The 225,904-nt window shown below is 53.2% G+C and carries 235 protein-coding genes, 1 tRNA gene and 4 pseudogenes (2 of these 240 cut by a window edge); 156 read left to right on the top strand and 84 right to left on the bottom strand.

Features of this window, described 5'->3' with window-relative positions; translation table 11 throughout:
- From H616_RS14720 to H616_RS15250, 17 genes are all read right to left on the bottom strand, one after another.
- A protein-coding gene (locus tag H616_RS14720; RefSeq protein ID WP_035572994.1) for a hypothetical protein crosses the window boundary here: on the bottom strand, positions 1-188 show its 5' portion. Its footprint begins 58 nt before the window's first position; only the first 188 of its 246 coding nucleotides appear in the window; it begins with the start codon at positions 186-188; the stop codon falls past the left edge of the window.
- Position 189: 1 nt separating this feature from the next.
- Positions 190-702, bottom strand: a complete 513-nt coding sequence (locus H616_RS0110250; protein WP_027967287.1) for a hypothetical protein — start codon at positions 700-702, stop codon at positions 190-192.
- Complete coding sequence (locus tag H616_RS0110255) at positions 699-1,166, bottom strand: hypothetical protein (RefSeq protein WP_027967288.1); 468 nt, start codon at positions 1,164-1,166, stop codon at positions 699-701. The genes H616_RS0110250 and H616_RS0110255 overlap by 4 nt, the downstream gene beginning before the upstream one ends.
- A gap of 10 nt (positions 1,167-1,176) precedes the next feature.
- Complete coding sequence (locus tag H616_RS15595) at positions 1,177-1,314, bottom strand: hypothetical protein (RefSeq protein ID WP_156906448.1); 138 nt, start codon at positions 1,312-1,314, stop codon at positions 1,177-1,179.
- A 40-nt stretch (positions 1,315-1,354) separates the two neighbouring features.
- Positions 1,355-1,618, bottom strand: a complete 264-nt coding sequence (locus tag H616_RS15240; RefSeq protein WP_051234207.1) for a hypothetical protein — start codon at positions 1,616-1,618, stop codon at positions 1,355-1,357.
- A complete protein-coding gene (locus H616_RS0110270; RefSeq protein ID WP_027967289.1) occupies positions 1,608-2,234 on the bottom strand; it encodes an HNH endonuclease signature motif containing protein in 627 nt (208 codons plus the stop codon). The genes H616_RS15240 and H616_RS0110270 overlap by 11 nt, the downstream gene beginning before the upstream one ends.
- A gap of 187 nt (positions 2,235-2,421) precedes the next feature.
- Positions 2,422-3,339, bottom strand: coding sequence for a recombination-associated protein RdgC (locus H616_RS0110280; RefSeq protein WP_027967290.1), 918 nt, complete (start codon positions 3,337-3,339; stop codon positions 2,422-2,424).
- A gap of 204 nt (positions 3,340-3,543) precedes the next feature.
- Positions 3,544-3,873, bottom strand: coding sequence for a hypothetical protein (locus H616_RS0110285; RefSeq protein ID WP_027967291.1), 330 nt, complete (start codon positions 3,871-3,873; stop codon positions 3,544-3,546).
- Between the two features lie 124 nt (positions 3,874-3,997).
- Positions 3,998-4,177, bottom strand: a complete 180-nt coding sequence (locus H616_RS0110290; protein ID WP_027967292.1) for a hypothetical protein — start codon at positions 4,175-4,177, stop codon at positions 3,998-4,000.
- A complete protein-coding gene (locus tag H616_RS15245; protein WP_051234209.1) occupies positions 4,174-4,551 on the bottom strand; it encodes a helix-turn-helix domain-containing protein in 378 nt (125 codons plus the stop codon). Before H616_RS15245 ends, H616_RS0110290 begins: the two co-directional genes overlap by 4 nt.
- A gap of 159 nt (positions 4,552-4,710) precedes the next feature.
- Entirely contained in the window at positions 4,711-6,255 is a 1,545-nt protein-coding gene (locus H616_RS0110300) for an SNIPE associated domain-containing protein (protein ID WP_027967293.1), read from the bottom strand.
- A gap of 189 nt (positions 6,256-6,444) precedes the next feature.
- Positions 6,445-6,861 (bottom strand): DUF6941 family protein, encoded by a 417-nt coding sequence (locus H616_RS0110305; RefSeq protein WP_027967294.1) that lies wholly within the window; start codon positions 6,859-6,861, stop codon positions 6,445-6,447.
- Entirely contained in the window at positions 6,858-7,310 is a 453-nt protein-coding gene (locus H616_RS0110310) for a helix-turn-helix domain-containing protein (RefSeq protein WP_051234211.1), read from the bottom strand. The genes H616_RS0110305 and H616_RS0110310 overlap by 4 nt, the downstream gene beginning before the upstream one ends.
- Complete coding sequence (locus H616_RS0110315) at positions 7,294-7,695, bottom strand: hypothetical protein (RefSeq protein WP_027967296.1); 402 nt, start codon at positions 7,693-7,695, stop codon at positions 7,294-7,296. The genes H616_RS0110310 and H616_RS0110315 overlap by 17 nt, the downstream gene beginning before the upstream one ends.
- A 97-nt stretch (positions 7,696-7,792) precedes the next feature.
- Entirely contained in the window at positions 7,793-8,674 is an 882-nt protein-coding gene (locus H616_RS0110320) for a hypothetical protein (protein WP_027967297.1), read from the bottom strand.
- Complete coding sequence (locus tag H616_RS14740) at positions 8,671-9,546, bottom strand: protein kinase family protein (protein ID WP_051234212.1); 876 nt, start codon at positions 9,544-9,546, stop codon at positions 8,671-8,673. The genes H616_RS0110320 and H616_RS14740 overlap by 4 nt, the downstream gene beginning before the upstream one ends.
- Positions 9,524-10,018, bottom strand: a complete 495-nt coding sequence (locus tag H616_RS15250; RefSeq protein WP_169516162.1) for a hypothetical protein — start codon at positions 10,016-10,018, stop codon at positions 9,524-9,526. Before H616_RS15250 ends, H616_RS14740 begins: the two co-directional genes overlap by 23 nt.
- Before the next feature lie 105 nt (positions 10,019-10,123).
- Here H616_RS15250 and H616_RS0110335 point away from each other — a divergent pair, with 105 nt between their 5' ends.
- Positions 10,124-10,351, top strand: coding sequence for a helix-turn-helix domain-containing protein (locus H616_RS0110335; RefSeq protein WP_027967299.1), 228 nt, complete (start codon positions 10,124-10,126; stop codon positions 10,349-10,351).
- A gap of 83 nt (positions 10,352-10,434) precedes the next feature.
- Here H616_RS0110335 and H616_RS0110340 read toward each other — a convergent pair whose 3' ends face one another.
- A complete protein-coding gene (locus H616_RS0110340) occupies positions 10,435-10,932 on the bottom strand; it encodes a hypothetical protein (RefSeq protein ID WP_027967300.1) in 498 nt (165 codons plus the stop codon).
- A gap of 227 nt (positions 10,933-11,159) precedes the next feature.
- On the opposite strand from H616_RS0110340, the gene H616_RS15255 reads away from it, so the two are divergent.
- The 28 genes from H616_RS15255 to H616_RS0110480 all read left to right on the top strand — a co-directional run bounded on the left by H616_RS15255 (position 11,160) and on the right by H616_RS0110480 (position 27,471).
- Positions 11,160-12,167 (top strand): helix-turn-helix domain-containing protein, encoded by a 1,008-nt coding sequence (locus H616_RS15255; protein ID WP_051234214.1) that lies wholly within the window; start codon positions 11,160-11,162, stop codon positions 12,165-12,167.
- Complete coding sequence (locus tag H616_RS14755) at positions 12,158-12,889, top strand: hypothetical protein (RefSeq protein WP_051234216.1); 732 nt, start codon at positions 12,158-12,160, stop codon at positions 12,887-12,889. Before H616_RS15255 ends, H616_RS14755 begins: the two co-directional genes overlap by 10 nt.
- Positions 12,890-12,891: 2 nt before the next feature.
- Positions 12,892-13,194: a hypothetical protein gene (locus H616_RS0110355; RefSeq protein ID WP_027967301.1), complete on the top strand. Its 303-nt coding sequence runs from the start codon at positions 12,892-12,894 to the stop codon at positions 13,192-13,194.
- Positions 13,194-13,757 (top strand): hypothetical protein, encoded by a 564-nt coding sequence (locus H616_RS0110360; RefSeq protein ID WP_027967302.1) that lies wholly within the window; start codon positions 13,194-13,196, stop codon positions 13,755-13,757. The genes H616_RS0110355 and H616_RS0110360 overlap by 1 nt, the downstream gene beginning before the upstream one ends.
- Entirely contained in the window at positions 13,754-13,876 is a 123-nt protein-coding gene (locus H616_RS15760; protein ID WP_276195420.1) for a hypothetical protein, read from the top strand. The genes H616_RS0110360 and H616_RS15760 overlap by 4 nt, the downstream gene beginning before the upstream one ends.
- The gene (locus H616_RS0110370) at positions 13,873-14,157 is read left to right on the top strand and encodes a hypothetical protein (RefSeq protein WP_027967303.1); all 285 of its coding nucleotides are present in this window, start codon (positions 13,873-13,875) and stop codon (positions 14,155-14,157) included. Before H616_RS15760 ends, H616_RS0110370 begins: the two co-directional genes overlap by 4 nt.
- Positions 14,154-14,678 carry a VRR-NUC domain-containing protein gene (locus H616_RS0110375; protein WP_240470577.1) on the top strand — a complete coding sequence of 175 codons (525 nt, stop codon included), beginning with the start codon at positions 14,154-14,156 and terminating at the stop codon, positions 14,676-14,678. The genes H616_RS0110370 and H616_RS0110375 overlap by 4 nt, the downstream gene beginning before the upstream one ends.
- 5 nt (positions 14,679-14,683) lie before the next feature.
- Entirely contained in the window at positions 14,684-15,322 is a 639-nt protein-coding gene (locus H616_RS0110380) for a hypothetical protein (RefSeq protein ID WP_156906450.1), read from the top strand.
- 226 nt (positions 15,323-15,548) lie between these two features.
- The gene (locus tag H616_RS14760) at positions 15,549-16,169 is read left to right on the top strand and encodes a hypothetical protein (protein ID WP_205619081.1); all 621 of its coding nucleotides are present in this window, start codon (positions 15,549-15,551) and stop codon (positions 16,167-16,169) included.
- Positions 16,169-16,486, top strand: a complete 318-nt coding sequence (locus tag H616_RS0110390) for a hypothetical protein (RefSeq protein WP_027967306.1) — start codon at positions 16,169-16,171, stop codon at positions 16,484-16,486. Before H616_RS14760 ends, H616_RS0110390 begins: the two co-directional genes overlap by 1 nt.
- Positions 16,487-16,488: 2 nt before the next feature.
- Complete coding sequence (locus tag H616_RS15600) at positions 16,489-16,692, top strand: DUF7940 domain-containing protein (protein WP_027967307.1); 204 nt, start codon at positions 16,489-16,491, stop codon at positions 16,690-16,692.
- Entirely contained in the window at positions 16,692-17,108 is a 417-nt protein-coding gene (locus H616_RS0110400; RefSeq protein WP_027967308.1) for a hypothetical protein, read from the top strand. Before H616_RS15600 ends, H616_RS0110400 begins: the two co-directional genes overlap by 1 nt.
- Before the next feature lie 144 nt (positions 17,109-17,252).
- Positions 17,253-17,615, top strand: a complete 363-nt coding sequence (locus H616_RS0110405; RefSeq protein ID WP_027967309.1) for an HNH endonuclease — start codon at positions 17,253-17,255, stop codon at positions 17,613-17,615.
- Between the two features lie 107 nt (positions 17,616-17,722).
- Positions 17,723-18,181 (top strand): P27 family phage terminase small subunit, encoded by a 459-nt coding sequence (locus H616_RS0110410; protein ID WP_027967310.1) that lies wholly within the window; start codon positions 17,723-17,725, stop codon positions 18,179-18,181.
- Positions 18,182-18,184: 3 nt separating this feature from the next.
- The gene (locus tag H616_RS0110415) at positions 18,185-19,897 is read left to right on the top strand and encodes a terminase large subunit (protein WP_027967311.1); all 1,713 of its coding nucleotides are present in this window, start codon (positions 18,185-18,187) and stop codon (positions 19,895-19,897) included.
- Positions 19,894-21,111: a phage portal protein gene (locus H616_RS0110420; RefSeq protein ID WP_027967312.1), complete on the top strand. Its 1,218-nt coding sequence runs from the start codon at positions 19,894-19,896 to the stop codon at positions 21,109-21,111. Before H616_RS0110415 ends, H616_RS0110420 begins: the two co-directional genes overlap by 4 nt.
- Positions 21,089-21,226, top strand: a complete 138-nt coding sequence (locus H616_RS15605; protein ID WP_156906451.1) for a hypothetical protein — start codon at positions 21,089-21,091, stop codon at positions 21,224-21,226. The genes H616_RS0110420 and H616_RS15605 overlap by 23 nt, the downstream gene beginning before the upstream one ends.
- Positions 21,223-21,876, top strand: a complete 654-nt coding sequence (locus H616_RS0110425) for an HK97 family phage prohead protease (protein ID WP_027967313.1) — start codon at positions 21,223-21,225, stop codon at positions 21,874-21,876. The genes H616_RS15605 and H616_RS0110425 overlap by 4 nt, the downstream gene beginning before the upstream one ends.
- 10 nt (positions 21,877-21,886) lie before the next feature.
- Entirely contained in the window at positions 21,887-23,089 is a 1,203-nt protein-coding gene (locus tag H616_RS0110430) for a phage major capsid protein (protein WP_027967314.1), read from the top strand.
- An 82-nt stretch (positions 23,090-23,171) separates the two neighbouring features.
- Entirely contained in the window at positions 23,172-23,417 is a 246-nt protein-coding gene (locus H616_RS0110435) for a hypothetical protein (protein ID WP_027967315.1), read from the top strand.
- Between the two features lie 20 nt (positions 23,418-23,437).
- On the top strand, positions 23,438-23,764 hold the full coding sequence (locus tag H616_RS0110440) for a head-tail connector protein (RefSeq protein WP_027967316.1): 327 nt from the start codon (positions 23,438-23,440) through the stop codon (positions 23,762-23,764).
- Positions 23,765-23,773: 9 nt separating this feature from the next.
- Positions 23,774-24,109: a phage head closure protein gene (locus H616_RS15260; protein WP_051234218.1), complete on the top strand. Its 336-nt coding sequence runs from the start codon at positions 23,774-23,776 to the stop codon at positions 24,107-24,109.
- A complete protein-coding gene (locus tag H616_RS0110450; RefSeq protein ID WP_027967317.1) occupies positions 24,096-24,545 on the top strand; it encodes an HK97-gp10 family putative phage morphogenesis protein in 450 nt (149 codons plus the stop codon). Before H616_RS15260 ends, H616_RS0110450 begins: the two co-directional genes overlap by 14 nt.
- Positions 24,545-25,270, top strand: a complete 726-nt coding sequence (locus H616_RS0110455) for a hypothetical protein (protein WP_027967318.1) — start codon at positions 24,545-24,547, stop codon at positions 25,268-25,270. The genes H616_RS0110450 and H616_RS0110455 overlap by 1 nt, the downstream gene beginning before the upstream one ends.
- Before the next feature lie 15 nt (positions 25,271-25,285).
- The gene (locus H616_RS0110460; protein ID WP_027967319.1) at positions 25,286-25,549 is read left to right on the top strand and encodes a hypothetical protein; all 264 of its coding nucleotides are present in this window, start codon (positions 25,286-25,288) and stop codon (positions 25,547-25,549) included.
- 245 nt (positions 25,550-25,794) lie between these two features.
- Positions 25,795-26,736 carry a phage tail tube protein gene (locus H616_RS0110470; RefSeq protein ID WP_027967321.1) on the top strand — a complete coding sequence of 314 codons (942 nt, stop codon included), beginning with the start codon at positions 25,795-25,797 and terminating at the stop codon, positions 26,734-26,736.
- Positions 26,737-26,794: 58 nt separating this feature from the next.
- The gene (locus tag H616_RS0110475; RefSeq protein ID WP_027967322.1) at positions 26,795-27,139 is read left to right on the top strand and encodes a hypothetical protein; all 345 of its coding nucleotides are present in this window, start codon (positions 26,795-26,797) and stop codon (positions 27,137-27,139) included.
- Positions 27,140-27,174: 35 nt separating this feature from the next.
- Positions 27,175-27,471, top strand: a complete 297-nt coding sequence (locus tag H616_RS0110480) for a DUF1799 domain-containing protein (RefSeq protein WP_035573005.1) — start codon at positions 27,175-27,177, stop codon at positions 27,469-27,471.
- A 187-nt stretch (positions 27,472-27,658) separates the two neighbouring features.
- Here the strand turns inward: H616_RS0110480 and H616_RS0110485 are convergent, their stop codons facing one another.
- Positions 27,659-27,958 (bottom strand): hypothetical protein, encoded by a 300-nt coding sequence (locus tag H616_RS0110485; protein ID WP_027967324.1) that lies wholly within the window; start codon positions 27,956-27,958, stop codon positions 27,659-27,661.
- 135 nt (positions 27,959-28,093) lie between these two features.
- Between H616_RS0110485 and H616_RS14770 the strand changes: the two genes are divergently transcribed.
- From H616_RS14770 to H616_RS15270, 7 genes are all read left to right on the top strand, one after another.
- Positions 28,094-34,339 (top strand): EF-hand domain-containing protein, encoded by a 6,246-nt coding sequence (locus H616_RS14770; protein ID WP_035573007.1) that lies wholly within the window; start codon positions 28,094-28,096, stop codon positions 34,337-34,339.
- Positions 34,336-35,811 carry a hypothetical protein gene (locus H616_RS0110500; RefSeq protein WP_027967325.1) on the top strand — a complete coding sequence of 492 codons (1,476 nt, stop codon included), beginning with the start codon at positions 34,336-34,338 and terminating at the stop codon, positions 35,809-35,811. Before H616_RS14770 ends, H616_RS0110500 begins: the two co-directional genes overlap by 4 nt.
- A gap of 2 nt (positions 35,812-35,813) precedes the next feature.
- Entirely contained in the window at positions 35,814-36,686 is an 873-nt protein-coding gene (locus H616_RS0110505; RefSeq protein ID WP_035573009.1) for a hypothetical protein, read from the top strand.
- Positions 36,686-37,291, top strand: coding sequence for a hypothetical protein (locus H616_RS0110510; RefSeq protein ID WP_027967327.1), 606 nt, complete (start codon positions 36,686-36,688; stop codon positions 37,289-37,291). The genes H616_RS0110505 and H616_RS0110510 overlap by 1 nt, the downstream gene beginning before the upstream one ends.
- Positions 37,292-37,311: 20 nt before the next feature.
- A complete protein-coding gene (locus H616_RS0110515) occupies positions 37,312-37,812 on the top strand; it encodes a hypothetical protein (RefSeq protein ID WP_027967328.1) in 501 nt (166 codons plus the stop codon).
- Positions 37,813-37,822: 10 nt separating this feature from the next.
- A complete protein-coding gene (locus H616_RS15265; protein ID WP_027967329.1) occupies positions 37,823-38,866 on the top strand; it encodes a hypothetical protein in 1,044 nt (347 codons plus the stop codon).
- Positions 38,867-38,927: 61 nt separating this feature from the next.
- A complete protein-coding gene (locus tag H616_RS15270) occupies positions 38,928-39,650 on the top strand; it encodes a DUF4376 domain-containing protein (protein ID WP_051234220.1) in 723 nt (240 codons plus the stop codon).
- A 155-nt stretch (positions 39,651-39,805) separates the two neighbouring features.
- On the opposite strand, the gene H616_RS0110530 is transcribed toward H616_RS15270, so the two are convergent.
- Both H616_RS0110530 and H616_RS0110535 read right to left on the bottom strand, forming a co-directional pair.
- The gene (locus H616_RS0110530) at positions 39,806-41,038 is read right to left on the bottom strand and encodes a tyrosine-type recombinase/integrase (protein WP_027967330.1); all 1,233 of its coding nucleotides are present in this window, start codon (positions 41,036-41,038) and stop codon (positions 39,806-39,808) included.
- 162 nt (positions 41,039-41,200) lie between these two features.
- Positions 41,201-41,284 (bottom strand) — tRNA-Leu (locus tag H616_RS0110535).
- Between the two features lie 470 nt (positions 41,285-41,754).
- On the opposite strand from H616_RS0110535, the gene H616_RS15715 reads away from it, so the two are divergent.
- Positions 41,755-42,264: a ComF family protein gene (locus H616_RS15715; RefSeq protein ID WP_240470578.1), complete on the top strand. Its 510-nt coding sequence runs from the start codon at positions 41,755-41,757 to the stop codon at positions 42,262-42,264.
- 93 nt (positions 42,265-42,357) lie between these two features.
- Positions 42,358-43,344, top strand: coding sequence for a serine/threonine protein kinase (locus tag H616_RS0110545; RefSeq protein ID WP_027967331.1), 987 nt, complete (start codon positions 42,358-42,360; stop codon positions 43,342-43,344).
- A gap of 52 nt (positions 43,345-43,396) precedes the next feature.
- Here H616_RS0110545 and H616_RS14790 read toward each other — a convergent pair whose 3' ends face one another.
- Entirely contained in the window at positions 43,397-43,933 is a 537-nt protein-coding gene (locus tag H616_RS14790; protein WP_051234221.1) for a hypothetical protein, read from the bottom strand.
- A gap of 191 nt (positions 43,934-44,124) precedes the next feature.
- Here H616_RS14790 and folE point away from each other — a divergent pair, with 191 nt between their 5' ends.
- On the top strand, positions 44,125-44,676 hold the full coding sequence (gene folE / locus H616_RS0110555) for a GTP cyclohydrolase I FolE (RefSeq protein WP_027967332.1): 552 nt from the start codon (positions 44,125-44,127) through the stop codon (positions 44,674-44,676).
- Between the two features lie 90 nt (positions 44,677-44,766).
- A complete protein-coding gene (locus tag H616_RS0110560; protein WP_027967333.1) occupies positions 44,767-46,224 on the top strand; it encodes an NAD-dependent succinate-semialdehyde dehydrogenase in 1,458 nt (485 codons plus the stop codon).
- A gap of 124 nt (positions 46,225-46,348) precedes the next feature.
- On the opposite strand, the gene purH is transcribed toward H616_RS0110560, so the two are convergent.
- From purH to accB, 6 genes are all read right to left on the bottom strand, one after another.
- Complete coding sequence (gene purH / locus H616_RS0110565; protein ID WP_027967334.1) at positions 46,349-47,917, bottom strand: bifunctional phosphoribosylaminoimidazolecarboxamide formyltransferase/IMP cyclohydrolase; 1,569 nt, start codon at positions 47,915-47,917, stop codon at positions 46,349-46,351.
- 133 nt (positions 47,918-48,050) lie between these two features.
- Complete coding sequence (gene fis, locus H616_RS0110575) at positions 48,051-48,293, bottom strand: DNA-binding transcriptional regulator Fis (RefSeq protein ID WP_084155876.1); 243 nt, start codon at positions 48,291-48,293, stop codon at positions 48,051-48,053.
- Positions 48,294-48,388: 95 nt separating this feature from the next.
- Positions 48,389-49,447 (bottom strand): tRNA dihydrouridine synthase DusB, encoded by a 1,059-nt coding sequence (dusB, locus tag H616_RS14795; RefSeq protein ID WP_084155846.1) that lies wholly within the window; start codon positions 49,445-49,447, stop codon positions 48,389-48,391.
- An 80-nt stretch (positions 49,448-49,527) separates the two neighbouring features.
- Positions 49,528-50,442, bottom strand: coding sequence for a 50S ribosomal protein L11 methyltransferase (gene prmA / locus H616_RS0110585; RefSeq protein ID WP_027967336.1), 915 nt, complete (start codon positions 50,440-50,442; stop codon positions 49,528-49,530).
- 90 nt (positions 50,443-50,532) lie between these two features.
- Positions 50,533-51,873, bottom strand: coding sequence for an acetyl-CoA carboxylase biotin carboxylase subunit (accC, locus tag H616_RS0110590; protein WP_027967337.1), 1,341 nt, complete (start codon positions 51,871-51,873; stop codon positions 50,533-50,535).
- A 28-nt stretch (positions 51,874-51,901) separates the two neighbouring features.
- Positions 51,902-52,372: an acetyl-CoA carboxylase biotin carboxyl carrier protein gene (accB, locus tag H616_RS0110595; protein WP_027967338.1), complete on the bottom strand. Its 471-nt coding sequence runs from the start codon at positions 52,370-52,372 to the stop codon at positions 51,902-51,904.
- A gap of 370 nt (positions 52,373-52,742) precedes the next feature.
- On the opposite strand from accB, the gene H616_RS0110600 reads away from it, so the two are divergent.
- Positions 52,743-53,936 (top strand): DUF2333 family protein, encoded by a 1,194-nt coding sequence (locus tag H616_RS0110600; protein ID WP_027967339.1) that lies wholly within the window; start codon positions 52,743-52,745, stop codon positions 53,934-53,936.
- Between the two features lie 109 nt (positions 53,937-54,045).
- Here the strand turns inward: H616_RS0110600 and ppa are convergent, their stop codons facing one another.
- The gene (gene ppa / locus H616_RS0110605; RefSeq protein WP_027967340.1) at positions 54,046-54,576 is read right to left on the bottom strand and encodes an inorganic diphosphatase; all 531 of its coding nucleotides are present in this window, start codon (positions 54,574-54,576) and stop codon (positions 54,046-54,048) included.
- A gap of 264 nt (positions 54,577-54,840) precedes the next feature.
- On the opposite strand from ppa, the gene H616_RS0110610 reads away from it, so the two are divergent.
- The gene (locus tag H616_RS0110610; RefSeq protein WP_035573012.1) at positions 54,841-56,541 is read left to right on the top strand and encodes a bifunctional protein-serine/threonine kinase/phosphatase; all 1,701 of its coding nucleotides are present in this window, start codon (positions 54,841-54,843) and stop codon (positions 56,539-56,541) included.
- 72 nt (positions 56,542-56,613) lie between these two features.
- Here the strand turns inward: H616_RS0110610 and H616_RS0110615 are convergent, their stop codons facing one another.
- Positions 56,614-57,873, bottom strand: coding sequence for a 6-phosphofructokinase (locus H616_RS0110615; protein ID WP_027967342.1), 1,260 nt, complete (start codon positions 57,871-57,873; stop codon positions 56,614-56,616).
- A gap of 315 nt (positions 57,874-58,188) precedes the next feature.
- On the opposite strand from H616_RS0110615, the gene mpl reads away from it, so the two are divergent.
- The 4 genes from mpl to H616_RS0110635 all read left to right on the top strand — a co-directional run bounded on the left by mpl (position 58,189) and on the right by H616_RS0110635 (position 62,842).
- Entirely contained in the window at positions 58,189-59,586 is a 1,398-nt protein-coding gene (mpl, locus tag H616_RS0110620) for a UDP-N-acetylmuramate:L-alanyl-gamma-D-glutamyl-meso-diaminopimelate ligase (RefSeq protein ID WP_027967343.1), read from the top strand.
- Entirely contained in the window at positions 59,579-60,235 is a 657-nt protein-coding gene (locus H616_RS0110625; RefSeq protein ID WP_051234224.1) for a flavin prenyltransferase UbiX, read from the top strand. Before mpl ends, H616_RS0110625 begins: the two co-directional genes overlap by 8 nt.
- A gap of 52 nt (positions 60,236-60,287) precedes the next feature.
- Positions 60,288-60,920 carry a LysE family translocator gene (locus H616_RS0110630; protein ID WP_027967345.1) on the top strand — a complete coding sequence of 211 codons (633 nt, stop codon included), beginning with the start codon at positions 60,288-60,290 and terminating at the stop codon, positions 60,918-60,920.
- A gap of 65 nt (positions 60,921-60,985) precedes the next feature.
- Entirely contained in the window at positions 60,986-62,842 is a 1,857-nt protein-coding gene (locus H616_RS0110635) for a tetratricopeptide repeat protein (protein ID WP_027967346.1), read from the top strand.
- Positions 62,843-62,881: 39 nt separating this feature from the next.
- Here the strand turns inward: H616_RS0110635 and H616_RS0110640 are convergent, their stop codons facing one another.
- Positions 62,882-64,333, bottom strand: a complete 1,452-nt coding sequence (locus H616_RS0110640) for an AmpG family muropeptide MFS transporter (protein WP_027967347.1) — start codon at positions 64,331-64,333, stop codon at positions 62,882-62,884.
- 185 nt (positions 64,334-64,518) lie between these two features.
- Here H616_RS0110640 and rfaH point away from each other — a divergent pair, with 185 nt between their 5' ends.
- From rfaH to H616_RS14800, 8 genes are all read left to right on the top strand, one after another.
- Positions 64,519-65,067 (top strand): transcription/translation regulatory transformer protein RfaH, encoded by a 549-nt coding sequence (gene rfaH, locus H616_RS0110645; RefSeq protein WP_027967348.1) that lies wholly within the window; start codon positions 64,519-64,521, stop codon positions 65,065-65,067.
- 30 nt (positions 65,068-65,097) lie between these two features.
- Entirely contained in the window at positions 65,098-65,604 is a 507-nt protein-coding gene (locus tag H616_RS0110650; RefSeq protein WP_027967349.1) for an FKBP-type peptidyl-prolyl cis-trans isomerase, read from the top strand.
- A 205-nt stretch (positions 65,605-65,809) separates the two neighbouring features.
- On the top strand, positions 65,810-65,923 hold the full coding sequence (gene ccoM, locus H616_RS15765; protein WP_276195492.1) for a cytochrome c oxidase subunit CcoM: 114 nt from the start codon (positions 65,810-65,812) through the stop codon (positions 65,921-65,923).
- Positions 65,924-66,164: 241 nt separating this feature from the next.
- Positions 66,165-66,995, top strand: coding sequence for a putative RNA methyltransferase (locus H616_RS0110660; protein WP_035573119.1), 831 nt, complete (start codon positions 66,165-66,167; stop codon positions 66,993-66,995).
- A 148-nt stretch (positions 66,996-67,143) separates the two neighbouring features.
- A complete protein-coding gene (gene yghU / locus H616_RS0110665) occupies positions 67,144-68,010 on the top strand; it encodes a glutathione-dependent disulfide-bond oxidoreductase (RefSeq protein ID WP_027967351.1) in 867 nt (288 codons plus the stop codon).
- 372 nt (positions 68,011-68,382) lie between these two features.
- Positions 68,383-69,876, top strand: coding sequence for a helicase HerA-like domain-containing protein (locus H616_RS0110670; RefSeq protein ID WP_027967352.1), 1,494 nt, complete (start codon positions 68,383-68,385; stop codon positions 69,874-69,876).
- 52 nt (positions 69,877-69,928) lie between these two features.
- Positions 69,929-70,342, top strand: coding sequence for a GFA family protein (locus tag H616_RS0110675; RefSeq protein ID WP_027967353.1), 414 nt, complete (start codon positions 69,929-69,931; stop codon positions 70,340-70,342).
- A gap of 69 nt (positions 70,343-70,411) precedes the next feature.
- On the top strand, positions 70,412-71,032 hold the full coding sequence (locus H616_RS14800; RefSeq protein WP_051234226.1) for a DUF1294 domain-containing protein: 621 nt from the start codon (positions 70,412-70,414) through the stop codon (positions 71,030-71,032).
- Positions 71,033-71,071: 39 nt separating this feature from the next.
- On the opposite strand, the gene H616_RS0110685 is transcribed toward H616_RS14800, so the two are convergent.
- On the bottom strand, positions 71,072-71,998 hold the full coding sequence (locus H616_RS0110685) for an LD-carboxypeptidase (protein ID WP_035573015.1): 927 nt from the start codon (positions 71,996-71,998) through the stop codon (positions 71,072-71,074).
- 122 nt (positions 71,999-72,120) lie between these two features.
- On the opposite strand from H616_RS0110685, the gene H616_RS0110690 reads away from it, so the two are divergent.
- Positions 72,121-72,471 carry a thioredoxin family protein gene (locus H616_RS0110690; protein WP_027967355.1) on the top strand — a complete coding sequence of 117 codons (351 nt, stop codon included), beginning with the start codon at positions 72,121-72,123 and terminating at the stop codon, positions 72,469-72,471.
- A gap of 35 nt (positions 72,472-72,506) precedes the next feature.
- Here H616_RS0110690 and H616_RS0110695 read toward each other — a convergent pair whose 3' ends face one another.
- Positions 72,507-74,735, bottom strand: coding sequence for a heavy metal translocating P-type ATPase (locus tag H616_RS0110695; protein ID WP_084155848.1), 2,229 nt, complete (start codon positions 74,733-74,735; stop codon positions 72,507-72,509).
- Positions 74,736-74,822: 87 nt separating this feature from the next.
- On the opposite strand from H616_RS0110695, the gene cadR reads away from it, so the two are divergent.
- Entirely contained in the window at positions 74,823-75,281 is a 459-nt protein-coding gene (gene cadR, locus H616_RS0110700; protein WP_027967357.1) for a Cd(II)/Pb(II)-responsive transcriptional regulator, read from the top strand.
- Positions 75,282-75,385: 104 nt separating this feature from the next.
- Here the strand turns inward: cadR and H616_RS0110705 are convergent, their stop codons facing one another.
- The 5 genes from H616_RS0110705 to H616_RS0110725 all read right to left on the bottom strand — a co-directional run bounded on the left by H616_RS0110705 (position 75,386) and on the right by H616_RS0110725 (position 79,841).
- The gene (locus tag H616_RS0110705) at positions 75,386-76,153 is read right to left on the bottom strand and encodes a transporter substrate-binding domain-containing protein (protein ID WP_027967358.1); all 768 of its coding nucleotides are present in this window, start codon (positions 76,151-76,153) and stop codon (positions 75,386-75,388) included.
- Positions 76,154-76,297: 144 nt separating this feature from the next.
- Entirely contained in the window at positions 76,298-77,029 is a 732-nt protein-coding gene (locus tag H616_RS0110710) for an ABC transporter permease (protein ID WP_027967359.1), read from the bottom strand.
- Positions 77,029-77,733, bottom strand: a complete 705-nt coding sequence (locus H616_RS0110715) for an ABC transporter permease (protein WP_027967360.1) — start codon at positions 77,731-77,733, stop codon at positions 77,029-77,031. The genes H616_RS0110710 and H616_RS0110715 overlap by 1 nt, the downstream gene beginning before the upstream one ends.
- Positions 77,734-77,755: 22 nt before the next feature.
- Complete coding sequence (locus H616_RS0110720) at positions 77,756-78,526, bottom strand: ABC transporter ATP-binding protein (protein WP_027967361.1); 771 nt, start codon at positions 78,524-78,526, stop codon at positions 77,756-77,758.
- A 274-nt stretch (positions 78,527-78,800) separates the two neighbouring features.
- On the bottom strand, positions 78,801-79,841 hold the full coding sequence (locus H616_RS0110725) for a succinylglutamate desuccinylase (RefSeq protein ID WP_027967362.1): 1,041 nt from the start codon (positions 79,839-79,841) through the stop codon (positions 78,801-78,803).
- A 248-nt stretch (positions 79,842-80,089) separates the two neighbouring features.
- Between H616_RS0110725 and H616_RS0110730 the strand changes: the two genes are divergently transcribed.
- Both H616_RS0110730 and H616_RS14805 read left to right on the top strand, forming a co-directional pair.
- Entirely contained in the window at positions 80,090-80,977 is an 888-nt protein-coding gene (locus H616_RS0110730) for a class I SAM-dependent methyltransferase (protein ID WP_027967363.1), read from the top strand.
- 113 nt (positions 80,978-81,090) lie between these two features.
- Positions 81,091-82,407, top strand: a complete 1,317-nt coding sequence (locus H616_RS14805) for a glycosyltransferase (RefSeq protein WP_240470590.1) — start codon at positions 81,091-81,093, stop codon at positions 82,405-82,407.
- A 32-nt stretch (positions 82,408-82,439) separates the two neighbouring features.
- Here the strand turns inward: H616_RS14805 and H616_RS0110740 are convergent, their stop codons facing one another.
- The 4 genes from H616_RS0110740 to H616_RS0110755 form a co-directional block, all read right to left on the bottom strand.
- Positions 82,440-83,093, bottom strand: coding sequence for a TVP38/TMEM64 family protein (locus H616_RS0110740; RefSeq protein ID WP_027967364.1), 654 nt, complete (start codon positions 83,091-83,093; stop codon positions 82,440-82,442).
- A gap of 23 nt (positions 83,094-83,116) precedes the next feature.
- The gene (locus H616_RS0110745) at positions 83,117-83,950 is read right to left on the bottom strand and encodes a M90 family metallopeptidase (RefSeq protein ID WP_027967365.1); all 834 of its coding nucleotides are present in this window, start codon (positions 83,948-83,950) and stop codon (positions 83,117-83,119) included.
- Between the two features lie 3 nt (positions 83,951-83,953).
- Positions 83,954-85,528: a bifunctional GNAT family N-acetyltransferase/carbon-nitrogen hydrolase family protein gene (locus H616_RS0110750; protein ID WP_027967366.1), complete on the bottom strand. Its 1,575-nt coding sequence runs from the start codon at positions 85,526-85,528 to the stop codon at positions 83,954-83,956.
- A gap of 84 nt (positions 85,529-85,612) precedes the next feature.
- Entirely contained in the window at positions 85,613-86,017 is a 405-nt protein-coding gene (locus H616_RS0110755) for a heme-binding protein (protein WP_027967367.1), read from the bottom strand.
- A gap of 421 nt (positions 86,018-86,438) precedes the next feature.
- Between H616_RS0110755 and H616_RS0110760 the strand changes: the two genes are divergently transcribed.
- From H616_RS0110760 to H616_RS0110775, 3 genes are all read left to right on the top strand, one after another.
- A complete protein-coding gene (locus H616_RS0110760; protein WP_027967368.1) occupies positions 86,439-86,822 on the top strand; it encodes a phasin family protein in 384 nt (127 codons plus the stop codon).
- A gap of 378 nt (positions 86,823-87,200) precedes the next feature.
- Complete coding sequence (locus H616_RS0110770) at positions 87,201-88,076, top strand: hypothetical protein (protein WP_035573021.1); 876 nt, start codon at positions 87,201-87,203, stop codon at positions 88,074-88,076.
- Between the two features lie 126 nt (positions 88,077-88,202).
- The gene (locus tag H616_RS0110775) at positions 88,203-89,606 is read left to right on the top strand and encodes a uracil-xanthine permease family protein (protein ID WP_035573023.1); all 1,404 of its coding nucleotides are present in this window, start codon (positions 88,203-88,205) and stop codon (positions 89,604-89,606) included.
- A 116-nt stretch (positions 89,607-89,722) separates the two neighbouring features.
- On the opposite strand, the gene uraD is transcribed toward H616_RS0110775, so the two are convergent.
- Complete coding sequence (uraD, locus tag H616_RS0110780; RefSeq protein ID WP_027967372.1) at positions 89,723-90,256, bottom strand: 2-oxo-4-hydroxy-4-carboxy-5-ureidoimidazoline decarboxylase; 534 nt, start codon at positions 90,254-90,256, stop codon at positions 89,723-89,725.
- 191 nt (positions 90,257-90,447) lie between these two features.
- Between uraD and uraH the strand changes: the two genes are divergently transcribed.
- The 3 genes from uraH (at position 90,448) to H616_RS0110795 (ending at position 92,961) form a co-directional block, all read left to right on the top strand.
- A complete protein-coding gene (uraH, locus tag H616_RS0110785; protein WP_027967373.1) occupies positions 90,448-90,801 on the top strand; it encodes a hydroxyisourate hydrolase in 354 nt (117 codons plus the stop codon).
- An 86-nt stretch (positions 90,802-90,887) separates the two neighbouring features.
- Positions 90,888-92,123: a urate hydroxylase PuuD gene (locus tag H616_RS0110790; protein WP_027967374.1), complete on the top strand. Its 1,236-nt coding sequence runs from the start codon at positions 90,888-90,890 to the stop codon at positions 92,121-92,123.
- Positions 92,124-92,241: 118 nt separating this feature from the next.
- On the top strand, positions 92,242-92,961 hold the full coding sequence (locus H616_RS0110795; protein ID WP_027967375.1) for a GntR family transcriptional regulator: 720 nt from the start codon (positions 92,242-92,244) through the stop codon (positions 92,959-92,961).
- 52 nt (positions 92,962-93,013) lie between these two features.
- Here H616_RS0110795 and H616_RS0110800 read toward each other — a convergent pair whose 3' ends face one another.
- The 3 genes from H616_RS0110800 to H616_RS0110810 form a co-directional block, all read right to left on the bottom strand.
- On the bottom strand, positions 93,014-93,817 hold the full coding sequence (locus H616_RS0110800) for an aspartate/glutamate racemase family protein (RefSeq protein ID WP_205619082.1): 804 nt from the start codon (positions 93,815-93,817) through the stop codon (positions 93,014-93,016).
- A gap of 130 nt (positions 93,818-93,947) precedes the next feature.
- Positions 93,948-95,321, bottom strand: a complete 1,374-nt coding sequence (locus tag H616_RS0110805; protein WP_027967377.1) for an NCS1 family transporter — start codon at positions 95,319-95,321, stop codon at positions 93,948-93,950.
- Positions 95,322-95,380: 59 nt separating this feature from the next.
- Positions 95,381-96,133 carry an aspartate/glutamate racemase family protein gene (locus tag H616_RS0110810; RefSeq protein WP_027967378.1) on the bottom strand — a complete coding sequence of 251 codons (753 nt, stop codon included), beginning with the start codon at positions 96,131-96,133 and terminating at the stop codon, positions 95,381-95,383.
- A 677-nt stretch (positions 96,134-96,810) separates the two neighbouring features.
- Here H616_RS0110810 and puuE point away from each other — a divergent pair.
- The 3 genes from puuE (at position 96,811) to H616_RS0110825 (ending at position 99,209) form a co-directional block, all read left to right on the top strand.
- A complete protein-coding gene (gene puuE, locus H616_RS0110815) occupies positions 96,811-97,743 on the top strand; it encodes an allantoinase PuuE (protein WP_027967379.1) in 933 nt (310 codons plus the stop codon).
- A gap of 71 nt (positions 97,744-97,814) precedes the next feature.
- On the top strand, positions 97,815-98,303 hold the full coding sequence (locus H616_RS0110820) for an ureidoglycolate lyase (RefSeq protein ID WP_027967380.1): 489 nt from the start codon (positions 97,815-97,817) through the stop codon (positions 98,301-98,303).
- A gap of 69 nt (positions 98,304-98,372) precedes the next feature.
- On the top strand, positions 98,373-99,209 hold the full coding sequence (locus H616_RS0110825) for a bifunctional allantoicase/(S)-ureidoglycine aminohydrolase (protein ID WP_027967381.1): 837 nt from the start codon (positions 98,373-98,375) through the stop codon (positions 99,207-99,209).
- Positions 99,210-99,346: 137 nt separating this feature from the next.
- On the opposite strand, the gene H616_RS14810 is transcribed toward H616_RS0110825, so the two are convergent.
- Positions 99,347-100,042, bottom strand: coding sequence for a GntR family transcriptional regulator (locus tag H616_RS14810; protein WP_051234228.1), 696 nt, complete (start codon positions 100,040-100,042; stop codon positions 99,347-99,349).
- A 151-nt stretch (positions 100,043-100,193) separates the two neighbouring features.
- On the opposite strand from H616_RS14810, the gene H616_RS0110835 reads away from it, so the two are divergent.
- The 12 genes from H616_RS0110835 (at position 100,194) to H616_RS0110890 (ending at position 113,832) form a co-directional block, all read left to right on the top strand.
- A complete protein-coding gene (locus H616_RS0110835) occupies positions 100,194-100,931 on the top strand; it encodes a maleate cis-trans isomerase family protein (protein ID WP_027967382.1) in 738 nt (245 codons plus the stop codon).
- 47 nt (positions 100,932-100,978) lie between these two features.
- Positions 100,979-102,037, top strand: coding sequence for a TRAP transporter substrate-binding protein (locus tag H616_RS0110840; RefSeq protein WP_205619083.1), 1,059 nt, complete (start codon positions 100,979-100,981; stop codon positions 102,035-102,037).
- Between the two features lie 57 nt (positions 102,038-102,094).
- Positions 102,095-102,709, top strand: coding sequence for a TRAP transporter small permease subunit (locus H616_RS0110845; RefSeq protein ID WP_027967384.1), 615 nt, complete (start codon positions 102,095-102,097; stop codon positions 102,707-102,709).
- Positions 102,706-104,007 carry a TRAP transporter large permease gene (locus H616_RS0110850; RefSeq protein WP_027967385.1) on the top strand — a complete coding sequence of 434 codons (1,302 nt, stop codon included), beginning with the start codon at positions 102,706-102,708 and terminating at the stop codon, positions 104,005-104,007. The genes H616_RS0110845 and H616_RS0110850 overlap by 4 nt, the downstream gene beginning before the upstream one ends.
- A 184-nt stretch (positions 104,008-104,191) precedes the next feature.
- On the top strand, positions 104,192-105,622 hold the full coding sequence (gene hydA, locus H616_RS0110855) for a dihydropyrimidinase (RefSeq protein WP_027967386.1): 1,431 nt from the start codon (positions 104,192-104,194) through the stop codon (positions 105,620-105,622).
- Between the two features lie 212 nt (positions 105,623-105,834).
- Entirely contained in the window at positions 105,835-107,619 is a 1,785-nt protein-coding gene (gene gcl, locus H616_RS0110860) for a glyoxylate carboligase (protein WP_027967387.1), read from the top strand.
- Between the two features lie 92 nt (positions 107,620-107,711).
- Positions 107,712-108,479: a hydroxypyruvate isomerase gene (gene hyi / locus H616_RS0110865; RefSeq protein WP_027967388.1), complete on the top strand. Its 768-nt coding sequence runs from the start codon at positions 107,712-107,714 to the stop codon at positions 108,477-108,479.
- 58 nt (positions 108,480-108,537) lie between these two features.
- Entirely contained in the window at positions 108,538-109,425 is an 888-nt protein-coding gene (locus tag H616_RS0110870) for a 2-hydroxy-3-oxopropionate reductase (RefSeq protein ID WP_027967389.1), read from the top strand.
- A gap of 137 nt (positions 109,426-109,562) precedes the next feature.
- Complete coding sequence (locus H616_RS0110875) at positions 109,563-110,909, top strand: glycerate kinase type-2 family protein (RefSeq protein ID WP_240470579.1); 1,347 nt, start codon at positions 109,563-109,565, stop codon at positions 110,907-110,909.
- Positions 110,906-112,387, top strand: coding sequence for a pyruvate kinase (pyk, locus tag H616_RS0110880; RefSeq protein ID WP_027967391.1), 1,482 nt, complete (start codon positions 110,906-110,908; stop codon positions 112,385-112,387). Before H616_RS0110875 ends, pyk begins: the two co-directional genes overlap by 4 nt.
- 127 nt (positions 112,388-112,514) lie before the next feature.
- Positions 112,515-113,231, top strand: a complete 717-nt coding sequence (locus tag H616_RS0110885; RefSeq protein WP_027967392.1) for a GntR family transcriptional regulator — start codon at positions 112,515-112,517, stop codon at positions 113,229-113,231.
- Positions 113,232-113,292: 61 nt separating this feature from the next.
- Entirely contained in the window at positions 113,293-113,832 is a 540-nt protein-coding gene (locus H616_RS0110890; protein ID WP_027967393.1) for a DUF192 domain-containing protein, read from the top strand.
- A 27-nt stretch (positions 113,833-113,859) separates the two neighbouring features.
- Here H616_RS0110890 and H616_RS0110895 read toward each other — a convergent pair whose 3' ends face one another.
- Positions 113,860-114,738 carry a DMT family transporter gene (locus H616_RS0110895; protein ID WP_027967394.1) on the bottom strand — a complete coding sequence of 293 codons (879 nt, stop codon included), beginning with the start codon at positions 114,736-114,738 and terminating at the stop codon, positions 113,860-113,862.
- Positions 114,739-114,950: 212 nt separating this feature from the next.
- Between H616_RS0110895 and H616_RS0110900 the strand changes: the two genes are divergently transcribed.
- From H616_RS0110900 to H616_RS0110910, 3 genes are all read left to right on the top strand, one after another.
- The gene (locus H616_RS0110900) at positions 114,951-115,958 is read left to right on the top strand and encodes a DctP family TRAP transporter solute-binding subunit (protein ID WP_027967395.1); all 1,008 of its coding nucleotides are present in this window, start codon (positions 114,951-114,953) and stop codon (positions 115,956-115,958) included.
- A gap of 115 nt (positions 115,959-116,073) precedes the next feature.
- The gene (locus tag H616_RS0110905; protein WP_027967396.1) at positions 116,074-116,550 is read left to right on the top strand and encodes a TRAP transporter small permease; all 477 of its coding nucleotides are present in this window, start codon (positions 116,074-116,076) and stop codon (positions 116,548-116,550) included.
- Positions 116,540-117,832, top strand: coding sequence for a TRAP transporter large permease (locus H616_RS0110910; protein WP_027967397.1), 1,293 nt, complete (start codon positions 116,540-116,542; stop codon positions 117,830-117,832). Before H616_RS0110905 ends, H616_RS0110910 begins: the two co-directional genes overlap by 11 nt.
- Positions 117,833-117,931: 99 nt before the next feature.
- Here H616_RS0110910 and bla read toward each other — a convergent pair whose 3' ends face one another.
- On the bottom strand, positions 117,932-118,840 hold the full coding sequence (gene bla / locus H616_RS0110915) for a class A beta-lactamase (protein ID WP_035573028.1): 909 nt from the start codon (positions 118,838-118,840) through the stop codon (positions 117,932-117,934).
- Positions 118,841-119,040: 200 nt separating this feature from the next.
- Between bla and guaB the strand changes: the two genes are divergently transcribed.
- From guaB to H616_RS0110935, 4 genes are all read left to right on the top strand, one after another.
- Positions 119,041-120,510 (top strand): IMP dehydrogenase, encoded by a 1,470-nt coding sequence (guaB, locus tag H616_RS0110920; RefSeq protein ID WP_027967399.1) that lies wholly within the window; start codon positions 119,041-119,043, stop codon positions 120,508-120,510.
- A 9-nt stretch (positions 120,511-120,519) separates the two neighbouring features.
- Complete coding sequence (gene guaA, locus H616_RS0110925) at positions 120,520-122,097, top strand: glutamine-hydrolyzing GMP synthase (RefSeq protein ID WP_027967400.1); 1,578 nt, start codon at positions 120,520-120,522, stop codon at positions 122,095-122,097.
- A gap of 82 nt (positions 122,098-122,179) precedes the next feature.
- Positions 122,180-123,124 (top strand): restriction endonuclease, encoded by a 945-nt coding sequence (locus H616_RS0110930; RefSeq protein WP_027967401.1) that lies wholly within the window; start codon positions 122,180-122,182, stop codon positions 123,122-123,124.
- 66 nt (positions 123,125-123,190) lie between these two features.
- Positions 123,191-123,439 (top strand): MurR/RpiR family transcriptional regulator, encoded by a 249-nt coding sequence (locus H616_RS0110935; protein ID WP_027967402.1) that lies wholly within the window; start codon positions 123,191-123,193, stop codon positions 123,437-123,439.
- A 156-nt stretch (positions 123,440-123,595) separates the two neighbouring features.
- On the opposite strand, the gene H616_RS14815 is transcribed toward H616_RS0110935, so the two are convergent.
- From H616_RS14815 to H616_RS0110960, 5 genes are all read right to left on the bottom strand, one after another.
- Entirely contained in the window at positions 123,596-124,489 is an 894-nt protein-coding gene (locus H616_RS14815; RefSeq protein ID WP_035573030.1) for a carbon-nitrogen hydrolase family protein, read from the bottom strand.
- Entirely contained in the window at positions 124,486-125,976 is a 1,491-nt protein-coding gene (locus H616_RS0110945; RefSeq protein WP_027967403.1) for a M81 family metallopeptidase, read from the bottom strand. The genes H616_RS14815 and H616_RS0110945 overlap by 4 nt, the downstream gene beginning before the upstream one ends.
- A 34-nt stretch (positions 125,977-126,010) precedes the next feature.
- Complete coding sequence (locus tag H616_RS0110950; RefSeq protein WP_027967404.1) at positions 126,011-127,309, bottom strand: TRAP transporter large permease; 1,299 nt, start codon at positions 127,307-127,309, stop codon at positions 126,011-126,013.
- 1 nt (position 127,310) lies between these two features.
- The gene (locus H616_RS0110955; RefSeq protein WP_027967405.1) at positions 127,311-127,817 is read right to left on the bottom strand and encodes a TRAP transporter small permease subunit; all 507 of its coding nucleotides are present in this window, start codon (positions 127,815-127,817) and stop codon (positions 127,311-127,313) included.
- A gap of 69 nt (positions 127,818-127,886) precedes the next feature.
- Entirely contained in the window at positions 127,887-128,903 is a 1,017-nt protein-coding gene (locus tag H616_RS0110960; protein ID WP_027967406.1) for a TRAP transporter substrate-binding protein, read from the bottom strand.
- A 144-nt stretch (positions 128,904-129,047) separates the two neighbouring features.
- On the opposite strand from H616_RS0110960, the gene H616_RS0110965 reads away from it, so the two are divergent.
- From H616_RS0110965 to H616_RS0110995, 6 genes and pseudogenes are all read left to right on the top strand, one after another.
- Entirely contained in the window at positions 129,048-129,947 is a 900-nt protein-coding gene (locus H616_RS0110965) for a LysR family transcriptional regulator (RefSeq protein ID WP_027967407.1), read from the top strand.
- Between the two features lie 49 nt (positions 129,948-129,996).
- Positions 129,997-130,378: pseudogene (locus H616_RS14820) on the top strand (transposase); the annotation flags it as partial.
- Positions 130,379-130,438: 60 nt separating this feature from the next.
- Positions 130,439-131,415, top strand: a pseudogene (locus H616_RS15610) (IS3 family transposase); the annotation flags it as partial.
- A 238-nt stretch (positions 131,416-131,653) separates the two neighbouring features.
- Complete coding sequence (locus tag H616_RS14830) at positions 131,654-132,727, top strand: IS110 family RNA-guided transposase (RefSeq protein WP_051234230.1); 1,074 nt, start codon at positions 131,654-131,656, stop codon at positions 132,725-132,727.
- Between the two features lie 16 nt (positions 132,728-132,743).
- A pseudogene (locus H616_RS15445) lies at positions 132,744-132,932 on the top strand (IS3 family transposase); the annotation flags it as partial.
- A 37-nt stretch (positions 132,933-132,969) separates the two neighbouring features.
- Positions 132,970-133,506, top strand: coding sequence for a hypothetical protein (locus H616_RS0110995; protein ID WP_027967409.1), 537 nt, complete (start codon positions 132,970-132,972; stop codon positions 133,504-133,506).
- Positions 133,507-133,562: 56 nt separating this feature from the next.
- Here H616_RS0110995 and H616_RS0111000 read toward each other — a convergent pair whose 3' ends face one another.
- Positions 133,563-134,462: a LysR family transcriptional regulator gene (locus tag H616_RS0111000; RefSeq protein WP_027967410.1), complete on the bottom strand. Its 900-nt coding sequence runs from the start codon at positions 134,460-134,462 to the stop codon at positions 133,563-133,565.
- Between the two features lie 304 nt (positions 134,463-134,766).
- Between H616_RS0111000 and H616_RS0111005 the strand changes: the two genes are divergently transcribed.
- The 13 genes from H616_RS0111005 (at position 134,767) to lpxL (ending at position 146,840) form a co-directional block, all read left to right on the top strand.
- Positions 134,767-135,858, top strand: coding sequence for an alkene reductase (locus tag H616_RS0111005; RefSeq protein ID WP_051234232.1), 1,092 nt, complete (start codon positions 134,767-134,769; stop codon positions 135,856-135,858).
- A 39-nt stretch (positions 135,859-135,897) separates the two neighbouring features.
- Positions 135,898-136,914, top strand: coding sequence for a zinc-binding alcohol dehydrogenase family protein (locus H616_RS0111010; protein ID WP_027967412.1), 1,017 nt, complete (start codon positions 135,898-135,900; stop codon positions 136,912-136,914).
- 250 nt (positions 136,915-137,164) lie between these two features.
- Entirely contained in the window at positions 137,165-137,470 is a 306-nt protein-coding gene (gene ftsB / locus H616_RS14835) for a cell division protein FtsB (RefSeq protein ID WP_035573034.1), read from the top strand.
- Positions 137,467-138,177 (top strand): 2-C-methyl-D-erythritol 4-phosphate cytidylyltransferase, encoded by a 711-nt coding sequence (gene ispD / locus H616_RS0111020; protein WP_027967413.1) that lies wholly within the window; start codon positions 137,467-137,469, stop codon positions 138,175-138,177. The genes ftsB and ispD overlap by 4 nt, the downstream gene beginning before the upstream one ends.
- 16 nt (positions 138,178-138,193) lie before the next feature.
- Positions 138,194-138,685, top strand: coding sequence for a 2-C-methyl-D-erythritol 2,4-cyclodiphosphate synthase (ispF, locus tag H616_RS0111025; RefSeq protein WP_205619084.1), 492 nt, complete (start codon positions 138,194-138,196; stop codon positions 138,683-138,685).
- Complete coding sequence (gene truD, locus H616_RS14840) at positions 138,678-139,814, top strand: tRNA pseudouridine(13) synthase TruD (RefSeq protein ID WP_084155856.1); 1,137 nt, start codon at positions 138,678-138,680, stop codon at positions 139,812-139,814. The genes ispF and truD overlap by 8 nt, the downstream gene beginning before the upstream one ends.
- Positions 139,815-139,821: 7 nt before the next feature.
- The gene (gene surE, locus H616_RS0111035; protein WP_027967415.1) at positions 139,822-140,568 is read left to right on the top strand and encodes a 5'/3'-nucleotidase SurE; all 747 of its coding nucleotides are present in this window, start codon (positions 139,822-139,824) and stop codon (positions 140,566-140,568) included.
- The gene (locus H616_RS0111040) at positions 140,555-141,235 is read left to right on the top strand and encodes a protein-L-isoaspartate(D-aspartate) O-methyltransferase (protein WP_027967416.1); all 681 of its coding nucleotides are present in this window, start codon (positions 140,555-140,557) and stop codon (positions 141,233-141,235) included. Before surE ends, H616_RS0111040 begins: the two co-directional genes overlap by 14 nt.
- A 35-nt stretch (positions 141,236-141,270) precedes the next feature.
- Entirely contained in the window at positions 141,271-142,194 is a 924-nt protein-coding gene (locus H616_RS14845; RefSeq protein ID WP_205619096.1) for a DUF368 domain-containing protein, read from the top strand.
- Complete coding sequence (locus tag H616_RS0111050; protein ID WP_027967417.1) at positions 142,187-143,383, top strand: peptidoglycan DD-metalloendopeptidase family protein; 1,197 nt, start codon at positions 142,187-142,189, stop codon at positions 143,381-143,383. Before H616_RS14845 ends, H616_RS0111050 begins: the two co-directional genes overlap by 8 nt.
- 133 nt (positions 143,384-143,516) lie before the next feature.
- On the top strand, positions 143,517-144,536 hold the full coding sequence (gene rpoS / locus H616_RS0111055) for an RNA polymerase sigma factor RpoS (protein WP_027967418.1): 1,020 nt from the start codon (positions 143,517-143,519) through the stop codon (positions 144,534-144,536).
- 236 nt (positions 144,537-144,772) lie between these two features.
- Positions 144,773-145,873, top strand: coding sequence for an alanine racemase (alr, locus tag H616_RS0111060; RefSeq protein ID WP_027967419.1), 1,101 nt, complete (start codon positions 144,773-144,775; stop codon positions 145,871-145,873).
- A gap of 28 nt (positions 145,874-145,901) precedes the next feature.
- Positions 145,902-146,840: an LpxL/LpxP family Kdo(2)-lipid IV(A) lauroyl/palmitoleoyl acyltransferase gene (lpxL, locus tag H616_RS0111065; RefSeq protein WP_027967420.1), complete on the top strand. Its 939-nt coding sequence runs from the start codon at positions 145,902-145,904 to the stop codon at positions 146,838-146,840.
- 15 nt (positions 146,841-146,855) lie between these two features.
- On the opposite strand, the gene H616_RS0111070 is transcribed toward lpxL, so the two are convergent.
- Positions 146,856-148,205 (bottom strand): DUF2254 domain-containing protein, encoded by a 1,350-nt coding sequence (locus H616_RS0111070; RefSeq protein WP_027967421.1) that lies wholly within the window; start codon positions 148,203-148,205, stop codon positions 146,856-146,858.
- 153 nt (positions 148,206-148,358) lie between these two features.
- Positions 148,359-150,020 carry an energy-dependent translational throttle protein EttA gene (gene ettA, locus H616_RS0111075; protein WP_027967422.1) on the bottom strand — a complete coding sequence of 554 codons (1,662 nt, stop codon included), beginning with the start codon at positions 150,018-150,020 and terminating at the stop codon, positions 148,359-148,361.
- Positions 150,021-150,310: 290 nt separating this feature from the next.
- Here ettA and H616_RS0111085 point away from each other — a divergent pair, with 290 nt between their 5' ends.
- Complete coding sequence (locus H616_RS0111085) at positions 150,311-151,207, top strand: DMT family transporter (RefSeq protein ID WP_027967423.1); 897 nt, start codon at positions 150,311-150,313, stop codon at positions 151,205-151,207.
- 106 nt (positions 151,208-151,313) lie between these two features.
- Here the strand turns inward: H616_RS0111085 and H616_RS14850 are convergent, their stop codons facing one another.
- Positions 151,314-151,964, bottom strand: coding sequence for an arylesterase (locus H616_RS14850; RefSeq protein WP_240470580.1), 651 nt, complete (start codon positions 151,962-151,964; stop codon positions 151,314-151,316).
- Positions 151,965-152,004: 40 nt separating this feature from the next.
- Here H616_RS14850 and H616_RS14855 point away from each other — a divergent pair, with 40 nt between their 5' ends.
- The 5 genes from H616_RS14855 (at position 152,005) to trxC (ending at position 158,993) form a co-directional block, all read left to right on the top strand.
- Entirely contained in the window at positions 152,005-152,781 is a 777-nt protein-coding gene (locus H616_RS14855; RefSeq protein WP_051234236.1) for an ABC transporter ATP-binding protein, read from the top strand.
- Entirely contained in the window at positions 152,778-155,402 is a 2,625-nt protein-coding gene (locus tag H616_RS0111100; protein ID WP_240470581.1) for an ABC transporter permease, read from the top strand. The genes H616_RS14855 and H616_RS0111100 overlap by 4 nt, the downstream gene beginning before the upstream one ends.
- A 111-nt stretch (positions 155,403-155,513) precedes the next feature.
- On the top strand, positions 155,514-156,962 hold the full coding sequence (locus H616_RS0111105) for a hypothetical protein (protein WP_027967425.1): 1,449 nt from the start codon (positions 155,514-155,516) through the stop codon (positions 156,960-156,962).
- A 218-nt stretch (positions 156,963-157,180) separates the two neighbouring features.
- On the top strand, positions 157,181-158,446 hold the full coding sequence (glyA, locus tag H616_RS0111110; protein WP_027967426.1) for a serine hydroxymethyltransferase: 1,266 nt from the start codon (positions 157,181-157,183) through the stop codon (positions 158,444-158,446).
- Between the two features lie 109 nt (positions 158,447-158,555).
- Positions 158,556-158,993 carry a thioredoxin TrxC gene (trxC, locus tag H616_RS0111115; RefSeq protein ID WP_027967427.1) on the top strand — a complete coding sequence of 146 codons (438 nt, stop codon included), beginning with the start codon at positions 158,556-158,558 and terminating at the stop codon, positions 158,991-158,993.
- Between the two features lie 13 nt (positions 158,994-159,006).
- On the opposite strand, the gene H616_RS0111120 is transcribed toward trxC, so the two are convergent.
- The 5 genes from H616_RS0111120 to H616_RS0111140 form a co-directional block, all read right to left on the bottom strand.
- A complete protein-coding gene (locus H616_RS0111120; RefSeq protein ID WP_027967428.1) occupies positions 159,007-160,002 on the bottom strand; it encodes a nucleoid-associated protein in 996 nt (331 codons plus the stop codon).
- Positions 160,003-160,045: 43 nt separating this feature from the next.
- Entirely contained in the window at positions 160,046-160,807 is a 762-nt protein-coding gene (locus H616_RS0111125; RefSeq protein WP_027967429.1) for an ABC transporter permease, read from the bottom strand.
- Positions 160,804-161,754, bottom strand: coding sequence for an ABC transporter ATP-binding protein (locus H616_RS0111130; RefSeq protein ID WP_027967430.1), 951 nt, complete (start codon positions 161,752-161,754; stop codon positions 160,804-160,806). Before H616_RS0111130 ends, H616_RS0111125 begins: the two co-directional genes overlap by 4 nt.
- 278 nt (positions 161,755-162,032) lie before the next feature.
- Positions 162,033-163,517, bottom strand: a complete 1,485-nt coding sequence (nhaD, locus tag H616_RS0111135) for a sodium:proton antiporter NhaD (protein WP_027967431.1) — start codon at positions 163,515-163,517, stop codon at positions 162,033-162,035.
- Positions 163,518-163,632: 115 nt separating this feature from the next.
- Positions 163,633-165,027, bottom strand: a complete 1,395-nt coding sequence (locus H616_RS0111140; RefSeq protein ID WP_027967432.1) for an FAD-binding oxidoreductase — start codon at positions 165,025-165,027, stop codon at positions 163,633-163,635.
- Between the two features lie 84 nt (positions 165,028-165,111).
- On the opposite strand from H616_RS0111140, the gene H616_RS0111145 reads away from it, so the two are divergent.
- The gene (locus H616_RS0111145; protein ID WP_027967433.1) at positions 165,112-166,320 is read left to right on the top strand and encodes a methyltransferase; all 1,209 of its coding nucleotides are present in this window, start codon (positions 165,112-165,114) and stop codon (positions 166,318-166,320) included.
- On the opposite strand, the gene H616_RS0111150 is transcribed toward H616_RS0111145, so the two are convergent.
- The 3 genes from H616_RS0111150 to H616_RS0111160 form a co-directional block, all read right to left on the bottom strand.
- Positions 166,317-166,751 carry a DUF411 domain-containing protein gene (locus tag H616_RS0111150; RefSeq protein WP_027967434.1) on the bottom strand — a complete coding sequence of 145 codons (435 nt, stop codon included), beginning with the start codon at positions 166,749-166,751 and terminating at the stop codon, positions 166,317-166,319. The genes H616_RS0111145 and H616_RS0111150 overlap by 4 nt on opposite strands.
- A gap of 120 nt (positions 166,752-166,871) precedes the next feature.
- Positions 166,872-168,785: a cation:proton antiporter gene (locus H616_RS14860; RefSeq protein WP_084155860.1), complete on the bottom strand. Its 1,914-nt coding sequence runs from the start codon at positions 168,783-168,785 to the stop codon at positions 166,872-166,874.
- 108 nt (positions 168,786-168,893) lie between these two features.
- Positions 168,894-169,799, bottom strand: a complete 906-nt coding sequence (locus H616_RS0111160) for a cation diffusion facilitator family transporter (RefSeq protein ID WP_027967435.1) — start codon at positions 169,797-169,799, stop codon at positions 168,894-168,896.
- Positions 169,800-170,010: 211 nt separating this feature from the next.
- On the opposite strand from H616_RS0111160, the gene H616_RS14865 reads away from it, so the two are divergent.
- Entirely contained in the window at positions 170,011-170,583 is a 573-nt protein-coding gene (locus H616_RS14865) for an undecaprenyl-diphosphatase (protein ID WP_051234238.1), read from the top strand.
- 92 nt (positions 170,584-170,675) lie between these two features.
- Positions 170,676-171,146 carry a DUF2127 domain-containing protein gene (locus H616_RS0111170; protein ID WP_027967436.1) on the top strand — a complete coding sequence of 157 codons (471 nt, stop codon included), beginning with the start codon at positions 170,676-170,678 and terminating at the stop codon, positions 171,144-171,146.
- Between the two features lie 96 nt (positions 171,147-171,242).
- On the opposite strand, the gene gadC is transcribed toward H616_RS0111170, so the two are convergent.
- The 3 genes from gadC to H616_RS0111185 form a co-directional block, all read right to left on the bottom strand.
- Positions 171,243-172,793 carry a glutamate/gamma-aminobutyrate antiporter gene (gadC, locus tag H616_RS0111175; protein WP_027967437.1) on the bottom strand — a complete coding sequence of 517 codons (1,551 nt, stop codon included), beginning with the start codon at positions 172,791-172,793 and terminating at the stop codon, positions 171,243-171,245.
- Positions 172,794-172,896: 103 nt separating this feature from the next.
- Positions 172,897-174,297 carry a glutamate decarboxylase gene (gad, locus tag H616_RS0111180; RefSeq protein ID WP_027967438.1) on the bottom strand — a complete coding sequence of 467 codons (1,401 nt, stop codon included), beginning with the start codon at positions 174,295-174,297 and terminating at the stop codon, positions 172,897-172,899.
- Between the two features lie 241 nt (positions 174,298-174,538).
- Positions 174,539-175,546, bottom strand: a complete 1,008-nt coding sequence (locus H616_RS0111185; protein ID WP_027967439.1) for a lipoate--protein ligase — start codon at positions 175,544-175,546, stop codon at positions 174,539-174,541.
- A 234-nt stretch (positions 175,547-175,780) separates the two neighbouring features.
- Here H616_RS0111185 and H616_RS0111190 point away from each other — a divergent pair, with 234 nt between their 5' ends.
- Together H616_RS0111190 and H616_RS0111195 are read left to right on the top strand one after the other, a co-directional pair.
- Positions 175,781-177,988, top strand: a complete 2,208-nt coding sequence (locus H616_RS0111190) for an OsmC domain/YcaO domain-containing protein (protein ID WP_027967440.1) — start codon at positions 175,781-175,783, stop codon at positions 177,986-177,988.
- A gap of 112 nt (positions 177,989-178,100) precedes the next feature.
- Entirely contained in the window at positions 178,101-178,784 is a 684-nt protein-coding gene (locus tag H616_RS0111195; RefSeq protein ID WP_084155862.1) for a DNA-3-methyladenine glycosylase I, read from the top strand.
- A 193-nt stretch (positions 178,785-178,977) separates the two neighbouring features.
- Here the strand turns inward: H616_RS0111195 and H616_RS0111200 are convergent, their stop codons facing one another.
- Positions 178,978-179,943, bottom strand: a complete 966-nt coding sequence (locus H616_RS0111200; protein ID WP_027967442.1) for an integron integrase — start codon at positions 179,941-179,943, stop codon at positions 178,978-178,980.
- A 230-nt stretch (positions 179,944-180,173) separates the two neighbouring features.
- On the opposite strand from H616_RS0111200, the gene H616_RS0111205 reads away from it, so the two are divergent.
- The 37 genes and pseudogenes from H616_RS0111205 (at position 180,174) to H616_RS0111400 (ending at position 206,951) form a co-directional block, all read left to right on the top strand.
- A complete protein-coding gene (locus tag H616_RS0111205) occupies positions 180,174-180,497 on the top strand; it encodes a hypothetical protein (RefSeq protein ID WP_027967443.1) in 324 nt (107 codons plus the stop codon).
- Between the two features lie 146 nt (positions 180,498-180,643).
- Entirely contained in the window at positions 180,644-181,042 is a 399-nt protein-coding gene (locus tag H616_RS0111210; protein WP_027967444.1) for a hypothetical protein, read from the top strand.
- 162 nt (positions 181,043-181,204) lie between these two features.
- Positions 181,205-181,936, top strand: coding sequence for a DUF4145 domain-containing protein (locus H616_RS0111215; protein ID WP_027967445.1), 732 nt, complete (start codon positions 181,205-181,207; stop codon positions 181,934-181,936).
- A 9-nt stretch (positions 181,937-181,945) separates the two neighbouring features.
- Positions 181,946-182,470, top strand: a complete 525-nt coding sequence (locus tag H616_RS0111220) for a hypothetical protein (RefSeq protein WP_027967446.1) — start codon at positions 181,946-181,948, stop codon at positions 182,468-182,470.
- 81 nt (positions 182,471-182,551) lie between these two features.
- Positions 182,552-183,253 carry a hypothetical protein gene (locus tag H616_RS0111225; RefSeq protein ID WP_156906453.1) on the top strand — a complete coding sequence of 234 codons (702 nt, stop codon included), beginning with the start codon at positions 182,552-182,554 and terminating at the stop codon, positions 183,251-183,253.
- A gap of 82 nt (positions 183,254-183,335) precedes the next feature.
- Complete coding sequence (locus H616_RS0111230; protein WP_027967448.1) at positions 183,336-183,602, top strand: hypothetical protein; 267 nt, start codon at positions 183,336-183,338, stop codon at positions 183,600-183,602.
- A gap of 158 nt (positions 183,603-183,760) precedes the next feature.
- A complete protein-coding gene (locus tag H616_RS0111235; protein ID WP_084155864.1) occupies positions 183,761-184,381 on the top strand; it encodes a DUF1989 domain-containing protein in 621 nt (206 codons plus the stop codon).
- A 143-nt stretch (positions 184,382-184,524) separates the two neighbouring features.
- Entirely contained in the window at positions 184,525-184,941 is a 417-nt protein-coding gene (locus H616_RS0111240) for a GNAT family N-acetyltransferase (protein WP_027967450.1), read from the top strand.
- A 99-nt stretch (positions 184,942-185,040) separates the two neighbouring features.
- The gene (locus H616_RS0111245; RefSeq protein ID WP_027967451.1) at positions 185,041-185,577 is read left to right on the top strand and encodes a GNAT family N-acetyltransferase; all 537 of its coding nucleotides are present in this window, start codon (positions 185,041-185,043) and stop codon (positions 185,575-185,577) included.
- Positions 185,578-185,734: 157 nt separating this feature from the next.
- Positions 185,735-186,280 (top strand): hypothetical protein, encoded by a 546-nt coding sequence (locus H616_RS0111250; RefSeq protein WP_027967452.1) that lies wholly within the window; start codon positions 185,735-185,737, stop codon positions 186,278-186,280.
- 190 nt (positions 186,281-186,470) lie between these two features.
- Positions 186,471-187,034: a dihydrofolate reductase family protein gene (locus H616_RS0111255; protein ID WP_027967453.1), complete on the top strand. Its 564-nt coding sequence runs from the start codon at positions 186,471-186,473 to the stop codon at positions 187,032-187,034.
- 201 nt (positions 187,035-187,235) lie between these two features.
- Positions 187,236-187,580: an ArsR/SmtB family transcription factor gene (locus H616_RS0111260; protein ID WP_027967454.1), complete on the top strand. Its 345-nt coding sequence runs from the start codon at positions 187,236-187,238 to the stop codon at positions 187,578-187,580.
- Positions 187,577-188,059, top strand: coding sequence for an SRPBCC family protein (locus H616_RS0111265; protein ID WP_027967455.1), 483 nt, complete (start codon positions 187,577-187,579; stop codon positions 188,057-188,059). Before H616_RS0111260 ends, H616_RS0111265 begins: the two co-directional genes overlap by 4 nt.
- Positions 188,060-188,250: 191 nt before the next feature.
- A pseudogene (locus tag H616_RS14870) lies at positions 188,251-189,825 on the top strand (transposase).
- A gap of 200 nt (positions 189,826-190,025) precedes the next feature.
- The gene (locus H616_RS0111275; RefSeq protein WP_027967456.1) at positions 190,026-190,484 is read left to right on the top strand and encodes a hypothetical protein; all 459 of its coding nucleotides are present in this window, start codon (positions 190,026-190,028) and stop codon (positions 190,482-190,484) included.
- A gap of 121 nt (positions 190,485-190,605) precedes the next feature.
- Positions 190,606-191,262: a hypothetical protein gene (locus tag H616_RS0111280; RefSeq protein WP_205619085.1), complete on the top strand. Its 657-nt coding sequence runs from the start codon at positions 190,606-190,608 to the stop codon at positions 191,260-191,262.
- A gap of 133 nt (positions 191,263-191,395) precedes the next feature.
- The gene (locus tag H616_RS0111285; RefSeq protein WP_027967458.1) at positions 191,396-191,854 is read left to right on the top strand and encodes a hypothetical protein; all 459 of its coding nucleotides are present in this window, start codon (positions 191,396-191,398) and stop codon (positions 191,852-191,854) included.
- A gap of 113 nt (positions 191,855-191,967) precedes the next feature.
- Positions 191,968-192,222 carry a hypothetical protein gene (locus H616_RS0111290; protein WP_027967459.1) on the top strand — a complete coding sequence of 85 codons (255 nt, stop codon included), beginning with the start codon at positions 191,968-191,970 and terminating at the stop codon, positions 192,220-192,222.
- A gap of 100 nt (positions 192,223-192,322) precedes the next feature.
- Positions 192,323-192,919, top strand: coding sequence for a glutathione S-transferase family protein (locus H616_RS0111295; RefSeq protein WP_027967460.1), 597 nt, complete (start codon positions 192,323-192,325; stop codon positions 192,917-192,919).
- A gap of 492 nt (positions 192,920-193,411) precedes the next feature.
- Entirely contained in the window at positions 193,412-194,038 is a 627-nt protein-coding gene (locus tag H616_RS0111300; RefSeq protein WP_027967461.1) for an FMN-binding negative transcriptional regulator, read from the top strand.
- Between the two features lie 87 nt (positions 194,039-194,125).
- On the top strand, positions 194,126-194,485 hold the full coding sequence (locus H616_RS0111305; RefSeq protein ID WP_027967462.1) for a VOC family protein: 360 nt from the start codon (positions 194,126-194,128) through the stop codon (positions 194,483-194,485).
- A gap of 435 nt (positions 194,486-194,920) precedes the next feature.
- Positions 194,921-195,541, top strand: coding sequence for a cytochrome c oxidase assembly factor Coa1 family protein (locus tag H616_RS0111315; protein WP_205619086.1), 621 nt, complete (start codon positions 194,921-194,923; stop codon positions 195,539-195,541).
- Positions 195,542-195,646: 105 nt separating this feature from the next.
- Positions 195,647-196,078 (top strand): acetyltransferase, encoded by a 432-nt coding sequence (locus tag H616_RS0111320; RefSeq protein ID WP_027967465.1) that lies wholly within the window; start codon positions 195,647-195,649, stop codon positions 196,076-196,078.
- A 133-nt stretch (positions 196,079-196,211) separates the two neighbouring features.
- A complete protein-coding gene (locus H616_RS0111325; protein WP_027967466.1) occupies positions 196,212-196,883 on the top strand; it encodes a hypothetical protein in 672 nt (223 codons plus the stop codon).
- Positions 196,884-197,534: 651 nt separating this feature from the next.
- The gene (locus tag H616_RS0111335; RefSeq protein WP_240470583.1) at positions 197,535-198,026 is read left to right on the top strand and encodes a GNAT family N-acetyltransferase; all 492 of its coding nucleotides are present in this window, start codon (positions 197,535-197,537) and stop codon (positions 198,024-198,026) included.
- A 100-nt stretch (positions 198,027-198,126) separates the two neighbouring features.
- Positions 198,127-198,444, top strand: a complete 318-nt coding sequence (locus H616_RS0111340) for an antibiotic biosynthesis monooxygenase family protein (RefSeq protein ID WP_027967469.1) — start codon at positions 198,127-198,129, stop codon at positions 198,442-198,444.
- Between the two features lie 105 nt (positions 198,445-198,549).
- Entirely contained in the window at positions 198,550-199,107 is a 558-nt protein-coding gene (locus H616_RS0111345; protein ID WP_027967470.1) for a GNAT family N-acetyltransferase, read from the top strand.
- A gap of 119 nt (positions 199,108-199,226) precedes the next feature.
- Complete coding sequence (locus H616_RS0111350) at positions 199,227-199,622, top strand: hypothetical protein (protein ID WP_027967471.1); 396 nt, start codon at positions 199,227-199,229, stop codon at positions 199,620-199,622.
- A gap of 144 nt (positions 199,623-199,766) precedes the next feature.
- Complete coding sequence (locus tag H616_RS0111355) at positions 199,767-200,402, top strand: LysE family translocator (protein WP_027967472.1); 636 nt, start codon at positions 199,767-199,769, stop codon at positions 200,400-200,402.
- A 200-nt stretch (positions 200,403-200,602) separates the two neighbouring features.
- A complete protein-coding gene (locus H616_RS0111360) occupies positions 200,603-201,253 on the top strand; it encodes a LysE family translocator (RefSeq protein WP_027967473.1) in 651 nt (216 codons plus the stop codon).
- 340 nt (positions 201,254-201,593) lie between these two features.
- Positions 201,594-202,028: an N-acetyltransferase gene (locus H616_RS0111365; protein WP_027967474.1), complete on the top strand. Its 435-nt coding sequence runs from the start codon at positions 201,594-201,596 to the stop codon at positions 202,026-202,028.
- Positions 202,025-202,558, top strand: coding sequence for an AAA family ATPase (locus H616_RS0111370; protein WP_027967475.1), 534 nt, complete (start codon positions 202,025-202,027; stop codon positions 202,556-202,558). The genes H616_RS0111365 and H616_RS0111370 overlap by 4 nt, the downstream gene beginning before the upstream one ends.
- A gap of 310 nt (positions 202,559-202,868) precedes the next feature.
- Positions 202,869-203,591: a DUF4336 domain-containing protein gene (locus H616_RS0111375; RefSeq protein ID WP_027967476.1), complete on the top strand. Its 723-nt coding sequence runs from the start codon at positions 202,869-202,871 to the stop codon at positions 203,589-203,591.
- A 78-nt stretch (positions 203,592-203,669) separates the two neighbouring features.
- A complete protein-coding gene (locus H616_RS0111380) occupies positions 203,670-204,287 on the top strand; it encodes a LysE family translocator (RefSeq protein ID WP_027967477.1) in 618 nt (205 codons plus the stop codon).
- A gap of 350 nt (positions 204,288-204,637) precedes the next feature.
- The gene (locus H616_RS14875) at positions 204,638-206,035 is read left to right on the top strand and encodes an MATE family efflux transporter (RefSeq protein WP_035573043.1); all 1,398 of its coding nucleotides are present in this window, start codon (positions 204,638-204,640) and stop codon (positions 206,033-206,035) included.
- Positions 206,032-206,466: a glyoxalase superfamily protein gene (locus H616_RS0111395; RefSeq protein WP_027967479.1), complete on the top strand. Its 435-nt coding sequence runs from the start codon at positions 206,032-206,034 to the stop codon at positions 206,464-206,466. The genes H616_RS14875 and H616_RS0111395 overlap by 4 nt, the downstream gene beginning before the upstream one ends.
- Before the next feature lie 119 nt (positions 206,467-206,585).
- Positions 206,586-206,951, top strand: a complete 366-nt coding sequence (locus H616_RS0111400; RefSeq protein ID WP_027967480.1) for an SH3 domain-containing protein — start codon at positions 206,586-206,588, stop codon at positions 206,949-206,951.
- A 168-nt stretch (positions 206,952-207,119) separates the two neighbouring features.
- Here the strand turns inward: H616_RS0111400 and H616_RS0111405 are convergent, their stop codons facing one another.
- Positions 207,120-208,028, bottom strand: a complete 909-nt coding sequence (locus H616_RS0111405) for a LysR family transcriptional regulator (protein ID WP_027967481.1) — start codon at positions 208,026-208,028, stop codon at positions 207,120-207,122.
- Positions 208,029-208,132: 104 nt separating this feature from the next.
- Between H616_RS0111405 and H616_RS0111410 the strand changes: the two genes are divergently transcribed.
- Together H616_RS0111410 and H616_RS0111415 are read left to right on the top strand one after the other, a co-directional pair.
- The gene (locus tag H616_RS0111410) at positions 208,133-209,251 is read left to right on the top strand and encodes an FAD-dependent monooxygenase (RefSeq protein WP_027967482.1); all 1,119 of its coding nucleotides are present in this window, start codon (positions 208,133-208,135) and stop codon (positions 209,249-209,251) included.
- Between the two features lie 21 nt (positions 209,252-209,272).
- The gene (locus H616_RS0111415) at positions 209,273-209,761 is read left to right on the top strand and encodes a P-loop nucleotide/nucleoside kinase family protein (RefSeq protein WP_027967483.1); all 489 of its coding nucleotides are present in this window, start codon (positions 209,273-209,275) and stop codon (positions 209,759-209,761) included.
- Between the two features lie 206 nt (positions 209,762-209,967).
- On the opposite strand, the gene H616_RS0111420 is transcribed toward H616_RS0111415, so the two are convergent.
- Positions 209,968-211,383: an aminotransferase-like domain-containing protein gene (locus H616_RS0111420; RefSeq protein ID WP_027967484.1), complete on the bottom strand. Its 1,416-nt coding sequence runs from the start codon at positions 211,381-211,383 to the stop codon at positions 209,968-209,970.
- Positions 211,384-211,619: 236 nt separating this feature from the next.
- Between H616_RS0111420 and H616_RS0111425 the strand changes: the two genes are divergently transcribed.
- Positions 211,620-213,035, top strand: a complete 1,416-nt coding sequence (locus H616_RS0111425; protein WP_027967485.1) for an APC family permease — start codon at positions 211,620-211,622, stop codon at positions 213,033-213,035.
- Between the two features lie 90 nt (positions 213,036-213,125).
- On the opposite strand, the gene H616_RS0111430 is transcribed toward H616_RS0111425, so the two are convergent.
- The 12 genes from H616_RS0111430 to kynU all read right to left on the bottom strand — a co-directional run.
- A complete protein-coding gene (locus tag H616_RS0111430) occupies positions 213,126-213,647 on the bottom strand; it encodes a pyridoxamine 5'-phosphate oxidase family protein (protein WP_027967486.1) in 522 nt (173 codons plus the stop codon).
- Between the two features lie 2 nt (positions 213,648-213,649).
- Complete coding sequence (locus H616_RS0111435; RefSeq protein ID WP_027967487.1) at positions 213,650-213,982, bottom strand: hypothetical protein; 333 nt, start codon at positions 213,980-213,982, stop codon at positions 213,650-213,652.
- A gap of 15 nt (positions 213,983-213,997) precedes the next feature.
- The gene (locus H616_RS0111440; protein WP_027967488.1) at positions 213,998-215,152 is read right to left on the bottom strand and encodes a peptidogalycan biosysnthesis protein; all 1,155 of its coding nucleotides are present in this window, start codon (positions 215,150-215,152) and stop codon (positions 213,998-214,000) included.
- A 3-nt stretch (positions 215,153-215,155) separates the two neighbouring features.
- Complete coding sequence (locus H616_RS14880) at positions 215,156-215,896, bottom strand: class I SAM-dependent methyltransferase (RefSeq protein ID WP_051234240.1); 741 nt, start codon at positions 215,894-215,896, stop codon at positions 215,156-215,158.
- A 541-nt stretch (positions 215,897-216,437) separates the two neighbouring features.
- Positions 216,438-217,337: a hydroxymethylglutaryl-CoA lyase gene (locus H616_RS0111450; RefSeq protein WP_027967489.1), complete on the bottom strand. Its 900-nt coding sequence runs from the start codon at positions 217,335-217,337 to the stop codon at positions 216,438-216,440.
- Between the two features lie 15 nt (positions 217,338-217,352).
- On the bottom strand, positions 217,353-219,422 hold the full coding sequence (locus H616_RS0111455; RefSeq protein WP_027967490.1) for an acetyl/propionyl/methylcrotonyl-CoA carboxylase subunit alpha: 2,070 nt from the start codon (positions 219,420-219,422) through the stop codon (positions 217,353-217,355).
- On the bottom strand, positions 219,419-220,255 hold the full coding sequence (locus H616_RS0111460) for an enoyl-CoA hydratase-related protein (protein WP_027967491.1): 837 nt from the start codon (positions 220,253-220,255) through the stop codon (positions 219,419-219,421). Before H616_RS0111460 ends, H616_RS0111455 begins: the two co-directional genes overlap by 4 nt.
- A gap of 10 nt (positions 220,256-220,265) precedes the next feature.
- Positions 220,266-221,873, bottom strand: coding sequence for a carboxyl transferase domain-containing protein (locus H616_RS0111465; RefSeq protein WP_027967492.1), 1,608 nt, complete (start codon positions 221,871-221,873; stop codon positions 220,266-220,268).
- A 28-nt stretch (positions 221,874-221,901) separates the two neighbouring features.
- The gene (locus H616_RS0111470; protein WP_027967493.1) at positions 221,902-223,071 is read right to left on the bottom strand and encodes an isovaleryl-CoA dehydrogenase; all 1,170 of its coding nucleotides are present in this window, start codon (positions 223,069-223,071) and stop codon (positions 221,902-221,904) included.
- Positions 223,072-223,400: 329 nt separating this feature from the next.
- Positions 223,401-224,750 carry a sodium-dependent transporter gene (locus H616_RS0111475; protein ID WP_027967494.1) on the bottom strand — a complete coding sequence of 450 codons (1,350 nt, stop codon included), beginning with the start codon at positions 224,748-224,750 and terminating at the stop codon, positions 223,401-223,403.
- A 30-nt stretch (positions 224,751-224,780) separates the two neighbouring features.
- A complete protein-coding gene (locus tag H616_RS0111480) occupies positions 224,781-225,587 on the bottom strand; it encodes an alpha/beta hydrolase (RefSeq protein WP_027967495.1) in 807 nt (268 codons plus the stop codon).
- An 18-nt stretch (positions 225,588-225,605) separates the two neighbouring features.
- On the bottom strand, positions 225,606-225,904 hold the 3' portion of the coding sequence (gene kynU / locus H616_RS0111485) for a kynureninase (RefSeq protein ID WP_027967496.1). Its footprint extends 931 nt past the window's final position; the window shows 299 of its 1,230 coding nt (coding positions 932-1,230); its start codon lies off the right edge, out of view; its stop codon occupies positions 225,606-225,608.

Raw genomic sequence — 225,904 nt, forward strand, 5'->3', positions numbered from 1 at the left:
TCTGCAAGCCGAAACAACACCCGTGCACTACGTTCAGCACCTTGCTTGAAGCCCTTAGGACATTCAGGGTCTTCTTTGCGCATCCTGTCGAAGTCTTTAGGGCTGCGTCCGAGGATGCGCGCCGCTTCCTGTCGTGTTATCTGGATGTACTCAGGATCCAACCAATCATCAAGCTGTGCGTTTCCCATTTCAATCTCCTGTATATCGTTTTCCGCCTGGGCCGTGACCGCTTCCACCAGCCCACTCCTGGTATTGCTTGCCCATTGAGTCAGTGATTGTTTGCTGGCGCTGCTGCTCGATGAGCGCTTGCACAGCGGGGTTATTGGCAAACTGGCGCAACTCATCAAGTTCTTTCTTCTGTCGCTGGATAATGCCGGTGGCCACCGCTGCCAGTTCCCAGCAGTCGGCGGGTGTTTCGCCGTCGTCACGCACTTTCCCGAGGCCATAACAGCCGCCACAGGGCTGGCGCTTGTCGCCCTTGATCTGGTCGTGGCCGGTGCCGAGACAAACGGAGCAGTCGTTCGGCGCAATGGGGCGCCAGCTGCTATTCCAGTCATCTACGGTGGTGGCGCTTTGTACGTCTTTGTCTAGGTCGTGATAGATCACCAGCGTTTGTCCGTCTAACGGTCCAGTTCCAGCATGGCTGGCCACTTGAGCAAAGCGCCCGCCATGGGCTCGGTGGGTGTGGGTTGGTTGTGTCATGCATCCCCCGGAGCAGGCAGTAGCGGCGGCATGGTTCCGGTGTCATAGGATTTTTGGACTTGCGGCAGCATCCAGCGCCCGACAGTCCCACCGTTGGGCAGTACGATGTGGGCCAAGAACTCCTCTTCAAACTCAGCAATGCCTGACTCGACCGCCTCAAGCTTGGCCTTAATGACCAGGGCGAGGGCTCGCCAACGCTGGCGACAGGCTTGCTCCCATGCTTTAGCGGCTTGTGCTGGCGCTCGCTCGCGGCCTGTATCGGTAGTGGTGAAGTCGTCGCTATTGCGGTCGGGCATCTTCAGATCAAAACGGATCCGGCGCCCGCTCATCTGGAACGCCATCACAGCCGTACCGCCATCCCAGCCATACATGAAACCGCTGGCGCCGTAGCGGGAAACGGTTTGCTCAATCTCGGCACGGCTGCGCTCACTGGGAACGCTGGTTTTTTCTGCGTAGCGGCTCACGCGACCTCGCTTAGCGGCATAAACCGCTGCTCGTGGGTGAAGTTTGCTTCAAGCTGCCGACATTCTGATAGCGGCCCTTGGTCATGCCCGCGTTGTCCTGGTATTCGCCGGTCTTGACGACGATATCCATGATTTTCTGTGCTGCCACGATGCTGTCCTTCTGAGTGATGTTTGATTGCTGGCGCTGGTTATTGGTCGGGGCCTTTACCTGAATTGGACGGCAAGGCAGGGGAGCGAGGTGCGGGCATAAACTGGCTGCTCGATATCTGCCCCGTCAGACCCATGTGCTTGATTTCTGCCTGAGCGCTGCCGAGGATCGACGCCGACAGCTGGTTGATTGACTTGCTGCGCTCAATCTCTTGCTTGAGCTCGTCGCCGTCCAGGTCTTCGTTCCCCAGCTTTTCCAGTTGGGCGAACAGGTGGTTTCTGAGGCCTTCCAAATCACGATTCATTCTGTTTGATCCTGTTTTTGATCTTTCGGTTAAGTGTGCCGCGCAGCTGAATGATCTGGCTAATCTCTGGCGGGTAGTTGGTATGGTGGCTGTTGCGCCGCATGTTCTCTGAGCGGGTGATCAGCTCCAGGTTATTGATGGCAAAGTGGCGATTGTTGCCATCCTTGAAGGCCACGATGCGGCCATCTGGCACAGGTCCGTAACGTTCTTCCCACACAATGTGCTGCACTGGTCGGTAGTTCTCGTGCTGTGTCCCGCCTTCGGCAATTTTGCGGTAGAGATAGCCGCTGATCTCCATCTCGTGGCCAATCGGCTTCCAGTTGTGGCTGATGTGACCTGGCTTGAAGCGCGTGCCCTTGCCGCCGATATCCAGGCCTTTCATGCCCTTGTTCCAAGCTGTGTCGCCCTGGCGGAACCGTCCGGGATGGGTAGCTATATATTCGGGCGACTTGAGTAGCTGCCGCTTCGCCGCGGTGCTCTTGATGCTGTGATAGCTGCGCCCGAAGATCCGCGCCAGCGTGGCGTTGCTGGCGTGCGGGTACATATCGTGCAGCAGCTCCAGGTCGCTATCGCTCCACGGCTTGCTGTTGTTTCTGAGCGGGTCGATCGTTGTCATGCCGAAGCCCTGGTCCAATAAAGCGTAATATCGCGCGCGGTAGAAACACCGCATCCGTATTTAGCAGCCAGCTGCAGGTAACTCATGCTGTGGCGCTCCCGGTCGTGCCGCATCTGCCTGACCTGATCGTCAGACAGTCGGGCCTTCTGGTGATACTGACCAACGCGATGGCCGGTATGGTTTCTTGCTATGTGCATTGTTCCGCCTCGCCGTCGAGCCACTCGATCAGCTGCTCGATGCTGGCGCGGAGTGCCTGCGCCATCAGAAAGAAGTCTGTTTCAATGCGCGCCACCTGATCGTCGCCGTCGTCGGCATCGTTCGCCTTATCGATCACGGCGTCATCGAAGCGCAGCGACTTGAGTGCTAGATCATCGTGAAGCACAAATGAAATCTGGCCCTCGATACTCAATGCCAGCTGCGACGCTTGCCGCCCAACCTCTAAGTGCTGATGCATCTCGTCGCTATCGAGGTCGAGCTGACGACCTCGCAACACGCCGTCATCGCCTTTATCTTTCAGCACAACGCTGTCACCTATTTGCATGTCAGCGGGGCGTGATGCTGGGTCGATAAGCCACGTCGTCATGGCCCGCATCGGCAATGTCTGGCTGCTGAGCGGCGTCACTTTCAAGCTGCCCAGCGTTTCCCGTAGCAGGTCGAGCACTTCCTCGGCGCGCGTGCGGCTGCCGGTGTTGATGGCTATCAGCTGGCGCTCGGTGTCCCACCAAACATCTGACGATTGTCGCCGCACGAACGCGCGGGGTAGCAGCTCTTCGTAAACCTGCTCTTTTATGGCCGCCTTCTCGCGGCGCATCAGCTTCCGGTTTTCCGATGCCTCGATGGCACCTGAGCGGTCAGCCAGCTCTTCATTGACGACCGATGAGGGCAAAATCCTCTCCTTCCGCACGGCGGTCATCAATCGGTGGCCTTGAAGCTCATGAAGCACCTGTGACGAGCATCTGCCAGCTGGCGGAACCCAGCCCATACGGCGCGACTCGTTGCCGTGAAGCGGCCGCATCGCCTGGCTTTCCAGTGCTTTAGACAGCTCGCCGGCGTCAATTTGTGCGGCACCGTGTAGGCGGTAAATGAACAGGTTTTTGAACCACATGGTTTTCTCCTTTCTGCGCAGAGGATGGCTACTGCGATTATTGTTCAGCGCCGCGTTACGTGCGGCTGCCGGTGCGCGCTCAACCCTGCCGCGTGAAGCGGTGACCGCGCCCCGTCATGCAACGGGGTGGCGGGGGGATATACGGGCTGCCGCGCACTGAGCCTGTTATATGCGCCACCTGCCCCTGGGCTATTCAGCACCTGCCTAATTTTTACTATCGCTAATTAGACAAGGGGGTGGGTGGTACTCGACCTCTGGCGCCCGTTCGCTCAGCCAGCGCGCTAGGCTGTCTAGTTGCCACAAGGCGTCCAGCCCTGTGAAACAGCACTCTGGCCCTGTTTGGGTCGTTCGCCACACCTCGGGGCGCAGCTTCACGACCAGTGTTCCGGCCTTGGCGTCTATGGTTAACGACGCCTCCTTGTCAGCGCTGGGGCTTAGCTCTAGCACCATGTTGGTAATGGTGTGGATTCTGTTTCTCACTAGATCGTCGTGGAGCTTTCTCTCTAGGGCAGATAACGGTGAGGAAATTGTCATCGTGGAAATCTCATGATTTGTATGCAGAAGCTCTGCTCTTCAGGAATCCTGGCCTTTTGTCGGCTCTGGCCGGCGCTCTGGCCCTGTGATTATCTTGACGCTGGTGCGTTGTTGAGCGCGCCCCTCAATGGCTTGTACGTTCATGCCGCTTCTCCATGAGGTTTGTTACTACGATGCCGGCCAGCACGATCACCGTCATGCCGATAAAGGTGCCGATGGTTCCTGCAATCGGCGCCAGCACGGGGCCTATGTGGTCTGTTGCTGCCTGGGCGATAGCCAGGACGGGGTTGCTCCAGTTACTCATAACATCACCTCGCGGCGTGCGGTGCGGGCGCTGGCGCCTGCGGTGGGGCGGGTGCGCATGGGTTGGCGTACTCGTGCGGCGGTGGTGTTGCCCAGGTCGGTGACCAGCAGCGCCAGCAGCAGCGGGGCGATCCAGCCACGGCGCAGGGCTTCGGCTACGGCACCAGCGGCGCGGTAGACGCGAAGCTTGTGCTTTGCGCGCCCCAGGCTGTCTTTGACGGTTTCGGGTGAGCGCTGAGTGGCGCGGCCAATCTCCTTGAAGGTGTTTCCTTCGGCCAGCAGCATCATGTCGTTGGCTTCGTTGAAGGTGAAGCCCGGCCCGCCGCGTTCGGCATTGACCTTGGCCTGCCACCTCCCTTGGGTGATTGTGTGCATGTCGGCATCCCTTGGGTTCGATGTTGTGCCCTTATTAAAGTACCTAAATGGTACATAGTCAATAGTAGTTTGACCTTTTTGGTACATGCGTGAAGGCAAGGGAATTCCGGAACAAAAAACCCGCCTCGATGGGCGGGTGGTGGGGAAGGGGCTGGCGGGTTAGGAAACCGATTCCAGCTGGCGCTCGGCAATTGCTTTGGACTCACGATACTCCCAAGCTTCGGCGGCCATGGTCCAGTGCACTTCGAGCTGATCTTCCTCAATTGCCTCGCGGACCTCTGTCAGCGGCACTCTGAAGAACTCCTTTCGGGGATTGATGCGGTTAACCTGGTGCTCAGCGAACTGGCGATGCAGCTCGCGCTCCAGGGTGGGGGCATCTTCGGAGTAGATCATCGCGTGTACGTCGAACGCGAAAGGCACGCTGGCATCGCCCAGCTCCCGCACGCGATCTTGTGGCTCAAGCCGGCGAGTCATGCCAATCTTGAATACGCCCTCACCGAATGAGCCGATGTTGGAAATGATATACACATGCCCGCGCTTAGTTTGCTGGGCCATGGATAGCGCACGCTGACCACGCGCACTGGATTCTTCGAGCTGTTGCTCCAGTTCTGCCAAACGGGCCTGGTATTCAGCGCGCTCTTCCTCGTTAGCGCTTTCGAACTGCTTGCGGGCTTCTGCCATAGCTTTGGCCAGAATGCGCTCTTCCTTTTCGGACTGTTTGATGGCTTTCTCCATCTCACGCCGGGCTCGCTCTTCTTCGCGCATTTGCTCGCGTATTTCGCGCTGTTCTTCCTGCTCTATGCGGCGCAGCTCCATGGTGGCAGTCGCCCACTTCAGCTCTTCCAGCCGCGCCTGCAGGTAGAGGTCGGTGATGCGGGCATCCTTGAAGGCCTTGCCGTTGTGGTTCACCACGGCGAAGGCATCGAGGATCGCCTGGTGTAGCTTGCCGTAGTTGTCGTGCTTGACCTTGGAGAGGATGGAGTCGACCTTGCCATTGAAGGCATCGACGGCGAACTGAATGGCATGCTGGCGCCGTACACGCTCAACGTAATCGCAGTCACCGGCTCGGTTGTTCTTGGCCATGTCACGGCTGTGCTTTCTCGCTTGCTTGAGCTTTTCGCCGGCGTCCTTATGGGAGAAATCTTCGGCCAAATCATCGAGTAGGCTGATATTGGGTACGATGTAGTCGTCACGGTAGCCTTCGATAATGTTGCGCATAGCCTTGGCGGTCTGTTCGTAGTGCTTAGCATCTTCTACGGCTTTAAGTGCGTTACCGGCGGTTTCTTCTGCCTGTCGGCGGGCATCGTCAATGATTTTGCGAGCCTGCTCATCAGCCAGCGCGACCACTGCCTCGGCTTTCTCTCGGGCATTTTTCCCTTGGGCGCGGCCTTCGCTAATGATACGCCGTTTCTCGTGCTCAGCCTCGGAGCGCACATCATCTGCTGCCAGTTTTGCCTTGGCCAATAATTTCTTGGCATATTGTTCGGCATGCTGCTTTATTTCCTCAGCGCGCTGCTTGAGCTCCTTAGCATATTCATCGGCGTCATGAACTTTTTCATATTGCCAAAGGTGCTCTGTAGATGCTTGTAGTTGGTCAAGATCCTTGTCTTTTTGCTTAGCTTTGCGCCAATAGACTAGAGTCATTATCCAGCCGGAAAAAGCCAAGATAGCTATGATCAGTAGGACAATAGTGCCCTCAGGCATGGCGCTCCCCTTATGTGAACTTGTGTTGTTGAAAGAACTATTGTGCCATAGAGGGGCATGACTTTATGTAAGACGTTGGCGATGGAGTGCGCGACCCGGTGGGTGGGGTGAAGCGGGGAGAAGGGTTGTATCGAACAAGCACAAAACCCCGCCCCCGAGGGCGGGGGAAGAGATAATAGCTAGGGTGGCTTATTCAGTTGGTGCGGGCGCTTGAGTGATATCCAAAGGGATCGACTGCAGGGGCTCTCCGTCGGCTGTTACGACAAGCGATATAACGCAAGGCTCAGTAATATTCAGTGGTGAGAAAATGAGGTTGCCTTGAATAACGCCTGGAGACTCTTCCAGCCAGCTGTCACTTTCACCGAAGCGGTCCGGCTCAATCTCTGTTTGAGCGATTGTGGTTTCGCCCAACAAAACATCTATCGACATGTGCTTAATTGGTCGGGCTCGATCAAACGTACAGAAAACAGACAAGCACAGCTTTGGAAGGGTGGCTGGAAGTTGCTCTACCTGTAGGTTGTTCGAATAGACACCCACAAATGTCAGCTTATCCCCGACTTCTTGGCGAATATCGTCACAAAAAATATTGAATAGGCTGCGGGTCATTTCTGTGAGCTCTCAAATGCGCTGCGCTGGCGCTGCAGCATGGTATCTATGGTGTTCATGTCCACATCTAGTGTATCGCAGAGCTTACGCATTGTTTCCCAGGTCACATTCTCAGAGCCTCGTTCAATTCTGGCAACGTGAGACTGACTGGTGCCGAGAAGGGTGCTTAGCGTGGTCTGCGACCAGCCTTTTCTAAGCCGCAATGATTTGACGGTATCGCCATCACCCCGCGACACCTGGTCAGCAATTCTTGCGCGCGCTCTTTCAAGGGCGGCTTTTTTTCTGGGGTTTTTCTCAGAATTAGCCACAACATCTTGAATGGAGGTGGCGCACCCAGGTGCCTGCGCGCGCTTGCTGTCTAGATGATACTCAAAGTCATACACCTTCTTCGCGAGGCGGCTAGATGGTGATTTGTGGCCACCCAGGCCGGCGCTAGTATATGTCGTCATAGGCGGCCAGGATCCGCTGCGATATTGGGTGGTCTGTGTCATAGTTGAACTCCCTTGGAGCTATTGCTAGCACGTAATGTGCAGCTTGGCTTGGAATATAGGCATATACTACGCGCCATTTTTTACCTGAGTCTTCAAGCTCCCATGCCTTCAGGCGCCATAGATCCTTGCCTCTATTCCATAATCTCAACCATTTGCTAACGCTGTATTGCTGGCCTGGTAGCTTATATTTTCCTAAATCATGAATCAGCAGGTCATCTAAAAGACGCTGGTCACCCTTTATCTCCTCCAGCATAGCCTCGATGTAGGCTGCGGCATCTTCGTCATGCTCCCATAAATCTTCCAAATCCTGCTGTGCATCTATATGGATGAAAAGCTGCAGCATTATATCTACCTAGGTATATGTGGTCAATTTAGCTCAAGGCTAGCCAAACTGGCAAGCATCACTTCGGATAACCCGCCCACTACAGCGTCGCCGGGGGTCATGCCGCCCCGTGCTGCTGCCACCATTCGATAGTTTGCTCAGCCAGGCCTGCGGTGGTGTCGTCACGCAGCACAGAAACGCCGGCATGCTGCAGGCGCTGCAGTTTCTCGCTGGCAGCCTCGTTGATACGGGCGTGTTCTTTGGCACTGAGGCCGCAGTCCTTGCCGGGTAGCAAGACAGAAAGCGAGGCGCGTCGCTTGGTTTGGCTGGTTATTAGGCTGAGGTCGGAGTGCGCTTGCAGAATGTTGTTCTCAACCACGATCGGGCTCTTGTACCAGGCGGAGGCGATCGAGCCCACGGCCTCTGAAGAGAGCAGCGGCACGTCAATATCAACAGTGTGACTGGTGGGCATTGTCAGCCGGTAGGGGCGCTCCTGGATGATGTGGCTGGCGCGCAGCCCCATGCGTTCGGTCATCAGCTGTAGCAGGGTATACCGAAGCTTGTGAGTAGAGCGGTACTTGAAGCGTGCGGGCTCGCGCTCTGTCCCAGGGCGCGCCAGCGTCACCACATCGGCGAAGAATTCATCAACAAGCGATTCGGCGCTCTCGCCGGCGGCATGTAGCGGTTGCCCGAGGCGAATGGTGTCACTGAGCTGACTACCAACCTCTCCGTGTGTGTCGACTAGGGTGGCCTCGATGTCCAGCAGGAGGTGCTCAACCATGCGCTGGTCTACGCGCTGGTCGTAAAGGCACTGTAGGCGGTCGAAGGTGTCCAGCATGCGGATCTCGACCTGCCCGGCATGGCTGAACATCACCCCAACGTTAAGGAACTCGCAGGCGGTGTCGTCCAGGCACAGGCTGATAGTGCGCCAGTGTCCGGACACTGCCGGCGTTTCCTGGGGGGCAGAAAGTGCCTGTCTGAGCTTGCGGGCCACGTTCATAGCAAGGTGCCTATTGCTGTGCGGTAGTGTTCCGGTTGAAGCCGGCTGGACAGGAAGCTTACCACGCGCCCAATGTCGTCTTCTTCCATCATCAGGCGGGCAAGCGTTTCGCGGGCTGCTTTTTCTCCACTATCTTGAAAGTAGACGTTAAACCCATTATAGGCGACATGGCGCTGGCTTTGCGTCGGTAGCCGTCTACTCCAGGAGGGGTCGTTTTTTTCTATGAAGCCGATTAGCCGGTTGGTGCAAGTGGGCGGGGAGTTCGCGAGCTGGCTGGGCTTCCAGCTGGGGCCAATGAATAAGCGGCCATGATCAATCAGCATGAGCTGGCCATCGCGGCTTTGCAGCAGGTTGCCGGGGTGGCGATCGGAGTTGAGTGTCCATTCGTCGAACGAGGCGATGGCTGGCGCTTGGTCGTGCTTCGCTAGGTAGCGAGAGATTCGCTGAACAAGGCGGCTCTGAAGTTCCTCACTTGCCCCGTTCATATGATGCTGTATGAGATTGGGGGTGCGCATGTCTTCACTGAACCAGGCAATGAATACTTCCTGGCGTTTGCCTTGGGGCGTCACGCTGTCGGCGTGCTGCAGCACGTCTGCTGGAATGTAATCGCGCGGCAGCACGATAATCCCCGCGGTATGTGGCACTGGCAGGCCGCAGTATTTAGCCAGTATATAGCCTAGCGCCTCACTGACGACCTCCTGGTTATCGAGCACTTCTGTTCCGCACTCGATCATGTCAGGCAGCGGTTTGACGTAGCAGCGTCGTGATTCGCCTTCTATTTTCAAGCGGGCTTTGAAGATGGGGCTAATGCCGGTGTGCTCTGGTGCGGGAAGCTGACCCACCCAGTGCTCATGTGTCAGTAGGTGAATCATCGTTTTCCAACTTTTTCTTGAGCCGTTCGTGCCTCTTGTTCTGTGGGGAAGGCTTGTTGGTGGGTGGTGTGGCGGCAATGCGTTTTGCTATGCGTTCCAGTAGTAGCAGGTCATCTTCGGTCAGGCGGCCTTCACGGGCTGCCTCGGCAATATGCTGCAGCGCCTTCTCAGAGCGCGGCGAGGCCAGTAGCGCCAGATCCTGGGCCCATTGTTCGGCTTGATGGTTGCTGCTGTGAGCGTTTGTATCAATGCGCGTGTCGTGATCGTAGTCCATCCAGCCGCTGGGCTTGTTAAAGCACGACTCAATGTGGCGAGCCATTCGGCTGCCGATGTTCTTGGTCGGGTTCGCACCCATGATGCGACTCATTTGTGTGGGCTCGCGATCCACTCGGGCTGCAAATTGAGTGGTTCCGCCAGCCTGTTCAGCAAGCGTTCGCGCGTTCTCCAAGCGAATTTGTGCAATTTCTTTCATAAGCATATTTGACGTCAACTGTACTGCAAAGGTACAGAACCTTTACGGTACATGTCTCCTCGATATAATATGTATCTAAATGGTACTTTTGAGGGCGCAGAGAAGATGAGCACACCCCATCGCGACTACTGGAAATCGCTATCTGACAGCGACCGGGAGCGCATCGCTAAGCATGCCGGGACCACGCCGGAATATCTCCGACAGGTGCTGGTGTATGAGCGCCAGCCAAGCGCATCGATGGCTAAGCGTCTGGAGCGAGCTTCTGGTGGGGCTCTGACGCGCCGATCCCTTCGCCCTGACCTCTTCGCAGACATGCAGGTGGTGCAGCCATGAATTCAGTCTATAAGCGGCCCGCTCGTTTCGCATCGGCCACGGCGGGCGTGTGTGGATGTACAGGTGGGAATATGTACAGCTATTCAGGCAATGCTTTTCATAAACCTCTCTCGCCAAGTCAGGGGCTGGATGTAGTCCGTCCTTCCGCGCTCCTTTACCGAGTCGTTGTAGGCCGGCACTCGAAGGCTCTCAATGTTCGGCGCTTCCCGCATGGCGATCTGAAGGGCGCGGCTATCGAAGCTGGTGAGATCAAGGCTCTCGGCTTCGTTCAAAAGCGCCTGATACTCCCGCCTGGCGTCGATGCACTGTCGAGCTTTTCGTTCAGGGTAGATGACGAAGTCGAGCACTGTGCTCGCCGTGATCAACAGGCCACTGATGCCAGTAATCAGCGGCGTGGATGCGATAAAACCCGCGAATGCGGCACTGCCTGCGAACAGGCTGGTGAACTTGAAAAGCCCGGCCAGCCGTTTGTAGAAGCGCTCCTGCAGGATCATGTAGCGAACCGAGTACTTGGCGTCTCCTTGGGCTTCGTAAAGGGTGCGCTCGTCCGTTCTGGCGGCTGGGGTGTGCTGCTTTGTCATTGTGCTGCCTCGCTACTGATTAGGCCTTTCTGGCGGCGGTGGAGGCGGTGTTCTCAGTGGCGGTGTGTAAGTCCGCCGATCTCCGTCGCCGCCATTCAGGCTGTGTTTTCTCGAATTCGTGTTTTTCATGGGCGTTCTCCGTTGCGCTGTGTGGGCCTTTGGTTCGCACCCTATAGCTTACGCTGCGCGGCGTATGAACGCCCACCCTTTGCTAATGGAGGTGCAGCATGAGCGAAGAACGTGCCTTCCGCGGCGTGTGGATCCCCGCCGAGATATGGCTGAATCGTGATCTATCACTGCAAGAGAAAGTGATGCTGATCGAGATTGACAGTCTGCAACACCCGCAAAAGGGATGTTTCAAGTCCAACAAGAAGCTGGCCGAGTTCTTTGGCCTATCGCCTAACCGTGTTTCCGAGGTGATCAGCTCCCTAAAGAAAAAGGGTTGGGTGACGGTTAAGCAGGTACGTGAAGGCAAGCAGATTGTCGAGCGTCGGATTTTTATGAATCGCCCGCTTGAGACGGCTGGCGCGGGTATTCGGAAAACCGAAGAGGGGTGTTCGGAAAATCGTGAGAACCCTATTCGAGAAACCGAAGAGGGGTATTCGGAAAAAGCGGCGAACCCTATTCGAAATGTCGAAGAGGGGTATTCGGAAAACCGTGAAGAGAGGGGTTCAGGTTTAGGGGTTCAGTTAGAGGGGTCCAGTAAGAGTTCTTTCGCACCGGGGGCAAGCCCCGATGCAGCAGAGGGGGATTACCTGGGCGCTGACGAACCTCAACCGTCACCCGCTGGCGCTCACGAATCGGGGGCTGATCTGCTGGCGCGTATCCCTGCCGACATGCCTGGAACCCGTGACCCGAAAGCCAAGACGTTCAAACCGTGGGCCAACTACGCCTGTGCTTACCGCAAGCGTTACGGCACCTGGCCGGTGTGGAACCAGAAAACCGCCGGTCAGGTGAGCCAATTGGTCGACCGCGTGGGGGTTGAGCTGGCGCCCAAAGTGGCGGCGTTCTACCTGCAGATGAACAACCAGTTTTATCTCGCCAAGGTGCATGCCGTGTCGCTGCTGCTGGCTGACTGCGAAGCCATTGCCACGCAGTGCACCACGGGGCGTCAGGTGACGCAGGCGCAAGCCCGTCAAGCCGACAGCACTCAATCCAATCTCAGCAACCTGGAGCAGGCCAAGGCGCTGATGCGCCAGCGCCGTGCCCAGCAGGAGGGATCACCATGCCACTGACCAATGAGCAACATGAGCAAGTCCTGGAACTGGTGTACGCCACTGCCGAGGTGCTTGGCCAGGAAATGCGCCCATCCGCTGGGATGCTGATTGCTGAAGATCTGAGCGCTTACCCGTTTGATGAGATTCGCCGCGCCTTGGCCCGCTGCCGTGCTGAGCTATACGGCAAGCTGACCTTGGCGGCGATCATTGAACGCTTACCAAGTGCTAACGCTCATTTGAGCGGTAACGAAGCATGGGCGCTGGCGCTGCACAGCACTGACGAACAGGAAACCGTGGTGTGGACGCCAGAGATTGCCCGGGCGTTTTCAGCGGCCAAGCCGGTTCTGGATGGTCGCGACAAGGTGGGAGCTCGCATGGCGTTTTTGGCGGCTTATGAACGTGAGCTTGCCAGCGCTAAAGCCGAAGCGCGTCAGCCTGAATGGCAGGTTTCGCTGGGGCATGACCCGCAGCGCCGCGAGATCGTGATGAATGATGCCATCAATGCCGGAAAACTGCCTGCGCCAAAAGTGGCGAATCTACTGCCACCGCCAGATAAGCCGATCACTGAGCAAGGTAAGCGCCAGCGTAAGGCGGTGGTTAGCCAGCTGAGTGACTTGATCAATCAGCCGGTTGGTCAGAAAGCCGAAGCCCGACGCGAAGCGCGTGAGCAGGAAGAAGCCCGCCGTCGTGAACTGTTGGAACAAGCTGGCGCGCCGCTGGCTGCAATGGGGAGTCGTTAATCATGAATACTGCATTTCAACCCAGCGGCAATGAAGTCAAGCACGCCGCGTTTAAGGAGCACCGCCGTAGCGGGCGGTTATGCGCCAGCCGTCAGTGCGTGCTGGATGCCTTTTCCGCTGGCCCGATGGCACGTAATGAAGTTGCCGATGCAGCAGGCGTTCCGCTTTCGAGTGCGTGTGGCCGTTGTCGTGAGCTGCTCGATGCGGACCTGGTTCAGGTAACAGGTACTACTCAGGATAAACCGGCCCGCCAGCGGCTGGCACTGACGGATAAGGGGTGGAAAGCCATCGGGGAGTGCATCTAATGACGCTGAGTAACGTCGAACACCAGGTGTTGGCGCTGATCTGTGATGAGCACCGCCAGACCCACCGTGGCGCCAAGATCCCCATCATCTATGCGGGCATGGGTGCGACAACGTACCAGCAGAAGGCGCGCATCGTTGATGTGCTGCATTCCCTGAAAAACCGTGGGCGTCTTGCCCTGGGGGTCGGGCCTGATGTTTGGGTACCGGTCAATGACGCGCGGTTATCGCTGCACAATCAGAGCATCGAGCCAAAGCCAACATGTTTTAAGTGCACCATTGAGCTCTGCGAATTTGATGCAAAGCAATATGGACATATCTGCAACGACTGCTTTAAGCAGCTAACGGCTGATAGTGAGGCAGAGGCTCAGGAGTACAGCTCCACGGTGGAGCGCATTGGCGCACCACTGCCTGATGAGCTGCTTAACCGTTGCGCTGCTATGAATGCGGTGCTTCTGGCGCAGGCTGAGAAAGCCCACTCAGCAGGCGATCCCGAAGCGTGGCGGGATCTGGCCTGGCTGATCGAGACGGGTAAGCAGTTGGTAGCTGCTGGGGGTGAGTCATGAGCTGGCTCGAATTCTTGGCCGCGATAGGCGCTGGCGCTGTGCTCACACTGGTAGTTGAAGTGGCGTTTTTCTTTTGGGCAACGGGCGGTATGGACGAAAACGGGGAGGGTGGCCAATGAAAGGCGGACTGCAAGCGCGCCGTGCGGGGATGCTGTGCCAGAACCCACGCTTTGCGCTCTATCTCGACCATCGTCGTCGTCGCTTCCATCAGATGGCTTATGGCTTGATGCCTGATGGCACCCATACCAAGGAAGATTGCGAGGATTGGTTACGTGCCGCGTGTGGAGTGAAAAGCCGTGCTGAGCTGGATCATGACGACACAGCACGCGCAATGCTCGACAAAATTATTTCCGATTATAGCAATTGGGAGCGCCAGCAGCGGTCAGGGGGTGCAGCTTGACGTTAAATATCCAGAAACCCAGGCGCCCACGTGCGCTGACCAAAAGCGGCGCGCCACGCAAGCGCCCAGTAGATTGGGAGGGCAAAGAACAAGCTTTATTAATCCGCTGGCTACTGGGCGAACGCCAGCGCGGCACGATGGTGGGGCGGCTCTACGATTTGACGTATCACGTGCCGAACGGTGGGCAGCGCAACAAGAAAACCGCCAGCGACCTAAAGCGCCAGGGTGTAAAGGCGGGTGTTAGCGACTTGGTGGTGATGGATGCGCGTGGCGGTTGGTTTGGGCTGTATATGGAATTTAAAGCCTCGCCACCGCATACCGCCGCCCTTGCTGAGAGTCAGCATGATTGGCTGGCGTTGGCAGAAAGTCGCGGGTATTGCGCTGTGTTGGCGGTGGGGCTAGAAGAGGCTAAGCGTGTGCTAAGTGAGTATGCGAGCTGGACGGATACCGGTAATTGGAATGGTCCTGGTCGTGAGCCAGTTGTGCCTATGAAAAGCTGTACCGAATGGAGGAAGGGTTGATGGGTATGGCACTGCGACAGGAGACGAGCATGGGGCAGGATTATCAGAAGATGCCGATCAAGGATCTGAAAGCGCTGGCGCGCCAGTGTCATGAAAACCACGATCCTGAAGCCGCCCGCGTGTTTGTTGATCGTGTGTTGGATATGGAGGTGGAGCGCCGCACTTGGTACGCACACGAGAACCCAGGCTTCCAGCCGTTCAGTTCGACCGCTAAGCTGGGAGAGCATCCAGGTGGCGGCACCGCCGCTGCCGATCCGCTAGTGTTGGCTTACGATAGGGGTATACGCGTCCATGCTGCCCACGAAGAAGCACGCCAGTTCCTTGAATATGCACGCCTCAAGCCCCGTAACCTGCTGGCGGCACTTATTCAGTCAGCAAAAACAGACCGGCGTGTCACCGGCCCTTGGGGTAAGAGTTACGACCAGATAGCTGCTGATACAGGCCTGTATGCACAGCGACTGGGGTTCTCTCCCGGCGTCATGCACGGCAATACGCTGATGTGCTACGACACCATCAAGCATGATTCAGGCTGGCGCGAGCAAGTAGAGACAAAGCACGTTGTTCCGCTGTTTAGAAACGGCCAGGCCGTGAAGGATGCCGCAAAGCAGGCGAGGGTAGAGCTGTTGCTTTTGGCCAAGATATAAATCAGCACCTATATGTTGTATTAGCTCCACGGTTGTCCTACTATGCTTTTAGGCTGGCGCTAAATGTCGCTAGCCGCCACACACCATAAAGCCCTGCCGGGTTATCTCGGCGGGGCTTTTGCGTTTCTAGCGGGTGGGACAAACGGTTAACCAGTTGTTTCGATCGCCGCCACCTGGCGTTTTATGCCCGTCTCCTTGCGGGCTTTTTTATTCCCGAGGTTTCGCCATGACTTTTCTATTCATGCACGAAGTGCCGCAGAAGGGAGAAGTCACCTACACCCCGCAGCCCTTTCTGCTGCCTTGGGGTGCCAAGGTAAGCGATCCCTTCGTTACCAAGCTGCTCGATATTTGCAACCGCATGGGCTGGGGCCCTGATCTGGCTGACGAGCTAATGGGCTGCATGGCCTTTGAGTCCGCTCGCACGTTCTCTCCTTCCGTACGCAATGCGGCAGGCAGCGGAGCCACTGGTTTGATCCAGTTTATGCCCGCAACCGCTCGCGACCTTGGCACGACTACAGGCGCTCTCGCTCGCATGAGCGACGTTGACCAGCTTGAGTACGTTTACCGCTACTTCACAAAGTACCGATGGCATGAGCGCGTGAAGCAGCTTGAAGACATGTACATGGCGATTCTTATGCCCAAGTACATCAGCTACCCGCTAGGCGCCGTGCTGTTTAATGATGGCACGCGAGCGTATACGCAGAATCGCGGATTAGACGCAGATCAAGATGGGCGTATCACCAAGGCGGAAGCGGCTGCAAAAGTCCGTGCTGTTTACACGGAGGGCTTCGCCAGCGGCAATGCCAGGGAAGTCTTTTACAATGAAATTGATGCTGAGGTCGTCTAATGCCATGGCGCAATTCTGGATTGTTGCAAGAGATGCTGCTGGCGTTCACGTTAGCGGGAGCGGTGATTATGGGCTTTATCGCTAAAATCGCAGCTGAAATCAAAAGCGGAGAGCGCGAAAAGTTTTTTACCAGGCGCCTTCTGCTGGACGTGCCTGCAATGGCTGTCATGTTTGCCATTGCCGCCGGGGTCAGTGAGCGATACGGATTAGTGGGCTGGCAGTCTACCGGCGTTGGCATGATCGCTGGCTATGTGGGCCCTCGTGGCATCGACATCATTCTAATGGCGGTCGCTGATCGCGTGCGAGGCGGCAAGTGAAGTTGACCGACGACTCAAAGCATTGGAGTAAGTTTTGGAGTGTGCGGCTCTCCATGCTGGCAGCGGTGCTCGCAGCCCTTGAGGCCAGCCTGCCGCTCTGGCAAGACGTTGTGCCTGCCGGTGCGTTTGCTGCTGCATCTACCAGCGTGGCGATGCTTGCCGCTGGGGCGCGTGTCGTAAAGCAGTCCATCAAGGGGCGTGACTGATGATTGCTTCATTGAAGGCAAAAGCGATAACCGGCGGCGTGACTGCCTTGCTCCTGGTCTCAGCTTACGGTTACTGGCAGTACATCACCGGTGAGCGTGACGCCTATCAGGCTGAGGCTCAGCGCCAGCAGGCAAGGGCAGACGTACTGCAAGAGCACCAACAGTGGCAGCGTCAGCAGATTCAGGTGCTCAACGATGCGCTAGCAGAGCGCGACCAGGCGTTGGCTGTCATCGCTGACGATATAAGCGCCAGCAAAGCGGCGCTCCAACAGTTGGGAGAGACCGATGGTGAAGCGCGTGACTGGCTTGATCGTGATGTGCCTACTGGTATTGATGACTGGTTGCGCCAGCTCCAGCAGCCCAGCCCCGGTGATGGTGTGCGACTGCCCGACGATACCGGCACACCTGACGGCTAAGCTACCCACGCCTGAGCGCATACTGCAAAGCCAACGCGGTTTGCTTTTATGGCTCGCTGAGTATGAGGCATTGAGACGCCGCGCTAACGCTGACCGCGCGGCGGTGGTGGAGATCATGCGCGTGGGCGAAGAGGATGACGATTAATGCCAGCACGCACACCAACACCTTGCCGCGACAAGCTTTGCCGCAACACTACCCGCCACGCCCATGGCTACTGTGATGATCATGCTGACAAGGCTAAAGCGTGGAGCCGTGGCCGTGGTGGTCGTGGGCGTGGTGGTCGAGCGTGGCGTCGTTTGCGTGATTCAGTAGCTGAGCGTGATCGCTATCTGTGCCAGGAGTGCAAACGGCAAGGCAGAGTGACGCCATTTCAGTCAGTGGATCACATCGTCCCAGAAGCCGAGGGCGGCCGATCAGTGCCGTCTAACCTTGAGGCCCTGTGCGGGCCTTGCCACAAAGTGAAGACGCAAGCTGAGTCACTGCGCGCCCGTCAGCGCGGCGGCTGACACCCCCAGGGGGGTGGTCAAATCTCTACAGGTCTGGCGCGCGGACACCGCACCCCCAGTCATTTTTTTATGCGTGAGAAATAACGAAACTTTTTTCGGAGGTCTGGATGGGTAATGAAGCGGCCGTCCGGGCATCGGGTGGTGGTCGAAAACGCAAAACCTCCGTCCAACATAAAAGCTCAATTTCTCGTATTGCACCGCCGCCAGAACTGATTGATGAAACCGCTGTTCGGATCTGGAAAACCCAAAGCAAGATCCTGATCGAGCGAGGGACGTTTGAACCTGAAGATGCTCCCTTGCTGCTGGCCTACTGTAATAGCTTCGCTTACATGATTCGCGCCGACCTTCAAATAACCGACTGGGCAAACCCGCACGGTGGCATGGTGGTTGAAACAGCAGACGGCAGCATTAAGAAGTCACCTTACGTCGCTGCCCGTAATGATTACATCGCGCAATTATCGCGCCTCGGCTCATTGCTCGGACTGGACCCACTGACCCGCCTGCGCATGCTGGGCGGGGGTGGCGAAGGTGGCGGCGAAGAGGGTAACGAATTCGACGAGTTCTAATCTATGGCCGCATATCCTAACGTCAACGCGGCGCAGAAGTACGCGCGCGACGTGGTGGGCGGCCGGATCCCAGCCTGCCAATACGTTCAGCAGGCCTGCGCTAGACACCTCAACGATTCAAAGGCCAGCAAGGCAAAGAGCTATCCATTCCGATTTGATCGGGACAAAGCCGAACGGGTATGCCGGTTCATCCAGTTGATGCCACACACCAAAGGCAAGTGGGCGCGCGGCAAGCAACGTATCACGTTGGAACCCTGGCAGCTGTTCATGTTCTCGATGCTGTATGGCTGGGTACGCAAAGCGGATAAAACACGCCGCTACCGTGAAGCCTACATCGAGGTGCCCCGCAAGAATGGCAAGTCGATCATCGCCGCTGGCGCTGGCATCTATGCATTCTGCGCTGACAACGAATACGGCGCTGAGGTTTATTGCGGCGCCACCAGCGAGAAGCAGGCCTGGGAGGTTTTCAAGCCTGCGCTGGAGATGGCAAAGAAACTGCCCACCCTGCGCAAGCGTTTTGGCATTGTGCCCTGGGCAAAGAAGCTGGAACGCACCGACGGCAGTAAGTTCGAGCCGGTGATCGGTGACCCGGGCGATGGTTCAAGCCCCAGTATGGCGATCATCGACGAGTACCACGAGCACCCAGATTCGCGTTTGTACGACACGATGATTACCGGCCAGGGCGCGCGGGATCAGCCTTTGGTGCTGGTGATTACAACGGCAGGTTTTGATATAGCCGGACCCTGCTACGGCATGCGTGAACGCAGTATTGAAATGCTCGAAGGTGTGCAGACCGATGACGAGCTGTTTGCCATCATCTATACAATCGACAAAGACGACGACTGGACCACCAAAGACGCCCTTATTAAAGCCAACCCCAACGCGGGTGTATCCGTTGGGCTGGACTACCTGGTTGCCCGCCAGCAAGCCGCGATTAAACGCGCGCGCATTGCCAACAGCTTTAAAACCAAGCACCTCAACCTGTGGGTATCCTCGAAAGAGGGCTTCTTCAACATGCAGAGTTGGGAAGCGTGTGAAGACCGCACGCTGACCGTTGAGCAATTCCAGGGTGTTGACTGCTATTACGGCTTTGACCTGGCGCGGAAGCTCGATTTGACCGGCATGGTTCGCGTGTTTGTTCAGCAGATCGACGGACGAACCCATTACTACTGCATCGGCCCTACGTTCTGGGTGCCCGAGGATACGGTATTCAACGACGAAGACCGCCGCACAGCAGAGCGCTATCAGGCCTGGGTAGAAGCCAAACAGCTGGAAAGCACCGACGGCGCTGAGATTGATTATCGGGAAGTGCTGGCACAAGCGAAAGAAGCGCATCTTCAGGCTCCTGCCATTCAGTCAGGCATTGACCCTCACGGCGCTGCGAATTTATCGCACCAGTTGGATGATGCAGGACTTAACCCCGTCACCATTCAGCAGGGTTACAAGAATTTGTCTGACCCCATGAAAGAATTAGAGGCCGCTATTCTGACCGGACGCTTCCACCATGATGGCCACCCCATCATGACCTGGTGTATGGGCAATGTCGTTGCCAAATACTTGCCCGGCAATGATGACGTAATGAGGCCAATCAAGCAGGGGAATCAGAATAAGATCGATGGAGCGGTTGCTCTGATCATTGCCATCGGGCGAGCAATGGTACCTCAAGAAGACGACCTTTCAGACCACCTTGAAGAACATGGCATCCGCACCCTATGAAATTTCTATCCAAGCTTTTCAGCCGCAAGAGCACGGCCATTGATACGCCCCAGGCGCTCGCTGAAGAGCTGGGTGTTACCTACGACTCAATCAGCGGTCGTCGCGTATCGGGTGGCCAGGCCATGCGGCTATCAACCGTATTCGGTTGCATCCGCGTTCTATCAGAATCAGTAGGCATGCTGCCGTGTCGGCTAATGGAGCAAAACGGCCGGACGCGCACACCAGCCCAAGATCATCCGCTTTACCGGTTACTGAACGTAGCGCCCAACGATTACATGACAGCCCAAGAGTTTTGGGAGCTTTTGATTACCTGCTTGTGCCTACGAGGCAATTTTTACGCCTACAAAGTGCATGGGCTGGGTGATCGAGTAGCAGAGATACTACCGCTTGACCCTGGATCAGTAGAGCCAAAGTTAGACAGCAGCTGGAACCCTGTTTACCGCGTCACGTTTAAAGACGGCACCACGGATGTGCTAGGGCAAGACAAGATCTGGCATGTTCGTCTGATGACGCTTGACGGGTTAATAGGCCTGAACCCAGTGGCGTATGCCCGTGAAGCCATCGCACTGGGGCTGGATACGGAAGAGCATGGCGCCCGTCTATTCAAGAATGGCGCCGTGACAACAGGGGTTCTGCAAACAGAACAGACGCTGAGCGATAACGCCTATAACCGCCTGAAGAAAGATTTTGAAGAACGTCATGGTGGGCTAGCCAATAACCACAAGCCGATGATTCTGGAAGGCGGCTTACAGTGGAAGCCTATATCGCTAAACGCAGAAGACAGCCAGTTCCTTGAAACACGTAAATTCCAGCGTGATGAGATCTGCGCCATCTTTCGTGTGCCGCCGCACCTAGTGGCCAATATGGAACGGGCAACGTTTTCCAATATCGAGCACCAGGGGCTGAACTTTGTTAACTACTCGCTGGTGCCGTACCTGACCCGTATTGAAAAGCGTGTGCTGGTCGGTTTGATGGAACGACAAGATCAAAGTCGTTACTACGCCAAATTTAATACTGGCGCGCTCCTGCGTGGTGACCTTAAAGCCCGCTATGAAAGCTACGGCAAGGGCATTCAGTGGGGAATATTGAGCCCGAACGATTGCCGTGAACTTGAAGATCTGAATGACCGTGAAGGCGGGGATGTTTATCTCACCCCCACCAACATGACCACCAACCCCGAAGGCGCAAACAGTGAAGGAACATCAAATACCTGAACGCCCCAAGGGCGAGCAACCGAAGGCTCGGCGTGAAACGCTACGCCGCCAAGCCATCCAGAGCGGGCTGAGCCAACCTAGTCGCGTTCACGATCTTGAGGACAAGCAGAAATGACCACCAAGCAACGCTTCGACGCGCCGTTAACCATCAAGGCCGTCAATGATGCCGGCGAGTTCGAGGGGTATGGCTCGGTATTTGGCAATCAAGACAGCTATGACGATGTGGTAATGCCCGGCGCCTTCCAGGCTAGCCTCAAACGCTGGCAAGAAAAGGGCCGAATGCCCGCCCTGTTGTGGCAACACAACATGCAAGAGCCTATCGGCGTCTATACCGAGATGAAGGAAGACGACCAGGGCCTGTATGTTAAAGGCCGCCTACTGGTTGATGATGACCCGCTGGCGCGTCGTGCCCATGGCCACATGAAGGCAGGCAGCCTAAGCGGCTTATCTATTGGCTTCATGCTGAAAGAGTGGGAATACGACCGTGATAAGGAAGTGTTCCTGCTTAAAGAGATCGATCTTTGGGAAGTCTCGCTGGTGACGTTCCCCGCCAACGACGAAGCCCGGATCTCAAACGTTAAGAATCAGCTGGCGCGGGGCGAAATGCCCAGGCCCAGCGAGCTCGAAAAAGCCCTGCGAGAAGTAGGGCTTTCTCGTTCTCAGGCCAAGGGCTTTATGTCCTCTGGTTACAGCGCCATCCAGCCGCGTGATGCGGAGGCGGAAAACGCGCTTTCCTCCCTCAAATCCCTACTTGATAAACTGTAAGGAGCCTCCCATGGCTGTTGATGTTAAAGACGTTTCCCAGGTCGCTGAAGAGCTGGGCAAACGGTTCGATGAATTTAAATCCAGCAACGATAAGCGCATTGACGCTATCGAGCAGGAAAAAACAGCGCTATCTGAAAAAACCGAAGCGCTGAACCTCAAACTGACAGAACTGGACCAACTGAAAGCGGATCTTGAAAAATCCCTAAAATCCGCCAACCGCCCTGGTCGTACGGGTGGTGAAGAAGCCAGCGAGCACAAGGCCGCCTTTGAATCCTTTGTGCGCAAGGGGCGTGAAGAAGGCCTGCGCGAACTGGAGCAAAAGGCGCTGCAGACCGGTACGGATGACGATGGCGGTTACGCGGTACCGGAAGAGCTCGACCGAAGCATCCTGGAGCTATTGCGCGATGAATCGCCCATGCGCCAAGTATGTAACACTATTACCGTCAGCACCCCTGACTTCAAGAAGCTGGTCAACTTGGGCGGTGCGGGATCTGGCTGGGTAGGTGAAACAGCGGCGCGTCCTGAAACCAACACTCCTACGCTTGCACAGATCGCCGCGCACATGGGGGAAATCTACGCCAACCCTCAGGCAACGCAAACCAGCTTGGATGATGTCTTCTTCAATGCTGAAGCCTGGCTTCAGTCTGAAGTAGCTGTCGAGTTTGCAGAGCGGGAAGGGGCTGCGTTTTTGCTTGGAGATGGCACCAACAAGCCGAAGGGTGTCTTGAGCTACACCATGGCGGAAACGCCAGACGCCACCCGCGCCTTCGGTACCCTGCAGAACATCCTGTCAGGTACCGCAGGCGACTTTACCGGTGACGATCTGCTGAGGCTGATCTACAGCACCAAGCGTGGCTACCGTGCTGGCGCTACCTTCATGCTCAACATGATGACGCTGTTCAAAGTGCGCACCATGAAAGACAGCGAAGGCAACTATCTGTGGCGTCCGGGCTTGCAAGAAGGCCAGCCTTCAAGCTTGCTTGGTTACGGTGTAACCGAGAATGAAGATATGCCCACGGCCGCTGCTGATGCCCATGCGGTATCCTTCGGCAACTTCCAGCGCGGCTACACCATTGTTGATCGCATCGGTACCCGTGTTCTTCGCGACCCCTACACCAACAAGCCGTATGTCGGCTTCTACACCACCAAGCGCGTGGGCGGCATGCTTACCGATTCACAAGCTATCAAGGTGCTAACGCTCAGCGCAGCATAAGAACAGCGCTGAATAGCACAAGGTGAAGTAGCCAGCAGGCGCTCGCCATTGAGCGCCTGTTTTGTTTAGCCAGGAGAAAGACATGCCTACGATCAACGTCACAAAGCCGTTTCAGTGGTCGCCAGATGGTAAGGAAGTGAAGAGTTACGACGAAGGGCCGCATGACGTGCCCGAACGCTGTGCTGTCGTTGCCGTCGAGCAGCTCAAAGTGGCCAAGCCGTTGAGCGATGCTGAAAAGAAAAAGCTGGATGCAGAGGCAAAAGCCGAGGCAGGCAGCACTGAAGAGCAGCCGCCAAGCCAGGCAGCTAAAACCACCACCAAGAAGTAAGCAGCTAAGCGGTGCCGACAATGCTAGATCTCGAAGTCGTTAAGCAGTGGTGTCGTATTGAGATCGATGAAAGTGATGATGACTCTACGTTAGAGATGCTCTCTAACGCTGCTCAGCGAATCTTTGAGCATGAAACAGGACGCAATCTTTACGCAGCGAATGAAGCCATCCCAAAAGACCCCGTAACAGGAGCGCCGCTTGATGATCGGGCACTAGTACTAGACGACGATATTGCACTGGCCTTGAGTCTGCTGATTAGCGCTTATTACGACAATAGGGATGGCAGCTTCCAGATCCATCCGGCAATTAAGATGGCGATGAAGCCTTACCAGTTCTACAACGTGTGAGGGAATGCGATGCAAGCAGGCAAACTACGCCACCGCGTCACCCTCGAATGGTGGGAAAAAGGCCAACGGACTGCTTCCGGCGCCACACCAGAAGGCTGGCAGCCCGGGAGAAAGCTATGGGCAGAGGTTGAGCAGCTACGCGGGCGAACCCTGTTCGCAGCACAGGAAGCCAACGCCGAAACCACCGCGCGCATCCGCATGCGTTATCAGCCGGATGTTGCCGACGCCACTGGCAAAACCCTACGCCTTCGCCACGGCGCTACCGTCTACCGCCTGGAAGGTCGGCCCATTGATCTGGGGGGCAAGCGCGCCGAGCTGGAGTTGATGTGTCATGAGTGGGTTTGATGTCCAGTTACAGGGTGAAGACCTTCGCCGAGTGAAAGCCCAGCTCTCGGCGCTGGAAGACAACATCAAGGAGCGCGCCATTCGTTCCGGCCTGGTCGCAGTGGCCTCCCCGATTAAGCGCACCGCCAAAAGCCTGGCACCAAAAGAAAGCGGTGACATGGCCAAGGCCGTTGGCCATCTCAATATCAACAAGCGGCAGCGCAGCCGGTTAGGTTTTAAGGCGGGCGAGGTCGGCATTCTGATCGGCACCAACCGCAAGATTCGTGGCCGCTGGCAGGGAAAGAAGGGCATGTGGCATGAATACGGTACGGAACACATGGACGCCAATCCGTTCCTTGAGCCCGCCATGTCTCAAAACCAGGGCGGCACCCAGAAGCGTTTTTATGACGGCCTCTCCAAATACCTCGACCGGCAACGCAAGAAGGGCGCCATCTAATGATCGATAAGATTCTGACAGCACTGAACGCCTCGGGCATTACTGCCGTGCTTAGTAGCGATGCCGACCCCAGCCGTAGTGACACGGTACCGGAGCTGGTCAACCTGGTTGACCCGGTTGTCTCCGGCAGCCTCTGGCCGCTCAATCTGCCGTCTGACGCCCCCAACACCAACGGCGTTTATTCGCTGGCCGGGCTGGCGCATATCGACGTAGACGGCTACCGCATGGGGCGCGTTGACACCTACGTACTGAGTTTACGCAGCCCAACGTTTGACCCGCTGCGCACCATGACAGACACCCTGATTGAGCGCGTATCAGATCATACCGGCATCAATAGCTGGGACATCACCGACGCGGCCACCGATTACGAATACGACCAGCGCCAATACCGCGCCCACTTCGAAGTGCAGGCCACCAGCTTATCGATGGCAGCACCGCAGCTACCCGCTGCATTCGTGCACCCCGCCCAGGCAATGGCCGAACCCAACGCCTTGAGCACCTTTGATGTACGCCAGACGGTGATTGAGCAGGTCGCCGTGGTGCTTGTGGACGAACAGCCCGGCATCGAAATCCAGCGCCGCGCTATTCAGGCGGCGTTGCTGGGCCTGGAAACCGAAGACGCCGTTGCGCCACTGGAATACGGCGGCGGCCAACGCGTGGCGGTATCAGGCCGCCACGTCTACTGGCGAGAGGTATACACCTACCAGCGCTTGATCCGCAGCTAACCAAAAGGCATCGCCATGAAATTCACGCTTAAAGTAACGCGCAGTCGGTATCACTCAGAGAGAGATGCTGAAAAGCTCAAGAAGCTCACAGACGCTGGATTTGCTGTAAAGCCGGTGGCTAGGACGCTAGGCATGGATCGAGAAATCACATCCCGCGGCATAGAGATAGAGGTAAACACGCTAGATGATTTGATCAATCTGAATAAGCACTGGGGGTGCGAGTTGATATTTGATGCCGATGAGAAAGAAATCACCCTGTATGACGACTACCTCGAATAGCTAACCACCCCAAACCCACAACACCCGCCTTGAGCGGGTTTTTTTATGCCTGGAGGAAACCCCCATGGCCCGACAAGGCGGCAGTTACACCAAGCGTAACGGCAAAACAGAGCTCGTCCACCGGACGAAACCCGGCGCCGCAGCGCCCGCCGCAAAACCAGCGGCAGTACCGGCACCCCAGCCAACCCAAGCCCCGGCCACGCCGGAGAAACCCCAGAAAACCGGCAAAGTAACGGAGGCCGACAATGGCTAAGAAATGGCGTAAGCGCTATGTAGTCGCGCAGATTGAAGACGTGTATGGCGAAGCGCCGGCGGATATGTCCGCTGCCACCATTCTCGAAGTGGTGATGCTCGATGGCGGCAACCCTTACGCGGGCAACACCGTTGACCGTGAACGTATGCGCGATGGTCTCGGCTCGTTCGAACAGGTCAACACTGGCCCTTATGTCGAACGCCAGATCCGCGTACCGCTAGCAGGGCAGGGCACGGCAGGCACGGCACCGGCCTACGGCATGTTGCTGCGGGCGTGCGGGCTTTCTGAAACCACAGACCCTACTTCGGTGACCTATCAGCCCGCCTCTGATGGTCATGAGTCGGTAACGCTGTGGTGGGTGGAAGACGGCCAGACCCAGCTTATTAAGGGCGCACGCGGCACGCTGACCATCTCCCAGGATTCCGGCGCACTGCCGTACATCGAGTGCAATTTCACCGGGCTGTATGAAAAAACCGCCAATGGTGCCGATGCCTCGCTGGCAACGCAGGCGGTACAAGCCAAGGAGTTACCGATCAACAAGCAGAACACCGTGGCCACCATTGACGGCCATTCTGCCTGCATGTCGTCTCTCTCCATGGATCTGGGTAACCAGGTGGAGCACCGCAACCTGATCAACTGCGAATCGGTACACATCACTGATCGCGCTGTGACCGGCTCCACCAACATCGAAGCGCCGGACATCGCCACCGAGGACTACTTCGCCAAGGTCGAAAGCCATAACGGCGTCACGCTATTGCCGATTAGTCTGACCCACGGCGCCACGCCGGGCAACATCGTCAAAATCGATTCCCAGCGGGTGCAGCTCGCCAGCATTTCGCCAACGGACAATCAGGGCATCATGCATTACGACCTGAGCCTGCGCTTCGTGCCCACCGATGGACAGGACGACGATTTCACCCTGACGTTCAAGTAATTCGCCACCCCAGCCCGCCTAGCGCGGGCTTTTTTGTGCCCAAAAACAGGAAGCACCCATGAGCTTTGTACTCAAGACCATTCCCGACATCGTTGTGCCCGTTACCGTCCAAGTGCCCGGCGAAGACGAACCGTCCACCATCTATGCCAAGTGGCGGCTGCATCCCGTCAGCAAGACACAGGAAATGATGGACAAGCAGCGCGCTGGCGAGCTGACCGACGACGCATTGGTAGACCAAGACCTGCTCGATATCACCGGCATCAGTGACGAGAAAGGCAACGACGTTAAATTTTCGAAAGACCTCGTGGCGCAGCTACTGGATACCGCGTACGTGCGCAAAAGCCTCATCCTCAGCTGGTTTGCCGCACAGCAGGGCCGTAGTGAGGCCGCCGCAAAAAACTAAGCGACGCGGGCCGGTGGTGGGCGGGCGCTGGCCGCGTGGAAGATGCCCGCGAAAGCGACGCTAAGGCGCTGGGCATCGTGCATCAGCAGCCCGCCACGCCAGACGTGTGCGAAGTGTGGCAAGAGCACACCGAAGCATTAGACGTGTTTCTCGCCTGCCGCACGCAGTGGCGCATTATCGCCGGCATGAGTGGTGCGCATCACCAAGGGCTCGACTACACCGCGCTAGAAAGCGTGATGCGCATGAAGCGCGTGGAAGACCCCGACGAAACACTAGCCCAGATCCAGCACATCGAAGCTGGCGCGCTGGAAGCGCTAAATAATATCAATTAATACAGCCCTGCCAACCAGTAGGGCTTTTTGTGTGCGCCTCGCACGGGCGCAATAACCCGAGAGCCTTTCAGAAAGAGCCCAGGTGAAGCGCCGGTAAAAAGCTGGCGAGCTTCTCTTGGGGCTGGCGTTTCTGTGCGACTGGGCTCTTTACTAAAAGGAAAACTGATATCAGTTGAAGTCCGAGCGATTATCGTTTGTATGTCTTTTTGCAGGCGTACTCCATGACGAACACCACTTGGGAAACGCTGCCGGGACGCTGATGAAATGTATAAGCGTCGATAGCCTTGTAGGCCGCAGATTGCATGCCCGGTCCCTCAACGCTTGCCGCCCACGCCAGTAGCGAGTCCTCTGATTCGCCTCCGCTCAGCGAGTCTCTAACCTGCATTGCCATTTCTGTTAGCGCCTGTCTGTCGCGACATTCGTCAATCGAATGTCCATAAGAGACTGCCGGCAGCAATAGCAGCGTAGCGAGGATGGTTTTTTTCATCGTGTCGCACTCGTGATCTGTGATGTATCTGTGATCTTACATGATTCGAGAAAACGACTCCCGCCATGACGTGGGATTGTTTCTTTCACCCTCGCTAAACGCGGGGCTTTTTTATGCCTGAAATTCGAGGTGGCCATGGCCAAGCAATACAAAACAGGGCTGATTATTACCGGCGATGCCTCTGGTGGCATTCGCGCGGTTAAGGCCACCGAGGCTGAGCTGGCCAAGCTGAATAAGGGTTTTGATAGCGGCAACAAAAAAGCACGCGGTTTTGCCGATGGCTCGAAAAGCGCATCAAGCGAAGTGGCGGCGCTGAGCAAGTCGGCTAAAGCGGCGGCGGCTGGCGTAGCGGCGGTTTCTGCCTCTATTGCGGCGGCGGGCGGGGCGGTTTTTGCGTTCACCAAAAACGCGGCGGATAACACCCGCAGTTTGGTAAACCAAGCGCAGGTAGCAAACACCAGTGTCGCGGAATTTCAGCGCTACGCTTACGCCAGCAAATCGGTACGCATTGAGCAAGAGAAGCTCGGCGGCATTCTGCAAGACGTTAACGATCGCGTTGGCGAATTTATGGCGACGGGCGGCGGCCCGATGGCCGATTTCTTTGAGAATATCGCGCCGGAAGTTCGCGTCACTGCCGAGCAATTCCGCAACTTATCCGGCCCGCAGGCGCTCCAGCTCTATTACGATTCGCTAGAAAAAGCGAACTTGTCGCAAGCCGATATGACGTTCTATCTGGAGACAATGGCGAGCGATACCACGGCGCTGATTCCGTTGCTGCGCAACGGTGGCCAAGGTTTTGCAGAAATGGCAAGCGAAGCCGACAGCCTCGGCATTGTGCTTAGTGAAATGGATGTCGCTAACCTGGCTGAGTTCGTCGCGCAAGTTGACCGCGTGAGCGCCACATTCAGTGGTCTGAGCGCTGTCGCCGCCGCTCAATTAGCGCCTACGCTATCAGATGTCGCTGATTCTCTAGTTGATGTCGCGATTGCGTTTCGAGAGGGTAAATACGACAAGCACCTCGATGCGCTATTCAATGGCGCTCAAGTGGTGGCAACGCTGCTCGCTGGTCGCTTCGTGGGCGCAGTTGGTGCTTCAACTGTATCCATGCTGGCTGCCACACGACAATCAGTTGCCTATCAGATGGCCTTGGCACGCATGGCGGGTGTATCAAAGACAGCCGCTGCTTCGCAAACTGCGTTAGCAGGCGCTAGTCGTGCCGCCGCTGGCGCATTGGCGCTAGTCGGCGGTCCTGCCGGTGCGGCGGTGCTCGCTGCGGGCGCTGTCTATTATTTCCGTGAAGAATTAGAGCTGGTTAAGCCCAAGGTCAAATCGACCGAGGACTACGTTCGCGAGCTGTCGGCGGGCATCGATACAATGAGTGAGTCGGCGATAAATAACCGGCTCGACGTGCTGCGCCTCGATCTGATGGAAACGTCAAAACAAGCGATTAGCACCGCAATTGCGTTATCCAAGCTCGAAGAAACAGAGGTCATGTACGGCCAGGGAATGGCTGCTGACCAGCGTGCTGGGGTAGAGCAGCGTAGCGCACAGCTAGAGAATCTGCGTAACGAGATTGATGCTACCACGGCGACGATTGCCGAAGCGGAAGCGCGGCGCGAAGCGCTGATCGCTGGGCGCGAGCAGCACACCATCGTTACCGATGATGAGACCGAATCAATCATCCGGCAGAATCAAGCCTACTCTGACGTTGCCGCCAGCCTAGACCCCGCCATTGCGAAGCAGAAAGCCTACACCGAAACAATGCAGGCGCTCACAAAAGAGCTGACTGCAAACAACATCTCAAGCGAGGAATTCCAGCGGCTCAAAGGGCTGGCGGAAGCCAAGCTGCATGATGTCGCCAAGGCAGCGGGAAGCACTGGTGGGGCGTTTCGCAGCCTGTCGAAATCGGCAGACGAAGCGGGCCAATCGCTGGAAGAGCAGTCTGCGTCGGCCCAGGGGTTAATTGACACGCTGTACCCACTGCAAGCGGCTCAGCGGCAGTACTCCGATGATAAAGCCGCGCTGATTTCCTATGCGCAACAGGAGGGGCTGGGTAACGACTGGGTGGTCCAGTCAATGATCCGACTGAACGATCAGTACGCCGAGGGTAGCGCGGTTGCCGATGCGTTCGGTGAGTCGGCAGTGCAGGCCACGGAAGACGCCGCGGCTGGCACGAGCGATATGGAGAAGCTGTTCGAAAACAGCATGGATCGCATGGACGATGCCGCCGTCGATATGTGGCGCAATTTCCTAGACGGCTCGGAAAACACGTTCGACTCGTTTAAAAACATCGCATTAGACGCGCTGGCTGAGGTGATTCACGCTTTCACCACGCGCCAGATCACGGCGTCGTTCGGCATTAATGCTCAGGGTGGAGCAGCGGGAGCGCTGGGAGGCGGCTCAGGCGGGCTAGGCGGTCTCGGTGGGTTGTTCTCTGTCGGGAAAAGCCTGCTAACAGGCGGGCTAGGCGGCATTTCTTGGGGAGGTGTCGGCACCGCTGGCTATTCTGGCGGCTGGGCTGGGAACGCAACATCTGGGCTGGGCCCATCGGGCGCGCTTGATATGTGGGGCGGCTCAACGTCCAACTTCGGCGGCATGACGGGCATCGCATCGTTGGGCGCAGGGATGGCAGGGAGCAAGGTCGGAGCCCTAATAGCTGACTCATTTACCGATAGGATTGCCAACTCTAATTACGGGTCGATGGCAGGCGGAGCTATCGGTACGTTTTTCGGCGGGCCAATCGGTGCGGGCATTGGCTCTGCCATCGGTAGCATTGCCGACAAACTGTTCGGGTCAAAAGACACACCGCTCAGAATGGTCCCGATGCGGGCAGATGCTAGCTATTCCGGCTGGGACCAGGGGATATACGAGCAAGGAGCGCTAGGGGCTGTTGGGTTCCGCGACGACGGAACGAAAGAGCTGGTAGACAAATGGAATGAGGGCGACGCCCGCACGCTGCTAAAGCAGGTGGCAGAGCTTGACGGCGCGCTGGCAAGCCTTGCGACGAACGCCAGTGAGCTAGAGGCGATGAAAACTGCGGTCGCTGGAGCAACTGAAGCGACAGGCAACGTCGGCAACCTCGCTGGCCTATTCACTAGTCGTTATGGCAGCGCCATTGGCGCGCTGGGCGATGATTTTAAAGCGTTTTTTGATTCGCTGCAGGGTGGTCTGAACGAAACTCTGCCGCAAGCAGCGCTGGCTCGCGAGTCCCTGCTGTTGATGCAAGACGCTGCCGATATTCTCAGACTGCAATTCAACGATACAGGCGCGGCTGCCTACGAGGCGGCGGGACATCTCGCTGTGATGGCGGGCGGCACGCAGAACCTCGCGGCATTGCAAGCGAACTACCACCAAGCGATGCTCACTGATGCCGAAAAGATGGAAATGGCACGGTCAGAGCTCGAGGCGGGCTTTGGCGCTCTCGGCGCGTCTATCCCAGCGACGAAAAAAGGGTTCCGCGAGCTAGTGCAGGCGCAAGACCTGAACACCCAAGCGGGACGCGAAAACTACGTTCAGCTGATGACGTTAGTCGATGGGTTTAACGCATTCAAGCAAGCCACCGCGCAGATACCATCGGCTCTTGACGAGATAACCAACAGGTTCGACAAGCTCGCAGACAGCGCAAGAGATGCAATCTCGGACGCAGAAACTGGGGTTTTGCGCGCGTGGGAGGCGTTTAGTAGCCAGTCAATAGAGCAGCGTATTGCACTACTAGAACTAGCGGGTGACAAAGAGACGCTACTCGTTGAGGCCCGCGAGCGCGAGCTAGCCGCTATTGATGAGTCGCTACGCCCGACACAAGAGCGCATTTGGGCGCTTCAGGACGAAGCCGCCGCACAACAGGAGGCAGCCAAGGCTGGACAGGCGTATGCCCAGTCGCTGGCGAGTGCGCAGGACTGGCTCGGTTCGACGTTGGGCAACATTAGCGGCTGGATCGACAATCAGAACGCCACGGGCGGGTCGCCCACGGACAATCTGGCGGCGTCTCAAGCGCAGTTCGACGCACAGCTAAAGCTGGCGCAGGGCGGCGACCGCGAGGCGCTGCAGAGCATCACTCAGTACGCCGACCGCCTGCTGGCAGGCAGCGAGGATATGTTCGCCTCCGGCCCTGCTGCTCAGGCAGAGCGCGAGAAAGTGCTGGCCGCGCTGGAAAAACTACCTGACGCGGTGAGTGCTGAGCAGTACATCGCGGACGAAATAAAGACGGCTCTACGCGAGCAGACGGCTGGCATTACAGACGACCTGGGCGACGTTCTCACGAATGGCACGCCAGCTAAAATTGCTGCTGAGCTAGCGGGGTCGTTTGACGCGCTCACGCTCGGCGTCAGTGAGGTTCTGACGCGTGATCAGCTCGCTACAGTGATGCAGGGCAAAGCGACTGACGCGCAGCTAGATGCGCTGATGAAGATGGTTGACATCAATGGCGACGGCGTGATGAGCGGACTTGAGTCGGTCATAATCAAGTCGTTGCCGAGCGACACGCTGCTCGGGAATGTGCTGAAAAACCAGCTTGAAACTACTCGAAACAAACAACTGACTAGGGCGCAGGTTGTGAGTGCGCTCAAGCCTGTCGCTTCGGGCAGGCAAATCAGCTCGCTAATCAAACGTGTTGACAAAAATGCTGACGGCATCATCACCGCTGAAGAGCTGACCGCTGCGAACATTAGCAGCATGCAGACAGCGGTAGTCAGCTCGCTCAGCTCGTCGTTTGAGACGCTTGACGATAACGTTGACGGATTGCTGACATTCAGCGAGCTGAAATCAGGGCTGGCTGGCATTGCAACTAATGCTCAAATACGCTCAATGATGGGCGCCGCCGACCTCAACAATGACGACGTTATCAGCAAGCTAGAAAGCGTCATCGTCGCGGAGATGCCGACAGATACCCGCCTTGGCACGGTGCTGAAAAACCAGCTCGAGGCGACGCGCAACAAGCAACTGACTCATGAGCAGGTTCGCAACGCCCTCGCCCCAATCGCGTCAAAATCTGTCATCAATAAGCTCATAGAGCGTGCAGACAAAAACGCAGATGGAATCATCACTCAGCAAGAACTGAGCAACGTCCGACTAGGCGGTCTAGTCGCAGGCATCGGAAATACGCTCAAGCCGATGTTTGAGGGCATTGACACCAGCCTTGACGGACTAATTGATTACGGAGAGTTCGGTAAATATTTCGACGGCATGGCGTCGGACGCAGAGCTAGAGAACATATTTCGTCTGCTGGACGCGAACGGTGACGGCACTATCAGTGCGATTGAAGCGGGCAACGCGTCGTCTGAGGGCGTTGAGAGCAACACTCGCTCGATAGAAGAGCGCTCACTGGACCAGCTTGCTAGCCTGCGGGGGCTGGTGCAAGAGATGACGCGCTCGACTAATCAATTCGTCGGGCTCAACTCAACGATGCAGTCTCTACGTGAGTCTATAAACGCCCTGGGCGTGGCACAGGGAGAGGCTGCGCGCATTGAGCGAGAGAGAGCGGCAGCGGCGCGGCGAGAGCGTGAGCGCATAGAGCGAGAGAGGAAGGCGGCGGAGCAGGCGGCTCGCGAGGCGGCGGAGATAGCTAGGGTGCAAGCCGAAATCCGCAGAAACGAGACGGCACTCGCTGGACTCAGAGAGCAGTACGCTGGAGGAACAGGGCGAATAGCTGAGGCTGCGGGCGACGTGAGCTGGAGCGACAAAAACATGCTGTTCCAGCTCATTGATGCAGCAACCGGCGGCGATGAGATTCTATCTCATGATGAGCTGCTTAGGATTGCTTCAGATATTCGCGGCATGGGGCTAGATAATCAGCGAGCTGAGGCGTGGGGCGTGCGTGTTGCTCAGCAGCTCTATGCAGACTCAAATATCGCGCGAATTGAGGCGCTGATAAGGAAGCTAAAAGGGGGTAGCGGCAGCTTTGATTACGACGCATCCGGCAGGCTCCCCCAGTTCTCCAGCGGTGGCTACACCGGAGCGGGCGGCAGGTATGAGCCAGCAGGTGTAGTGCACAAGGAAGAGATTGTTTGGAGTCAGGCAGACATTGCACGAGCTGGCGGCGTGGGTGTTGTTGAGTCCATGCGCACGATGAGCGCGAGCGCCTGGCAGGCACCGAGCAACAGCGGCGCGGACGGCACGCTGGGCATTCGTGCCGAGCTGCCTCCTATCTCGCTGCCGCCGCTGCTGGGCGGGGGCGACGTGGTTGAGGTGCTGCAAGACCTGCGGCACGAAGTTGCTGAGCTGCGCAAAGAAAACGCCAAGCTACAGAGCGAAGGCAACAGGCACGCGGCGGCTAGCGTGACGGTACAGCAGGCGGGCTTCCAGCGTCAGATAGCCGAGCAGCAGAAAAGCAACCGTTCACTGGCCACGATGAGCAGCAGCACACGCTTGGAGGCCGCACGATGAACGGTGAATGGCTGCTCTCTCTAGACGCGCTGGATGCTGACGACAATCCCGTCACGTTGCGCTTCTCAACTGGCCAGTATCACGGCGATGGCGAGGCATGGACGCCACGCATTCAGCAAGCGGGCCTTTATAAAGCGGGCCTGTTCGCTGGCGACCTGCTCAACGTCAGCCGCTCCGGCTACGGCGAAACGACGCTCATCAACTCAGATGGCGCGCTGGATTATCTCGTCGATTACGCGATGGATGGGCGGCAAGCCGTGCTCAGCTACGCAGAGGGCGAGGCGCTGACAGAGGTGCTTGTCGGCACAGTGGCGCGCGTCAGCTATCAGGGCCGCATGATCTCTCTGCGACTGCGCGACCCGATTGAAACGCTGCAACAGTCGCACCCGCATACGCGCTATGCCGGTGATAACGTGCTGCCGGATGGGCTAGAGGGCACGGATGACGATATCGGCGGCACGATCAAGCCGAGACTATACGGGCAGGTGCGCAATGCACAGCCGACGCTCGTCAACACCGCAAAACTCATCTATCAGATCAGTGACCAGAGCTGCACCGTCTCGGCGGTGTACGACAACGGCGTGCCGCTTGAATTCGACGGCGCTTACACCTCGCTGGCCGAGATGGAGGGTGCCGCGCCTGCCGCCAGCCGGTGGGATGACTGGGAGCCGCCAGCGGGCAAATGGCGCAGCATCAACGGCTATATCCGGCTGGGCGCCACACCTGTTGGGCAGATCACCTGCGATGCAGATTGCGACGCTGCTGATGCAGGCAGTGTGATGCAGGCCATTGCGGCAGATGCAGGCGCGGCAATCGGTGATGTGTCTGCGCTCAACAGTGCAGGGCAAGTGCGAATGTGGATCACAAACGAAACCACCACCGCTGAGCTGCTCGATCAGATAGCGGTCAGTGTGGGCGGCTACTGGCGCATTGACAGCCATCGCGTGATTCAGGCGGGAACGCTGGAAGCGCCCGCTGCGCCAGAAATGACGCTGCTCGACCATCAGATGATAGAGATCAGCCGCGAATCCGCAGGCGCTGGCTCAAATGGCCTACCCGTCGGCAGAGTGCTGGTTGAGTGCGATCCGATAGAAGTCACGCAAACCGATCTGGCCGGTGACGTCGCTGAGGATAGGGTGGCTCGGTTGGCGTTGGCCGTGCGTGAGGCGGAGGCGGAAGACGCGCCCACGCTGGCTCGGCATCCGCTGGCTGACGGCGTAATGATCAGCAGCCGCCTCGCGACTCGCGCGCAGGGTGCCGCGCTGGGCGCTCGTGTGCTGGGCTTGCTCTCGCCGCGCCGCGATAGCGTCTCTGTAATCGCTCGCGTGCAAGACACCGGCGCGCTGGCTATCGGTGACACGGTGCGCATTGTCACGCCTCGCCTCGGATACGCCGACGGCCGCAACTTGCTGGTAGTGGGCCGCGAAATAGACACCGCCCGCAATCGGCTAACACTGGATTTATGGGGGTAACCATGTCTGAGCGACACGTCACGATGTGCTGGCCAAATTATATCGACGAATCAACGCTGTCCGGCGGGCAGTGGTCGGCTAGTTTGCCGCTGTCTCAGCTCATGTCCGCCACTACGGCAGACGTAGCAGAGAGCGTCGGGTTAGATCCTGCTAATACGCAATTTGACATCACGCTGCCGCGCTTTCGCACCATCGCTGTCGTGGCGCTAAACAATCACAACCTGAGCGTTTCAGCGCGCTGTCGCGTGACGATGTTCCGCGACACGCAGGCGCAGAACGAAATATGGAATAGCGGCTGGCAAAACGCATGGCCCGCGATTTATTCAACGGCTGAGCTGAACTGGGAGGACTCCAATTTCTGGTCTGGCAGGCCGTATGAAGAAGACCGTAAAGATTTTACCCCGCTGGGCTGGGTGTTTCTCGATAGGCTGCAGGTGGCGCGGCGTGTGCGTGTCGAAATAGACGACCCGACAAATAGCGATGGCGCAGTACGCCTCGGGCGATGCTTTCTGGGCAACTCATGGCAGCCGACGTACAACGCCAGTTACGGCATTCAATACGGGTACGACATCGGCACGGAGTTCGAAACGGCGGGCAACGCGAACATGACCGAGTATGCGGACGTGAAAACGCCCAAGCGCACCGTGTCGTTCAGCCTCGATCATCTGGATGCTGATGAGGGTGCACGCCGAGCACTGGCATTGCAGCGGCAGCAAGGGCTGCATGGTGAAGTGCTCTACACCGAGTTTCTGGAAATCACCAACCCCGTGGCATTCTCCCGTGCATTCATCGGACGACTATCCAGCGCTGATCCGTTAGCACACCCGTACTACGCGACATACACCAATTCAATCAGCATCAAGGAGATTCTGTGATGACAGGCCACCGGCAGTACGTCGGCCTGAGGCTGTCTGATGTGGCGGGGGCGGTGCCGTCAGTGGCGCAGATGAGTGTGGGTGAACTGGCAATAAATACCGCCGATGGCCGCATTTACGCGCTGCTTGCTGGAGGCGTGCGGGATATCACCGACGGCTACAGCGTAGCCGAAATAGATCAACTGCTCGGCACGAAACTGGATGCTGACAGCCGCTATACCGACGCAGAGGCCGTTGCCGCATTGCGTGCCGCCAGCGACTGGCGGGCGGTTGACTGGAATGCAGCTTACGGCTGGGGCGACCACGCGCAAGCGGGCTACCTAAAAAGTGTTGGCTGGGCCGCAGTGAGCGACAAGCCGGCATTTTCTGATGTCGCCACGTCCGGCGCGTATAGCGACCTGAGCGGCAAGCCCGACCCCACCGACTACGCCACGGCATCGCAAGGCGCGAAGGCCGACAGCGCGGTGCAGCCTAGCGACATTGGCACTGCCGCCGCCGCCAACAAAGACGACTTCGACCCAGCAGGCAGCGCCGCCAGCGTCGAAAAACGAATCACCCACACCCTTCAGCAGCAGTCCGATCCACTACTGATGCACTTCTTGTAACAGAGTCATAGGAGGCCTATATGGCTAGCGTGACATTTCCCGTCGAGTTCGGCGGCGACGGCAACACCTACACCGGCGATGATAACCCAAACACGGGCCTTGCAAACGATGGACACCGCCTTCGCTTTGTGCCCGCTCTTGCTAACGCGGTCGCGATGGCGGAATGGACGAAAGAGAAGGCCGGCGAGACAAACAATGACCGGCACCTAGCAACAACAGCAGCCGCGCAAGCGCAAGGCTCGCGGGCAGCCGCGCAGGCATCTGAGCTGGCTGCAACCGCTGCCGCTGCCGCTGCCATTGAGTCAGCAAAACTGGGTGCGGCGTATTACCCGAGCGCCGCCGTCGCGCTCGATGACACCGAGCCGGGGGCTTATTTCAACGTGTTAGAGGGCGATTATATTCAACTCTATCTCAATGATAACGGTGCAGCTAAACCGTTAATCCGGATGGCATCACAAGAGTCGCTAGATAAATTAAACGCCCGCCCTGACCCCCTCCTTACATCACTCGTTTTTAGTTGAGGTTATATCAATGACACTACGCACTCATGCAGTAGCGCTGACCGGCTCAGATCAAACCGTAGTTACAGTGCCCGAAGGGCAAGAGGCCACTTGTAATAGCATTTTATGCACCGGCTCTGGCAGTTTAACGCTGAAATATAAAGAGGCTAACGGTACAGAGCATACTGTATTTAGTAGCAAATCCATTACTGATGAAATTGCATTAGAGCGCAGTTTTAATCTATCCGCTGGGGATTCGCTAATAGCTAGCGGCTCAGGGCTGAGCATCTTCATCTCTGCGTATTATGTCGGCTCATCATCCGGCAGCGCAGTGATGGCGTTTGGCCCAGGCCCACAAGTGCTGAAAGCAGGCGACATGCAGGCAGGATATTTCGGAGAGGTATCGGCTGCCGAATTTTACTCGGGCAACCGGCTGGCGCTTGAACTCGGCGTCACAGAAGGCACGCTGCAAAACAGCGAGGCGGGATGGCTTAAATTCGCTAGCAAAGGCAAAGTGCTGTTTGTTGCAAAACAAACATTTATGCATTCAGTGGCATGGGATCATCTCTACAGTCGCGGGATTGTCTACGGCACGGATGATGTCGGGATTTCCCCCCGTGGCACGCCCACAAATCAGATGACAACAGTCGATCACGGTGGAAATAAATTTATCGTGCGGCTGATGACGGGCGCGAACGCAGACCCTTTCCCCGAATCTGACCCGCTATATCTCACCGAGGACATGTGTCAAATGGATATCGGCGGTGGCGGCGAGTGGAATACGCTGATGTACCGCGTACATCAAGACATTCCCGACTGCCCCGACACTATCGGCATGACCGCCGATAGGCACTCCGGCCCCCAGGTGGGCGACAACTGGGCAAATTTTACGAATAGCGATTTGAATATCGGGAGCGGGAGCGGTCGAAACGTGTGGTGTCAGGAGGCGAGCGACACGATCGAGAGATTTCGCGCGCTTCGCGGCAACGTTGACGTCACGCACTTCGGTAACAACGACGCGGCCAACAGCAGCCTGTCTCACGGCTGGCGTCCCGTGTTAGAGCTTGTGGTTTAAATAATCAATAATCTATACGGCAGGGTTCTCCCTGCCTTTCAATATATCCGCGAGGCAATAAATGATTAAATCAGATAACAACCAGTACAGTTTAAAAGTTACGTTTAGTGACAACGGAATCGAGCGCGTTAAATACGCGGACGATGCGAAATACTGGAGCGAGATGGTAGGGCGTCACGGGCATTTATCGAATCTCGCTATTGAGCCGCTAGAATTAACTGCCGTTCAACAGGGCCGGCTCGACAATCTGCCGTCAGGCGTGCAAAGCGCATCACTCTATGTCGAGTACGGCACTGACGAGCCGGATAGCCCACACTACGACGCGACAGCGTATCAGCGGGCACAAGAGGCCAGCGTTCGCCCCGCCATCGAATACCAGCGCAAGCTGCAAGAATCCAAGGGCGTCACAATCAACGGCGTGCGATACAGCGGAGATGCGAGCAATCGGCAAGCCCTCAGCGAGGCGCTGCAAGCGGCAGACGCGATGGGCATAACACATTTTGACTCATGGCTAGATAGCGACAAAAACACGCATAACAATCTACCCGTTGCTGATGTTTACGCTGCACTACTCGCGATCGGAAGGCGACGTAGCGCACTCATCGCTATCGAGTCGCAGCACGTCGCCGCCACCGCGAACGGTGATGCAGCCGCTGTGGATTGGTCGCTAGCCGACGAGGGGATCTATACCGAACTCGCCGAGCAGGGATCCGGCATTGTGGAATCGGGGTCAGGCTCAGGCGTGATCGAGTTTGAGAACGGCTCAGGCGTCATTGGCAACTAACTCAAAATCCGCCGCCACGGGCGGTCGAGCTGAACAGCAACAGCCCGCCCACAGGGCGTGGAGAGCGTCAGCGTTAAAGCGGCGGTTTTTCTTGATGTTTCTGGTCGGAGCGACAGGATTCGAACCTGCGACATTTGCAACCCCATTTTTCCGCTTCAGCCTTCCACTAACGCTTTAAAATGTTCAGTTCTTTCTTCTGTCATGCCAGCGTCCAGGGCATCAAGATAATCGGCGTACCACTGCATCATTGCACGCCGTTTCTCAATATACTGCGCCTGGTTATAAACCCCCGCGACGCCTCCTTCCTTGTGCGCAAGCTGCGCCTCTACCAGATCTTTTTTCCAGCCGTGTTCACGCAGCAAGGTAGATGCTGTATGGCGAGCACCGTGACCAACAAGCTTCCCTTTGTAGCCTACGCCCGCAATCGCCTGATTGATTGTATTCTCGCTGAGCGCCGGGTTCTTTGGGCCTTGGCCAGGAAAAATCAGCCGCTGCCTACCTGTTTGAAGTCGCACCTCTTTGAGGGAGGCGAGCGTTTGAGCTGCAAGTGGAACGACATGCTCTCGCCGCATCTTCATTTTCTCTGCTGAGATAACCCATAGTCCATCATCGAAAGAGATCTCCGACCATTCTGCAAAGCGCACCATGCCTGGGCGTGACGCGGTACGCAGCACCATCCATACTGCGGCCTGGGTGATGGGGCGACTGCGCGAAGATTTCATGGCTGTGATAAAAGCGGGAAGCTCGGTTTCAAATAAGTGTGGGTAATGAACTGTGTCGGGCGCTTTGGCCGCAATATGCTTTAGCTCGCTTGCCGGGTTCAGCTCACAGAGTCCCTCGGCAATTGCCTCACTGAAGATCTGGTTTACCCAGCCACGCACCTTCTCTGCGATGTTATGAGCTTCACGGGATTCAATGCCGCGCTGAATTGCAGTGCAGTCCGCTCGAGTAATATCTGACAAGGGTTTGTCGCCAATTCGAGGCAGTATGTCGCCATCCAAGTAACGCCGCATTTGACTGGTAGTGCCCGGAGAGCGACCAACATCAAGCTTACGCTGGTACCAGTGCTCGGCAGATGCGCGAAACGTTGGCAGCTCACCGTGGTCATCCAGGTTGGCAATATCAATACCATCAGATAGCTGGCGCCGCAGATCTTCCGCTGCCCGGCGTGCGGCTTTTCCGGAGACTGCCGGGAAGCCACCAAGGCCTTTCCATGACCACTTACCATTTGGCCGCTTATAGCGCAGCTCCCACGACTTGGAGCCATTAGGTTTCACGCGCAAGTAAAGGCCCAGACCGTCTAATTCACGGTAGGCTTTTGCTTCGGGTTCGAGTGAGGCTAAAACAGTATCGGCTAACGGCCGTCGTTTTATCTGAGTGCGTTTCATTTGATGCCTTGCGTGTATGCCTGAACTTAAGCATACAAGAGGGCATACATAAAAACGACTACTGAGGGAGGTATGTCAGGGCATGTCAGACCAAAGAGTAGGCATTGAAAGCCTTGATCTGCATAGCTTTAGACAATGTAGAGCAATCTAAAGCATTCAAAATGGTGCGGATGGGGAGACTCGAACTCCCACGCGCTAGGCACCAGAACCTAAATCTGGCGTGTCTACCAATTCCACCACATCCGCGAGCGTTTGCATTATACATGCCGTGTTCGTTAGGTCAATTGTGAAATGCGCTTTAGGCGAGAGAATTTGTTGTGGCAAGCGACTCAGTTGAGGGCTAGCTTTGAATAAGAACGCTAAAAAGTCGTGGGCTTTGGTAGCTCTCAGAGGATTGGGCGATGTTACGGCAACGGCATTTAGTACGTCCGTTTTCTTCTGCGGTGGAACATCCCGAGCCCGTCGAAACCATCGTAGGGCAGGCTAGCACAAAGGACCAATGGTGGTCGTATTGCCTACCAGGGCCCTGTTGCTTTTGTCTGGCTCCCTGCGAGTCGTTACGTTCATGGTGTCAACGCTGCTTCGATGGGCTTCCGTGGAATGTCCCGTCATGCGAAAGCTGCGCCGAGCCACTAGCTCGCGGTTATTCTCATGGTAATGGCACGGCCTGTTGTCGGCGCTGTTTTGAAGGGGCTGCGCCGTTTCAGGTGGCTCGAGTGCCATTTCGCTACGAAACTGAGATAGCAATTTTGGTTCAGCATTTTAAGTTTGATGCCTCGCCTAGGGCGGGCACTCTGTTGGTTGAGCTGATGCTAGCGGGGTTGCGTTGTGAGGCAAGCGAGTTGCCTGAGGCGTTAATTGCGGTTCCGTTGCACCCATTGCGCGCTAGACAGCGGGGGTTTGATCAGGGGCGTTGGATAGCCCGGCGTTTGGCATCTCGGCTGGGTGTGCCGTTAGTAACGGCGCTTAGAACTCGTAACACACCAACGCAGCGTGAACTCGACCGTCAACGTCGGCATGAGAACTTGGCTGACGCCTTTCGTGTTGATGAGCCACTGCCGCGTAGCGTTGCGCTTGTTGATGATGTGATGACAACCGGTGCGACATTGGCAGCATTGGCTCATGCCTGCCGTGAGGCGGGCGCGAGGCATATTGAAGCGTGGGCATTAGCCAGAACACCATTTCTTGATGTGAGTCCAGGTCTTCAGCACCTTTCCTCTCGTTGATATAACCAAGCACGCGTTGTTGGTCTGGTATCATGCAGTGAGGTTCTTTACTCAGAATCAACAATGTCTGGCGGTCCGCGCCGAGGAGTCATCATGAACGTACTCTCTCACCCCTTTGATAGGCTGGACCCTGCACGGGTTGTGGCGTCTGTCGAGTCATTGGGCTTTTATTTACTTGGTGAACCTTTTGCGCTGAATAGCTATGAAAATCGCGTTTATCTGGTGAGTGATGACGAGCAGCGCCGCTGGGTTGCCAAGTTCTATCGCCCCGCACGCTGGACGAATGGCGCGATTCAGGAGGAGCATGACTTTCTGCAAGAACTGAAGGCGGCTGGCGTGGCGGTGGCTGCGCCATGGCGTAATGAGCAGGGCCAAAGCCTGCATCAGCATGAAAGTTACCGTTTTGCGCTGTTTCCTAACCTGCCTGGCCAAGCACCAGAGCTTGAAAATCCGGCACATTTATTTGCATTAGGTGATGTTATTGGTGCAGCACACTGTGTCGGTAAGCAAGGGGTTTTTGCTCATCGCCAGCGTCTGGCGCTGGGTGATATGGCGTGTGACGCCAGTGAAGCGGTATTGAGTAGCGGCTGGCTGAGTGTGCGTCAGGAGGCCGCTTATCGACGCGTTACTGACAAGCTGTGCGCGCAGCTGTCACGCGTTGATATGGAGGGGGTGCAGATCATTCGCGTTCATGGCGATTGCCATGTTGGAAATATGTTAGGCCGAGATGATCATTTTGCCTTGGTAGATTTTGATGACTGCCTGATGGCGCCAGCAGTGCAGGATCTGTGGATGTTATTGACTGCACAGCATGAGGCAGACTGGCAGTTGCAGTTCTCGGAGGTGATAGAGGGGTATGAGCAGCATATTGATTTTGATCGCCGTGAATTACAGCTGATCGAGCCGTTACGCACGTTGCGATTAATTCGTTACAGCGCTTGGTTGTTGGCAAGGCGTGACGATCCTGCGTTCCCTCTGGCTTTTCCATGGCTGAATGATGAAAGCTACTGGAGTGCGCATATTCGTGAGCTGGAACAGCAACGGCAAGCCATGGAGCAAAAAACCCGCTGGCTCGCCTGAGGTGAGGGACTTGTCGTTAGGTCGTTCGTTATATTTTGCGAGCGGAATACGGTTATTGGCTTTCGCTGCTTTCCGCTTGCTTTCCGTGCTGACGGCGCATGGCGTTGATCTCTGCACTTGGGTTGCGCTGCTGCTCAATACTAATGGCATCGTTGAACGTCAGAATAAAACTATCAGTAGGCGTCAGTGTGCAGCCGCTATCTTGGCATACCGGAAGGCCAAAGGTGTTATCGGCATCATAGGCCGCGGCACTCAGCTTACCGCTGAAAATGGCGCTGTCAGCCCCCGTCGCTTCAATGCAGGTCATCTGCTTGGCAGTAATGATGACTCGGTCATCGTCACGCTGGGCATCGCCGGTCAGCACACAATAGTTGGGCAGGTTGTGGCTGCCGATACCTTGGTTGACGGGGTGCATAATGATATTGCTGGCATGAGATGTCTCAGCGCTGAGGGCTAGCGGTGAAATCAATGCCATCTCTACGCTGGCCCCCAGGGGGAGCGACAGAACGTTGGGGTTGGCTTGAGCGTTGCCCAGCGAAGGAAGTGTCAGCAGTACGGCCAACAGAGTGAGGCGTGATGGGTTAGTCATGTAAATTCTCGGTGACGTAGCACATTGTCAATATCGTCGTACCTTAGCATAGGGTTGAGACGCTCGCAGCTGTCCTGAGCCTCTCGCGACAATCTGTCGCCTGTAAGTGTGAACGATCACTGCATCTACCTGCGGCTTCGGCTAGAATCGTTGCCTTGCCCAAGCGAACCGACCGGACTCGAGGCCCGACCATGAGCGAACAACTTGCCGATCATTACCGTCAGATTATTACAGGGTTGGGTGAAAACCCTGAGCGTGAAGGCCTGCGCGATACACCGGAGCGTGCCGCCAAGGCAATGCAGTTTCTTAACCGTGGCTATAGCCAGACGCTGGAAGAAATTGTGAATGGGGCGGTATTTGAGTCTGACACCGATGAAATGGTGCTGGTCAAGGATATCGAGCTGTACTCCATGTGTGAGCACCACTTGCTGCCCTTTATCGGCAAGTGCCATATTGCTTATTTGCCGCGTGGTAACGTACTGGGGCTGTCTAAGTTCGCACGCATCGTTGATATGTATGCGCGGCGCATGCAAATTCAGGAGCGGCTGACCCGAGAAATTGCTGAAGCAGTATTAGATATTACTGACGCCCGAGGTGTTGGTGTTGTGATTGAGGCCCGACATCTTTGCATGATGATGCGAGGTGTTGAAAAGCAGAACTCCAGCATGAGTACTTCGGTCATGTTGGGAACTTTTCGCGAGAAAATGAGCACACGCCAAGAGTTTCTGACGCTGATTCGCTGAAGCTGGCCGCTTAATCGGCACTTGAAGCGGGAGGCCCTATGCTGTTTGTATAGGGCATTTATACTGAGCCATTCTTTTCAGGAGTGCATCATGGAAACGCTGAAGGAAACCCAGCTCTATTGCCCGTTTGCCTACATAGATGGCAGCTGGGTTGCCGCCGATAGCGGTGAGCAGATTGACGTTGTTAACCCTGCTAATGGCGAGATTATAGGCAACGTACCTCGGCTGGGGCGTGCAGAAACAGAGCGTGCGATTGCTGCTGCCGATGCGGCGTTGCCGGCATGGAAGGCAATGACAGCCATTGAGCGTGCCGATATCCTGATGCGCTGGCATGACTTGATGGTCAAGCACCAAGATGACCTTGCGCTGATCATGACGCATGAGCAGGGTAAGCCGCTTAGCGAGGCGGCAGGCGAGATTGCTTATGCGGCGAGCTTCTTGCGCTGGTTTGCAGAAGAAGCGCGGCGTGTTAATGGCCAGACAATTCCTGCTAACAGCGTTAATCAGCGCATCGTGGTCACTAAGCAGCCGGTCGGTGTTGTAGGCGCTATTACGCCATGGAACTTTCCCTCTGCCATGATCACCCGTAAAGCCGGTGCTGCGCTTGCCGCTGGTTGTACCATTGTGATCAAGCCTGCTAGCCAGACACCATTTTCTGCCACAGCACTGGCGTTACTTGCCGAGTGGGCGGGTGTGCCGCGCGGGGTGCTCAATGTGGTGCCTGGGCGCGCCTCAGAGATTGCCGCGGCGATGACTGAGTCTCCTGTCGTGCGCAAGATTACGTTTACTGGCTCTACTGAGATTGGTCGTCAGTTGATGTCGCAGGCGTCACAGCACATTCAGAAAATTTCCCTGGAGCTGGGCGGCAACGCACCCTTTATTGTGTTTGATGATGCCGACCTCGACGCGGCTGTGAGCGGGGCGATTGCAGCTAAATTCCGCAATGCTGGCCAAACCTGCGTATGTACTAACCGCTTTTTGGTTCAGTCCAGCGTGGTTAATGCGTTCTGTGAAAAGTTGGCGGTTGCTATGCATAGCGAACTTAAAGTGGGCGATGGCACGGCTGAGGGAGTCAATATTGGGCCGCTGATTGATGAGAACGCGGTCGCCAAAGTCTCGGAACATGTGCAAGATGCGGTAGAGCATGGCGGCGAGCTGCTGCTGGGTGGGCACCCACATCCACTTGGCGGCAATTTCTTCACGCCAACACTGATCAATCAAGCCTCTGCTGATATGAAGCTGGCCCAGGAAGAAACATTTGGCCCACTGGCAGCGGTTTTTCCGTTTGATGATGAAGAAGACGCCGTCGCACTGGCCAACGACACGCAGTATGGCCTGGCATCGTATTTCTATACCAAAGACCTAGGCCGCGTATGGCGTATTGCTGATGCGCTGGAATATGGCATGGTGGGCATCAATACTGGATTGATCTCTAATGCGGCAGCTCCTTTTGGCGGCGTTAAAGCATCGGGTCTTGGGCGTGAAGGTGGCCATCAGGGCATTGAGGAATACCTCGAAACCAAGTATTTGTGTATGGACCTGGGTTAACACCTCTGGCTCTGTGTTTGTGTGAAGGGGGGAGCCACTAAAGAGAAAAACCGCCGGATTTTTTCGGCGGTTTTTTAGTATTACGACGGTATTTTGTTGAGCGCTTCTCGCTCAAGCTGAGCGATTAGTGTTTGAAGTGGCGCATGCCGGTAAAGACCATGGCAATGCCGGCTTCATTGGCGGCGTCGATGACTTCTTGGTCGCGCATTGAGCCACCGGGCTGAATGACGGCAGTGATGCCTGCTTCGGCTGCTGCATCAATGCCATCACGGAATGGAAAGAAAGCATCTGAAGCCATTACCGATCCAGGTACCGACAAACCTTCGTCAGCCGCTTTGATGCCAGCGATTCTGGCTGAATAGACACGGCTCATTTGGCCTGCACCTACGCCAATGGTTTGGCCATTTTTGGTGTAGACGATAGCGTTGGACTTGACGAACTTTGCCACGCGCCAGGCGAACGTCAGGTCATGCATTTCTTGTTCAGACGGTGCGCGGTCGGTGACTACGCGCAGCTCGTCGCGACCGACCATACCTTGATCGCGGTCCTGTACCAGTAAGCCGCCTGTGACGCGTTTGATGTCGTGGCTGCTGTCGCTTTCGCCAGACCAATGCTCACTGATATCGAGCAAGCGTACATTGGGTTTTTCGGCAACAATCGTTAGTGCTTCTGGGGCAATGCCTGGGGCGATGATGACCTCGACAAATTGACGCTCGATGATGGCACGCGCCGTTTCAGCATCCAATGCAACATTGAAGGCTATGATGCCGCCAAAGGCGCTAGTTGGGTCAGTAGCAAAGGCTTTGTCATAGGCTTCCAGAGCACTGGTGCCAATGGCGACGCCGCAAGGGTTAGCGTGTTTGACGATGACGCAAGCGGTATCAGCAAAGCTTTTGACACACTCAAGCGCTGCATCGGTGTCTGCCACGTTGTTGAACGACAGCGGCTTGCCCTGCAGGGTGCGTGCTGTTGAAACGCTGGGCTCTTGGCTTGATGGGTCAACATAGAAGGCGGCTGCCTGGTGCGGATTTTCGCCGTAACGCATATCCTGCTTTTTTTCGAACTGCAGATTGAACGTGCGTGAGAAGCCAGACTCGTCGCCGGGCAAGCGATTGCCCAGGTAGTTGGCAATGGCACCATCATAGCCAGCGGTGTGCTCAAAAGCCTTAACTGCTAAATCAAAGCGCGTGGCTTGGCTAATACCGCCGGCGCTGATTTCTTCCAGTACGCGCTCATAGTCTGAGGCATTGACGACAATCGTGGTGTAAGCGTGGTTCTTGGCGCAGGCACGCACCATGGTCGGGCCGCCGATGTCGATGTTCTCGATGGCATCTTCCAAGCTGCAGTCAGGGCGAGCCACGGTAGCTGCGAAAGGGTAAAGGTTAACAACAACTATATCGATGGGGGCAATATTGTGTGCCGCCATGACGTCGTCATCCTGACCACGACGGCCAAGAATGCCGCCATGAATCTTGGGGTGCAGAGTTTTAACTCGACCATCCATGATTTCAGGAAAACCGGTGTGTTCAGACACCTCGGTTACGGCAATGTTGTTGTCCTGTAACAGACGAAAGGTGCCACCAGTAGAAAGCAGCTCGACGCCTTGCTCGTGGAGTTTACGGGCGAAGTCGACGATGCCGGTTTTGTCGGACACACTAATCAGGGCGCGGTGTGGGGCGATGGTGTTAGCCATGAAACTCACTCTGTTGGGGGCTGGGCTGTTGGGATATTACAACCCGGTGAAGAATGTGGTCAGGGCGATGACTGCCCTGTGTCAGTGGAAGCAGTTAAGACATAGCAGTTAAGACATACTGGCTGGTAGCTCGTCAGATCAAGGCGTAATGCTTGAGTTTCTTACGCAGGGTGCCGCGATTTAAACCCAAAATCTCAGCAGTACGAGTCTGGTTGCCCTGGGTGTACTCAAGCACGCTAGCCAGCAGCGGAGCCTCGACCTCCGCCATGACCATGGCATGCAGGTCGCTGACGTCGCCACCATCCAGGTGAGCAAAATAGCGCTTCATGGAGGCTTCTACGCTTTCGCGCAGCGGGATGGCTTGTGAAGCGGTCATTTTGCTATCGCCGCCGGTAGAGGAGGCAGTCTTGCGACTGTCATGCTCGTCTGAGCCTGATACTCGTTGGGAAGCATTTAGCACTTGTCGATTGGTCATGCGGCACGGTTTCCATCGTCAGCCACGGCCTTGAAAACGCCCTGTAGGGTGGTGTCAGAGCCGTGGAGAAAAAGTGCATCGATAAACTGGTGATGACTGGTGGGTGTTTCTAGGCCATTGAAAATCGCGCGCAGTTGACGACGCTCATGGTCATCAAATCGGCTGTCGCAGGCCAGGTACCAACCAAGGTGTTTACGTGCGATACGAACGCCCATGTGTTCACCATAAAAGGTGTGCAGGGCGGATAGGTGATCTTTGAGCACGTGGTGGCGCTCATCATTTTCAGGCGCAGGCAGTTCATGGCCATGCATCAGATAATGATTAATTTCACGGAAAACCCACGGGTTTCCTTGGGCGCCTCGGCCAATCATTACGGCATCGGCCCCAGTGTGGCCGAGGACGTGTTTGGCTTTTCGGGCACAGGTTATATCGCCGTTAGCAAATACGGGGATTGAGACGCTTTGCTTGACCTCGGCGATGGTGTCGTATTCGGCTTCGCCGTTAAAGCGTTGTTGGCGGTGGCGACCATGAACGGCTAACGCCTGAATGCCAGAGTTTTCTGCCAACTGAGCAATACGCACAGCGTTGTTGCTTGTAGCACACCAGCCGGTACGAATTTTCAGGGTAACGGGTATGTCTACAGCGGCAACCACGGCTTCCAGGATGTTGGCAACGAGTGCTTCATCGCGTAGCAGGGCGGAGCCTGCGGCCTTGTTGCAAACCTTCTTTGCGGGGCAGCCCATATTGATGTCGATGATTTCGGCACCCATCTCAGCGTTTAGCTGCGCTGCTCGGGCAAGCATTTCGGCATCCCCGCCAGCCACCTGGACAGCTCGAGGCCCAGGTTCGCCCTGGTGGTCCATGCGTAGGCGTGACTTGCGTGTGTGCCATAGCGCGGGGTCTGCCGTTAGCATTTCGCCCACGACCAGGCCCGCCCCAAGGCGGCGACACAGGGCGCGAAAGGGGCGGTCAGTAATTCCTGCCATCGGTGCTAGCACTGCTCGGTTGGGCAATGTATAGGGGCCGATGTTAGGTAGTGGACGAGATAGGCTCATCGGGAATATCAGAAGCTCAAAGGGGCAACTATCATACGCTGCAAGACAGCCTGGGTGAAGGTAACGATTGTCGCATTAGCTTATGCTGGGCGGTGGCCTGTTAGTCTGACCCAGCCCTCATGCACTTCAGGCTCATCCATTATTAACCCGTGCTCTTGGTAAGTGCTGAACACGTCGTCTGCCTGATTTTCAAGAATTCCAGATAGTGCAATGCGGCCGCCTGGGGCTACGCGAGATGCGATTTCGCTGGCCAGTTCGATCAGCGGTCCGGCCAGAATGTTGGCGATAACCAGTGGAAAGTCTTGCTTGGCCGCCAGTTGTTCGGGGTAACACAGTTGCAGACGGTGTTCGGTAATGTCATTGCGTTCGGCGTTATCGCGGCTGGCGCTGAGGGCTTGGGGGTCAATGTCCGTACCAATAGCTCGGTTTGCCCCTAGCTTGAGCGCGGCAATGGCTAAAATGCCAGAACCACAACCAATATCAAGCACATCCACACCGTCGAGGTTGCCAGCAACGGCAAGTGTATCTAACCAGCTGAGGCAAAGTGCTGTGGTGGCGTGAGTGCCGGTGCCGAAGGCAAGCCCTGGATCAAGCCGCAGGTTGACCGCCTCGGGGTTAGGTGGCTCATGCCATGTAGGGACAATCCATAGGCGCTCGCCCATCTGAAGTGGAGTGAAGTCCTGCATCCACTCGCGCTCCCAGTCACGGTCATCGAGTAATTCATGCTCAATGACTGGGCAGCTATCTTCAGGGGCAGACTCAGCCCAGGCTGCTGCCAGGCGTTCGAGCATATCTGGTAGGCCTTCCAGATCATCGTATAGCCCCGTTAGCACCGTTTCTTCCCATAGCGGGGTGGTGCCGCGCTCAGGTTCGAAGACGGGATCGTCGTGGGCATCCTGAAAGGTGATCGCCGTAGCGCCCTCAGCTAGCAAAAGTTCTTCAAGTAGTTCGGTCTGTTCCGGTGCAATACGGGCCTTGAGTTGTAGCCAGGGCATGTTTGTCTCCGGGGGCTAAAGAGTACAAAATAATGCAGTTGAGGGCGGCTATTGCCGCCCTCAACTGCATTGCTGAAGGTGTTGCGGGAATCAGAGTCCGAGCTTTTTCTCAAGATAGTGAATGTTGACACCACCTTTTTGGAAATGGCTGTCACGAACGAGGTCTTTATGCAGACTCACGTTGGTATTAATACCTTCCACGAGTAGCTCATCCAATGCATTGCGCATGCGAGTGAGAGCGGTTTCACGATCGACGCCCCAGGTAATCAGTTTGCCGATCAGTGAGTCGTAGTTGGGTGGCACGGTATAGCCGGTATAAATATGTGAATCCATGCGCACACCCAGCCCACCTGGAGGGTGGTAGAGAGTGACGTTGCCAGGTGATGGCATAAAGGTTTGAGCGTCTTCGGCGTTAATGCGGCACTCGAAGGAGTGGCCACTGACCTTGATTTGGTCTTGCCGAACAGAGAGAGGACGACCTGACGCAATAAGCAACTGCTCACGCACAATGTCGACGCCGGTAACCATTTCAGTAACGGGGTGCTCAACCTGGACGCGAGTGTTCATTTCAATGAAGAAGAATTGACCATTCTCGTAGAGAAACTCAAACGTACCTGCGCCGCGATAACCGATGGTGATGCAGGCTTGGCGACAGGCTTCATGCACTGCTGCACGAGCGTCTGGGTCGAGCCCTGGCGCGGGTGCCTCTTCTAGGACTTTCTGGTGGCGGCGCTGCAGTGAGCAGTCGCGGTCGTACAGGTGGACCGCATTGCCCTGGCCATCGGCCAATACCTGAATTTCAACATGGCGTGGGTTTTCAAGAAACTTCTCCATGTACACGGTTCCGTCACCAAATGCAGCACTTGCTTCAGAGCGAGTGAGGGTGATGGACGACAGCAGGTGAGCTTCGGTGTGTACAACGCGCATTCCGCGGCCGCCACCGCCTGCGGATGCTTTGATGATCACTGGGTAGCCAATGCGTTGGGCTGTCGCTAGTGTTTCTGCATCGTCATCACCCAGTGGTCCGTCAGAACCTGGAACGGTAGGTACGCCAGCTTTCTTCATGGCGTCAATGGCGCTGACTTTATCGCCCATTAACCGAATGGTTTCCGCGGTTGGTCCAATGAAGGTAAAGCCTGAGCGCTCTACCTGCTCGGCAAAGTCGGCGTTTTCCGCCAAAAAACCATAGCCTGGGTGAATGGCAACGGAGTCGGTGACTTCGGCGGCGCTAATCAGCGCAGGAATATTCAAGTATGACTGAGTGGATGAAGCCGGCCCGATACATACGGCTTCGTCAGCCAAGCGTACATGCATCAGCTCGCGGTCAACTGAGGAATGAACAGCAACGGTGCGGATGCCCAGTTCTTTGCAGGCGCGCAGGATGCGCAGGGCAATTTCGCCACGATTGGCAATGAGTACCTTGTCCAGCATGGTGGAGTCCGCCAGATGAGTGAGTGGATTAGGCAATGACGATCATTGGCTGATCGAATTCGACGGGCTCGCCATCATCAACGAGGATGGCTTCAATGACGCCGTCACGGTCTGCCTCGATCTGGTTCATCATTTTCATGGCTTCGATGATGCAGACGGGATCACCTTTTTTGACCGTTTGCCCAACGTCAACAAACACTTTAGCACCCGGTGCTGGTGAGCGGTAAAAGGTGCCAACCATGGGTGATGGAAGCGCATGGCCTTGGAAGCTGGGTTGCTTTTCGTCAGCGGGCTGCTGAGTGGAAACCGGTGCTTGAGCGGGTGGCGCTTCAGCAACCGAGGCTGCTTGCCAGTTCATGGCTGGAGCCATCTGGGGGTAGGCCGCGCCATTGGGGTGACGGCTGATACGAACGGATTCCTCTCCCTCCTGAATCTCGATTTCGCTGATGTTCGATTCTTCCAGAAGCTCGATCAGTTTCTTGACCTTGCGAATATCCATAACGTTATCTCGATCAGTTGGGTGCAGGGGTAGCGTAGCGCTGTCAACCTGAGCAATTTTTTAATAGATCGCAGCAAATTCCAGCGTCTAGGTGCTTTAAAATAGTCGTGCAGTGAATTTTGCCGAAAACTGCTGCGCTTGTCCAGAATCCATCGAACAGCGTTCGCGCCTGACTTTACTGTGTCTCACTTGCTAAAACCGCACCCACGAGCATGTTGCTTGAGGCTGCAAAACGCCTGTGTAGATGACAGGATTGGGCGCTCACGCTAGGGTTGCATTATAGTGGCTCTCAGCATAAGCCGATTGATACAGCGTAGCTCAGTTAAGCTGCGGTTTCCCGATATCCATCACCAAATCAGGAAGGTACACCATGGCGTTGAACAAAAAGCGTAGCGAACGGCGTCGCGAGAAAATTGAAGTGCTCGAGCGTCCTCGGTACGACTGGCTCTGGAAGCCGCTCTTAGTGCTGGTGGCTGTGTATTTGTTGGTCGTCATTGGCCTTGGTATTTGGTGGAGCCGTACGCCTGAACCGCTGGTTATAGAAGAGTCTGTGGTTGTACATCGTGGCACAGGGGTGGCTGCAAGAGGTGCTGTCACGACAGTCGGCTTGATGGCGGTAGTTGATACGTTGCTTAACAAGCCGGGTGGCTATCTGCGTAACGACATCGCCCCGCCGGGCGTATGGCTTGATAACATGCCAGCTTGGGAGTTGGGCGTGTTACAGCAGGCTCGGCAGTTAGCTCTTGCCATGCCTGGAATGAGTGCTGAACCGCTGCCTGAAATTGAGCAGGCCAGTGACGCGCTGTTGGGCAATAGTCGGGCTTGGTTCTACCCGTCTACGGAACATCGTTTGAATACAGCAGGTGAGGCACTGGGTAGCTATTTACAGCGCCTTGAGGCACCCGGTGCTCAAGGGCTGGCTGCTGGAGGGCAGGGGTTGTCGCCTTGGTTGTATAGTGTGGCAGACAGCTTAGATCGCTTAAGTTACCGGTTGTCTGCCAGCTTGGGTAATCCCGAAGCGCTGGCTGACCTAGATGTTGACGTTGACCGAGTTCCGGGCAAGACCCCATGGTATGACGTGGACAATGTATTCTTCGAGGCACGTGGACAGGCCTGGGCACTATTAAGTCTGCTCAAAGCTGTGCGCCATGATCAAGCCGATGTGCTAGAAGCCCATGGGTTGACCGACCATTGGGATGCGTTGATTGCAGAACTGCAAGCCAGTCAGCGTCGCCTGTGGAGTCCCGTTGTGCTAAATGGTAGCGGGTTTGGAATGTTCGCCAATCATTCGCTGGTCATGGCGAATCATTTGCTGGGGGCGCGTGACAGGGCTCAGGCGCTTGCTGATACGCTCGGGCGTGTGGCCCCAGCTCAGGCCGTCACTGGTGGAGAGCGTGTGACGTTGCCAGAGGCGGCGTTAGACGTGACGACTACGCCAGGTGATGTACAGGTAAAAGCCGAGTCAGACACAAACACAGATACAGGCGCAGATAAGCCAGCCAATGGTGCTGATAAGGCTGATGATGATGTGGTGGAGAAGAGCGTGCCTGAAAGCGAACAGTAAATGAAAAACGCAGGGTAACGACAAACAAACGGGCCGCCCAAAGGGCGGCCCGTTTGTTACTTGTGCTTGCTGTTAATACTGAGGTTGTTGCCACTAGAGGCCGAGTGAATCAGGCTTTTGAATAAGCAGTGATGCACTTTTCGATGGTCTTTTTGGCGACGTCTGCACCTTCCCAAGATTCGACCTTAACCCACTTACCTTTTTCAAGATCCTTATAGTTCTCGAAGAAATGGGCGATCTGCTGGCGCAGCAGTTCGGGAAGGTCGGTAACTTCCTGAATGTCATCATACAAGCTGCTGAGTTTGGGGTGAGGAACGCAGATTAGCTTGGCATCTTCACCCGCTTCATCGGTCATGTTGAGCATGCCGACAGGGCGGGCGCGAACGATGCTACCTGGCTCAACAGGATAGGGAGTGACGACAAGAGCGTCTAACGCGTCGCCATCATCGGCCAGAGTGTGGGGGATGAAGCCGTAGTTCGCAGGGTAGAACATTGGCGTGGCCATGAAGCGGTCGACCATCAGAGCGTCCATGTCCTTGTCAACTTCATACTTAACAGGGCTATGGTTTGCTGGGATCTCGATGATGACGTAAATATCGCTAGGGATATCTTTACCAGCGGGAATGTTGTCGAAGTTCATGTTGAATCCTTGATGTGGATTGAGCGCTATCTGGCATGTGGGAAAGTTTGCTGAATTATACGGATACAGCGTATTGAATACCAATTAGACCATCGCAAAGGCCCTCTCAAAGGCCCTCGTAAGTGACCAGCCGGTTGAGTCACTGCAAGTGATTGTCAAGGGGCGACCTTTTGGGGACGGCCAGCGGTGGGCCGGCAAGGTATCATCGCGTTAATTGTAGGGCATTGCTTGTTATAGCCCGAGCTTCACGAATGGAGGTGATGCGTGCCAGCTCTATCTACATTGCTGAGTTATGGCCAGGCGTTTGTCGCCCCAGACCGCCGCTACCATCGCAGCTGTATGTCTGTGATGGTGCCCAGTGCCGAGCTATTGGCATCGCGCGGAGCCTGCGCCTTGATCAGCGACGCCACGCGGCATAACGCACCCACGCAGTCGGGTGACGTCACTGTGCGTGGTTTTCTGGCGGACTACTTTGCAACACCTCAGCGCTGGGGAATTCAGCAGTCTGCTAGCCGTGTGTTGCAGGCGCTTAATCGCTGGTGTTTTAGCCAACGTCGTCAGGTCAGCGACGGGGGGTATCTCAGTTCGGCGTCGATCATGATATATGCCGGCCGTGAGGCGCACCTCTTCCATGTCGGCGATACGCGGGTGTTTCGGCTGCGAGGCGCTGAGTTTGAGCAGCTCACTAACGATCATTCCATGGATATTGGGGGGTATCGTTACCCAGCCAAAGCCTTGGGCATGTCTAACGAGCTGGAGTTTGATTACACCTGTATTACGCTGAGCCAGGGGGATATTTTTCTTTTTACCACCCAGGCTGTTGAGGGCACGCTGATGCCGTCAGACTACGTCAGCCTAATCCGCCAAGGGGCCAGTGATCTGGACGGAGCCTGTGAGCGTTTGGCGGAGACGGCGCGCCAGCGTGCGCAGGACCGAGGCTACGGCGGTGATCAGTTCTGCTTTCAATTGGTGCGTATCGATGAACTGGCCGAGCTTGAAAGTGAGCAAGGCGCGGCTCCACTTATTGATGACCGCCCCATGCCGCCTGAGCTTAACGTTGGTGATGTAATTGAAGGGCTGGAAGTGCTCGAAGTGCTCTCTCGTACCCACTATTCTCGGGTGTATCGCGTGTGGGATACGCTAGGAGAGTGCGAGCTGGTGATGAAGGCACCAAGCCCTGAGCGTTTGAATACCAGTGCTCAGGTTGAAAGTTTCTTGCGCCAGCAGTTGTTTATCCGAGCAGTTCGCTCGCCGTTTGTCGTGAAATCGGTGAAGCCGCTATCTTCCAGAAAACACTTGTATTACCTGATGGAATACATCAAAGGCATCTCTCTGTCGCAATGGCGAGAGCACCACTCCGGTGCTGATGTTGCTCGTTGCTTGAGCATTGGGCAGAACCTGGGTAAAGGCCTTCAGGCACTGGGTCAGCGTGATTTGGTGCACCAGCAGGTCTGCCCTGAAAACGTTATTGTTACGCCGGATGGGGGCGTGGTGCTGATTGATTTCAGTGCTTGCCACCCGCGCGAGCTGGGGCGAGAACGGCAGGTGTCAGAGTTGCTGCGCCAGGTCGGTATGCATGAGCATAGCGCTCCTGAATATGCCCTGGGTGACGAAGTTGGGCGACGTAGTGATCAGTACTCATTAGCATCAACACTTTACTGGCTGCTGACGGGGTACTTGCCTTATGGGCAATCAATGCGCGAGTTGATCAGCCATACGGATCTTGAGCAGCTAACGTATCGTAGCGCATGCTCGTTCAACTCGGATGTGCCTGAGTGGCTTGATAATGTCTTGCAGCGAGCCTTGGCTCTTGGGCGAGAGCAGCGCTATCGGCGTCTGTCAGACTTTCTTGATGCGTTGCAGAGTGGTGACAAATCGCGGCGCTGGTATGGCGCAGGCTGGCTGTGGCAGGGGGTTTCGATTAGTTTGCTGGCGTTGAGCAGTGCCGTGTGGCTGGTTCGTTAGACACGCTGAGGCGTTTGACCCACCTGCTGACTTTGTGTCAGAAGGTGGGCAATAACGGTTAGCTGGAAATGTTTACAGCGTGAACTCTGGTAACTTGCGCAGCACGCGCTCTAGCTTCAGCTTGGCCACTACGGGCAGGCCATTCTCGAACGGAGGGAAGTCTTCGCCCCGAATGAGGGGCGACAGGTAACGGCGGCAGTCTTCGGTGATGCTAAAGCCGTCTTCACTGATGTAGTCGCGTGGCATGAACTTCTCTTGGTTGGCAATTTCGGCCAGTGGCGCCGATTCGATAGTCCAGGAGTAGGGCGAGTTATTGGTGCGAATGATTGCCGGCATGCGGGCGTTTTGTCCGTCCAGTGCCAGCTCGACCGCTCGCGCGCCAACCGCATAGGCCTGTTCGACGTCGGTGCGCGATGCTAAGTGGCGAGCTGAGCGCTGTAAGTAGTCAGCCACTGCCCAGTGGTACTTGTAGCCCAAGTCTTCTTTGACCATGCCAGCCAGCGTCGGCGCTACACCACCTAGCTGACGATGACCAAAGGCATCAGTGTTGCCTGAGTCAGCAAGGAAGGTGCCGTCTTCGTAACGAGCGCCTTCGGAAACTACAATCACGCAGTAGCCGTATTTTTTGACAGCCTCATCAACTCGAGCCATCACTGCTTGGCGGTTGAAAGCGATTTCGGGAAAAATGATCATGTGCGGTGCTTCGCTTTCATCACTACCTGCTAGCCCGCCTGCTGCAGCAATCCAGCCTGCGTGACGCCCCATCACCTCCAAGACAAATACCTTGGTTGAGGTGGCACTCATGGAAGCCACATCCAGCGACGCTTCAAGGGTAGAGGTGGCGATGTACTTGGCCACGCTGCCAAACCCTGGAGAGTTGTCGGTGATTGGCAGGTCATTGTCGACGGTTTTCGGCACATGAATTGCCGTTAGCGGGTAGCCCATGGTCTCGGACAGTTGGGAGACTTTGAGGCAAGTGTCAGCGCTATCGCCGCCGCCGTTGTAGAAAAAGTAGCGAATATCGTGAGCGCGAAAGACGTCGATCAAGCGTTCATACTGGGGGCGGTGAGTCTCGATATCCTTAAGCTTGTAACGACAAGAGCCAAAGGCGCCGCCAGGCGTGTGGCGAAGCGCAGCAATGGCTTCATCGCTTTCGGCGCTGACGTCGATTAAGTCCTCAGTCAGTGCGCCGATAATGCCGTTGTGGCCGGCATAGACTTTGCCGATACGGTCGGGGTAGCGGCGGCAAGTTTCGATAACTCCGCAGGCACTGGTATTGATGACGGCGGTGACGCCACCGGACTGGGCATAAAAGGCGTTGTGCTGAGCCATTGGCTTTCCTGTAGCTGGTCGCAGGGTAAAACAGCAAGCGTACACTGACGGTGCCGTCTTCCATACATTGGGTTGCTTGAGTCGCAAAATGGGGATTCTAGCGCATCAATATGACTGCTGCATCTCAAGGGTGAGTTAGGCTAAGGCGCGAGAAAGTGCTCAACCGCTAGGTTTCTGGAGTGCTTTGCTAGCGCATAGGCTGGAGAGGGCAACGGCGGCGTGCTAGGCTGCGGCTTTTGGTGTCATCGGGCTGGGCTTAGAGCAATGGGCTTAGAGCAATGGGCTGAGTGCGATGAAGATGGCAGCGGAGCGAAAATGCACCTTCACATACTTGGTATTTGCGGAACCTTCATGGGCAGTCTTGCGCTACTGGCCCGCGAGCTGGGTCATCGTGTCAGCGGCTCGGATGCTAATGTTTATCCGCCGATGAGCACTCAGTTGTCTGAGGCGGGTATTGCTCTGCTGGAAGGTTATCGTGCAGAAAACCTGGTGCCGCGGCCTGATCTCGTGATCGTCGGTAACGCATTGAGTCGGGGTAACCCAGAAGTTGAGGCGCTGCTTGATTCTGGCCTGCCGTATATTTCAGGGCCGCAGTGGTTAGCTGAGCATGTATTGCCTGGGCGGCAGGTGATTGCAGTGGCTGGTACGCATGGTAAAACCACTACGGCCAGCATGACGGCTTGGCTATTGGAAGCCGCTGGCTTGTCTCCGGGGTTTTTGATTGGTGGCGTGCCGCGCAATTTTGGTGTTTCAGCGCGGCTGGGCGGGGCTGATGCGCCCTTTGTCGTGGAAGCCGATGAGTACGATACCGCCTTTTTCGACAAACGCTCCAAGTTTGTTCATTACCGGCCTGAAATCGCTGTGCTGGGGAATCTTGAGTTCGATCATGCAGATATTTTTGATGATTTAGCCGCAATTGAACGGCAATTCCACCATTTGGTGCGTACTGTGCCGAGTAAAGGCAGGTTGCTGGTGGCAGATGGTGAGCCGGCGCTTGAGCGTGTGTTGAATCAGGGGAGTTGGTCGCCGGTGGTACGTTATGGCGACGCTGCAGATAGTGAATGGGGGTTCATTCTCGAGCGCGATAACGGCAGCTGCTTCCGCGTGATGCATCGTCATGCCTCTCAAGCGAATGAACAGCAGGCGATGGTTGACTGGTCGCTGAGCGGGCTGCACAACGTGCGTAATGGCTTGGCGGCTATTGCTGCTGCCCACGCGTGTGGTGTGCCACTGAGTCAGGCGGCTGAAGCGCTGGGGCGCTTTGAAACACCGCGCCGCCGCCAAGAACTGCGCGGCGAGGTAGCGGGGATTCAGGTGATTGATGATTTTGCCCATCACCCCACAGCCATTGCTATGACGCTATCTGGACTGCGAGCAGGGTTAGTGGAGAGCCCTGCGAATGGTCGTCTACTGGCCGTTATTGAACCGCGCTCCAATACCATGCGCATGGGTACATTACGCGAGCGTCTTGCCGATAGTGTTAGCGACGCTGATTTCGCCTGGTGGTATCAACCACCAGGGCTGGACTGGTCGTTAGCCCCAGTAATTGACGTAGCTCGTGTGCCGGGGCGGCTGTTTAATGATATTGACACGTTGGTCGCGGCATTGGCGGAAGAGGCTCGGCCAGGTGACCGTATTGTGGTGATGTCTAACGGTAGCTTTGGTGGTATTCACGAGTTGTTGTTGGCTGCATTGGAGAAGGCTCATGGCTGATGAGCCCGGCACAGCCGTAGCCAGAAACGCAGAGCGTAACTCCCCATTTAAACCTCCAGTCACAGTCGCTATTACTGGTGCCTCGGGTGTTCAGTACGGGCTGCGGTTGATCGAGGCGCTGGTAGAGGCTGAGCACGAAGTTTGGGTGATGATATCTAAAGCAGCCCATTTGGTTATTGAGACGGAAACCGAGGTGACGTTGCCCGCGCGTCCTGAACGCCTTGTTGATGCGTTGACGGCTCGGAGCGGGGCATCGTTGAGGCAAATTCGCTGTTTTGGCCGTGAAGACTGGATGGCTCCCGTCGCGTCGGGTTCTGGCTCTCCTTCGGCGATGGTCATTTGTCCGTGCTCTACAGGCACGCTGTCGGCGGTAGCCTGCGGTGCCAGTAATAACCTGATTGAACGCGCAGCGGATGTCGCGCTCAAGGAGCGTCGCCGCTTGGTATTAGTGCCCAGAGAAGCGCCGTTGTCGACCTTGCATCTGGAAAACATGCTGACATTGAGCCGCATGGGTGCAGTGATTTTGCCTGCGGCTCCGGGCTTCTATCATCGCCCGGAGACAATCGAGCAGCTTATCGACTTTATCGTAGCGCGGATTCTTAACCAGTTGGGTATTGAGCACTGCCTGATGCCGCGCTGGGGCGAGTGATGTCTTACGCAGCCGCTTGGTGGAATACACGCCATGTTAACCTGAGGTACGTATGATCAAGTTATCGCTGCTGAGCGTTTTTGTGCCGACTTTTCTCATGGTTTCCCTGACCCCCGGGTTATGTATGACCTTGGCCATGGTGTTAGGCATGACGCAAGGCGTGCGTCGCGCCCTATGGATGATGCTGGGTGAGCTGGCCGGCGTTGGTGTGGTAGCCATAGCCGCTGGTGCGGGCATGGCGGCCGTTATGTTGCGCTACCCCGATTTTTTCACCTTATTCAAATGGGTGGGTGGGGCTTATCTTGTCTATCTGGGTCTTATGATGTGGCGCTCTCGGGGGCGCATGGCTATTCCTGATATGAACGCCAGTGGTAATCTGGGTAGACAAGCCAGTCGAAGCACGCTGGCGATGCAGGGCTTTGTTACTGCCATTGCTAACCCCAAAGGCTGGGCTTTCTTCATCGCCTTGCTTCCTCCTTTTCTGGACACCTCTCGGCCACTGGCTCTACAGCTTGCCGTGTTGGTTGCGATAATTTTGACTATTGAATTTGGGGCTTTGTTGGTCTACGCGACAGGCGGGCAAGCGCTGCGCCATGTGCTTGGCAAGAGTCGTAATGTGCGTTTACTCAATCGTATTGCCGGTAGCATGATGGTTGGTGTTGGCCTGTGGCTGGCAATTGGCTGAGCATGCTGCCCACAGCCGCTCGTGGCTGTTAGACTGTGCCGCTTTGTGGTGACTGTGGAGACGATATGCTGGCGCTATGGGTGGAACAGCTGCTGGAATTTGCCTCTGGCGCTTTGGCTGAAATTCGTAAAACCGAACGTTATCCAGACTTAGTGTCATGGGCTCGGCTGCAGGGTGCCGGAGTGATGGACGGTGGGGCGACGACGGCGCAAGCATTGGCGCCTGAGCTGTGGTCGCAGACCCCACTGGAGCGGCTGAATTTTGCTTGTGAACCACTGGCTCGCCCTGGCCCCACTGAGCCATGCTGGTGTGACTCAGGGCGCAGAACTCGAGACTGCTGTGCTACGGTTGAGCTGCTGGGTGGCGTGCCGGAGCACTTGATGTGGATGCTGTCGTTGCGCGAATGGAAGGGGCCTGTCCTTAAAGCGGCGTTGCACAGTGGTTTAGCGCCTGCTCAGGCGTTGCTTGAAGCTGGCTTGATTGAAGCGGAGATCGGCCAGAGTGGACGAGCCCAGCAAATGTTGGAGTCCCTGTTTCATTCGCCAGACTGGTCGGCATTGCCTGAACAGTGCGAGCCAGCATTTGAGATGCTGATTGACCTTTATCAGGAGCGCGGCTTCCACCGTAAGCGAGAAGCGCTACTTTCCGAAGTGCTGCAACATGGCCCATTGTTCTTACGTGGTGTGGCCCTTGAGCGGTTGTGCCTGCTGTATCTCGACAGTGATGATCTTGACAGTGCCCGAGATGCTTTTGTGCGTGCTCAACAAACCTTGCCTGATTCACCGACCTTAGCTTACCTGGAAGCCATGTTACTGCTGCACGAAGGCAATGAGCCGATGGCCATTGAGCGTTCGCGCTTTTGGTTTAGGCGACTGTCTCGTCAGGGTGAGTTGGAGGCAGGGCAGCTCCAGTTTCTTGCTGACTTAGCAGAAGATCCCGCAGCAACTTTGGCCGAGCAGCTCTTGTATGCAGAGGAGACGTTAGCTGAGCCATTGGAGGCGTTTCAGGAGCTGTTGAAGCACTTGCCAGAGCCGCCGTCGTTGAATTTCAAGCGTGGTGATAACGGTGCGGTGATTTATCAAGCCAGCCAGCAGGAGGTCGTGTTTTTCTCGGAATTTCAGACGCTCTTCATCGCACAGCTTGAGGACGATGGTCTGATGAATTTTGATCAGGACCCTTGGTTATTTGCTGGCGACTGGTTGCCGGCGCTATGCGCGCATCCTGAATGGCTTGCTGTGCCTAATGTGCTGCAGTCATTGATTATGGCGTTAACCAGCCGGTTTGGTAGTTTGCCGTGGATGGTGCCGAGTTTGCTGGAGCCTTTATCAGCGTATCTTGAAGTATGGTTGGATCAGGCGTACATGTGCTACCAGCCAGCTGAAAATAAACAGTCCTGTCAGCTGGATTGGGAAGACGGCGATAATGCCGTGCTATTGGGAGCAGGCTTGACGCTGGTGGTAGGGATGGAGCGTGGTGCCCAGGGGCGCTCTCGTCGTCTGGCAGAGGTGCTCATGTCGTTAGATGAGCAGGATGCGCTTGGGTTGCGAGAGCTGGTGTTGGATCAGTTGCTACGGGCAGGCCGCGATCAAGAGGCTTTGGCGCTCAGTGAAAAAGCGTTGGCTCAAACGGCTGAGCAGGGTGCTGATGATGCGGCTTTGCTTGGAGTGCTGATGGGGCAAGTGTTAGCACTCTATCGGCTGGGCCGTAAACAGGAAGCCAGTGAAACGTTGGACAATGTTCGGCGGCATAACCCATATACGCTGCCAGCACTGTGTGCCGAGAACTTGCCGCCAATAACTCAAGCCACGACAACTCCTGGCTCGCGAGGTGAGGCTCGTCAGTACTGCGCTTTGATGCGCGATCAGTGGCGAACCACTCCCCATGCGCTTGAGTGGCTGGCTAGCCAGGACGCCGACAGGTAGGTTTGTTTGGGTGTGTTACGGCTCTCTTGGTTAAGCGTGTTAGTTGTTAGTTTGCTGTGTGCCAAACAGTTCACGGTCACGGCTCAGCCAGATAGCCATCAGCACGGCTGGAATGCCCAGGAGTGACGCGATAATAAAAAAACTCATGTAGCCATAAGAGGCTACCACCAGGCCGCCAAAGCCACTGAGGAATTTACCGAGCAGCGTCATTAAGGAAGAAAAGAGCGCAAATTGGGTGGCGGTGTAGGCGCGTGAGGTTAGGCTGGATAGAAACGCGATAAATACCGCACTGGCTAAGCCGTTACTCAGGTTGTCACCGGTAATTGTTAAAATCAGTAGAAGTGTCTTGATAGTGACGTCAAATATCCCCTCTAGCAGTGGCCAGCTTGCCAGTCCGAAAAACAGTTGATTAAGGCTCATCGTTGTCCACTCTGCCCCGCCAACCTGCGCTAAAAATGCAAAAACCAAATTCGTCAAGGCGGTGGCAGTGGCACCAGCGATCAGCAGTGGGGCTATACCGTAACGAGCCACCAGCACACCGCCAACCAAGCCGCCAGCCAGAGTCATCAGCAGGCCAAACACTTTAGTAATACTGGCGATATTATCCAGTGAATAGCCGAGATCTACATATAAAGGATAGGCCATAGACGCCATAGCAAGATCGCTGATGCGATAGATCGCTATAAATATCAGAATTGCCAGCGCTTTAGTGCCATGGCGAGTAAAGAAGTCAATGAACGGGCAGGCGACTGCACCGATAAACCATGCGACTAATCGGCGACGCCAGCGCGAGTGATGGTGGCTGGAGCGTAAGTAACGGCGTACCAGAGGTTCATTGAGAAGGCGTACTTCCTGAGTGGCTCTGGCTGGCTCAGGGCGCAGCAGCACGGTGATAATGCCGATGCCGATGCAGGCCGCCATTGTTAAATAGGCTAGCTGCCAGCTACTGCTATCGGCAATATAGAGTGCTCCTGCTCCAGCCATAATCAAACCGCCGCGATAACCGACGATGTAGATGGAAGCCATGGCCGCTTGCAGGTTTTCGTGGGCTGACTCGATGCGAAACGCATCGATGGCAATATCTTGGGTTGCCGAACCGAAAGCCACCATTAGCGCAAAGAGGGCGACAGTTGAAAGATTACCTGCAGGAGTCAGAGTGGAGAGGCCAAAGAGCCCTCCAGCAATCAACAGCTGACCTGCTAGCATCCAGCTGCGGCGCTTGCCAAGTCGGCGTGTTAGCAGGGGCAGCTTGAGGTTGTCGATCACGGGGGCCCAGAAAAACTTGATGGAATACAGCAGCCCAACCCAAGAGAAGAAGCCAATGGCGGCAATATCGACGCCGCTGGTGCGTAACCAGGTCGTCAGCGTTGAAAACACCAGCAAAAAGGGTAAGCCCGCCGAGAAACCAAGAAATAGCATGGTAATAACGGGCGCTTTGAAGTAGACCTTCAGTGCGCTCCGCCAGCTTGGCTTGGTACTAGAGGGCAACATGTTAGCTCCTTGTTGAGGTCAAACGTCCGTGTTCAGATACCGTGATTGTTAGACACGGGCGATAATTGCTGGCCGATCAGTGTGTAACAGGTGGTAAAATGAGTGGTCGCATAGGGTCGTGCCGCAACAGGATTGTTGCAGAGCGCGCCAAACGATACCAGCCGGATATTTAGACAGGGAGTTTCATGAGCGATCAGCCGATAAATTCTGGTGGTGGCGGCGAGAGTAGTGACGAGCTTCGCTGGTATGTGATTCAGTGCAAGGGAGGTGAGTCTTTTCGTGCTGCTGAGCATTTGGCTAATCAGCAGTTTGAGGTGTTTCACCCCGTACTTCAGGTGCAGAAGAAACGCCGTGACAAGCTGGTGTGGCTTGATGAGCCCCTGTTTCCTTATTATGTCTTTATCCGCTTAAGCACTCTGGCGAGTAACTGGCGGCCAATACGCTCCACGAGAGGTGTGCTTAAGCTGCTGACATTTGGTGACAGTTTGCCACTATCGGTCAGTGATGAGCTGATAGCAACGCTGCGTGATCATGCGAGTTGTGATGACGAGTCTGCCGCCCATGTTTACTTCCGAGCGGGAGATAAGGTGGATATCATGGAAGGCCCCTTCAAGAATTTGCAGGCACTGTTTGAACGGCATAAAGGCGAGGAGCGGGCTATTGTTTTGCTTAATATGTTGCATAAGCCGCAGCGACTTGAAATGCCGTTAGCTCAGCTGCGTCGTGAAAACTAAGTTATTCATTCTTCGATCAGGAAACGCTGCATGAATATTGCCCCACAGCGTATTGCTACGCTGCACTATGTATTAAGTGATCAGCATGGACAGGTACTTGATAACTCTCGTGAACGGCAGCAACCCCTTGAATACCTGCATGGCCATGACAACCTGATGGCTGGGCTGGAGCGCGCTCTGGAAGGCAGGGCAGCCGGTGATACATTGCGGGTGACGTTGATGCCTGCTGAGGCGTATGGCTTACGCAATGAGTTATTGGTACGGCGTGTTGCGAGAAGTGCGTTTCCTGTTGCAGATTTGGCACCAGGTATGCGCTTTCAGACGCCTGGCGATGCCGGGCCTGAAATTGTTTCGGTACTAGAAGTGGACGAGCATGAGGTGTTGGTGGACACCAACCACCCACTAGCAGGGCAAACGCTGAAATACGCGATGGAAATACTGAGTGTGCGCGATGCGACGCGGGCTGAGCTGGCCAAGGGACATCCATTACCTCCTGGCACTCAAGCGTCAGATGTTGAAGACAAAAAAATGTTATAGATGCTGATTCAGCTCTTTCTTTCGAAGAAAATGAGTTGACGTCTTTTAGGTCGGTTTAGAAATTGACCTGCATCATTTTTTTAACATGTTAGCCGTTACCTCCCCTGAGAGGGATCCCATTGTTGATCCAGGTCATTATTGCTGCTCGGCCCTAACGTTAATCTGTTGTTAACTTGAGATTAGCGAAGAGGGTGACGACATGTATATGGATGATGCAGTAATCTTCGGGTTGGTCACTGTCGGCTTAATGATTACTTTTTTAGTGGGATGGGTTGGTTTTATTGTTATGGACCACCGCAAGAACAACGCAGGAAAGTAAATCAATCATCGAGCAGCTTTCTTTGTTGAACCGTTGTCAGGGGAGGGGGAATTTCCCCCATTTTGCCGGCCTTTTAGGCCGGCTTTTTTGTGTGCTGTTGTGAGGAAAGCCGTTATTATGGCTATCGATATGGCGTAGGCTGGATGATTGACCACAACGGGAGGATTGAGTGCCACAATGTGACTCCCCTGAAAACGCAGCGCAGCGCAGCGTTATTTCAGGTACTGCTATTACACCTTTTATGACGCTGGCCTGCCCGCTGGATGGCAGTGTATTGCACAAAAGTGCAAACGTATGGCGCTGTGAGGCTGGGCATAGTTTCGACATCGCTCGTCAGGGCTATGCGAACCTGTTGCCGGTGCAGCATAAACGCTCAGCCGACCCAGGTGATAGCAAAACGATGGTGGCAGCACGCCAGCGTTTTCTGGCAGCAGGCCATTATCAGCCAGTTGCTGATGCGGCTTGTCGGTTGGTGCTCCAAAATAGTACTGCAGCGCTACCATTAAGCTGCTTAGATGCGGGTTGTGGTGAAGGTTACTACCTGCGAGCATTGGCGGAAGCGACACGGGGGCGACAACGTCTCGCGCTGATGGGGCTGGATATCTCCAAGTGGGCCGTTTTGGCCGCTGCAAAGCAGGAAAAGTGTGCTACTTGGGTTGTTGGCAGCAATGCCAACCTGCCTGTGCAGACAAGCACCCTTGACCGACTGCTATGCATGTTTGGTTTTCCTGTCTACCATGAATTTGCGCGAGTACTAAAGCCTGGCGGACTGTTATTGAAAGTAGATGCTGGGTCGAATCATCTGCGTGAGTTGCGAGAAATTATTTATCCCACGTTAAAACCTGATCGTATTGAAGAGGCGCCTGTTCCAGACGGGTTTACTCACTTTTCCAGTGAGACTGTTCGCTATTCGCTGAGGCTTAACGATAGGCAGCAAATTGCCGATCTACTGGCAATGACGCCGCACCTATATCGTGCTAACGCCGAGGGTCGAGAAAAGCTTGCCGCGCGTGAGTCGCTGACAGTTAGCGTGGATGTGCGGCTGACGTGCTTGGTGAGATCTCCTTGTTAGCTGACGTGGCATCCGTGAAATCACCCTGAAGCGTCTGCTTGGTGTTTTTTGGTAGGAACAAACTTAGCCCAGTGGTATCTGAAACGCTGTATCAGGAAAAGTGCTTCGAGATCCAATGAGTTGAAGCCAAAGCCATAGGAGGTAGCTCATGAGTTATAGTGAAGAATATACGCCACCAGCCGTCTGGACTTGGGAAAAAGCGAACGGCGGTGCTTTCGCGAGTACTAATCGCCCAATTGCGGGGGCGACTCATGAACAGTCGCTGCCAGTGGGTCAGCATCCTTTTCAGCTGTATTCCATGGGAACACCCAATGGGGTAAAGGTTACGGTGATGTTTGAGGAGCTGCTGGCGCTAGGCCACAGTGCGGCTGAGTATGATGCTTGGCTGATTCGTATTGGAGAAGGAGATCAGTTCGGTAGCGGTTTTGTTGAGATTAATCCTAACTCCAAGATTCCAGCACTAGTGGACCACAGCACCGATGAGCCGACACGAGTGTTTGAGTCGGGCGCAATTCTGTTGTATTTGGCTGAAAAATTCGGTGAACTCCTGCCAAGTGAGCCTTCAGCACGTACTGAGGTGTTGAACTGGTTGTTCTGGCAGATGGGTAGCGCACCGTACTTGGGTGGTGGTTTCGGGCATTTTTATGCGTATGCGCCAGTCAAGATTGAGTATGCGATTGATCGCTTCGCCATGGAAACCAAGCGTCAGCTTGATGTGCTTGACCGGCGCTTGGCCGAGACGCCTTATCTAGGGGGTGACGACTACTCCATTGCTGATATTGCCGTGTGGTCCTGGTACGGCCAGTTAGTGTTGGGTCGGCTTTACGAGAGCGGAGAGTTTCTGCAGGTGCAGGAATATAAGCACCTGCAACGCTGGGCTAAAGATATTGACGCCCGGCCCGCGGTACAGCGAGGGCGGATGGTTAACCGAACGTTCGGAGAACCTGACACTCAGCTGCATGAGCGTCATGATGCCAGCGACTTTGCGCTGAAAACTCAGAACATCGTTGGCTGATTAATGACTCTTTTTTGAACAGAATGTTATGAACCGCACTTTTTGAGAAGTACGCTCTGAACAGTGCATTTCGAAAGTAATCTGTGACAGTGTGTTATTTAAGCCTGAGTACTGCGTTTGCAGGCCCAGGCTTTTTTCATGTTTGGAGTTATTAGTAGTTGAGCCGTCTTAACTTGTCGTTTTCCTTGGTGGTGTGTCGTTGCAGACTATTTGCTAGGTAACAAGAGGCTTTTCGTCTTAGCTATCGCGTGGTGTACTAGTCAAAGCAAGCAAAGTATTACGCTGGGAGATGTGGATAAAATAAGAAAGATAAAACCGTAACGCACAGGTATGTGCTGAGGAATGCTCAGGAGTGAGCGATAGGGAGGGGGCGTGAACACTATTCTGATTGGTAAAGGGGAATTCCCTGTTCACTTAATGGGGCGTTATGGTAATCGCCACGGGCTGATTGCCGGGGCAACGGGCACCGGTAAGACCATCTCGTTGTTGGTGCTGGCAGAAGGTTTTTCGCGCATGGGTGTGCCAGTATTTATGGCTGATGTGAAAGGTGATGCCGCAGGACTGGCTCAGCCGGGTGAGACCAACGAAAAAATTACCCAGCGCGTCAATGAGACAGGTGTTGAAAACTATGCCGGCGAAGCAAGTCCAGTGGTGCTCTGGGATCTGTATGGAAAGCTTGGTCATCCTGTGCGCACTACCATCAGCGAAATGGGCCCTAGCTTATTAGTGCATGTGCTGGCACTAAACGATGTTCAGGCAGGCGTTATGGAGGTTGCCTTCAGCTTGGCTGATGACCAGGGGCTGTTGTTGCTTGATCTCGATGATTTGCGGGCGGTGCTGAGCTTTGTGGCAGAAAACCGTAAGGAAATATCGGCCCAATATGGTTTAGTTAGTGCACAGTCTATTGCTGCCATTCAGCGCGCACTTCTACGTTTTGAACGTGATGGCGGCGAACAGCTGTTTGGCGAGCCCGCACTTGAGCTTGCCGACTTAATGCGCACTGACATGACGGGGCGAGGTGTCATTAATATTCTTGCCGCTCATCAGTTGATTCTTAATCCACGGTTATATTCTGGGTTCTTATTGTGGCTGCTTTCAGAGCTGTTCGAGAGCCTGCCAGAAGTTGGTGATCTTGATAAGCCTCGGCTGGTGTTCTTTTTCGATGAGGCGCATCTGCTGTTTGATGGTGCGCCAGCAGCGCTGAAGCAGCGCGTTGAGCAAGTGGTGCGGCTGATCCGCTCCAAGGGTGTGGGAGTCTATTTCTGTTCACAGTTCCCTGACGACATGCCTGATGAGGTACTTGGGCAGTTGGGGAACCGTGTACAGCATGCGCTGCGGGCGTTTACACCGCGCGATCAGAAAGCGGTGAAAGCCGCAGCAGATACCTTTGTACCCAACCCGCGCTTGGATGTGGCAAGCGTGATTGCTCAGCTTGGTGTGGGTGAGGCGCTGGTTTCAACACTGGCCGAAAAGGGCGTGCCGCAGCCTGTTCAGCGTACTCTGGTGTGCCCGCCGCGCTGTCGCATGGGAACACTCAGCGATGATGAGCGAGCGGCAGTGCGGGCGCGTAGTCCTGTCGGTGCCAAGTATGACATGCCGATAAACCGTGAATCTGCCTATGAAATGTTGAATCGGCGTACTGCTGAAAAAGTCGAGGTAACGGCTCCTGTTGCCAAAAAAACCGCAGAGCCAGCACAGGTGCCGTCTGTAGGAGAGCGTTTGAGCGATATGCTATGGGGTGATGGACGACGCCAGGGAGTCGCTGAGGCCATGATTAAGTCAGCGGCGCGTACGGCAGGAAACAGATTAGGTAAGCAGATATTGCGTGGTATTTTAGGTGGTATTCTGGGGTCAGGGAAACGTTGATGAGGATGTGCCTCACGCGACTCATACCTATGATTCATACTCGAGGTGAAAGATGACGGAATACCCGTTAGAAGGCTCTTGTCAGTGCGGTGGGGTGACGTATCGGTTATTGGAAGCGCCCCTGAAAGTGATCGTTTGCCACTGCAATGCGTGTCAGAAATTATCAACCAGTGCATTTAGTATTACGGCGATGGTCAGGGCGAGTGCGTTGGAATGTGATGGCGAGATGAAGGAGTGGCAACGCCCGTCTGACAGTGGAAATATCAATGCAGCGAAGTTTTGCCCTACTTGTGGCAACCGGATTTACCACTTTAATCCGGCCGACCCCAGTATGCTCAAGCTCAAACCCGCTAGTCTGTCAGATACCCATATTATTCAACCGACAGCGCATGTATGGGTCAGTGAAAAGCAAGATTGGTATGATTTGCCTGAGGGTGTTGAGGTGTTTGAAAAAGGGCCGCGCTGAACGTTAGTTGATAGTAGTGTGTACGCTGGCGGAGTGCGATGGTGAGACAACAACGTGGAGCGAGGTGGTATGCGAGCAAAAGGTAAGGTGGTTCACTGGGATGACGACGGAGGCTTAGGCTTTGTCGAAGACTCAGAGAGTGGGGAGCGAGTATTTATGCATAGTAAAGCCGTGGCCCAACAAGGTCGGCGGCCAAGACTCGGCGATACGGTTTCCTACCGGCTTTCTCAGGACGCTAAAGGCAGGCTCAGGGCAGACAACGTCAGGTATACCGATCGACAGGGTAAGCTGGCGTCGATTAGGGCAGCCATCGCCACTCTGCCTGAGATCTTTGGTGTGCTGTTTGTCGTTGCGCTCGTAGGGCTGGGCATCTGGGGGCGGGTGCCTTGGGTTGTTGTCATTGCTTATGCTGTTGTTAGCGTTGTGGCCTTTATCACCTATGGGTTGGATAAGCGCTTGGCGCGTAAAGGCAAGCGTCGAATCGCTGAGTCAACGTTGCTGCTGCTGGCCCTGCTTTGTGGTTGGCCGGGGGCGTTGGCAGCGCAGCGGGTGTTTCGCCACAAAACCAGCAAACGCAGTTTTCAGGTGAGTTTCTGGGTGATGGTGGCCGTTAATGTGGCCATATTCAGTTACTTTACTGGAATTGGCAATTTCGGCTGGCTGAGCCAGCCGTGGTCGTCGGTGGGTTAATGAAGTGATTCTGCGTGGCTCAGCTGTGGTTGTTGGTGATTAATCGGCTATTACCAGCTGGTCATTTTCAATGCGCCCTGTGGCACCATAGCGCCAAGGGCGATTGAGCAGTCCATGGCCAATGGGTAAGTTATTGAATAGCGGAATATTTAGTGGAGCCACCGTTTCGGCCACAATATCTTCCAGGTGGCTGTTACGGTAAGGCGTGCAGCCTTCAAAGGTGCCCAGGCAGACCGCGGCGGCCTGGCGTAGCCCACCACTGTGAACCAGCTGCCATAATGCACGTTCCAGCCGGTAGTGCGGCTCTCCCACATCCTCAAGGATGACCAGCGCAGCCGGTGGCGCGTCGAAAGCCACCGGAGTGCCCACCATGCTGGCAAGCGTCATCAAGTTTCCTCCGACGACCGGGCCTTGCAGTGGTTGCTCTGTTATTGCCTCTGCTGACACTGCATGACGAGTCAGTGGATAGCTTCGCAAAGCCCCTTGAGTACTGCTCTGTGGTGCGGTGCTCTGAATCAGCGCAAGAGTTTCATTAAGCTGATGATGGATGGTCTGGCGGTCGTTAAGAGAGGCATCAAACAACCCGCCAGCCGCTTTGACGACAGGACCATGAATGGCCGGAATGCCGTGCAAATACCAGTGATGCAGTAAGACGGTAATATCAGAAAAGCCAACTAATGGCTTGGGATGCCGTGATAGCCGCTTCCAGTCGATACCCTCGATCAGCTGGGCCGCCCCGTAGCCGCCACGCATTGCCCAAACGGCTTGAGTGTCGGGGTCGTCGTAAGCGGCATGCAGCTGTGCCAGCCGTTGTTCTTTGCTGCTGGCCAGATAGCGCTGGGGGGACTGAAGTGGGGCGTTGTAACGCACATCTATGCCCAGCGACTCCAGGCCGCGTATGCCCGCATCTACGGTGTCCTGAAGGGTAAACGACGACGGGGCAATCAGGCTGATGGCGAGTGACATGGTATAAATGATCCGTAACAGAAGTGAGCATTAAGCGGTGAAAGCCGCAAGGATGACATGCTCAGGCAGGGCGTGCACCTGTCGCCAGTCAATACACAGTAAAGCAAGCTCGGGGTGAAATGATGCAGATGCTGGTACAGCCTCATGAGCTTACAGAGTTGGTGAGCCGTGAGCCGGCAGTATTGGTGTTGTTTGGTGGCCGCCATTGTGGTGTCTGCCGAGCCATTAAGCCACAGCTTGACGCCATGTTAGCTGAACACTTTCCTCGAATGGTCGCCGCGTATGTAGACTGCCAGAATGAGGCATCGTCACTGTGTGCTCAGCAGCATGTGTTTTCGTTGCCGGTTGTCAAACTGTGGTTTGACGACCGGCCTTTTGCTGAGTTCGTGCGTGTTTTTTCGCTTGGTGATATACGCGCTGCGATTACGCGCCCTTACGATGTCATGATGACCTCGCATTCACTAAAAGGTTGAGGGGCTGCTGCACGTTCAACTCTGCATATGCCTCATTATTTATGCGTTAAGCGCAGTAATCGTAGACCGTTGGCAACCACTAGGAGGCTAGCTCCCATATCCGCAAATACCGCCATCCATAAGGTAGCCATGCCAGCAAAGGCTAATCCCATGAACACCGCCTTGATTCCAAGGGCAAAAACAATATTCTGAATGAGCACTTGGCGTGTGGCGCGCGAGAAGCGAATGAACGTAGGTAGTTTGCGAAGGTCGTCGTCCATCAGTGCAACATCAGCAGTTTCAATGGCCACATCGCTGCCTGCGACGCCCATAGCGAAACCAATATCAGCGCTGGCCAAGGCGGGAGCGTCGTTAATGCCATCACCTACCATACCAGTCACACCTTGATGGGAGTGTTCTTTGATGGCGCGTAACTTATCTTCTGGCAATAGCTCGCCGCGAGCCTCGTCAATTCCGGCTTCTTTGGCGATAGCAGCTACGGCGTTGCTGTTATCGCCGCTGAGCATCAAGGTTTTTACGCCTTGCTGATGAAGCGCTGTAATCGCGGCCACGCTGGTTTGGCGTAGAGGGTCTCGCACCGCAAATAGCGCCAGGACTTGGTGTGCGTTGCCTAACATTACTACGCTGGCGCCATTGTGCTGCATGCTGTCAATATGTGCCTGTACCTGGGACATGTCGGCACTTGCGCACTGCGCCTCACGTAAGCGACGATTTCCCAGCCATAATGTTTCGCCATTAATGCGGGCACTGATGCCCATGCCCGGGTGTTCTTGACTCTCCTGGGGCTGCAGAGCGCTTAGTGTGCTCTGGTTGTCGGAAGCGCTGGAAAGCGCTTGGTGGATAGACAGCGAAACAGGATGGTTTGAGCCTCCTGCGAGCGCTATGGCTTGCTGGGCAATTGCTACGCGCTGTGCATCGCTGATGGTGCCAAGCGCTACCCAGTTATTGAGAACGGGTTCGCCGCGGGTTAGGGTGCCGGTTTTATCCAGTGCCAACCACTTGAGCCGATGCCCCTGCTCTAAAAAGCGTCCGCCTTTGATTAAAATACCCGCGCGAGCGGCAGCTGACAGTCCGCTGACCACACTGACAGGCGTAGAGATAACCAGTGCACAGGGGCAGGCAATGACCAGCAAGACCAGCGCACGATAGACGCCCTCAACCCAGGAACTGGTAAATAGTAACGGCCAGGCAAGCGCCGTTAGCACGGCGATGCCGAATACGAGAGGGGTGTAGATGGCTGCGAAGCGATCGATAAAGCGCTGGGTTGGCGCACGGCTAGCCTGAGCCTGCTCAACCGAATAAATGATGCGTGCGAGAGTGGTGTCGTTCGCCTGGCGAGTGGCGCGGTAGTCCATTTCGCCGAGCTGGTTGAGTGTGCCAGCAAACACGGGGTCGCCTGGGCCTTTGTCGCGAGGCAGGCTTTCGCCGGTGATGGGCGCTTCATTGAGCGTTGTTTGGCCGCGCACAATGTCGCCATCTAATGCGAGGCGTTCGCCAGCGCGGACTCGCACCAGTTCACCTATCTTGACCTCGCTAGCATCAACGTCTTCCCAAGTTCCGGCGGCAGTCTGGCGGCGAGCTTGAGTCGGCGCCGTACCAAGTAGGTCGCGTATGGCGTTACGGGCACGCTCCAGTGAGTGCGCCTCGATACGCTCTGCTAACGTAAACAGCACCATGACCATGGCGGCTTCCGTCCAATGGCCGATAAGCAGTGCGCCGGTGACGGCGACACTCATTAACGCATTAATGTTGAGGGTGCGGTGGCGAATGGCCAGCCAGCCCTTGTGCCAAGTTGGTAAGCCAACCATGACAATAGCGCTCAAGGCGAGAGCCGGCGCAATAATAACCGCGCCAACTCCGGCGGTGTCGGGCATGAACGCATCAAATAGCTCAGCCGCTAATGCCATCAGCCCAGCGATGACTAGCTTGCCCCAACGTTTAGTCGGTGTTTCCCTGGAAGGTTCGTCTTGGGTATCTAAGGGGTGAGGTGTCATGCCTGTAGATGTAATGCGCCGAATAATGTCGTCTGTATCGGCTGCGTGATGATGAATGCTCAGCACCTTGCCCATCAGGTCAAATTCCAGCGCCGTTACGCCGGAGACACTACCCAGCGCTTTGCGAAGCACGGTTTCTTCGGTTGGGCAGCACATTTCCTCAATACGTAGACGCAGCGTTTCACCACTTTGTGGTGCTGAAGAAGGTTGGGACTCAACAGGTTTTTGCTCACTGGTGGCATGGCCTGAGCAGCAAGGGGCTTGCGACATGATGAACTCCACAATGAAATTGTCTGGCACTGACCTCATTTCACACCCTATAGTAAGTGTAGAGTCAAGCGGCTGAGGAGTAAGATAGTGAAGATAGGTGAGTTAGCGCAGCGTAGCGATTGCCAGGTGGTAACTATTCGTTATTACGAGCGAGAGGGGCTGTTGCCTGAACCGATGCGCAGCGAGGCAAATTATCGTATTTACAATGAAACTCATGCCCAGCGTTTGGCGTTTATTCGTCACTGTCGAGCACTGGACATGACTCTTGAGGAGATTCGAGCGCTGCTGATATTGCAGGAGCATCCTGAGCGTTCCTGCTCAGCAGTTAATGGAATGATTGATGAGCATTTGGCGCATGTCACCACGCGTATTGCTCAGTTGGAAAAGCTGGAACAGTCGTTGGTTGAGTTACGCGCACGATGTGTTGGAGGGGCGGTGACGAGTGAGTGCGGTATTTTGGATGCGTTGAAACAGCTACCTCAACCTGAACTTGGCGAAGCGAGTGAGGCAGAACACATTGCGGGCACTCATCCGCTGCATCAGTAAGTGGTTACGTTTCAGTGTGTCACTAAACGGCCCCAGGCGTGGTGCCTGAGGCCGCTTGACTGATGCGTTGAGTGTTCGGGCAGTATTGATTGGCTGCCGATCACTTATTCGCCAAAGTAAGTGGTGTAAATTTCTTCATAGGTGCCGTTATCCTTCAGCGTTACCAGTGCTTCGTTGAAAGCATTGGCTAGGTCTTCGTCACGCTGGCGGAATGCCATGCCGAAACCGTCGCCGAAGTACTCCTTAGGCTCGGTAATCTGTTCTCCTATGACGCGATAGTTGCCAGCATCACTGTCGAGTAGCGTAGATTTGCCGATGGGGTAGTCGAGGAAAACGATATCCAGGCGGCCAGAGTCCATGTCCAGCACCATGTCGTCGGCGGTGGCATAGCGGTTGATGTCAGCGACATCGCCGTATAGATCTGTGGCGTAATTGTCTTGCAGAGTACCGCGCTGCACACCGACGGTCATGCCTTTGAGGGCATCGGTGTCGGGTGTTTCGACGGCGCTATCAGCCGGGCCGAACCAAGCTGACGGCGGTGTGATGTACGGGTCAGAGAACAGTACTTTCTCGCGGCGTTGGTCGTTGATGGTCATCGAGGACATGATGACATCATACTTTCGCGCCATTAGCCCTGGGATGATGCCGTCCCAGCCTTGGACGACCCATTCGCACTGGATACCGACTTCAGCGCATAAGGCGTTACCCAAGTCGATATCGAAACCGGTGAGTTCACCGTCAGGCGTGCGATATTCCATGGGCTCGTAAGGCACGTCTACAGCAATGCGGATATCGCGAACTTCAGCGTTGGCTGTGGCCGCGACCATCGCTGTTCCCAGTACACCTAAGCTCAATATTTTTTTGAAAGTCATGAAGTCTTCCCTTTTTGTTGGCTCATATTGTTAGCTCATGCCACCGCTCTGGTGACGACTCGTCCAGCATAGCCGATGCGTGAACTTGCTGAAAGCATTCAAACAAACGTTAGTTTTTGGTTGTGGCTTATGTCAAAAATGCGCTTATCCTGTTGCTGGCTTTAGGTGTGCCAGCAGTTTTTTCTCTAGGTAACGGAAGAAATAGAGAATGGCAAATGTTAGGCACAGATAGATGGCGGCGGCGAAGAAGAAGGCATCAAAGGGCGCATAGAAGCGAGCGTAGACGAAGCGTGCTGCGCCAGTCAGGTCCATGATGGTGACAACGCTAGCGATAGCGCTGGCATGCAACATGAAGATTACTTCATTGCCATAAGCGGGCAGGGCACGACGGAAAGCGCTGGGCATAACGATACGACGCATCATCAATCGCTGGCTCATACCGTAGGCACGAGCGGCCTCAATTTCACCTTTGGGGGTGGACTTGATAGCTCCTCGGAAAATCTCTGTGGTATAGGCTGCCGTATTTAATGTGAACGCAACGAGTGCGGGGACGAAAGGCTTTTCGAGAATCAGCCACAGCCAAGTGTCCTGAATGCCATCAACGAAGACGACGCCGTAGTAAATCAGGTACAACTGGACCAGTAACGGCGTGCCACGAAACACATAACAAAAGAAAAAGATGGGTAGCCGAATCCAGGCGCGTTTAGCTCCTCGGCCAATTGACAGCGGTATGGCAAGCACTAAGCCTATCAGCAGCGACAAAAATACCAGCTGCACAGTAGTAACAAGCCCTTCGCCGTAGTAGCCCAGCGTTTGCAGAGTAAAAATACTGTTGCCTGCCAGCAGTTGCTCGAGCCCGTTCATCAGAGCATCCATTAGTTCGCCTCCGCATGGCCGGTGTCGTAGTGCTTTTGCAGTCGCGCAAAGCCCCACTCAGAAACGCTGGCAATCAGCAGATAAACAATGCCTACGATAATCATGAAGGTGAATGGCTCGCGGGTAGCTTTGGAGGCTTCGGCGGCTACGCGCACCATGTCAGACAGGCCAATCACTGACACCAGAGCTGTGGTCTTGAGTAGTACCATCCAGTTATTAGATAGCCCCGGCAAAGCATGGCGCATCATTAGTGGGAAGCGGATGCGCCGAAAAACTAACGACTGGGTCATGCCATAGGCGCGACCAGCTTCAATTTGCCCGCTATCAACAGCGAGAAAAGCACCGCGAAAGGTTTCGCCCATGTAAGCACCAAAGATCAACCCAATGGTGAAGACGCCAGCAACGAATTCGTTGATGTTGATAAAAATATCAATATTGAACTGATCGTAAAGCCAGTCGGTAATCATGTTGATGCCAATCTGTCCGCCGAAGAACAGTAGCATCATGAGCACCAAGTCTGGCACGCCACGAATAATCGTGGTGTAAAGCGTGCCAACACGATGCAGCAACCAGCTGCGCGACATCTTGGCACTGGCAGTAAGCAGGCCAAGGAAAATGGCTAGAATCAGTGAAAGTACCGCAAGCTCAATGGTGACCAGGGCACCTTCCAGCAGCCGCGGACCGTAGCCGTGTAGATCGATCATCGGGATCTCCTTGTCGGCAGGTTCAATTCTTGGGAGCTAGGAATTGTTTGAGTCGTTCAGAGCTGGGGTTGCCCAACACTTGGGCCGGCGGGCCAGCTTCTTCCACTTGGCCTTGGTGCAAATAAACCACTTGAGTGGATACATCGCGGGCAAAGGCCATTTCGTGGGTTACCAAAATCATGGTGCGGCCTTCTTCGGCGAGACCTCTGATGACTTTGAGTACTTCGCCGACCAGCTCGGGGTCGAGTGCTGACGTGGGCTCATCAAACAGCATTACGTCAGGGTCCATCGCCAAAGCACGAGCAATGGCTCCACGTTGCTGCTGACCACCAGACATTTGTGCCGGGTAGTAGTCAGCACGGTCGCTTAGGCCGACACGTTCAAGCAGCTCACGCGCATGTTCGATAGCCTGTTTTTTCGGTTTGCCCAGGACATGCACTGGTGCCTCAATAATGTTTTCCAGCAGCGTCATGTGAGCCCATAGATTAAAGCCCTGAAACACCATGGATAGTTTGGCGCGCATGGCTACTACCTGGTTCCAGTCGGCGGGCTCGCGGCCGTGTCGGGTTTGTTTGAAGCGAATGGGTTCACCGTGGATGATGAGCTCACCATCGTCCGGCTGTTCCAGCAGGTTCATGCAGCGTAAAAAGGTACTTTTTCCAGAGCCTGACGCACCAATGAGTGTGATAACGTCGCTTTTTTGTGCTTGCAGGGATAACCCTTTCAGAACTTCGGTGTCGCCGAAGCGCTTGGTGATATTGCGCACTTCCAGTGGGATCGGGGTGTCAGCCATGGGTTAAGGTTTCCAGTGCAGAGAAGGGCCTAGTCGTCGGTATCGGGGCGTTGTTTATGCGCAAAGGGCCGGCGACAAGACGTGAAAGCGGGGCGATTCTATCAGGACTGACAATTGACAGCAGAGAGAATTCGGCGAAACGGTAGGGTGGAGAGGTTTCCCCCTAGCAGAGTGTGTCCTTGTCATTGCGATGCTCCGTGATTGTTTTTATAAGGGCTTTTTTATAAGGGCTGCTTTATATCAATGGCCTGCTTAATTAGGCATGTTTCCATAGTCAATCCTCGGCGGGGGATGTTGTTGCGCTCACCAGAAGGGCTGCCCGGGCGTTAATTTCTACGTTGGCATTGGGAAAAACCACGCGCAGCGGATGGTCGCCAACAATAAAGGCGCCGGCCTTAGCATCTTCAGCTAATTGGGTACCTGGGGGAAACTCGCTGAAGTTGGGTGTGTCATTGGCAAAGCACAGCCGAAAATCGTCACATTGACGTATCAGTTCGTGCTCCACTCGGAAAAAACTCATTGCGCTCAGAGGGCCCTGAGCAGGTTCGCGCCCCTCAATTAGTGCATCCAGTAGCTCACCCATTGGGGATAGTGGCGCCAGATGATTTTCGCCAAAGGGGAGGGCCTGGCCCAGCTCTAACGTAAACGCTTGAGCGCCATGGTAATACTTCGAGTAATGAGAAAACGTCCAGCTGTGCTCATGCTGGTGCAGTACGGCCTGAATATCGGCACCCGCTAGCCATTGCCATTGACAATAATGTGTTGGTGTCTCTGCAAAGGGTTCAACAGCAAACCTAGGGTATTGGCTATCACGAATCGCGGTATGCAGGTCATAGTGCAAGCGGGGGCTGTTTGAGTGACGTTCATAGAAGGCATCAACAGCGTGCATTAATAGACGAGCACGGTCAGCCTCATCTCCAGTAATATCGAGGCCGCGTTGGAACAGGCGGTTTAGGTTGGTTTCAACAAAACGTGTGCCAGCCTGAATCGCGGCCAAGTTGCCTAGTATCACTAGAACGGGCGCACCAAGGCGTAACAACCCGGCCTCTAAGCGCGCAAGAGTTTCACCCATAAGCTCAATAGGGGCTGTTTCATTACCGTGGATACCGATGGAAATTACGCAGGCGGGTACTTGGTGTTCAGGGTGCAGTTCAGTATTAGCAACTGGTGAATCAGGCAATAGTTCAAGCAGCCCTGGGCCCAGCAGACGATAGTGGCCACCGCAAAGCTGTCTTCGGCGTTCTTTTTGATGAGATTCCGTGGTGCCTGAATCCACATTATTTGCCAAACTGCGCTCCAGCCATTCAGCGAGCATTGGTGTTATCTCCATAAAGCGGCTATATCGCGTGATATCATGACACAACCTGTTCTCACGCTACCCTCTATTTATCTACCTTCTCCATAGAAAGCGTTCTACTCAAGCCCTGCTGTCGGCTGGATATAACTGATGGGTGCGACGCTGTAACTTTTGCTGGGGTCAAGCGTTGAGTCGGCCCAGGGTGAGGCCGAGGCTCGAATATGCTGATACTGTTTAAGTCATGATACTGATATCAGAGGGTTACCATGAATGATCAAGTCGGGCACGCCCATCGCCTTAACGCACATTATGATGCACTAGCCGAAGCGCGTGGTGATAGTTTGCGCCAGCGTTTGCGTGATGCTTTCCAGCAGGCGCGGTGTGACCCTGATCAGCTCACGCTAGATGACAGTGCCGGTATCGACCAGTTACATCTAGGCGGACGCCGTGCCAGCCGCTCTTTGGCTCGGCGGGGGGCATTTCGCGCGGGTATGCGTGTGCTGGATGTTGGGTGTGGCACGGGGGGGGCCAGCCGCCTGTTGGCTGACGAATATGGCGTTGAGGTCATCGGTGTTGATATCACTGCGGCGTTTATTGAGGTGGCTAACTGGCTGAGTCAAGCCACTGGCCTTGAGCATAGCACGCGTTTTTTATGTGCTGATGCAGCAAAGGTGCCACTGGCTGATGGCTCGGTAGAGACGATTTGGTGTCAGCATGCATTGATGAATATGCCGAAGGTGAGTGACGTGTTGGCGGAATGGTGGCGCTTGCTCGCCCCGGGAGGACAAGTTCTGTTACACGAGGTCGTGTCGGGTGATAACCCAGCCCCGCTGGAGTTGCCAGTGCCTTGGGCGAGACGTGCCGATACCAGCCATCTGGTTTCTCGTGCCGACCTAGCGGCAATGTTGGCCGAAGCAGGTTTTGTGGTGGAGGGGCTCGAGGATGTAACCGCCACTGCGCTAGACTGGCGGCGTAAGCATGGGCGGCGAGAGTTAGGCGGAGATCCTCGCGCTGCCACCCCAGCGCCGCTAGCCAGCTTGCCAGGGCCAAGCATTATTTTTGGCGATGATTTTGCGATAATGGGTCAAAATCTTGTCGCCAACCTGTCTGATGACCGAGTGCGAATTATTGAAGGGGTCTGGCGCAAGGGGTAATACCGACAGGAAACTAGGCGACAACTATCTGTGTCGACCAATACCCCACGTTAATCAACAGTCCATGTTGACTAATAACATGTTGACTAATAAGGAGTGCCGCTGTTTTGAATGTGCTGATGTTTACTAACACCTATTTGCCCATTGTTGGGGGAGTTAGCGAGTCAGTACAGCGGCTCAAACGGCAGCTGCAAGCTAGCGGGCACGGTGTGTTAGTAGTCGCTCCGCGCTTGAAGAACCAGCCTGAGCAGGAAGAAGATGTGGTGCGCGTGGCAGCGGTTCAGCAGTTCAATGGTAGTGATTTTTCTCTACCGGTGCCGATTGCAGGCCAGCTCTTTGAGGCCATTGAAGCGTTCGAGCCAGATATTGTGCACTCCCACCATCCTTTTTTGTTGGGTGACACTGCGGCCCGAGCCGCAGAAACTTACGGTTTACCGCTGGTGTTTACCCATCACACGCTATACGAGCATTACACTCACTATGTGCCAGGTGACTCGCCACGAATGCAACGTTTTGCCATTGCCTTGGCGACACAGTACACCTGGCTGTGCGATCGAGTGATTGCCCCGAGTGAAAGTATTCGTCAATTGCTGATTCAGCGTGAGGCCAACCCGGCAATAGATGTGGTGCCCAGTGGCGTCGACACGGCCCGCTTTTCTCAAGGCGACGGTCAAACATTGCGTCAAACCCTGGCGATTGCCGATGATGCTTGTGTGTTTGGCCACACCGGCCGACTAGCACGGGAAAAAAACTTACCGTTTCTGGCCGAGGCCGTATGCCGAGCGTTGGTTAAGCAGCCACAGGCGCATTTTCTGATAGTGGGTGATGGTTTGGCCGTTGATGAGATGCAGCGTATTGCACACGCTTATGCTGTTGAGCAACGCGTACATTTTACCGGTTCGCTGCACGGCCAGGCATTGATTAATGCGTATCATGCCATGGATGTTTTTGCTTTTGCTTCGCATAGTGAAACCCAGGGAATGGTGATTGTTGAGGCAATGGCTGCAGGTCTGCCTGTTGTTGCCATACAAGCCCCTGGGGTGACGGAAGTTATAGAGGATGGTTATAACGGTAAGTTGCTGGCGAATGATGATGCCGAGGAAATGGCTGCAACGTTGCAGACGTTCTGCGAGCCAACGTATCGCGAGACAATGAGCCGATGGGCGAAAGCCACGGCAGAGGATTATGACGAGCAACAGTGTGCTGAGCGCTGTTTGGCACTGTATCGCGATGTAATTGCCCAGGGTGGGCCTTTTACTCACGCTGACGACGGTGGTTGGGATCGAGTGCGAAGTCGTTTGGAGGCTGAGTGGCAGATGCTGCGCTACCGTGGGCGGCTATTGCGGCATTTAGTTCAGGAAGAATGGCATCAGGAGCGCCCAGACTGGTGGCCGGGCACACCGCGAGATGACACCGAACGTCTACCATAGAAGCGGCGTGTTTATTTTTGACGTTGGGTGGCTCAGCGCTTGAGGAGCCATAATATGGCAAGGCCGACGACTAACCCGATGATGGCCAAGATCACATCTCGATGGTTTGTCGCTGTCGTTAGTTCACCGAGTTGGCTGCCTAACAGTGTGACAGCAGCAAGCCCAGGCGCAATACCCAGTAGTGAGCCGACCATGTAGTCACGAAAGCGCAGATGAAAAGCGCCAGCCATCATGTTTGTCAGCGTGAACGGAGCCAGTGGTAGCAGGTTGATGATCACCATGGTGCGGACTCCGCGCCCGGACAGGTAGCGCGATAGCTTGGTTAGTCGCTGACCGCCGTGTCGCAACAGGGCGTCACGCCCGATTAATCGACCAATCCACCAGTTAAGCATTGAGGCGCTTAAGGTTCCCGCAAGCGCATAGCCGAATCCCCACCAGGGGCCGAACAGCAAGCCAGTTAGTGCGACCATCAGGCTTAGTGGAAACATCACCAGGGAGGCGGCTGCATATGCAGCCATGATGATTAGCACCACTAGAGGGCTGTCCTTCCAGTGTTGTGAGTCTTTCGTTAGCGCTAGCAGGGTGTCCACATCTAAGTGATTCTGCATAGCTAGCCATTGCCACAGTAAACCGAAGCTCAGCAGAGTGGTGATAAAGATGAGCAGTCGTCCGACAGAGCGAGACATGAGTGGTGTGAATCTCCTAAGCGTTAAACGTTGCTGCCAGCTTCTACAGAAATGATGGGGCTATGGCCAAATCGAGCCAGTGGGTCTTGGCGAAAGTAGCGGCGCAGTAAGTCGTACAAGTCGGGGTAGGCGCTGGTTAGCTGTTCGGGAGCGCTGAAGAATATTTCACAAGTGACGGCGAAACACTCACCGGGCAAGCTAGCGGCGTAGGCATCAATAGGGGGCGTTTGACCTCGAGCAAGATGATCCTGTAAGTCATCCCATACGGCGGTATATATTCGGTGCCATTCCTTTGGGCTAATGTCGCTAGACAGCGGAGGATAACCATCAGCATTCAGTGAGTTACGCATATCAATCTTGTGCGCGAACTCGTGGATGAGCACGTTAAAGCCGTTACGGTTACCACTGGCCGCTACGTCTGGCCAGGAAGCCACGACCGGCCCTTGGTAAGATGTTTCTCCGGCGCGCCGGTGCTCATAGTCATGGGTAACCCCATAGGCATCGGTTTGTTTGACCTGACGGCTGAAAGCGCCTGGGAGTATCTGTAGCTCATGCACGTTGGACTGCATATGGCGGTGATCGCTATCGCTCCAGCCCAGCGTGAGTAGACAGATTTGTGCGGCAATGGCCAAACGCTGGTCAGCGGCCAGTTCAATCGAATCTATTAGCTCTGGATGCAGGCTAACGTGTTTGTCGTGTATGAAGCGCCAGGCGCGTTGGCCTAAGTGCTGTGCTTCCTGCTCATTAAGCCCCTTGAGTATCGGTAAGCGCGCCATAGCACGCTGCCACTCTTGTTCAGGAAAAGGGTGGCGTGTGATAAAAAGCCATTGGCGTAGGCGGCGTAGCACCCCGAACATCGCTTAGTGATCCTCTGTGCCGCGGGCACCTGACTTCCAAGACCAGTCGCGTAAACGTAGGTCAAACAAGTCCTTGCGGCGGTCTTTCAGGTTGGTTACCGAGCCTTCGTTGCGCACCATGGTCAGACGTGTCAGATCGAGGTCGGAAAACATGATCATCTCCGTGTTAGGCGTGGTTTCTGAGAGCACGGCGTCGTGAGGAAAGGCGAAATCTGACGGCGAGAAAACCGACGACTGAGCATACTGGATATCCAGGTTCTCAATGGATGGCACGTTGCCCACGCTGCCGCACAGCACTACATAGCACTCGTTCTCGATGGCGCGCGCCTGAGAGCAGTGGCGAACACGGAGATAACCGTTTTTTGTGTCGGTCCAGAACGGCACGAATAAGATGTCCATGTGCTGCTCAGCGAGTAGGCGCGATAGCTCGGGGAACTCGACATCGTAGCAGATCTGTATGCCAACTCGGCCGGCATCAGTGTCAAATACCTGTAAGTCGTCGCCGCCTTCAACAACCCAGTCACGCCGCTCTTGGGGAGTAATGTGCAGCTTTGATTGACAATCGATAGAACCATCGCGATGGCACAGGTAAGAGACATTATATAAGCGGTCGTCTTCACCCACTTCAACCATGGAGCCGGCTACGATGTTAATGTTGTATGACACCGCCATGCGTGAGAGCTCGGTCTTAAAGCGTTCGGTAAAGCTGGCCAGAAAACGGATGGCAGCGTGTTGATCCTGTTGGGCAGCGCGGTCTTGAAGTCCCATTAACGGTGCGTTGAATAATTCTGGAAACACCGCAAAATCACTTTTGTAATCAGACAGCGCATCAACGAAGTACTCAACTTGTTGCAAGACGGCTTCCACGGAATCAAATTCGCGCATCTGCCATTGCACCGCGCCAACCCGCACCTGAGTTTTTCGCGACTCTAGGATGAGGTCTGCGGGTTCGTACAAAAAATTGTTCCATTCCAACAAGGTGGCATAGCCTTGGGATTTGTCATCTTCAGGCAAATAGTTGCGTAGCAGGCGTTTGACCTGAAATTCATTGGCCAATTGGAAAGAAAGAATGGGGTCGTAAATTTCTTTACGCGTTACTTGGTCGATGAACTGTGTCGGTGACATGCTATCGGCGTAAGCGTGGTATTGAGGGATGCGGCCCCCTGCCAGAATGGCCCGCAGGTTGAGGCTACGGCAAAGTTCTTTGCGAGCATCGTACAAGCGCCTTCCTAGGCGGTAGCCGCGATAGGACGGGTGGATCAACACGTCTAGCCCATACATCGCATCACCTGTCGGGCTATCGAGAATTACCTCGCGTGTACCGATGAGGTCATTGTAGCGGTGTGGGTTGGTAAACTCATCGTAAGACACTCGAACGGTCAGGGCGATGCCAACTAGCCGGTCATCATCCTCGATAGCAATTTGGCCATCGGGAAAAGAGCTAATTAAGGTATCCATGGTGTGCTTTGACCAAGCACCGCCGAGATCGTTGTAAACCGCGTCCATCAAGGTCTCGAGCTGGGAGTAGTCGTCGCTGGTCAAATTACGCAGAGTCAGCTGTAGGTCATCGAGGGCCATGGTAAAAGTTCCGAGACGGTATATGAGAGTGCCAGTTTAGCATTTGCACTGACCTGCCTGTCAGCGTGGTTGATGAACCATAAGCTAATCAAACATAGTGGCAATACTTGCCTTGGCAACTTGTGCATCCTGGTCTGCCTTGACGCCGGATACACCAACGCCACCAACGACCTGGCCTTCAATGACAATAGGCACACCGCCTTCCAATAGCCCATGTAATGGTGCCGATAAAAAGGCATTGCGCCCGTTATTGATCATTTCTTCAAAAAACTGAGTTTCTTTGTGGCTGAAGGCTGCTGTGCGGGCTTTTTGTGCGCTGATCATTGCCGTCATGGGCGCCGCGCCGTCTAACCTGCGTAAGCCGACTAATTCACCGCTGTCATCAACCACTGAAACGGTGATCTTCCAGCCGTTTTGCTGAGCTTTCTGTTGGGCCGTATTCAGGATGGCATTAACTTCCGCAAGGCCAAGAATAAACTTCTGTTGCATGTAATTCTCCTTTTTATAGTAAGTTGTTGAGCAGAGAAGCATCGCCTGCCAAGAGCGAAAGTCATCAGCCTGGCTGAGCGTTAGGGTCTGTCATAAACCATTGAGCTTACTGTTAGCCAGCAGCACTGACAACTGACTCGCGCCTGGTGAAAATAGATAGCTCAACGGTGTTGCTATAGCTGCAACTCTGTTGAGAGCATACTGTTTAGAGTGAGGTCGAGCAGGTTTGGGAAGAAAAGTGGCCTGCATATGTTGCATTGCACAAAAATAGCGTCTATGCTGCATGGCAACATGGATGGTTGCCGATATGGAACGGTTTCCGTTGTGACCAACGTTGTTATAAACGTTACTGTAAACAAAGGGGCAGGCCGGTTGGTTGTGACGCCCGCCCGAGCCATTATGCGATGCGAGGAGTTACCCAATGTCTAATGATATGTCTAACAAATTTACCGAGCAGCTTGAAGAAATGATGGTATCGCCGCTGCGTGGTATTGGTGCAATGAACCTTGAATTCACCGAAAAAATGGTAAATGCCCAGCTTGATTCGGCGCGAGCGATGGCAGACCTAGGCCTGGCTCAGGCGCGTGTCTGGCTTGAAGTCAAAGATGCTGACGGTTTCAAACAGGCTGTTGAGAGCCAGCAGAAAGCGGCACAACAAGCCGGTGAGCGTTTAAAGAAAGACTCAGAAGCGCTGATGAGTCTGAGTCAAGACTACCTGCAGAAGGGGCAGAAAATGACCGAAGAGCAGGGTAAAAAAGTACAGAAGGCGGCTGATGAGCAGGTTAAGTCAGCCGGTAAGCGCTAAGTTTGATGGACTGAAGGCCGCTTAATTCGCCGCTTTGGTCAATGATTCTGGCAAGTGAATGGCCTTAGGGCCTTGGAAGCCACCGCACTGCGGTGGCTTTTTTTCGTGTGTGTTATCCAGCGGGTTGTTGCGCCCCATTATTGCGTTGTCGCCGCTTTCTTTGGGCAACTGGCAGAGCTTTCTTGGTTTTTTCTTAAGACACTTTTATGAACTACAGTTCTCTCTTCATATTGTAGACAAAAAAATTGATTTTAAGTATACAGTTTTGGTGTGTATGGTAGACAAGGGCTGCGATACCGCCATAACCCAGCGCGTGTTGTTGCCTCTGCGCGTCATGGACGCGAATCTCAAATAATTACAGAAAATGGGGATTCACTGATGAGCACTGGTACCAATGTGCCGCAAAAAGCCGCCTTAGCTTCTTTTGTGGCGTGTGCAGTACTCTTTTCCGGCAGCCTTCAGGCAGCAACGTTTAGCGACACTCATGTCGGTTATCGCTACGGCACGCAATTTACTGAGCCGAATAACCGAAAAAAGGTCACCAAGCATATACTTAGCCTTAGTCACGTCAGTGGTTACTCGCTAGGCCAGAATTTTTTTAACCTAGACGTGCTGCAGTCAGACAGCGCCGACCCTTCAAGTGGAAATGATGACAATGGAGCAACTGAGGCATATTTGACATATCGCCACCAGCTTCATTACGGGAAGGTGTTTGGCGAACCTTTGGCGTTTGGTCCAGTGAAAGATATGGCCTTAAGTGCTGGCGTTGATCTTAATACCAAAAACACCACTTTCGCGCCACGCAAGCGCCAGGTAGTCATTGGTCCTACCTTCAAGTTTGATGTGCCAAGAGGGTTTGTTGATCTCAGTCTGTTCTATTCTCGGGAGTGGAACCATTGCGGGTTACCGCCCTGTGGTGCCCCAGGTAACAGTAATGACATCCTGTTCGATCCGTATTACCAGATTAACTTGGCTTGGGGGCTGCCGTTCGACGTGGGGACTGTGCCCATGACATTTAACGGCTTCTATAACTACAACGGCAAGAAAGGGGATGACTACTTTGGCGTGGCTACCAAGCCCGAACAGTTGATGCGTACCGCTTTGTTGGCTGATGTGGGCAAGCTAGCCTGGGGAGAGAGCAATACGCTGTGGGGAGGTGTCGGTTATGAGTACTGGCGAAATAAGTTTGGTAACCACGACAAACCCGGTGTGGATACCGATGCACTGACATTCAACCTTGAGTGGCATTTCTGACGGTGTTATCGCTAGTAACAACAATAACTGTATACAACTTTGTGTCTAAATGATGACAGTTTGTTGGTTATCAGTAAGCAACTGTTGTATTCAGTAGTGACTGACAACAAATCCTTGGATAGTCCCATGCAGACAAACATCAAGAATACTTCACTGTTCGACTTTCATGGCAAGCCGTCTTTTCTGAAGGCGCTGCCTCTTTCTTTGCAGCATGTGTTGGCAATGATTGCCGGGGTAATCACGCCACCCATCATTATTGCTGGCGTAGTGGGCAGTACACCACAGGAGAAATTGTTACTGATCCAGATCGCGGTACTGGCATCTGGTGTCTGTACGCTCTTTCATTTGTATGGAGTCTGGAAGTTTGGCGCACGTCTGCCGGCTATCTTTGGTGTGGGTTTTGCTTATGTGCCGACGTTGATTGCTGTGGGTGCTCAGTACGGTATTGGTGGCATTCTGGGGGCGCAGCTGGTTGGTGGTATCACCATGATGGTGGTTGGCTACTTTATTCAATATATTCGCCACCTTTTTCCGCCGGTTGTGGCGGGTACGGTGGTACTGGTTATCGGTTTGTCGCTGTATGACATTGCCGTTAGGTATATGGCGGGCAGCGGCAATGTGAACGCACCAAACTTTGGTGACCCAATGAACTGGGTCGTTGGTTTGGTGACGTTACTGACGGTACTTTTTGCCTCGCAGTTTGGTAAGGGGGTGGTCAAGCTGGCTGCGATCATCGTGGGCATTCTGGTGGGCTACTCCTTGGCGCTGGCACTGGGCATGGTCAACTTTGACCCGATACTCAATGCCAGCTGGGTCGCTGTTCCTGAGTTCATGCCGTTTGAGCTTGAGTTTCACACTGGCGCTATCATCTCCATGGTGGTGATTTGTGTTATCAATTCGGTTCAGACCATTGGTGATCTGTCAGCCACCAGTGTGGGTGGCATGAACCGTGAGCTCAAAACATCAGAGTTGACGGGTGGTTTGCTAGGAAATGGTTTGACCACCGTGCTCAGCTCGTTTTTTGGTGCACTGCCAACCTCCACCTTCAGCCAGAATGTTGGCATTGTTGCTATGACCAAGGTCATCAGCCGCTATGTGTTAGCGATTGCTGGCGTATTCATGGTGCTGGCTGGCCTGAGCCCAAAGTTTGGCGCGGTGATGACGACCATTCCTTATCCTGTGCTGGGAGGTGCCACTATCACGGTATTCGGCATGATTACCATGACAGGCATTCAGTTGCTGATTAAAGATGAGTTGTCAGCCCGTAACATGACTATTGTCGGCTTATCGTTGGCGCTTAGCTTGGGCATCGCCCAAGTACCTGCCGCTATTGCCCAGTTACCTGAAGGCCTAATTAGCGTGATAGGCGGCGCTCCTATTGTTGTGGCGGCGATTACGGCGTTTGTGCTGAACATCGTATTGCCTAAGCACAGCTTGGCTGATGAACAAAAAGAGCGCGAAAATATCGCTAAAGCAGATGCCGAAGCCAGTGCTAAGCACTATGCGCAGGCCTCTGGCAATGCTGAATAACGGTGGCTGAGCCTTTGGTTTACGACAGCTGAGTTTTTTGTTGCGAAATAATACGCCCCAGCCTTTAGTGGCTGGGGCGTATGTGTGCAGAAACCAGGTGGCATTACATCAATGGGTTACTTCTGATCGTTCGCACGAGCCTCCAGGCGGAAAAAGGCGATACGGTTAATTTGTTCGATGACAGTGTGGCGTTCCTGGACGGGGTCATTTTTCAATCGTGTTTCGAACGCTTCAAGAATAATGTGGCGGTTGCTGCCTTTTACTGCCATCACAAAAGGAAAGTCGAAACGCGCTTTATAGGCAGTATTCAGGTGTTCGAAGCGAGCCATTTCTTCAGGTGTGCACTGGTCAAGGCCAGCGCCTGCTTGTTCCTGGGTTGAGTCGTCGGTGAGGTCGCCGGCAATTGCTGCTTTACCGGCAAGGTCTGGGTGAGCACGAACTACTGCAAGTTGTTTTTCCGGCGAAGCGCTGGATAGCACACTGCCCATCAGTTGGGCGAGTTCAGCGGGTTGGTCGTGTTTTTCTTCTAAGCCACGTTCCCACGCTAGTTCGGCCACCCAGGGTGAATGCTCATAGATTTCACCGAAATTAGCGACAAATGTCGCTTTGTCCATCTGGCTGGGGCGAGGTGTTAAGGCATTGATTGTCATTGTGGTGCTCCGCGTCGGCAAGTGAACAGTACGACTAACTGTATACAATAAAATGTTTGAAATGTACTCTTGATGAATATAAAAGTGTATTCATGTGTAGAGGTGAGTGTGGTGACAAGCTATGCTTACTTTCTGAGAATATTTTACCAGACAGCATTGTTGTCGAGATAAACATCATAGGGAGAATATACATGGGACGCCTGACGACTCACGTTCTTGATACTGCTTTGGGATGCCCTGGCAAAGGAATCTTCATTGAGTTGTATCGTATTGACGGTGAAAGTCGCCAAAAACTGGCTGAGGTTGTGACGAATCATGATGGTCGCTGTGATGCGCCCATTCTGGAAGGAGACGATTTCACTACAGGGGAGTATGAGCTGGTGTTTCATGCTGGGGCCTATATGCGTGCCCAAGGGCTCAAGGCCGAAGAGCCGCGCTTTTTGGATGTGATTCCACTGCGCTTTGGTGTATCTGATGCCCGTGAGCATTATCATGTGCCGCTGCTGGTCTCTCCTTATAGCTATTCTACTTATCGTGGCAGCTGATGCTGTTAACTTCGTGACCCAATGACGCTTTGAGCCTGCGTGACGTTTCCAAGCGGGCATTGTGCAAACAACAAGAGACCAGAGCCATGCAAGCTTACCTGTTGGAATTTGCCAACCTCCTGTTGAGGTGGCTTCACGTAATCGCGGCTATCGCCTGGATTGGTGAGTCGATCTACTTTGTCATGTTGGATAATGGATTACGTCCACCCAAGGCAGAAGAAGATAAGAAAAAAGGTGTTTTTGGTGAAATGTGGGCGGTTCATGGTGGTGGTTTCTATCATAACCAGAAATACGCTAGCGCCCCGGAAAAGTTACCCAGTGACCTGCATTGGTCATTCTGGAAAGCCTATACCACGTGGCTGTCGGGCTTTGGTTTGTTCTTGCTGTTGTACGTCTCCAACTCGGGTATCTACCTCGTTAACCCCAATAGTGACTGGGCCTGGGTTGCTGGTTTGAGTTCTTGGCAAGCGAGTTTAGTGGCATTGGCCTTTCTTGCCTCCGGCTGGATTGTGTACAACGAGCTGTGTAAACGCATCAGTCCTAATATGGAGCGCGACGGTATCTTGAGTATTGCCGTTGCTGTCATGATGATTGGGGTTGCCTACCTCAGTACCCACATTTTTCCGGGGCGTGCGGCGTTCTTGTTGTCCGGTGCGGTCATGGCAACGGCCATGTCTGCCAACGTATTCTTCTGGATTATTCCTGGCCAACGCCGCATGGTGAAAGCTATGAAGGCGGGCGAAAAGCCCAACCCGCTTGATGGTAAGCGCGGCAAGCAACGCTCTGTTCATAATACGTATTTCACGTTGCCAGTGGTGCTGTTGATGCTCAGCACACACTACTCGTTCATTTTTTCCCATGAGCTATCGTGGGTTTTGATGGTTTTGTTTATCTTTGCGGGTGCTTTAATTCGCCAGTTCTTTGTGCTGATGCATGCCGGCTACATCAAGCCGGCTTATCCTGCTGCGGGTGTGGCATTGATTTTGATAGCGATCTGGGTCGGCGCACCGAGCAGTACATCCTCTGAAGAGGTCACTACCCTGGAGGGGGGGGCAGGTGAAACCCAATCTATCGAAATAAAAGATGGGGACATGCTGAGTGCCAATGAAGGAATTATTCAGGCGCGTTGCGCTAGCTGTCATGCGGAAAACCCGACGCATGCGGCTTTTGCGGCGGCGCCTGCAGGAATTGTTTTGGACAGCCACGACGCCATACAGCGCCAGATTACACAGATTAAGGATGTTGTTGAAAGCGGCTACATGCCATTGGGCAATATCACCGGGATGACGGAAGGTGAGCGTAATAGTATCGCTCAGTGGTAACGCATTACGTCGATCTATTTGGCATAATCGCCCACCTTAACGGTGGGCGATTATCGTATCGACTCTCATAATACGTATACAATAAACGCAATATAGGGTTTCAATAGGCGATAAAATAATGAGTCAGCGTCAGCCCCGAGCAGGCAATGGTGTAGGTAAAAATGGTGATGGGGCCAAGCGTCACGAAGAGATCTACCACTCTATCAGCACCGCCATCATTGAGCACCGTCTCAAACCCGGCGCGCGGTTGCGTGAAGATGCGCTTGCTGACGTGTTTGGTGTCAGCCGAACGGGTATTCGTAAAATTCTCCAGCGTTTGGCATTGGAGCAGTTGGTGACACTGACACCACGACGTGGTGCCAGCGTGACTCGGCCCACTGCTGATGAGGCGCGAGATGTGTTTGAAGCTCGTCAGATGGTCGAGTGTGGTTTGATGCACAGCGTTGCTCAGCGGGCAACAGCTCGTGATCTTAGTGCGCTGCGTGATATTGCTCAGCGTGAGCATGATGCGTTACGCAGAGGGGAAAGAAGTATCGCCATTAAGCTTTCAGCTGAGTTTCATGGCCGCTTGGCGAGTATTTCAGGAAATACTGCGCTAAGTGATTTTGTTGAAGGGTTGTGCTCGCGTTCTTCGCTGATTTTGGCGGTGTATGGTAACTCTGGCCACCTGGGCTGTGAGTCACATGACCATGATGACCTGATTGGCCTGCTTGAAAACCGGCAGGGAGATAAAGCACAAGCATTTATGAGCAGCCATTTGGACGCGATAGAAGCGTCGCTATCCATTCGTGATGAAGAAGAGGAGTCGCCAGACCTGTATCAGGTGTTTTCTGGCTAAACCTCATGACGGCCCAAGTGTGTTCGCCATAGCCATCGTGTTCACTATGGTTTTATTGTGCGTCTTCAATCGCCTTTAGCGCAGCCCGTGTGGCGGCATTAACGGCTACCAGTAATGGCACATCGAATTGTGGTTGCAGTCTTAGCGCTGAAGCAGAGAGGGGGCCGCCACCCATGATGACTGCTTCTGCAGCGTCCTCAGAGATTGAAAGTTTCACCGCTTCAGCAAGCGCCATGTCTAGCGCTTCAGGAGACAGCACTAGCTCGTTAGGGTCGCCAGGGGTCACTCTGACACCACGGTAAAGTTCTTCGTAGCCCAATGACGCTGCTTTAAGACGAAATGATTCAATCAGGGCTTCGTCTGGCGTAACTGTAACGATGCCGAACTCTCGGCCGCCCCGTGCTGCTTCATGAAAGACTTCTTCTCCGATACCAAAAACAGGGATGTCCACCTCCTCGCGTAACTCTTCAAGGCCGGGGTCGCTGAATGCTGAGACGATAATAGCGGCGACGTTGTCATCCTTAGCTGCCTCTACGCCAACGCCTACCACACCTGGGGTCGCATCAATCATATCTTGTGGCGTCGTCAGCAGTGGTGGGGCTGTGCTATTGCTGCGCTCAATGATGATAGCTTTTCCACTGACTTCGTCTCGAGCCAGGTTGGCCATTGAATGAGTTGCGTTGGTGTTTGAGTTAGGGTTGATCAGAACGATTGCTTTAAGGTTCTCTGGGTTACTTGCTGACGTGGTCGTGGGCTGCTCGGCTTGAGATAGGGAGGTGAATGAAAAAAGGCTGCAGCTTATTAGGACAGGGGCAAATAGCTTACGTTTCATGGGCAACGAAAAGGGGGTTGTCATTATTTTGGCACTCCATTTATTAGTTGTTGTCATGCGTTTTTTGCTTTTTGAGTTTGCCGTGGGCAGGCGAATAGCTCTACCCACGACACCATGCAGCTTATCGGCTGGTCACGTAGACGGTGTCAGCTGATCAGTTGCAAAAACGTTGGCAAGGAGCCCAATAGCGCATAAGCAGCAGGTAGGTCAGGCCGGCTGGAATCAAGCTGGCGTACCAGGACACCTGTGAGAATGAAAGGGCGGCTGCGATGCCGACAACGGTTGCGATCAATGCCGCTGGGTTGAAGCCACGATAAGGGCCGTGTTCGTCATATAGCTTATCGAGGTCTAGAGAGCGGCGACGAATCAGAAAATAATCAACCACCATGACCGCAAAGATCGGACCTAGGAAAGCGGAATACGTTTGTACGAACAGCTGCAGGCCAGCGGCCGACTCATCTTTGACCAGCTCCCACGGGAAGGTGGCAAATGGCAGCAGGCAGACAATAGTGACTGATTTGCGGAAGCTCAGCTTGAAAACGTCCATCAGTACATAGGTGGGAGGTACAACATTATTCAGTACGTTAGTGGTGACCTGGGCAAAAGCAATAAACAGCAGAGTGGTCATTAGCAGAGGCGTATTATCTACTGCGTTGGCAAAGACTTGGATCGGGTCGGCGACGCCTGTTGCTTCAGATACCATGTAGCCGATCAGCCCCATGAATAAGGTGCAAGGCAGGATTGACATCGCATAAATAGTGGTTAGTAAGCCAGGGCCAGAGCCTTTCTTTAGCTCGCGAGCATAGTCGCTAACATTAAGAATCATTGTTGAATAAATGCCTAGGAACAGCATAGTGGCACCCCAGAAGGGTACGCCCCATGAGCCTTCCATCGTCAGCAAGTTGCTAGACAGGACGTCGCCATAGCGCTGAACCGTACTGTAGAACATGTACATCAGTGCCAGCAAAATAAAGCCACTGCCAAAGTTTTCTAGCCATTTGATGCCTTGGAACCCCATGTATGACAAAGCGAGCTGTAAAAACTGAAAGCCAATGAAGAACACGATGAGGTTATCGAAGCCAAACAGAGTTGCAGACACCATGTTGAGTGCGCCCGCGCCAATCCAACTCTGAAAACCAAACCAGACAATTGCGGGAACGGCGCGTACAAGGCCTGGAATCCGAGTGCCTTGGAAGCCGAAAGCGCTACGTGCTTGTACCATGAACGGAATACCGTATTTGTAACCGGCCGCTCCATTCAGCGCTAACGCAATACCAATGATAAAACAGCCAATGGCAATAGCGATTGTCGCCTGGAGTAAGTTCAGAGTACCGACAACGCTGGACCCCATGGTGAAGGTGCCGATGGAGACGCAGCCGCCAAACCAAGCTAAGAGGTAAGAAAAACGTCCCATTATGCGCGTTTCTTGGGGGGCTAGAGATTCTTCTCCGGCACTCTTAGTCGTTGGTGCTTGCTGCTGTGGGCTGGTATTGCTGCCCCCTGTGGGGCTAGAGGTTGGTGTGCTCATAGTGGCCTCTCGGCTTGTGGTTGTTATTTAAAGCTAAATAACCGTGGCATCAGCTGTTGTCAGCGACGCGCCAGGTTGAGTTCGGACAAGTGGGCGAAGCCACCCGTAAAGCGCTTAGGGCGTGGGTAAGCGAGGTCGCCTATTTTGCTGGTTTGCAGGCCGAGTCCAACTAACGCTTCGGCCAGCTTTACTGCGGCTGTTACGCCTTCTATTACGGGCAACCCTACTTCACGGTTAATGGTTTCAGTTAGGTTGGCCATGCCGCCACAGCCCAACACGATGGCACCGATGCCGTCTTCGTCACGGGCGAGACGGCACTCAGCGATGATTTTTTCAAGGGCGCGGTCGCTGTCGTCTTCAAGGTCCAGTACCGGAATTTCGGCGGCGCGTACCCGGCGGCAGTGATGGCGAAAGCCATACTGGTCGAGCAGGTGTTCCGCAATGATGCCGGTGCGAGAGAGGGTAGTGACCACCGAAAAGCGGGTAGCAATTAGCGTCGCCATGTGAAAGGCGGCTTCGGCGATGCCTATTACCGGCGCGTGGGTGGCTTCGCGAGCGGCAAGTAGCCCGGGGTCGCCGAAACAAGCGACGACGTAGGCGTCTACCTGAGCTTCACGATCCACGCGCATGATTTCTTCGAGCACACCCACGGCACTGATAGCTTCATCGAAGTGCCCCTCGATAGAGACTGGGCCGCTAGCAGGGTTTGATGCGCTGACCCGGGTTCCTGGGGCAGCAATCACTTTGCCTGCGTCGGCAATTGTCTCTGTCATGTCTAACGTGGTGTTGGGGTTAATCAGGTGAATATGCATGCGGAGTGCTCTTGTGAACTAAGTTTTGTATCTTTGTACACAAAGTATCTCGTTATTAAATGCGATGCAAGGGCCGGATACGGGAGGTGTATTGATATTTAATTCGTTCAAAAACAATAGATTGGTGTGTTTTTTTGCGTTAATAGCTGTTTTTTCTGGCAGTGATTAGTGAGAAAATTCACACACTTTTAAAAAGTGTACTTATTTTTTTTATGTAATGTATACAATATGTTTTTTGTTGAGCCGACCTTGTTTTGCTAGTGGCATGATGGGTTCTGCATGGCGTGTGAGGCCCAGAAAAATGCGAGCGTCGTGCGTTTATTTCTGTTTGTTAGATGGGGTGTCTGGTTTTTACTGTGTGTCGTAGTGAGGGGCTTGTCGACCGGTGCTGTTGCTATTTAAGGGGGATTGCAAGGCTCGGACAGGAAAGGTTCGGAGAGAATATCAAGGCTTGATGATTCTATGGATACACTCTATTTTGTCTTTGTATACATTCTTGATCGATGGCCGTGATGACAGCCAAAGGCACTGCATGACGCTTTCATTTTCTGGCCTCGCTAATTGCCACTTTTTGCGGCATTGAGCGGTTCCAACAAAAATACTGTCGTGTCTCCAGCTTGTTTGTTGCAGCAAAGACTCAGCAGGGGTAACACGATGAAACTACTCAGGAGTTTGCTATGAATACGCCATCCTCAACCCATTATCCTCGTGACTTAGTTGGTTATGGTCGTACACCGCCACATGCCAACTGGCCCGGTAAGGCGAAAATCGCTGTTCAGTTTGTGCTCAATTATGAAGAAGGCGGAGAGAACTGCGTATTGCACGGTGATGCAGGGTCTGAGCAGTTCCTTTCTGAAATCATTGGTGCTGACAGTTATCCGGATCGTCACCTGAGCATGGAGTCGATCTATGAATACGGCTCGCGGGCGGGTGTATGGCGTATCCTGCGAGAATTTGAGCGCCGCGGACTGCCACTGACCGTATTTGGCGTGGCCATGGCGCTTGAGCGGAACCCCGAGGTAGCACAGGCATTTAAAGAACTGGGCCATGAAGTTGCCTGTCATGGCTATCGCTGGCTGCACTATCAGAACACGCCGGAAGCGGTTGAGCGTGAGCATATGCGCAAGGCCATCGAGATCTTTGAAAACCTCTACGGCGAGCGCCCTCTGGGCTGGTACACCGGTAGGGACAGTCCGAATACGCGGCGTCTAGTGCTGGATGAGGGGGGCTTCCTCTATGACAGTGACAACTATGGCGATGATCTACCATTCTGGACCCAAGAAGCTGATAGCTCGGGTCAACAGCATTCGCACTTGGTTGTACCGTATACCCTCGATAGCAATGACATGCGTTTTGCTGCCCCTCAGGGTTTCAATACGGCGGATCATTTCTTTACCTATCTGCGCGATGCCTTTGATGTGCTCTATGCTGAAGGTGACGAATCACCCAAGATGCTGTCGATTGGCATGCATTGTCGCCTGCTAGGTCGTCCAGGCCGCTTCCGTGGCTTGCAGCGCTTTTTGGATCATATTGCAGCTCACGACCGAGTATGGGTTGCGCGGCGTGTCGATATCGCCCGTCATTGGGCTGAGCATCATCCAGCCCCTTGACCTCTGTACTGTGATCGCCCCGCGGTGGGTGGTATTTCCCGCCGCTATCAACCTTTCTGTCAGGAGGCAAGATGCTAGAACTTGTCGCACAACCGCTTACCGCCGAAGCGTTTGCGCCTTTTGGCGACGTGATCGATTCGCGCACGTCAGATCATTTTCCGATTAACGCAGGGCGCACCCAGCGTCATCATGATCTGGCCCAGGTAGAAACGCTGGGTGAAAACGCTCGACCGTTGATCAGTATTTTTGTTAGTCAGCCGGTGGAGGTGCCGCTGGTGCTGCCCTTGCTTGAACGCCACCCGCTGGGTAGCCAAGCCTTTGTGCCGATGCACGAGGAGCGCTTTATTGTCGTGGTGGCGCCAGCTGGTGAAAGCATTGAGCCAGATAGCGTGAGAGCCTTCGTGACGGATGGGCGCCAAGGGGTGAATTACGCTCCTAGCACTTGGCATGCCATTCAGTCGGTACTGGATCGCGTGGGTGAGTTTCTGGTGGTAGACCGGGGGGGTGATGGCAATAATTGTGAAGAATACGCTATCAATATCCGTGTAACTCTGGCCTGACGTCACCTTATGAGTGCTTATTTAGCGTGAACCGTTAGAAGAGAACAACAGCGAACAAGAGGAAGTTTTATGACAAAACACACGTATTATGCTCCCAAAGGTGGCCATCCAGGTCAGAAGGTAATGACGACCGACCGGGCTATGTTCACCGAGGCGTTTGCCGTCATTCCCAAAGGGGTGTTTGGTGATATTGTTACCAGCAATTTGCCGCATTGGGAAAAGACGCGTTTGTGGGTATTGTCGCGCCCGCTCTCAGGCTTCGCCGAGACGTTTTCTCAGTACATCATGGAAGTGTCGCCAGGTGGTGGCAGCGATCGTCCTGAGTCCGACGCCGGTGCCGAAGGGGTGCTGTTTGTGGTCGACGGCGAGATGCAACTGACCTTGGCTGGTGAGACTCACCACATGACCACTGGCGGTTATGCATTTATTCCGCCCGGCAGTGACTGGTCGCTGCGCAACACCTCCAATGCACCGGTAAGCTTTCACTGGGTGCGTAAAGCCTATGAGCAGGTCGATGGCATCGACATACCCGAGGCTTTTGTTACTAATGAAAATGACATTGAGCCGACGGTCATGCCGGACTGCAATGAAGTGTGGAAAACCACGCGCTTCGTTGACCCCAGCGATATGCGTCATGACATGCATGTCAATATTGTGACGTTTCAGCCAGGTGGCGTCATTCCCTTTGACGAAACCCACGTGATGGAACACGGCCTCTACGTACTGGAGGGCAAGGCGGTCTATCACCTAAATCAGCAGTGGGTAGAGGTTGAAGCGGGCGATTACATGTGGCTACGCGCTTTCTGCCCACAGGCTTGCTATGCCGGTGGGCCAGGTCCGTTCCGCTACTTACTGTATAAGGATGTTAACCGCCATATGGCGCTGCCATACGGTAGCAGGGGCTGAGTTAAGCCCCCCGATGGCAGTATCATGTGGTTACCACTGACACCCGTCGATTGGCGGGTGTCAGTGTGTGAAACGCTTGGCATGAGAGTTTAGCGAGGCTGTGCTAAACGTAAAGCGCGTGGCCACAACGATGTTATTCAGTTTGGCTGCAAGCGTTGGCGTACCGCATCACCCGTTTTTTGCATATGCAAGCTCATGATTGCTGAAAGCGCGGGTCCGTCGCGCTTCTTAAGCGCTTGTAGGATGAGCTCATGCTCTTCGACTGATTGCTCCCAGCGTTCAAGCTGCATGTTGGCGGCATAGCGTGCACGAGTTACCTTGGTCATGAGAGAGGGCGCTAGTTTATGTAGTACGCGATTGCCCGATATCTCGGTAAGGCGATGATGTATGTGTTGATTGAGTCTGAAGTACTCTGACCGCTCTTGATTTTGGTAACACGCCACCATTTGGTTATGAATAGATTGTATCTCTGCGATTTCCTCATTGCTTGCGCGATCAGCAAGCAAGCTGCCAGATAACCCTTCCAGTACGGCCATCACGTCGAATAAATCGCTAACTTCCTGTGGGTCGATTTCGGTAACGTGAGCGCCACGGTTTGGTAAAAGTTCGATGAGTCCTTCATTTGCAAGAACTTTAAGAGCCTCGCGTAGCGGGGTTCGAGAAACGCCAAACGTCTCACAAAGGTGTTTTTCTGAAATACGGCTTCCAGGAGCCAGCATGTTTTCGAGGATCATTAATCTGAGCCGCTCTGCGACGGCTTGGTAAAGCGATGGCGAGTGCACAATTTCCAATGCAGGGTTAGCGGTAGGAGGTGGCTTGATAACGTCGCTCATGGAAATTCCTCTTTTTCCCACTACGGGCTTGTTCGTATTGTTTTAATTATTTTTGAAAAATAGTTTTGCAAAATTTACGTTTTGTGCAAAGCTCAAAGGAAGTAATTTTGAATTCAAAATTCAGAATACAGCAAAAACAAGGATAATGCTCATGTCTCGCCAGCTTATCGGAATGCTAACCCCGTCATCCAATACTGTATTAGAGCCTTACACCAGTGCGATATTGCAGCCATTGTTACCGCATGTCAGCGCGCACTTTCAACGCTTTGCTGTTACAGAAATATCACACTGTGATGCATCGTTATCTCAATTCGATATAGCGCCTATACTTACGGCCGCACAGCTACTTAATGATGCTCACATGGATGTGATCGCTTGGAGTGGCACGTCATCTAGTTGGTTAGGATTTGATACAGATCATCGTTTATGTGCTGCTATTCATGAAGCAACCGGCGTGAAGGCCACTTCTAGTGTGTTGGCGCTGAATGAAATTCTAGAGCGAACTGGTGTAAAAAAACTCGGACTGGTGACGCCTTATCTTAGCGATATACAAGAAGATATAATTGTTAACTATCAGAAGGCTGGGTATGAAATAGCGGGAGAGCGGCACTTAGGGGACCGAGGCAATTTTTCTTTCTCTGAATACAGTGAAGATGTTTTGATAGATATGGTGCGAGATGTGGCACGATCAAGCCCAGAGGCAATTACTCTTTTGTGCACTAACTTACGTGGTGCGGGAATTGTCGCGGAGCTAGAGCAGGAGCTTGGTATTCCTATCTATGATTCAGTTAGTGTAACTGTATGGAAAACCTTGGAAATGGTAGGTGTTAATCCTGCACTTATCTCTGGTTGGGGGCAGCTGTTTCAGGATGAGCGCTTAGTTATTTAAAAATAAAACCTTCATTTTATAGCAATGACCAACGGATAGGTGAGCTAATGAAAACTAAAAAAATCAAAAAGATAGTCTTAGGTACTTCTGTTGTCTTTGGAATGGTGCTGGCGAGTACCTCGCAAGCAGAAACTACGCTACGGGTAGTAGGTAATTTTTCGGGTAATAAGTTGCATGTGGAAGAGGTTGAACGCCCCTTTTTTGATGAGCTAGGAGGGCATGAGGGGCTAAATGTTGTTTATAACACGATGGATGCTATTGGCGTGGAAGCCGCGGATGCATTGCGTATGATCCGCTCTGGTGCTTTTGATGTCATGTCTGTTCAGATTGGTATGGCATCTCGAGACGAGCCTTTCTTTGAAGGTATTGATCTTGCTGGGGTCACCGCAGACCTAGATCAACAGCGTGAGGCAGTCGAAGCATTTCGTCCAGATTTTGATGCACGCTTACAAGAGCGCTTCAATGCGAAACTGATGACGCTTTGGCCTTTTGGTCCGCAAATGATGTTTTGTAATGGCGATATTAATAGTGTGGACGATCTCCAGGGTAAGAAGGTCAGAGTTTTTACGCCATCCATGTCTCGCCTGGTGGAAGGGCTTGGCGCTATACCGGTGACCTTGCAGTTCAGCGAGGTTTACCTAGCGTTGCAACGTGGAGTGGCTGACTGTGGTGTTACGGCACCCTCTGCGGGTAACAACGGTAAGTGGCCGGAAGTAACTGATCGTTTTGTTCCGCTTCCCTTGTCCTATTCGGTGCAGGGGCATTTCATGAACCTGGATACTTGGAACGGCCTCGATGAGCAGCAGCAGCAGGACCTATCTAAAGCATTCGCTGATCTGGAAGAGCAAATGTGGGATCTGGCTTATCGAGTAAACGATGATGCCATTGCGTGTAATACTGGCCAAGATACTTGTGAAAGCCATGAATCCTACAATATGTCTTTAGTGGAGATTGGTGAAAGCTCTCGCGAGCAAATTGAAGCGATTACCTCTGAGGCAGTTCTGCCGGTATGGGGTGAAAGCTGTAATAAGCAATACGCCGAGTGTACCCAGCTATGGAACGATAGCGTAGGTAAAGTGACGGGTTTAAGCATCCAGTCACAGTAAGCACATTGCCGCAGGCGAGACGTTATCGCCTGCGGCGACTTGCAAGAGGCTATAAAAATGTCAAGTAAAAAACTTTATTGGTCGTTACGGAAGGTGGCTCACGGCGCAGCTATTGCAGCGGGGTATGCTGCTTTGGGTTTGTCATTATTAATTGTTTTTGAAGTTATATCTCGTAAATTATTTAGCTTTTCCTTGCAAGGTGTTGATGAAATTGGTGGTTATGTACTTGCCATTGGTGTCGCTTTTAGCTTCGCGTATGCGCTGGTACATCGTGCTCACACGCGTGTTGATATGTTGTTGGTTAAACTTCCCGCTTCGTTACAGGCCCTCTTGAATGTACTGGCTATGCTGTTGTTGGCAGCATTTTCTGTGTTCATGTTATGGCGCGCTATAGAAACATTGCGTGAGACGCTAGAGTTTGACAGCCACGCTAGTACACCACTGCAAACGCCACTATGGATACCCCAGGGTTTATGGGTTATAGGGCTGGGCGTTTTTTCTGTATTAACTGTATTGCTTATGGCGCGTGCCGTCATGTTATTTCTACGTGGGCGGAATACGGAAGTGAATAACGAGTTTGGTCCTCGCTCAGCAGATGACGAGCTAGAAGAGGCGCGTCAAGACTATAGTGCTGATATACCAAAGAAGCAGCAAAGGAGTAACGCCCAATGATTGGTGCATTCGAGGTCATGATCGGATTCTTCATCATGCTAGGCATGATGATATTAGGCGTCCATGTTGCTGTGGCGATATTCTCCGTAGCAGTGCTGGGAACGTTATTGTTTTTGGGGTTACCTTTGCTGTACTCCTTTGGCGATACGCTTTGGGGAACGCTTAACGATTTTATCCTTACGGCAATCCCGCTTTTTATCTTGCTAGGTGAATTACTGTTGCGGAGCGGAGTGACAGAGCGAATGTATAGCGCTTTGTCGGTGTGGTTGAATCGTCTGCCTGGCGGTTTGTTACATACTAATATTGGAGCCTCGTCAGTATTTGCTGCTATGTCGGGCTCGTCAGTGGCTACTGCAGCAACGATTGGTACCGTTGCATTACCGGCATTTGCTGAAAGAGGGTATAGCGAACGGCTAGCACTTGGCACCTTAGCTGCTGGAGCGACTCTAGGTATTTTGATTCCTCCTAGTATCAATATGATTATTTATGGAGCGATCACGAACACGTCTATTGGAAAGCTTTTTATTGCAGGGATACTACCTGGACTGGCTTTGGCCGGTGCTTTTATGCTGGCGATTATGGCATTTAGCCTGTTACGCCCAGGTGTGGCAGGGGAGCGTGAACCTCGTGTTCCATTGCGTAAGCGCTTAGCTTCTTTGGTGGATTTATTGCCACCGACGTTTGTTTTCGCCATCGTTATGGGTAGCATCTATAGTGGCTGGGCGACGCCCACCGAAGCAGCGGCACTGGGCGCTGTAGCAGCTTTGATTGTGGCGGCATTCAATCGCAAACTGACGATTAAAATGCTGCATGAGTGTTTTTTGTCTATGGCGCGTACCACCGCAATGATTATGTTGATTATTGTGGCCGCATTTTTCCTCAATTATGTTGTTGGCATCCTAGGTATTCCCAATACGTTGACTCGCTGGGTCGCCGATCTCGGTCTGACGCCAATGGGCTTCATTCTTGCGCTGGTAATTTTTTATCTCGTGCTAGGTTGCTTTCTTGAAACCCTGTCGATGATGATTGCTACAGTACCTATTGTGGTGCCTATGGTCGTTCAATTCGGTTTTGACCCCATCTGGTTTGGCATTTTTTTGGTACTCATGATGGAAATTTCATTGATTACCCCGCCTATCGGCATGAACCTGTATGTGGTGCAGGGTGTGCGTGGTAAAGGGTCTATCGCTGATGTCATGATTGGTAGTTTACCCTTTCTTGCCATCATGCTTCTTTTTGTGGCGATGATCATTATCTGGCCAAACCTAGTGTTGTGGTTGCCTAATGCCATGGGGTAAGTGCTGACTTGCTACTGTCGTGCTGTACTCGATAAATGTTTGGTGAAAGAGGATAGCGTTTCGATCAGGGGTTTTTGGCCCGGCTCGCTCGATGAGTCATAAAATCTCTGGTCGTAAAGCAGGTCATCTGGTGCACAGTTATTGTCTAAAAATAAACAATATAATTGTATAAGGTTTATATAATATGCAGCACTTCGATACCCTGATAAAGAATGGCCTAATTATTACAGCTGCTGATCGTTACATGGCAGATATTGCGATTCGAGATGGACGTATTGTTGCTATGGGTCAAGCGTTGGGGGAGGCGAATGAGGTTATTGACGCTGACGGTTTATGGGTAATGCCTGGGGGGGTTGATGCTCACTGTCACCTGGACCAACCGTTAAACGATGGGGCGGTCATGGCAGATGATTTTTTTACTGGAACGCGGTCTGCGGCTTGTGGCGGAACTACAACGGTGATTCCGTTTGCCGCGCAACAGAAAGGGCAGAGCTTATATGCGGCGGTAGAAGACTATCACCGCCGTAGTGAAGGCAAGGCTATGGTGGACTATGCATTCCATATGATTGTTACTGACCCAACAGAGGTTGTGCTTAAAGAAGAATTACCAGCGTTAATTGAAAAGGGCTATAGCTCTTTTAAAATTTATCTTACGTATGATGATTTAAAGCTCAATGATCGAGAAGTGTTGGAAGTGTTAGCCATGGCTAGGCGTGAAGGTGGCATGGTGATGATTCATGCCGAGAACGCAGATTGTATCGCCTATATTACAGAGCTTCTTGAATCTCAAGGGCAGACGAAGCCTTATTACCACGGAGTGGCACATTCGGCGATTGCCGAACGTGAAGCTACCCACCGGGCCATCTCATTGGCTGAACTGATCGACGTGCCCTTATTGATTGTGCATGTTTCGGGGCCTGATGCTATTGAGCAAATCCGCTGGGCGCAAAACCGAGGTTTGCGAGTGTATGGGGAAACGTGTCCTCAGTACTTGGTGCTTACGCTGGATGATCTTGATCAAGCGGGCTTTGAAGGGGCTAAGTATGTATGTAGCCCGCCCCCGCGCGATGCAGCGGCTCAAGAGGCCGTGTGGCAGGCGTTGGAGAGCGGCGTATTCCAGGTTTTCTCGTCTGATCATGCCCCTTTTCGTTATGACGACGCAAAAGGAAAGAAACTGCATGGGGAATGTGCTGACTTTCAACATATTCCCAATGGCATTCCTGGGTTAGAAACGCGCTTGTCGATACTGTTCTCTGAGGGAGTGATCAAGCAGCGTATTGATGCGACTCGTTTCGTGGCATTGACGGCAACCCAGCCTGCCAAAATTTATGGACTCTATCCACGTAAAGGCACGATCGCTATTGGCAGTGATGCTGACTTGACTTTATGGGACCCTAACGCTCGAACGACGATACGCAATAGCGAGCTGCATCACGCTGTTGATTATACTCCTTATGAAGGACTTGAGCTTACAGGAAAGCCGGTGCTGACAATGTGCCGAGGACAGGTGGTGTCCCGAAACGGGCAGCCGGCAGGTGAGGCGGGCTATGGGCTATTTCTCAAATGTGATAAGCCGCAGCCAGCGCGTCCTCGAGGAGCAGCCAAGGGATTTTGAGCTGACCGTAAAAGGCTGATTTTTAACTTGCCTTTTACGGTTCTGAGCCACTTTTTTGTTACCCGACTGGCTTTTGCTGGTCGGTTTTTTTTTGCGCTGTTATTTTTTTGGAATTATTTTCCAAATTCTGTTGACGGTGTCGGGGTGGTTGGTTATGTTTTGTATATGGAATTATTTTCCACAAAAATAAAACACAACAAAAGGAAGACACCATGGCTTGCATGACTGCTGCTCAAGCTGCGATACACGTGCTCAGGAAAGAAGGCGTTGATGTTGCTTTTGGTGTGCCTGGTGCCGCCATTAACCCCTTTTATGCTGCGATGCGTAGCGTGGGGGGAGTGGACCATGTGCTGGCTCGTCATGTGGAAGGTGCTTCCCATATGGCCGAAGGCTATACCCGCACCCAAGCAGGCAACATCGGCGTATGTATCGGTACCTCTGGACCTGCAGGTACCGACATGATCACGGGGCTTTATTCGGCCTCTGCTGACTCGATTCCCATCTTATGCATCACGGGTCAGGCACCACGTGCCAAGCTGCATAAAGAAGACTTTCAGGCGGTCGATATTCAGTCGATAGCTGGTTCGGTGACCAAGTGGGCAATTACTGTGCTGGAGCCAGCCCAAGTACCGCGCGCTTTTCAGAAAGCGTTTCAACTGATGCGTAGTTCACGTCCGGGGCCGGTGCTGATTGATCTGCCGATTGATGTGCAGATGACGGAAATCGAGTTCGATCCGGATACCTATGAGCCGCTGCCAGCGTATAAGCCCAGCGCCAGCCGTGCCCAGGTTGAAAAGGCCATGAGTTTGCTTAACGAATCCGACAAGCCGTTGCTTGTGGCTGGCGGTGGCATCATCAATGCCGATGCCAGCGAGCTGCTGACTGAATTCGCTGAGCTTACCGGCGTGCCGGTTATTCCTACGCTGATGGGGTGGGGCACTATTCCAGACGACCACCGGCTGATGGCGGGCATGGTGGGGCTGCAGACCTCACATCGTTACGGTAATGCGACCATGATGGCGTCTGACTTTGTGATGGGGATTGGTAACCGCTGGGCTAATCGTCATACCGGCGATGTGGATAGTTACACCCAAGGCCGAAAATTTGTGCACGTCGATATTGAGCCGACTCAGATTGGGCGTATCTTCGGGCCGGATTACGGTATTGTTTCTGATGCTAAGGCAGCACTTGAGCTGTTTATTGATGTCGCGAAAGAGTGGAAGGCTGAGGGTCGTCTGAAGGACCGTAGTGCCTGGGCTAATGCGTGTCATGAGCGCAAGCGCAATACGACGATGTTGCGTAAAACCGATTTTAATGAAATACCGGTTAAGCCCCAGCGCGTTTATCAGGAAATGAACAAGGCATTTGGCAAGAATACGCGCTATGTTACCGCCATCGGTTTATCACAAATTGCCGGAGCGCAGTTTCTGCACGTTTACAAACCACGCCATTGGATCAACTGCGGTCAGGCGGGTCCCTTGGGCTGGACTATTTCGGCAGCACTGGGTGTACGCAGGGCAGACCCAACGACAGAGATAGTCGCCTTATCAGGCGATTACGACTTTCAGTTTATGATCGAGGAACTGGCGGTAGGCGCGCAGTTTAACTTGCCGTATATCCATGTATTGGTGAATAACTCCTACTTGGGTTTGATTCGTCAGTCGCAGCGTGGCTTCGACATGGATTATCAGGTGCAGTTGTCGTTTGAAAATGTTAATTGCCCAGAAATTAACGGCTATGGTGTTGATCATGTGTCAGTCATTGAAGGCCTGGGATGTAAGGCAATTCGAGTGACGGATCCAAATGAGATCGGTGTCGCGCTGGAAAAAGCCAAACAGTTAAAAGACGAATTCAGCGTTCCAGTGGTGGTGGAGATTATCCTTGAACGGATCACGAATATTGCTATGAGTGGCAAGGACCTGGAGAGCGTTAATGAGTTTGAGCTGCTGGCCGAGAACCAGGAAGACGCGCCGACGTCCATCGCTAGCCTAACGTGAGCGTGGCGTTAGCCGCGGGAGTCAGCCCCTGTAGTAATCATTAGGCGTCACGCGCTTTTTCATACAGTTTTGACAAAACCAGGAGAGTTGATATGCCAAAGTTTGCAGCCAACCTCAGCATGCTGTTTAACGAAGTCGATTTCCTTGAGCGTTTTGACGCGGCGGCAAACGCCGGTTTTCAAGGCGTCGAATACCTGTTTCCGTATGACGTCGATGCGGCTGATATCAAACAGCGCCTTGATGAAAACCAACTTGAGCAGGTGTTATTCAACCTACCGGCAGGCGACTGGGGGGCCGGTGAGCGCGGCATTGCTTGCCATCCCGACCGTGTTGATGAATTTCGTGCAGGCGTTGATAAAGCCATTGAATACGCTGCGGTGTTGGGCAATCGCCAAGTTAATTGTCTGGCCGGTATCAAGCCGGAAGGTGTCAGCGATGACGAGGCACGCAAAACGCTGATTGAGAATTTGCGTTTTGCTGCCGACAAACTAAAAGCGGTAGGTATCTTGCTGATTGCCGAACCAATCAATACCCGTGATATTCCAGGCTTTTTCCTGAATCGCACGGAGCAGGCGCTAAAGATTTTTGATGAAGTAGGTAGCGACAACCTTAAGCTGCAGTATGACATCTACCACATGCAGATCATGGAAGGAGATTTAGCGCCGTCCATTGAGCGTCACTTGGCTCGTATTGCACACGTGCAGTTGGCTGATACGCCAGGCCGCCATGAGCCAGGAACCGGCGAAATCAACTATCCCTTCCTGTTTGCCCATCTTGACCGCCTAGGATACGACGGTTGGATTGGCTGCGAATACAAGCCTGCGACGACGACCGAAGAAGGTCTGGGTTGGATGAAATAGCCTAGCTGAAATAGGTCGGGTGAATCGAACAATAAGTTATAAAGAAAGGAGAAAGATCATGAGCAAAATCGGATTTATTGGCCTGGGTATCATGGGCCGCCCGATGGCCGGGCACTTGTTGGATGCGGGCCACACGTTGACAACCGTAAAACGTGGCAGCTTGGACAACATCTTGGCTGAAAAAGGGGTTAAGGAAGCCGCCTCGCCCAAGGCTGTTGCTGAAACAAGTGAAATCATTATCACGATGCTGCCTGACACGCCTGATGTTGAGGACGTGCTGTTTGGCGAAGGTGGTGTGATTGAAGGGCTTCAGCCCGGTACGCTAGTGATCGATATGAGTTCCATCGCACCGATTCCGACGCAAGCGTTTGCCAAACGCATCACTGAGGCTGGTGGCGAGTATGTGGATGCGCCGGTTTCTGGTGGTGAGGGCGGTGCGATCAATGCCGCATTGACGATTATGGTTGGTGGAACTGAAGAGGGGTTCAAGCGTGCTCTGCCAGTACTAGAGAAGATGGGACATAGCGTGACCCATATTGGAGACCATGGGGCGGGCCAGACTTGTAAGGTGGCTAACCAAATTGTCGTTGCATTGACTATTGAGGCCGTTGCTGAAGGGCTGTTGTTTGCTTCCAAGGCAGGGGCTGATGTCGCTAAAGTACGAGAATCACTGCTTGGCGGACTGGCTCAGTCAAAAATTCTTGATGTTCACGGCGAGCGAATGATTAAGCGCACCTTTGATCCGGGGTTTAAGATTCATCTGCATCAAAAAGATCTTAATTTGGCGCTGGAAGGCGCGCGCAGTCTGAACTTGTCGTTGCCTGGCACAGCTAATGCTCAGCAGCTATTCCAGGCTTGTGTTGCCAATGGTGGCGCCCAGTGGGATCACTCTGGCATTGTGCGAGCGCTTGAACGCCTCGCCAACCATGACGTTGGTGATAGCTGACGCCTGCTGAAAGCAGGTGAATTCAGTGCGCCCGCTCGGGGCTCGTCAGAATGATCCTTGCCCAGTGATGGTGGCTGTTGTCAGATGCTGCTGGTCACTGGGTATTTTATTAAGGCGCTTTATTTAAGGAGCACTCCATGAGTCAGTCTCCCATGAATGGGCATTTCTCTCAGTTTGATGCCTCTGTCGCTGATGACCCCGTAGCGGTGCGTGACTGGTTGGTTAAGCTAAGCGAGGCCGGTGTGCGTGCCGTGCATCCTGATACGTTGTTACCTGACCAGTTGCCTCAGCCCCCGCGGGGCCGCACCTTAGTGGTTGGTGCTGGCAAGGCTGCTGCCGCCATGGCCGCTGCTCTGGAGCGTGCCTGGCAGATGAGTCAGCCTGATGCACCCTTATCTGGCCTGGTTGTCACCCGTTATGGCCATGGCCCTCAGCATGCGGCAGACTGCCAGCGCATTGAGGTATTGGAAGCCTCACACCCCATGCCTGATAACCTCAGTGAGCGCGCCGCCAAGCGCATGCTTGAAGCCGTTGATGGGCTGAGCGAAGATGATTTAGTGATTGCGCTGATCTCCGGCGGAGGGTCGGCGTTAATGACGCTGCCTGCTGACGGTGTGAGCCTGTCTGAGAAGCAGAGTATCAACCACCATTTATTGCGTAGTGGTGCGCCTATCCGTGACATTAATACCGTGCGCCGGCATCTGTCAGCGATTAAGGGAGGACGCCTTGCTGCGGCTGCGCATCCTGCACGAGTGCTGACCTGGCTGATTTCTGATGTGCCCGGAGATGAGGCGTCATTGATTGCTTCAGGGCCGACACTGGCTGATTCAAGTACCCCTCAGCAGGCACTGGAGATTCTCGAGAGTTACTCGCTTCCGGTGTCTGATGATGTGCGTCACCATCTCGCTAATAGTTGTGACTGGCCGACGCCGGATGCCCCTGAATTTGCGCGTGACCAGCAAGTGATGCTGGCGCGGGCTAAAGAGGCGATGTTAGCTGCCAGGGCGTTTGCTGAGTCTTACGGTGTCACTGTTGACTATCTGGGTGATGATCTGGAAGGTGAGGCGCGAGAGCTTGGTCGCCGCCATGCTCGGTTAGCGCTTGAGCATCAACGCAAGCTTTCCTCGCCGTTGTTGATTTTGTCGGGCGGTGAAACCAGCGTTACGGTAGTCGGTGATGGACGCGGCGGACGAAATGTAGAATATCTGCTGGGTGTCTTCGACGAGCTGAAAGGCGCATCGAATATTTATGCACTAGCTATTGATACCGATGGTATTGATGGCAGTGAAGACAATGCGGGGGCGGTGTTTGGGCCTGAACAGGCTCGGCAGGCGACAAAAAAAGGATTGGATGCTGAAACCTATCTGTTACGCAATGACGCGTATACTTTCTTTTCGGCGCTGGACGCGCTATTGGTCACTGGACCTACGCGTACCAATGTCAACGACTTACGAGCCATTTTAGTGTTACCGAGGACGCCATGAAAAAGTCAGTCTTTACCCCGACACCTTCAACCCACACTCCCCTGCGACGCACCAAGATCGTTGCTACCCTCGGCCCAGCCAGTGACAGGGATGGGGTGTTGGAAAAGATGATTGCCGCCGGGGTTGATGTGGTGCGCCTTAACTTTTCCCATGGTGAGCCGGATGATCATCGCCGCCGGCTGCAACAGGTGCGTGACATTGCTGACCGTATGGGACGTAGTGTTGCGGCCCTTGGCGACCTTCAGGGGCCGAAAATCCGTATCGCGCGCTTTGCTGAAGGCCCGATAGAGCTCGCCATTGGTGACCGCTTCGTGCTTGATATCTCATTGGACAGCAACGCCGGCAATATTGAGCGAGTCGGTTGCGATTACGAGACGTTAGCCGACGATGTACAGGCAAAAGATCGGTTATTACTCGATGATGGCCGGGTCGTACTGGATGTCGACCGCGTTGAAGGCAGTGAGATTCATACCACGGTAGTGGTCGGGGGCACGCTGTCTAACAACAAAGGAATTAATAAGCAGGGCGGCGGGCTGTCTGCACCGGCCTTGACCGAAAAAGATAAGCAAGATCTGAAAACTGCGATTGATATCGGTGTTGATTATGTCGCCGTTTCTTTCCCGCGTTCGGCAGAAGACATGCACGAAGCGCGTCGCTTGCTGGGTGAAGCCGGTGCTGAAATCGGCCTGGTTGCCAAGCTGGAGCGTGCCGAAGCGGTGGCCGATGATGAAACGCTAGATGCCATCATCAAGGCTAGCGAAGCGGTCATGGTGGCACGCGGCGATCTAGGGGTAGAAATTGGTGATGAGAAGCTGATTGGCACTCAGAAACGTATTATCAAGCATGCTCGCTCACTGGATCGTGCGGTGATTACCGCGACCCAAATGATGGAGTCAATGATTGAGTCTCCGTTGCCGACACGCGCTGAGGTGTTTGATGTCGCCAATGCGGTGCTTGATGCCACTGATGCGGTGATGCTCTCTGCTGAAACAGCTGCTGGCGAGTACCCAGTAGAAACCGTTGAGGCCATGGCTCGTGTCTGTTTGGGGGCAGAGCGCGAGCGTGTGGCGCAGTCGTCAGAGCATCGTATTCATGAAGAGTTTTTACGTGCTGATGAGACCATTGCGCTATCAGCCATGTATGCGGCCAATCATATGCGCGGTGTCGTGGCCATTGCCTGTATGACTGCGACTGGCTACACCCCGTTAATTGCGTCGCGCATCCGCTCTGGCCTGCCGATTATTGGTCTGGCCCATAATCCCATCGCGCAGCGTCGCATGGCGTTGTATCGCGGTGTTATTTCGCTGCCTTTTGATACCAGCAAAATGGAACCCGGCGAGGTGGACCAAGAAGCCATGACGTTACTGGCCAAGCACAGCATTACTGCACTGGGTGACCATGTGATTTTGACCCGTGGTGATCACATGAATGCACATGGCGGTACTAACACGCTCAAAGTATTCAAGGTTCAGCAGTAAGCTGCAAATAGAAGCCGCCGACGCTACAGCGGTATACAGTGGTATGTACTATAAATAGGGCGAATTGTAGCCAGTTGGGTCGAAACGTGCGAAGGTTCAGAAAACTCGATATCTGGAGCTTTTCAGGATGATGCATGCTTGGCCCTCTGGCTTCACTACGAAACGTAAGGATGGTGAACGCATTACCGATCAGGAGATCGTGGAGCAAGTCCGCCATGCGGTATTAATGCAGCGTTTGCCACCGGGGACGCGGTTGCCCGAGGTCACGTTGTGTGAAGTGTTTGGTGTTAGCCGCTCTGTGGTGCGCAAGGCACTCACGCGGCTGGCTTCCAATTATGTCGTTGACCAGCGGCCTAATCAGGTATGCCGAGTGAGAGCGCCTGGCATTGAAGAAACGCGCGAGACATTTGATGCACGGCGGCTGATAGAGGGGGAGGTGGTGACACTCCTGGCGGGAACATTGCCCGTAGATGCGATGGTCGAGCTTGAGCGCCTAGTACAGCTTGAGATTGACGCCTTTGAGCGTGGTGATGAAAGTGCGCGTATTGAGCATTCCTTAAGCTTACATTTCAAACTTGCCGAGTGCTCTGTGAACCGAGTGCTGGGTAATATGCTGACCGATTTGGTCTTGAGAACCTCCATTGTTGTCGCTTTGTATAAGCAGGCTGGTTCCTGCTATCTACCTGGCGACCATGACAATTTGCTGGCTCAGCTCAAGAAGGGGGATGCTCAGGAAGCACGTGCCAGCCTGTATCGCCACCTTGATAGCCTTGAAGCCTTACTTGAATTAAGTGCGGAAGAATCTGCGATTGACCTTAAATCGATCCTAGGGCAACAGGCGTAAAAAGTACGCGCAGCTTTAGAAAGCACTCGCACTACGTTGGGGAGACATGCGTGTGGAATACATGGATGAAATGAGTCGCCGTCGTCTTTTGCAAGGCATGCTGGCGCTACCGCTGGTGACATTATTGCCTATTAGCACCCAGCTGCTGGCGGATGATGTCGCTAACACGAATAACCCAGAAAAAACCCATACTGTTACGCTGCACGGTAACCAGGGGCCGCAGCGTCTTAATGCTGAGCTTGCCATCAGTGATGAACAACGACGCCACGGACTCATGGATCGTAAATCACTGGGTGAAGACGCGGGAATGCTGTTTGTTTATTCGCGGTTGGTGACGGGGGGCTTTTGGATGTACCGCACACACATTCCACTGGATATCGCCTTTATTGGTGATGATGGTCGAATTAGTGAAATCCGCCACATGCAACCCTGCGTCAGCAGCTCTGCTCAAGCCTGCCCGATCACTCAACCCAAGGTGAGTTATCGAGCGGCTTTGGAGGTCAATGCGGGGTATTTTGCAGCGCGCGGTATCCGTGTGGGGGACTGCGTTAGCTGGCCTGGTGATAAAGGCGGCCAGTGCCAGCCTGAAACGCAGAGCTGAAGTGTTTCATGTGCCGCGTCACTCTTTCTAAAGCGAGCCGGTATCTTGGCTCGCGGTGCATTTTTTTCTGCGCTGGATCACGATAAACCCAATACCCGCCACTACCAAGCCGCCGCCGATCAGCTTGTGTGGCCCCAGTGGATCGTCCATCAGCAGTACCCCGAGAACGACAGCCAACACAGGCACCAGTAGCATCATTGGTACAACACGACTGACTGGGTGGCGGTGCAACAGCCCATACCAAATGCCGTAAGCCACGATAGACGACATGACCGCTGTATAGAGCACGGCGCTCCAAGCAAGCCAGCTTGCAGAGGTTATTGCTTGCCATTGCCCCTGTTCAAACCACCAAGAACCCAGCGCCACCTGTGGCGTAGCAAATAGCGCTACCCAGCCGGCCAACGCCATGGGCGAGATAGCCGGCCCGCGTTTGATTAACAGTTGCGACGATGCCCAAGCTAATGCGCTGGTCAGCAAAATGGCGGTGGGCAGGGGGGCGGGCAAGGTTGGGCCACCAGCCAGCACAATAACGCCAGCAAATGAGAGCAACAGACCGGCTAAGCGCTTCATACCTAAGTCTTCTTTAAGTAGAAGTACCGCCAGCAAAGTCGCAAAGGGCGTGCCCATTTGCACTAAAATAGCGCCGGTGCCCGCCTCGGCCTGCCCAAGGCCAATGAACAGCAAGGCGAAGTGTAGGGTGCCAAAGGTCACTGACAGCAGCAGCAGAAAAGGCAACTGGTGACGTGCTACAGGGTAGAAGGGCACCAGTAGCACTGCAACCAGCGCAAAGCGCAGAGTGATCAGCATCAGCGGTGGAATTTCAGCAACCCCCACTTTGATGACAATAATGTTTAGTGCCCAGATAAGCACTACGGTCAGGGCAAGTGCTAGGTCGCGAAGTGGCAAGGTGCCTCCTGTATTCAGCCGTTGAAGGGCAGAGCTATGCCCAATGAATGTGAACCAATACAACTAAGATCAACTTGTGGTGCGCTCAGTGAGGCGTCATATTTGTCTGCCACGTACGTTACGTTCTGCACTGGGTGCTAGCTTTGGGCTTTTGTAATAAGAGAGCTAAAGCCATGACAGGGCAGACCACAAACCATGCCAAGGATTATTTCATGACATCGAAAAAGCAGTTTACACGTATTGCCGTAGGCTTGGCGGGTGCTGTTTTATTGAGCTCCGCTGTTGCGGCTCAAGCTCGCGAGTTATCTGTTTCTACGGTTCTCTCAGACGCTTTCCCTTGGGGGCAAGCCGCTGAAAAGTGGGCCGAACTGGTAGAAGAGCGCTCAGGTGGTGAGCTGACGCTGCGCGTGTACCCTAACGCCCAGCTGGTGAGTGGCGACCAGACCCGTGAGTTCTCAGCCATGCGCTCAGGCATTATCGACCTGGCTGTTGGCTCTACGATCAACTGGTCGCCTCAAGTGCCAGAGCTTAACCTGTTTTCGTTGCCATTTTTCTTGTCTGATGTTGCTCAGGTTGATGCAGTGACCAGTGGTGAAGCGGGCGAGTTACTGTTTCAAGCCATTGAAGATAAAGGAGTGATTCCGCTGGCATGGGGAGAAAATGGTTTTCGTCAGTTATCTAACTCCAGCGCCGCTATTGAGGCACCGGACGACGTAGCAGGGCTGAAAATTCGCGTGGTAGGGTCGCCGTTGTTCCAAGACACTTTCACCGCACTTGGTGCCAACCCAACCCAGATGAGCTGGGCTGATGCCAAGCCGGCACTGACCACCGGCGCCGTAGATGGCCAAGAGAACCCGTTATCGGTGTTTGACGTGGCACGTATTGATCAAGTCGGTCAGGAACATTTGACCTTGTGGAACTACATGAATGATCCGCTAGTATTCGCTGCTAACCCTCAGGTATGGGGCTCGCTGTCTGCAGACGACCAGCAGATGCTGCGTGACACGGCGATTGAAGCTGGCGCCTGGGAAATTGCCAAAACCCGTGAAGAAGAGTCTGCTCGGCTGGATGCTATCCGTGAGCGCGGTGTGACGGTGACTGAACTGTCTGAAGATCAATACCAGGCATTTGTTGAAGCGACGCTCAGTGTGCACGAAGAGTGGGTACCGAAGATTGGTGAGCCTGTTGTTGAGGCCGCACGTCGCGATATCGGCAAGTAATAACCTGAGGTTTTGTAGTGACAGAGTGCTGTGCTCGGTGCGTTATTCTGTAGCGCCTGGCACAGCCGCTGAAAATCACAGACCCGCTATCTGAATATCTTTGGAATACCCCTCCATGAAACGCCCTGATGCAAGATTCGAGCGTGTGCTGGCTTCGTTAGCACTGCTTCTGGTCGGTCTGATCAGCCTAGCGAACGTTATTGTTCGTTACCTGACAGATGCTTCTTTTGCCTTTACTGAAGAGTTTTCTGTGTTTCTGCTGGTGCTGCTGACCTTTGCTGGCGCATCAGTCGCGTTGCGGCAGCAACGCCATATTCGCATTAGTTTTTTGGAGCACTGGTTGTCGCGAGGACCGCGCCGCGTGTTGGTCGTAGTTCAGTCGTTGTGCGGCGCGATAGTGCTTGGTCTGATTGTATGGTTTGGCGGCCTATTGGCCTGGCAAGAATACCAGTGGGAAACCTTGTCGCCGGGGTTAGGCTTGCCTCAGTGGGTGTATCTCATTTGGCTGCCCGCCCTATGCGCGATAATGCTGCTGCGTCAATTACAAACCCTGCGCGACCGGCTGCGAGAAGGAGACGACGATGAGTCCTGATCTATGGATGTTGCTGTCGTTTGCCGTACTGCTGGTGATCGGTGTGCCAGTGGCGTTTTCACTCGGCTTAGCTGGCGCGGTAGGTATCGTAACGGGGTTGTCACCAGCCATGCTGGCAACCTTAGGCACTAACACCTACAACAGTGTGGCTAAATACCCGCTGATTGCCATCCCGCTGTTTATTTTGACGGGCTTGGTCTTTGAACGCGCAGGGGTGGCAGGGCGGCTGGTGCGCTTTGCCCAGGCATTGATCGGCCCTCGGCATGGCGGCCTAGCGATTGTCGCGGTATTGGCATGCATGATCATGGGGGGAATGAGCGGCTCGGGGCCGGCAGATGCCGCTGCGGTGGCCATGGTGATGCTGCCGAGTATGACGCGTGCGGGATACCCCAGGCCTTTCACAGCCACGCTGATTGCGGCGTCGGCCTCCACAGCGATATTGATTCCGCCATCGGTGGCGCTGATTCTGTATTCCATCGTGGTGCCCGGGGTCGACCTGCGCGCCTTGTTTGCTGCGGGTTTGTTTCCGGGCATTTTGGCGGGGCTTGCCTTGATGGTGCCAGCTTGGTTGTTGGCGCGTCACTATGGTTGGGAGTCGCCTGACAATACGCCGCGTCCACCGCTGGGAGAGAGCTTTCGTCAGGCGGTTCCGGCTCTTTTTGCGCCAGTACTCATCCTGGGTGGTTTGCGTACTGGGGTGTTTACGCCCACCGAGGCTGCGGTCGTTGCGGTTGCCTATGGTGTAGTCGTCGGCCTATGGCTGACGCGTGAACTAAAATGGCGTGACCTGTGGGAGCTGTTAGGCGAAGCCGCAGTTATCAGCGGTGTGGTTATGTTGATTATTGCACTGGCCGGTATCTTTGCGTGGTCTGGCACTATGCTGGGGGTGTTCCGTCACTTGGGCGAATGGGTCATCGGCCTCACCGACAACGGCCTGTTATTGCTATTACTCATTATGCTGGCGGTGCTGGCAGCAGGAATGCTGCTGGATGCCATTTCGATCTATCTAATCCTGATGCCAATTCTGATTCCAGTCATGCAGCACTTTGGCTGGGACCCAGTGTGGTTTGGCATTTTACTCGCCATGAACATCGCCATCGGCCAGTTCACTCCGCCAGTCGCGGTGAACCTCATGGTGACGACAGAAGTCGCCAAAGTTCGCCTGGAACAGACTGTGGACTGGGGCCTGGTGTTTGTGTTAGCCATGGCAGCGGCTTTGGCGCTGGTGGTAATCTTTCCGTCTATTGCCTTGTGGCTGCCAGAGAGGTTGGGGTATCACTAGGCTAACGGCTTGTATATATCATCGCCAATCACAGGCGAAATGCGGCATGTTTAGCATTTCGCCTGTGGGGCGAGCGTTATTTGCGTTCAGGCCTTGACCTTAATCCTGAGCATCAGCCGTTAGTACGGCGGTGACGATGGCTGCGCCAATCTCTGCAATCGCGGCATTGCGATCCTCAAAGGAAGCCTCTGTTTCCGTAATATATAGCGTGGCTACCACGGGTTTGCGCTGTGGTGGCCACAGTAATGCGGCAATAGAGCGTGAGCCATAGCCGCCAGCACCGGTTCGGTCGGCGACAGTCCAGTCATCCGGCACTGACGCACGAAAGAGCGCATCACCCACTTGATTGTTCGTCAGCCAGTGCTTGAGTTGTTGGCGAGATGCTGGAGAAAGCGCCTCACCTAATACTAACTTTTCAAGATTCATCGCCATCGCATTGGGCGTTGTGGTATCACGCTCATCGCCGGGAATCGCTTCGTTTAACTCGGTTTCCCAGCGATCCAGTCGGGTGACGTTATCGCCAATCGAACGGGCAAACTGGGTGACGGCTTGGGGGCCGCCAATGGCGTCCAGTATGAAGTTTGCCGCCGAATTGTCACTCATTGAGAGCGTCGCTTCACAGAGGGCGGAAAGCGTCATGCCCTCAGTGCCAACAAATGCCTCTGTGACAGGAGAGTAGCTGACAAGCTCGCTTTCTGTGAAGGTGACTGTCTGCGCTAGCTGCTGTTGGCCGGTATCGGCTTGCTGAAGTAGCGCAGCGCAGGCCAGCGTTTTGAATGTGCTCGATAGCGGGAAACGGTCGTCAGCGTGGTACTGCCAGTTGCGCTTAGACTCTAGGTCATAAACCGCGATACCAACCCGAGCGTTAAGGTTGGCTTCAATCTGTCGCACGCTATTAATTAACTCGTTTTTATCACTGGCGTATAGCGTGATAGGCAGTACCAATAAGCACAGCGAAAGGGCGGTGCGTAGTATTTTTTTGCCGTGCGTTAACGGTGAAACAGCCATCAGCATTCCTTAGGTTGATGCCGCACTCATTGCCTGCGGTCAAGGTATATCAAACATCCAGTTTTCAGTGGCATGGTGACCGGACGCAATGCGTTTAACAACTTTTAACGCTGGCTGCACCGTGACGAACGTGGTTGCTGAGCGTTATACTAGGTAACTATTTTTTATCCCTCCCACCAGCTCACTGGGTGTTGCCGATTATGCTACGTATGGCCCAAGAAGCGCTCACGTTTGATGACGTGCTGCTCGTACCCGGCTACTCCGAGGTTTTGCCTAAGGATGTCAGCCTCCGGACGCGCCTGACGCGCAATCTTTACCTTAATATTCCGCTGGCATCTGCCGCTATGGATACCGTGACGGAATCCCGCCTAGCCATTGCCATGGCTCAGGAAGGCGGTATTGGCATTATTCATAAGAATATGACCATTACCCAGCAGGCCAGCGAAGTACGCAAGGTTAAAAAGCACGAGAGTGTGATCGTCAAGGATCCTGTGACGGTCGGCCCCGCGGCTAAATTGGCTGAGCTTTTAGCCATGGCTGATGAAAACGGTTTCTCCGGCTTTCCCGTAGTAGAAAACGGTATTCTGGTAGGCATTGTGACTGAGCGTGATATGCGCTTCCAGCCGAATCATGGTGACAGCGTGGCTGACATCATGACCCCTCGTGACACGCTGGTTACCGTGCCAGTGGGTACGTCGTTGGACGTCATCAAGTCGCGGATGCAGGAGCATCGGGTTGAGAAGATGCTGATTGTTGATGACCAGTTTCAGCTGCATGGTCTGGTGACTTTCAAGGATATTGAGAAAGCGCGCACGTTCCCCACTGCGGCCAAAGATGATGATGGTCGTTTGCTGGTTGGCGCTGCCGTAGGGACTGGCGCCGATACGCCTGATCGTGTCGCTGCGCTGGTTGAAGCTGGAGTGGATGTCATCATCGTCGATACCGCTCATGGGCATTCTAAAGGCGTGATCGACCGAGTGCGCTGGATGAAAGAGCACTATCCGTCGCTGCAAGTGGTTGGTGGCAATATTGCGACCGCTGAGGCGGCCAAAGCGTTGGCTGAAGCCGGTGCCGATGCCGTTAAAGTGGGTATCGGCCCCGGTTCGATTTGTACTACGCGTGTTATCGCTGGTGTTGGGGTGCCGCAAATTACGGCAGTGTCCAACGTGGCGGCAGCGCTCAAGTCTTACGATATTCCGTTGATTGCTGATGGCGGCGTGCGCTTCTCTGGCGATCTGGCCAAAGCGGTGGTGGCAGGTGCTAGTTGCGTGATGGTCGGTGGCTTATTGGCTGGCACTGAAGAAGCGCCGGGTGAAGTTGAGCTTTATCAGGGCCGCACGTACAAAGCCTATCGCGGCATGGGTTCCATGGGGGCTATGTCGCAGAGCCAAGGCTCTAGCGACCGCTACTTCCAGGATCAGAATGCTGGTATTGAAAAGCTGGTGCCGGAAGGGATCGAGGGGCGCGTACCTTACAAGGGCATGATGAATGCTATTGTCCATCAGTTGATGGGTGGCCTGCGTGCTGCTATGGGTTATACCGGCAGTGCCGATATGGAAGAAATGCGTAGTAAGCCGCAGTTCGTGCAGATTACCGGTGCCGGCTTCAATGAGTCTCATGTGCATGATGTGCAGATCACTAAAGAAGCGCCAAATTACCGGGCGAGTTAAGGACCAGACATGACCGACATTCACGCTCACAAGATTCTGATCCTCGATTTTGGCTCTCAGTACACTCAATTGATTGCGCGCCGCGTGCGCGAGATAGGGGTGTTTTCCGAAATCCGCGCCTTTGATATCACCGAAGACGAGATTCGCGAATACAACCCTAGCGGTATCATCCTTGCTGGCGGGCCGGAGTCGGTGACCGAGCTGGATTCACCGCGTGCGCCTGCGTGCGTGTTCGAAATGGGCCTGCCGGTATTTGGTATCTGCTACGGCATGCAGACCATGGCCGAGCAGCTTGGCGGTAAGGTGGAAGGCTCCAACCAAAGCGAATTCGGTTACGCCCAGATTCGTCTGGATGCGGAAACCGCGCTGTTCAACGACATTAAAGACCACGTAGATGCGGACACTGGCAAAGCGCTGCTGGATGTATGGATGAGCCACGGCGATAAAGTCGCCCAGGCACCTGACACCTTCACCGTGACCGCCTCAACGCCGAGCTGCCCGATTGCCGCCATGGCATGGGAAGAAAAGCAGTTTTACGGCGTACAGTTCCACCCGGAAGTCACCCACACCCAGCAGGGCCTGCGCATTCTTGAGCACTTCGTGCTGGATATCTGCGGTGCGGAAAAACTCTGGACACCGGCACAGATCATCGAAGATCAGGTGCAGCGCGTACGCGAACAGGTGGGCGACCGCCACGTACTGCTCGGCCTTTCCGGTGGTGTCGATTCCTCTGTGGTGGCCGCGCTGCTGCACAAGGCGATTGGCACCCAGCTGACCTGTGTGTTTGTGGATAACGGCCTGCTGCGTAAGCAGGAAGGCGATCAGGTCATGGAAACCTTCGCCAAGCACATGGGCGTCAAGGTCATCCGCGTAGATGCCGAAGACCTCTTCCTTGGCAAGCTGAAGGGCGAAAACGACCCGGAAGCCAAGCGCAAAATCATCGGCAACACCTTTATTGATGTGTTCGATGAAGAAGCCAGCAAAATTGAAGGCGTCGATTTCCTCGCCCAGGGCACCATCTACCCGGACGTGATCGAATCCGCCGCCTCCAAAACCGGCAAAGCGCACGTGATCAAATCCCACCACAATGTAGGTGGCCTGCCGGAAACCATGAAGCTCAAGCTGGTTGAGCCGCTGCGCGAACTGTTTAAAGACGAAGTGCGCAAACTCGGTCTCGAACTCGGCCTGCCGTATGACATGGTTTACCGCCATCCCTTCCCTGGGCCGGGCCTTGGTGTACGTATCCTGGGTGAAGTGAAGAAGGAATACGCCGATATTCTGCGCGAAGCGGACGCCATCTTCATCGAAGAACTGCGGGCCTCCGGCTGGTACGAAAAAACCAGCCAGGCGTTTGCCGTCTTCCTGCCGGTGAAATCCGTTGGCGTCGTCGGCGACGGCCGCCGCTACGAATGGGTCATCGCGCTACGTGCGGTAGAAACCATCGACTTCATGACCGCCCGCTGGGCGCACCTTCCCTATGAGCTGCTGGAGAAAGTCTCCAACCGGATTATTAATGAACTGTCTGGCGTCTCGCGGGTCGCCTACGACGTGAGCAGCAAGCCACCCGCGACGATAGAGTGGGAGTAAATCAAACGCTTTGCGTTAATCTAAAAGGGCTCATCAATGATGAGCCCTTTATATTTGAAATCAATAACAAGGAGGTAGCTCAATGGCCATTCCGGATTTTCAAACGCTGATGCGCCCTGTGTTGGAATTTGCAGTGGCTGCAGACGAACGCGCGATGAAAGAGACGCATCCGGCGCTGGCTGATTTATTTAATCTTACTGAAGAAGAAAGAGACCAGCTGCTGCCAAGTGGAAGAGTCAGGCTGTTTCATAACAGGGTTACCTGGGCGGTCACACATCTTAAAAAAGCTGGGATGCTTGAACCAAGGCGGCGGGGCGTATATGCCATTACTGAAAAGGGCAGGATGGCGCTCAAACAGGCACCAGAAAGAGTGACCTTGAATTACCTTATGCAGTTTGAAGATTACAGAGAATTCCGTAATAAAAGCAACCTGCCCGAAACAAATACCTTTGATGGTTGCGGTTCTCAGTCATCCAGTCCGATAAAGCCAGACGAGCAAGATGAAGGACAAACACCCGAAGAAGTACTTGGTAGTGCCTGGACTGCAATTCGTGACAACCTTGAAACGGACCTTCTTGATCAGATGAAACAGGTATCACCGTCGTTTTTTGAACAAGTAGTTGTCGATGTACTCGTGGCCATGGGGTATGGCGGTGAACGTTCAGATGCAGCAAGGTCAGTAGGCCAAAGCGGCGATGGCGGAATTGACGGCATTATTGATGAAGATCCATTGGGGCTGGATGTGATTTATCTGCAGGCAAAACGTTGGGAAAACGTGGTGGGCAGGCCTGAAATACAAAAATTTGCCGGAGCGCTTCAAGGTCGTCGTGCCAAGAAAGGCGTATTTATTACTACCTCCCATTTTACACGCGAAGCACGAGCATATGCTGATATGCTCGAAAATCGCATTATTTTGATTGATGGCCGAAAATTGGCAAGATTGATGATTGACCATGACGTGGGTGTGTCGCCCGTGGAGCAATACGTAATCAAACGGCTGGATACCGATTACTTTGCTGGGGAATGATTTTTTTTCTGTCTATTCATATTGGAGTGGGTAAGATCACTTGCCCAGTTGGCAAAAGAGAAGGCAGTGGGCATTGTTTCGATCACTGATAGCGAAGTGTCGCCACTGGTAGGTATGTCAGAGCAGACTATTTTCTGCCCCACGGAAAGCGACAGCTTCTTTCATACGCTAACCCCTGCGTTAGCGGTCTCCGAAGTACTGTGCACCTTATTGGCGGAATTTGACCGGCCTAAGACGTTAGAAGCCTTGCAGCAAGCGGATGAGGATCTCTTGCATCTCAATACCTATTCGACCGCTATTCCTAGGCGGGAATGATAGGCGAAGTTTGGTAACCAAATACTCTAGACAGGTAAATTTTTGATTATTCCCGATCGAAAGTATTTTGGCGCTACCATACTTTTAGCATGAGTGGCTCAAGGCCGCCCGTTAATGTGCGCTATATCCCTGAATTCAAACATGTTATGTCCTCTGTCAGGACAGCGATTCGTCTTCGATCAGGGCCTGGTAGAGCTTGGGACGCCGGTCGTTGAGGATGCCGGTGCTCATTCGGTAGGTGGCCACCTCGTCAAGATCCAGGCAGGTGCGCAGAACACCCTCTTTTTCGTGATCTAGTGCGGCCAGGATCCGACCGTCGGGGCGGGCGACCAGGCTGCGGCCCATGAAGCGCATGTCGCCCTGGCGGCCGACCCGGTTGCAACTGAGGAAGAAGACACCATTCTCCTGGGCCCTGGTATAGGCGCGGTGGCGAAAGAGCCCCTCATCCTCGACCGGTTCCTCGGCATGTCTAAAAGAGGCCCAGATGTTGGTGACCAGCTCGGCCCCACCCAGCGCCAGACAGCGGGTGATCTCGGGGAAGCGGATGTCATAGCAAACTTGCATGCCGAGGCGGCCGATACCGATATCGCTGACCGGAAATGCCCTGCCTGGGGTGAAGTAGAGCTTCTCGTTGTGCCATAGGTGGGCCTTGGCGTAGCAGGTGCGCAAGCCGTAGGGCCCCAGCAGGAGTGAGGCGTTGTAGAGCACCCCGGGACGGGTGGCCGAGCGCAGGGCGAGCCCTGCCACCAGGTGGCATCGGTAGCGCTCGGCCAGTGTGGCGAGGGCTTGAACGAGGCCGCCGTCGGGCGCGGCCGCGGATGCATGCAGACGCCGTGAGTAGTCAGTGTGGGAAGCGCTCCCTGACGGGAATCCCTGACCGGGGGCCAGGGGTTCTACATAGCCGGTATTGCAAAGCTCTGGAAAGACGATCAGTCCGGCGCCAGCGCGTGCCTCGGCGGTGGCGATCTCCAGCACCCTTTCGCCATTGGCGTCCGCGGCCAGCGGTTCGAGGTCCAGCTGCGCCAGACTCACCTGCAGGGCACGGTTCATCGTGCCTCCGCCTTGGCGGCCAGCTCCACGAAGGGGTAGATGCGCCTGGTGTCCAGCCGCTCGTAAGGCAGGCTCAGCAGGTCGGCCGGGCCGTAGTCCGGGGTGTCCACGATCAGAATCTCCTCGGCCAGGTCCTGGTAGACCTGGCGGAAATGGGTCTTCGAGCGCAGCACGATCAGGTCGTAGTCCCTGGGGTTCTGGCCAAAGACGGTAAAAGCATCTTCGTCGACGCCAAAGGCGAATCGGCTGATGACACTGACCATGATATCGCCGATACGCAGCAGTGCCGAGAGTCCCAGATTGACATAGCTACCCCGCAGCATGGCGCCGGAGACATGATAGCTCTTGGGCTCGACCTGCAGCACTTCGCACTCCACCGTTAGCCGCGGACCCGCCTTGTGCGAGCTGCGGGCCCCCAGAGTCAGGGTGGTAGTAGCGCCCACACCGGCGGCGGCAGCCGCCTCGGCGGCCTCAGGATCCCACAGGAAAGGCACGGCGGTTCGCTGTGCCCCGCGCTTGATCAGCGCATCGAGCAGGTAGGTCGAGTCACTCATGCGGTCGGCGTGCTCCAGCAGCACGATGGGCTTGTCGACGTGCGGCGCAAGTGCCATGGCATGTTCGACAGCGTCGTCGAGGGCGTAGATCGGCTCGGGGCGATAGAGCTCTCGGCGTTGACGCCAGATGCGTTCAGCGAGAGTGGTAGCGATGCCCCTGGCCCCTTCGCTGTCGTCATCGGTGACGGCGATGACCGAGAAACCGGTATTGGTGGCATCGGCATAGGAGAAGCCGGCCATCACGGAGATGTCCAGGTAACCGTTGGCCTCCTGTTCCAGCCGGCGGGCCTCGGCGAGGATCTCGGCCAACGGGTTCAACTGAGTGGCGCTGAAGATGCTCGGTGTCAGTACCCCGGGCTTGACCAGGACGCAGCGCGGGTGGATCTCGCCGTTCAACGTGCGCACCATGCAATCAGCAGTGCGTCGGCCGGTCTCGTCCATGTCGGTGTGGGGTGACTTTTGGTAGGCGAAGACGGCATCGGCGGCGCGGATGCTATCGGCGTCCAGGTTGCCGTGGTAATCGAAGCCGACCATGACGCTGACATCATCGCCCACCGTACGACGCACCGCTTCGATCATGTAGCGCTCGGGATCCTCGTAGCCAGGAGCCCAGGCGGCTCCATGCAGGTGCAAGAGCACCCCGTCGAGATCGTCGATCTCGACCAGCCCCCGGCAGATCTCGTCCGTGTAGCGCTCGATGACATTGTCGGCGACCCGGCCCATGGCGCCCAGGTAGGCATAGACCAGCGGGAACGGAGTGGCACCGCGCGCCTCGCAGACCTCCAGGAAGCCTCCGAGTACCGTGTTGGTGCCGCCTAGCCCCTCCAGGATACTGGCGCCGCGTAGCGCCCCCTCCTCGAAGTCGGCGTATTGGGATGTGTTGGGCAGAAAACTGACCGATTCGATATGGAAGCCAGCGATGGCGAGTTTCATGGGTGATACCGTCTCGTTTTTGGGAAGCATGGCATCAGAGCAAGCTGGGCAGGTACAGCACGATGCCGGGGAAGGCGATCAGCAGGCACATGACCAGAATCATGATGAAGAAGAAGGGAAGAGCGCCGCGGATGGTGCGTGACATGCCTTGTTCACCCGCCACCTGATTGATGATGAACAAGTTGAGACCGACCGGCGGCGTAATCAGGCTCATTTCGATGAATAGTGCCATCATCACGCCGAACCATATGGGATCGAAGCCCAGGTCCATCATCAGGGGGTAGATGATCGGAAAGGTCAGGAAGAACATACTGGTGCCCTCGATCAGGCAGCCTAGGGCAATGAACAGTAGGCCAACGACCAGGGCGATTTGCCAGGGTTCCCACGCTAGGGCGAGGATCATCTGGCTGATCTGCTGGGGGATCATCATGAACGACAGTGCCGTCGAGACGAGATGGGCCCCAATCATCATCAGCGCGATCATGCAGGTAGTGCGGATCGACATCACCGCTGCGTCGTGAATCGTTGCCAGGGTCAGGCGGCGCTCAAGAGTCAGGATCAACAAGGCCCCCATGGAGCCGACTGCGGCCGACTCGGTGGGAGTGGCAAAGCCCGTGTAGATGGAGCCCAGCACGGCCATGATCAGTGCCAGGGGGGCGAACAGTGATTTCATGGCGGTCAGGGTCTGGCGCCAGGGAAGATGCTCGCTACGTGGACAGGAACCGGGGACGCGTAGGGAGAAGAAGGCGACGTAAGCCATGAAGGAGAGCACAAGAATCAGAGCCGGCAGCAGGCCAGCAATGAACAGCGTGCTGATGGATTGCCCGGAAAAGCTGCCGTAGAGGATGAAGAGGATGCTGGGCGGGATCATGGTGGCCAAGGTGCCGCCAGCGGCTAGTGAGCCATAGACCAGGCGTCGATCGTATCCCCGCTGTGTCAGTTCCTCGACCGCCAGCGTGCCCATGGTTGCAGCTCCCGCCAGGCTGGAGCCCGAGCATGCGCCGAATACCGCACAGGCCGTGATGTTGGTCTGTACCAGGCCGCCGGGCAGGCGCGACATCAGTGGCGCCAGCCCCTGGTAGATCTTGGTGGCGACATCGCCCTTTAGAAGCAGGCTGCCCATGAAGATGAACAGCGGGATCGCGGCCAGAATAAAGTCGTTGAGGACTTCGTACTGGATGGTCTCCACGACGCGAAACAGGCTGGGCGGCAGGAAGAAGTGCAGCAGTGCCAGACCCAGGCCTGCCAAGCCGATGGAGATCCAGATGCCGCTGAGCAGCACGGCGGCAAGGATGACCAGGGCGGTCGACAGGGTGAAGAAGGAGAGTTCCATACTAGTTCCCCTCGGCCGTGGATGGCGCGATGGCTATGTCGTGGGCGGTCAGCAGCCCGACCAAGCTACGGTTGAGGTTGGCCAGCAGCTCGATCAGCAGCAGGCCATAGCCGGGAGCAAGGAATAGGCGCGGGATCCACAGTGGGGTGCGGGTCACGGTCTGGGCTTGTTCGCCGCTAGCCAGGCTGCTGCCGAACAACGCCATGGCATGCCAGGCCAGAATGGCAATGATGCCGATGGCGACAAGGGTTACCAGCAGCTCCAGTGCGGCGGCTGCGCGGATCGGCAGGCGTTGCACCAGGAGTTCGACGCGGATGTGCCCCCGGGTGCGAAAGGTGTCGGCCAGGCCCATGAAGGCCAGGGCTACGAACAGGTATCCGGCGTACTCCTCGACGAAGTACAGACTGGTGGTGAAGGGAAGAGCGCGGGCCAGCGTATTGAGGCTGACCAGCAACATCATCATCACGATGGCGATGACGGCCAGCTCTCTACCGAAGCCTGACGTCACTCGAGACACCCTGCCCAGCAGAGTGTCGAGTCGGTGGAGTGTGGGGAGGATGGACATTGTGTCGGGCCCTTACTGGAGGCTCTGTTCATAGATAGAGAAGGCTTGCTGACCGAGTTCGCCGGTCTCCTCCAGCCATGCATCGCGGATCGGTTGGGTGCGTTCACGGAACAGGGCCCGGGTCTCGGCATCGAGCCCGCTGACCGTGATGCCCTGGTCCTCAATGGCATTGACGAGGATCTCCATGGTGCCTCGGTCGCGGTTGGCCTGAAGTAGTTCGTTGGTGCGCTGCGTCTCCTCACGCACGATTTGTTGCAGGTCCTCGGGCAGCGTCTCCATGGCGTCCTGGTTGACGAAGGTGAATTCCACCGGATAGGACCAGTTCCACCAGGTGTTGTTATCGACCACTTCGTAGACGCGTGCGGCTCTGGCACCATCCATACCGGTGAGGGCTCCGTCGATAGTGCCACGCTGCAGGGAGGTGTAGAGTTCACCGAAGGCAACGGTGCTGGGTTCGCCGCCCAGTAGACGGATCATTTCGCCGCTCTCGGGACCGAATACCCGGATTTTCTGCCCTTCCATGGCCTCGAGGCTATCCAGCGGTCGATTGCCGTGAATCGCCGAGCCGCTGATGATGAAGCTCGTGGCAAGCTCGGCGTTGTACTCGTCGGCGAAGATCTTCTGATAGTAGGCCGCCTCGAGTTCGGAGAAGACCGACTTGGCCTGGTCCAGGTCGTCGAACAGGAACGGAAGTCCGAGGAAGGCGATGGCGGGTTCCTTGGAGCTGACGTAGACATCCGCGGTATTGCCCATCTGAACCACGCCGTCGCGGACGGCCGTGAGAATATTGGCACCGCTGAAGGGATGCTGTCCGTAGGAGAGGAAGTTGATGGTCAACCGGCCATCACTGCGCTCGTTGATGTTGTCGACCATCTCCTGATAATGGGACATGTAGGAGATGGCCGGTGTCAGGGGGGAGACCATGCTCCATTCGAAGGTCTCCTGGGCCGTTGCCGGCGTCGCACCGCTGAACACAATAGCGGCAGTCAGGGTTGTCAGGGAAAGTATATGGCGGGGGGAAGTTTGCATCGTTGCTACCTCTTGAGGGTTGTTGTTGTGCTCCGCGACTCGAAAGACGCGGCTCTCGGGAGCGATTAAAAATCATATTGGCATACATTTTTTGATATTATAAATAGAATAATATTCAACATTAATAACAGGAATGTATTAATAGTGCGTATCTCCGACCTACATGCCTTTGTCATGGTGGCTGATCTCGGTTCTTTCCATGCCGCCGCCGATCAACTCAATATTACCCAGCCAGCGCTGAGCCGCCGTATCCGCAAGCTCGAAGAGATAATCGATGTAGTGCTGTTCACGCGCACGACGCGCCAGGTACATCTGACGGCGGCAGGGCGCAATTTCCTGGAACGGGCGCGCAAGATCGTCATCGATACTGAAGAGAGCCTGGCCAGCCTGCGCGGTGCCTCCACCAGCCGACGAGAGCTCATTCGTATCGGTTGTCTGCCATCGCTTGGTATGAAACTTATTCCCGATGTGCTGGGGGAGTTCCGCCAGTGCTATCCCTTCGTAGCCCTGCGGGTGATGGACATGAATGCCATCGAATTGGTGGAGGAAGTTGCCAAGGGCACGCTGGACCTGGGAATCGGCATGTACACCGCGGCAAATCCCAATGTGCAGTTCCGGAAACTAGGACGTGAACCCTTGGGGGTGGTTTGCCATCGCGGGCACCCGGCGGCGAATGTGCAGAATCTTTGCTGGCGTGACCTGAGGGACTATCCCATGGCCTCGAACATTCAACAGAGTGGTAACTGGTTGCGAATCCAGCGCGCTTTGGAAGACGAGTCGATCCAACTCAACTGGTTCCACCAGATCCGATCGATGCTCGGCGCGATCATGACGGTGCAGCAGGGCGATGGCCTGGCGGTGGTGCCGCGTTCCGCCATCGAGGCGTTTCGTATTCCCGAGCTAGTGTTTCGCGAGGTCGCCGAGCCCACGATTCATCGCGAGATCGGCGTGCTGACCCCCACGACCTCAATGCAAACTCTCTATGTCAGAGAGTTCGTGAGCCGAATCCAGTCCCGTATACTAGGTAATCCCCCCGAAAAATAATCGCGTTGATAAGTGGAGTTTTGTAACCTGAAAACACAGGAGATTTCACATGCGCAAATCACGTTTTACTGTCAGCCAGATCATGGCGATTTTGAAGTAGGCTGAGTCTGGCGTGCCTGTCCCTGAACTGTGTCGCGAGCATGGCATGAGCAGTGCCTCATTTTATAAATGGCGCTCCAAGTACGGTGGTATGGACACCTCCATGATGAAGCGCCTCAAGGAGTTGGAAGACGAGACAAGGAGTTGGAAGACGAGAACCAGCGCCTCAAGAAGATGTATGCCGAAGAGCGTTTGAAGGCAGAGCTGCGCCAGGAAGCTCTCGAGGGAAAGTGGTAAAGCCATCTCAACGCCGCGAGATGGCAAAGAATGTCGTTGAGGCCGGTTGCTGCAGTATTCGGCTGGCCTGTCAGATTTTCGGGATCAGTGAAACCTGATCTTGCCCAGTAACAGTGGACACCTCAAGAATGTAATACGCTACGATGAGGTGAGCCATGGCAAGATCGACGACATCAATGAAGAAAAACCCCTATACCCGTTACTCAGAAGCTTACCGGCAAGAAGCGTTAGCACTTGCTGATCGTATTGGCGTTGCTGCAGCGGCACGTGAACTGGGCATACATTCGAGTCAGCTTTATCCGTGGCGCTCTAAGGCTCAGCAGCAGCAAGATACATCGGAGCGAGAACGGACGCTGGCAGAAGAAAACGCTCGCCTGAAGCGACAATTAGCCGAAGCCAATGAGGAGCTGGCTATCACAAAAAAGGCCGCGGTGTACTTTGCGAAGCGCCTGAAATGAAGTACGCCTTTATCCATCGTCATCGCCAGGCTTTCAGTGTTCAGCGCATGTGCCATGTTGTTGGGGTCGCTCGAAGCGGCTACTACGCTTGGCGACAGCGCGAAGGCGGTCTGTCTCTAAAGCGCAGCCAGCAAGCCGTTCTCGATAAGCGTGTGGCTGCGGCGTTTCACCAACGTAAAGGCCGCTCAGGCGCCCCGAGATTAGCTCTAGACCTGCAAGATGACGGAATACCGGTGAATCGCAAGACGGTGGCTGCCAGCTTACAGCGACAAGGCCTGCGTGCTAAAGCTGCCCGTAAGTTCAAGGCCACCACGAACTCTCGACATTCGCTGCCTGTGGCGCCAAACCTGCTAGAGCAAGACTTCACGGCTTCAGCCCCTAATCAAAAGTGGGTGGGTGACATCACCTATCTCGCGACGGGTGAGGGCTGGCTTTATCTTGCCGTGCTAATCGATCTTTACTCTCGCAAAGTCGTTGGCTGGGCAATGAGTGAGCGTATGACGGCTGATCTTGTCTGTGATGCGCTTCAGATGGCGCTATGGAAACGTAAAAGGCCAACAGGCGTGATCGTCCACTCAGACCGAGGCAGCCAGTACTGTTCGACGCTGTATCAGTCGCTACTGACGCGACATGAACTCAAGTGCAGTATGAGCGCGAAAAGCAACTGTTATGATTGTCAGTCTTTATACGTCGGATCCATAATCGATCCGGAAGACCTGATCCGAGTGGCTTGACTCTTGCAATGATTGGCCATCGCATGCCTTGGCGTTGATCTGTCAGCCCCGGGCCGGGCGCCTGATCCAGTATGGCGAAGCTGTGACTTAATAGGAGCCTGAAGGCATATACTCTCATGACAGTCCTGTCCACTTGGCCGACTCTGGAGTCAATAACTCGACCTACTCAGAGACTGACATGACTGATTTACAATTGCCTGATATTGCACCTTCTGGTCATATCATCGTTGAGGTGGATACGCATATCCATGTTGCTGCCGTTGTAGATACAACCGCTGGCCTGCAATCAACGCTTTCGGTTACGGCGGACCGTGACGGCTTTGAAAAGCTGCTGGCTTGGGCACGCTCTTTTGGGCGAATCCTGGCCTTTGGTGTTGAAGGCACCGGATCGTACGGTGCCGCCCTGACTTCCTTCATTCGTCGGCATGACACATTGGTCATCGAAGTGAGTCGTCCCAACCGCCGACTCCGGAGGCTGAATGGAAAATCCGATACCCTAGACGCCGAGAATGCTGCCTGTGCTGTGCTATCCAGAACGGCAACCGCAATACCCAAGATGACCGACGGTACTGCTGAAATGGTTCGGCAGCTGAAGGTAGCCTATGATACGGCCGTCAAAGCCCGCACAGCTGCCATGGTGACCCTGAAGGCCATGCTGGTTCATGCACCAGACGATGTTCGGGTTAACGCTGAAACGAAAACGCCATTAGCGCTTGCACACAAGTTTTCCAGGCTACGCCCCAGTTTGCTGGAGGATACGGCAGACAGCATTAAGCATACGCTTCGCTCCCTGTCTCGGCGGTGGATTTCTCTGGATGAGGAAGCCAATGCATTGAATAGAATGATCCATGAGCTTGTGCAGAAAGCCGTACCCCAGCTAATCAAGGCGTATGGCATCAGCACTCACACTGCAGCAGAAATATTGATTGTTGTGGGAGACAACCCTGAAAGGATCAAATCCGAGGCAGCATTGGCAAAGCTGGCCGGCATTAGTCCTATTCCCGCCTCATCTGGCATGACATCAGGCCGATATAGAATCAACAGGGGTGGACACCGACAGCTCAATGCTGCCATCTATCGCGCGGCGATTGTGCGAATGCGGGGCCACGAGCCAACCATCGCGTATGTTGCACGAAGAACCGCAGAGGGTAAGACGAAACGTGACATTATCAGGTGCCTCAAGCGTTACATCATTCGTGAGGTGTATCGTCTTCTGCGATATGGCCCCAAATTAGCTCAATACGCGACTTGACAGATATAGGAGCATCAACGCCTGTGCAGAAAGCTTCTTCCACAGTCTCAAGGTGGAAGCGATCCACGGAGAGCCATTTAAAACACGGGATGTGATGAGGCACCAGGTGTTTGAATACATCGAACTGGACTACAACAAGCAACGGCGGCACAGTGCTATTGGGATGATCAGCCCAGAGGTATTTGAAACCCGAATGATCGCTTAAACCAGTGTCCACTGTTGCTGGGTAAGATCAGTTAGAAATGGGTGCCTCGGTAGGGGCAAATAGCCAATATGTTCGTGTTGATGATCATGGCCATCATGCGCATAGCGCAGAAGGCGATAACTGGTTTGCTGGAGTCGACGCTCGCTTTCATTATGATGCAGGCCGGACAGCAGGGCATGGTGACTGGCAGCTGGGTGCAGAATACTTCTATACCGAACGTGACCTGCAAGAGCATGTGGAGCACCATGGTCACTGGCATGCTCGGGACGAATTTACTGAACGCCAAGACGGCGCTTATGCAGAGCTGATCTATGGCATCGCGCCGCACTGGGACGTTGGGCTGCGTGCAGAGGCGTTGGGGCTAACTAATGAGGTTATGACGTCTCACCCCACTAACATCGTCTCTGAAGGTACTTCTTGGCGTCAGAGTAGCCAAGTGACCTGGCATATGGATGAAGGCGTTTTCCTACGCGCCGAAGTTAGTCGCGAAGACTTTGCTGACCAAGACGATAGCTGGGTCGCCATGCTGCAGCTCAACGCCACATTTGGCCACCATGCCGGCCATACTCATTAAGATGCCGTTGAACTGTGTAGTGATGAGCAGTGCAGCATGACGTGCTGGATTAGCCATTAAGCTGAAAGTTTTTTGAGCCGTGACGCAAGGAAATTCCTCAGAACCTGAACCGCTGGACTAAACTGGCGCCGGTCGGCACAGATCAGATTGAACGGCGTGCGTTCAGTCTCCCAGTCTTGGCACAAAGGAACCAAGCGCCCACTGCTCAAATCCTCAATAACATCCAGACGAGCCTTGTAAGCGATTCCTTTGCCGGAGAGGGCCCAGCGTCGCACTGCCTCTCCGTCATCGGCTACACGGCTGCCTCTCACTTTTACTGACACTTCTTGGCCGTTTTTCCAGAAACGCCAGCGGCCATGCACGTCTTCACCGAGCATGAAACAGAGGCAGTTATGTTTCGTTAAGTCCTCAGGACGAAGAGGTGTGCCGAACTGTTGGATATAGTCAGGCGAGGCGCAGAGTACGCGCCTGTTGTCTGGCACAAGCGGCACAGCGATCAAGCTGGAGTCTGGCAACTCCCCGTAACGTAAGGCGATATCAACCGGTTGGCGGTATATGTTGACTAATCGGTCAGATAACTGAACACGCAGGTCGATACGCGGGTATATGTCGAGAAACTCATCTAGCCAGCCGAGTAGCACGTTTCGGCCGATATCAGATGGCATGGAGAGCTGGAGTACATCCTGAATAACGGCTTGACCCTTTTGTATCGCTTGGCAGCCATCGTCCAGTAGCTGAAGTGCCTGCTGACAATGGCCAAGAAAGGTCTCGCCCTGATGAGTCAGGCGCAAGTGACGGGTTGACCGGATAAATAACGGCACGCCGAGTTCGGCCTCCAGCCTTTTCACTGCAGCACTCGTGGCCGCGGGTGATAGGTCCATCTGCCTGGCAGCGGCTGAAAGGCTTCCCTGACGAGCGGTTTCGATAAAAATCTTGAGATCCTGAATAGAGCGCATATTCAAATATTTTTTGAAGGTATTTGTATTAAAGGCTAGTTTTTCAAACCAATAAGGTCAAATAAGCTGCTCTTGTCGTTAGTGCATCCCATTGGATCAGGAGTCGCCATCTCTGCCGTTATCTCGACATGGCGTTTCTATTATCGGTTGCTGGTCATGTTTTGGGTCCGGCTACTGGCGATGCATTGAGATCGAATTTCATGGTTTTCCGTTTCGGTATGCCGCTGTTTTATCGAGAGATGAATGTGCTGAGCAGATGGAAATCATGCGATCGATATTACCCAGTTAATCAAAGGAGTCACCCATGGAACTGTTCAGCTCATATTCGCTGTCAGGTAAATCTCTGGACAACCGTATCGTCATGGCCCCGATGACACGTGCCCGCAGTACGCAGCCGGGCAACATCCCCAATTCACTTATGGCTCAGTATTACGCGCAACGCGCCAGTGCTGGTTTGATCATTACGGAAGCATCGCAGATTTCCCAGCAAGGACAGGGGTACAGCTTCACTCCCGGCATTCATAGTGCCGAGCAGGTCAACGGCTGGCGTAAGGTGACGGAGGCGGTCCATGCCGAAGCTGGGGTGATATACCTTCAGCTCTGGCATGTAGGCCGCATGTCACACTCTAATTTTCATCAGGGAGAATTGCCTGTTGCACCTTCGGCCATTAACCCCGACGCCACTATTTGGCTAGCCGATGAAAACGGTGTGGGTGGCATGGTGCCCTGCCCAACACCGCGCGCACTGGAAACCGAAGAGATTCAAGGCGTGGTAGAGGACTATCGGCAAGCCGCTCGGAATGCCATGGAGGCCGGTTTTGATGGTGTTGAGATTCATGCCGCCAATGGCTACCTGATTGATGAATTTTTACGCACCACCTCGAATACGCGCTCAGACGCTTATGGTGGCAGTCGCGACAATCGAATACGTTTTCTGATGGAGGTGGCCGAAGCCGTGGCAAGCGAAGTGGGAGCTGAAAAAGTGGGCGTGCGTCTGGCTCCGTTCATTACGGCTCGTGGCATGAGCTGCCCGGATATCATCCCCACCATTCTGCATGCGGCAACTCAGCTACAGGAACTGGGTATCGGGTACATCCATCTGGCTGAAGCTGACTGGGATGATGCCCCAGAGATACCGAGCGATTTCCGCCTGGCGCTACGTCAAGTGTATCAGGGCACGCTGATTGTGGCTGGACGTTATGACAAGGAACGAGCCAGTCAAATGGTCGATGCTGGGCTGTGTGATCTGGTGGCATTTGGCCGCCCGTTTATCGCAAACCCTGACCTGCCTAGGCGCCTGCATCACTCTTTGCCTTTGGCCAGTTTTCAGGGTGACAGCCTTTTCGGCGGTGATGCGGAAGGCTACACAACCTACCCAGCCTACTCGGCGGCTTAAAACTTTCAGATAAAACAGGAGTGCAGCATGACACAGACAATGAAAGCGGTCGGCTATCAACAGGCGCTGCGGGTTCAGGAGGAGGCATCACTCTGTGATATCGAGCTACCGATACCAGAACCCAGTGGGCACGATGTGCTGGTTGAAGTAAAAGCCGTAGCGGTTAACCCAGTGGATACCAAAATTCGCGCCAATGTCGCGCCTGATCAGGGAAGCTGGAAGGTTCTTGGCTGGGACGCTGCAGGTATTGTGACATCTGTCGGGGAGAAGGTCAGTGCGTTCAAGCCGGGGGATGCTGTTTGGTATGCTGGGGATCTTACCCGTCAAGGCAGTAATGCTGAATACCAGTTGGTGGACGAGCGCATTGTCGGTCGCAAACCCAGCTCTCTCGACTTTGCCAGTGCCGCTGCGCTGCCGCTGACAGCCATTACCGCCTGGGAAATGCTGTTCGACCGACTGAACATCAAACCCGGTCGAGAGCACGAGGGTGAAAAACTGCTGATTATCGGTGCTGCCGGTGGCGTTGGTTCCATTCTGGTTCAGCTGGCGAGCCAACTAACCCGCCTGACTGTTATCGCCACGGCCTCTCGGGCAGAAAGTCAGGCCTGGCTGGAACAGTTAGGTGCGCATCATGTTATCAATCATAAAGCCTCATTGAGTCAGCAACTGCAGGAGTTAGAGGTTGGAGAAGTTGACCATGTCGTCAGCCTGAACCACACCGAAGAGCATCTTGACGAGATTATTGCGGCGCTGAAGCCTCAGGGGCAGTTTGGTTTAATCGATGACCCTGAAGCACTGAATGTACGTGCGTTAAAAAGTAAAAGTCTTTCCTTGCACTGGGAGTTCATGTTTACCCGCTCCATGTATAAGACCACAGACATGGTCGCTCAGCAAAAGCTGTTGAATGAAGTCGCTGCGCTGGTTGATCAGGGGGTATTGAAGAGCACATTGGGTGTCAACGCGGGCAATATCAATGCAGCTAACCTGCGTTGGGCTCACGAAAAATTGGAAGCCGAGAGTATGATTGGCAAAGTGGTACTCGAGGGGTTCGAATAAACAGTGCCAGTCTAGGTGAAGCCTAGGCTCTAAAATGAGAGGAAGTTCGTTTTTACCGAGCTTCCTCTTTTTTGTCTTTTCTTTTTTTCATCTTTTCTTGGGCGAAGCGGTTATCGCTAAACTCCTGAGTTCTTAGAGGTAGGTCTTCAGGTGGGTTACTGACGAAAATTTCTAGCGGTTATTATAGGTGAGCCTGCGTCATCAAGCTGGCATAATGCCTGTTTAGTTATTGCTACTGCTGGAATATTAGATGCTCAGATGGCTTACCGTTGTGTTGGCTTGCTTGCTAGCGTTGCTGCAATACCGCTTGTGGCTGGGTGAAGGTGGGATGGAAGACCTAGCGCTGGTGCGTGAGCGCGTTGCTGTGCAGGAGGCGACTAATGCCCCTTGGCGTGCTCGTAACGAGCGCTTAACTGCCGAGGTGGTTGATCTTAAAACAGGGCTTGATGCCATCGAAGAGCATGCTCGCAATGATCTCGGCATGGTACGCCGTGACGAGCAGTTCTTTTGGGTGCCTGGCGCCAGTGATTCGGCCAAAAAGATGAGTGCGCCATGAGCGCTTGCTTGTGGCTGGTTGTGCCAGCAGCGGGCTGTGGTTCAAGAATGAAAGCGGCGCGGCCAAAGCAGTATCTTGAGTTAGCTGGCCGACCCGTTATTCAACACACGCTATCCCGTCTCCATGGTGCGCTTCCTGCTGCTAAGCTTTGCCTGTGCCTGGATGACAACGACGTTTATTTCGACCCGAGTTGGGTACCTTTTTCACCCTGGCAGCGTGTGTCCGGTGGTGTCGAGCGTATGGATTCGGTGCTTAATGCATTACAGGCCATAGGCTCAAAAGCGCGTAGCGACGATATTGTATTGGTGCATGATATTGCGCGGCCTTGTGTGTTACCGGCAGATCTTGAGCGGTTACTTGATGCCGTTCAGCGTGGCCCCGCGGGAGCGCTGCTTGCAGCGCCGGTAGCTGACACCATGAAGCGTGATAACGGCGCAGGCCATGTGTTGCGCTCTGAACCACGTGATGGCTTGTGGCATGCGTTGACGCCTCAGGGGTTTCGTTATGCCTTGTTGCGTCGTGCGCTAGAGCAGGCGAAGGCCACAGGACAGCAAGTTACTGATGACGCCTCGGCGGTTGAAGCGCTAGGCCTGTCGCCGGAACTGGTGGTTGGGCGGCGTGACAATATCAAAATCACCCACCCAGAGGACCTGGGTCTGGCGACACATATTCTGGTCGCTCAGCGCGCCAGCGATTATTCATTCTGACGAACGGATATAAGGCATGATACGAATCGGCCACGGATTTGATGTGCATCGCTTTGGCGATGGCGACCACCTGATGATTGGTGGTACGGCTGTGCCTTACCATCGTGGTTTTGTTGCACACTCTGACGGGGATGTATTGCTGCATGCGGTGTGTGATGCACTGCTTGGTGCATGTGCCGAGGGTGACATTGGGCGACACTTTCCTGACACAGACCCTGAGTGGGAAGGGGCTGATAGTCGTGAGCTACTGGCCAAGGTTGTAGAACTCGTCAGGCAGCGTGGTTGGCGAGTCAGTAACTTAGATGCAACGATTATGGCTCAGGCCCCTAAGTTGGCGCCTCATGTTGATGTAATGGTGCAGTGCATTGCTGATTGCCTCGGAGTGATGTCCGATGCTGTTAATGTTAAGGCCACGACAACCGAGCGCCTTGGCTTTACTGGCCGTGGCGAAGGCATAGCCGCTGAGGCTGTGGTGCTGTTGGTTTCCGAGAGTGCCTCGGATGCGTGACGTTATCGCGTGGCCACCCGCGTGGCCAAGTATTCTCGACGCTGAATTTGGCCCCCCGCCTGCGGGCGAGTATCGCATGATGCCAGAAGACTTTTGCGTTGAGGAAGTCCTGGGTTTTGCGCCAGAGGGCGAGGGTGAACACCTGTGGTTATGGATTGAAAAGCGCGAGCTGACTACCGCTATGGTTGCGCGTGAGCTGGCGACTATCTGTGAGGTGTCGCTGCGGGATATCGGTTACGCCGGCATGAAAGACCGAGTGGCGGTGACGCGCCAGTGGTTTTCAGTGCACCTGCCGGGGCGTGAAGCACCAAAAGAACTGGCTGAACGGCTGGCACCGCTAGCGGTGAAACTACTTGAGCAGTGTCGTCATCCGCGCAAGCTTAAGCGCGGCGTTCATCGTGGCAATCGTTTTCAGCTGCGCATTAGCGGTGACGCAGTGACGGATAAGCAACTGGAGCGGCGTTGGCAGCGGCTGCTGAGCCAAGGTGTCGCCAATTATTTTGGCCCGCAGCGTTTTGGGCCACATGGGCGAAACTTGCAGCGTGCTATTAGCGTACTTGAGCGCGGCTGGCGCAAGCGCGATGACCGTGATGGAATGTTGCTGTCCGCTGCACGCAGTTATTTATTTAATCAGCAGCTCGCCGCGCGTATTGATGCGGGCACCTGGAATACGCCATTGCCTGGCGATGTGATGATGTTGGATGGCACCGAAAGCGTGTTTGTTGTTGCTGCTGATACAGCACCGGACGAGCTGGGCCAACTTGCTGAACGAGCAGTTCGCCAGGATGTTCATCCAACTGGCGTACTGTGGGGGGTGGGTCAGTCGAAGGCGCAGGCTACCCCAGCGGCTGATGAGAAGCGGTTGGGCGAGTGCTGCCCGAGACTTTGTGAAGGATTGGTTGCAGCTGGAGTAAAATTGTCGCGTCGGTCGCTGCGTGTTCGTCTTGATGAGGCGCGACTTACTCATGCTGTAGACGGTTGTTGGCTTTCCTTTACTTTGCCTAAAGGAGCGTTTGCTACGTCGGTCTTGCGCGAACTGATGACGCACCCCAACCTGGGCCAGCCTCCAGAGAGAGTGAGGTCAACTCAGGCTGAGGGCAGCCGTTATCCAGAACACTCATCTACCTGAGATTACGATGCGTCGATTGCTGCTTTCCAATGATGACGGCGTACATGCGCCAGGACTCAAAGCGTTACACGATGCGCTGTTGCCGCATGCCCGGCTGCGCGTGGTGGCACCGGATCGTGACAAAAGCGGTGCCAGCAATTCGTTGACCCTCTCGCGGCCGCTATCACTTACCGCGCTAGACAACAGCTTCTACAGCGTAGATGGAACCCCGGCAGACTGTGTCTATTTAGGTGCCAACGGTATTTGGCCAGAGCGCCCCGATATGGTCATTTCCGGCATTAATCATGGCGCAAACCTTGGTGATGATGTGCTGTACTCGGGAACAGTCGCGGCAGCCATGGAAGGACGCAACTTAGGCATGACGGCGATTGCTGTTTCGTTAGTCGGGCGGCACCACTTTGAAACAGCGGGTCGAGTTGTTGCCAGCCTGGTGGGGGCAATGGACCGGTTGTTGCTGCCGCCAAGAAGCCTGCTTAACGTTAATGTACCCGATGTGCCGTGGCAGCAAATAAAGGGTATACGGGTTACGCGCCTTGGGTATCGTGGCCCAGCAGCAGAGCCTGTCGAGATTAAAGACCCTCGGGGACGAAAGCGTTACTGGATTGCGCCGCAGGGCAGTAATGCCGATGATGGTCCAGACACGGACTTTGCTGCTGTTGAGGCAGGTTTTGTGTCAATCACACCGTTGCAGACAGATCTGACACGGCACTCTGCGCGCGCCGACGTACAGGATTGGCTGGATGCATTCACCTGAGTCTCTGGCAGCTCGGCTGCGCGGCATTGGCATGACCTCTCAGCGAACGCGCGATCGCATGGCCGACCGTCTAGCACAGCAGGGGATCAAGTCAACAGACGTCATCGACGTCATGGTACGTGAGCCGCGCCACCTGTTTCTGGATGAAGCGCTTGCTCATCGGGCCTATGAAGATACGGCGTTGCCAATTGGTCACGGCCAAACGCTATCCCAGCCGTTTATTGTGGCGCGCATGACCGAGCTGGTGTTGGCGCTCAAGCCGGAGAAAGTGCTGGAAATTGGCACGGGGTCAGGGTATCAAACGTTAATTTTGTCTCGGTTAGTCAGTCAGCTATGGTCTGTTGAGCGAATTAATCCGCTGTATCAGCGTGCGGCTGAACGATTGCGGCTGCTGAAGGTACACAATATTCATCTGAAGCTCGCTGATGGTGGTCTCGGGTGGCCCGATGCCGCCCCGTTTGACGTTATTCTGTTAACTGCCTGTGCGGAAACTCTCGAGCAGCGATTGTTGGAACAATTGGCGGATGGCGGTGTGCTGATTGCTCCACTGAAACAGTCTTCAGGTACTCAATGGCTGGTACGCGTGCAACGTAACGGCGAGAAATTTGAAACTAAGCGGCTAGAGCCAGTGCGTTTTGTACCGCTTTTGGAAGGAGTTATTACTTGAAGCGTTCTTTATCATTATTGTTTAAAGGAATGGGGATGGGGGCCGCCGATGCTGTACCAGGCGTTTCTGGTGGCACTATCGCTTTTATTACCGGCATCTACGAAGAGCTTATTAATACCATCAAGCAATTCGGACCCTCTGCCTGGCCAGCCTGGCGGCAGGATGGCCTGCGGGGGTTGGCTCGCCACTTAAATCTGAGCTTTTTGGTTCCTTTGCTGGTAGGCATTGCTATCAGCCTGATTAGCGTAGCACACTTGGTCGTCTGGTTGATGGAGGTGCAGCCGCTAGTACTGAATGGTTTCTTTTTTGGCTTGGTTGCTGCCTCAGCATTGATTATTGGCCAACATGTTACGGATCGCCGTTGGTGGCACGTGTTACCTGTGATTGGCGGCTTGGTGCTAGCGTATCTGCTGCCGTCGTTGATGCCATTCGTTGCCAGTGTTGGTCGTCCGGAATTAGTGCTGGTGCTTGGGGGAGCGATTGCCATCAGCGCGTTGTTATTGCCAGGTGTCTCGGGTAGTTTTCTGCTGTTGACCATGGGGTTATACGGCACCGTAATGCAAGCAATACGTGGTTTTGAACTGACTACCCTGGTGCTGTTTGCGTCAGGTTGTGCGTTTGGCTTATTTTTCTTTTCACGCCTGCTTTCATGGTTGCTGAAAAATCACCATGGAGCCACCTTGCAGTTGCTATTGGGCTTCATCATTGGTTCATTGCCGGTATTATGGCCATGGCGTGAGTTGATGGATTATCAACTGAGTAATGAGGGACAAGTCATACCTCTTGGTTTTCGTTATCTGGGGCCACAGAGTTACAGCCAAGTGACCGGTGAGCCAGGACAGCTGGTGGCAGTGGTAGTTGCCATTATCGCGGGTGGGCTACTGGTGTGGTTGGCGAGTAAAACAGGGCGGCCAGCGGGCAGCACTAAGAGGGACAACAAGGAGAGTAACGATGCATAAGGGCCTTCTGATTGGTGGGATAGTTATTGCACTGGCTGGTTGCGCGGTTCAGCCGCCGCCCCCAGGCGGAGTACGTGTGGAAGACCTTTCAAAAAGCAAAGCGCCGGTCACGCCGCAGCAATACACCGTGAAAGCTGGTGACACGCTTTATGGGATTGCTTGGCGTCATGATATGGACTATCGAGACATGGCGCGGCGAAATAATATTTCACCGCCTTATACCCTGCAGCCCGGCCAGGTATTGAGCCTCGCCGGTGCTGACGGCGCGCCGCCCCGAGTTGCCAGTAACAGCGATACGGCTACTTCTGCCAAGGCATCAGGAGCTTCGGACACGGGAGCTGTGGTGGCAACTGGGCTAGCGGGAGCTGGTGCCGTTGCCGCTGCTTCGAAGAGTGGTGGCTCGCAAAACGGGGCGGCGCAAAATAGCGGCTCGCTAGACTGGCTGCTGCCTGATGAGCAAAGTGGCTCAGCATCAGCGCCTGGTCCAGTGGTTGGACAGGAGGTTACGACGGCGGCAGGTGCATTGAAAGATCAGGGCGCCGAGCAGGTTGGTGAGTTGAAGCAGCATACGCAGGATACCGTCGACAGTGCCACAGCCAGTGTAAAAGACGCCAGAGATAAAGCCGCGGAGGCTGAAGAGCAGGCGCGTAAGCAAGCCGAGCTGGCTCAGCAACAGGCAAAAGATGCGGCAGCGGAAAAGGCCAGAGAAGCTGACGAGGCGAAGAAGCTGGCTGAGGCTGAAGCGCGTAAAAAAGCTGAGCAGAGCCAACAGGCTGTCGCTTCAAAAGCAACTCAGAAGCGCTATACGCCAGTTGCTGACGTGCCATGGAGCTGGCCGGTCAGTGGTGACGTGACCGGCGGCTTTGGTGAAAGTAGCAGCGTAACAGATGGTATTGATATCGCCGGTCAGAAGGGGCAATCTGTCAGAGCCGCTGGCCCAGGCGTTGTTGTTTATGCGGGCGACGGTGTGCGTGGTTATGGAAACCTTATCTTGCTGAAACATAACGATCAGTATCTTTCAGCCTACGCCCATAACGACTCACTCAGGGTAAAGGAAAATGATGTGGTAGATGCTGGAGATGTGATCGCCACAATGGGGGATACCGGTGCGGACAGTGTTCGGCTGCACTTTGAGGTGCGTAAGGACGGACAGCCCCAGAACCCGCTTGACTATCTTCCTAAGCGTTGATTCAGGTTGTTAACTTGGTTTCTTGGGTGAGCCACTGATCCTGTTTCAACATGGCGATGCATTACAACAATAATGCGTGACCTGAATGTAGGTGTTTATCAGGTGCATCGTGAGTGATATCAGGGAGTAGCTAATGATCATGGTGAAACAGGATCTATACGACAGGGAGTCGTTGAAGCATTCAGACGATATTGATGACGCCATAACAGAGGAGGATGAGGCTCCGGTTGACGTAGTGCTGGGCGACGATCAGTTAGAGAACGCGGCCTTTGAAAAAGCCCTGAGCCGTGAAAGGATTCAGCACCGTCAGTCGCATCGGCAAAGTCTGGATGCAACACAGATTTATCTTAATGAAATCGGCTTTTCTCCTCTGCTGACGCCAGAGGAGGAAGTGTATTTTGGTCGCTTGGCCCGCAAGGGAGATCCCCAGGGGCGGGCTCGGATGATTGAATCCAATCTGCGCCTGGTCGTAAAAATTTCACGGCGCTATCTTAACCGTGGCTTAACGTTACTCGATCTGATCGAAGAGGGTAATCTCGGCCTGATTCGTGCCGTGGAAAAGTTTGACCCCGAGCGCGGTTTTCGATTCTCGACTTACGCCACTTGGTGGATTCGCCAAACCATTGAGCGAGCGTTAATGAGCCAGACCCGTACTATTCGCTTACCCGTTCATGTGGTTAAAGAGCTCAATATTTATTTGCGTGCCGCGCGTGAGCTGACGCAACAGCTTGATCATGCACCAACCGCTGAGGAAATAGCCGAGCACCTTGATAAGCCAGTCGCAACCGTGAAAAAAATGCTCGGGCTTAACGAGCGTGTCTCATCGGTTGATATACCCGTTGGCGGTGACCACGACAAACCGTTAATTGATACATTGACTGATGAAAATGAACGCGGTCCAGAATCAGAGTTGGCTGGTGGCGAGGTCAGGCAGCATGTTGATCAGTGGCTTGCACAATTGACGGATAAACAGTGTGATGTTGTTGTGCGTCGGTTCGGGCTGCGTGGTCATGATGCATTAACGCTCGAGCGTGTTGGAGAGGACATTGGTCTGACTCGAGAGCGGGTACGCCAGATACAGGTGGAGGCGTTGAAGAAGCTGCGCCGGATGCTTGATAGAAAAGGCCTGAATCTTGATATGATTTTTGAATAAAGCCGCAGTAACCTGAGTGATAAAGTCGGGGATTGCCTCGGCTTTTTTTTATCTGCGTGGTTCGAGAAAGGGCGGGCACAGTGCTCAATTCTGTTGTGCGGAGGAAAAACGATAAAAAATCAGGCGTTAATGGCAAATTTTAGTGGTTCCTTCCATGAAATTACGACAAAAATAGCAAACAATATGCTGTTTCGTAAATGATGCCCTTTTGATCTGTGAATTGTGTGGAGAAGTTCATGGCACGCCCCCTGTTTGCCGATATTGATCTTGACGCTCTGCGTCACAACTATTGCCTGGCTCGTGATCTTGCACCACGAAGCAAAACACTTGCTGTGCTCAAAGCGAATGCTTATGGCCACGGCTTAGTTGACTGCGCGCGTGCGCTGGAAGCATTGGTACCTGCCTTTGCGGTCGCCAGTATCGAAGAAGCGGATACGTTACGCGACGGTGGTATAAGCGCGCCAATCGTACTGCTAGAGGGCATTTTTGATGCCCAGGAGCTTGAGCGGGTAGATTCGCGTGGTTATTGGGTCGCTGTACATAGTGAGTGGCAGGTAGAGGCGCTACTGGCCTATCGGCCCACCCAGCCTATTCCGGCTTGGGTCAAGGTGGATACTGGAATGCATCGTCTGGGGTCCTCGTTAGACCAGGTTGGTGAGGTATGGCAGCGATTAAAGGCCGCGCCCGCTCAGGTGAGTGATTTGCACCTGATGAGCCACTTAGCCACTGCTGATGCTGCCGATGACAGTTATTTCCGTCGTCAAATCGCCTTAATGACAACGCTGGCAGACACGCTCGGTGCGCCAACATCTTTGGCGAACTCACCAGCGACACTGGCCTGGCCACAAGCGCATGGTAGCTGGAATCGCCCCGGTATCATGCTTTACGGAAGTGAGCCAAGAGAACAGGTGACACCACCGGGGGCGGGGTTGCGTCCGGTAATGACATTGCGTTCTGAGATTATTGCGGTACGTGAGTTGGGTGAGGGTGAGCCCGTCGGCTATGGCGGGCGCTGGAAGGCATCGCGGCCTTCACGCTTGGGTGTGGTGGCGTGTGGTTATGGTGATGGTTACGACCGCCATGCTGTTGATGGCACGCCCGTACTGGTGAATGGACAGCGCGCCTGTATTGCAGGGAAAGTCTCCATGGATATGCTGGTGGTGGATATTACAGACCTTCCTGATGCGGGGATCGGTAGTGAGGTGGTGCTGTGGGGCAAGGCCGCGAATGGTGAACTGTTAAGTGTTGATGAAGTGGCAGGTTATTGCGAGACCATTAGCTATACCCTGCTGACAGGGGTGCTGCCGAGAGTCCCAAGGCGCTATCATAGCGCCTGACTTGTTTGATTCGGAGAACGATAGCGTCATGTCGAAGCAAGAAACTCGGCAAAAAAGCCGTGACAGAACTGCCGTTGGGTTTATTCATCCACGTTACTGGCCAACCTGGTTGGCCATTGGCGGTATGTATCTGGCGGCCTGGTTGCCTTGGCGGCTGAAGCTATGGGTTGGGCGTGGTCTTGGGCTAATCGTGTGGCGCTTTGTTAAGCGCAGGCGGCATATAGCCGAAACCAATGTTCGGCTGTGTTTTCCCGAGCTTGATACGGCGAAGCAGCGCGCGTTGGTTAAAGATATCTTCATTGCCAATGGTATCGGTATTCTTGAAACTGCGACTGGTTGGTGCCGGGACCCTGAGCACCTGCGCCATCGAGTCAGTTTCGATGGTCAGGAGCACATGGCGCGTGTTGAGGCCGAGGGGAAGGGGGCGCTAATCATTGGTATTCACTTTTCCACGCTGGATCTTGGCGGCGCGCTGCACTCGTTGTTTTTTCCGGCGGATGTGGTGTATCGGCCCCATGATAATGCGCTGTTTGAACGCTTTATGACCCGAGCGCGCTCCAATATTTTCGGTGCGGCTATTGATCGCCATGATTTGCGCGGTTTGGTGAGGCGTATTAAGTCAGGGCATCATGTGTGGTATTCGCCAGACCAGGATTTTGGCCGCGAGGCCAGCGTGTTTGCGCCATTTTTCGGCGTGGAAGCTGCAACCATAAAATTGACGGCCAAGATTGCTCAAATGACCGGTGCGCCTGTTATGCCACTGATTTTTCATCGCAACCCTGATAACAGAACGTATCGGCTAGAATACCTGCCCCCCTTGGACAACTTTCCCAGTGGTGACGAAGTAGCAGATGCGACGCGTATCAATGCAGTGATTGAAGCCGCGATTCGCCGTCACCCAGAGCAATATTTATGGCTGCACCGGCGTTTTAAGACACGCCCAGAAGGGGAGCCCAAGATTTACTGATAGCTCGCTCTGCCATTATGCATCGTGCAGACGCTTTTCATGCTTGGGCAGCAGGGCAGGCAAACTCAAGCAATGTTCGCCGTTGTTCAGCTGCTCGTTGACAAACTGGCGGTCCATAGAGTGCTCACTGAGATGGTTCAGGACGATTAAAATGCGTTCTGCCATCGCCTGCAGAGCGTCTAAGTTTTCCTCCTTCGTAAACAGGGAAAGGGTTTTGACGGCCTTGAGCAACTCTAGCTGAATGCTCTGATCCTGTTTACCGTAAATCAATAGTGGAACAAACAGTCGGTGCAGCAAACTGTCGAAGCGTTCTACGGGCCAGCTGACCCGCCGTTGCCCTTTGCTATCTACCAGCGTATTGGCTGGCTGCCACTGTAGGTATCGGCAAAGCAAGTCTGTTATGCGGTGCAGACAAAGGGTGGCCGTACCTGGGTCGTTGATGCCTGGCGACAGTGCCTTGATTGCGACCTCCATCAGTTGCGACATACCTAAGCTGAAACACGCATCGATTGACTCGCCATCAAGATACACCAAGGTGTCGCGTGCGTTTTTACACCAGCTGTCATCGGGGGCTTCGCTGGCTTCCAGCATCATGGCGGGTTGGTTTTCTACCACATGCTCGCCAAAGTGGAAGCGCAGATGAATCACGCCGCCCAGTTGCTCGGCAAGTGTAGCCAGTGCGGTAAGGTTGACGCTTGGCAGATAGCCTGCCTGGTCGGTATAGATAGCATAACGGTTGGCGGTAATAGGGGCCTGTGCTGGCAGATAGCGCCACTGTTGACCGGATTCTTTCTGGCGTTGTTGTTCCATGGCGTGGCGGGTTGCAAGGTGTAAGTCTCGCACGACGGTATCAACCTGAATCGAGCGTGAGACGTTGTGAATGAAATATATAAAAAGTGCCAGGCAGTGAATGACCATAGCGCAGGCTAAATAAATAGCAATTGAGCGCCAAGTTTCTTGGTTTTCATTCACATTGGGAACAATTAGCAGCATGAGTACATAAAGAATTGTACCCAGATAATGGCCGAGTACCCACTGATGGTCGCGCTCTGAAACCAGCCCAAAGACGAGTTTTTGAGAGAAGTTGCCGCCCGCCTGGGAAAGTACCGACATCACCATGGAGAAGCTGAAGACCATCAATGAAATCATGCCGCCGAGCAAAGCGGCTAGCAATGAGCGGGCATTGTCAGGTGATGTCAGGCTGAGTTGAGTAATGAGTGCCGGCAGCTGGCTGTCACTGAGAGGGGGCAGGAGAGCGACGATTCCGACGGCAATGTAAGCCATCGCCAAAAGGCTTGGCAGATAGGCGATACTATTGTAAAAATTGCGCAATAACTGTGTGGGACGCGGTGCTGAAGTTGACATCGATGCGGATCCTGGAAAGTGCCTAGAATGGCGTAAAAATGTCATAAGGCTGATGTGTGGCTCTGGCGACTGGTTCCAGTAAAACATAATCAGGCCCTGCATCGTGAAGATGCAGGGCCTGATTGAAAGTACGACAGAGAGTACGAACGTTATTTAGGCGTCAATACGCTTATATTTCATGCGGTGAGGTGTGTCGTTGCCGACGCGTTTCTTATGGTCGGCTTCGTATTCTGCATAGTTACCGACGAAGAACTCGACATGAGAGTCGCCCTCAAACGCCATGATATGCGTGGCGATACGGTCAAGGAACCAACGGTCGTGAGAGATCACCAGAGCGCAGCCTGGGAAAGCCAGCAGGGCTTCTTCCAGTGCGCGTAAGGTTTCGATATCCAGGTCGTTAGACGGCTCATCAAGCAGCAGGACGTTAGCACCCTGTTTGAGCGTTTGGGCGAGCTGTAATCGTCCGCGCTCACCGCCAGACAGGTCAGATAAGCGTTTTTGCTGATCGTTACCCTTGAAGTTGAAGCGCCCTACGTAGGCACGCGACGAAACCTCATAACCGTTGATACTGAGAATATCCTGGCCATCAGACACGGCTTCCCAGACGGTCTGGGCGTTGTCTAGCGCATCACGCAGCTGCTCAACGTGGGCAACATGCACGGTCTCGCCAATGACCACTTCGCCACTATCGGGCTGTTCTGAGCCGTTAATCAGTTTGAACAGGGTTGACTTACCGGCACCGTTGCCGCCAACAATACCGACAATCGCCCCCTGAGGAATAGTAAAGCTCAGGTTTTCATACAGCAGCTTGTCACCAAACGCCTTACTGACCCCGTGAAACTCGATGACCTTGTCACCTAAACGGGGGCCAGGCGGAATATAGATCTCGTTGGTTTCGTTGCGCTTTTGAAAGTCACCAGACTGCATTTCTTCGAAGCGGTTAAGGCGTGCTTTGCTCTTGGCCTGACGGCCTTTGGCATTAGAGCGCACCCATTCCAGCTCTTGTTTGATGGCTTTGTTTTTCGAAGCCTCCTGTTTGGCTTCCTGTTCGAGGCGCTGCTCTTTGGCTTCCAGCCAGTCGGAGTAATTGCCCTCAAAGGGGATGCCTTCGCCACGGTCCAGCTCAAGAATCCAGCCAGCAACGTTATCAAGGAAGTAACGGTCGTGGGTAATAGCGACCACGGTGCCAGAATAGTCGTGAAGGAAGCGTTCAAGCCAAGCTACCGACTCGGCATCCAGGTGGTTGGTCGGCTCGTCGAGTAGTAGCATGTCAGGGCTTGATAGCAGCAGGCGACATAGCGCCACACGGCGACGTTCACCCCCCGAGAGATTGCCCACCGTGGCTTCCCATGGCGGAAGGCGCAGGGCCTCGGCGGCGACCTCTAGCTTACGCTCCAGGTTATGGGCGTCGGCAGCCTCGATAATGTTCTCTAGGCGAGCCTGCTCACTGGCCAAGGCATCGAAATCGGCGTCCGGTTCGGCGTAGGCCATGTACACGGCCTCAAGGTCTTGCTGAGCTTTCTTGATCTCGCCCAGCGCCTCCTCGACAGTGTCGCGAACGTTTTTGTCGTCATCGAGTTGCGGTTCCTGAGGCAGGTAGCCAACATTGATGCCGGGCATGGGGCGGGCTTCGCCTTCAAACTCGGTATCAACGCCTGCCATGATGCGCAACAGGGTTGATTTACCCGCGCCGTTAAGACCCAGTACGCCAATCTTGGCGCCAGGGAAAAACGACAGCGAGATATTCTTGAGGATCTGCTTTTTGGGGGGCACGATCTTGCCCACCCGGTTCATGGTGTAGACGTATTGCGCCATGGAGGCTCACCCAGGTTGAAAAGTTCGATGATTGCAAGCGCAAGGGCGCTCATAACGGTCAACGATGATAGTGGTCGAACTGACGAAAGGCCAGTTTTTGCAGAGGTTTGACGTGCGACAGGATCAACTGGCTGTTTTTATTGGCGCTGGGTTGCTGGCTGTGTGACGCAGGCAAAACGCTGGGTGCTTTTATTGTGGTTGCGTGGCGGTATTATGGAGGCCGATTCTTCTGCGGAGTCTTTTTATGACATATAGATGGTGGGTGTCAGGCGCTATCAATAGGAGTGTTTATGCTCGCTGATCGTCGCGCCATGCTCTACGGACTGGGTGCTGTGGGGCTGTGGTCTACTGTGGCTACAGCGTTCAAGGTGGCGCTGGCTGACCTTACGCCGTTACAACTGATCTGGGTTGCTGCGCTTGTCTCGTGGTCGGTTATTGGGTTGCTGATGTTAAGGCAGGGCAAGCTGCATGAGGCGTTGCGAAGTGGTTGGAAAACGGCGGCCTGGGCGGGGCTGCTGAACCCAGTCGCCTATTATCTGGTGCTGTTTGCGGCTTATGACCGGCTGCCAGGGCAGGAAGCCATGGCGCTTAATTATACCTGGGCGCTGGCCATGGGCTTACTGGCTGTGCCGATTCTGGATCAGAGGTTGACGCTGATGGATGTGCTGGCCGGACTGGTCGCCTATGCCGGTGTATGGACCATTGCTACCCGTGGCCAAGTGGTCAATGTGGCCTTTGCTGACCCGCTAGGAGTCGGGCTGGCGCTGGTTTCAACGTTGATCTGGGCGTTGTACTGGTTGTTTAATGCGCGTGATCGCCGTTCACCACTGGTTGCTCAGTGGCAAAATTTTAGCGTTGGTGTGCCGTTACTCACGGTGTTATTGATTCTTGGGCCAGGTTTTGAAGGCTTTACGTTGAAAGGTGTGGGGGCTGGTATCTATGTCGGTTTTTTTGAAATGGGTATTGCGTTTGTGCTTTGGCAAGTCGCAGTACAAACCGTATCGCGCACGTCTAAGGTCTCTAATCTGATCTTTTTGTCTCCGCCCGTTTCGCTTCTGCTGCTGTATTTTATTGTTGGAGAGCCGATTATGCCTTCCACCTTGGTTGGGCTGGTGCTGATCTTGGGTGGGCTGCTATTACAGCAATGGCAGAAAAGCCCCGCTCCAGCGTCTCAGAAAAGCCGCTGATAATGCAGCGACACAGCTGCTTCATGTTTTAACGCTGGTGTGAGGTGCGGACAATGGGTGTTAGCCCATGGGTTGGGTAGATGGGATGCGGCTAGGCGCTCGTCATCTAGTTGGTCGCTTGAGGTAACGGTGAATCTCCAGCCTGGCTATTACGGTGGTTTTCCAGCAGCAGCTCGAGCGCAGGCCACACTGTTTCAAGCAGGCGCGGCTGAGCCTCTGCCGTGGGGTGAATGCCATCGCTTTGCATCAGCTCAGGCTCAAGTGCCACGCCCTCTAGCAGAAAGGGGACAAGCGTTAGGTCATATTCGTCGGCTAAGGCGTTATAGGTGCGGGTAAAAGCGCTGCGATAGGCGTCACCGTAGTTAGGTGGAATATCAATGCCTATCAACAAAACTTGCGCGTTAGCGGCTTGGCTGGTTTCAATCATACTGCGCAGATTGTTTCGCATCTGGCTTGGGGGTAAGCCGCGTAGCCCATCGTTACCGCCCAGCTCAATCAGAACAATATCAGGTGTATGTTGTCTGAGTTGCTCAGGCAGGCGCGCGATGCCACCGGAGGTGGTTTCACCGCTAATACTGGCATTGACGATGACAGCTTTGCCGTTGAGGCGCGTCTGTAACAGGCTGACCCAGCCAGCATCCTGTTCGATACCATAGGCGGCACTCAAACTGTCGCCCATGACCAAAACCGTGGGTTGTTGTGATGCAACCAGCGGCCAGCTTACCCATAAGAGCATCAGCAGTAGCCATCTTTGCATCTGACTTTTTTTCCGTTGCCCCGTAGAGAGCCCCATCATCATGCCAACCTCGCTCACTGATTCTGTTGAATATCGTTCTGCTGAAAATTCTCCCCTGATTCTACACGCTCATGACCTGGAAAAGACGGTTACCAGTGGTGAACGCCCTCTGAGTATTCTTCAACACCTGAACCTACAAGTGTTTAAGGGCCAGAGTGTGGCAATTATTGGGCAGAGTGGCGCAGGTAAGTCGACGTTGCTGGGGCTGCTGGCAGGGCTGGATACGCCAACCGGCGGAGAGTTAGCGCTATTTGGTGAGTCACTAGGCGAACTGGATGAGGATGGGCGAGCGCGTTTGCGTGCTGGGCGAGTCGGCTTTGTATTCCAGAATTTTCAGCTATTACCAACGCTTACTGCGCTAGAAAACGTTCAACTACCGCTGGAATTGACGCCGATGGCGGATGACAGCCGCCGCGCTCGACAATGGTTGCAGCGGGTGGGGTTGGGTGAGCGCCTGAGTCATCTGCCGCGTCAGCTTTCGGGTGGTGAACAGCAGCGGGTAGCGTTGGCGCGGGCTTTTGTTACCGCCCCGGTGCTGGTGTTTGCTGATGAGCCTACCGGTAACCTTGACCCAGTGACCGGCGAGCAAGTGATTGAAACGTTGTTTTCGCTGAACCGAGAAGCTGGCACTACCCTCGTGCTGGTGACCCATGATGCACAGTTGGCCGCACGCTGTGACCATAGTCTCAGGCTGGAAAATGGCCAGCTGACGGAGCAGCTAACGACACGATCTGACGGTGAAGAGCAAACCTCTGGCGCGCTGGAGAGCACGACATGATCGCCATGGTTAAGTTGTCGTTGCGTGGGTTATGGCGAGACTTTCGTGCCAGCGATGTGCGAGCGTTGCTGTTGGCGCTGACCTTGGCTGTGGCGGCAGCCACTATGATCGGTTTCTTTCTTGATCGGCTAGAACGCGGGCTGACACGGGAAGCCGGTCAGCTATTAGGCGGAGACTTAGTACTAGAGCAGTCACGTCCGTTTGGTGAGGCGTTGCGTAGCGAGCTGCTTGATGCGGGGTTCACGCTTTCCGAACGTGTGGGCATGGTATCCATGGTCAGCCAGGGTGAGGGGTTTTCACCGGCCAGCCTCAAGGCAGTAGATGATGCCTACCCGCATTACGGTGAGTCGCTGGTTGATCGCGGAGAGGGCAACGGGGCGGAGTCACTGGCGCGTGGGCCGGCGCCCGGTAGTGTGTGGATTGCTCCACGCCTTGAGATATTACTTGATGTAGGTCCTGGTGACATGTTGCAGGTCGGGCAGGCCAAACTCAAGATTGATGGTGTCATTGAGCGCGAGGCCGATCCCTCAGCAGGCTTTAGCAGTTTTAACCCGCGGGTGATGATGCATGTGGCCGATTTGCCAGCAACGGGGCTGGTGCAGCCCGGTTCACGTATCAACTATGCATTATTGGCCGCTGGCCCCGTCACCGCGCTAGACGCGATTGAACCGCGGTTGGTGCAGTGGCGTGAGCAAGGGCTGGAAATTCAAGATGTGCATCGTGATCGGCCGCGGCTAGGTAGTGCTCTGGCGCGGGCCGACCGGTATCTAAGCCTGGCTGGACTGGCCGCTGTGCTACTGGCTGGCGTTGCCGTGGCCATGGCCACACGCCGATATGTCGAGCGCCATCTGGATACGGCAGCATTGTTACGTAGCTTTGGTGCAACACAACGTCAGTTGGGCGGCATATTTATGCTGCAGTTACTGTGGCTTGCGTTGCTCGCTTCGTTGCTTGGTGCTGTTCTGGGGCTAGCAGGGCAAGCACTCTTGTTATTGCTGTTGAGCGGTATGTTACCCGTTGATCTGCCCGCACCTGGGCTATTGCCATTGGTGATGGGAGTGTTGACAGCACTGGCTGTATTGGTGGGCTTTGCCGGCCCGACACTTCTACGGTTGCGCCGAGTCAGTGCGCTTAAGGTGTTGCGTCGAGAGTTTGACCCACTACCGGCATCGGCTTGGCTGGTTCAAGGCAGTGCAGCGGCCGTGTTTGGTGTACTGCTCTGGATGTATTCCGGTGATATCGGGCTGGCGCTAGGGTTGCTGGTCGGCGGCAGTATGGCACTACTGGGGCTGTGGTGGCTGGGTAGCTTGCTGCTTAAGCTGTTGCTTGGCGTGTGTGGCGCGTTGCCACGTGCAGCGGCAGGCCAAAATGAAGTAAGTGGTGTTAAACAGGCGTTTTTGCAAGCGCTGCGCATTGGTGGAAGCCAGTTAGCGCGACGGCGAGAAGCCAGCCTGGGCCAGTTGCTGGCATTCGCGACGACGCTATTTGCTATGGCGATGATTGCTATGGTGCGTGGTGATTTGCTGAGTGCTTGGCAGGAACAATTGCCAGCTGATACACCCAATTACTTTGCTATTAATATTCAGCCTCATGAGCGAGAAGGGTTTGAAGCACAGCTAGATGCATTAGCGTTATCACGCAGCTCGCTGTATCCCATGGTGCGCGGACGGATAACAGCCATCAATGGCCAGTTACCGCGTGATGTCGTGCCTAGCGAGGCTCAGGGTAACAATGCCCTTAACCGTGAGTTGAACCTGACTTGGTCAAATGAGTTACCTGACGGTAACCGTGTGGTAGCCGGAGATTGGTCGGCGACTGCCGAGCCTGTTATTGAGTCTCTCGCTAACGGTGCAGAGCAGGGCTGGCATAACAGTGTAGATGCTGTCTCTAGCGACTCGACACCTGTGGCAAAGATATCCATGGAAGCTGAGTTGGCGAGCAATCTTGGGTTAGCGCTTGGTGATGTATTGACGTTCAGCATTGGCAGTGAGCAGGTACACGCAGAGATCGCCAGCTTGAGAACGCTTAACTGGGATAGCTTTCAACCTAACTTCTATGTGATTTTTCCACCAAAAAGCCTCGACGGTTTTGGTCATAGTTTCATTACCGCATTTCGCATGGATACACAGAGAGAGGCCGTTAAGTCGTTAATTACCCAGTTTCCCAGTGTGACTCTGCTGGATGTTGACGCCATCTTACAGCGCGTCCGCGATGTCTTAAACCAAGTGACGCGCGCGGTAGAGTGGGTGCTGATTTTTGTGCTGCTAGCAGGCTTTAGCGTGTTATATGCCGCGCTAACGGCGAGTGCGCCAGTTCGGGCACATGAAGGAGGCGTGTTGCGCGTGTTTGGTGCAGGCCAGGCAACGTTGGCGCGTATCCAGGCGGCTGAGTTTGCTCTGTTGGGGTTAAGCAGTGGTTTGCTGGCCGCGTTGTTGGCTGAGCTAGCCTCTGCGGGCTTGTATATGGGGTGGCTGGACCTGGCTCCGCGTTTGCATTTGTGGTTGTGGCTGTGGTTACCGTTGAGCGGTGCCTTGTTGGTAGGGGGCATTGGCCATTGGTTATCGCGTGATCTGCGTCGACAGGCGCCGATGGCAAGCCTGGGGTTAATCGGTGAGACCTAATTGTCCTGTTGGCAAGATAGCGGTTGGGCATAAGACGTTGCTGAGATATCATGACGCGCTGAAATACGACTACTCGTTAGCTGATCTATCCGAAAATAGAGGAACAACATCATGCCAATGCCCCGTATGCGCCCCGTCGCTTTAAGTGTTGCGCTACTTGCGTTTGCTGCTCAGGCCAATGCAAGTAGCGAGCAGTTAGAAGCTGGTTTACGGGCGATGTTCGCCAATGATGCCGGTGAGCTAACGATAGATAACGTTTCTGACAGTTTGTTTGGTGGTAGCAGTACAGCAGAGGGGCTGGTGTATGTCGAGCCTTCTGTTGGTACCTTGCGTATTGATAGTTACGTGGTAAATGGTGATTTTGATAGCCCGGATGACGTAGTCATTGAAGGTATTACTTTTAGTGCAGAAGGCAGTGAGACTGATGCGCTGAGTGCGGATAAGCTGACGCTCAATCGTCCCGATAGAGCGGTTGTTGATCCGGTAGAAGTCCTGAAGGGTGAGATGGATTTCAGCGCTGAGTCAGTGCTGCTTAATGCCTTGACTGTTGCGATCAACGAGCAGTCCGCTGGGAGTGATGCTGACTTTATAGAGCTGCTGGAAGACTTTACCGGCAAAGTGGCGCTGAAACGTCTTGAATTCCGGCAGGTATCTCAAGAAAGGGTTGACGGGGTAACGCTTGAGGGCATGAGCTCTGAATTTGACGAGTTCCAGCAGCTTGGAGCGGGCAGCATGTCGTTGGATAAGCTGATGATGAATGGCCTCAACGTCGCCGGTATGCAGACCATCAGCGAAGGCGATCTGGATGAGTTGGCGGCCCCGCTGATTACCGAAATGACGCTGAATGGTTTTGAGATTGATGCTGAGGGCCTAGCGGCCAGCCTCGAAAGCATGGTGTCAGATCAAGACTGGAGTAATGGTGAAACGGGCACCACTGTTAGCAATTTGGTAATAGATCTAGGCCGTGTAATTGAATGGGTGCCGGCGGATGAGCGGACAGAAGTGCGTATGGTGTCCAATATACTGACTGGCGGTAGCAATATACTCACTCTCAATGCTGAAGGGTCGGGCAGTCTTGAAGAGCTATCTGATGGCCGTGCTGACTACCAGGTGAAGAGTGATGTCCGGCTGGATGACGCGCTGAGTCTCAAGAGTATGGTCGGACTGGTATTGCTCACGCCGGAAGGTATGAGTGCCGCTGATCAGGTTATGCAAATTGAACAAGGCAACCTGGAACTGCTGGACTTTGAGTCAGGGAAAGCACACCTGGGGTTAGTGAATCAGGGGCTGTTTAACCGTCTTCCTGCTGTTGCTGCAACGGTTGAAGGCATTAGCGAAGCGGAGTTCATTCAACAGACGCGCACCCAAGCTAAGGGCATGGGCAATGTGCTTGGGCCTCAGGTATCTGAATTAATGGTCGGCTTGGTTGATATGATGGAAGGCAAGGCGAGTCAGGTGGATGTGTCGGTCACTCTGCCTTCTTTCAAGTCGCTGGAAACCAGCATTGATGACCCGCTTGGGCTGCCTGACAAGCTGTCGATGAAAGTGGAAGTTGAGTAATCGCTAAGCCTTGATTTTTAGGTTTCAACAAACAAGCCGCCCTCTACAGGGCGGCTTGTTTGCTGTTGTTGCCTGCCCCGTGCTGTGTGTTCCCGTTCATAAGACAATATCTGTGCCGTAAGTGCCTGAGTCGCGGGCGTGTGCCATAGGACAGTAGGTAAGGGCTGAGGTATGATAGTGCCGTCCGATTTAATCCCTAGATGCGAGGTTTTTCGCCGATGTTTAGCCGTGACATGCAGATTGCTGGATTCGATGACGCCCTGTTCGACGCGATGCACAAAGAAAGCGCTCGCCAGGAGGCCCACATCGAGTTGATCGCTTCTGAAAACTATGCCAGTCCGCGCGTTATGGAAGCGCAGGGGAGTCAGCTAACCAACAAGTATGCAGAAGGCTATCCTGGTAAGCGCTACTACGGTGGCTGCGAGTATGTCGACATCGTGGAGCAACTGGCGATTGATTATGCCAAGCAGCTGTTTGGCGCCACCTATGCCAATGTTCAGCCGCACTCTGGCTCTCAGGCTAATGGTGCCGTTTTCCAGGCATTGGTAAAACCAGGCGACACGGTATTGGGCATGAGCCTTGATGCTGGCGGTCACTTGACCCACGGTGCGGCGCCCAACTTTTCTGGTAAGCATTACAATGCCATTCAGTATGGCATTGATGGATCAGGCCGTATCGATTTTGATGAAGTGGCTAATTTGGCTCGCGAGCACCAGCCGAAGATGATCATTGCTGGTTTTTCGGCATACTCCCAAGTGATTGACTGGGCGAAGTTCCGTGAAATTGCCGATGAGATTGGTGCCTATTTGCTGGTTGATATGGCCCATATTGCTGGTTTGGTTGCTGCTGGCGAATACCCCAGCCCGATCCCTCACGCGCATGTTGTTACGACTACCACGCACAAGACGTTGCGCGGCCCGCGTGGCGGTTTGATTTTGTCTGCTGAGGGCAATGCCGATATTGAGAAAAAGCTGCAATCGGCGGTTTTTCCTGGCATCCAGGGTGGCCCGCTAGAGCATGTGATTGCTGCTAAGGCGATCTGTTTCAAAGAAGCCATGGAGCCAAGTTTCAAGACTTACCAGCAGCAAGTGATCAAAAATGCCCAGGCTATGGCTGGTGTATTCATTGAGCGTGGTTTCGATATTGTCTCTGGCGGCACCGAAGATCACCTCTTCCTGTTATCGCTGGTTAAGCAAGGCGTGACGGGAAAAGACGCGGATGCCGCTTTGGGCCGTGCTTACATCACGGTCAATAAAAATGCGGTGCCCGGAGACCCGCAAAGCCCGTTCATTACTTCGGGTCTGCGCATTGGTACTCCGGCTGTTACTACGCGTGGCTTTGGTGAGGCAGAATGTCGTGATCTGGCCGGTTGGATCTGTGACATTCTTGATGTTATGGCCAACGGTGAGGATACCGACGCCATTGAGACTGAGGTGAAGGCCAAGGTCGAGGCCGTATGTGCTGAGCACCCAGTGTATCGTTGATCAGGCGAGATGATCGCAGCCTGTATGAGTGATCTGCGTTAGTAATTAAGCGCCCTGTGGTCAGAAAGTCACAGGGCGCTTAGCGGACTATTCTGTGTGGAGACGCGAAATGAGTGATGTGCTGAAAATGGGTTGTGCTGAATGTGGTGCGCTTAACCAGGTAGAGCGTCAACGTTTAAGCAATGGGCCTAAGTGTGGGAAATGCAAACAGCCGCTCTTCAATGGCGAGCCGGTAGCGCTGACCGAAGCCAACTTTCATGCGTTGGTTGAACGTAGTGACTTGCCGGTGGTTGTTGATTTTTGGGCTAGCTGGTGTGGCCCTTGTCAGATGATGGGGCCGATTTTCGCTGAAGCTGCCAGTGAGCTGGAGCCGCGAATCCGCTTTGCCAAGCTGGATACCGAAGCGCAGCAAGCACTGGCTGGGCGATTCGGGATTCGCAGCATCCCTACGTTGATTGTATTCAGCGAAGGTAAAGAAGTGGCGCGTCAGTCTGGTGTATTGCAGGGCCCACAACTTCGCCAGTGGTTAGCCCCGCATTTGGTGTAACGTTGCAGCGCCATTAGTCTCGTCGTTTGAGCTGTTCGCGCAGGCCTTTGGGAATTTTTCGGATGACTAGCTGGTCGCGGCCTTCGTCGTAGTCCACGGCTCCGCCTAGCAAGTGGGCATCAAAACTGATCGACACGCCATCCGAGCGGCCAGTAAAGCGTTGAAACTGGCTAATAGTGCGCTTATCAGGCGGAATTTCCGGAGACAGGCCGTAATCGCTGTGCCGAATGTGCTCGTAAAATGCGCTAGGCTCTTGACCATCAATCAGTTCAGATAGCTCGTCTAGGGCGATAGGTTCTCCACGGCCGGCTTGCTCGCTGGCGTAGCTAACCAGTGCATCGGTTTTTTCGCGGCTTTCTTCTTCGGGCAGGTCCTGTTTTTCCACATAGTCGCTGAAGGCCTTTAACAGTGTGCGGGTTTCTTGCCCGGCATCACGCTGTTCGCTCGCGCCCAGTACGGCCACTAAACCTTCGCCAAGTCCTTTGCCGCCACGATCTCGGCTCCATGACAGATACGGGTGAGATTCGCTGCCACTCTGCCACTGGGCGATATCAAGCCGTGCGGCCAGGCTCATTTGCGCGAGGTTAAGTTGTCGGCTGGCAGTCACATTAAGTTGTTGGTCGATAGCAAAGCCGTCGCGATGATGCAGTAACGCCAGCAGCAAATAGCGGGCTTCGCCCTGTTGGTAGTCGGCCAGCAGTAAGTGGCCACCGATGGGTAAATGCGCATCAACCAGTGGCAACAGTGTCTCGCTGAGCGTCTGGCTCAGCTTCACAAAGTCCTGTGATTGCTCTAGATAAGCGGCCATATCAGCGGCTAATCCACCACTGGCGCTATCGTCAAAGCGGCCCCAGGCCTTGGTTTTGCGATGATAGGCATCCCGCAGGCTAGCAAGCAGGTCTTCCAGCGCGGCGCTTTCCGGTAGCATTTCAGTGGCGGCTATCAGTTGCGCAGGAGAATCGCTGGTTTGCTTGTCGATACGATGAATGATGCTTGCAAGAATCGGCATGCCAGTAACGCCTTGAAGAATAGAGATAAAAAGTAGCCTAGCCTTACGGCTTCAGGCGGTAGCCCGTGCGAAAAATCATTGCCACAAGTGCCAGGCTAATACACAGAAACAAAAAGACCACGCTCAGGCTGGCCCAAATGCTGACATCGGCGTTGCCGTAAAAGCTCCAGCGAAAGCCGCTGACCAAGTAAACTACGGGATTAAACAACGTCACGGCCTGCCAGAAAGGCGGTAACATGCTGATGGAATAAAACGTGCCGCCAAGAAATGTCAGCGGGGTAATGATGAGCAGTGGCACCAGCTGCAGCTTTTCGAAGCCGTCAGCCCAGATGCCGATAACAAAGCCGAGCATGCTGAACGTCAGCGCTGTTAGTACCATGAATAGCAGCATGATAAATGGGTGCTCAATATGCATTGGCACAAACAGGCTGGCAGTGCCAAGTACAATCAGTCCCAGCAGGGTTGATTTAGTCGCTGCCGCGCCCACATAGCCTAATACCACTTCTACATAGGAAATGGGCGCGGAGAGCACCTCGTAAATTGAGCCGCTGAAGCGTGGGAAGAAAATGCCAAAAGATGCATTGCTGACACTTTGGGTCAGCAGCATCAACATGATCAGCCCTGGCACAATGAACGCCGCGTAGCTGACGCCATCAACCTCGTTGATGCGGCTGCCGATGGCGCTGCCAAACACCACAAAATACAGTGAGGTGGAAACGACAGGTGACACCACGCTTTGCAGTATGGTGCGCAGGCTGCGGGCCATCTCGGCGTGATAAAGCGCTTTTACCGATTGCAGGTTCACGGCTGCTCCTTAACCAGACTGATGAAAATGTCTTCCAGCGAACTTTGGCGGGTGTCCATATCGCTGATTTCGATATCAGCCTCAGCCAGGGCTGCTAACAACGCCGCAATGTTGTTCGGGGTGTCGCTGGGCTGAGATACGGTACTGCGATAGCCATAATCAAGCGTGAAGCCGTCCTCAGATAAACTCAGGTCGAAGTCGTTAAGCGACTCTGGCAGTGTTGTCAGCGGAGCCATAAGGCGCAGTGTCAGTACTTTGGTGCCGAGTTTGCTCATCAGCGTGTGCTTGTCTTCCACCAGCATCAGCTTGCCTCCGCGAATCACCCCAATGCGGTCAGCCATTTCCTCAGCTTCTTCAATATAGTGGGTGGTCAGGATGATGGTTACGCCCCGGTCGCGTAGGCCACGCACCACGGCCCACATATCACGGCGCAGTTCTACGTCTACGCCAGCACTGGGCTCATCGAGAAACAGAATATCCGGTTCATGAGATAGCGCTTTAGCGATCAGCACCCGGCGCTTCATGCCGCCAGATAGCGTGATCAACCGGTTGTTGCGCTTTTCCCACAGGCTGAGTGAGCGTAATACCCGTTCGATGTGTTCAGGATTAGGCGGCTTACCAAACAGACCTCGGCTAAAGCTCACCGTATCCCAGACTTTGGAAAACGCCTCGCTGGTCAGCTCCTGGGGAACCAGGCCAATGCGCTGGCGTGCTTGGCGAAACTCGCTGATATTGTCATGGCCGTCCACCAGTACGCGGCCAGAACTGGCGTTGACCAGCCCGCAGATCACACCAATGAGTGTCGTTTTTCCGGCACCGTTAGGGCCCAGTAACGCAAAAATCTCGCCGCGACGAATGTCAAGATTGATGTCATCGAGGGCCTGAAAGCCACCGCTATATTGCTTGGACAGTTGCTCAACGCTGAGGATAACGCGAGCCTTAGACATGGTCTGACTCCCGCTATCGCTAGAGGACGTTTCTGGCCGGAGTCGGGCCTGAGAAGGGCCTTGGGGTGAGGCGTGTAGAGAGGCGTATCGCATTGAATCTGCTCTTGCTGATGTCTTGCTTGTGAAAGACGCGGCCGTACAGCATATCATGTGCGGCCGTGCCTTTTCTTGAGAGCGAGTACTTGAGAGCGAGTGCTTGAGAGCCAGTTATTGATAGCTACGTTTGGACAGAAGATCTTGCACCGTTACTGGCCCCGCTAGCGTGTTAATGCACCGAGTTAGCTGCTGAAACTGGCTGCATTCAGCCATAAGTGCGTTAGCACGCTGGCGATATAGCCTAGTGCGATGACAGGTGCCCAGCGCAGGTGCCCAGCGAAGGTGTAAACGCCGCGAGCCTGCCCCATCAGGGCGACACCAGCGGCCGAGCCAACAGATAGCAGGCTGCCGCCGACCCCCGCTGTTAGGGTAATTAACAGCCAGTTGCCCGTAGACATGTCTGGGGCCATGGAAATGACCGCAAACATCACCGGGATATTATCTACCACGGCAGAGATGACACCCAGTACCACATTGGCCCAGGTTGGGTTCCAGCCGGTATAAAGTGTTTCAGAGAGCAGGCTCAGGTAACCCATGAACCCTAAGCCACCTACACACATCACTACGCCATAGAAGAATAGCAAGGTATCCCACTCGGAGCGGGCGACCCGTGAAAACACATCAAATGGCACCACGCTGCCTAATGACTGAAGTTTTTGTACGTCTCCGCGTTGGCTATAACGCGTGCGCTTACGGTCCAGCGAGCGTGGTAGGCTGCGGCGCAGGTAGTAACCAAAAAACTGCAGAAAGCCAAGTCCTGTCATCATACCCAGCGCTGGCGGCAGGTGTAGTACGGTGTGGCAAAGCACAGAGATGGTTACGGTAATCAGAAAGAGTACAACAATGCGCCTTGCGCCACGCTTCATCCATACACGCTCGTCCAGGGGGCTGGGTTTACGGTTGTGAATGAAAAAGCTCATGATGATTGCAGGAACAAAATAATTAACCAGCGACGGACCCAGCAGCGTAAAGAAGCCTTCGAAGGGGACAAGCCCAGCCTGCCAAACCATCAGAGTCGTGATATCACCAAACGGGCTGAATGCCCCCCCAGCGTTAGACGCCACAACAATATTAATACAGCACAGGCTAATAAATTTTTTGTCACCCTCGGCCACTTTGCTGACCACGGCACACATCAACATGGCCGTGGTCAGGTTGTTAGCGATGGTTGAAATCCAAAAGGCCAGAATGCCGGTAATCCAGAACAGGGTGCGGTAGCTGAAGCCCTTTTGCACCATCCATGAGCGTAGTTTGTCGAAAACGCGGCGCTCTTCCATGGCGTTGATATAGGTCATTGCTACCAACAAGAATAGCAACAGTTCGCAGTATTCTAGGAGGGTTTCTCGAAAGGCACTTTCTGCGACATCAGGCAGCCCCGCCTGAACATAGACCCAGCCAATAACTGCCCAGATGATCCCCGCCGCTACCAATACGGGTTTCGACTTGCGCATGTGCAGCTGTTCTTCCGCCATGACCAGGCCATAGGCGAAAATAAATAAGCTAACGGCAATAAAACCGCTGATTGAGGTGGTCAGATTGAGCGGGCCAGCGTTAGCGTAAACGAGAGGGCTGAACAACGTGAACAGGGTTGCAAGAATAGCAGCCACGACAAATTTTGGCCGCTGGGCGTTATGCCAGAGCCGATGGGTCGGGGTAGGGATGCGCATGCAGAATTGTCCCAGAGCAGAGGGGGGAAAGGGGAGGATGAAAACACAACATATTTTAATGAAAGTTGTATGTTCAAACCAAGGTATTTTTGCTCTGGGGCAATAAACGTTGTTGTCAGAAAGAAGCGGGGTCTAATACTTTCCCTCGGTTCAGTAAGTTATGGGGATCTAGTGCTTGCTTTAATTGGCGCATCAGCGCCAACTCGTCAGCTGTTCGAGACAGGTCGAGGTAACGGCGTTTCTCTAGCCCAATGCCGTGCTCGGCAGACACCGAACCACCAAGTGCGGAAAGTGGGCGATAAACGCACTGCTCAACTGCCTGGCGGCTTGCGTCGTCGTCGCTACCTACAGTGATCGAAAAGTGCAGGTTGCCATCACCCAAGTGGCCAAACGTGATGACGCGGCCCTCAGGCCAGCGTTGTGCTACAGCCTGCTCAACCTCGGTGACGTAGTCCTGCATGGCACTGATTGGCAGGCTGACATCAAACACAAAAAATGGTGCTAACAGTTGAAGTAAGCCTTCAATATCTTCACGAATTGCCCATAACCCTTGGCGCTGCTGTGATGAGTGGGCGAGCACAGCGTCGCAGATCAACTCGCGCTCAAACGCGGACTCCAGCGCCTGGCTGAACTGTGCTGCATGGCTGTCAGCATCGATACCCAGAGACTCGACGATGGCGTAGAACGGCGAGTCTGTCGGCAGTGGTGCGGTGTGGCGTCCACTTTCTTCGGTGAGCAGGTGGTAATGGTTATGCCACATGGCCTCAAACGCCGACAGGTTGCCACCTAGCGCTTGGTTCATGTGGCTTAGCAGGCCAGTAAGAGCGTCGAAGTCCGGGCAGGCTACCAGCGCCGTTTGTACGTCTGGGGTTTGTGGGTGAAGACGCAGCACCGCTCGGGTCACTATACCCAGCGTTCCTTCGCTGCCAATAAATAGCTGCTTGAGGTCGAACCCCGCATTGTTCTTGAGCATGTGATTCATTGAGCTGACCACTCGGCCATCGGCCATCACTGCCTCAAGGCCTAATACCAGCTGGCGCGTCATGCCATAGCGAATCACCCGAATGCCCCCAGCATTGGTAGAAATATTGCCGCCAATGGTACAGCTGCCACGCGCGCCTAAGTCCAGAGGAAATTGCAGCCCAGCGTCTTCGGCAGCCTCTTGCACACTTTGTAGCGGTGTTCCTGCTTGCACGGTTAGCGTGCTGCCGACGGTATCGATGGCTTCAATGCGATTCATGCGCTCCATGGATATTACCAGCTCATCCGGTTTAGCCGCGGCACCGTGAACCAGCCCTGTTACCCCACCGTGAGTGACAACTGGCTGACGCGCTGCATGGCAAGCGCGCATGACCTTTGAAAGCTCGTCGGTAGAGGCTGGGCGAATAATAGCCGCTGCACGACAGGGCGCAGCGCTCATCCAGTCAGCACTCCGAGCGCTAACATCCTGGCCCGTGAGTACATTTGCGGCGCCGACCAAAGTGGTGATCTGTTCAAGTAATGCGTGCATTGATTCCTCATGTTTTTTAGTGATGCCTAGTAATAGGTTACCCTTTGCGGCCTTAATCCGTCATAGCGATGTTGCGGAGAATTCATGCCCCTGACTCACGCTGAGCGTTTTGCCCGTTTGCATGCGCTGCTATTTTCTCATCACGCGTTGTGGAGCGGCTTGCCGTTCCAGACACTGAGTGCGCCTTGGGGCGAAGCCTTTCCAGGGCTGGATGATGCTCTGTTAGCGCTGAGTGATGCTGAGACGGCACGGCTTCAGGCTCGGCCGTTCGAGAACTCTCCATTGTCCGCCTGGTTGCCTGTCGCTGAGCTTGCTGCGCTCACTGAGCGGGGCATGCCATCAGCCAATATAGCCACTCAGGCTCGGTTGCCAGACGCGTGGGGCGACGGCATTGGTGCGCGCAAGTGGCAGCAACTACAAGCCTTTATGGCGTGTTTTCCTGCTGGTGAGTTGTCATTGCTTGACTGGTGTGCGGGAAAGGGACATTTGGCGCGAACATTGGCGCGTCGTGATGGGTGCGCGGTAACGGCGCTGGAATGGCAAAAGGCATTGTGCGACTCGGGGCAAGCCTTGGCCGAACGTGAAAACGTGGCGGTGCGGTTTCATCAGCAGGATGTAATGAGTGATGACGTGGTGAAGTGGCTAACCCCGAAGACGCGTGTTGCTGCGCTCCATGCTTGTGGTGATCTGCATGGCCAGCTACTTGAACGGGCAGCACAGCAGGGTGCGGCAATCACTCTGGTGCCATGTTGTTATCATCGCACTGGTGCTGAGATCTACCGGCCATTTTCACACCAAGCACGTAGCCTGTTATGTGCGGAGACAGCAGTAACGCGCGACAACCTTGCCATGGCGGTGCAGGAAACGGTGACAGCCCCTAGAGGGGTGCGTCGTCATCGTGAGCGGGCCAATGCGTGGCGACTAGGGTTTGATCTGTTGCAGCGTGAAGTGCGTGCTGAAAACAGCTACCTGCCGGTGCCGAGCCTGGCTTATGGCAAGCTACCCGAATGCTTTGCAGGGTTTTGTCGCTGGGCCGCCGAGCGTAAGCAAATAATCTTGCCAGGCCATGTGGATTGGGCTGCCTTTGAAGCCGCTGGCTGGCAGCGGCTTGCTGACGTTACACGGCGAGAGTTAGTTCGCCACCTGTTTCGGCGGCCGCTGGAAATGTGGTTAGTACTGGACCGTGTACGCTTTTTGGAAGAGGCCGGTTACACGGTGCAGTTAAGCCGCTTTTGCCAGCGAGAGCTGACGCCGAGAAACCTGCTGATCGAAACCGGCCCGCTACCCAGTTAGAACGTCATCCACGGCGTGGTGTTACCGTCGTTGAATGCCTTGACTACCCAGTCTTCGGTTTTGGGGCCAGGCATTCCCGGGGTGCCAATAGGCATACCCGCAAGACCAATGCCGTCTATATCGGGGCGCTCTTCCAGCAGGCGGTCGATGGCGGCGAAGGGAACATGGCCTTCAATGATGTAACCACCTAACTCGATGGTATGGCAGGCACCTTCGCCATAGGGAATACCGGCTTGCTGCTTGACGCGGCCAAGGTTGGCCACATCGATGCTTTTTACGTGATAGCCGTGTTCCTCCATCAGGCGGGCATACGTTTCGCAGCAACCACAATTAGGGTCCTTGTAGAGCTGAGCGTTAAGGCTCTCCGCGTGAGCGAAGCCAGTGGCCAGCAGCAAGCTGGCGCTAACAAGAGGAGCGATAGTCCGTTTCATGGAGCCTCTTCAACGTCGTTACAGAGAGAAAATAGACAGCAAGAAACAGAGCTATACCAAGCGCTGGCGTACCCGTAAAGCTATTTGCTGCACGTGGGTTATGGCTCTTATAAGGGTGTTTTATGTTTCGCTCCCATTGCTGGGGCTGGTATCAGCATCGTCTGCCGCTGCGGCTTTATTGTTAACCTTCGCTTGGTTCTCGCGCCGTTGTGCTTTGCGTTTTGCGCGCTCGTCATCGCTGTAGTTGGGAGCTAATGCGAGCAGCGTTTCGCTCTCATCCGCACTGAGTGCGATATCGGCGGTCATCATGCGAATATCGCCATTTTCCGTGTAGGCACCCAGAATCAGTGCGTCAGGGTTATCGGCGCGATAGGCTTCAAGGCCGTAATCATCACTTAGGTTGGTCCGGCGAATCCCCCAGCCTTCACGTAAGCGGTTTTCGGTGGTGGCATAGCTGAGTTGTTTGGCAAAGTAACGCCCTCCCAGGCTGTCTGGGGCGCTGCTGTCTTCCTTGTTCTTATTGCTGCGCGAGCGACCGTGCTCAGCCGGTGTGAGCTGAAATACCTGGTGATGACCAAACTCAGGGCCGTAATTGGCACAGACCAAGGCGTTATAATCGTCGTTATCGCTTAGTGCTAGTAAGGTACTGAACCGATTGATTTCGATATCCATCTCAGCATCTTCGGTGAGTACGTCGCCGTAGTAAGTTGGAATGTTGTGGTGGCGAATGGTGCGCAGGCGCGACCAGTTGCGGTCCGTAACCAATACTGGGCGACCGCTGGCCTGAATGGACTCAGCCAACTGGCGTGAAAAGGGCGTGGCACCAACAATAAGCACGCCTTTTATTTCGGTAGAGCGCAGCCCGAAACGTCGTGATAGCGGCTCCAGTGAAAACCCATGAAGCACCACGGTAACGGCGACAATGGCAAATGCTAGCGGCGGCAAAATAGCCGCGTCTTCTACGCCAAGGTCCACTAATCTGGCCCCGAACAGCCCAGCCATGGCAACGGCTACCACGCCGCGCGGGCCAATCCAGCCGACAATCAGTTTCTCGTTGAGTGGTAAACCGGTTCCCATCAAAGACAGCATCACTGCCAGTGGCCGGACTACCAGCAAGACCATCGCCACGAATAATAGCTCACGCCAACTCAGAGCCAGCAGGGTGCCTAGGTCAATATTTGCTGCCAGCAGAATGAACACGCCTGACACCAGCATAATGGTGATGTTTTCTTTGAAGCGCCTGATTTCATCCAGCGAAGCCAGCGAGGAATTACCGATGACCACCCCCATGATAGTTACTGCCAGCAGGCCGCTTTCATGCAAGTACGCATTAGGTAACGCGTAGGTAACGAGTACGAAAACGATCATTACCGAGACTTTGAGGTACTCGGGTACATAGCCACGGTGCAACGCGGTAATCAGTAGACGTGCAGTGACATAACCGGCAACCGTTGCCATGGCGATACCGGCAACCAGGTGAAATATAGTGGCACCAACGCTCATGGACTCGTAAGCCACCAGTGCTACTTCAAAGGCCAGCACAGCCGCCAGCGCCCCGACCGGGTCGTTGACAATAGCCTCCCAGCGCAGAATCTCCGATGGACGGCGCTTGAGGCTCGCCTGGCGTAGTAACGGAATAATTACCGTTGGCCCCGTAACGATCAGAATGCCGCCAAAGACTGCCGCCGATATCCAGCTAAGCCCGCCAACATAGTGCCCGGCCAGTGTTGATAGTAGCCATACCAACGGGCCGCCAAATATTACCAGCCGTTTGACGGCCTGGCCTGCATCGGCCAGCCGCCGAAAGTTGAGCGTTAGTCCACCTTCAAACAGGATGATGGCCACCGCCACCGAGATGATGGGGCTTAACAAGCCTCCAAGCAGCGCCTGTGGGTCAAGCACTCCGGTGGCTGGTCCTAGTGCCAGGCCAGCGACCAGCATCAGCACAATGGCAGGAACCTTCCATCGCCAAGCCAGCCACTGGGCACCTATGCCAGCCACGGCAATCAGGCAGAAAGCGATAACAATAGACATGGCTCAGATCCTTGAATTAATTCTGTGGGAAGCATCATCCGGTTTAAGCAGGGTAAAGACTGACAATAGGGCCGACAACCCAGTATGAGAAACGGTAACACGACATCACTAGGCCCAACGTTCTTCTGCCGTGAAGGCCACACTGAACCAGCGGCGCTCTGCGGGAATGCTCAGGCCGGCGGTGATCTCTTCACGGATTTCATCGAGCAGTGAAACGCCTTGCTGCGCCGCGAAGTCTGGCGTGGTGATGATGTGCAATTCAATAAAATAGCCACGCCCAGCCTTGGCCACATGGCTGTAGTACGAAAGTATGCCCTCACGACGCATTACCGTTACCATCGCGGCCTGTACCTCGCGGTCCATGGCACTGGGTGCCATACGCAAAATTTCTTTCATGGCACGGCGTACAATATTGAATGGCACAGGAAGAAGGCATAGCGTCAGTAAGGTCAGAAGTAGCGGGTCTACATAAGGCGTGAGGTGTGCCCATTGAGTACGCTCTAGTATTGACGCGATGACAAAAGCAACCAGCAGGGCAGAGGTGATCAGTGCGGCCATCAGCCAGCCGTGCATGTCTATGCGTACAAACTCAGACTTTGCACAGCGATTAATACGACGCTGATAGGCTGCTAGAGCGAAGCAGATAATCGCTACTATAACGGCATAAATAATGGCAAAACCGAAAGAAAGCGGCTGCCCTCCTTCAATTAGGCCGCTAATCGCGTTAAGAAACGCATAAAAACATAGTAACAGGAGAATGCTGCCATTCAGAGCGGCTACCAAAGGCTCAAGGTGCCAGTAACCATGTTGAAAGCGCTGACTCATCTCGCGCATGGCAAGGCGTGATACGAATAGTGCCAGCCCCGACATGGCTGCATCTATGGTAGAAAATACCCCGTCGAACAAAATGGATTGAGAACCTGACATCAACCCAAGTGCCACCCCAAGGGCTGACACTAATAGGGTGAAAATAATGGAAACCTTCAGCGCGTGTTGTTCAAGAGTGGCTGTCATGGAATGTTGTCCAAAGGACCAAGAGTAAAAGGAAAGCCTATGATAACTGAGCAGACGGGGATTCGTTAGCTAGCCCCTTGGCCTATGCTGGCGCAGGATGGTCAGCCGAGCATAGCGATTGTTCATGCTGGGCTGACGTACACTGACCACATCGCTACAATTGGCAGGGCAGTGGGCATATAACCTATTTAATACAGTGTGAGTCAATGCAATGGAAGGTTTCAATGTGGCAGCTTTTTTGGCTGTTAATCAGCATGCAGGAAAAAGCCGCATTTTCGATACGCTGGTGATTGGTGTTGCTGAGTTGATGCCTTATCTATTTATTCTGGTATTGCTGGTTCTGTGGTTAGGAAAATCCGTAACATACAAAAAAATTAGTGTGGCGGCTGGCTGTTCTGTACTGCTGGGATTGCTGACTAGCCATCTGGTGTCGCTGTTATATTTTCACCCGCGCCCATTCATGCAAAATATAGGGGAAAATCTGGTGAGTCATACACCGGACACGTCATTTCCATCGGACCACACGACGTTTCTCTTCTGCATTGCTATTTCTTTGCTGTTTCATTGCACAACGCGAAAACTTGGCGGTGTGTTGTTGCTTTTGAGTCTGGTTGGCGGAATAGCCAGAGTTTATGTTGGCGTGCACTATCCGCTAGATATCTTTGGTGCTGCCGTGGTTGGTGGCATTTCAGCATTTTTGGTATTTTTCTTATCTGAAAGAACGCGCATAATAGAGCCCATTATGCAGAAATTAGCCAGTATCAAGTGTCCCGGAAGATACTAAGCGCATGTAAACGAACATAAGTGAATGTAAAACAACAGTGCTACGCAAGCTGAGAAAGATCACCTGATTTTTTATTTAGTAAAGAGGTAAAAATGGAATCAACGCATAGAAACCTGAAAGCAATTGCAATGCTGGAGGCGAGCAAAGGGGTGTTGGCCCTTATTGTTGCGTTTGGTATTCATCTGTTTGCTGACCGCAGCCTTTTGGATATTGCCGAGGCGTTAGTTCGCCATACACACCTAAACCCAGCAAGTCATTTTCCTAGTATTTTCCTCCATGCGGCGAGTGATTATTCGAATATAAAACTGAGTTTGCTTGCGCTTGGTGCGCTTGCGTATTCAATAATGCGCCTTGCCGAAGCTTATGGCTTATGGAAAGCGAGGGCCTGGGCTGAATGGCTTTCTTTATTTAGCGGAGGAATCTATATTCCGCTTGAAATTCGTTCAATGATGACTCACCCAACGATGCTTGGCGTGGTGCTTTTTTTAATTAACCTTGCTGTTGTTTTATATATGGCCCGTTTGCTGATGATGAAACGGCGCAGCGAGAAAATGCAGGGGTAGTATACGTCAATTTTCCTCATTTTTTTAAAAAAGCCCTGCAGCGTTCAATTATGAATAGTCTGCAGGGCTTTTTGAGTGAAGTGACGGTTGTGTTATTTAACTTTCTGGTGTCTGTGTACTTGTGTCATCATTTGCAACAAGGTGATGCGTTGTTCTCGCTCTTGGATGAATGAAAAAATGCCCACTGGGCGCATTGTGTGTTTTAACAGGTACCATGGATATCCCCGTCTTTTTGTTTTTCTTGTCATGAAGTGCATAAATAATAAATGGTAGCGCTGCGACAACTAAGAAGCTAACAGCAAGCAGTGTTACATAGTTGTCTGATTTTTCTCCAGATAGAGAGCTTGGCGGGAAAAAAGAAACAAAAAATGCGAGCAAGGAAATAATGAGACCTGCAGATGCTACTAAGATTTTAAAGGTGTTGTTGCCAGGAATACGGAATGCCCGTTTCTTTTCCGGTTGTTTACAAATAAGGTGTATGTAGCCAAGAAACAGCATGAAGTAGCTGCACAAGTAAATAACTACAGTGAGTGCCAGTGCGATTAAGAACGACATGTTATTTCCGCCACCTGTGTTCGTCAAAACAATCAGCGCAATAGTCGTCAGAGATAGTTGAGAGATAACCAGGTTGACCGGTACACCATTTTTATTAACCTTTGCCAGCGACTTAGGCAAAATTCCTTTTTGTGCTGTTACATACATGCCGCGAGATGGTCCGACGATCCAAGCCGCAATTTCAGCCAGAACACCAAGCATCAATAGCGCAGCGATCACTCGAACCGTCCACTCGAAGCCTGTGCCAAAGTGAGTAACTAAAACGTTGAATGTTTGTACGACGCCAGAAGAGAGGTTGATTTCATTATGTGGAATTACTGATGCGACAGAAAGTCCGCCAACAGAGCTTAGAAAAATGGCAGCTATCATTAGCATGATCATGGCCATGGGGTAGTCTCGGCCTGGGTTTTTCATTTCATTTACGTGTGTTGCTGAGGCTTCCACACCCATATAGCTGAGAATAAATGCAACAAAGACGACCAAGGTGCCAACCTTTGTGAAGTCTGGGAAGAATGTTGCTGCGCTCATTTCAATTTGTAACGGAGCACCACTAATTAAATATGAAGTGGCAAGGCCAATAAGGATTAAGGCAGGCAGTAGAATACCAGCAAAAAAACCGACTTTAGCAATCTGTGCCGTATGTTTTGTACCGCTCAGCTGAGTAAAGGCAAGCGCCCAAAGAATTACCAATCCAGCGATAGTTTTGGTAATAGGGTCAGTGTTAAGCTCTGGCCATTTAAGAATATAAGACAATGCACCGAGAACAAAATAAAGCATTGGAATAAAGCCAACAGCTATTTGTAAATAGCCAAATGAAATTGCAGCAAACCCCCATCGCTCACCTAGCGTATTGGATACCCAGGTAAATACTCCGCCTTCCTCCCAACCTTCAACGGTCGCCATCTCAGCGGCGCATAGGCCCACAGGAATAAACCAAAGGATGCCACCAAGCAGCAAAAAGAAAACAAGGCTAAAACCTGATGTTGCAAAGGTTGGATATTCATAAACAGCCATTACCATAGAGGCTGTGATAGCAAAAAAACCAAGCAGCGACAGCTGACTGGTCGTTGGTGCCGTATTGGTATGCTTCATAGTTACACCCTACATTTTTAAGGTAGTGGAAAACGAGATGTAGGTTGAGATAAACGCTTGGGGAAAAGAGCTATCCCAAGCGCTAATCGTCAAATACAGGTGTTTACCCGTGATTAAACCCGCTGGCTTCTTCTTCAGTTAACGGCTGACTTACGGGGTGCTTTTCGAAATGCTCCAGCGCACGCTTCATGTCCTCAATGAGTAGGCTGGCTAGGTCGTAGCTCACGCCGTGGCGAACAAGAATGCGCTGAACGACCAAGTCTTCACGGTCGGCAGGCATGGAATAAGCAGGCACCTGCCATCCGCGGCTGCGCAAGCGGTCTGCTAGGTCATACAGGGTATAGTCGCCAGTATTGGCGTTTTCTTTAAGTTTCCAGGCAAGGGCCGGGATTCCTTTTTCGCTGTCACCTTCGAAAATCATTTCAAAGGGGCCCAGTTTTGCTATTTCGCGCGACAGGTATTGAGCGGTGCTATAACAGGCATTGTGTATTTTTGTGTAACCTTCACGACCTAAACGCAAAAAGTTGTAGTACTGGGCAATAATTTGCCCGCCAGGGCGTGAAAAGTTCAAGGCGAACGTGGGCATATTGCCGCCAAGATAGTTAACGTTAAAAATCAGCTCTTCCGGAAGGTCGCTTGCTTCGCGCCAAATGACCCAGCCTGAGCCAAGTGGTGCCAGGCCAAATTTATGGCCAGACGCGTTAATTGACTTCACGCGCGGTAGACGAAAATCCCACGCAACATCTGGTGCGCAGAAGGGCGCAAGAAAACCGCCGCTGGCACCATCAACATGCATAGGGATATCAAGGCCTGTCTCTTCCTGCAGCTTGTCTAGTGCATCATGCACTTCTTTTACAGGTTCATACTGGCAGGTAAACGTTACGCCCATGGTCGGAACGACGCCGATGGTGTTTTCGTCAACTCGTTTGATGACTTCTTCTGGTGTCATCATGAGGCGGTCGCCTTCCAAGGGAATTTCACGAAGCTCAACGTCAAAGTAGCGCGCAAATTTGTGCCAGCAAATTTGTACCGGGCCACAAATCAGGTTGGGTTTGTCCGTGGGTTTTCCCTCAGCAGCACGCTTTTTCCGCCATTGCCATTTTAACGCTAAGCCACCGAGCATCGCGGCCTCTGACGAGCCTATGGTTGAACAGCCAAGTGTGGTGTCGGGGGTGGGCGAGTTCCATAGGTCAGCCAGCATATTTACGCAGCGGGTTTCGATTTCCGCCGTTTGAGGATACTCATCCTTATCGATCATGTTTTTATCGATTGAGATATCCATCAATTGACGAATTTCGTCATCAACCCAGGTTTGGCAGAAGGTTGCCAGGTTTTGTCGCGAATTACCGTCTAGGATCAGTTCGTCACGAACGGCGTTAAAAATATTACGCGGTGAAGACTCATTGTCGGGAATCTTCTTTTTTGGCATTTCTGAAGACAGTTCTATTGATGAATAAACGTCATCATTTTCGAAATGAGTAGATAAGCCTTTGTTTTTTTTCATCTCTTTTTTCCTCATCTATGTATTTGAAAAATATAAAATTGCTTGAAAAAATTAACATACATTAATCTTTTAAACAATTACATGTTGCCAGCGAAGTATGACGTTTGTCTTACGACGTTTTTGTGAGCCAACTTGCCCCTTTGCATCAGCCGAGGCGGACTGTATAGGTAAAGCCCTTATCATATAGTGTGGCATTTTATAAAGAACCTGGGTGGAGGGGGAATGCGCCGCGTGTATAACGCTACGTTTTATCTTCTCCATAGATCAAATCGATAAACTCATTGCGGTTTACATCGCCAACGTAGGGATAGAGGTCAATCGTTTTTAGGGCGTTTTCTATCTCGAGCTTGTCGTAGCGTATGCCGGTTAAGGCGTCTTCGATCTCGCTAATGGGGCGTTGGCCGAAAAAATCACCGTAAATTTTAACATTTTCAATAATGCCGCCGCGCTTTACCTTAAGGCGAAAGTCAATAATGCCTGCCGTAAAATGCCGCGTGCGCTGGATGTCAAAATCAGGCGAGCGGCCGTAGTTCCAGTCCCATTGGCGGTATTTTTCGTCAACGAGTGTGTTGATGCTGGTCCAGTCATCGGCGCTCAAGTGATAGGTTTTTCGCTCGGTGCCCTCGGGGAAAAGGCTTGCCAGTATCTTTTCTTTGAAGGCGTCGGTAGAAAGCGGATCTTCCAGAAACTCAGCAATATTAGCGACCCGCGCCCGAGCAGACTTGTGCCCCTTGGAGGTGATTTTTGTCATTTTTACATCAAGCGCTTTAGCTACTTGGCTAAGATCACAGTCCAGCAGCAAGGTGCCGTGATTGAACATGCGTTTGGTAGATGAGAACTGGGCGTTGCCGGAAATCTTTTTATCACCTACCACGATGTCGTTTCGCCCCTTCATCTCGGCCGGCACATCCAGGGCGTTTAGTACCTTAATGATTGGTGCTGCAAACTGCTTGAAATTGTTCAGCTTGTCTTTAGAGAAGTCAGTCAGAAAGCTGAAATTAAGGTTGCCGTGATCGTGGTAGACCGCGCCACCGCCCGAGATGCGTCGTACGACATGGATACCGTGCTCATCGATATACGACTGATGAATTTCTTCCAGGGTGTTCTGGTTACGGCCAATGATGATGGATGGCGCGTTGATATAGAACAACAGATAATCCTCACCCGCAGGCAGGTGGCGAATGCAGTGCTCTTCGATAGCGAGGTTGATATGCGGGTCGGTAATGCCTTCGTTGTCGATGTAAATCATGGTAAACCTGCTAATACGGTGGGCGGTAGCGGCAAAAAAACAGCGGCTAAAAAGGGGGCTAATGCATGGCCGTTGAGCATATCGCGCCATCAGCCAGAGTCAAATCATGCTGCTGGGTAGCTCGGGTTGGCCAGGCTCTTGGCCATATTTCGTCGATCCAGGCAGACACTTCTTGCTAAAACCGTGATAATGCTTGGCCTCGTTCGCCCATCTTTAACGTTCTTTCGGTGCCCCATGGAAATCAAGGTCAACTATCTCGACAACCTCCGCCTGGAGGCTAAGTTTGATGACTTCACGGTTATCTCCGACCAGCCTATCCGCTATAAGGGTGACGGCTCGGCGCCGGGGCCTTTCGACTACTTTTTGGCATCGTCAGCGATGTGTGCGGCCTATTTCGTTAAGGTTTACTGTAACGCTCGGGATATTCCCACCGAGAATATTCGCCTGTCGCAGAACAACATCGTTGACCCGGAGAATCGTTATAAGCAGATTTTCCGCATTCAGGTGGAGTTACCGGAAGATATTTCTGACAAAGACCGCCAGGGCATTCTGCGCTCCATCGACCGCTGTACGGTAAAAAAGGTGGTGCAAACCGGTCCCGAGTTTCAGATTGACGTGGTGGAAAGCATCGATCAGGATGCCGAGGCATTGCTGATGGGAAAAGCGCTGGGTGAAGCGGACGGTGACGGCACTTGGATAGAAGGTAAAGACCTGCCGCTAGAGCAGACCATTGCTAACATGACCGGTATTCTGGCCGAGTTGGGCATGAAGATTGAAATTGCCTCCTGGCGTAACATCGTGCCGCATGTTTGGTCGCTGCATATTCGCGACGCTGCCTCCCCAATGTGCTTTACCAACGGCAAGGGCTCCACCAAGGAAAGTGCGCTCTGCTCGGCGTTGGGTGAGTTTATTGAGAGAACCAATTTTAACTTCTTTTATAACGACCAGTTTTTTGGCCAGGATATTGCCAATGCTGAGTTTGTTCATTATCCCAACGAGAAATGGTTCTTGCCAGGGCCGAGTGACGCCTTGCCTGACGGCATTCTTGATGCTTACTGCCGCGAAATTTATGACCCAGAAGGGGAGCTGTGCGGCTCCAACCTGATCGATACTAACTCCGGCCGAGCGGATCGTGGCATTGTTGCGCTGCCTTTCGTGCGCCACTCTGATGGTGAAGCCATTTACTTCCCTTCTAACCTGATTGAGAACCTTTACCTCAGTAACGGTATGAGCGCAGGTAATACGTTGGCTGAAGCTCAGGTACAATGTTTATCAGAAATTTTTGAGCGAGCGGTAAAGCGGCAAATTATTGAAGAAGAGCTGGTGCTGCCTGATATTCCTCAAGATGTGTTGGCGCGCTACCCTGATATTGTTGAAGGCATTGACGCGCTGGAAGCCCAGGGCTTTCCCGTGTTGGTTAAAGACGCCTCCTTGGGCGGCCAGTTCCCAGTGGCCTGTGTCACTCTGATGAACCCAAAAACTGGCGGCGTGTTTGCTAGCTTTGGTGCTCACCCGAGTTTTCATGTGGCCTTGGAGCGCACCTTCACTGAATTGCTTCAAGGGCGTAGCTTTGAGGGCTTCAATGACTTTCTGCCGCCCACCTTCAATTCCATGGCGATCACCGAACCCAACAATTCTGTGGAGCACTTCATTGACTCGTCTGGGGTGATTTCTTGGCGCTTTTTCAGTTCTCGCTCCGATATAGAGTTCTGCGACTGGGACTTTACCAACGGTGGCAGCTACAGCAACGAAGAGGAAAGTGCAGCGCTGTTCGGCATTCTTGATGAGCTAGAGTTAGAGTCATATGTGGCTGTGCGAGAAGAGTTAGGCGCGCCGGTCTGCCGCATTCTGGTACCCGGTTTCTCAGAGGTGTACCCAGTGGAAGATCTGGTGTGGGACAACACCAACATGGCCCTCGATTACCGTGAAGATATTCTTAACCTGCACCGCCTGAGCGACGACCAGCTAGCTGCACTGCTGGAGCGCCTGGAAGAAAGCCAGCTTGATGAACATATGACGATCATCAGCCTGATTGGAATTGAGTTTGACGAAAATACCATTTGGGGCCAGCTCTCTATTTTAGAGCTCAAACTGCTGATCAGCCTAGCGCTGGGGCAGCACGATGATGCCCTTGAGCGAGTTGAAATGTTCCTGCAATACAACGACAACACCGTAGAGCGCAACCTGTTCTACCGCGCAGTGCAAGCGGTACTGGAAATTGTGCTGGATGATGAGCTTGAGGTGGCAGACTTCCGCTATAACCTCAGTCGCATGTTCGGTGCAGAGACAATCGACGCGGTGATCGGCTCGGTTGACGGTGATGTGCGCTTCCACGGGCTCACTCCAACGAGTATGACGTTAGAAGGGCTAGAGAAGCACCAACGCTTAATTGAGAGCTACAAAAAGCTACATACGGCCCGCGCCGTTCAAGCAGGCATTTGAAAACACAGTGCCAGAGCAATCAAAATAGCGCTAACGCCGTGTTAGCGCAAAAATCAGGCCATATCTCAGGGCATTAACTAGGGCACCAATATAAGGGCAGGGCAAGATAGACATGATACTGGATTATCAATGGCTTCATGACATAGTGCGTAAGCGTTTCGACACTGACGAGGCCATGGAAGGCGCTCTGCCTAAGCCATTAACAACAAATGAGTTAAAGCAGCTGGGAGATGACCGCTATCTTTCAGCCATGAGCCAGCGCGTGTTTCGAGCAGGTATGAAACACTCGGTGGTTGATGCCAAATGGCCTGACTTCGAGCAGGCTTTTTGGGGATTTGAGCCCGAGAAGCTGGTACTGCTTAGCCCAGAGCAAATTGACGGCTACCTGACGAATGAGCGACTCATTCGCCACCGCACGAAACTACAAACCATTCCTAAAAACGCCCAGTTCATTTTAGATATTCGCCAAGAGTACGGCTCCAGCTTTGGCGAGTTTATTGCCAGTTGGCCAAGTAGAGACATCATCGGCCTATGGCAAATATTAGCCAAGCGTGGTGCTCGGCTGGGTGGGCGCTCAGCAGCAAGTTTTTTACGGCTGGTCGGCAAAGATACTTTCCTGCTAACTAGCGATGTTGTGGCACGCCTGGTCGCCGCCGGCATTATTGACAGCGAACCAACAAGCCAGCGCGACAAACAGTGGGTGCAAGATGCTTTTAACGAACTGCAGCAAGCATCAGGAAGGCCGCTATGCCAGCTTTCAGCGATGCTTTCGTTAACTATTAACCCACGTTGCTAACCGGCAGCCAGTGTGGATAAACCAAAGCGATGAACAAGTCTGCGCTACGACCAAGGTGCAGGTGGGCACTAATGTTAACTTTGCTTATGCTAAGCAGGAAATGATAGAAGACCAACCAACGATTCTGAGGGTTAGGAGCCATCTTAGCGCGCAGAGCAGGAGGCGGTAGCGTGCCCGAATTCCACGATTTTCCCTACCCCAGAGGGCTTCTCACGCCGGCAAAGCCTTTGCCCAGAACATGTGTATAGATCTGGGGCGTCTCTAAGCTCTTGTGCCCCAGCAACTCTTGAACGGTGCGGATATCCGTTCCCTGGCTAAGCAACTGAGTGGCGAAACTATGCCGCAGAGTGTGGCAGGAGCCGAGGCGAGTTAGCGATGCGGCTCGCATGGCTTGCCTGACTGCCCTTTGTACTGCTGATGGATGAATATGGTGTAGAACTACCTTCCCATCCATATCGCAGCAGGGCCGAGAGGCAGGAAAAAGCCACTGCCAAGACAAAGAGATGCCTGCATTGGGGTACTTGCGATCCAGCGCGTGGGGTAGCGTCACCGATACCCGGCCATGATCAAGGCGATAGTCAAGTTGCTGTTTGGCCGTGGAGGTTTGGTGCTGTAAAGCAGTAACACTGGTGGCTGGGAGTAAGGTGGTTCTGTCTTTGTCGCCTTTACCCGCTCTCACTGTAATCACTTGGCGCTCGAAATCGATATCTCGAACGCGCAGGCGGCATGTTTCGATGAGCCGCAGCCCTGAACCATACATCAGTGCTCCCATAAGATACATGGGGCCGGAAAGGTGGCTCAGTACGCGCATTACTTCCTCATGAGGTAGCACCACTGGCAACCGGCGAGGGCGCTTGGCGCGTGAAAATTCACCGATCTCCCCCAAGGGCTGCTCAAGAACCTGACGATAAAGGAAGACGATAGCATTCAGCGCCTGGTTCTGAGTGGCAGCCGCCACCTGGCGCTTTACCGCAAGGTGCTCCAGAAAAACACGCACCTCGGAAGCACCCATGCTGGCTGGGTGGCGCACACCATGAAAGCGAATGAAGTCGCGTATCCAATAGCAGTAAGTTTTCTCGGTACGCGGGCTGTAGCGCTTCACCCGCATGGTAGCTTTGACACGATCCATGAGTTTTGGCGGCTTGGTCTGCGTATCCATACGACAGCTCTCTTTATTATTGTATATCTATACAGTATTATTGATTCCGGCAAAACGCGCAAGCGCGCGAATTCTGGATAGGTGGCCGAGCTATATTTAGGTGTCTGAAAAATCAATGGGTTGGAAGAAATTAAGCGCGTCGGATAATATTATTGAACGCGCAAGATTGTTCATCCAATATCAGGACGCGCAGTCTAATCACTGTTAGTTTCCAAAAATAGGATCGAGAAATGTTCGGAATATTCAAGAAAAAGGAAGATGAATGGCCATTCGATCAGCCGAAGAATTGCGCTGTTTTTACTATTCGGCAGGTCGTTGAAGGTGAATGTCCGATACAAGTTGTATATCACGATCTAGAAGATGATGGCTGGCAGTTTGTAGGCAACATTGAATACACAATGGAAGATGCCAAACTGGTGGGCCTAGAAGAAATTAGTAAAATTGATCCGTCGGTTTTCGAGGTCGCAAAAATTGAACCCGGTTACCATGCTTGGCGAAACAAAGTCGGTGACAAATGGACAATAGCTAAAACACCTGAACAACCAGATGAGTAAACTAACAAGGCAATCAAAGATCGCCCACAAAGGGCCGTGGGCTGGACTCGCTCTGCTGCGCGCCGCTCGCCCTTTATTGCGGCGTTATCTTCTAGGGGGGTAGTCCAGGCTCCGGCTTGCTACAGATCGAGTTATGAGTAGGCGTAATGGATTTTTTTCTTAACGATATAATTTGGTGGAAAATATCTCTTAATGGTCTTATGAATGGCTGGATTCCTGGCGTTCTGACATTTCTTTTGGGTTTGTGGTTCGCAAGAATTTCAGATCGCAGGAAGCTTAGGCAAAAACTAAAAAATGATATATTAGAAATATTCATCCCTGTCTTTAATTCGGGTGAGTCCATTTCAATGCCTATCGCGGACGACGCTTGTCGAAAAATGAGGGCTACGTTCAATGCCTACAAAAGAATTTATCCTGGAATGTTCGATAGAGAAGCGGAGAAGCAATTAGCTGAGTTATTGAATGAAGGGTTTATAGTGAATGGTGAGATCAACAAGAAGTTCTTTGAACCCGACACCATTCAAGATTTGATCAAACGTTTGTAGGTTATTTTTAACTTGATAATTTCCATCTTACTTGCAACCAAGAAAGATAACAAAGCGCAGCATTCGCCCGCAAAAAACGCGGGCTGGGACGGCCTACACGTCGCTGCGCTTTGTTTCGGCCGCCCATGTGCGCGGCGTTATACGAAAAGGCAATCACACTAAATGAATTTGGGTAAGTACTCCAAGCTAGTCGATCTAGAAGCCAAAAATGAGCTTCAAAAATGCCTATATTTCGCCTTTTATCTTAAGGCTACAAAGGAGGTTTTTGAGTTCTCAGTCTCAGATATTGTTGATGTTTTTGAAAAGCTACATTTCTCCAAGCCCAATTTATCTAGATTAAAGAAGAATATTTCATCCTCTAGAGACTTCGTCCGAGGTAGTGCTGCGGGGCTCTACAAGATTCATGGCAAAGCCCTGACTAAGCTAGAAAAAGATATTCCGGAAGTATCTGAGAAATCCGAAGAAATAATATCTGATGATTTAATACTGCCAGAATCCCTGTTTATGGGCACAAGAGGTTTCATCGAATCATTATCCAAGCAAATAAATGCATCGTATGAAAATAACCTTTTTGATGGCTGTGCTGTGTTAATGCGGAGGCTCTTGGAGATCCTACTTATACTCTCATATGAAAAAAAAGGCATAGAGTCACAGATAAAAAATAGCGACGGTAGCTATAAGCTCCTCAATGGTATTGCTGCTGATGCTAAAACAAATTCGACTCTAGGCCTTTCAAGAAATACCAAGGATAGCCTAGAGAAGTTTCGCTTAGTGGGTAATTTTTCCGCACACAAAATATACTACACTGCAAAGCGCAAAGATATTTCCGGAATATCACAGGAGTATAGAGCTTCAATTGAAGAGCTATTGTATAAAGCGGGCTTAATTAAATAGGATAAATAAATGGAAACTACACGAGTAAAAATAAATCTTCACTCTGGTGAAATAGAGCTAGAAGGCAGCGAAGAGTTTGTAGAGAGTCAAATGGAAAACCTCGACTCAATTATTGAGCTACTATCCTCTGTAAGCAAGCCTGCAACGACTAATGCTAACAATGATATTAAGGACGAAGCCGAGGAAGAAGCCGAGGATGAATCACCGCAACAAGAGGTGCAGAATCCAGGAAATATATCCGTTCCCAGCTCTTTCGGTGAGTGGATGCATAAATTTAAAGATGACGTCAATGATCTAGAGAAGTGCCTGCTAACGGCCTACTATGTCCAAAACGGTTCCCCGCAAAATGATTTCAAAACACGCGAGGTCAATAACTCTCTCAAAGAGCACGGAATTAAATTATCAAATCCATCCACATCATTAAAACGGTTAGTTGAGAAGAAGTTACTGTTCCAAACAAGAAAAAATGGAACTGTAAAATTCATGCGAGTATCGCAAGATGGCATACAGCTAATTAAGTCCCTGCTACGGTAATCGTATAACAAGTTGCGCAAGCGGGACAAAGTGCTGCGCACTTCGCCCCTTCGCAAGGCGTTACACACCATAGGAGAAAACGTGGCAGATTCAGGACCTTCAATTTCAAAAATAGTAGCTTCAAGTACAAGCTTTGTTGAAAAGGCCGTGGAGTTCCGACATTTTATGCTTTTCACTGCTTTTGTATTGTTGCTTGATTCCTGTTTAGTAATATTTTACGGGAAAGATCTTTTGTCATCATTCGAGAGCTTAAATGAACCGGAGGTTAATGCTGCTAATGCAATCGTATTTCTAGCTCTTTTCTTCTTTAGTATGGCGTTATTTTTCCCTGCATTGCGCCAGATTATTCGGCTAGGTATTGCGTGGGTTTACTTTAAATGGTTTTGGAGTCTAGAGAGTAAGAATGAGTATGGTGACGGCTGGCATTATCCATCACTAAAAAAAGATGAAGCTCTCAAGAATAGGGATAACTTTGTTCTTGATATAATTGCAAAACATGAAGAAGAGATAATGAATAAGCACATAAATTTAAATGTGGGTTTTGCTTTGGTATTGCTTTTCGCAGTAAACTTTTTGGCTATAGGTAGCGAGTCCCTGAATACTTTAACCCAGCAGGCGGCGTTTCTCCTCGATAAAGATTTTGGATTTTGGATAAATCGTTTGATCAATGCAGGTATTGGCGTGTTTATTATTTTTTCCCTAATCATGCTTGGCCTGTCACTTAATCCAGTTGAAGAAGATAAAGTCTATATCCCTTCAGGAAACGTAAAATCAGATGTGTAACAAAGTACTGTTGTCGGACAAGTTTTCCGCTTCGCTCCAAACTTGCCGCAAAGCACGGCGTTAGAGCGATGAGGAGAATTGCATGCACGAATGGGTAAATCTGACAACCCGAATCGGTGAGTCTATCCAAGACCCGCAAACAGACCAACTTCGTGCAGCTCTTGAAGAGCTATTCGCCTCGAAGGATGATGAGCACCCAGATAGCTGGGTTGAGTGTGGAAGTGAACAAGGTCCGCTGCACTCTCTTACTTTCTTTTACAGTGGTCGCGGATTTTATACCAAGTACTCGGATGCAGATATGACTGATGAGCTTGAAAACCGAGAGATAAAGGTGTCTAGTCCAGCCTAGGCGCTTCAGTTTTGGGAGTACTTAATCAACGGGCAGTATGAAAAGCTCTAACAAGGGCAGCCAAGGCGACGGCTTTTTCGTTTCGGCTTCGCCTCCACTACAAACCCGCGCTTGCTGCCGGCGTTATGTGTTCAAAGACTCCATCTTGGAGAATGTAGATGGAAGATGATTTTGAAGTTGAGAGGCACCAGCAATATCGCACCGAAATACCGCCACAATCGGGGCGAGGCTTCCGAGTGCAGAAGGGCGAATGCTTACGTGTAATTGACCCCGAGGGGCAACAAGTTGCCGATTTGTGGGCGTTCGTCGTGAACAGTGATGGAGTCGATTGGCTTAGCACCTCGCAAACACGGGACATTACGGAACGAATGTTTCCTGTTCCTGGCAAGAGCTTTTACAGCGAACAGGCTAATCAGGTTTTGACGCTCATCGAAGACAACTCACCTTGTCCCCACGATATGCTTTTTCCTGCATGCAACCGTGGGCTTTATGAGCGCGCCGGTTTCCCGGGCCACCCGAACTGTCGAGAGAACCTCCTGGATATCCTATCCAAAGCTGGCATTTCCCTTCCAATTGTTCCTGACCCGGTCAATCTGTTCCAGCGATCCGAGCCGCAACCCGACGGTCGGCTTGAAGTGATTGCATCAAACAATCCCCCGGGTGGAAACGTGTTGCTGCGAGCCGATGTTGATTTATTTGTCGTGATCACAGCCTGTTCCGTGGACTATCACCCAACAAACGGTGAGTGCTGTACAGGCATCGTCGTAGAGCACCAATGACTTGTTGCAGAGTCGTGGAAGGTGAGGTGCTGACGGGGTTCCCGACACATAACCAAGCCAAGCACGGCGACCACTTTTACGTTGCGGCTCCGCTTTCACTACAAAGCTGCGCGTGTTGGCAGCGTTAACTGCCCAAGGAAGTTATGAACATCGAATACAAAATCAATGAATCCATAGCGGCTGACCAATTTGTAGAGCTCTTGAAAGCATCGACACTGGGTGAGCGCCGCCCTATAGACGATAGGGAGTGCATGGAGGGCGTGCTTTCAAATAGCAACCTTATCGTTAGCGCGTGGCATAGTAACCGGCTTGTGGGTATCGCCCGAAGCGTCACTGATTTTCATTATGCCTGCTATCTGTCGGATCTGGCAGTAAGTCTAGAGTACCAAAAATCTGGTATTGGTAGGCGGCTCCAAATTCTGACTCAAGAGCAGCTTGGGCCAAAGTGTAAACTTATACTCATCGCTGCCCCAGCAGCCAACCATTACTACGAGCATATTGGTTTTCAAAACAATCCACGCTGCTGGGTGCTTGAACGTGAATCAAGTATTAGCAGTTAACAAACCAAGGCAGTGGGACATATTTTGCTTCGCTGCGCTCAAAACGCAAAATATGCCCCTGCTTGGGGCGTTATGCCTCACAAGGAAAAGGAACTTTCGATGTTTAAAATCGAGACTAAGCGTCTGATTATTAGGGATATGACTCCGAATGATGAAGGCGCTTTTGTTGCTATGTCTCAGGATGCTAAATATCAGCGTTTCTATGACGAAAGCGATTGTGATCCTAATAAATACCGAGAGTTAACACGCTTGTTTATCGCTCAGGCTTCTGAGAAGCCAAGAAAATCATACCAATTAGCTGTCGAGTGCAAGGTGTCAGGTGAGTTCGTTGGTACTGTTTGTTTACGGCTAGAGGACAATCAGCAGGCTTCGATGGGGTGTGCATTTTCCAGAGTATCTCAAGGTAATAAGTTAAGTCATGAAGCCGCTTTGGCTCTGGCAGATTTTGGGTTCTCGGAGTTGGGAGTTCACCGCATTTATGCGGAGACAATCAGTAAAAACCTGCCAGCTATTAAGCTCTGTAAGTCTCTGGGTATGCGCCAAGAAGCACATTTTAAAGAACATCGTTTTTTCAAAGGACAGTGGTGGGATACAGTGGTTTTGGCAGCCCTTCGAACCGAGTGGGGCAAGGCATAACAAACTGTTTAAGAGTGATTCGCAACGCGTGGCATTTTTACTATGCGTTGCGTTTAGTGTTTAAGGTGGTATGCGGCGGCATCGGTATTGCGTTGCTCACACCTTAACAGGGCGTTATATTCCACAAGCTGATCGGTGAGCTTTTTAAGGATAAAGGATGAAATATATTGAAATCCCCAAGTATCTTCATGAGGTCTTTGGTGAAAAGCAATCTTTAATTGAAATTACTTGTACGGCAATATTTGCCTTATTTGGTAGTTTTCTAATTTATTTCCAGTTTTATCGTCCTATAGCCTATGAAAATGGTTGGTTGACAGTGTTAGGTTTCATTCTAATTGCTGATGTGCTGGCTGGATGCATTGCAAATTTTAGCCGAGGCACAAATAAGTTTTACGCAGAAAGGAGCAAGGGACGATTTCTTTTTATTGCTATACATATTCATATCTTAGCGATAGCGTGGCTTCTTTCTGCACCCTTAGAGTATGCGTTTCTAATCTGGGCCTACACAATAATATCCGCCTTAGTGGTAAATGCTTTAAAGGACAATCGCATCCAACTGTTCATTTCTGCAAATTTAATGTGTAGTGGTTTGTTATTACTTATGTTTTTACCGTTACCCACTTGGTTTTTAATCACCAGTACGTTCTTTTTGATTAAAGTCATGTTTAGTTTCGCCGTGGATCATTATGGCAATCAGGATTAAATACGTAGCCTATCATGGTTAAGTGAATCGAATATAAAAAACGGCTCAAGAGGGATTGCCAACGCTTGACGGTTTTAGTGTAAAATTGAAATTCAGAGCTTACAGTATGTTTTTTAAGTTCGGTGGTGCGTTGTCAACCCCTTAGTCGGGACGTTATAGGTAAACCCATCATCTGCATTAGGAATAGAAAATGAAATGTTCTGTATACATAGCAACAAGCACAGACGGTTACATTGCAACTACCGAAGGAGAAGTTGACTGGCTCCATAGTGCTGGCAACCCTGATGCTGACATGGGGGATAACCCAGATATGGGTTTTGGCGCTTATATGGCTTCTGTTGACTGCATGATCATGGGGCGTAAGTGCATGGAAATGATTTCCAGCATGAATTTATCTCCTGAACAATGGCCATATGGTGACATACACATCGTAGTTTTGAGCAACACCTTAAAAACACCACCAGAAAATTTAAAAGGCAAGGTGGAAATGTACTCTGGTGAAATTACTGACTTAATAGCTCAGCTAAAAAGTAAAGGATTAAAGCATGCTTATATTGATGGCGGCTTTACAATTACCTCATTTCTTAATTTTAAGCTAATAGATGAAATGACTATAACTAGAGCGCCTGTATTGTTGGGGGCTGGCATACCTCTTTTCGGCAAGCTAAATAATCACATAAAGTTAGTGGAGGCTGAGTCAACCGCTTTTGAAAATGACTTTGTTCAAGAAAAGTACGGAGTAAATTACTTATAACAAACGGCTCCACTGAGACGCCCAAACCGACGCGCTTTTTGTGGGTTTCGCTGCGCTCACTTTACCACAAAAAGCTCTCCGGCTTGGGCGCTGGTGATCCGGGCGTTATGAATCAAAAACAATCGACAGCTGACAATCCCAATAAAGTTAATTTTTAGTTAGCCATTGACCTAAGTATAATCCTCCTCTATAGTTAGCTATATGGATAACTATGAAAATTCACTCGATAGCGTTTTTCACGCATTAGCTGACCCAACTCGTCGCGCGGTCATTGAGCGGCTTAGCCAAAAAGCTTCAACTATTAGTGAGCTTGCCGAGCCCTTTAATATGGCTTTACCGTCTTTTATGAAACATATCGGCGTTCTTGAAAAATCAGGGCTGATCGATTCGAAGAAAGTCGGACGGGTTAGAACTTGCGAAATTAAACCGGAAGCACTATCTGCAACGCAGACGTGGCTCGATGAGCAGCGGGCTTTGTGGGAAGGTCGTACGGATCGGCTTGCTGAATATGTTGAGAACCTAACCAAGGAGGAGCAATCAAAATGACTAAGAATAATGGTAACGACCTTACAGTATCCCGTATTATAAAAGCATCGCCATCAGCTGTATGGGAATCGTGGAAAAACCCTGAGCACCTTGTCAAATGGTGGGCGCCAGCACCATATCAAACTGTTTCTACTAAGCACGAATTCTTCGCAGGCGGTGGTTTTGGTACAATCATGAAGGCAGAAGATGGCACCGATGTTTATAACGCAGAAGCATGCTTTTTAGAGATTGTTGAGCATGTGCGCATCGTATGGACTTCAGCACTTAAAGGCGAGTGGCGCCCCAACAAAGATGACATGCCGTTTACCGCCATCATTACGCTAGAAGAGCACCCCGAGGGCACAAAATATACAGCGACAGCGTTACATCAGAATGACGATGACCGGCAAAAACATGCGGATATGGGATTTTTGGACGGCTGGGGTACCTGTATTGAGCAGCTTGGAAACCTAGCTGAACAGTTTGAGCAAGAAAAATAATGCACGCGACGAACTTGGGCCGAGAATATGGAGAGTTGCTTCATAACAAGGCCAGGCACGGCGACGGCTTTTCCGTTGCGGCTTCGCCTCCACTACAAAGCCGCGCGTGCTGGCGGCGTTGAGGCTGTAGAAAAACTCCTTTGATACCTAGTTTTTGGTAGGATTGAGGAAACATACGAGGAGTGGTCAGCATGCCGCGCTTCAAGGCTTATAACTACGATCAGAACGCCATGGTGGTGATCAACTACTAGGATCAGCTCCAGCCAGGCACCTTTGAACACGCTGTGCACTACCTGATCGAGCACAAGCTCGACTTGTCCGTTTTCCATCCCCAGTACCGCAACGACGCGATCGGCCGGTTGGCCTATGATCCGGCTATCTTGTTGAAGATCATTCTGTTTGCCTACTCCAAAGGCATCACCTCCAGCCGTGAGATGCAATGGTGCTGCGAGACCAATATTATTTTCAAAGCCCTTTCCTGCGATACCGTTCCCCACTTCACCACGCTGGCAAGCTTTGTCAGTCGCCATGCTGATGAGATTGAAGCACTTTTCGAACAAGTGTTACTGGTGTGTCATGAACAAGGCTTATTGGGTAATGAGCTCTTTGCCATTGACGGCTGCAAGATGTCCTCCGATGCCTCCAAAGAGTGGTCGGGTACGTTCAAAGAATTGGGCGAGAAACGGGAGAAACTGAGAGGCCTGATTCGGCATCACCTACTAGAGCACTACGCGCGTGATGAAGCTGAAACGGAAGCCGATCTGGATCGGGATATCCGACGGGCCAAAACGATTCTCTCGCTAGATGCCGCCATGAACAAAGTGGGTCGTTTCCTAAAGACGCACAGCCCAAGGATGGGCCGGGGGAAGCGAGTCAAGGAAGTGAAGAGCAATCTGACCGATAACGCAAGTGCCAAAATGACGACCAGTAAGGGCACGATTCAGGGCTATAACGGCGTCGCCACGGTGGATAAAAAGCACCAGATCATCATTGACGCTCAGGCCTTTGGCGAAGGTCAGGAGCATCACACCTTGCAGCCCGTACTGGAAATGGTCGAAGCCCGTTTTAAGAAACTGGGGATTGCGGAGAATATCTATCAGAAAGGCACCGTCGTCACCGCAGATACCGGCTTTGCCAATGAAGCTAACATGAAGTATCTGCACGAACAGCGGATCAACGGCTACATCCCCGATAATCAGTTCCGCAGCCGAGACCCGAAGTTCGCCGACCAGAAAGACAAATACGGCAAGCGCCACCAGAACCTGCCGGACAAAGGCTGGCGGGAGACGACGCCAGCTAGTGCGTTCCAGTTTGATCCAGTAGCGCTAACGTGTATCTGCCCAACCGGTGAAAAACTGTCCTTTCGCGGGCAACGAGCAACGGACACTGGTAAGACCCGGGTACACTTTGAAGGGCGTTTGCTGCAATGTCGGCACTGCCCAAAGAAAGTCCGATGCATGCAAAACCCGAGCTCGGCCGATCATCGCAACGGTGCAGGGCGACAAGTGTCTTTTGTTATCGAGAACAAACGCTTACCCAATTATACTGACTGGATGAAGCACCGAGTCGATAGCCCCAAGGGCAAAGAAATTTACAGCCATCGTATGTCAGTCGTGGAGCCCGTTTTTGGCAACATTGGCACAACGAAAAGACTGAACCGCTTCAGCCTTCGTGGTAAGAAAAAAGTGCAAGGCCAGTGGCAGCTCTACTGCTTAGTGCACAATATTGAGAAGTTAGCGAATTATGGCCACTTGGTTGCGTCATGAAGGGCTATGAGCGGGATAAGTTGCGCTTAAGAGCAAAAGGCCGTCTTCAGCAAGCTTTAGCTGGCCGCTCAAGTGGCTAAATGCCGATACTAAGATTACTCAGCCATATACCCGGCTGGGTAAATGAATAAGGACAAAAGGCGGTAGAGGTGGCTCGAAATCGGGTTTTTCTACAGCCTCGTTAAGCCTCAAGAGAAGCCATGATCGGACAACATAGAATATTTGCAGATCATTATCAGTTTTATGTCTTTGACAGTGAAGCTGATCCTTATGCGATAGATGAAGAGTGGTCTGATGAAGTGCTAAAAAAGGGATACCTACAGGGCAAGAGAACTATCCATGTTGTTACTGTCGGTGATTATAATGATCATGCCGTGACTATCCACAAAGGGCATCCCAGTGAAGTGCTGCCTGAAGGCGGGCATGGTGCTACCACTGAAATTACTATCTATTCTGGCAAGGTAAAATTGTCATCACCAGCTTATGGCTATGATGATGAGCCAGAGTTTAATATTGGGGCTGGGGTTTATAAGCTAACCATAAGATCTCTAAATTCAGGAAAAGAATATCCTGATGCCGTAGAAGATCTTGAAGACAAAGAATTTTTTAAACTGGAGCACTTAGAAAGGTATGAGCTTTATTTCGAGCCAAAGGCTTAACAAGTTTGTCCAGTTGACGCTTTGGTCTACGCTTCGTTTTGGGGTGGCTACGCCACTTTACCCCAAAACTCCACTACAACCAAAACGCAACTGACAAAGGCGTTAAGACAGGGAGTTTGAGTTGATCAATAAACATTCCAAGCGTTTCGACGAACTTAAAATAGAGTTGGAAAAAATAGAAGCTGCGAAAATCCACAAGAATGGTGAATTTGGAAGCTATCTGGCAGTTGATGAAGAGCAGCTCGATGAGTGGCGCTTGAAAGCAAAAAGTTTGATTTCAAGAGCCTGTGGGAAAGATGGTGAGCACTTGGAAGCGTTTCTAAATGCCGAGAAACCTCAGCCCTTCGAAACGAATTATGAAATTCTCAAGCGCTTACGGCCAATCTTTGCCGCGGCCCGCAGTGACTTTCAGGGTGGGCATCTCGCATCGGTCAGGAGTCTTGTGCAAGCGGAGTTGTTCGATAGCGAACTGGATCAAGCTTCAGAGCTTTTGAAGCAAGGTTACAACGGGCCAGCGGCAGTTGTTGGCGGTGTTGTGCTTGAGACGGCACTTAGAGACCTGTGTGATCAAGAATCTATACCTCATGGCAAACTAGACCAGATGAATGGATCTCTCGCTAAAGCCGGTGTCTATACAAAATTGCAGCAAAAAAGAATCACTGCAATTGCAGATATTAGAAATAGCGCAGCGCATGGGAAATGGTCCGAGTTCTCCGATTCTGATGTTGAAGACATGATCAAAGATGTTGAGCGGTTTTTGAACGAACATCTGTCTTAACCAGTTGTTGTAGTTCGTTTCGGGCCTTCGGCCCCACACCGGACGCCTACTACGCTGCGCTCCGTAGTCGCCGCTAAACAAAAGCGTTAGACGGCAGTAGTTAGTGCGTAGCTAGATTTCAGGCGAGGTAACAGTGAACGCAATCAGGTTGTTTTTCGCAGTGCCACTATTAGCGCTCTCCACTTCGAGCGTTGCGGCGGAGCAAGATGTGCTGAATCAGCTATTCGGCACGTGGGAAATCACTGAAACGTACCATTGCTCGCACATTTGCGCGATGGATGACGCAGAGGCATCAACATACATTGGTATGGAGTTCAGTTACTCCAGATACGAAGTCAGAACGCCTGAAGCCGTATGCAATAAGCCAGGCTATAAATTCGTATACATCTCCGTTGACGATTGGGTGCGCGGCTATCGATTTTATCCAACCACAATTGGGCTCAATGATGGCGATAACGTCGTCGCATATATTTCGTGTGATGAACCGTTCGGCGTGGAATTCACCGGCATCGGTAGTTCAATCATGCTCAAGGACGCAGAGACGATATTGCTGAGTTGGGACGGAATTGATTTCGAAGCGCGAAAGAAGTAGATCCACAATTGGGCTCAGTAATGAACTACAGCACATTCGCCTCCATTGGCGTCGGACCTTTTCACGCGTGTAGCGCGCTGCCGTCTAATCACTGTTATGTGTCATGAGGGATTATGGGTATTTTCGAAGTAGGCATGATTTTTTTCATTCCAACGGGAACCCTGCTCCTAAATGCATGGCGCAAGAAAATAGGTAACGCCCGAGGCTGGCACTATGGTGTCTATGTGTTTGTTTCGGTTGCAATGGCTACAACTCCGCTGCTTTACATTCGGAGTATTGAGCCCAACCACACCGCGCTGGGGGTTGTTTTGGCTGGGGCAGCGTTCTTTTGGTTCGCAATCGTAGGGGCGCGCAGTGCAAACACATAACCAGGCAGTCAACCGGACGCCAAAAGCGTGCCGCTTTTGGTTCCCTCCGCTGGCGCTCCGGCACCGGTTACCTTAGCGTTAAATGCCATAAGGAGAGTCCGTGAAAATCTACGGTGACATACAGTCCGGAAATTGTTACAAAGTAAAATTATTATGTTCACTCTTAGGAATTGAGCATGAGTGGGTTCATGTTGATATTCTTGCTGGCGGAACTCAAGCTTCTGATTTTTTGGTTAGAAATCCAAATGGTAAAATTCCATTGCTTGAACTACCTGATGGACGCTGCCTTTCCGAATCCAATGCAATTTTGAACTATTTGGCTATTGGAAGTGAGTTACTGCCCAGCGACAACTTTGATCTCGCCAAAGTTCAACAATGGCAGTTTTTTGAGCAGTATAGCCATGAACCGTTTATTGCAGTAGCGCGCTTTATTGCCAAATATTTGGGGTTGCCTGAAGATCGTCGTGCCGATTATGAATCAAAGCAGGAAGGCGGCGGTAAAGCTCTATCAGTTATGGAAGCTCAACTTAAAGAAACATCCTATTTAGCAGGCGAGAAACTAACTACCGCCGATATTACACTCTACGGTTATACTCATGTTGCCGAAGAAGGTGGGTTTGATCTTTCTAATTACCCAGCTATACAAGCATGGATTGACAGAATTGCGTCTCATCCTAAATATGTTGGCATGGCGTAACGTTAATCGTACTAAGTTTTGACGCCTATAATTTTCTATTTCCAATAAAGTCTGAACCTCAAGCGGATCTATTTGATTGGAGTGTTGTAGGCGAGTATCCAAATCCTGATAAATCCGTGGTTGCAGTACTTGAGCATGGTGTATCAAATACTGGAGCCAGAACTGCTCCGTTCTATCGCATAGAATTAAGGACAGCAGAAAACTCAAATGAGTGGCGAAACCACTGGGTGGTATGGAACAGTCAGGTTGGTCAATCTCCTGGCATTAAGTGGCTTGATCAAAATAATATCGAGATTAAACAGGTAAGCTATAGGGTCTGGGAATACGAACCATCAGTAGAGTTAAACGGTAACACTTATGGGGTTCATTTGAATGTATTGCCAACAAAACCCTAACAAGCGCATCTTGTCGGGCTGGTTTTACGCTGTGCTATAAACAAGCCGCAAGTGCGGGCGTTAGCTGCGCAAGGACTCTACTCAGGAGCATAAAAGGATGTATGTCCCGAATCACTTCAAAGAAGAAGACCAAGAGAAACTTCAACAGTACATTCGTGATTATGGCTTTGGGCTGCTCGTCATTGCGGACGATGAAGGAATTGAGGCAAACCACGTACCTTTTCATCTGAGTTCTGGCGCAAATAATTCTCTTGGATATCTTCAGTGTCATCTGGCCCGCAGTAACCCAGTTTGGCAGCGCATGCAGGGCGGCGCTCGAGTGCTCACAGTTTTTCAGGGTCCAGATGCTTACGTTTCACCGTCATGGTACCCAACCAAGGCTGAGACAGGCCGAGTTGTCCCGACATGGAACTATCTGGCTGTTCATGCGGAGGGTAGCGCCCAGATTATTCAGGATCCAAGCTGGCTGAAAAATCATCTACATCAGCTTACAGACCAGCATGAATCCTATATGGCAGCTCCCTGGTCCGTGGACGATGCGCCCACGGATTTCACTGACCGTTTGGTGCAGGCTATTGTTGGCGTTGAGATCAAAATCGAAACGTTGACCGGTAAGCTGAAAGCAAGTCAGAATCAGCCGGAGAGGAATCGGACCGGTGTTAAAGCTGGTCTAGAAACCGGAGAGGGAGCGCAGAACCGTGCAATGGCCAAACTCATCAGCTAACAAGGGACTGTTGTCAGACGTTTTTTCCGTCGCTTCGCTCCTACAAAACCGCCGCAAAGCCCAGCGTTATGCCTCAAGGAGGAAGCTGTGAAAGAGACCGGAAAGATCAATTATGTTGAGATTCCCGCCAAGGATCTTAACGTCACGAAAAGGTTCTTTGGTGATGCATTTGGGTGGACATTTGTAGACTATGGTCCAGAGTACGTAGCGATCGAGAACGCAGGACTGGATGGTGGATTCTTCAAGTCAGACAATGTGGCCACAACTGAGACAGGAAGTGTATTGGTCGTCCTTTTCAGCACTGACTTGGAAGCAACTCTCGAGAAAGTAGAGTTGTCTGGCGGAAAAATCGTCAAGGATATTTTCCCGTTCCCGGGTGGTCGCCGTTTTCATTTCAGTGACCCAAATGGCAATGAATATGCCGTCTGGTCAGAGCCAAATGCGTAACCATCGTAGGTACGGCGACGCCTTTTCCATTGTGGCTTCGCCTCTATTCCAAAGCTGCGCATGCTGCGGGCGTTGGGTCTCAGAAGCATGAAGCTGATCAGGAAGGTGATAAATGGCGTCATCTTGCTAGCGGTTGCCGCTGGTGTCTTGCTTGGTGTTGCCACCTTTCGCTTGGCGCGGCTACATTACAATAGTGAAGGCAGGTACTTTGATGGTGTCGTGGTTACACATGCGTCGGCACCAGTTGCTTGTGGTTTCCTTTGTGCTGGAGCTTTCTTCATCGCAGGCATCGCGTTTTTATTTCGGCGGTATTTAATACGTAAAACATCCATCGGGCACGACGCATAGCTATGCCGTGGCCCAACAAGGTGCTCCACGCGACGTCCACGCCTCCCCGGCCGCGCGTGAACTTGGGCGTTAGACGAAAATCGGAGAATGAGTATTAATATGGAAAGAGAGTATATTTCGGGAATGGGGAAGAACTCCGTTGTGCCCGATGAAATAAAGGGATGGAATTGGGGCGCCTTTTTGCTTAACTGGATATGGGGCATTGGAAATAGCACTTATATAGCACTTCTCATGTTTGTTCCCCTGGTTAATGTTGTAATGATCTTCGTACTGGGTGCCAAAGGAAGCGAGTGGGCATGGAGAAACCGAACTTGGCGAGATGTTGAGCATTTTAAATCGACTCAGAAAAAATGGAGAAATGCTGGGTTAGCGCTTGTTCTGGTTGTTCTCCCACTATGTTTCATCCTACTTACAAATATGATGAAAGGAGAGGCGTATGATTTGTCCGTTGACGCAGTTCAATCCAACCCTCAGGTCGTATCTATAGTTGGAGAGAACCCCAAGCCTGGGTTATTTGTCCTCGGCGAAATTTCGTATGGTGGTTCTGGTGGCACTGCCAATCTAAATTATTCTATTTCTGGTTCTAAAGGAAGTGCGGAAGTATATGTTTACGCTACAAATCTGGCAGACAAATGGGAGCTAAAAGAAGTTCTAGCCGTAAGTAAGGAAAGTGGGGAAAGGGTAGTCGTTTTAAGTCAGTCTGAGTAGCGCCTAACAATCCAAGGCAGTGGGGCATGTTTTTGCTTCGCTGCGCTCAATAATGCAAAAATATGCCCCTGCTTGGGGGCGTTATTTTTTCAATCGGGTTTCGTGATGAATATCGAGATCGTAGAAAAAGCAGATCACCCTAAGCTGATAGAAGTCTGGGAAGCGTCGGTTAGGGCAACCCACGACTTTTTAGCTGAAGGTGATCTACAGGAGTTAAAGCCGTTAATTCTGAAACAATATTTTGACGCTGTTGATTTAAGGTGCGTTAAAAACGGCAATGGTGAAATACAGGGATTTTGTGGTGTGCATGACGGTAATATTGAAATGTTGTTCATTTCACCTGATGCACGTGGAAAAGGCATTGGTGCCATGTTAGCGGCCCATGCTATTAAAGAGAAGGGAGCATCAAAGGTCGATGTAAACGAGCAGAATGAACAGGCGGTAGGTTTTTATCAGCATATTGGCTTTAAAGTGATAGGTCGGTCACCAGTTGATGGTCAGGGTAAGCCTTATCCTTTGTTGCATATGGTGCTATAAAAATTTAACAAGGTCAGGCACGGCGACGTCTTTTTCGTTGCAGCTTCGCCTTCACTACAAAGCCGCGCGTGCTGGGAGCCCAAGTGGCAATCGGGTTTTTCTACAGCCTCGTTAGCTGTAATCGAGAGATCTGATGAAATTCAAATTACTGGTTGTTTTAGTTGCATGCTTTGTTTTTTCATGCGCTGCCAATCCTATGAAGCAGTATCAAGAAGATGCAGACTTAATTCGTCTAGAGCATCTTGAGTATTGGACCGATATTATTAACAAATACTATCAAATCAAAGGAAGCTATCCTTTCCAGGAGGAAATTCAGAATAGTAAAGATATCGTATTAGTTAAAATTGCCACAAAACAGCAAATGCAGTATTTGTCATCGGGCGGTGATAAGTATGAAAAACGTCTAGACAACAATCAATCGGGTTACTTCAAAGAGCGTTCGGTCAAGGACTTTGTCGCTGAAGTGGAGGCTGTTCTGGGTCATCAAATTGAAGAAAAATATGATATACAAAAAGTGCCAACATCTAGTCCTGTCGGTTACTACTACTTTACATCTGAAGATGGCTATCTAGTTTGGGTAACTTGTATCACCTGTGGAGTAACTCAGGTATCAACTCTATTAATGGATGGAGTTACTCCAACTGTAAATATTGTTTCGGAGGGTATGGTTGGCAAGGTCACGAAAGCATTAACAAGAGAAGAAATGCTTAATCATCCAACGTATAAATCATGGGTTTCAAGGCCGTTCCATAAAAGCGAGTATATGCATAACCTAGTCAAGGAAAACAGCCATGACTCAAAGTGAGAGCCAAATCACAGCTAACAAGCGCATGTTATCGGACTGTGGTTTTCCGCTGTGCTCCAAACCAGCCGCAAATGCGGGCGTTATGTATTCTAAGGAGTTCTAGGCTTGGATTTCGAGTTAATTAGAAGCGCTGCAACCTATTCGCTCCCGGCGCTAGTCGTCGTTTTTTGGTCTTACCGGCTAGTTAAGGCATTTTTCTATACGCCTGCTCCTTCAGGCCCCGCCGCGCTTGGAAGGGCCTTCGGGTTTCTGTTTTCGGGAGAAGTCATGGGGACTGTAACTAGTTGGTACCTCTCCTATGTATGGTCATTTTTGGGTGGTGAAGAGTTCATCAATGCACTCCGGCTAGGTTTCTTGACTCTAGTGTTTGTTTTCGTGAGCACTGGCGCGGGATATCTGGCTGCTCGTAGCTATGAAGACGTAGGAAGAATGAATGCAAAAATATTTCTTGTCGTTGGATTTGTTATGCATTCGATAATTTCGTCAATAGTGTTCATGCGGTCGGGATACGTAATTATGATGCTCTTAAGCTTCATTCCGTTCAGTATCCTGGGTGCGTTCGTGCAACTAAAACTGCATAACCAGTCGCGGCAGGCGGACGCGCCATAGGCGCACCACTACGATTCGGGTTATGTTTTTCTGGAGAAGTAGATGCAATCTGCAAGGGGTATTTCATTAAGAGCAATGGAGCTGGGGGACCTAGAGGCGGCGGCCGAAGTTCATCGCCTGGCATTCATTAGACAGCAACATTCGTTCAGGTGGCTGGAAAGCAGTCTCAGTGCAGCCCCCAAAACGTTCTGCTACGTAGCTTACGCTGAAGAGTCCTGCGTTGGGTATATCATCTGGTCTCAGAAAGCGGGGTTTAGGCCGAGCGCGGTACTCGAGTTGGAGCAGGTTGCTGTGTCTCCAAGCTTTCAGGGGAATGGTGTCGGTAAAATTCTTATCATAGATACATTGCCTGACGTTACTCGAAAGCTGAAGCAGCAGGGTGCCGTGTTAAAGCATATTATGGTGACGACACGAGCTGACAACTACGCGCAAAGTCTATACAGAAATGTTCTGGGCGCCGAGGTGGAGGCTACCCTGGCAAACCTGTACTCGGCAGACGAAGTGATTATGGTTGCGCGAAATGTCAAAACATAACCGGGTCAGGCATAGCGACAGCTATTCTGTTTCGGCTTCGGCTTCGGCTTCGGCTTCGGCTTCGGCTTGTGCGGGCGGCGTTAAATACCAAGAGGAAGTTATGTCAGGGATAGCTAAAACTCCGAGTCCGCCATATTACGCCGTAATTTTTAGTTCTGCCCGCACGGATGGTGATCATGGTTACGATGCAATGGCAAGCAGGATGATTGAGCTGGCGGCTCAACAGAAAGGGTTTCTTGGTATCGAGTCAGCCCGTGAGGGTGTGGGTATCACCGTTTCGTATTGGGCAAGCGAAGACGCGATCAGGAACTGGAAGCAAAATGCTGAGCACCTTGAGGCCCAGCGCTTGGGGCATAAGGTCTGGTATTCCGAATTTAAGGTCCGAATTGCAAAGGTTGAACGGGCTTATGGCATTTAACGAGTCAATCACGCTCGTTCCCAGTCTGTCGGCGATCCATCGGGTGTCCCTGTCGGGCCGCCGCTTATTTTGGTAATAGGCGTCAGAAATAAGGCACACCCTGCTATGGCAGAGTTAATAGAATATGAGACAGAGCGGCTGTGTTTACGGCAATGGCAAGAAAGCGATTTCAAGTCGTTTGCTGCTCTGAACACCGACCCAAAAGTCATGGAGTACTTTCCCCAACCGCTGAGCGGCCAAGCCAGTGCTGAAATGGCGAAGAAGATTCGCTCACTCATTAAGCAACGTGGCTGGGGGTTCTGGGCAGTCGACGTCAAAAAGGGCGAGTCGTTTATTGGCTTTTGTGGGCTACACGTACCCACTGCAGCGCTGCCTTTTTCTCCATGTGTCGAGGCTGGTTGGCGGTTATCGTCAGCTCACTGGGGGAAAGGCTATGCATCGGAGGCTGCGCGTGGTGCGCTAAATGTTGCATTTCAACAATTGGAGCTTCCCGAGATTGTCTCCTTTACCACAGTTGATAATCAGCGATCGCGTCGGGTCATGGAGCGCATCGGCATGAAGTACAGTGGTCAGTTTGAGCATCCCAGCTTGCCTGAGAGTAGCCCTTTGCGGCGGCATTTACTTTACCGTTTACAACGAGAGCAGTGGGGTATAAAAGCCTAACCAGTGCATTAAATTCGTTCCGGCCCGACCCGACAGGCCACCACCGGACGGACTTTTCCCGCTTTGCTGCGTAAAATCCGCCATTTATGTAATCATTGACTGTATGAAGGAATCGAAAATTGAAAAAGAATATAGTGGAAATATATGCGCTTGCCGTCTGCTTTTTCACCGTAGCCTGCTTTGTTGTTGTCCTTGGAATGACGGCGTGGAATGTTGTTGAGTTGTCGGCACCTGAATTTACGATTAACAACAGTACGTATGAAGCTCATCTCACCGATGAGAACTACCGTCGATGGTTAATCCAGCGTAATCAATACCGTTCTGAAGACTACAAGCCTCCAGAAGGTGCTGAGCTAACACAAAGCCGTGAAACGAACTGGCAGCAGGAAATTCGTAGTGAGCAGCGTGGCGCTCTACAGAGCCTGATCCAGAACATAATCATACTGGTCATAGATTTATTGGTGTTCATTGGACACTGGGTTATTGCTCGGAGATCACGTGAGAGCCTCAGTTAACTAAGGTCAGGCACAATCCCTCTTTTGTGGGCTGGATCATGGACCTCCGCACGGTGTGCTCCGGTTTGTGTTGGCGGCGTTATGTGGTTGCTACATGCTGATTGCCACAGTTAAGGTTTAGGACATCATAGGAGTGTCGTTGAAATGTTTGATTATACAATAATTCACTGGGTGACGTTTCTTGCTGCGGCGGTCCTTCTAAATCTCTCTCCGGGCCCTGATATTGCCTTCATTTTAGGGCAAACCTTACGCAATGGACGTCGGCATGGGTTCGCGGCGATGTTCGGTGTTTGGACAGGAGCCGGTTTGCATGTTGCTATGGCTGCGGTTGGCCTTTCAGCAATCCTTGCTACATCCGCCTTGGCGTTCTCTATTGTTAAGTGGATAGGGGCCGTATATTTGATATGGCTTGGTATCAAAATGCTACTATCCCGAGGCGACTCCTTCGTCTCTAATGGGGGCATCAGTCATCAACGAGTGCATGCAATATATTGGCAAGGAGTGTTGGTTTCTGCGCTGAACCCGAAGGTCGCCATATTTTTCCTGGCTTTCCTGCCTCAGTTTGTCGTGGAAGGTGCCGGCCATCCTGGTGGTCAGCTGTTATTGCATGGGAGCTTAATCATTGTTGTTGCAGCCTTCATAGAACCACCATTGGTTATGCTGGGTTCAAAGCTAGGTGTTTTCTTGAGGCAAAATCGGCGAGTTGGTTTATGGATGGATCGAGGTCTTGGCACCTTGTTTGTTGCCTTGGGCGTGCGCCTTGCAGCGAGTACCCGGTAATGCAGGCGAGCAGCTGGGGAATAGGTTCTTCCCTGAAGGTAAATGAAGGTAAATGCCATGTTCTTCTTATTGAGCCTCGATATGTGGTCAATACAGGAGGCTTCGGCGGCGAGGTTCAGGCGGAAAATTATGTGAGGGTATAGCGTAGAGCGTAGAGCGTAGAGCACCTTGCTTATATTGGAAGTAATAGGAGATAACTCGTGGATTTAGATTTAGCTACAATGTTTTTAACAGTTGCTTTTGCGCACTTCCTCGCCTTGCTGAGCCCAGGGCCAGACTTTGTTCTTGTCGTAAAAAGTGCCATGAAAAACGATAGGCGTAAGGCCATTGGTGTAGCGGCTGGAATTTCAAGTGCCAACGCTCTTTATATCGCATTATGCTTATTCGGTGTTGGTGCAATATTGGCCAGCTCAGTTAAAGTGATGATTGCTCTAAAAATAGTTGGTGGGCTATTCTTAATGTATCTTGCAGTTCAAGCGCTTCGCGTAAGAAAGAGTGACTACCAGGATATATTATTGGAAATAGGTAAGAATAAAGAGGCTAATACGACATTTTTTAAGGAGTTCTCTGTTGGATTTATGTCTGGGGTTTTAAATCCTAAAAACTTACTTTTTTACCTAAGTCTTTTTACTGTCGTGCTGACAAATGATGTGAGTTTAACTTTCAAAATACTTCTTGGCGCATGGATGACGTTAGCAGTGTTTTTTTGGGATGCTGCAATCGTGTTTTTATTGTCGACAAATAAAGTTCGTCAGCAGTTCACTAGGCTTGCTTACTACATAGACAAAGTTACTGGCGCAATACTTGGGCTGGTTGGTTTTTCCATTGTCCGGTCAGCATTGTCAAAGTAGCAGAAAATATAATTATTTCTTTAAGCTGGGGGCATCTGTGGTGCCCATTAAATAGACCTGGTGATTTCTGTTAAAATAATTTTTATTTTATGTAATGAGTTGTGTTTGGTGGCGGGCGTTGCTTACCACCTAACGCGGCGCGTTAACTGGGAGTAAGTTTGGACTTCCTAAGGAAAAGACCGACGAATATGCTCTAAAGCAAACTGGTGGCTGCAAGGTGTTGAAAGTTATGGAGAAATAAATTAGAAACGTTGGTGAGACAGGTAGGAAGGTAAAGCTTATTCATGCCGATTATTTTTGCGTTGTTTTACCCTGTTGATTTTACAATTTAGAAATTAAAATGATTAGAAGTTATAATTCAAGCGACTTAGAGTCGGTCCTTTCTATTTGGTTTGAATCGTCTGTTAAAGCTCATAATTTTATTTCAGCTGACTTCTGGGAGGCTCAAATTGAGAGTATGCGTAATGTTTATATTCCAGCTTCAGAGGTTTTTGTTTATGAAATAGATTCTCAGGTCGTTGGTTTTTATGCGCTGTATGAAAATAACCTGGCAGCTATATTTTTACTTCCTGTTTTTCAGAGGAGGGGGATTGGTAAGCAATTGTTAAATCATGCTAAATCTCAAAGATCGGTACTAAATCTTTCCGTATATAAGGAAAATAAGGCTAGTTATCAGTTCTATTTGTCTCAAGGCTTTACAGTCGTCAGTGAGCAATTGGATGAGCATACTGGACACCTAGAGTACACAATGATTTCGAGCACAAGGGTTAAATGAACTATCGATTCGTAATCACCGGCGGCCCTGGTAGCGGGAAAACGACAATTCTTACTACTCTAGCGGAGCGTGGGTATAGCTTCGCATCAGAGTCTGCTCGCAAAATAATAAAGGAACGGTTAGCGATTGGGTTGTCGCCTCGGCCAGAAGCGGTATCTTTTGCTCATCAGATCCTCAGTGCAGATATCAAAAAGTATCGAAACGCAGGTGGTAGTGACCGCCCCACATTCTTTGACCGAGGAGTCCTCGACGCCTTGTATATGCTTGATGCAGAAGATGCATTAACAGACGAAGAGGCTTCCCGATATGTTCAATGTTTTCAATATAATAGGACTGTTTTTCTCCTGCCTCCATGGGAAGAGATTTATGCTACCGATTCAGAGCGTGACCAAACATTTGAGCAAGCCGTTGATGTGTTTGAAGGTATGAAACGGTGGTATCTACGGTGGGGGTATGAAACATTGGAGGTGCCGCGCGGTAATGTCGAAGAGCGGCTCTCATTTATTCTTGATGTTGTAGAAATCTCCTAACAGTTTGCAGCAGTTGGTGTCGGCTGCGCTGTCACAACTGAGCTTTGGCGTTAGGCTTGATCAGCCGCGGAGGGATTGAGTGGAAATTAAGTGCATTACAGGCTTTGCGTCCATTACCAAAGCCCCTGAGCTAAGTGCGTCCCTGTATGAGGATGCGCTAGGTCTGCCGCTGGAGAAGATCAGATAATGTCGCTGACGTAGCCTATGCAGGCGTTCGCGCCGTCATCTTCAAAGTAAAAGTGGTCAAGCCAAGTAAAGCGCAAAGCGTTACTTGGCTTGGTTGAGTAGCTAAAAGTACAGGAGAAAAGTAGTGGAAACATATAATCCTATACAGGTTCTTAAACCTGTTGCTAAAGATATTTGGATTGTGGATGGGCCTCTAATAAAATTTAAAGGAGTAAGTTTTCCTACCAGGATGACTCTTATTAGGTTATCTTCTGGTTCATTGTTTATACATTCTCCGATCGAGCTTACTCAAGATTTGAAGGAAGAAATTGAAAAGCTAGGAGAAGTTAAGCACCTAGTATCTCCTAATAGAATCCACTACTGGTGGATTGGTGAGTGGAAAGCACTATATCCAAACGCCATATCCTGGGCCGCTCCTGGTTCTCGGGATGCCGCGAGAAAGGTTGGTTGGGAATTTGATAAGGATCTTTCAGATGAGCCGGAAGTCGAATGGCGAGAGGATATAGAACAACTGATCGTTAAAGGGAGCAGGGTTTTAGAAGAGGTAGTGTTTTACCATAAAGACTCCAGTACGCTTATCCTTGCTGATTTGATCGAGAATTTTGAGGCTAAAATGGAAAAATCTCTGGTTATGAGAACTTCCATGAAGCTTGCTGGTAATTTTGACCCTGACGGGAAGCTCCCAATTGATTTGCGAATGGCATATATAGGGCACCATAAACAGTTAAGAGAAGCTGTTGATAAAATTCTTTCATGGAGTCCTGATAAGGTCATTATTGCCCATGGCCGTTGGTATGAAACGAACGGTGTCGCTGAGTTGACGCGCGCTTTTCGATGGGTGAAGTAATGGATAGAAACGTATAATAAGTCAAGGCAGTCGAACGCTTTCGCGCTGTGATCTGAAGCGTTAAGCCTAGGAATTACTATGAGTTTAGCCGAAATATTAGCTCTGTTTACAGTGATGTCAGCTTTAGCGCTAGTCCCCAGCACGAGTGTCGCCTTGGTCATTGCTCGCGCTTCTTCTGCCGGATTCTCGAACGGCTGTGCCGTTGCAGCGGGAATTGTCGTCGGTGATCTCATCTTTGTCTTGTTAGCTGTTTTAGGAATGACTGCGTTGGCAGAGGTTGTGGGTAGCTTTTTCTTGATACTGAGATATTTGGCAGGCGCGTATTTGATCTGGTTTGGTATAAGCCTGATGAGATCGAAAGCGCCATTGCAAGTGGAGCATTTTGGCCGGTCAGCATCGAAATTATCAGCAAGCTTTTTCTCTGGTCTGCTTCTTACCCTGGGTGATGTAAAGGCAATATTTTTTTACGCGAGCTTGTTTCCTACCTTTGTTGACTTGGCCACTATTCGGACATGGGATATCGCAGCCATTGTGATGGTAACCATAGTCGCCGTTGGCGGTGTCAAATTAGGCTATGCATATTTCGCTGGGGCCGTTGCGTCATTTGGTACCAATCATAAGGCAGGGCGAGTCGTTAAAGTGACGGCTGGTGGTTTAATGGTTGGAGCCGGGGCGTATCTGATAGCAAAGGCTTAAGGGAGGCGCCTGCGGTAAATGATGGCATACCGTCTTTTGGCCTCATCAAGCTGATCAGTTTTGTGGGTGATTCAATCTGCCTATTTATATGCGCCCCACAACTCTTAAGGAGGTAGTACACAAACATTTATAGGCTGGATGTTCCATTACGGGAAGGCCGGTGCTTTTTTCTTGACATCTGCGTTGGTGAGGTTCTACAGTCTGCGGCCAACGGTATCGGGCACCTGCCGCCTGCAGACGCAAGTCACGGTGAAGCCCGACGGTACGAACATACTCACCCTCGAAGCATTTCGTAGGTGGGCAATGCAGGCCCCCATCAAGAACGAAATGCCTCATTTGAGGAGTGAATGATGTCGTCCCGACACTCATCGGACAATCGTTTTCTGATTGCCCCCATAGGGCGGACTTTCTTCGCCAATGCGTTTCCAATGATGCTCGTCATGACAATGAACGGGCTTCTGAATGTTGTCGATGCCACTTTTTTGGGATATTTCGTTGGCACAAATGCCTTAGCTGCCGTCAGCATTGTTTTTCCTGCCTTTATGATCACTGTTGCTCTGTCGACTCTTGTCAGCGGGGGAATGTCCAGCCTTCTGGCTCGTCATCTGGGCGCGGACACAAGAGATCAGGCTGCCGCAGTTTTCACCCGAGCACATGGACTGGCACTCTGTATCTCACTCACTCTGATCGTGATTTTCCTGGTAGGAGGGCGGGCTGCCGTTGACTACTTGGCGGACGGGCAGGGCGGCATCACTGGGATGGCCTACACGTATCTATCGATCATGATTTATGCGACACCCTTGCAGTTCTTGCTTGGGCTGCATGCGGATGCACTGCGCAATGAGGGGCGGGCGGGGTTCATTGCGCTAATGTCGGTTGGAGTGACGCTTGCTAATATCGTACTGAACTATGTGCTGATTGTTGTTCTTGATTTCGGCGTCGCCGGATCAGCTTGGGGCACGGTGCTGGCCCAGGGGCTGGGCTTGGGGCTGCTGATTGGCCTGCGCCTGCGTGGAGACGGATTACTGCCGTTTTCCTCGCTGGGCAGATACCGCTGGTTTGGGAGCTGGCGCCCTATGCTAGCCCTTGGAGCGCCTCTCAGCCTTAGCTTCATTGGTATTGCGCTTGTCTCGGCGACTCTGATCGCAACCTTGCGACTGACAGCAGAGGCTGGCTATGCCGACACCATCGCCGCCTACGGGATCGTTACTCGGATTTTCAGTTTCGCTTTTCTACCCTTGATGGCTATCGCGCTCGCAACCCAGAGTATTGTCGGCAACAATGTTGGCGCAGGACTCTATCTTCGGTCGGATGCGGTCTTGCGACTCGCACTCGGAACAGCCCTGTCTTATTGTGTGGCAGTTGAGCTCATTCTGCTCGGCAGCAGCCAGCATGTTGGGGCGGGGTTTGTCCGGGACCCCGTCGTAGTGGCCCAAGTGGGGGCGATTCTGCGTCCTATGATGTATTTTTACTTCGTCGCTGGACCGCTTCTGGTACTGGCGCTCTATTTTCAAGCGGTGGGGCAACCGGGGCGCGCAGCGATTCTGACGTTAACCAAACCTTTCTTGTTGAGCCCGGCACTGATTGTTGCGCTTGGGTTTATTAAAGACGCCGAGGCGATTTGGTTCGCGTTCCCCATTGCCGATGGCCTCATGGCGAGTCTGGCAATTGCAATCGTGACTGCCAGCCTGAAACAGCATACGACCGGCTCGGGATTTGGGTTGGCAATACAGGGAGAGCCAACATGACCCTGCAAACACTTGCGGAAGCCAAGGCGCAGGCAAAATCACTGCGTCAAGCGCTTGCCGCCAAAGGAACACAGGTTAGCCACGCTCAAGCGCTGGAGCTCATCGCCCAGCAAAACGGGGTGCGGGACTGGAACACGCTTTATGCTCGGCTGTCAGGTGCCGAACCAACGCCCTTCAATATCCATGATGAGGTTCGTGGCCAGTACCTGGGGCAAGATTTTAGAGGCCGGATTGTTGCGATATCGAAGGCAGGAAAAAGCTATAGGCTTTCGATACAGCTGGACCAGCCGATCGATACCGTCCAATTTGCGAGTTTCTCCAACATGCGCCGTCGTATCAGGGGCGTCATTGATCAAGAAGGCCGGTCACCACAAAAGACGTCGGATGGCACGCCGCAACTAATCGTCGAGCCGCTGGTGCGTCGCAGGTAATAGCGTAGGCATTTCAACCAGCTAATGTAGGCGGGAGTTGTGAACCGTGGTTTGCGGCCATTGTAGTGCTCACAAGTTCGCCTATCTGAAATGGGCGTTAACCAGAATTAGAGAGCCATATGAGCACTAGGAAATATCTCGTTGTTAGTTCACATGAAAGTGAGTTTCCTAACCCAATCACTTTCAGAAAAGGTGACCCTCTTGTTGTGGGCGAGGAGTATGAGGGAGCTGAAGAGTGGGATAACTGGTTTTTCTGCAGTTCTCCCGGGCAGGAACCGGGCTGGGTGCCTGGGCAAGTGATTGAGCGACTGGAAGGTTCAGAGGGGCGTGCACTTGATCACTACACCGCCAGAGAGCTTAATGTGCTGGTGGGTGAGCGACTAACTGGCACAAGAATTTTGAATGGATGGCTATGGTGTGAAAAATCTACCGGCAAAGAATCAGGGTGGGTTCCATTAGAGAATCTGAAAGAGGTTGAAGAGTAGTCGCGGTGCTGGAGATGCCATCAATTCGCCGCCGTACGTTTGTTCCGCGCGCCGTTTATGATGGCAGCCTAGTCGCTGGCTTTAGGGTGCGGCTATAAGCGTCACTACTATACATAGGCCTTCAGGCTGACGTTGGGTGGCGGGTGGAAGCTAATATAGAGGAGGTCATCACAAGACGTTATTTCCATCTGAATCACTATCCAGGATTGCTAATCTCAGATGTTCCAAAAATACTCTCACTTTTTCCAGCGGGTATTTTTTCCCCGAGTAAAACGCATATAACACAAGATCTTCTGGCTGGTAGTTAAGGTAAATCTTGATAAGCGATCCGTTTTCTATATCTGCTTGGCATGCATGAGTGGGTAAAATAGCAAAGCCAAGGCCTTTCAGCGCGGCGGCTTTAGCCATGTGGCCACTATTGACCTTATAGCTGGATTGCACCTGAATGGTCTGGTTATGCTTGAACCGCCAGGGCATGCCTTGCAAGACCGATAGGCTGGTAATGCAGGGCGCTTTGCTCAGTTCATCCAGTGAGCCCGGCAATCGGTGATGCTTAAGAAGTTGTGGCGCGGCAACCACGCAACTCGGCCAGCGTTGGATTTCTTTCGCGACCCAGCCAGAATCCTCCAATGGCCCTCTACCGAAGCGTAACACCAGATCGAAGCCTTCTAACAAACCTTCCGAAGGGTTTAATTGGGTGTCACAGCTTAGCTGTATTTGGGGATGCTGGAGGCAGAAATTTGCAGTGATTTCGGCCAGAAAGGGGAGGTCAGGCATGATGATCTTAAGGTGGCCGGACAGGGCGTCACCGTGCAGTGAGGCTTCTTCAAGTGCGTCATTCATTGCTCGTGTGAGCGGCGTGATGGCCTGATAAAGTTGCTTGCCTGCGGCGGTTGGGATCATCTTACGGGTGGTACGTTCCAATAGTCGCAAACTAAGTTGTTGTTCCAATAGCGCGACATGGCGACTGACATTGGATGTTGGTAATTGAAGCTGCTCCGCTGCACGCTTAAAGCTCAGTTGTTCATATACCGCCTGAAAGCTCAGTAGCCATTGAAGCTCGATTTTTTCAATCATAAATTCTCTCAGAAAATGGGATTAATAACGCAATAATAGCGTGTTTATCCCTGGCAGTGGCTTTGTGACAATCTCTACCGAATTTAACTATTGAGGTAGGGGCGATGAAAAACACCAAACGTATTGCTATTGTTGGTGCAGGGGTTGCAGGAATAGCGCTGGCGATACTCGCCGCACAACAAGGCTATCAAGTGAACGTGTATGAGCGTGACAGTAAGGTCTCGTCCATTGGTGCTGGCGTGACTTTATGGCCAAATGCAATGTTTGTTCTGCAACAGATGGGGTTGGAAAAAGAGCTAAAACGTCTGGGTGGCACTCCCCGTTTAATGCGTCAGTTTGATCAATTTGGTGTTTGGCAGGGTGAGCTTGATATTGAGGAAGTGAATCTGCTGAGTGGTTTCCCCAGTATAACAATATTGCGCCGTGATCTTATGAGCATACTGGCCGAGAGGTTGGATGATATGGGTGTAAAAATACACCTTGGCTGCCCAATGACGGCGCAGGATATTGGCCGATTAAAGCAAGAGTTTGACGTGGTAGTAGGAGCCGATGGGAGAATGAATTCGGTGGTGCGCCAAACGTTATATGCAAAAAAAGTGAGCCCCCGCTATCAGGGGTTCATTAATATCATTGGTATCAGTCAGTTGGATGAAGGGGTTTTAGATAACGCCATCCATGATTTTCGTGGTCCTGGTGAGCGTTTTGGAATTGTCCCTGTTAAAAATGGACTATGTTTCTGGGCTGGTGCATGGAATGCCGATATTGATAAACAACGGCCCTTATCTACTTGGTATGATGAGCTGAATCAGCGTTTCAGGTGCTGGCCTGATCCAGTGCGCAACGTGCTGAAATTCTATGATGCAGCATCGCTCAATCGCATTTTTGTTCATGATCTTGATCCCCTGCCTTACTGGCATCAAGACAATGTTGTCATTATTGGAGATGCAGCCCATGCGCCGTTGCCAACGTCTGGGCAGGGAGCGTGTCAGGCGCTGGAAGATGTGTGGCATCTTGCTAGGCTTTTGGGAGAACAAGGGGAGCTGGAAAACGTTCTGACAAATTTTTATCAGCAGCGAATCGTTAAGACGTCCTCCGCTCAAACCGCTGGAAGACAGGTAGCCGAGAGGATTTTTGGAACACAAATTGAGTCTCAGCCAGCGGCTTTAGGCATTTCTGCTGAGCAATTAAGTCTGTTATGGATGCAGGGATTAGAAACGCAGTAGGCGTAATTAACGGAGCAGATAATGAGTTCTTACGGAACGTTGATATTCTTCTGTGGAAAGATGGGCGCTGGAAAAAGCACGCTGTCTGCCAGAATTGCGCGTGAACGCGGCGCGGTACTGCTTTCAGAGGATGACTGGTTATCTGCTCTTTTTCCTGGTGAAATCAACGATTTCAATGACTACATCAGTTACTCGTCACGCCTGAAATCATTGCTTAGGAAGCACGTTGAGCAAATACTCTTGGCGGGAACCACTGTAGTCCTGGATTTCCCTGGCAATACCAAGAAGCAAAGGGCATGGTTCAAGGATATTTACTCGCAACGAGAGATGCCTCACGAACTGTACTATGTGATGGCAGAAGACGAGGTTTGTCTAAAACAGCTGAAACAGCGGCAAAATGAGCAGCCTGAACGCGCGGCGTTTGACACTGAGGAAGTTTTCAGGATGGTAACGGGCTACTTTGAGCCTCCGGAGGAATCAGAGGGATTCAATGTTGAGGTTGTCGTGTAGTGGAATAGTGAATTTGGCCACTTAATTAGAGGTGCTAATATGCACCAAGAAACCACTCGGTGGCCGCATGCAACAAGACCAAAATGTAACTTTAGTCCTGAATTCCGGCGCGAAGCCGCTTTAAATACTGCGGAATGTTCTGTTAAGCCGCTATCGTGGGCTAGACCAGAGAGCGTGAGGCTCAATACGCTTTAAGCCTACTTCGCCTAGCGAAGTAGTAATTCTAAATAGCGGAGCAGCCGCTGGGCTTCACGCACTAATGTCTCTCCTGATAGCATGCCGACGCCCATCACCAATCCTGTTCGTGAGTCCTTGTCAGCGCACACGGGGCTTAGCGGGCGAACAATCAAGTGTTCTTTGAGCAACGCCTGGGAAAGTGCGACATCGTTAACTCCAGGTTCAAACTCAACGCACAAGCTAATCGCGCTAGTCGGGGGAGATACACCCCGCACTTTAGGTAGTGAGCTAAGCTGGTCGTGCAGCACCTGTTGACGGCCAAGATAGTCGCGCTGGATACGACGACACCAGACGTCTAAATCGCCATCAAAAATAAATTGCGCTAATACCGCTTGATCAAGCATACGGCCTTCACGAAATAGCTCGCTGCGTAGGCGGTTCATTGGAGCTGCCAAATGGCGCGGCACCACCAAATAGCCAAGCCGCAGTCCGGGAAACATCATCTTAGAGAATGAGCCTACCAGTAAATGGCGTTCCGAGTTTGGATCAAACAGTAGGTTAGTGTGATCGTCTCGGGTGAATTCGTAGTCATCCTCTACCACATAGGTGGGTGATAACGCATCGCAGAGCTGCTGCTTATGAGCAGCACGTGTGGGTACGCTGAGCGGATAGTGATGAGAACCGTTTAAATACGCGAGCGCAATATTATCGGTTGTCTGCGGTAACACATGCCCACTATCGGAAAACCAAGGTAGCATCTCAATCGAAAGCCCAGTGGCAGTGAATACGTTGCGTGCCCCCCAGTAACAGGGCGACTCCATCGCCACGGTATCGCCTACATCAGCCAATGCCATGGCGCATAGTTCAATACCGTTATGGGTACCATCGGTGATGATGATCTGCTCAATATCACAATGAATATTGCGCCAGCGCGCCAGAAACTCACGGATTGCGCGCTTAAGCGGCCCATAGCCACCGGTAGAGTAAGAGAGCAGTAAGGCATTTTGCGGCACGGTGACACTGGCATATAGCTGGCGCCACTTGCGCATTGGAAACTGAGCGATATCCGGTATGCCGGGTACAAAGGCACCGCTTTGAACGGTGCTGGCGCCAGGCTCTTGCAGTACTCGCTGGGCACGTCGAGAGAGCTGAATATCTGTTTTGACAACAGTGCGAGCTATCGGCTTCGACGTCCAGGTGCCTTGCCCATGAGCCGTTTTTACTAACTGCTCGTCAAGTAACGTACTTATTGCTAAAGCCAGGGTTTGGCGTGCAACGTTGATCGACTCTGCCAGCGCCCGGTGGGAGGGTAGTCGAAATCCTGTAGGCCACTGGTGGGTGATGGCTTGGCGTAACGCTTGCTCAATTCGCACCTGTTTACTTAGTCGCTCAGGTTGGAGTGCATAAAGCTGTACAAATTGGTGCAAGACTTGCTTGCGATCCATGGCGGGCCTCTATCTTTTGCGCTAAGTCAGCAGTTGCGGGGTGTCTGGACGAAAGTAGTATATAAAAATTACACCTCATGGGGGCGATTGAAAAATGGTCTAGTCGAACATGAAAGTTGTGCATTCGTATTCTTATACATCGCCTGATAGCGTGTCGCGACTCCGTTGTCTGGGATCAGGATACTGCTCTTCAGAGCGTTAATGACAACATCTAATAACTTGCAGGACTTTGTGCTATGACCACACCCTCTTCTGAACAGGATAAACTCGTCCGGGTACTGGCCCGTGGCGACGTACTAGCTCTTGCCTTTGGTGCAATGATTGGTTGGGGCTGGATTGTACTCACTGGTAACGCTATTCAATCGGCTGGCAGTATCGGTGCTATTTTAGCGTTTATCATTGGTGGTTTAGCGATCGTTCTCGTCGGTCTTACCTATGCAGAGCTGGCATCGGCGATGCCTAAGGTGGGCGGCGAACATGTCTACAGCTATCGCGCTTTAGGTCATTTGTCCTCATTTCTGTGTACCTGGGCGATTATTTTAGGCTACTTGAGTGTCGTTGCTTTTGAAGCGGTCGCATTGCCCACCGTAATCGAGCACTTAGCACCAAATTATGCGGTAGGTCACTTATGGACTATCGCCGGGTGGGAAGTTAAGGCCAGCTGGGTAGCCGTTGGTGTGGGCGGCTCGCTCGCTATGATGATTATCAATTACTTTGGTGTTACCACTGCCGCTTTGCTGCAGAAGGTGGTAACTAGCTTAATTCTGCTCGTCGGCGTTCTGTTTATCACCGGCGCTCTGTTTGAAGGTGAAGCCATCAACATGATGCCGCTGTTCACCCAAGCGGACTCCGGTGTTGTTGCCGGTATTGTTGCCGTGTTGGTGATGGTGCCGTTTCTCTTCGTAGGTTTCGATGTTATTCCCCAGGCCGCCGAAGAGATCAACTTGCCTTACAAGGCTATCGGCAAAGTGCTGATGATGTCTGTTATTCTGGCGGTAGTGTGGTATGCGCTGATTATTCTGGCCACTAGCCTCGCGCTAAACAACACGCAGCTGGCTGCTAGCACTCTCAGTGCGCCTGATGCGATGGGCAGCTTGTTTAATGCGCCGTGGGCCAGCAATTTAATGGTACTGGCCGGTATCGCGGGCATTATTACCAGCTGGAACGCCTTCTACATTGGTGGTTCTCGCGCTATTTATGCCTTGGCTAAAGCAGGTATGTTGCCAGCACTGTTTGCCAAACTTCACCCACGCTATAAAACCCCGACTAACGCAATTTTTCTTATGGGTTTCCTGTCGAGTATCGCGCCATTCTTTGGCCGTCCGGCACTGGTATGGATCGTTAATGCCGGTGGTTTAGGTATTGTGATTGCTTATCTGTTTGTTGCGATCTCCTTTGTGGTGTTGCGCGTTCGTGAGCCAGAGATGCCGCGTCCGTTCCGTATTCGTTATGGCAAATTGTGTGGCACGCTGGCGATTATCCTCTCGTTAGGGATGGCGTGTCTTTATCTGCCGGGAAGCCCTGCGGCACTGAGTGGTGCTGAGTGGTCAATTTTTGCAGGTTGGTCATTGCTTGGCGTCGCTCTATATATCCATGCGCTGCGCAAATACGGTCGTGCCTACAGCGACCAACACATGATGGCTGACCTGTAAGCCATTTAAATGGGTTTTCATGGATACGCTGAGTGGCCTGGTAATCTTGTTGAGCCGCGCTCTTAGTCACCACGAAGCGTATTCTGGTGGTCAAGCTAACTGCGAAATATCGATTGCAATTCGCTGGTCCACCTTGTCCTCTCGCCACTGGTCCAGGTCGAGTAACCATAGACTATGTGGACACATTTCATAGAATCGTCTCCGACCGCCTTCGAGAAATTCTGTGAGTGGCAGCTGCCAGGATTTTCTTAACTCTGGATCGGGAAAGTTCAAGCGATAGTACAAGGTATGGATAGCCTCTGCTTCTTCATCGGGCAGGGCGCGCCCATCTCCAAGGAGCTGCAAACCATCTAAGCCTGCGGGAGGTGATAGCTCGCCCAGGTCTGTGCGAAAGATTGAGCCCGATAGCATGGGGTGTCGCTCAATGTTAATCGAATGCTGAGCCTGGGTCATGGAGTACCAGATAAGACGCAGTGGAGAGCGAAGTACCACGTAGTTGACGGTGGATGCCCAAGGCGTTCCAGTATCGTTACAGGTGGCCAATGTGATGAAAGAGGCGGTATCCAGAAGCCGGTTCGCACGAGTGTGTAGTGCTGTTGTATGTTCCGTCATTCTTAACTCTCCAGTTGAATATCGTTCATGAGTCGGGAGTCAATGATTTCCCACCATTTTTCCTGTTCGATCCGCCTTGCTTCCCACTCTGGCTCCTTGGAGCGCTGTGAAACTGCCTTGCGGTAAGCGCCCCAGGCTGCTTCGTCCTCGAAAGCTACCGAATGCTCCAGACAGTGCACGTTGTTACTGATAACATACGAGAACCAACGCGGGTCATGGACCATCTCCAAGCCATCGTAGAACCATGACTGGCGTGAGTGTATCCACTCCCAGAACTCTTTTGTGTGGGTTCGTGCATGCTTGGTAGGCTGAAGAATATAGACTAGATGAAGCATGGATCTCTCCTATTATCAGATGATTCCATCGTTGAACCATTCCGGGGCCAGGTGTTTGCGAAACCTGTTCTGGTACCTGTCAGCAACAGCGAAGTTGTGCTTCTTCACAAGGTCATCCGCTAACTTTTCTTTTCTAAGAATTGCGACGGTGGCGAGCGGCTCGATGCATCCTCCACGTTTTGCTTTAGCATCCAAGGCTGAAACTGAGAGATGGGATGTCTTTAAGCCATACTTGGGTGCGTACTTTAAAGGTGCGTAGTAGCTGAGAACGAAGTAACGGAAGTCATCCTTTTCCTCCGTGTAGTCGGAACCGAAATATCGGGCGTGGAGCGAGTTTCCGAAACGATAAAATATGGTGGCAGCATTTATCTTTCCCTTGTTTCGAGAAAGGGCAACGATTGACTGATCAATGACGTTGGACTGGTGTTGACTCATGAAAACCTTGCGCATCCATGATTCTCCAGTGGCCGCACCGTGCTTGGATCGATTCATGGCAACAAGGTGGACCAGTATTTCCTCCAGTACTGGTGTAATGGGTGACCACTCTATTTGGTTGCCCTGATTGTGAAAGGCATTTATTTCGGCTCGTGTGCGTGTTCTGTAGTGTTTCTTCCAGGACGAGATGGTGTCGTCCAAACCTCCTGGAGAGATGTGTTGAGAAGCTTCGGCATCATGTAGCAGCACTTGTGCATCTGGGTGGTGTAAAGATACGTACAGTGCCTTTTTCAACGGCATATAGGGTAGTAGAACGCCAGCCAGCCCATCATGACTGGCTTTGTTTTGGAGCTCATGAAGCAGCAGTGGCAGTGCCTCTTGATGACGAGCCCCGTGTCCAAAAATCAACTCATTATGCGTGGAGCGATATGCCCCTACCCACAGAAATTTCCCCTCCCACGGTCCTGGCAGCCCTGTAAACCAGTGTGAGGGGGCGAACAGAGGATCGTCAGGTTGTCCTTCCCATATCGGGCAGCCTGCCAAGAGCCCCCCAGGACCGAAAACCGTCAACACAGAGCGTGGTCTACTGAAGTATTCGAGAGACTGTAACCACCTGTAGCTATTAAAAAAATTACTATCTTCGACCAATGAATCCCACTCGTGAGGGTCAAGAGAGCTTATTGAATTGAACCAGCGGACCCAAACGGCTCCGAAGGGAGGCAGGATGGTGGACACCGTTCACGCTCCTTTTTGCCCAGAGAGAATGATCGAGTGTGGGCGCGTTTGATAAGCCTCCCAGAAATTGCTCTTGTGCGCCTCGTTACCCTCATCGGTTACATGAAAGTTTTGCCATTCTATATTTTTCACCCCGCAGTGCTTCAATGCGCTAGTTAATGCCTCTCTCGACCAGTAGTAAGCCGTTACAAAGTCATCATAGGGGGGCTGGCACAAGTGAAGTTTCAGCGGCGTTTCGTCAGTTCTAGGAGTGGTAGTGCTGCTGATGAGGTCGAAACCGTAGGGGCGATAGTAAGATGTTTGTAGCGCGTAGTTCGGGTGAAGAGGAAGTGTTACGAGACGACCGCCTGGGATTATGGGGCGCACCATATCACCGCACAATTCCATAAGGTCCGGTAGGTTTTTTGCGTAGGGTAAAGTATATACAGAAAGAACAATATCAAAATTATTCTCTGGGATATTGTCTTTATTATCAATATATGAAATGCCATGTTGCTCTTTCTCTTCGCGACGACGAGCGTAACTTATCATTCCCGAAGATATATCGTAGCCGACGACTTCCTTGGCACCATGCTTTTTTAATAGCCGAGTATAGAAGCCACTTCCACAGCCGAAATCAAGAATAGAAAGCCCGCTAATATCTCCTAGAGCTTCAATAGTGGAAGGTATTTCGCAGTACTTTCGAAATGGCCATTCAGCCATTTTTTCATATAAGGCGGCAAGCTCATCAAATTGCTGTGACATTTATTTTCTCCCTACGTTACGTACAGAGATCGTGATTTTTTACTTTATTTAACATGGTTGTTATGGTCAAGTAAAACCGGTCGCCGGTTTATCGTTAATCCAATGCTTTTTTTCTGATTTTTACTACCACCGTTATATTGATTAGGGCTGATCCATCTGTAATACCCGGTTACATAGTTCACGATATGGTGTTCCCCCTGCACGAGTGAGTGAGAGTCATATGTTGGTATCCATTCAACTCGGAGGCTCCTGAAAAACCTCTCCATTAGGAAAGCGCTGATCAGTTTGGGTTCGAGTGGCTGAGTCGCCTTGCGGTTCGAAGGTATGAGGCGTTTGGCTTTCAAGGCTTTCTGCGAGAAATGATGCTGAGTTTTGGAAGTTGGTTCAGAACATAATCCGTGCTGACACGTCGACATTCTTGGTATTACGCCTTCGCCTTTATTTCGTACCCGAGCATGCTGGCTGGCGTTATATATGAGGTAATGAATGACTAGCCCCCGGGTCTTGGTCTGACTGGGGGCTTTCGTTTGGCCTGGGTAATTTACCTGGCCGCTAGTGCGACGCTGGTTTTCGAGCGGTTGGGCCGGCTGATGGTGTGGGTGATCCAGTTGCCGGTGGCGGCGAGGGCGTTAAGGTCGATGCCGGTGTCGATACCCAGGCCGTTGAGCATATACACCACGTCTTCAGAGGCTGCGTTGCCGGAGGCACCTTTGGCATAGGGGCAGCCGCCAAGGCCAGCCACGGAGCTGTCGATGACGGCCACGCCTTGCTCGAGTACAGCGTAGAGGTTGGCTAGCGCTTGGCCGTAGGTGTCGTGGAAGTGGGCAGCGAGCTTGTCGATAGGGATCTCGCGGGCGACGGCGTCGATCATGCGCTTGGCGGCTAGCGGTGTGCCGGTGCCAATGGTGTCGCCCAAGGAGACTTCATAGCAGCCCATGTCATACAGCGCTTTAGCGACTTCAGCGACCTTGGCTGGAGCTATCTCGCCTTCGTAGGGGCAGCCCAGCACGCAGGAGACATAACCGCGCACGCGCACGTTGGCTTGCCTAGCGCGTTCAAGCACCGGCGCAAAGCGTTCCAGTGACTCGTTGACTGAGCAGTTGATGTTCTTCTGTGAGAAAGACTCCGACGCAGCACCAAATACCGCGACCTCTTCAACGCCGCATGCAAGAGCCGCTTCGAGTCCCTTAAGGTTGGGGGTGAGTGCTGAGTAGGTGACGCCGTCGCGGCGTTTGAGGCCGGTTATCACGTCATGGTGATCCGCCATCTGCGGAACCCACTTAGGAGACACGAAACTGGCTGCTTCGATATGGCGGATGCCCGCTGCGCTCAAGCGTTCGATCAGTTCCAGCTTGGTTTCGGTGGCGATAGGGTCTGGCTCGTTTTGGAGCCCGTCGCGGGGGCCAACTTCGACCAAGCGTACCTGTTGGGGAAATGCCATGGGGTGTCTCCAGTCCTATTCCTCGGGGGCGAATTCCAGCAGCACGTCGCCTTGACCTACGGTGTCGCCAGCAGAGAAATGGAAGCTTTCTACTTGGCCGTTGGTGGGGGCGTTGATGGTGTGCTCCATTTTCATGGCTTCCATGACCATTAGCGGCATGCCTTTTTCAACACGCACTCCGGGCTCTTGTAGCAGGGTGACTACGGTGCCATGCATGGGGGCGGTGAGAGTCGATTCGGCTTCGTGGTGGCCGTGGTCGATGCTGTCGATACGATTCCAGTAAAGGCGCGTTTCGCGTTGTGAGTCCACCATCACGACAATGTTGCGCTCGCGCTCGCCAACTAGCCGAGCTTGTAAACGACGGCGGTGACCGTTCAGGGTGATAGCGACGGCGTCGCCTTCTAATGAGCTAATCGTGGCGTGTAGCGTTTCATTACCAATGGTCAGTTGCCAGTCGTTGGCGCCGGCGGCTCGCTGGCCCTCAACTACGCAGAATTCAGCATCGGCAGGCACGTTTTGGCCTTGACCCTGGGTAATTGGGCACAGGGCAATGCGAATGGTGCGTGGCGCATTGAGGCGAAAGCCGTCGTGACGGTCCCAGGGTGAGTGGCTTTCGCTCTCACGGGCCAGCTGGTGCAAGCCGACCAGCGCAGCGCTAGCGTAGTTTTCATGGGTATAGCGATGTTTGGCGAACAGGCTATCTTCGTGGCGCTCAATAAAGCGCGTATCAACGTTACCCGAGGCGAAGTCCGGGTGTGTTGCCAAGCGCTGAAGAAAAGCACGGTTGGTGACGACGCCTTGAACATCCAGTGCGGCCAGGGCGCGGTTCAGTGTGGCTAGAGCTGCCGCACGATCGGGGCCATGAACAATCAATTTGGCCAGCATTGGGTCGTAGTGCATCGATACCGTATCGCCGCTTTCTACGCCACTATCCAGGCGTACTTGCTCGGGTGTGAGGCCTGCGCCTTCAAGGTCAACATGAAAGCGGCTCAGGGTGCCGGTGGCGGGCAGAAAGTCTTGCTCTGGGTCTTCAGCGTATAAGCGCGCTTCGAAACTATGCCCGTTGATGCTCAGCTCTTGCTGGGTGCAGGGCAGAGATTCCCCCATGGCCACGCGCAGCTGCCATTCCACCAAGTCCTGGCCGGTGATCATTTCGGTGATGGGGTGCTCCACCTGCAGGCGGGTGTTCATTTCCATGAAATAGAACGACCCATCGGCATCCAGCAAAAACTCTACTGTGCCGGCACCAACGTAGCCGATTTCTTGGGCGGCACGCACGGCAGCGTCACCCATTTTGCAGCGTAGTGCTTCGCTCATGCCCGGTGCGGGCGCTTCTTCCAACACTTTTTGATGGCGGCGTTGCACGCTGCAGTCGCGCTCAAACAGGTAGACACCGTTGCCGTGGCTGTCGCAGAACACTTGAACTTCAACGTGGCGCGGTTGGGTCAGGTATTTCTCGATTAGCATGCGGTCGTCGCTGAAGGCAGCGCGAGACTCGCGGCGACAGCCATCCAGCATGGCCTGAAACTCATCGCCAGACTCAACCACGCGCATTCCCTTGCCGCCGCCGCCAGCGCTGGCCTTAAGTAGTACTGGGTAGCCGATACTGTCGGCTTCACGGCGTAGCAGAGCGTCATCTTGGTCAGCGCCGTGGTAGCCGGGTACTAACGGTACGCTGGCTTTTTCCATGCGCACTTTGGCGGCAGATTTGTCGCCCATGGCGGCGATGGCTGAGGCGGGCGGGCCAACAAAGGTGATGCCGGCGGTATCGAGCGCTTCGACAAAAGTACCGTTCTCCGATAGGAAGCCGTAGCCGGGGTGAATCGCACCGGTGCCGGTACGCTGAGCTGCTGCGATAACGGCTGCAACATCCAGGTAGCTTTCGCGGGCGGCGGCTGGGCCAATACGCACAGCTTCATCGGCTTCGCGCACATGGCGGGCGTTAGCGTCGGCATCAGAATAAATAGCCACGGTGCGTAAGCCCATGGCGCGAGCAGTGCGCATGATGCGGCAGGCGATTTCGCCACGGTTGGCGATCAACAGCGTATCGAAGCGCTTGATGTGTGAAGCTGGCGTCAGGGTCATGAGTTGCGCTCCGTATTGGTAGAGGGTGCCCAGGCTGGGCGACGTTTTTCAAAGAAGCTGCCAAGGCCTTCCTGACCCTCGGCGCTGACGCGCAATTTGCTGATCACTTGGCAGGTAAGCTCGCGGGTGGCGTCGCTGTCAGGGGCTCGGGCAACGTCGGCCAGTAACGCCTTGGTGGCAAAGCTGGCCTGGGGTGAGGTACCTAGCAGGGTGTCGAGTATGGTGTTAACCGCCATATTCAGGGCCCTGTGCTCTGGGTCGGCGTCGACAAGGTGATGTACCAAGCCCAGTTTTTCAGCGGTGGCGGCATCCATTACTTCAGCGGTTAGTGCATAGCGGCGCATTTGGCGCTCGCCAAGCGCGCGTTGTACATAAGGGCTGATGACTGCCGGGGATAGGCCAATGCGGACTTCGGACAGGCAGAATTTAGCTTTTTCGGAGGCGATAACGATGTCGCAGCAGGCAGCCAGGCCGACAGCGCCGCCAAACGCAGCACCTTGCACGCGGCATAGCGTAGGGCAAGGCAGGGTATCGAGCTGGTGCATTAGCCGCGACAGTTCGCGGGAGTCGGCGAGGTTGCTGTCGACGTCGTACTCGACCATGCGCTTCATCCAGCCAAGATCGGCACCAGCAGAGAAGCTTTTGCCGTCAGAGCCCAACACCATTGCGCGAACTTCGCCGCGCTCGGCGGCATTGCGCACTTGGGTTAGGTGCGCGTTGATTTCGCCGATCAGACTGTCATCAAAGGCATTGTGAACGTCGGGACGTTTGAGCGTTAGCCAAGCAATACCACGGCTGTCGATCTCGAGCAGGGAAAATGCTGTCGTTGTCATGGTATTTCCCCTACATCCGGAACACGCCAAAGCGTGTTTCTTCGATTTCGGCATTCATGGCAGCAGCCAGTGACAGGCCTAGCACATCGCGGGTTTGGGCAGGGTCGATTACGCCGTCATCCCACAGGCGGGCGCTGGCGTAATAGGGGTGGCCCTGGTGCTCGTACTGATCGCGGGTGGGTTGCTTGAAGGCTTCTTCTTCCGCGGCGCTCCATGCCTGACCATTACGTTCGAGCTGTTCGCGTTTGACTTGTCCCAGTACGCCCGCAGCCTGCTCGCCACCCATGACTGAAATGCGCGCATTGGGCCACATGAACAGTAGGTTGGGGTCGAACGCGCGGCCACACATACCGTAGTTGCCCGCACCGAAGCTACCGCCGATCAATACGGTGAATTTGGGCACTTTAGCACAGGCCACGGCGGTAACTAGCTTAGCGCCGTGCTTGGCAATGCCTTCGTGTTCATACTTAGAACCCACCATGAAACCGGTGATGTTCTGCAAGAACACCAGCGGAATTTTGCGCTGGGCACAAAGCTCGATGAAGTGCGCCCCTTTAACGGCGGATTCCGAGAACAGTACGCCGTTGTTAGCGACAATACCCACTGGGTGACCGTGAATATGGGCAAAGCCGGTGACTAGCGTATCGCCATAGTAACGTTTGAACTCGTCGAAGTTGGAGTCATCAACAATGCGGCCGATCACTTCGCGCACGTCAAACGGTTTTTTGAGGTCGGTGCCGACGATGCCGTATAGCTCATTGGGGTCTAGACGCGGTGGCTTGGGCTCAGCCATGGCTAGTTTGCCGCGCTTCTGCCAGTTAAGGCGCGACACGCAGGCGCGGGCCAGTTGTAAGGCATGAGCGTCGTTTTCTGCGTAGTGATCAGCTACACCACTGACTTTGGCGTGAACATCGGCTCCGCCGAGGTCTTCGGCGCTGATCGACTCGCCAGTGGCGGCTTTTACCAGTGGCGGCCCACCCAGAAAGATGGTGCCTTGCTCTTTAACGATGATCGATTCATCGGCCATGGCTGGCACATAGGCGCCACCAGCGGTGCACGAACCCATGACCACGGCAATTTGCGGGATGCCTTCCGATGACAGCGTGGCTTGGTTATAAAAGATTCGGCCAAAGTGATCGCGGTCGGGAAAGACTTCATCCTGGCGTGGCAGAAAGGCGCCGCCGGAATCGACCAGATAGATACACGGCAGGCGGTGCTTGCGGGCAATCTCCTGGGCGCGCAAGTGTTTCTTTACCGTCATCGGGAAATACGTGCCGCCCTTGACTGTCGCGTCATTAGCGACAATCACGCACTCCACGCCGGACACTCGGCCAATACCGGTGACCAAACCGGCAGCGGGAATCGGGTCGTCATAGACGCTATGAGCGGCCAGCGCAGAAAACTCGAGAAAGGGCGAACCTTCATCGAGCAGGTGGTCGATACGATCGCGCACAAATAATTTGCCACGCGACTCATGGCGCGTACGAGATGTCTCACCACCGCCCTGGCTGATGGCGGCGGTCAGCTTGTTGAGTTTGCCGACCTCGCTGCGCATGGCCGCATCGCGGGCCTGAAAGTCCTCGGCGCGCGGGTTGATCTGGGTTTGCAGGATGCTCATTTATCCCTCCGGGACACAGGCGTTAGGCTTATTTTGATTCGTTGAAGATTTCGCGGCCGATCAGCATGCGGCGCACTTCACTGGTGCCAGCGCCAATTTCATAGAGCTTGGCATCACGCAGTAGGCGTCCGGTGGGATACTCGTTGATATAGCCGTTGCCGCCTAGAAGCTGAATGGCATCCAGGGCAACTTGGGTTGCTTTCTCTGCGCAATATAAAATGACGCCCGCGGCGTCCTTGCGCGAGGCGTTGCCACGGTCACAGGCAGCGGCGGCGGTGTAGAGATAGGCGCGACACGCGTTCAGCGTGGTGTACATGTCGGCAATTTTGCCTTGAATCAGTTGGAACTCGCCGATGGACTGGTTGAACTGTTTACGTTCATGGACGTAAGGCACCACGATGTCCATGGCTGCCTGCATGATGCCGATAGGGCCGGCGGCGAGCACGGTGCGTTCGAAGTCTAGGCCGCTCATTAAAACGCGTACCCCACGATTGACCTCGCCCAATACGTTTTCTGCCGGTACCTCACAGTCTTCAAATACCAGCTCGCACGTATTGGAGCCGCGCATGCCGAGCTTGTCGAGTTTTTGGGCGGTAGAGAAGCCCTTAAAGCCTTTTTCGATAATAAAAGCGGTGATGCCCTTTGAGCCGGCGTCGGGGTCGGTTTTGGCATAAACCACCAGCGTATCGGCGTCGGGCCCATTAGTGATCCACATTTTGTTGCCGTTTAGTACATAGTGGTCACCGCGCTTTTCTGCTTTGAGGCGCATGGAAACCACATCAGATCCAGCACCTGGCTCAGACATGGCCAATGCGCCGACATGCTCGCCGCTGATCAGTTTGGGCAGATATTTGGCTTTCTGTTCGGCGTTGGCATTGATCTTGATTTGGTTAACGCACAAGTTGGAATGCGCGCCGTAAGAAAGCCCCACGGAGGCGCTAGCGCGGGAGATTTCTTCTAGCGCAATACAGTGTGCTAAGTAGCCCATACCGCTGCCACCGTCTTCATCAGGTACGGTGATTCCAAGCAGCCCCATATCGCCGAATTTTTTCCACAAATCGTTGGGAAACTCATTTTTTTCGTCGATTTCGGCAGCACGGGGTGCGATTTCATCGCGGGCGAAGGCGTTAACCTGTTCGCGCAGCATGACGAGGGTCTCATCGAGGCCGAAGTCGAGAGGGGCGTAGAGGCTATGCATAAGAGAAACTCCCAGAGTGATTCTGTGTGCAACTTGCGGTAAGTGAGTATGGCAATATCTTAAGACTAGAACAGGTTTACGTTAACGTAAAGGTTAGGCTTGAAAACCTACGGCCACTGCCATGATTTTTCAGTTCAGAGCGGGAAAAGATCCACGAAAAAAATCGCTTAGAGACTTGGGCTTAGAGCGCAGTGGGGCGTACAAGAAATGGCGATAGAGATGGGGTAATGAAGACGAGGCTTAAGGAAGAGAAAAGTAAACAGCTGCCGGGGTAACCCCGGCAGCTGTTCGTCCAGCAAGCTATCTCTCCGCTTTAGCGATCCAGCTGATTAGATGCTGTTAAATAGTACGATGAGTACCAGTGCTGGGCATACGGCCCAAATGTACCAAGGCCATATTTTCCAAAACAGCGACTTTTCGATGTCTGGCGCACCTTGGCGTAATTCATTTAATTTTACATTCCGTGACAATAGCCAACCGACGTATAGGCAGGTCACGGCACCAATTAATGGCATGCTGTAGGTAATCGTGAAGGTGATCGCTAAGCCGAACAGGACATCAAAATACATTAAAATCAGTGTGGTGATCGCAAGAATGAGGGAGCCCATTAGCAGGGTGCCTGGGCGTCGTGAAATAACACCCGTTTCTACAACGGTGGCCACGGGTACCTCAAGTACAGGGAACATCGAGGTCAGAGCAGCGATAGCCAGTAGGGCAAAAAATAGCACTTCAAGTGCTGCACCCAAACTGCCCAGCTCGTTGAACATTGCGGGCATGACATCAAATAACAGGGTGGCAGAACTTTGTACTTGGCCAGCGTCATTAAAAATGTTCACGCCAAGGTTGTTGGCAACGAACATGGAGGGCACGATCAGTAGCCCAGCAATGAAAGCAACTCCCATGTCAATGAACATGACCTGAGCACCAATACGCGGCAAATTCGTGTCGCGACTCAGATAAGAGCCATAGATCGCCATAGCACCAACGCCAATAGATAGCGAGAAAAATGCCTGGCCCATGGCGTCCATCACTAGTTGGCCATTTACCTGTGAGAAGTCTGGTACCAGGTAGGTAGACAGCCCCTGTGATGCGCCAGGCAATGTCATGAAGATAACCGTCAGTAGCAGCATGAGTAATATCAGTAAGGGCATCAATCGCTTGGACCAGCGCTCGATACCTTTATTGACGCCGCGCAGAACGACGGAAACGCAGATCAACATGGCTAGGCTGGCAAATAGCCAGTCTGTCCAGAAGCCACCAGCAGTCAAACCTGCTGCCCAGCTGTCTAAGCCTATTAGGTCAAAAAACGGTGCCAGCGTATATTTGAGTAGCCAGCCGGTAACAATGGCGTAGAACGCCTGGCCAAGACACGCAGTCACAACGGCTAGGCTGCCGACGCCGAGCCCCACATGTTTTTTGATTCCCTGACCTCCCACTTTGGTCATGGCATTGATGATGCCGCTTTGCGCGTAGCGACCTAGAGTCAGCTCTGCCATGAGGGCGGGGTAGGCCAGAACAAATGCCATTATCACGTAAATGATCAGAAAGGCACCGCCGCCATTGTTGGCGGCCATGGAGGGAAAGCTCCATACATTGCCCAGCCCTACGGCAGCACCTGCTGCTGCCATGAGGAAGCCGAATCGCGAGGAAAATTGTGCTCTTGTTGTCATAGTTTTCATTTCTCTAAGAGGTGCCAGGATTCGGCAGCTTTATTGTTTTGACTCACCGCTAGAGCAAGTAGCGAGGTGATCTAGAACATCGAAGTGGTTGCACCCAGGTAAGTCCATGATGTTGGCTGTGCCGCCAACGTTCAGTATCGCTGCGAAAAACTCATGACACTGGCGGCGAAAAGCCGGTGTATCGTGTTCTGCGATAATGAGGTGTACTGGCGGTAAGCCAGATAGCTTGCCAAAACGTGGGCTGAGTAAGTGGGCTCGGGCGGCGTCTAGTCCTAGGGGGGCGTTGACATAGGTCTCCGTTAGTGGCGTTAAGTCAAAAACGCCACTGACTAGCAATAGCTCGTCGATGGGAGTGCTGTCTTTAGCTGCGGCTTCCGCGGTTGCTACCCAGAAGGCCAGCTGGGCTCCGGCACTATGGCCGCCGAGTACCAGTGACCTATGGCCCCCCTGGGACTTGAGCTGAGTGATCGCAGCTCTTAGTCCTTGGTGGCACTGCTCTATCATCGTCTCGATAGACACCTGTGGGGCCAGCTCATACCCCAAGGAAGCGAAGGCCATGCCGCGTTCCAGGTAATGCTTGGCGAGAAAGTTGGTCGCGGTATGGCTGAGCTCCTGCCAGTACCCTCCGTGAATGAACACCATAAGCGGCCAGGGGCCTTTCCCTTCAGGTACGAACAGGTCTAGGCAGGCCGCTGGGTCCTTTCCATATTGCAGGTGCTGAGGTGCATGAGCTGCAGCAAATGCATGCCCCTGTGAAGCCTGTTTCGCGAGGATATCTTCGAAACCAGGCGCATAAAGACTTGGTGAGTATTCCTTGTCTAGTGCTTGCTGACTCATAACGTTTTACCTTTTGTGTCAGGTCACGGAGGTGCGAACGTTGAAGCGCGGGTCTTTATATTCGCCGCTTTCAAGTACGTCGCGAACATGCTGGGCGGCTTGCCAGACGTCTTCGTAACTGAGATATAACGGGGTAAAGCCAAAGCGTAGTAAGCCGGGTTCGCGGTAATCACCGATGACACCTCGGGCGATCAGCGCTTGAATGATGGCGAAGCCATTCTCTTTGTCGATTAGCGCAACCTGGCTGCCTCGTTCGTCAGTCTCTGGGGTAATGTCCTCGATACCGTAGGGGGCGAGCAGGTCAGCGAGGCAGTCAC

Source organism: Halomonas halocynthiae DSM 14573, from assembly GCF_000425725.1.
GTDB lineage: Bacteria > Pseudomonadota > Gammaproteobacteria > Pseudomonadales > Halomonadaceae > Halomonas > Halomonas halocynthiae.

What these genes read in the sequence shown, in the direction of transcription:
- H616_RS0110250 (WP_027967287.1), bottom strand. Translation starts at nt 702, where the DNA reads ATGACACAACCAACCCACACCCACCGAGCCCATGGCGGGCGCTTTGCT.
- H616_RS15240 (WP_051234207.1), bottom strand. Translation starts at nt 1,618, where the DNA reads ATGAATCGTGATTTGGAAGGCCTCAGAAACCACCTGTTCGCCCAACTG.
- H616_RS0110270 (WP_027967289.1), bottom strand. Translation starts at nt 2,234, where the DNA reads ATGACAACGATCGACCCGCTCAGAAACAACAGCAAGCCGTGGAGCGAT.
- H616_RS0110280 (WP_027967290.1), bottom strand. Translation starts at nt 3,339, where the DNA reads ATGTGGTTCAAAAACCTGTTCATTTACCGCCTACACGGTGCCGCACAA.
- H616_RS0110285 (WP_027967291.1), bottom strand. Translation starts at nt 3,873, where the DNA reads ATGACAATTTCCTCACCGTTATCTGCCCTAGAGAGAAAGCTCCACGAC.
- H616_RS0110290 (WP_027967292.1), bottom strand. Translation starts at nt 4,177, where the DNA reads ATGAGTAACTGGAGCAACCCCGTCCTGGCTATCGCCCAGGCAGCAACA.
- H616_RS15245 (WP_051234209.1), bottom strand. Translation starts at nt 4,551, where the DNA reads ATGCACACAATCACCCAAGGGAGGTGGCAGGCCAAGGTCAATGCCGAA.
- H616_RS0110300 (WP_027967293.1), bottom strand. Translation starts at nt 6,255, where the DNA reads ATGCCTGAGGGCACTATTGTCCTACTGATCATAGCTATCTTGGCTTTT.
- H616_RS0110305 (WP_027967294.1), bottom strand. Translation starts at nt 6,861, where the DNA reads ATGACCCGCAGCCTATTCAATATTTTTTGTGACGATATTCGCCAAGAA.
- H616_RS0110310 (WP_051234211.1), bottom strand. Translation starts at nt 7,310, where the DNA reads ATGACGACATATACTAGCGCCGGCCTGGGTGGCCACAAATCACCATCT.
- H616_RS0110315 (WP_027967296.1), bottom strand. Translation starts at nt 7,695, where the DNA reads ATGCTGCAGCTTTTCATCCATATAGATGCACAGCAGGATTTGGAAGAT.
- H616_RS0110320 (WP_027967297.1), bottom strand. Translation starts at nt 8,674, where the DNA reads ATGAACGTGGCCCGCAAGCTCAGACAGGCACTTTCTGCCCCCCAGGAA.
- H616_RS14740 (WP_051234212.1), bottom strand. Translation starts at nt 9,546, where the DNA reads ATGATTCACCTACTGACACATGAGCACTGGGTGGGTCAGCTTCCCGCA.
- H616_RS15250 (WP_169516162.1), bottom strand. Translation starts at nt 10,018, where the DNA reads ATGAAAGAAATTGCACAAATTCGCTTGGAGAACGCGCGAACGCTTGCT.
- H616_RS0110335 (WP_027967299.1), top strand. Translation starts at nt 10,124, where the DNA reads ATGAGCACACCCCATCGCGACTACTGGAAATCGCTATCTGACAGCGAC.
- H616_RS0110340 (WP_027967300.1), bottom strand. Translation starts at nt 10,932, where the DNA reads ATGACAAAGCAGCACACCCCAGCCGCCAGAACGGACGAGCGCACCCTT.
- H616_RS15255 (WP_051234214.1), top strand. Translation starts at nt 11,160, where the DNA reads ATGAGCGAAGAACGTGCCTTCCGCGGCGTGTGGATCCCCGCCGAGATA.
- H616_RS14755 (WP_051234216.1), top strand. Translation starts at nt 12,158, where the DNA reads ATGCCACTGACCAATGAGCAACATGAGCAAGTCCTGGAACTGGTGTAC.
- H616_RS0110355 (WP_027967301.1), top strand. Translation starts at nt 12,892, where the DNA reads ATGAATACTGCATTTCAACCCAGCGGCAATGAAGTCAAGCACGCCGCG.
- H616_RS0110360 (WP_027967302.1), top strand. Translation starts at nt 13,194, where the DNA reads ATGACGCTGAGTAACGTCGAACACCAGGTGTTGGCGCTGATCTGTGAT.
- H616_RS15760 (WP_276195420.1), top strand. Translation starts at nt 13,754, where the DNA reads ATGAGCTGGCTCGAATTCTTGGCCGCGATAGGCGCTGGCGCTGTGCTC.
- H616_RS0110370 (WP_027967303.1), top strand. Translation starts at nt 13,873, where the DNA reads ATGAAAGGCGGACTGCAAGCGCGCCGTGCGGGGATGCTGTGCCAGAAC.
- H616_RS0110380 (WP_156906450.1), top strand. Translation starts at nt 14,684, where the DNA reads ATGGCACTGCGACAGGAGACGAGCATGGGGCAGGATTATCAGAAGATG.
- H616_RS14760 (WP_205619081.1), top strand. Translation starts at nt 15,549, where the DNA reads ATGACTTTTCTATTCATGCACGAAGTGCCGCAGAAGGGAGAAGTCACC.
- H616_RS0110390 (WP_027967306.1), top strand. Translation starts at nt 16,169, where the DNA reads ATGCCATGGCGCAATTCTGGATTGTTGCAAGAGATGCTGCTGGCGTTC.
- H616_RS0110400 (WP_027967308.1), top strand. Translation starts at nt 16,692, where the DNA reads ATGATTGCTTCATTGAAGGCAAAAGCGATAACCGGCGGCGTGACTGCC.
- H616_RS0110405 (WP_027967309.1), top strand. Translation starts at nt 17,253, where the DNA reads ATGCCAGCACGCACACCAACACCTTGCCGCGACAAGCTTTGCCGCAAC.
- H616_RS0110410 (WP_027967310.1), top strand. Translation starts at nt 17,723, where the DNA reads ATGGGTAATGAAGCGGCCGTCCGGGCATCGGGTGGTGGTCGAAAACGC.
- H616_RS0110415 (WP_027967311.1), top strand. Translation starts at nt 18,185, where the DNA reads ATGGCCGCATATCCTAACGTCAACGCGGCGCAGAAGTACGCGCGCGAC.
- H616_RS0110420 (WP_027967312.1), top strand. Translation starts at nt 19,894, where the DNA reads ATGAAATTTCTATCCAAGCTTTTCAGCCGCAAGAGCACGGCCATTGAT.
- H616_RS0110425 (WP_027967313.1), top strand. Translation starts at nt 21,223, where the DNA reads ATGACCACCAAGCAACGCTTCGACGCGCCGTTAACCATCAAGGCCGTC.
- H616_RS0110430 (WP_027967314.1), top strand. Translation starts at nt 21,887, where the DNA reads ATGGCTGTTGATGTTAAAGACGTTTCCCAGGTCGCTGAAGAGCTGGGC.
- H616_RS0110435 (WP_027967315.1), top strand. Translation starts at nt 23,172, where the DNA reads ATGCCTACGATCAACGTCACAAAGCCGTTTCAGTGGTCGCCAGATGGT.
- H616_RS0110440 (WP_027967316.1), top strand. Translation starts at nt 23,438, where the DNA reads ATGCTAGATCTCGAAGTCGTTAAGCAGTGGTGTCGTATTGAGATCGAT.
- H616_RS15260 (WP_051234218.1), top strand. Translation starts at nt 23,774, where the DNA reads ATGCAAGCAGGCAAACTACGCCACCGCGTCACCCTCGAATGGTGGGAA.
- H616_RS0110450 (WP_027967317.1), top strand. Translation starts at nt 24,096, where the DNA reads ATGAGTGGGTTTGATGTCCAGTTACAGGGTGAAGACCTTCGCCGAGTG.
- H616_RS0110455 (WP_027967318.1), top strand. Translation starts at nt 24,545, where the DNA reads ATGATCGATAAGATTCTGACAGCACTGAACGCCTCGGGCATTACTGCC.
- H616_RS0110460 (WP_027967319.1), top strand. Translation starts at nt 25,286, where the DNA reads ATGAAATTCACGCTTAAAGTAACGCGCAGTCGGTATCACTCAGAGAGA.
- H616_RS0110470 (WP_027967321.1), top strand. Translation starts at nt 25,795, where the DNA reads ATGGCTAAGAAATGGCGTAAGCGCTATGTAGTCGCGCAGATTGAAGAC.
- H616_RS0110475 (WP_027967322.1), top strand. Translation starts at nt 26,795, where the DNA reads ATGAGCTTTGTACTCAAGACCATTCCCGACATCGTTGTGCCCGTTACC.
- H616_RS0110485 (WP_027967324.1), bottom strand. Translation starts at nt 27,958, where the DNA reads ATGAAAAAAACCATCCTCGCTACGCTGCTATTGCTGCCGGCAGTCTCT.
- H616_RS14770 (WP_035573007.1), top strand. Translation starts at nt 28,094, where the DNA reads ATGGCCAAGCAATACAAAACAGGGCTGATTATTACCGGCGATGCCTCT.
- H616_RS0110500 (WP_027967325.1), top strand. Translation starts at nt 34,336, where the DNA reads ATGAACGGTGAATGGCTGCTCTCTCTAGACGCGCTGGATGCTGACGAC.
- H616_RS0110505 (WP_035573009.1), top strand. Translation starts at nt 35,814, where the DNA reads ATGTCTGAGCGACACGTCACGATGTGCTGGCCAAATTATATCGACGAA.
- H616_RS0110510 (WP_027967327.1), top strand. Translation starts at nt 36,686, where the DNA reads ATGACAGGCCACCGGCAGTACGTCGGCCTGAGGCTGTCTGATGTGGCG.
- H616_RS0110515 (WP_027967328.1), top strand. Translation starts at nt 37,312, where the DNA reads ATGGCTAGCGTGACATTTCCCGTCGAGTTCGGCGGCGACGGCAACACC.
- H616_RS15265 (WP_027967329.1), top strand. Translation starts at nt 37,823, where the DNA reads ATGACACTACGCACTCATGCAGTAGCGCTGACCGGCTCAGATCAAACC.
- H616_RS15270 (WP_051234220.1), top strand. Translation starts at nt 38,928, where the DNA reads ATGATTAAATCAGATAACAACCAGTACAGTTTAAAAGTTACGTTTAGT.
- H616_RS0110530 (WP_027967330.1), bottom strand. Translation starts at nt 41,038, where the DNA reads ATGAAACGCACTCAGATAAAACGACGGCCGTTAGCCGATACTGTTTTA.
- H616_RS0110545 (WP_027967331.1), top strand. Translation starts at nt 42,358, where the DNA reads ATGAACGTACTCTCTCACCCCTTTGATAGGCTGGACCCTGCACGGGTT.
- H616_RS14790 (WP_051234221.1), bottom strand. Translation starts at nt 43,933, where the DNA reads ATGACTAACCCATCACGCCTCACTCTGTTGGCCGTACTGCTGACACTT.
- folE (WP_027967332.1), top strand. Translation starts at nt 44,125, where the DNA reads ATGAGCGAACAACTTGCCGATCATTACCGTCAGATTATTACAGGGTTG.
- H616_RS0110560 (WP_027967333.1), top strand. Translation starts at nt 44,767, where the DNA reads ATGGAAACGCTGAAGGAAACCCAGCTCTATTGCCCGTTTGCCTACATA.
- purH (WP_027967334.1), bottom strand. Translation starts at nt 47,917, where the DNA reads ATGGCTAACACCATCGCCCCACACCGCGCCCTGATTAGTGTGTCCGAC.
- fis (WP_084155876.1), bottom strand. Translation starts at nt 48,293, where the DNA reads ATGACCGCTTCACAAGCCATCCCGCTGCGCGAAAGCGTAGAAGCCTCC.
- dusB (WP_084155846.1), bottom strand. Translation starts at nt 49,447, where the DNA reads ATGAGCCTATCTCGTCCACTACCTAACATCGGCCCCTATACATTGCCC.
- prmA (WP_027967336.1), bottom strand. Translation starts at nt 50,442, where the DNA reads ATGCCCTGGCTACAACTCAAGGCCCGTATTGCACCGGAACAGACCGAA.
- accC (WP_027967337.1), bottom strand. Translation starts at nt 51,873, where the DNA reads ATGCTGGACAAGGTACTCATTGCCAATCGTGGCGAAATTGCCCTGCGC.
- accB (WP_027967338.1), bottom strand. Translation starts at nt 52,372, where the DNA reads ATGGATATTCGCAAGGTCAAGAAACTGATCGAGCTTCTGGAAGAATCG.
- H616_RS0110600 (WP_027967339.1), top strand. Translation starts at nt 52,743, where the DNA reads ATGGCGTTGAACAAAAAGCGTAGCGAACGGCGTCGCGAGAAAATTGAA.
- ppa (WP_027967340.1), bottom strand. Translation starts at nt 54,576, where the DNA reads ATGAACTTCGACAACATTCCCGCTGGTAAAGATATCCCTAGCGATATT.
- H616_RS0110615 (WP_027967342.1), bottom strand. Translation starts at nt 57,873, where the DNA reads ATGGCTCAGCACAACGCCTTTTATGCCCAGTCCGGTGGCGTCACCGCC.
- mpl (WP_027967343.1), top strand. Translation starts at nt 58,189, where the DNA reads ATGCACCTTCACATACTTGGTATTTGCGGAACCTTCATGGGCAGTCTT.
- H616_RS0110625 (WP_051234224.1), top strand. Translation starts at nt 59,579, where the DNA reads ATGGCTGATGAGCCCGGCACAGCCGTAGCCAGAAACGCAGAGCGTAAC.
- H616_RS0110630 (WP_027967345.1), top strand. Translation starts at nt 60,288, where the DNA reads ATGATCAAGTTATCGCTGCTGAGCGTTTTTGTGCCGACTTTTCTCATG.
- H616_RS0110635 (WP_027967346.1), top strand. Translation starts at nt 60,986, where the DNA reads ATGCTGGCGCTATGGGTGGAACAGCTGCTGGAATTTGCCTCTGGCGCT.
- H616_RS0110640 (WP_027967347.1), bottom strand. Translation starts at nt 64,333, where the DNA reads ATGTTGCCCTCTAGTACCAAGCCAAGCTGGCGGAGCGCACTGAAGGTC.
- rfaH (WP_027967348.1), top strand. Translation starts at nt 64,519, where the DNA reads ATGAGCGATCAGCCGATAAATTCTGGTGGTGGCGGCGAGAGTAGTGAC.
- H616_RS0110650 (WP_027967349.1), top strand. Translation starts at nt 65,098, where the DNA reads ATGAATATTGCCCCACAGCGTATTGCTACGCTGCACTATGTATTAAGT.
- ccoM (WP_276195492.1), top strand. Translation starts at nt 65,810, where the DNA reads ATGGATGATGCAGTAATCTTCGGGTTGGTCACTGTCGGCTTAATGATT.
- H616_RS0110660 (WP_035573119.1), top strand. Translation starts at nt 66,165, where the DNA reads ATGACGCTGGCCTGCCCGCTGGATGGCAGTGTATTGCACAAAAGTGCA.
- yghU (WP_027967351.1), top strand. Translation starts at nt 67,144, where the DNA reads ATGAGTTATAGTGAAGAATATACGCCACCAGCCGTCTGGACTTGGGAA.
- H616_RS0110675 (WP_027967353.1), top strand. Translation starts at nt 69,929, where the DNA reads ATGACGGAATACCCGTTAGAAGGCTCTTGTCAGTGCGGTGGGGTGACG.
- H616_RS14800 (WP_051234226.1), top strand. Translation starts at nt 70,412, where the DNA reads ATGCGAGCAAAAGGTAAGGTGGTTCACTGGGATGACGACGGAGGCTTA.
- H616_RS0110685 (WP_035573015.1), bottom strand. Translation starts at nt 71,998, where the DNA reads ATGTCACTCGCCATCAGCCTGATTGCCCCGTCGTCGTTTACCCTTCAG.
- H616_RS0110690 (WP_027967355.1), top strand. Translation starts at nt 72,121, where the DNA reads ATGCAGATGCTGGTACAGCCTCATGAGCTTACAGAGTTGGTGAGCCGT.
- H616_RS0110695 (WP_084155848.1), bottom strand. Translation starts at nt 74,735, where the DNA reads ATGTCGCAAGCCCCTTGCTGCTCAGGCCATGCCACCAGTGAGCAAAAA.
- H616_RS0110705 (WP_027967358.1), bottom strand. Translation starts at nt 76,153, where the DNA reads ATGACTTTCAAAAAAATATTGAGCTTAGGTGTACTGGGAACAGCGATG.
- H616_RS0110710 (WP_027967359.1), bottom strand. Translation starts at nt 77,029, where the DNA reads ATGGATGCTCTGATGAACGGGCTCGAGCAACTGCTGGCAGGCAACAGT.
- H616_RS0110715 (WP_027967360.1), bottom strand. Translation starts at nt 77,733, where the DNA reads ATGATCGATCTACACGGCTACGGTCCGCGGCTGCTGGAAGGTGCCCTG.
- H616_RS0110720 (WP_027967361.1), bottom strand. Translation starts at nt 78,526, where the DNA reads ATGGCTGACACCCCGATCCCACTGGAAGTGCGCAATATCACCAAGCGC.
- H616_RS0110725 (WP_027967362.1), bottom strand. Translation starts at nt 79,841, where the DNA reads ATGCTCGCTGAATGGCTGGAGCGCAGTTTGGCAAATAATGTGGATTCA.
- H616_RS0110730 (WP_027967363.1), top strand. Translation starts at nt 80,090, where the DNA reads ATGAATGATCAAGTCGGGCACGCCCATCGCCTTAACGCACATTATGAT.
- H616_RS0110740 (WP_027967364.1), bottom strand. Translation starts at nt 83,093, where the DNA reads ATGTCTCGCTCTGTCGGACGACTGCTCATCTTTATCACCACTCTGCTG.
- H616_RS0110745 (WP_027967365.1), bottom strand. Translation starts at nt 83,950, where the DNA reads ATGTTCGGGGTGCTACGCCGCCTACGCCAATGGCTTTTTATCACACGC.
- H616_RS0110750 (WP_027967366.1), bottom strand. Translation starts at nt 85,528, where the DNA reads ATGGCCCTCGATGACCTACAGCTGACTCTGCGTAATTTGACCAGCGAC.
- H616_RS0110755 (WP_027967367.1), bottom strand. Translation starts at nt 86,017, where the DNA reads ATGCAACAGAAGTTTATTCTTGGCCTTGCGGAAGTTAATGCCATCCTG.
- H616_RS0110760 (WP_027967368.1), top strand. Translation starts at nt 86,439, where the DNA reads ATGTCTAATGATATGTCTAACAAATTTACCGAGCAGCTTGAAGAAATG.
- H616_RS0110770 (WP_035573021.1), top strand. Translation starts at nt 87,201, where the DNA reads ATGAGCACTGGTACCAATGTGCCGCAAAAAGCCGCCTTAGCTTCTTTT.
- H616_RS0110775 (WP_035573023.1), top strand. Translation starts at nt 88,203, where the DNA reads ATGCAGACAAACATCAAGAATACTTCACTGTTCGACTTTCATGGCAAG.
- uraD (WP_027967372.1), bottom strand. Translation starts at nt 90,256, where the DNA reads ATGACAATCAATGCCTTAACACCTCGCCCCAGCCAGATGGACAAAGCG.
- uraH (WP_027967373.1), top strand. Translation starts at nt 90,448, where the DNA reads ATGGGACGCCTGACGACTCACGTTCTTGATACTGCTTTGGGATGCCCT.
- H616_RS0110790 (WP_027967374.1), top strand. Translation starts at nt 90,888, where the DNA reads ATGCAAGCTTACCTGTTGGAATTTGCCAACCTCCTGTTGAGGTGGCTT.
- H616_RS0110795 (WP_027967375.1), top strand. Translation starts at nt 92,242, where the DNA reads ATGAGTCAGCGTCAGCCCCGAGCAGGCAATGGTGTAGGTAAAAATGGT.
- H616_RS0110800 (WP_205619082.1), bottom strand. Translation starts at nt 93,817, where the DNA reads ATGACAACCCCCTTTTCGTTGCCCATGAAACGTAAGCTATTTGCCCCT.
- H616_RS0110805 (WP_027967377.1), bottom strand. Translation starts at nt 95,321, where the DNA reads ATGAGCACACCAACCTCTAGCCCCACAGGGGGCAGCAATACCAGCCCA.
- H616_RS0110810 (WP_027967378.1), bottom strand. Translation starts at nt 96,133, where the DNA reads ATGCATATTCACCTGATTAACCCCAACACCACGTTAGACATGACAGAG.
- puuE (WP_027967379.1), top strand. Translation starts at nt 96,811, where the DNA reads ATGAATACGCCATCCTCAACCCATTATCCTCGTGACTTAGTTGGTTAT.
- H616_RS0110820 (WP_027967380.1), top strand. Translation starts at nt 97,815, where the DNA reads ATGCTAGAACTTGTCGCACAACCGCTTACCGCCGAAGCGTTTGCGCCT.
- H616_RS0110825 (WP_027967381.1), top strand. Translation starts at nt 98,373, where the DNA reads ATGACAAAACACACGTATTATGCTCCCAAAGGTGGCCATCCAGGTCAG.
- H616_RS14810 (WP_051234228.1), bottom strand. Translation starts at nt 100,042, where the DNA reads ATGAGCGACGTTATCAAGCCACCTCCTACCGCTAACCCTGCATTGGAA.
- H616_RS0110835 (WP_027967382.1), top strand. Translation starts at nt 100,194, where the DNA reads ATGTCTCGCCAGCTTATCGGAATGCTAACCCCGTCATCCAATACTGTA.
- H616_RS0110840 (WP_205619083.1), top strand. Translation starts at nt 100,979, where the DNA reads ATGAAAACTAAAAAAATCAAAAAGATAGTCTTAGGTACTTCTGTTGTC.
- H616_RS0110845 (WP_027967384.1), top strand. Translation starts at nt 102,095, where the DNA reads ATGTCAAGTAAAAAACTTTATTGGTCGTTACGGAAGGTGGCTCACGGC.
- H616_RS0110850 (WP_027967385.1), top strand. Translation starts at nt 102,706, where the DNA reads ATGATTGGTGCATTCGAGGTCATGATCGGATTCTTCATCATGCTAGGC.
- hydA (WP_027967386.1), top strand. Translation starts at nt 104,192, where the DNA reads ATGCAGCACTTCGATACCCTGATAAAGAATGGCCTAATTATTACAGCT.
- gcl (WP_027967387.1), top strand. Translation starts at nt 105,835, where the DNA reads ATGGCTTGCATGACTGCTGCTCAAGCTGCGATACACGTGCTCAGGAAA.
- hyi (WP_027967388.1), top strand. Translation starts at nt 107,712, where the DNA reads ATGCCAAAGTTTGCAGCCAACCTCAGCATGCTGTTTAACGAAGTCGAT.
- H616_RS0110870 (WP_027967389.1), top strand. Translation starts at nt 108,538, where the DNA reads ATGAGCAAAATCGGATTTATTGGCCTGGGTATCATGGGCCGCCCGATG.
- H616_RS0110875 (WP_240470579.1), top strand. Translation starts at nt 109,563, where the DNA reads ATGAGTCAGTCTCCCATGAATGGGCATTTCTCTCAGTTTGATGCCTCT.
- pyk (WP_027967391.1), top strand. Translation starts at nt 110,906, where the DNA reads ATGAAAAAGTCAGTCTTTACCCCGACACCTTCAACCCACACTCCCCTG.
- H616_RS0110885 (WP_027967392.1), top strand. Translation starts at nt 112,515, where the DNA reads ATGATGCATGCTTGGCCCTCTGGCTTCACTACGAAACGTAAGGATGGT.
- H616_RS0110890 (WP_027967393.1), top strand. Translation starts at nt 113,293, where the DNA reads ATGGATGAAATGAGTCGCCGTCGTCTTTTGCAAGGCATGCTGGCGCTA.
- H616_RS0110900 (WP_027967395.1), top strand. Translation starts at nt 114,951, where the DNA reads ATGACATCGAAAAAGCAGTTTACACGTATTGCCGTAGGCTTGGCGGGT.
- H616_RS0110905 (WP_027967396.1), top strand. Translation starts at nt 116,074, where the DNA reads ATGAAACGCCCTGATGCAAGATTCGAGCGTGTGCTGGCTTCGTTAGCA.
- H616_RS0110910 (WP_027967397.1), top strand. Translation starts at nt 116,540, where the DNA reads ATGAGTCCTGATCTATGGATGTTGCTGTCGTTTGCCGTACTGCTGGTG.
- bla (WP_035573028.1), bottom strand. Translation starts at nt 118,840, where the DNA reads ATGGCTGTTTCACCGTTAACGCACGGCAAAAAAATACTACGCACCGCC.
- guaB (WP_027967399.1), top strand. Translation starts at nt 119,041, where the DNA reads ATGCTACGTATGGCCCAAGAAGCGCTCACGTTTGATGACGTGCTGCTC.
- guaA (WP_027967400.1), top strand. Translation starts at nt 120,520, where the DNA reads ATGACCGACATTCACGCTCACAAGATTCTGATCCTCGATTTTGGCTCT.
- H616_RS0110930 (WP_027967401.1), top strand. Translation starts at nt 122,180, where the DNA reads ATGGCCATTCCGGATTTTCAAACGCTGATGCGCCCTGTGTTGGAATTT.
- H616_RS14815 (WP_035573030.1), bottom strand. Translation starts at nt 124,489, where the DNA reads ATGAACCGTGCCCTGCAGGTGAGTCTGGCGCAGCTGGACCTCGAACCG.
- H616_RS0110945 (WP_027967403.1), bottom strand. Translation starts at nt 125,976, where the DNA reads ATGAAACTCGCCATCGCTGGCTTCCATATCGAATCGGTCAGTTTTCTG.
- H616_RS0110950 (WP_027967404.1), bottom strand. Translation starts at nt 127,309, where the DNA reads ATGGAACTCTCCTTCTTCACCCTGTCGACCGCCCTGGTCATCCTTGCC.
- H616_RS0110960 (WP_027967406.1), bottom strand. Translation starts at nt 128,903, where the DNA reads ATGCAAACTTCCCCCCGCCATATACTTTCCCTGACAACCCTGACTGCC.
- H616_RS14830 (WP_051234230.1), top strand. Translation starts at nt 131,654, where the DNA reads ATGACTGATTTACAATTGCCTGATATTGCACCTTCTGGTCATATCATC.
- H616_RS0110995 (WP_027967409.1), top strand. Translation starts at nt 132,970, where the DNA reads ATGGGTGCCTCGGTAGGGGCAAATAGCCAATATGTTCGTGTTGATGAT.
- H616_RS0111000 (WP_027967410.1), bottom strand. Translation starts at nt 134,462, where the DNA reads ATGCGCTCTATTCAGGATCTCAAGATTTTTATCGAAACCGCTCGTCAG.
- H616_RS0111005 (WP_051234232.1), top strand. Translation starts at nt 134,767, where the DNA reads ATGGAACTGTTCAGCTCATATTCGCTGTCAGGTAAATCTCTGGACAAC.
- H616_RS0111010 (WP_027967412.1), top strand. Translation starts at nt 135,898, where the DNA reads ATGAAAGCGGTCGGCTATCAACAGGCGCTGCGGGTTCAGGAGGAGGCA.
- ftsB (WP_035573034.1), top strand. Translation starts at nt 137,165, where the DNA reads ATGCTCAGATGGCTTACCGTTGTGTTGGCTTGCTTGCTAGCGTTGCTG.
- ispD (WP_027967413.1), top strand. Translation starts at nt 137,467, where the DNA reads ATGAGCGCTTGCTTGTGGCTGGTTGTGCCAGCAGCGGGCTGTGGTTCA.
- ispF (WP_205619084.1), top strand. Translation starts at nt 138,194, where the DNA reads ATGATACGAATCGGCCACGGATTTGATGTGCATCGCTTTGGCGATGGC.
- truD (WP_084155856.1), top strand. Translation starts at nt 138,678, where the DNA reads ATGCGTGACGTTATCGCGTGGCCACCCGCGTGGCCAAGTATTCTCGAC.
- surE (WP_027967415.1), top strand. Translation starts at nt 139,822, where the DNA reads ATGCGTCGATTGCTGCTTTCCAATGATGACGGCGTACATGCGCCAGGA.
- H616_RS0111040 (WP_027967416.1), top strand. Translation starts at nt 140,555, where the DNA reads ATGCATTCACCTGAGTCTCTGGCAGCTCGGCTGCGCGGCATTGGCATG.
- H616_RS14845 (WP_205619096.1), top strand. Translation starts at nt 141,271, where the DNA reads ATGGGGGCCGCCGATGCTGTACCAGGCGTTTCTGGTGGCACTATCGCT.
- H616_RS0111050 (WP_027967417.1), top strand. Translation starts at nt 142,187, where the DNA reads ATGCATAAGGGCCTTCTGATTGGTGGGATAGTTATTGCACTGGCTGGT.
- rpoS (WP_027967418.1), top strand. Translation starts at nt 143,517, where the DNA reads ATGATCATGGTGAAACAGGATCTATACGACAGGGAGTCGTTGAAGCAT.
- alr (WP_027967419.1), top strand. Translation starts at nt 144,773, where the DNA reads ATGGCACGCCCCCTGTTTGCCGATATTGATCTTGACGCTCTGCGTCAC.
- lpxL (WP_027967420.1), top strand. Translation starts at nt 145,902, where the DNA reads ATGTCGAAGCAAGAAACTCGGCAAAAAAGCCGTGACAGAACTGCCGTT.
- H616_RS0111070 (WP_027967421.1), bottom strand. Translation starts at nt 148,205, where the DNA reads ATGTCAACTTCAGCACCGCGTCCCACACAGTTATTGCGCAATTTTTAC.
- ettA (WP_027967422.1), bottom strand. Translation starts at nt 150,020, where the DNA reads ATGGCGCAATACGTCTACACCATGAACCGGGTGGGCAAGATCGTGCCC.
- H616_RS0111085 (WP_027967423.1), top strand. Translation starts at nt 150,311, where the DNA reads ATGCTCGCTGATCGTCGCGCCATGCTCTACGGACTGGGTGCTGTGGGG.
- H616_RS14850 (WP_240470580.1), bottom strand. Translation starts at nt 151,964, where the DNA reads ATGCAAAGATGGCTACTGCTGATGCTCTTATGGGTAAGCTGGCCGCTG.
- H616_RS14855 (WP_051234236.1), top strand. Translation starts at nt 152,005, where the DNA reads ATGCCAACCTCGCTCACTGATTCTGTTGAATATCGTTCTGCTGAAAAT.
- H616_RS0111100 (WP_240470581.1), top strand. Translation starts at nt 152,778, where the DNA reads ATGATCGCCATGGTTAAGTTGTCGTTGCGTGGGTTATGGCGAGACTTT.
- H616_RS0111105 (WP_027967425.1), top strand. Translation starts at nt 155,514, where the DNA reads ATGCCAATGCCCCGTATGCGCCCCGTCGCTTTAAGTGTTGCGCTACTT.
- glyA (WP_027967426.1), top strand. Translation starts at nt 157,181, where the DNA reads ATGTTTAGCCGTGACATGCAGATTGCTGGATTCGATGACGCCCTGTTC.
- trxC (WP_027967427.1), top strand. Translation starts at nt 158,556, where the DNA reads ATGAGTGATGTGCTGAAAATGGGTTGTGCTGAATGTGGTGCGCTTAAC.
- H616_RS0111120 (WP_027967428.1), bottom strand. Translation starts at nt 160,002, where the DNA reads ATGCCGATTCTTGCAAGCATCATTCATCGTATCGACAAGCAAACCAGC.
- H616_RS0111130 (WP_027967430.1), bottom strand. Translation starts at nt 161,754, where the DNA reads ATGTCTAAGGCTCGCGTTATCCTCAGCGTTGAGCAACTGTCCAAGCAA.
- nhaD (WP_027967431.1), bottom strand. Translation starts at nt 163,517, where the DNA reads ATGCGCATCCCTACCCCGACCCATCGGCTCTGGCATAACGCCCAGCGG.
- H616_RS0111140 (WP_027967432.1), bottom strand. Translation starts at nt 165,027, where the DNA reads ATGCACGCATTACTTGAACAGATCACCACTTTGGTCGGCGCCGCAAAT.
- H616_RS0111145 (WP_027967433.1), top strand. Translation starts at nt 165,112, where the DNA reads ATGCCCCTGACTCACGCTGAGCGTTTTGCCCGTTTGCATGCGCTGCTA.
- H616_RS0111150 (WP_027967434.1), bottom strand. Translation starts at nt 166,751, where the DNA reads ATGAAACGGACTATCGCTCCTCTTGTTAGCGCCAGCTTGCTGCTGGCC.
- H616_RS14860 (WP_084155860.1), bottom strand. Translation starts at nt 168,785, where the DNA reads ATGTCTATTGTTATCGCTTTCTGCCTGATTGCCGTGGCTGGCATAGGT.
- H616_RS0111160 (WP_027967435.1), bottom strand. Translation starts at nt 169,799, where the DNA reads ATGACAGCCACTCTTGAACAACACGCGCTGAAGGTTTCCATTATTTTC.
- H616_RS14865 (WP_051234238.1), top strand. Translation starts at nt 170,011, where the DNA reads ATGGAAGGTTTCAATGTGGCAGCTTTTTTGGCTGTTAATCAGCATGCA.
- H616_RS0111170 (WP_027967436.1), top strand. Translation starts at nt 170,676, where the DNA reads ATGGAATCAACGCATAGAAACCTGAAAGCAATTGCAATGCTGGAGGCG.
- gadC (WP_027967437.1), bottom strand. Translation starts at nt 172,793, where the DNA reads ATGAAGCATACCAATACGGCACCAACGACCAGTCAGCTGTCGCTGCTT.
- gad (WP_027967438.1), bottom strand. Translation starts at nt 174,297, where the DNA reads ATGAAAAAAAACAAAGGCTTATCTACTCATTTCGAAAATGATGACGTT.
- H616_RS0111185 (WP_027967439.1), bottom strand. Translation starts at nt 175,546, where the DNA reads ATGATTTACATCGACAACGAAGGCATTACCGACCCGCATATCAACCTC.
- H616_RS0111190 (WP_027967440.1), top strand. Translation starts at nt 175,781, where the DNA reads ATGGAAATCAAGGTCAACTATCTCGACAACCTCCGCCTGGAGGCTAAG.
- H616_RS0111195 (WP_084155862.1), top strand. Translation starts at nt 178,101, where the DNA reads ATGATACTGGATTATCAATGGCTTCATGACATAGTGCGTAAGCGTTTC.
- H616_RS0111200 (WP_027967442.1), bottom strand. Translation starts at nt 179,943, where the DNA reads ATGGATACGCAGACCAAGCCGCCAAAACTCATGGATCGTGTCAAAGCT.
- H616_RS0111205 (WP_027967443.1), top strand. Translation starts at nt 180,174, where the DNA reads ATGTTCGGAATATTCAAGAAAAAGGAAGATGAATGGCCATTCGATCAG.
- H616_RS0111210 (WP_027967444.1), top strand. Translation starts at nt 180,644, where the DNA reads ATGGATTTTTTTCTTAACGATATAATTTGGTGGAAAATATCTCTTAAT.
- H616_RS0111215 (WP_027967445.1), top strand. Translation starts at nt 181,205, where the DNA reads ATGAATTTGGGTAAGTACTCCAAGCTAGTCGATCTAGAAGCCAAAAAT.
- H616_RS0111220 (WP_027967446.1), top strand. Translation starts at nt 181,946, where the DNA reads ATGGAAACTACACGAGTAAAAATAAATCTTCACTCTGGTGAAATAGAG.
- H616_RS0111230 (WP_027967448.1), top strand. Translation starts at nt 183,336, where the DNA reads ATGCACGAATGGGTAAATCTGACAACCCGAATCGGTGAGTCTATCCAA.
- H616_RS0111235 (WP_084155864.1), top strand. Translation starts at nt 183,761, where the DNA reads ATGGAAGATGATTTTGAAGTTGAGAGGCACCAGCAATATCGCACCGAA.
- H616_RS0111240 (WP_027967450.1), top strand. Translation starts at nt 184,525, where the DNA reads ATGAACATCGAATACAAAATCAATGAATCCATAGCGGCTGACCAATTT.
- H616_RS0111245 (WP_027967451.1), top strand. Translation starts at nt 185,041, where the DNA reads ATGTTTAAAATCGAGACTAAGCGTCTGATTATTAGGGATATGACTCCG.
- H616_RS0111250 (WP_027967452.1), top strand. Translation starts at nt 185,735, where the DNA reads ATGAAATATATTGAAATCCCCAAGTATCTTCATGAGGTCTTTGGTGAA.
- H616_RS0111255 (WP_027967453.1), top strand. Translation starts at nt 186,471, where the DNA reads ATGAAATGTTCTGTATACATAGCAACAAGCACAGACGGTTACATTGCA.
- H616_RS0111260 (WP_027967454.1), top strand. Translation starts at nt 187,236, where the DNA reads ATGGATAACTATGAAAATTCACTCGATAGCGTTTTTCACGCATTAGCT.
- H616_RS0111265 (WP_027967455.1), top strand. Translation starts at nt 187,577, where the DNA reads ATGACTAAGAATAATGGTAACGACCTTACAGTATCCCGTATTATAAAA.
- H616_RS0111275 (WP_027967456.1), top strand. Translation starts at nt 190,026, where the DNA reads ATGATCGGACAACATAGAATATTTGCAGATCATTATCAGTTTTATGTC.
- H616_RS0111290 (WP_027967459.1), top strand. Translation starts at nt 191,968, where the DNA reads ATGGGTATTTTCGAAGTAGGCATGATTTTTTTCATTCCAACGGGAACC.
- H616_RS0111300 (WP_027967461.1), top strand. Translation starts at nt 193,412, where the DNA reads ATGTATGTCCCGAATCACTTCAAAGAAGAAGACCAAGAGAAACTTCAA.
- H616_RS0111315 (WP_205619086.1), top strand. Translation starts at nt 194,921, where the DNA reads ATGAGTATTAATATGGAAAGAGAGTATATTTCGGGAATGGGGAAGAAC.
- H616_RS0111320 (WP_027967465.1), top strand. Translation starts at nt 195,647, where the DNA reads ATGAATATCGAGATCGTAGAAAAAGCAGATCACCCTAAGCTGATAGAA.
- H616_RS0111325 (WP_027967466.1), top strand. Translation starts at nt 196,212, where the DNA reads ATGAAATTCAAATTACTGGTTGTTTTAGTTGCATGCTTTGTTTTTTCA.
- H616_RS0111335 (WP_240470583.1), top strand. Translation starts at nt 197,535, where the DNA reads ATGCAATCTGCAAGGGGTATTTCATTAAGAGCAATGGAGCTGGGGGAC.
- H616_RS0111340 (WP_027967469.1), top strand. Translation starts at nt 198,127, where the DNA reads ATGTCAGGGATAGCTAAAACTCCGAGTCCGCCATATTACGCCGTAATT.
- H616_RS0111345 (WP_027967470.1), top strand. Translation starts at nt 198,550, where the DNA reads ATGGCAGAGTTAATAGAATATGAGACAGAGCGGCTGTGTTTACGGCAA.
- H616_RS0111355 (WP_027967472.1), top strand. Translation starts at nt 199,767, where the DNA reads ATGTTTGATTATACAATAATTCACTGGGTGACGTTTCTTGCTGCGGCG.
- H616_RS0111365 (WP_027967474.1), top strand. Translation starts at nt 201,594, where the DNA reads ATGATTAGAAGTTATAATTCAAGCGACTTAGAGTCGGTCCTTTCTATT.
- H616_RS0111370 (WP_027967475.1), top strand. Translation starts at nt 202,025, where the DNA reads ATGAACTATCGATTCGTAATCACCGGCGGCCCTGGTAGCGGGAAAACG.
- H616_RS0111380 (WP_027967477.1), top strand. Translation starts at nt 203,670, where the DNA reads ATGAGTTTAGCCGAAATATTAGCTCTGTTTACAGTGATGTCAGCTTTA.
- H616_RS14875 (WP_035573043.1), top strand. Translation starts at nt 204,638, where the DNA reads ATGTCGTCCCGACACTCATCGGACAATCGTTTTCTGATTGCCCCCATA.
- H616_RS0111395 (WP_027967479.1), top strand. Translation starts at nt 206,032, where the DNA reads ATGACCCTGCAAACACTTGCGGAAGCCAAGGCGCAGGCAAAATCACTG.
- H616_RS0111400 (WP_027967480.1), top strand. Translation starts at nt 206,586, where the DNA reads ATGAGCACTAGGAAATATCTCGTTGTTAGTTCACATGAAAGTGAGTTT.
- H616_RS0111405 (WP_027967481.1), bottom strand. Translation starts at nt 208,028, where the DNA reads ATGATTGAAAAAATCGAGCTTCAATGGCTACTGAGCTTTCAGGCGGTA.
- H616_RS0111410 (WP_027967482.1), top strand. Translation starts at nt 208,133, where the DNA reads ATGAAAAACACCAAACGTATTGCTATTGTTGGTGCAGGGGTTGCAGGA.
- H616_RS0111415 (WP_027967483.1), top strand. Translation starts at nt 209,273, where the DNA reads ATGAGTTCTTACGGAACGTTGATATTCTTCTGTGGAAAGATGGGCGCT.
- H616_RS0111420 (WP_027967484.1), bottom strand. Translation starts at nt 211,383, where the DNA reads ATGGATCGCAAGCAAGTCTTGCACCAATTTGTACAGCTTTATGCACTC.
- H616_RS0111425 (WP_027967485.1), top strand. Translation starts at nt 211,620, where the DNA reads ATGACCACACCCTCTTCTGAACAGGATAAACTCGTCCGGGTACTGGCC.
- H616_RS0111430 (WP_027967486.1), bottom strand. Translation starts at nt 213,647, where the DNA reads ATGACGGAACATACAACAGCACTACACACTCGTGCGAACCGGCTTCTG.
- H616_RS0111435 (WP_027967487.1), bottom strand. Translation starts at nt 213,982, where the DNA reads ATGCTTCATCTAGTCTATATTCTTCAGCCTACCAAGCATGCACGAACC.
- H616_RS14880 (WP_051234240.1), bottom strand. Translation starts at nt 215,896, where the DNA reads ATGTCACAGCAATTTGATGAGCTTGCCGCCTTATATGAAAAAATGGCT.
- H616_RS0111450 (WP_027967489.1), bottom strand. Translation starts at nt 217,337, where the DNA reads ATGGCATTTCCCCAACAGGTACGCTTGGTCGAAGTTGGCCCCCGCGAC.
- H616_RS0111455 (WP_027967490.1), bottom strand. Translation starts at nt 219,422, where the DNA reads ATGACCCTGACGCCAGCTTCACACATCAAGCGCTTCGATACGCTGTTG.
- H616_RS0111460 (WP_027967491.1), bottom strand. Translation starts at nt 220,255, where the DNA reads ATGACAACGACAGCATTTTCCCTGCTCGAGATCGACAGCCGTGGTATT.
- H616_RS0111465 (WP_027967492.1), bottom strand. Translation starts at nt 221,873, where the DNA reads ATGAGCATCCTGCAAACCCAGATCAACCCGCGCGCCGAGGACTTTCAG.
- H616_RS0111470 (WP_027967493.1), bottom strand. Translation starts at nt 223,071, where the DNA reads ATGCATAGCCTCTACGCCCCTCTCGACTTCGGCCTCGATGAGACCCTC.
- H616_RS0111475 (WP_027967494.1), bottom strand. Translation starts at nt 224,750, where the DNA reads ATGAAAACTATGACAACAAGAGCACAATTTTCCTCGCGATTCGGCTTC.
- H616_RS0111480 (WP_027967495.1), bottom strand. Translation starts at nt 225,587, where the DNA reads ATGAGTCAGCAAGCACTAGACAAGGAATACTCACCAAGTCTTTATGCG.